Here is a 230686-nt window from a genome sequence, read left to right as displayed (position 1 = left end):
TCCATTTGGGGAATAGGCGAAGGCACCAATGTCCATACATTATCGCTACCCACGCCTGCAGGAACGGCTGCTGCCGGCACATCTGCTGCTTGTCGCCAGGCATGATCATCATAGTCTGTTTGTTCCCAACCCCAGGGATAATCAGCTGCCCGGACGGCATCGCCGGGGCCGGTTACCAAATAGGTGTGGAGGCGGGCGGCCGTTTCCGTGGCACAGGGAAGATATGCGGTATCGTGCAATACTTTCCAGCTGCGATTGGTGTTTAGCTTGTCCCAGGCTGTATCATCAGCCTGCAGCAAAAAGCCTGTTCGGGCCGAAATCTGTGCCATAGGAGCATATTCGCCCATATTCCACACCATAGCTGCCAGCACATTTTTACCTTGCTGGAGATAAGGAGCAATATCGTAGGTTTCAACGTTCCAGTTGTAAGTATCGCCACGTGCGGGCCCACGGCCCACATCATGTCCATTCACAAAAAGATGATATCGGTTATCGGCAGTTACATGAATGATTAGCTGAGCAGGAACTGTATCGAGCTGAAAGGTTTTTCTGAAATGAAATACCCCATAGGCCGAAGCCGGAACATCCGGACAACAAATCCAATGCGCCGGCCAGTACTGATGCTTGAACCGTTCATTGAATGGCAGCGATTGGGCAATAGCCTGAAAACTAAGTGCAACCGTTATTCCCGTTAACCAGATCCAGTGTTTGTTAAACATGTGTTCATTTTTTTTCGAACCTTAGATTTTCAAATATCAAAGATGGATGTCAATTATCCAGTTGGTTCTATTTGTTGGCAGGTGGTTTTTGCTGACTGGTTGTGTCTTTGCAGCATGGCGGGAGCAACTGGTATGAATCCGGATTGGCTTTGACTGTATCGGCATCAAAACCAGCATTGGCAATGGCATACTCAATATAAAGCGGATTGGTGCGCTCCGTATAATATCGAACCGTAACAATTTTATTGTACGTATTCACATTTGCGGAAATAATTCCTGGTTCCCGCTTGAGATAATTCAACAATATTTGTTTGCATGCCTCACATTTTTGGATATTGGTTTGAATCCGCACCGTGGCCACAGCCCGCTGAGCCGATGCTGCATGTGAAATCAGCAACAGAGTTAAACCTGCAAGCAGGAAAAGTTTCCGATATAGGTTCATGCTGCATGAATTTGTGTTAAAAGTAATAAAATTTTCTCGACATATAGACCAAAAGCAGCCGAAGATCATGTGAACGCAAGGCATCCACAGGCCACGTGATTGCATGTAAAGCAAAAACAGAAGTTTGCTTTTAGCAAATGGTTTTTCTGTATTTTGCGAAGCCGATTTTGAAACGTTATTCACGACCCATAATACCGGATATCTATGTTATCACTTCGCACACAAATCCAGGAAGCCAGTGCGGCCATTGAGCAGCACATTCCCGATCGCGCATCCATTGCGGTGGTGCTGGGCAGCGGATTGGGAAGTTTTACCCGTCACCTGCAAATCATGCATCGCATGCCTTATGCATCTATTCCGCATTTTCCGGTATCAACCGTAGAAGGACATTCTGGTGAATTGATCCTGGGAAATATTTCCGGGAAAAACGTCTGGGTGCTTTCGGGCAGATTTCATTATTATGAAGGATATTCCATGCAGGAAGTTACTTTTCCTGTTCGGGTGATGAAGTATTTAGGTGTTTCACATCTGTTGTTGTCCAATGCCGCTGGTGGATTAAATCCGCAATTCAAGGTTGGAGATCTGATGGTGATTACCGATCACATCAATCTGCAACCCGAACATCCTTTGCGTGGAAAAAATGATGATAGCCTGGGGCCGCGTTTTCCGGATATGAGTGAACCTTATTCCCAGGAGTTGATTGCAAAAGCTTTTCATATCGCTGCACAAAGAAATATTTTGTTGCGCAAGGGAGTGTATGTAGGTGTGCAGGGGCCAAGTTTTGAAACCCGTGCGGAGTATCGATTTTTGCACAGAATAGGTGGTGATGCCGTTGGTATGAGTACTGTGCCCGAAACTATTGTGGCTGTACATATGGGCATGAAAGTATTTGCCATGAGTGTGATAACCGATATTGGTATCCGGGAAGAAAACAATATGATCAGCCATGAAGAGGTGCTGGCAGCAGCACGAGCCTCAGAACCTACGATGAGCAGCATCTTTATTGAACTGATCAAAAGTATCTGACATTGTTATCCGTGCAACACAGAAGAATAAAGCGACTGATAGAAACAGGTTGCATATTGCTTCTGATCATGTGCGGATATGCGCATGTATATGCACAATTGCCCCGGATTGGTGCTATGGGTGCAATGGGCAGATCCACAACCGGCGGTTCAGATTCCTTTCATCTTGAACATCGTGTGAATGATACCATTCTCCTGTACTATCATTACCTGAATGATGTGGTGCCACATTACCTGGACTCATCCATCAATAACTTTTACAAGTATTTTCCGTTGCGATCTTCTGATGCATATCTGGGAAATATTGGCAACCCAGGTTATGATTTGATTTTTCATCCCGTACTGAAAGCCGGATGGGATGCGGGTTTTCATGCATTGGATCTTTATAGTTTTCCTATTGATAGCGCCCGTTTTTATCAGACCACAGGTCCTTATACCGAATTACGTTATCTCGTAGGGCCCAAACAGGAACAGGTGATTGATGTGTTTCATACACAAAATCACAAACGCAATTTCAATATCTCGGGGCATTATCGGAAAATCAATTCTCCCGGTTATTTCCGCAATCAAAATACAAATGATGACAACTATGCCATTACTGCCAGGTTTGATTCCCGAAAACAACGTTACCATGCTTATGCAGCTGTAATTGGCAACAATGAACAAACCGGAGAGAATGGAGGTATTGTAAATGATGCTGATCTGAAAGATCCAATTCACAGCGATCGGCAAACAATAGCTACTTTCCTGGGAGGCAATAATGCGTCGAGTGGTTTTTCATTCTTTACGACATCCATCCCCGTAAAAACAGAATATAAGGAAAAAGATTTTTTGTTTTCACATGAATATGATTGGGGCAGGGGAGACTCGGTGAAAATTAACGATACCACGGTGATGTATCGTTTTTATCCCATTTTTCGGATTCAGCATACTTTTCTTTTTGAACATCTTACTGAACAATATCGAGATACCATTGTCCAGAATGACACACTTGATGCATATTTTTACCGGATACATTATCCCCTGATTTCGAATCCGCAGGATAGCAGCATCGTGGCATGGCATGACTGGAAGCGAATCAGCAATGATTTATCGCTGGTGCAGTTTCCATTTCCCAAAAATCAAAATCAATTTCTTCGCGAAGGCATTACTGATGAATGGATTACGGGTACGGATCTTTCAGGGAAGCAACATTTGCACAATATTTTCGGACATGTAGAATATCGCAATAAAACACGTAACCAGAAATGGGACATGCGGTTGTATGGTGCACTGTATCTGGCAGGAGATTATTTCGGCAATTATCATGCGCTGGCATCTCTGAGCAGATATGTAAGCCGAAAACTGGGATATGTGGAATTGCATGCAGAAAATATCAACCGAACACCTTCAGCAATTTATCAACGCTTTGTGTCGAACAGGTTTGCTATCATCAATCCCGGACTGAATAAAGAAAATATTACCCTGTTGCAGGCTGCAGCAGTGAATCCGGCCCTGCATTATGCGCTGGATGTAAAATATTATTTGTTCACCAACTATACTTATCTGAAAAATTTTTATCAAAGCGATCAGTACCATTCGCCGTTTACCCTGTTGCAGGTACATTTTCAGAAAGATTTCCGTGTGAATCATTTTCATCTGCATACGGATGCAGCCTATCAGCAAATTACCGGAAATCCACCTCTGGCCCTACCGGCAGTGTGGACATGGGAACGGCTGACGTATGAAAACTATTTGTTTAACTACCATTTGCAAATTTGTACAGGCATTGAAATAAAATACAATACACCTTTTGATGCACCGGATTATTCGCCACTGCTTGGACAATTTGTATATCAAAACCAGCAACGCATCCGCAACTCGCCAGAAATAGCTGCACTGCTGCATTTCAGGATTCGTTCGTTTGTGGGTTACATTCGTGCAGAAAGGTTAAATAGTTTTATCTTTAATCCCAATTTTGCTGCTCCGCATTATCCTTATCCGGATTTCGGTGTGCGGATCGGCGTGAAATGGGGATTAATCAACTGAGCAATGGCTACCACAGTATTATACATCAAAAACATGGTTTGTGACAGATGTGTGAAAGTGGTAACACAGGTCCTGCAGCAGCTTCATCTGCCCGTGGTTTCGGTGAGCCTCGGCAATGCTGTGATTGGAAGAGAGCTTACGACAGAAGAAAAAGATGAGTTAAATAAATTATTGCAACAGGAAGGTTTTGCACTGATTGAAGATAAAAAAATCCGTCTGCTGGAAGCCATCAAACATGCAGCCATAGACTGGGTGCAGCATGGGAAAATGAAAACAATGCCTGTCAATTTTTCCACTTTCCTGAGTGAAACCCTGCAAAAAGATTATCATTATCTCAGCAATCTGTTTTCCGAACATGAAAACATTACCATTGAACAATATGTGATGTTGCAAAAAATTGAAAAGGTAAAGGAATTGCTTTCGTATGGTGAAATGTCGCTCAGTGAAATTGCAGAAGAATTGGGCTACAGCAGCGTGGCACATTTATCGGGGCAGTTCAAACGGATGACCGGATTTACGCCTACGCAATTCCGAAAATTAAAAGATCATCATCGCAAGCCATTGGATCGGGTAGGAAAATAATTCCACAAATATTTAAATCCCTTCCCATGCGCAGATGGAGCATATTTGTATTCTTCATGGTGCATCTCTGCATCTGCCGGGTTTATGCGCAGGTTGAAATTCGTCCCACTTACCGTGAACCTTATCGGCCCGTCTATCATTTCACACCACCGGTAAATTGGACCAATGATCCGAACGGGCTGGTATTTGCAAATGGGCTGTATCATTTGTTTTATCAATACAATCCCGATGGCATGGAATGGGGACACATGAGCTGGGGACATGCGGTTAGCAAAGATTTGGTGCACTGGCAAAACTGGCCGGTGGCCATTCCTGAAGGCCCGGAGGGCATGATATTTTCCGGATCAGCTGTGCTGGATAGTTTCAATACATCCGGATTGGGCTCAGCGTCCCATCCTCCGCTGGTGGCTGTTTACACTTCGCATCATATTCCGGATCGTTTGCATCCCGAACAATATACTCAGTCACAGCATATCGCCTATAGCCTCGACGGAGGCCATACCTGGAGAAAATATGCGCATAATCCGGTGCTGGACCTGCACATGCGCGATTTCCGCGATCCCAAGGTTTTCTGGTATGCGCCCGACAGTCAGTGGGTGATGGTGGTTTCATTCCCCGAACAGCATCAAGTGCAGTTTTTTCGTTCTGCGGATCTGATTCATTGGCAGCACACCGGATCCTTTGGTCCGGCCGGTGATACCAGCAACGTCTGGGAATGTCCTGATTTATTCCCCCTTCAAGTGAAAGACGCTTCCGGGAAACCCACAGACCAAACGAAATGGGTATTGATGATTTCGGTGCAATATGATGTGCAATATTTCATCGGTACATTCAACGGTAAAACGTTTGTGGCTGATGAGCCAGTAGATCGGATACGGAAAGTGGATGAGGGCACGGATTTTTACGCAGCCACCACTTACAATGATATACCCGGTTCGGACGGCCGACGCATCTGCATCGCCTGGATGGATAACTGGGCTTATGCTGCCCGTATTCCTACATTTCCCTGGCGGGGATTTATGACTGCACCGCGGGTATTCACGCTTCGCGAAAATGAGCAGGGCAAGCCTGTGCTTTATCAATATCCTGTGGATGAAATCGGACAGCTGGCCGTTGATTCCGTGCAGATCAGAAATCGCCTGGTGGATGAAGCACACGAGTTGCAAATCAGCCCGGCCAACAAGCAGCAAAGCAATTATCCGTTTACAGTCGGCAAACTTTCCCTTGAGCTCAGCCAAATAAAAGGAATGGTGAAATGGGCCATAGCTCAGCATGGTGATTCAGCTATCTGGGTGAATTATGATGCCGCTACTGGAGCGCTGCAGGTTGACAGAAGCCGCAGTGGCATCACCCATTTTGATTCCCATTTTCCGGCCATCATCCGCATGCAACTCAGGCCTGATCAGCAAATTCGGCTCGATGTATTCCTGGATAAATGCAGTGTGGAACTGTTTGTGAATGGTGGACAAAAAGCTGCGACCCTGTTGTTTTTTCCCCATCCTGATCAGACGGGTATTTCCCTGCAGGCTGTGCATGGAAGCTATCGGGTTGATGAACTGAAGTTAATCCGATATCCACAAACTGCTTATCTTGTTCAACGAAAATTCATGGCAAATGCAAGCTATCTGGGGCATTGATCTGGGAGGCACCAAAATTGAAGGTGTCGTATTGCCGGCCGACTGGCAGCGGGATGTGGAGCATTTGAAGCCCATAGCCCGTTTGCGGATTGATACAGAAGCCAGTCAGGGTTATATGCATATCCTGCATCAGATCCGTAAACTATTAGGTATGCTGATGCAGGAAACCGGATTAAAGCCTGCCCGACTGGGCATAGGCACTCCGGGTACACTCGATCCGGTTACGGGGCTGATGAAAAACAGCAACACAGTTTGCCTGAACGGACAGCCTTTGAAAAAGGATCTGGAAGACTTGTTGCAGATTCCTGTTATCATGGCTAATGATGCCAATTGCTTTGCTCTTGCCGAAAGCCGCCTGGGGCGCGTGGCACGGGAAAAACTGCATCCCGAAGTGGTGTTTGGGGTGATCATGGGCACAGGCGTGGGTGGCGGGCTGGTGGTGCGCAATCACCTCATCAATGGTGCACAAGGTATTGCCGGCGAATGGGGGCATAATTTTCTCGATGAATCCGGCGGTCCCTGTTATTGTGGTAAAACGGGCTGTGTAGAAACCGTGATTTCAGGACCGGCTTTGGAACGATATTATGCCTCATTAACCGGCGAACAGTTAAAGTTGAAAACTATTGTACAACGTTTCCATCAGCACGAAGTGGCTGCCGCTCAGACCATCGAGCGCTTGCTGGAAAACTTTGGCAAAGCCCTTTCCGTGGTCATCAATATTGTTGATCCGGATGTAATCGTCCTTGGCGGCGGTTTGGCCAATATTGATCTGCTTTACACCGAAGGTCTTCAGCGCATTCGCAAATACGTATTCAACAACAGACTGGACACCCGTATTTACCCGCCCGCTCTGGGCGATAGTGCAGGTGTGTTCGGCGCAGCCATGCTGGTAAGTGAATAAAGGACTTCATCCATGCGATGGTCGCATCACAGCAGATTTCGCATCATTATTTTTTCCAGAAATTATCTTTCATGTTTGCATCCATAAAAATACCGGGATCAATTTCCAGGCTTTGAATGGGTTCAGAATTGTTTAGCTTGATAGTATAAGCATCTGGATGTTGCGACCACACGGCAGGTGTGTAGTGTAGGCGCTGCTGGCGATGAGCATATTGCACGACCAGATCAAACGGCATCATAAATCCGCCTACATTTTTAATCGTGATCTCATAATTGTTCCCTGAATGCCTGACCTGATCAATAGCCAGATCATCATATCCGTTGGAGAAAAACCAGTTTTGCCAGAATGGATTCAGGTTTTTTCCTGAAACATCATTGAAAGTATAGAAGAAATCCCACGGGATGGGATGTTTACCATGCCAACGCTGCATATAGGCGTGAAGGCATCGGCGGAACAGGGAATCGCCCAGTAAATCACGCAAGGCAATATAAGCCAGAGAAGGTTTGCCATAGGCATTGTTTCCATAAGCAACGCCTCTCACTACGTTGGATGGCGTGATGATGGGCAAATCTTCTTCCTGTGAAGGATCGTGAATCCAGCGGGTGATCCGGAATTGTTTGTAAAAGCTATCGGCAGCGGCTTTTCCACGTTCTGCTTCACCGATCCAGTATTCCAGGGTAGTAGCCCATCCTTCGTCCATAAATGCATAGCGGCTTTCATTTGTACCCATAAAAAACGGGAAATACGTATGCCCGATTTCATGATTTTCCACCAGCTGAGAAAAATAGAGGTTGGGCGTGGTGGCATCGTTTACCATCATAGGATATTCCATATCGGCATAACCCTGCACCACCGTCATTTTGGGATAAGGATAAGGAATGCCGGGCCAATTGCGGGAATACCACGACAGCGTAAACCGGCCTATTTCAACGGCACGATGGAAGTCGGCTGCTGTATCATTGTAAGCTGCTTGTACGCTCACTCTTCGCATGGATTGGGAATCGACCACCACGCTACCTGCATCCCAGACATAATGATCGCTGATTGCTACAGCCACATCGCTTACATGCTGAGCTTCCCATTGCCACACATTCCAGTCATGATCGGCTGTAACCCTATGTTGCAGCATATCTTCAAGGGTAGCCACATGAATCACATTATCTGAATGATCGGCTTGTTTCAATCGCTGCGCTATTTCAGGCTGCAACACCCCATCGGGATTCAGCAATACACCGGTAGCCCACACCACAAAGTTTTTCGGCACCTTTACCTGCAGGCGATAATCGTTGAAATCATTGTAAAACTCCTGATAACCGGTAAAGTCAAGCCTGTCCCAACCATTGTAATCGTCGTACACCGAAACACGCGGATAAAAATAAGCCAGATAAAAAGTGGTGGAATCAATCACGCCTTCCCGCCCACGGCTGCGCGCCAGGGTAAAATGCCAGTCAACAGTCAGCTGCACGCTGTCGTGCGGAAACAAAGGCTGGGGCAAAGCCAGATTCTGCCAGGTAAAATGAAAACGCGGATTATCGAAAACAACCGGCTCGCCATTCACCTGTATCTGATCCACCACAATACCATCGGTAAACCAGTTGCTGTCCACATCCATGTAGCGGAGTGCTTCCGGTTTATGCACATTCAGAACCAGGCGCATGACCAGATATTTCAGCGTATCCGGACTGTTGTTGTAATATGTGATGGTTTCATGACCTGAAATTTCCCGTGAAGGTGGCTGTACGATGATAGTCAGGTTGTATTTCCCTTTGTTTTGCCAGTAGTTTGGGCCAGGCATACCATTCAGCGAACGTGTGCCTTTTTCTAAAGCTTGTTTCACATTACGTGGCATGTAAAGCTGTTGTGCAGGCAAGCGAAAGGAAACAACAATAAGCAGGCAGAAAGAAAAATATAGTGTAACACGCATAACGAAAGGTTAAGATTTGAAAAACATGCAACGAAAATACAACGGCCGGCATGAAAAACAAAGCATTCAGATATTTACCGATGTCTGACATCTGTTCACCGAATAAAGGTTGGCAGGTAGTTGCTTATGGATGTATCTTCGCATACATTTTTTGTCAAGGGTAATTGCGATGCCGTCTGTTGCTGCACAACAAGTCTCGTCACGTCCATCCGCTTCTTCATCCGGCATGTATCGGCTGATAAAACCGTATGCGGGTTTGATGTTGTTGCTCACGCTGACGGCTTTGCTCAGCAATGGCATTAACTTATGGATTCCGCAGATTATTGCGCATGGCATTGATGATTATGCAGCTGGCCATCTTGTTTTCCGGATATTGATTGAAAAATTTCTGGTGGCTGTTTTGCTGATTTTTTTGTTTTCCTATCTGCAGAGTATGCTGCAAACCTATGCTTCCGAAAAGGTTGCGAAGGAATTGCGAAGCCAGCTTTCTGAAAAAATCTCAAAGCAAAGTTATCTGTATCTGGAACACGTAGGGCCAGCAAGGCTGCTTACGCATCTCACTTCTGATGTGGATGCCGTGAAAACATTTATTTCACAGGCTGTTGTTTCCATTCTTTCTTCTGTTATCATTATTGTGGGTGCCAGCATTTTGCTGATTAGTATCAACTGGAAACTGGCCATGGTGGTGCTGTTGATGATACCCATCATCGGAGGTGTGTTTTTTCAGGTGATGAAAAAAGTCAGGCCCTTGTTTCGGAAATCGCAGGAAGTTATTGACTGGTTAAACCGGGTCATCAGCGAAAATATCATAGGTGCTGCTCTGATTCGCGTATTACATGCTGAGCGGTCGGAAAATGAGAAATTCATGGAAGTCAGCGATCGTGCGCGCGGTTTGGGCATTGCCATTATGAAACGATTTGCCGTGCTGATTCCGGTAATTTCTCTGGCATCTAACCTGGCTATCCTGGCTGTGCTGGTGATGGGCGGGCATTTTGTAATTACCGGTCACATGACGTTGGGCGATTTTGCAGCATTCAACAGTTATATTTCCATGCTGGTATTTCCCATTCTGTTGATTGGTTTCATGAGCAATGTGATTGCCCGCGCCAGTGCATCTTACCAAAGAATCCAGCATGTACTGGATGCGCCGGATCCCGCACCGGCAGGCACCATTCGTGACACCCTGAAAGGAAATATAGAAGTCAGGCATGTTTCATTGAGCTATCAGGGAAAGCCCGTTTTAAAAGATATATCTTTTTCCGTTGCTGCAGGAACCCGTACGGCCATCATTGGCCCCACAGCGGCAGGGAAGACACAGTTGCTCTATCTGTTGGTGGGACTGGTGCAACCCGATGAAGGAGAAATTTTGTTTGACGGGAAACCCATCCGGGATTATGATCCGGATGTATGGTATAGCCAGATTGGAATGGTATTTCAGGATAGCATTGTGTTTCACATGAGTTTGCGGGAAAACATTGCTTTCCATCCCAAGGTTACGGAAGCCGATATACAAAAAGCACTTGCTGCTGCAGAACTGCGTGAATTTGTTGCACAACTGCCCCGGGGACTTGATACCCTTGTCTCAGAACGAGGTACGAGTTTATCGGGCGGGCAAAAGCAAAGATTGATGCTGGCCCGCGCACTGGCATTGCAGCCACGCATCCTGCTGCTGGATGAATTCACAGCAAGAGTGGATGTGCAAACCGAAAGAAAAATCATGCACAATTTACAACAGCATTATCCTGAGATTACTTTGATATCCGTTACACAATCCATTGAACCAGTGAAAGATTATGACCAGATTATACTGCTCATGGAAGGAGAGCTGATTGCAGCAGGAACACATGAAACACTAATGCACAGCAGTCCGGAGTATGTGCAAATTTATTCCTCTCAAAGAAGCACGAGCCACTATGCAGTACAATCTGTATGATATTCAGCAGGCCGATCAGACGCGCAAAAGCAGCATGCAGGTAATCCGCAGGCTCGCACCCCTTGTTGGCGACGAAAAAAACAGGCTGATTCTTGCCTGGATAACTATGCTGCTGAACGCAGTGCTCACGCTTGTGGCGCCCTTGTTAATCGGATATACCATTGACCATGACATTCAGCAACATCACATGCAGGGCGTGTGGATAAAAGGTTGGATTTTGCTGGGCATGTATATCCTGGCCTGGGTATGTAATTATCTGCAAACGCTTCTAATGGGTGTGGTTGGGCAGGAAGTGCTCTACAAACTTCGCAATCAGATTTTTCAAAAACTTCAGGAATTGCCTCTGGCATTTTTTCATCAAAACCAATCCGGAGATCTTATTTCTCGAATCAACAGTGATACAGATAAAATCAATCAATTTATTTCCCAATCGCTGATGCGTTTTATCGGGTTGATTGTTACCATGGTGGGCGCCGGCATTTTTTTGATTTCGGTGCATCCCTCGCTTGGATTGGCAGCACTGGTACCAGCAGCCGGCATTTTCATATTCACCCAACTTACATCAAAATGGGTGAAAAACAAAAATGCATACAGCCTGAGAACCACAGGTGGTATGAGTGCCGAAATTCAGGAAAGCCTGCATAATTTTAAAACCATCATCGCCTTTAACCGAAGGGATTATTTCCGCAATCGGTTTGAAACAGTCAATCAGCAAAATTACCAGGCTGCCATACAGGCTGGCGTAGCCAACAATCTGCTGATGCCGGTGTATAGTTTATTTTCCAATATGGCTCAGCTCATCGTGCTGGCTTATGGCATTTACCTGATTGCAACAGCTCATTTCACCGTGGGTTTGCTTATCAGTTTTTTGGTGTATGTAAATCGCTTTTACAGTCCACTTCAGCAAATAGCTGCATTATGGTCTGGATTTCAAACTGCGCTGGCCGGATGGGATCGCATTTCCTATATTCTTTCGCTTGAATCCGATCTGGCTGTGCAACCCGTTACACACAGAATAGAAACAAACTATCAATTGATTTTTGATAAGGTGAGTTTCAGTTATGACGGAAAACATGAAATCCTGCACGAAGTAAGTTTTCAGCTTCAGAAAGGCAAAACTTATGCTTTCATTGGCCCGACAGGCGGCGGAAAAACAACCATCGCATCGCTGATAGCTCGATTGTATGATCCGGTTTCAGGCACGATATATTTGGATGGACAGGATCTTCGCAGCTATACTTCTGAAATTCGCACAAAAAAAATAGGCTTTATCCTGCAGGATCCTTTTTTATTTACAGGAACCATCCGGGAAAATATCCTGTATGGCAATGAGAAATATGTACGTTATACAGAAAAAGAACTCATGCGTCTTTTGCAGGAGTATGGACTGGATGTATTGCTTGACAAATTTGATGAAGGCTTACAGACACGCATCACATCTGCAGCAAATGTTTTAAGCTTAGGACAAAAACAGCTTATTGCTTTCATCCGCGCTGTGCTCCGGCATCCGGAAATTCTGATTCTGGATGAAGCAACAGCCAACATTGATACTGTTACAGAAAAACAACTGGAAACTATTTTAAACAAGCTCCCTGAAACCACCACCCGTATTCTCATTGCCCATCGGCTTAATACCATTGAACATGCCGATGAAATTTTTCTGGTAAATGCAGGCGAGGTAAAAGCAGCGGGTTCCCTGCAACATGCTCTTCACATGCTGATGCAGGAAGAACGTAAAAGCTGAATTTTTTTATTCACAAAATCCTGCAAACATGGCGTTAAACTTTTTGTAACTGCAGGCATGTGCATTCCATGAATTAATTTTACACAAAAAAATCAGTGCAGATGAAAGGCATTTGCGGGATTATATTGTTTTGCCTGTTTGTAATTCGTTTGGCTTCTGCTCAGGCCATTGTTCATGAGCAGCAGACCAGTAGTCAGCCAGATGAGGCTCGGTTATTCATTGAACATCGGGTGATGCCAGGTGAAACATGGTTCCGGCTTGGACAGATTTATCGCCTGAATCCGGCATTAATAGCCCGTGCAAACGGGATGACTACAGACAGTGCGCTGCGTCTGTACACCCAAATCAAGATTCCCCTGCTTGCAGAAAATTTTATTCAACCCCATCAGGTTCCATCTGCCGGTTATCAGCCTGTCTTTCATCAAGTAAAACCTGGCGAAACTCTTTATCATATCAGCAGACTTTATCCATCGGCAACGGTAGAAGATCTGCGTAACTGGAATCATCTCAGCGGCAATGACATCCGCAGCGGACAACTGCTGGTGGTGGGATTCATGCGATTCAACGCCGATGCATTGCCTTTTTCATCAACCGCATCTCATAATATGCGTATCCTCCAGTCCTCGGTGGATGATTCCATCCGACCTGCAAATCGCAATACAACATCTTTATTGGGTGTGATTGCACCCAAGCCTGCTGTACACGGACATATTCCGCCACCATTGCCCGCAGCACCAGAAACAACCCATTTTTCTCTTGCACAAAATACTTCTTTGCCGATCAATGAAACTGTTGCTTCTTCAGAAGTGAACAGGCAAGCGGTTTCATCCGTATCCACTGTTTCATCTGCGAATGCAGAAAATCAGGTAAGTCCGTTTCTGGATGATTACCTGCAGCAATCCCGACAGCAGGGCTGGAAACAGGCAGAGATCAGAGGTGCGGGCGGTTGGTTTTCAAGCAATATTCCGCCTTCATCCAGGAAATATTATGTGTTGTTCAACCAGGCACCACGCGGACAAATTATCCAGATTACCAATCCATTAAATGGCAAATCTATTTATGCAAAAGTACTGGATGGTATTCCCAAACTCGGAGAAAATGCCAATCTTATCGTAAAGATCAGCGATGCTGCCCAAAAAGATCTGGGTACCACGCAGGATAAGTTCTTCTGCATTGTACATTATTTTGTATCGGAAGAAAAATAATTTTCATCCTCTAAATCCTTTCAGAAATTCCCGTACTGGTAGGCGCTTGCGGCCTTCCAGCTGCAGTTCTTCTACAGCCACCCATCCATCGGCAGCAGCAAAATGCAGGTATGTTTTACCATCCGTATCCAAAGTACCAGGAGGTACTTCAGGCTTAGATAAAGGCAAGCAAACATGTGCGCGGAAAATGCGCAACATTTTACCATCGAGCAAAGTCCAGGCTACCGGCGAAGGGTTCATACCCAGTATCAGCTGAACGATTTCCTTGGCACCACGATCCCAATGGATATGAGCATCCTCTTTGTGAATTTTAGGTGCAGGATGCAATACCATACCCGGCTTGATGAGTTGATGCTGGGGTATGGGCTGCAGCCGATGGTTTACCATATCATCAATGGTTTTGACCAACAGCTCAGCTCCTATGATTTTCAGCCGATCATGCAATGCTCCGGCTGTTTCGCCGGGCAGGATGGGAACACGGGTCTGGGACAAAATATCGCCTGTATCAATTTCATGAGATAATTGAAAAATGCTGATGCCAGTCTCAGTTTCTCCGTTGATGATGGCCCATTGAATGGGTGCGGCACCCCGATAATCGGGAAGCAACGAGGCATGGACGTTGATGGTACCCATGGGAGGCAGTTTCCATAGCACTTCCGGCATCATGCGAAAAGCCACCACCACCTGCAGATCAGGGCGAAGAGCCTGCATATCGGCCAAAAATGCAGGGTCTTTTAACCTCACAGGTTGCCAGATGGGAATATGGTATTGCTCTGCAACCTGCTTCACTGGCGATTTTGACAGGTGAAGTCCACGCCCGGCAGGTTTATCGGGTGCTGTAACCACACCTATAACTTCATGTGAAGAACGAATCAACGCTTCCAATGCAGGCACACCAAAGGCTGCAGTACCTAAGAAAACAATCCGTAATTTTTTATTTGACATATCCATCAGGGATAAAGCAGATATTTGGCCCGAATCTTCAAAAACTGGTCCAATGCAGGTTTCCAGCTTTGCTGGATAGCTTTTTCAGACATGCCCTCCATGATTTGTTTTTGCAATTGCGCATTGCCGGCAAGCTTGGGAAAATAGGCATTGAAGAAATGACTGCGATCGGGATATAATGTATAAGCTTGTATCAGCCATTTCAGTTGCAAATGATGATTAATTTGTTTCAGTGTTTTTTCAGGCGATTGAATCAGGGAAAAGCCATAGCATATCTGATTTTCATACAACGGATGCATGGCTCCTGGCCGACTTTGGGGGGTGAACTGAAAATCCCGATGCGGAAAATTCGGATGACCGAATACTTCAAAAGGATGATCGGTACCACGTCCTACGCTGATCACGGTGCCTTCAAACAAACACAGAGACGGATACAGATAAACCGCATTCATGGTTCGCAGATTGGGTGAGGGAGGCACCGGTAATTGATACAAACTATCGTGCGTGTAATGCAAACATGGAATCACCGTGAGTGCACAAGTATCATGATGAGCCAGCCAGCCTTCTCCATTCAACATACGGGCGTATTCGCCGACCGTCATACCATACACGATAGGTATGGGCTGCATGCCCACAAATGAACGAAAAGCCGTGTCCAGTACCGGCCCATCCACATAAAAACCATTCGGATTGGGACGATCCAGCACAAGGAGCGGGAGATGATGTTCAGCTGCAGCTTCCATCAGATATTGCAAGGAGGAAATGTAAGTATAAAACCGTACACCTACATCCTGAATATCATACACCAGAATATCTACGTCCTGCAGATCGGCTGCCGAAGGTTTGTAATGGCCTTCACCATACAACGAAATCACAGGTAATCCGATTACAGAATCCGTGCTATTGTGTACTTGTTCACCCGCAGAAGCCATACCTCTGAAACCATGTTCCGGACTGAAAATTTTAACGATATGCACACCACGCTTCAATAGTGTATCCACCAGATTCCGGCCTGCCACTACGGAAGTTTGGTTCACCAGCAGCGCTACCCGTTTGTTTGTAAGCAAAGGCAGATATTGATCCATGCGTTCTGCGCCGGTAACAATCCGTTGACCCTGTACGGTTCCTGCCAGCAAATGGATCCAGATCATCAAACAGAGAAAATGTTTTCTTGTGAACATATGCATATATGTTTTCAAACACAACCGCTGTATTAAACAAAAACAAAAAAACAGAGAATTGATTGCAAAAAGAAAATTTTTTTTCAGCTTCCCTTTTTGTCCCATTGTTTTTTGCTATCTTGCCTCATATTGATCACATTTTTAATTACACACACATGAACAAATTTGTTAAAAAAGGAGACACAGTGAAAGTGCATTACCATGGAAAATTATCCAATGGTTTTACGTTTGATTCCTCTGAAGGGCGTGAACCATTTGAATTTGAAGTAGGTGCGGGCACTGTTATCAAAGGTTTTGATGATGCCGTGCTCAATATGCAGGTTGGCGAAAAGAAAACTGTGAATATTCCCAAAGAAGATGCCTATGGTGAACGGGATGAAAACCTGGTGGTGAATTTTCCACGCAGTCAGTTTCCACCCGATCTGCATCCGGAAGTGGGTATGGAATTGCAGATGAGCAACGATGCCGGACAGGTATTTCCCGTGATTGTGCAGGAAGTGACGGAAGAATATGTTACACTGGATGCCAATCACCCGCTGGCAGGTGAGGATCTGGTATTTGAAATTGAGTTGGTCGAAATTCTGTAATTGATTTTTTTTCTGACCTTGATGCTGGCTATGAAGCTTAAGGCAACATGCTGGCATCAGGGTTTTTCATTACCTGTGTGCGGTCGATTACCGCAACGGTAAGCCGGCTGACGCTTACCAGTTTATTTCGGTCATCACTGATGCGTATATCCCATACCTGAGTCGTTTTGCCGATATGCAAGGGCCGGGCTAATCCATGCACACGCCCTTCGCGGACAGGGCGAATATGGTTCAGGTTGATTTCCATGCCCACGCAGGCCTTTTCTTCAGGATTTACTACCAATGCAGCCGCCACGCTTCCCAATGTCTCGGCCAGTGCTGCCGATGCGCCACCATGCAGCAAACCGTAAGGCTGGCGTGTTTTTTCATTGACCGGCATCATGGCTTTTAAATAATCAGGACCAATTTCCGTGAAAATAATGCCCAGATGTTCGCTCATGGTGCCTTTTGACAACTCGTGCAGCGTGTCCAGATTTATGTCTAATGAATACCAGATGGGATGCATGGAACAAAAATTATATCAGCAAGATAAATAAAAACAATCTTAACTCCTGCAAGCAACAGCGTGCTGACGTGCTTCACCCAGCCCATCAATGCCATAGGCAATGATATCGCCGGGTTTCAGAAATTTTTGTGGATTTTTACCCATACCCACACCAGCCGGCGTGCCGGTCGATATAATGTCGCCCGGGAACAGCGTCATCAGCTTGCTCAGGTAATGAATGAGGAAGGGAATCTTAAAAATCATTTCCTGTGTGTGGCTATTTTGTTGTATTTCATCATTGACACTCAGCCAGAGATGCAGCTGATGTGGATCTGCAATCTCATCGGCAGTCACCAGCCAGGGACCAAGCGGAGCAAAGCTGTCAAAACTTTTGCCTTTGGTCCATTGACCCGTATCTTCCAGTTGAAAATATCTTTCACTGTAATCATTCATGATGGCATAACCTGCCACATATTGCATGGCTGCAGATATGGGAATATGCGAGGCTTTTTTGCCCATCACTACTGCCAGTTCCACTTCCCAATCGGTTTTGACACTTCCTTCGGGAATGATCAGCGGATCGCTTACACCGCATAAAGCTGAAGGAGCTTTGAGGAAAATCACAGGCGAAGATGGAATTTTGGCGCCCGTTTCCCGGGCATGATCTGCATAATTCAATCCTATGCAAACGATCTTGGATGGCTTTTTCACACAGGGGCCTACGCGGGAAGGAGATGGGATTTCAGGACATTCGGAGAGATGTGATTGCAGCCAGTTTTGCAAACGCACGATACCCTCTGTTTCAAAAAAGGATTCATCATAATCTTCACCAAATGCAGAAACATCCAGCCAGCGGCCATCTTTCCAGATAGCAGGTTTTTCATTTCCTGCAGGGCCTAATCGACATAGCTTCACGATTTGTTTGTTTTGATTTTTTATAGATAAAATAAATGTTTTTAAGGTTTTGACATGATGGGGTTGCGGAATGATCGATTTCCTGCAGAAGCAAATTTCAGCTCTACAATCTGATCAATCGGATTGGCTTTTGTGGGATCCAGATAAATGAAAATACCTTCAGCTTGTTGTTTGAAACGAACAGGTTGATGATGATCAAAATCTTCTGCAGATAACAGGCGTTGTGAAATATCGGGAATAAACAAAACTCCATTCTCAGGCATCTGCAAGATATGTAAATACTGTATGCCATTGGCTTGTGTGCTCACGCCCCAGGGTTGGGGAGGAATTATACCTGCACGGGTATTGTAAATGGTGCTGCCATAAGTTTGCATCCATTTGCCTACAGCAAGCAGGGTATCTACGAATTCCTGTTGAATACGTCCATCCGGCATAGGTCCCACATTCAGCAACAGATTGGCATTGCGGCCTGCATCATTGACCAACAGGTGAATGATTTGTTTGACGGATTTGAAATGGTGATCAGCAAGTGTAAAGCCCCAGCTGTTGTTCATCGTTTCACAGGATTCCAGAGGAAGTGTTTTGCTCACACCGCCTGTATTCCAGCCATGCGAATTACCTCCCGGCAAATCTTTTTCAAACTCCTGAAAATCTTGGCCTGGTTCAGGATCATGATGATGATTGTTTACAATTAAAGCCTGTGGCTGCAAACGATGAATAAGGGCATAGATTTCATCCAGATGCCAGTTGGCATTTGGCCTTTCCCATTCCCCATCAAACCAGATACCGCCAATGGGCCCGTATTGGGTGAGCAATTCGGTGAGCTGGGTTTTCATGAACTGGATATAATGATCCCAGTCGGCATCCAAAGGTTTACCGTCGACAATAGGTTGTCCGAAGCCATAGTCGGGTCTTCCCCAGTCGAGCAGGGAATAATAGAAAAACAATTTTAAACCCTGTTTGCGGCATTCTTCGGCCAGATCTTTCATAGGGTCGTGATGCCAGGGGGTTGCATCTACGATATTGTAGGGAGAAGCTTTAGTAGCGAACATGCTAAAACCATCGTGGTGACGGGAAGTGATGGTGATGTATTTCATGCCGGCAGCCTTTGCCAGCGCTACCCATTGTTTGGCATCAAAGGCATAAGGATAAAACAGGCTGGCCAGACGGCTATAGTCGCGATAAGAAATGTGTTCGTTATGCATAACCCATTCCCCGTCGCCCAGGATGCTGTAAATGCCCCAATGGATGAACATGCCGAAGCGGCGGTTCTGAAAGTCTTCTCTGGCCTGCAGGTTCTCCGGTGAAGGCATATAACCGGCCTGTGCATGCAAACGAAAGGACAGCAGTCCGGAACAAATGCATGCAAGAAAAATTGTGATGACAGCTTTTTTCATGGTAGTGGGTATTGATGATGAGTTAATTGTTCAGTTTAATAAAACCTCCGTCAATGGGATAATCGCAGCCCGTGATGAATGACGCTTCATCGCTGCACAGGTACAATGCCAGCCAGGCCACTTCTTCCGGTCTAGCCATTCGGCCAATGGGCTGGGTAGCTGATAGCTTTTCAAACATTTCTTTTTCCCGGCCGGGATAATTTTTTTGCAGAAAACCATCTACAAATGGTGTATGTACACGGGCAGGAGATATGCTATTGCAGCGGATATGATCGTGGATGTAATCTTTTGCTACGGAAAGCGTCATGGCATAAACAGCACCCTTGGTCATGCTATAGGCAAAACGATCGGGCAATCCCACATGAGCAGCTATGGACGCGAGGTTGAGAATTACACCCTGCTGCTGCTGTTTCATGATCGGCAACACGGCCTGCATGCAAAGGAATGTACCTTTTACATTTACAGCAAATACCCGATCAAAATCGGCTTCAGTGGTATTTTCCAAACGGCCAATATGCGAAATACCCGCACTGTTCACCAATATATGAATGCCTCCATGCTCCCGGCTGATGCGTTTTACCAGCTGCTGAACGGCCGCTGCATTTGTTACATCAACCTGATAGGCATAAGCTTGATGGCCAGCATCGCTGATTTCCTGCGCCACTTGCTGAGCCTGAGCTTCCTGAATATCCACCACACAAACCTGTGCTCCCTGTTGGGCAAACACATGTACTATGGCACGACCAATACCGCTGGCGGCACCTGTTACCATCGCAACCTTGCCATCAAGACGGAATAATTCAGCCATGGTATGATGGGTATAAGGATGATTTAATCATACGCAATATGCCTGCAATATCAATATTATCGCTACCAATCCCGCACCTTCAGCAGCCCGCGATTTACGGGATAAAAAGGATGGCCGACCCTTTCAATTTTCTCATGGATGCTATTGGTACGAATACCTTTTGCAATTGTTTGGCAGCTGTTTGATAACTGTTTGGCAGTTGTTTGTCCATTATCCTACCACGGCCTCCTGGTGTAGTTTCCTTGTAGCCAGGTATTTTCCGCTGGCATCAAAATCAAACACCTGTGCTTCGCCGGTAGCAAATTCTACCTGCGAAATTTTCTCAGCAGGAATATTTTCCAGATACATTTTCAATGCACGCAAACTGTTGCCGTGAGCCACAATGAGGATTTTTTTACCTGCCTGTACCACCGGAGCTACTTCCTGCTGATAGCAGGCTACTACGCGTTCATAAGTATCTTTCAAACTTTCTCCGTGCGGAGGTCTGTCTTCGAATCCTCTGCGCCAGCGGTGTACCTGCTCTGCACCGAACAACTGCGCTGTTTCTTCCTTGTTTTTCCCTTGGAGATCACCATAGTGCCGTTCATTGAATGCCTGATAGCGCCTTACCAGCAACTGATCCGACACGATGTTGGGTGCTTCAAGCAACATATTCATCAAGGTTTCCCAGCTACGCTTCAACGCCGAAGTAATGGCGATATCAAATACAAAACCATGTTGTGCGAGCAATTTCCCCACCCGACGGGCTTCGGCTACGCCATTTTCAGATAACGAACAATCAATCCAACCTGTAAACAGATTTTTCTGGTTGTACACCGACTCGCCATGCCGAACCATCACCAGGCAGGCATTTCCGGATTGAGAAGCATTTGAAGAAGAACTCATATTTCTATGTTTTTGTTTTGCAAAGTAAACATATCTAACGGAAACGCTACATATTTATAAATCCTCCAGCAGATACGATTTGAAAGTTTCAAAATCATTTTTCATTCGCATAGCGCGGCTGGGTTGTTGCATGATTTGCTGAACAGCTGTCGGAAGTGGCGGCCAGTAGGGAAGGGCACGAATCTCTTCCGAATATATGTTGGCAAACTTTTCCGGATGGGCTGTTGACAGAAAAACTCCGGGTGATGCGGATGGATGATCCTGAAAATACGCGTTCAGTCCGAGGCTTGCCACAGCGGTATGCGGACAAACAATATAGTGTTCTGTTTCAGCCACGCGACGGATTTCGGCAAGGGTTTGCTGGTCATTAAACGCATAACCAAAAATCCATTTGCGCATTTGTTGCACATCCTGATTAAAAAGGGAGCTGAGTCGCTGGAAATTGCTGGGATTGCCCACATCCATCGCATTTGAAAGCGTAGGAATTGAGGGGCGGGGCTGAAAAACACCCGTTTGCAAATACTGCGGTACTTCATCATTGACGTTGGTAGAAGCTACGAAAGCCTTTACCGGCAGCCCCATCCGCTGAGCAAATACGCCGGCTGTAAGATTGCCGAAATTACCACTGGGCACGGAAAACACCGGTGGCTCCGTGATTCCCATGCGCCGAAGCTGAGCCCAGGCATGTGCATAATAAAAACTCTGCGGAATGAGGCGGGCAATATTAATTGAATTGGCTGATGCCAACACATACCGCGCATTCAGTTCCGGATCCAGAAAGGCCTGTTTTACCAGATGCTGACAATCATCGAAGCTGCCTTCAATTTCCAGGCTATGTATGTTTTCATTGAGCGTAGTAAGCTGTTTTTCCTGTAAAGCACTTACTTTTCCGGAAGGGAAAAGAATGGTAACCCGTATGCCGGGTACCCGATGAAAACCCAGCGCCACCGCACCTCCCGTGTCGCCTGAAGTGGCTACCAGGATGTGAATTTCACGCTGATGTTTTTCCAGAAAATAAGCCATCAGCCGGCTCATGAACCTGGCACCCACGTCTTTGAATGCCAGAGATGGACCGTGAAACAATTCCAGCACAAAACGTTTTTCACCGAGCCGTACCAGCGGAACCGGAAAAGCAAAAGCGTCTTCCACCATCCTACGCAATGCAGCGTCTTCCACATCTTCCTGCAAAAAAGCCTTTGCCATTCGGAAAGCTATCTCCTGAAAGCTACAGGGAATTATGGCCTGCCACTGCTCGGGCGACCACACTGGAAGATGATCGGGCATGTAGAGGCCGTTATCGGGCGGCAGGCTTTGAAACAAAGCCGTTTCAAGGTCCACAACATGTTTGGGATTGCGTGTACTGTATAGTTTCATGGGCATGCCTGAAATGATTAGGATTTATGAACTGTTTCGCGAACATCGAGCAAACGAGGCCCCTGGCGGTTGATGGGCGATATGAATATGTCGGATGCAATATGATGTTGCTGCAGATGCGCCTGCAGCCTGGAAAGGATAGTTTCAGCCGTTGACACCTCATGGCAAAGCGCAAATACGCTGGGGCCCGAACCCGAAATACCAAAGCCCAGTGCCCCACCTGATAAGGCAATGGATTTCATGGATTGATATTCCGGAATCAATATGGAACGTACGGGTTCTATGATTACATCCTGCATGCAACGGGAAAGCAACGCAAAATCCTGATTGTACAAAGCGCTGATAAAGCCCGCCAGGTTACCCATCTGAATGGTTACATCGGATAATGGTACGTAGGGTTTCAGAATTTTGCGGGCATCCCGGGTTTGGATTTCAATATGGGGATGCAGCAAGGCACATATCAGTGATTCGGGTGTGGGAAGCTGGATGACATCTAACGGATGATAGCTGCGGATGAGTACGAAGCCTCCCAGCAAGGCCGGCGCCACATTGTCGGCATGCCCTTGTCCGCAGGCCAGCTGTTCTCCTTCCACGGCCAGCTGCAACAGGTCAGCCGTTGATAAAGGCTGACCCATCAGATGATGAATCGCAAAAAGTCCGGCCACGGTACTTGCTGCACTGGATCCCATTCCACTACCCACCGGCATGCGTTTGTGCAATACAATTTCAATACCCAGATCTTCCCGGCCGATCTGTTGCAGATAATGCATGACCGAAGCACTCACGGTGTTTTTTTCCGGATCGAGGGGCAAACGTCCATTATCTCCGTAGATAGCTCTGATCCGCACACCTGGTTGGGATACCACAAACAATTCCACTTCATCGCCCGGCGTCTCCACTGCAAATCCCAAAACATCAAAGCCGCATACCACATTGGCTACAGTGGCAGGTGCAAATACGCGGATATACGACATCGCTGGCTGTTCCATGCTGCATGTTTTATTGTGCACCCACTTTTACCAGATCGGCAAATACACCTGCAGCGGTGACTTCCGCTCCGGCACCCGGACCTTTTACCACCAGCGGACAATCACGGTAACGCGGAGTGGTAAAGGCAATGATATTGTCGCTGCCAGTCAGGAAATAAAAAGGATGCGAGGCATCGATAGCGTGTAATTTAATGCTCACCTTGCCCTCATCCATAACGCCAATGTAGCGAAGTACTTTGCCTTCCGATTCAGCCTTCTTTTTCAGGGCTTCAAAATGTTCATCTGCCTCTTCAAGGGCCTTATAGAATGCCTCCACTGTAGGAGCTTTTAGGCAGCTTTCCGGAAGAATAGGTTCCATTTCCACATCACTCATTTCCACTGCATATCCGGAATCGCGCGCCAGAATGAGCATTTTACGCATAAAATCGAGTCCGCTCAAATCATCGCGCGGGTCGGGTTCCGTATATCCTTTGGCCTGAGCCTCGCGCACGATCTCGTGAAAATGGCGGTTGCCTTTGAATTCATTGAAAATATACGAGATCGTGCCGGAAAGGATGGCTTCAATCTTCAGGATTTTATCACCGCTTACCAGCAAATCATGCAAAGTGCTGATGATGGGCAAACCGGCTCCCACATTGGTTTCATAGAAAAAGTCAACACCATATTTTTTGACAGCATCCTTAAACCGTTTGTACAGGCTGTATTCGCTTGAATTACCGATTTTGTTGCAGGTTACAATGGAAATGCTGGATGTGAAGATCTCTTCATAATGCTTTACTACTTCAGCACTGGCCGAGTTATCAATAAACACGCTGTTGGGGAGATTCATGGATTTCATGCGACGGATAAACTCATCCAGGCTTGCAGGTTCACCGTGTTCCTGCAAATAATTTTCCCAGCATTTCAATGGGATGCCTTCTTCATTGAACACCATCTGACGGGTGTTGGTGATGGCCACCACTTTTATTTTCAGGGAACGATTCTCCAGCAGATAATCTTCGTGTTCTGCAATTTGCCGCAGCAATGTTTTGCCGATGTTGCCCGTACCCAGATAAAATACATGCAATGTTTTTTTGGTACGGATGAAGAAAGCATCGTGTACGGCATTCAGGGCTTTTGATAAATCGTGCTGTTTCACCACCACGGAAATATTGTATTCCGAAGATCCCTGAGCGATGGCTACGACGTTGATGCCATTGCGTCCGAGAGCACTAAACAATTTGCCCGACAATCCCTTGGTTTGCCGCATATTTTCGCCCACAATCGCCAGAATAGACAGGTCGTGTTCGACTTCCGGAGGTTCTATTTTGCGGGTAGCCAGTTCCAGTTCAAATTCCTGTTCGATGAGTCTTTTGGCTTTTTCAGCATGGGCGGGGGTCACGGCAATGGTAATACTATGTTCGGATGAAGCCTGGGTAATGAGAATGATATTGATATTTTCTCTGGCAAACAGGGAAAACAAACGCCCGCTGATGCCCGATTTACCTACCATGCCACCGCCCTGGATATTGATGAGGCTGATGTGGTTGATGCTGCTAATGCCTCGGATAAGGGTACCATTGCGTTTGGCTTTTTCGCGGATCACAGTACCCGGAAATTCCGGGTGGAACGTATTGCGGATCACCACCGGAATTTTTTGCAAAATCACGGGTATCAGGGTAGGTGGATAAATCACTTTGGCACCGAAATACGATAATTCCATGGCTTCCGTGTAGGAAATTTCTTCCAGCGGAAAGGCTTTTTTCACAATGCGGGGATCGGCAGTCATGAAGCCGTCCACATCTGTCCAGATCTGAATTTCATCGGCTTGAACGGCCGCCCCTACCAGCGCTGCTGTGTAGTCGCTTCCTCCACGACCCAATGTTGTCGTGTGCCTGTGCTCATCTGAACCGATAAAGCCGGTAATGCAAAACAAAGCATCCGGATGCTGGTTAACGGCCTGGCAGATCAATGCATAGCTGCGCTCGGTTTGTACCCGTGCATTTCCAAAATGGCTATCGGTTTTAATCCATTCCCGTGCATCCACATATAACACCTGAGGATCTTGCTGGCGCAGGATGTGAGCTAACATGGTAGTGGAAAGCCGTTCACCAAAACTCATTACCAAATCGGCCGTCCGCGCCGAAAGCTCGCGCAGGGCGCGGATGCCGTGGAGCAGTGTTTCAAGCTCATTCACGAGTAGCTTAAGTTCCATCAGCGCCTGATTCTGGTAGCGCGTTTCCACCAATGTATGCACAACCTGAAAATGCCGGTCCTGCAGCTGTTGCAACGATTGCTCAAATTCTTTTCCCTGCTCGGCCTGCGAAGCCATTTGCAATAACTGGTTGGTCACTCCGCTCATGGCCGAGGCAACTACCGCCAAACCGTTGCCGTAGCCAGCTTCTCGCGATGCTTTTCGCTGTGCCCGAATAATGGTTACAACCTGCTGGATGCTTTCTGCACTCCCCATGGAAGTGCCACCAAACTTGAGTACTTTCACCTTTGATATGTTTTAATATGTTCTTTTATGAAGAAGGCCTTCCTCAACTTCAGGAGGAAGGCCTTCTTGGAATTTCTTCGGAATGTGTATTCGGTTGCCTTACCTCCATGACTGCACATCGCCCATAATGCTCATTATGGTCGTCATTCCTATCCTGCCGGTAATTCGAAATGCACGTGCAATCATGGATCAATTAATCTATAAAATCGGCCGTAAAGCTAAAGAATATTTATCAAATCATCATTAAAATTTTATTTTTTCCAATCAAAATGCAAATCTATCAAGAACTAAATCGTTTGCTCAAAGAAAAATTATATTCGGAAGGAAGAGTTTATGCTAATTTTACCCGCAACCTAAAAAATACCCATATGCCACAGATCTCACAGTCCGCAAATTTCATTGACACTTTTGAGCATGTTGCCGTACAGATTTTTTCCGATAACAAAGAAGGATCGCGCTATGTAGCGCAGCAGATTGCCGATCTGATCCGGGAAAAAGAAAAAAAAGGTCAGCATTGCGTGTTGGGATTAGCCACCGGTTCTTCGCCGCAAAATGTGTATGCCGAATTGGTACGCATGCACCAGCAGGAAGGATTGAGCTTCAGACATGTGATTACCTTTAACCTGGATGAATACTATCCGATTGAACCCGATGCCTTGCAGAGTTTTCATCGCTACATGTGGGAGCGATTGTTTAAGCATGTGGACATTCTTCCGGAAAATGTGCATATACCCGATGGCACCGTTCCCAAAGACAAAATCAAGGCTTATTGCCAGCAATATGAGGAAGAAATTGAAAAAGCCGGTGGTATTGATTTGCAGCTGTTGGGCATTGGCCACAATGGCCATATCGGATTTAATGAACCCGGGTCCAACATCAATTCCCGTACGCGGCTGATAGCGCTGGATCAGGCCACAAGAATAGCCAATTCCTATGAGTTTGCCCATATTGCCGAAGTGCCGCGGCTGGCCATCACCATGGGTATCAGCACCATTCTGAAAGCACGTCGCATCATTCTCATTGCCTGGGGGCAACATAAAGCAGCTATCATCCGCAAGGCAGTGGAAGGGCATAGCACCGAACAGGTGCCTGCTTCGCTGCTGCAGCAACATCCTGACTGCACGTTTGTACTGGATGAACAAGCAGCATCTGAACTCACTCGCTACAAATCGCCCTGGCTTACAGGCGAATGTGAATGGACACCCAAGATGATTCGCAAAGCCGTGTGCTCGCTTGCCTTGGAATTAAATAAACCCATCCTGATGCTTACCGACAATGATTACAATGACCATGGACTCAGCGACTTGTTGGTACAATTTGGCTCGGCATACGACATCAACCTGATGGTGTTCAATGGCATGAAAAGCACCATCACCGGCTGGCCGGGCGGAAAACCCGGTGTGCATATTCCTGATCATCCGGAACGCAGCGAACCCGCCAGAAAACGGGTGCTTATTTTCTCTCCGCACATGGACGATGATATCATTTCCATGGGTGGCACCTTTATCCGCCTGCATGAACAGGGGCACGACGTGCATGTGGCCTATCAGACATCGGGAAATATTGCTGTGAATGATGAGTTTGTACTTAGATTTATTGATTTTGCCGTAGGCTTCGATGAAATATTTGGTATTGATAAAAGCCGGGCTACGCAGATCATGAAAGAAGCCCGTGAATTCATCCGGAATAAAAAGCCCAGCCAGATTGATACGCCTGAGATACGCGCTATCAAAGGGCTGATCCGCAAATGCGAAGCCAAGGCCACCTGTCGATATGTGGGCATTCCGGAAGATCACATTCATTTTCTGGATTTACCTTTCTATGAAACGGGACGTATTGAAAAAAATCCACCCGGTGAAGAAGATATTCGCATTACGATGGATATCATCCAGCAGGTAAAGCCTCATCAGATTTATGCCGCCGGTGACCTGGCCGATCCGCACGGCACGCATAAGGTATGCCTGGATATTATCATTGAAGCTTTAAAACGACTGAAGAATGAGCCTTTCATGCAAGATTGCTGGGTGTGGCTTTACCGCGGTGCCTGGCAGGAATGGGAAATCTACGAAATTGAGATGGCTATCCCGATGAGTCCGGATCAGGTTATTCAGAAGCGCCATGGCATATTCATCCATCAGTCGCAAAAAGATGTGGTGGTGTTTCAGGGCAGCGATAGACGTGAGTTCTGGCAGCGGGCCGAAGAGAGAAATGCAGCTACTGCTGAGCTCTACGACCGCCTCGGATTACCCAAATACGCGGCCATGGAGGCTTTTGTGCGATATCATTTCTAAAACTACATACATGCTTTTCAGATTGATTTTCTGCATCGGCTGTCTGATGCCCACTCTGGGGTTTGCTCAGCAGGCATCAAAGGTTCGCGGAACGAAATCTCCCGAAAACGCCCTGCAGCTGCACCGCCAGGCATTGGTTTTTGATACCCACAACGATGTGATTTCTGAATTGACCATGAAGGGTTACGACATTTCCCATCGCCTGTCTGTGGGAAATACGGATCTGGTGCGGCTCAGGGAGGGTGGGGTGGATGCCCAGTTTTTCTCCATCTGGTGCGATGGCACGTATGGTCCCGGAAAAGCCTTTGCCTGGGCCAATCGGGAAATTGATTCGCTGATGGCTATCATCCACAGAAACCCCGATAAAATTGCACTGGCCAAATCAGCTCAGGATGTGAGGCGTATCGTAGCTCAGCATAAAATTGCTGCCTTGATAGGTGTAGAGGGCGGGCATATGATTGAGGATAGGCTGGACTATCTGGATAGCCTGTACAAACGGGGCATGCGATACATGACGCTTACCTGGAACAACAGCACCGACTGGGCTACATCTGCTGTAGATGAAACGCTTCATGCCCAGGAGCTTAGCCATAAAGGACTGACGGATTTTGGGCGCCAGGTGGTGAGAAGGATGAATGAGCTGGGCATTATTGTAGATCTGGCTCATGTGGGCGAGCAGACATTTTACGATGCGTTGGCTGTAACTACCAAACCTGTATTGGTTTCGCACAGCAGTGTGTATGCACTCGATCCGGTGCCCCGCAACCTGAAAGACGATCAGATCAGGGCAGTGGCCAGAAACGGAGGTGTGATCTGTGTGAATTTTTACGATGCATTTCTGGATCCTGGTTTCAGCCATCGGCTCGATAGCCTGGTGGATGCGCATCCGCGGCTACGGGATTCATTAAAACAGCTGTATCCGGAAACAATGGACTTCCAGATTCATTTTCTAAAAGCCTTACCTGAAGCCGCCTATCAGATTAAACCTCCGCTTTCATTGCTCATCGATCATATTGATTACATCGCAAAACTCGTAGGCGTGGACTACGTGGGGCTGGGCGCTGATTTTGATGGGGCAGAGGCTTATCCTCGTGGCATGGACGATGTAACCTGCTATCCCTTGATTACAAAAGCTTTGCTGGAAAGAGGCTATTCACCAGCCGACATTCGCAAAATCCTCGGCGAAAACGTCATGCGTGTGCTTCAGGCCAATTCACCCGCAGGCGATAATTGATCCTTGAAGGCAGGCCTGGGCTTTAGCCCCAGCAGTTCAAACAAGGCCCTGTCGGCATCCACACCTGGATTGGGTGTGGTGAGCAACTTCTCTCCGGAGAAAATGGAATTAGCCCCCGCCAGAAAGCAAAGCGCCTGTTCTGCCGGACTGTATTGCAACCTGCCTGCACTTAGCCTGACCATGGATTGAGGCATCAGGATACGGGCGGTGGCAATCATGCGCACCATATCCCAGATTTCAACGGGAGGCTGATTTTCAAGAGGAGTGCCTTCGATAGCCACCAGTGCATTAATGGGCACCGATTCCGGATGTTCCGGCATGTTGGCTAACGTTTGCAAAAGCTCAATGCGATCAGCATCAGACTCACCCATACCAATGATGCCACCACAACATACGCTCACGCCGGCTTTGCGTACGTTTTCCAATGTACGAAGCCTGTCATCATAGGTACGGGTATGGATGATTTCACCATAGTACGACGCAGATGTATCGAGGTTGTGGTTGTATGCATACAGTCCGGCCTGTTGCAGGCGTTTGGCCTGTTCTTCTGTGAGCATGCCCAGGGTACAACATACTTCCAGGCCCATTTCACGGATTTCATGAATCATATCCAGTACCCGATCAAAATCCCGGTTGTTGCGGACTTCCCGCCAGGCTGCCCCCATGCAAAAGCGGGTAGAGCCATTTTCTTTGGCTTTGCGTGCAGCAGCAATCACTTCTTCTTTATGCATCAGCGGCTGAGGTTTCACGGCAGTATGATGATGCACGGATTGAGAGCAATAAGCACAATCTTCTGGACATCCACCGGTTTTGATGGAAAGCAGGGTGCACACCTGTACTTCGCCTGGTGTGTGAAATTGCCGATGGATAGTTGCAGCCTGAAAAATCAAATCCAGCAAGGGTTGATGAAAAATGGCTTCAATTTCTTCCCTTGTCCAGTCGTGCCGAATAGCACCTTGAATAGAAGTGTTCATATCGAATACTTTAAGATAAAATGTGGCTTAAAAATATCTGAAATTCATATCGGGCTTGATTTGCAGCAAGCTGTGATAAATGAGTTGAATGGTATGCTCAATATCTTTTTTGCTCACCATTTCCACGGTTGTATGCATATAACGCAATGGCAATGAGATTAATGCAGAAGGCGTACCATCGTTGGCATACGCAAAAGCATCGGTATCAGTGCCCGTGCTGCGGCTCACTGCAGCCAGCTGATAGGGAATATCTTCTTTTTGGGCCGTGTGAATAATCAAATCCCGCAAAATGTGATGAACGGCAGGACCATAGGTAATCACCGGACCTTTACCCGATGAAACATCACCTTCAATATTTTTATTGATCATCGGCGTGGTGGTATCGTGGGTTACATCGGTAATAATGGCCGCCTGGGGCTTGATGCGCCGGGCCATCATCTCGGCACCCCGCAGTCCCACTTCTTCTTGAACAGCATTCACAATATACAGGGCAAAAGGTAGGCGTTCGCCTGCAGACGTGCTTTCAGATAACCAACGGGCCACTTCTGCAATCATAAATCCACCCACCCGATTGTCGAGCGCGCGACCTACAATATGATCATAAGCCAGTTCATCGTAACTATCTTCAAATGTCACCACACAACCCACATGCACACCCAGCTCTTCAACTTCTTTCCTGCTTCGGGCTCCACAATCCAGAAAAATATTTTCCACCTTAGGCTGCGGGTCTTTGTTATCATTGCTGCGCATCCGGGTATGAATGGCTGGCCAGCCAAATACGGCTTTCACGATTCCCTTTTCGGTGTGAATGTGTACCCGTTTGGAAGGCGCAATCTGCTGGTCTGAACCACCATTGCGAATCACATAAATCAATCCTTCGGGTGTGATATAATTCACAAACCACGAAATTTCATCGGCGTGAGCCTCAATAACCACCTTGAATTTTGCATCCGGATTGATGATGGCGGCCACGCTTCCATAGGGATCCACCAAATAATCATCTACATAAGGCTTTACATACTCCAGCCAAAGTTTCTGTCCTTCTTTTTCAAATCCTGTGGGTGAGGGATTGTTCAGGTATTGTTTTAGAAAATCCCAATGTACCTCAAAACTATTCTTTTTCTTTTCTTTTTTATGCTTTGCCATTTTGAATTTTTTAAAATGCTTGCATGCAAAATAAAAAGGTAGTTATAGCCAATATGTTTTCAACCTGTTCTTCGTTCGTGAACGTTTTTAAAAATGCAAAACCCAAACTTTGCTTCAAAGATAAGGCAAAGCACACAATTTGCTATGTGGGCCTTTCAGGCAGATATCCGGGTGAACCAGATGCTGAGCGCTACCAGCAATGTTTGCAACATCATCATGCCATCCACACCCAGCAGGTAAACCATATCATGCCGATGCCGCCTGGCATAATCTATCGTCCAATAGGTTGCCAACGCTGAAATTATCATGGCTGCCAACGGCATGGGCTCTGGCATCTCAAACATATTCCAGACGGATAATGCCACAAATATGATTAGCAACAAATCAATGAGCAGATAAGCATTCTTAACTCCTATGCTCACGGGTAATGTATGAATGCCATCCCGCGCATCCACCGGCACATCGCGGATATCGAAAGCCAGGCAAAGCACAAATAAAAATATCATTCTCCTGAAAAATACCAGCCAGAAGGCCTTATCGATATCATGCAGGTGAATGACCGGAAACCACACCGTAACCAGTGTCCATACCAGACTCAGTGTGATGATTTTCAGCAAACCAAAGTCCTTGATTCTTTTTCGTTTCCGGAAAGGCAGCACAGGCAATGAATACATTGCTGAAATCATGCCAATGCACAACAGAGCCAGATAATGTTTCAAGGTTAAAAAATTCAGGCTTATCAACATTCCCGCCACACCCATTACAATAAAAAACAGATGCATTCGTTTATGTGCAAGAGACCAGGCAAACCGTGCTGATCGCTGATTGGCTGTTGTTTTCACATAATAATGCACATTGTATTGAAACAATGTGGCTGAAAAGATAAACAGGTAAAAGAAAAAATGATTCAACGGCAGATGCAGTAGCAAACTGGTTTCCATGCTCATACTCACCGCACAAAGGCTGATGAATATGCAGCCATACAGGATTAGTTCGCCTGCCTGTATGCAATATTTCTCAATATGAATCCACAGCTTCATGCCAGGCTAAGATAACTGCTTTTCTGCTGCTTGATGCTAAACCTGAAATTGATGATGATTTTGGACATATCAAATAAATTACTGTATTTTGTATATAGAAAATCATCCATCGATGTTAACCAATCCATCCATAAGTTCCTTGCAGCGGTTTTGGGTTTTTCTACTGGCAACTTTTCTCCTTTTTCCTGCATGGTCTTCTCAAGCCCAAGTTCATCATACTGATTTCTTGTTTGTTGGCACTTATTGTCCGGCTGACAGCCAGGGTATTTTCGTATATACCTTTGATTCCCAAACTGGCCAAGCACATTTGCTGGATGCCATTTCAGGCATTGAGAATCCATCCTATCTTACCCTTTCTCCGGATCATCGTTTTTTGTATGCCGTGAGTGAAACCCATGGCCCTGAGGGTGGACATGTGTTTGCCTACCGATGGGATGCACGGCAAGCCAAACTGCATTTGTTGAATCAACAACCTTCTGGCGGGAAAGACCCGTGTCATCTTACCACTGATCATACGGGAAAATGGTTGCTGGTGGCCAATTACACGAGTGGAAGCATTGCTGTACTACCTATTCGGCCGGATGGCAGTTTGGGCGCACCGGTACAAATCATTCAACATCAGGGGCATGGCCCCAACCCGAAACGACAGGAAGGTCCGCATGTACATTTTGTAAACATTACACCCGACAACCGGTTTGTATTGGTATCTGATCTGGGATTGGATAAAGTATTTATCTATCGTTTTGATGCCCGCACGGGCAGACTTACGCCTGCGCCCCAGCCTTATGTACAGGTTGATCCTGGTGCAGGCCCACGTCATCAGGCTTTTTCGCCCGATCATCGTTTCCTTTATCTTATTCAGGAAATGGGATGGAAAATCACAGTGTTTCAATATCACGAAGGCCAACTGAAAGCTATTCAGACGGTTTCTACAGTAGAACCTGATTTTCACGGATTGAATACGGCAGCCGATATTCATCTTTCACCGGATGGGCGTTTTTTATATGCCAGCAACAGAGGTGAATTAAACGATATCGTTATTTTTGCAGTCTATTCATCAACGGGTGAACTGAAAAAAATCGGCCAGGTAGCCAGTGGGGGTAAAACCCCCAGAAATTTTGTGATCAGTCCGGACGGCCGTTGGTTGCTTGTAGGACATCAGGATAGTGATCAGATCGTGTTGTTTCGCAGAAATACAGAAAACGGTATGCTCACCCGCGCTGGCGTATGGTATCGTCCACGCGCTGTGTGCCTGAAAATACTGGATGAATAGCTTCAAGAAAACCAAATGAAGCCTATTTGTTTTTAAAAACCACCTGCACAAGTAAAGCCAGATTAAAATGATTTAAAACGCACATACCATGCGCAGGTGGCTTTTTATTTTGGAAAAATATTTGCTGATAGACTTATCCCAACGCCATCCAATGAAAAACTACCTGGAAAATATTCATCACATAAATGAAAATTTATGATGACCCAGTGGTATTCAATCTGCGGCCTGATTACTGCCAGCATTGTCACTTTCCTCAGTATTCCTATTATTATCCGTGTTTGTTACGGATTAAACCTGCTGGATATACCGGGTGGCAGAAAAATTCACAAGTGCCAAACACCCAACCTTGGGGGTGTGGCTCTATATGTGAGTTTTTTCTTTTCTATGCTTGCCTGGGGAGATTTTCAAATTACCCGGACTCTACAATACTTTCTGTTAGGGTTATCCGTTTTGTTTTTTGTGGGCTTAAAAGATGATGTCGTACCCATAAGTCCAATGAAAAAAATGGGTGGACAAGTGATGGGGGCTTTCCTGCTGGTTGTGCTGGCAGGATTCAAGATTGATGATCTGCATGGATTGTTTGGAATTCATCATTTGGTTTCCCCCTTCAGCGAAATCATCAGCATATTCCTGGTAGTAGCCATTATCAATGCTTTTAATTTAATTGATGGAATTGATGGGCTGGCCGGAGGCATCGCCTTGATCATAGCTCTTACCTATGGTGCCATTTTCTATGCAAAAGGAATGCAAAACATGCATATTGCAGCTTTTATACTGAGTGGTGCATTAATTGGTTTCCTGTATTACAATACACATCCTGCCAAGATTTTTATGGGTGATACCGGATCCATGACCATCGGATATATTGTGGCTGCTTTTACACTCAGGTTTTTAAATTGCAAATTGGATTTACCCAGCGGGGAAACATTTCAGCCCAATCCTGCCATTGCCGCCGCTATTCTGGTTATTCCTTTTTTCGATACCCTGCGGGTAATTATCTTTCGGCTTTTGCACAAATCATCACCCTTTAAGGCTGATCGCAATCATATTCATCACATTTTGCTGGGTTGCGGGATGAACGATTTTCAAGCATCGGTTATACTGTATGTCGTAAATATATTGTTTATCGGATTGGCTTATTGGTTGCGACATACAAATCCCAATCTATTGATGGGTGTAATTATCATCCTGGCAGCTATTCTTACTTCTGTTGCTGTATACCTGCGCAACCTGCAAACATTTCCCTCTTTGTTGTTTTCACAGCCACAGCCTTCAACTCCGCTACAAGATAAGAATCTGCCAATTGCGAATGCCTACATGCCTACCGATGTTATTGAAAGCATTTCTGTAGATAAATTGGAAAAAAATACCTGATATTATGGTTTTTTCCCACTACAGAGTGAAGAACAGTGAGTCTGTAATCAATGGGCCAAATGAAAAGCCATGTTTTCCCAATCCCAAACATCATCATTTCCTGAGTTCCCTGATTTATCTTTTCTTCAAACCGATATACATGCCCATTTTCTGCCGGGTGTAGATGACGGCGTTAAGGATCTGGAAACATCATTGATTTTGATATCCGGAATGAGACAGATGGGATATCAAAAATTGATTGTTACACCTCATATCAAGCTACGCTCTTTTCCCAACCGGGCAGGAGATTTAAAGACCCGTTTTTCAGCCTGGCAGGCGGCTTTACAGCTGCATGGTGTATCAATAAAAACTTTGTTGGCTGCGGAATATTATCTGGATGATCACTTTCTGCAACTGTTGGAAAATGAGGAATTGCTTTGTTTTGATTCATTCTCTGGAAGAGGATATGTGTTGATTGAATTTTCATTTCATCAACCGCCTGAGCGTGCAGAGGAAAGCATTCGGCTGGTACTGGATCATGCCTATATCCCTGTGATTGCCCATCCGGAACGATACCGGTATTATCATCAACAGTTTCATGTGTACGAAAGCTTCAAGGCGATGGGTTGCCTACTGCAACTGAATTTAAACTCGCTGACCGGCTATTACGGAACAGAAGAACAGGCCATCGCCCTGAGATTGCTCCACCATGGATTGATAGATTATGCCGGTACGGATATGCATCACGTACGGCACCTGCAAGCACTCAAATCCCTACAGCAAAATCCACAACTGATGAAACTCCTGCAGGATTATCCGTTTCAGAATATGTATATTTGATTGGAAAGTGGCATTAATGTTGGTTTAGCTGCAAATCCTGCTTAATCAATTCAATTCGTTTACCCAATGCCTCCCATGTTGATGCAAAGGCTTGCGCATCAGCAAGCGGTTGATTGACACTGAAATAAAATTTAATTTTAGGCTCCGTGCCCGAAGGACGAGCTGAAACTTTTGATCCATCAACCATTAAAAATTGCAATACATTGGAAAGAGGCAAATCAATGGATTGCTTTTCACCGGTGATTATGTTGAGTTTTTCCTGTTTTAGATAATCGAATATCCATACAACCTGCGTGCCGGCTATCTGTTTGGGAGGATGATTGCGGAATCGTTCCATCATAGCCGCAATTTCTTCCACGCCTTTCATACCTTTTCGTGTAAGCGATAACAAAGCTTCCCGATAGCAACCAAATTGTACATACAGATCAATGAGTTTATCGAACAAACTTCTTCCTTTTTCGCGTTCATAAGCAGCCATTTCACAGATCAACGCCACAGCCGATACAGCATCCTTATCGCGTATCTGATCACCAATCATCAAACCGTAGGATTCTTCTCCACCGATAATATAATTTTCCTTTCCTTCTTTTTCCCGGATGATGGAAGCAATATATTTAAAACCGGTCAGCACATTGTAACAACGTACACCATAGTGTGCTGCAATGACATCAATCATATCCGTAGTCACGATGGTTTTCACCACATAATCCTGCGGTGTGGCTATCTTTTTCTGTGCGCGGGCTTCGATTAAATAATTAAAAGCCAGTACGGCTGTCTGATTGCCATTGAGTAATATCCATTCGCCTTGTTGATTTTTTACACCCACGCCTACACGATCGGCATCGGGATCGGTGCCCAGTAAAATATCTGCATCCAGCGTTTTTGCTTTTTGCAATCCTAAACTCATGGCCTCGGGTTCTTCTGGATTGGGATAAACGACGGTTGGGAAATTGCCATCGGGTTGAGCCTGTTCTTCCACAATATGCACCGATGTAAAACCCAGTTGTGCCAATGCCCGTGGTACCAGTTTAATGCCGCTGCCATGAATGGGTGTATATACAATCTTCAAATCATGCTGTCGTTGAATCACTTCCGGAAACACAGATAAGTTTTTCACCATTTGCAGGTAGGCCTGATCAATTTCTTCTCCAATGAGATGGATGAGATGATCATTGCCCTGCCATTTGACATCATTGATGCTTTGGATTTTTTCAACTTCAGCAATTACGTTTTTATCATGCGGACTTACCAGCTGGGCACCATCATTCCAGTATGCCTTGTATCCGTTATATTCCTTTGGATTATGGGATGCCGTGCACACCACACCGCCCTGGCATTTGAGATAGCGAATGGCAAATGATAATTCTGGCGTAGGCCTGAGACTTTCAAACAAAAACACTTCGATACCATTGGCAGCCATGACCTGCGCAGTGATTTCAGCAAAAAAGCGGCTGTTATTTCGGCTATCATGACCGATGGCTACCCGGATGGGGGCTGTAAAGCATTGTTTCAGATAGTTGGCATACCCTTGCGTGGCCATGCCCACCGTGTATTTATTCATTCGGTTGGTTCCTGGGCCCATGATGCCACGAAGCCCACCGGTACCGAATTCGAGGTTGCGATAAAAAGCGTCTTTAAGTTCTTCCGGATTATGTTGCTGCAGCTGTCTGATTTGTTGTTTGGTTTCCTCATCATAAGGTCCATCCAGCCATTGCTGCACGCGTTGTTCGATAGAAACTTCCTGCATAATCAAACGGGTTTTATTGCAAGATAAACATTTCCTGCCAGCAAGCAGGTGTTAGAAGCAGATGATCTGCAAACAAACATAAACTACCTAAGTTCGTTGACCGTAAAACTTACCGAATGTCATTTGCTTCTTCCGGGAAGTGATGTTGCGCAACAGCGCGCCGCACCAGGCGCCCAGTCCAGCTGTCAGTCCCCCCGTGATTGCCGTGAGTATCAACATAGGCCAGGGGTTTGAAGTATGGAAAAACAGTTCACTGATACGACGTGAAAGGATATGCTGGTTTTGCAGATCTATGTATCCGGCAATAAAAAACCAAAGCAGTCCTACAGCCAGGAAAGCCGATAAGAAGCTAAAGAATGCCAGCCGCTGGGCAAGAAACCATGCACTCAAGGCTCCTGCAATGGCAATTGTCCACCAGGGGAGGAAATATCCGGCCGGAAAAGCCAGCAGTGCGGTAAGAAGAGCAGATAGTACAAAGCGCATAGCCAATGGTTTTAAGGTGTAAAATGCATGATGGCTTCAATATCGGGATGATGACGATCCTGGGCTGTGTACAAGCGCAAAGGCTCATATCGTCCCAGCAGCCAATCATGAATCATATCGTCGTAATGTGGGCTGCCCGGATTTCCGCTCTGTCCGCCGGGATACACACCATAGGCTTTTGTCGGGTTCCCCAGCTGTACAATCATGCGCCAGGAAGGTCCGTGATTGGAAGTGATGGCATTTACGGTCGCTCCGTCGCCGGGGGTAGGCAAGTGACTAACACTCAGGGCATCCAGTCGGGTGAGGTGCAGGATGCTGGTTCCACGGAATTGACCCCAGTTCATGATTCCCTTGTTATCTGCCTGCCTGCGAACAGCGTCCATGGCAGCATGAAATGATTCGGTTACGAGTGTGGTTAAATGAACAGGTGGGTTGTGATAGGCATGAAAGAACTGCATGGTAGTATCGCGCAGCAACCATTCGATAGTGGTTTGCATGGACGGAGCTTCCACAACCCGGTGAGCGGTTGATAATACGGGATCCCAGAGTCTGTGCATCAGGGTATCCATCCATGCATAAAACAAAATGGGAGCCTTGCTCTGAGCCGTAACCTGCATATTCCAGTGCCGAAGCAAAGAATCATATTCCCGTTCGGACGGTCTTACGGCCGTAACCGGTAAATGTGCCAACAGCAAGGGCAGAGCTTCGGCTGCACGGGTATCATATACATCATTTTGCAGGCGCATCATATCCTGCAGGGTCAGGTAGGATTTGCTGCTCAGGTAGTCGTGAATGCGCTTGGCCCGGTAATAAAAGAAATCACCGGTATAATAATACGGATAGGATGGATCTGTGGGATGCTGATTGGCGGAAAACACAAAGCCCTGGGGAGGGTCCACTACATGCGGATTTTCAGCTACCGGCACATATCCTTGCCACTGGAAATGCTCATCATCACCCGGCATCACATATTTACCCTGATCTTTCCAGCGGAGCGGGAACCAACCCTGTTGCCAGATGGCAATATGCCCGGCCTTGTCAGCATACACGAAATTCTGCGCCGGGCAATTGAAATAAGCCAAAGCCCGTACGTAATCCTGGTAATTGTGTGCGCAATTCAGCAAGTAAAAGGTTTTCAGATCATTGGAAGGCTCGAGGGCCTGCCAATGCGTGGCCAGATAGGGAATATGGGTGATGGTATCCGGAAAATCCGGGTCAAACGTTACCGGCCCCCAGATGGTATATGCAACTGTATCATGAAAAGGAGCCTCACCTTTTACCTGAATCGTTTCAATGCGCAAAGTGGCTGGCACTTTTTTGCCGTTCCATATATAGGTTTTTTTATCTGTCCCGGTAAAATGCACAGCATAATAATCTTTCACATCCCTGGCAGCATTGGTAACCCCCCAGGCAATGCTGTCATTAAAACCGATGATAACCGCGGGTGCACCAGGCAGAGACACACCATATACATTGATACCAGGCGCATGCAACTGAATCTCAAACCACAGTGAGGGCAGGTTTAGGCTCAGATGGGGATCGTTGCAAAGAATAGGCACGTGGGATGCTGTTTTGCTTCCACTTACCGCCCAATTGTTGCTTCCCGTAACATAATCAGATGCAGGATGGATTACAGCAAGCAATGCCGAGTCAGCCAGCAAGGCTCTGGCGCGGGCAGTATCGGTGGGCACAGCCGGATTCAGCCTGGAGGGTTTGGCAAATGCAGTACCTGGTGGGATAATAGGAGCAGAGGAATCTGGAAAATCAGGAAACATGCGGTGAAGCTGCTCATCCGTAAAGACACGGCGCAGGTTGGAATATTCCCGGTCGTCGCTATGTCCGGTAAGATCATCAGCCATGTATTCAATAAGCAGGGCCGATCGCAGGTTGGTCCATTTCCGAGGATAATCGTGCAGTAGCTTGTACTCCAGCGGCAAGGTGCGCGGCGTAAGCGTTTGGATGTAGGCATTCACACCGGCCGTATAAGCATCAAGGATCTCTTTGGTCACAGAATCAGCTTCCATGGCCTTCAGCTTCTGTTCTGCACCATATACCATGCCTTTGCGGCGTTGCAGGCGATCAAAAGGCAGTAAATCAGGTCCCATGATGGACGCCAGCTGTCCACCGGCAGCCATGGTTTGGATATCCATTTGCCATAGGCGAAACATGGCCGTCACATAACCCTGCATAAAAAACAAATCGTGCCTGTTGCGGGCGAAAATATGTGGCACCCAGCGCCTGTCAAGCCAGACTTCCACACTATCTCTTAATGCAGGCAATTGAGTTTGTGCAGGAAAATGCCGTTTTAGCGGCTCTGCGTTTTGCCAGAAACCTTCCTGTGGACTGAGAAAGGAGCCAAGCGGTGGGATATTGCCCCAGGGGTGGGCGAGCAAAAAAATAAAGCCAATGGTAACAAACAAGGCAATGATAAAACGCGTCATGCCAGCAGTTTTTGCAATGATATTTTCAAATATACAAGATTCTTCTGATGGATTAAAGGATCAGCAAGGCATGATGCTTACAAAAGAATTAAAAAGGCGTGGATCAGTCGTCCACGCCTGGTGTTTTGCTTGAAGATTTATTGCGTTTGATGCGTAGGTTATCCGTGCGGTAAAACAAGCTGAATTATTGGCCCTGGCCTTTGCTGAAGCCTTCCACTCCGTTCTGGATGTAAAGGTTTTCGGTTTTGATTACCTGAAATCCTTTGCTGTGGATGCTTTGCAATAGATCAATTACATCCTGATAATTCAATGGTTGGTGATCCTTGGCTTCAAAGCGGCAGCGCCAATGGTCGGTGCAGAAGGTTTCCGGATAACCGCCCGGCCATACCTTGGTACCGCGGTTGGTGATCATGGTCAACTGCAGTTTGGCCGTGGAAGCCAGTTTGAGTGATTCACCCAGCTTATTGGGATCGCGCTGGTCATAAGGCAATTCAACCTGGTCATCCAAAAACACATCCACGCCTACCAGCTGTTTGGGCGTAACTTCTGTTTGTTTGATTTTAATGTTGAAGCTGGCTTTACCAAACTTCACGGGTTTTAGTTGCTGTGGTTGCATGCCCAGGCGTTGGATTACAGCATCGGCAAATTCCCGGGTACCCACTTTTTGTTTGGAAACGCCTTCCTGATAAATATCATACGTGTGAATGCCATCTTCAATGGTTTTCAGCCAGGCGTTTTGCACGGTAGTAGCTACATCGTTCTGGCCAATGTGAACCAGCATTTGCACGGCTGCCAGCAACAGACCTGAAGGATTGGCCAGATTCTGTCCTGCACGGCGGGGAGCCGAACCATGAATAGCTTCAAACATGGCCACACTTTCGCCTATGTTAGCTGAGCCTGCAATGCCCACCGATCCAGTCATTTGTGCAGCTACATCAGATAAGATATCGCCATATAGGTTGGGCATCACCACTACGTCAAACATTTCAGGCGTATCTACCAGCTTGGCTGCACCGATATCAATGATCCAGGTTTCCTTTTCAATATCCGGGTATTCCTGACTCACTTCGTCAAATATTTTATGGAAAAGCCCATCGGTAATTTTCATGATATTATCCTTGACGAAGCAGGTTACTTTTTTACGACCGTAAGCACGGGCATATTCAAAAGCATATCGGATAATCTTTTCAGTTCCCGGGCGAGTAATGAGTTTCAGACATTGGGTTACTTCACGGGTTTGCCAGTGTTCAATACCTCCATAGGTATCTTCTTCATTTTCCCGCACAATCACCACATCCATTTTCGGATGTTTGGTTTTAACAAACGGATAATACGACACGCAAGGGCGCACATTGGCAAATAAACCCATGGTTTTGCGCACGGTCACATTCAAACTTTTGTAACCTCCACCCTGGGGTGTGGTAATCGGCGCTTTTAAAAACACTTTGGTACGACGAAGCGATTCCCAGGCTTCGGGCCGGATACCTGAACTAAATCCTTCCAGATAAGCCTTCTCTCCAATTTCAATCACTTCCGGCTCAATGCGGGCGCCTGCTGCCATAATGATGCGCAAGGTAGCATCCATGATTTCAGGTCCGATTCCATCGCCATAAGCTACGGTAATCGGCACTTTCTTATTTTCTTCTGTCATGTTGGTGTTGATTTTGACGGCAAAGATAGGATATCCACTGGTTTCTGATGGAGAGAATCATTTGTTCGGGGCAAATATTTATCCCGCTTTCCCGAAAAAACATCGGTGGCCATTCAGCTGGCAAGCAATATTTTAAGATCTGCAAGCTTGAGTATAGGTTGAATGTATGAACAAAAGCCCTTTCATTGGTTTTCAAGAAGTGCGGATATGCTTTTCAATATCCGGTAAAAATCCCGCCAGCAGGCCAATCAAAGGCAAAAAGGAACAAACATGATATACATGAAAAATGCTTGTTCGGTCGGCCAGTTCACCCAACACAGCTGATCCGATGCCACCCATGCCAAATGCCAATCCGAAGAACAATCCGGAAATCATGCCTACTTTTCCGGGCAATAATTCCTGTGCATACACAATGATAGCAGAAAATGCCGAGGATAAGATGAATCCGATCAGCATACAAAGGATGGCTGTCCAGAACAGATTGGCATAAGGCAACAGGAGGGTAAAAGGAGCTACTCCCAAAATGGAAATCCAGATCACATATTTACGTCCGATGCGATCGCCCACAGGCCCGCCAATCATCGTGCCAGCGGCTACAGCAAACAAAAAAATAAATAAATACACCTGGGCATGCTGTATGGAGATATGAAATTTAGCCATCAGGTAAAAGGTGAGATAATTGTTCATACTGGCCAGGTAAAAGTATTTAGAGAAAATGAGCAGGAGCAGAATGAACAGGGAAAAACCGATTTGCATGCGGGTGAGAGCAGAAGGAGTTGTTTGCTGAGTTTTTTTATGAGGTGCATGAGTGGCAAGATGATGAGTTTGATACCAGCGTCCCACCCGCCAAAGCACAACAATACCGACACAGGCCAGCACACAAAACCAAAGTAAATACCTTTGTCCAAACGGTACCACAATCGCTGCCGCCAGCAGAGGCCCGATGGCAGCTCCTGTGTTTCCACCCACCTGAAAAAGTGATTGCGCTGTACCATGTTTTCCGCCGGAAGCCAACCGGGCCATCCGGGATGATTCCGGATGAAAAACCGAAGAGCCCATGCCCACCAGCGCAACGGATAGCAATATTGCATGAAAACTACCAGCCATGGAAAGAGAAATCAATCCACACAGGGTAAAACACATACCTGTTGCAAGGGAATAAGGCTGTGGATGGCGATCCGTGAAATGCCCCACCAGCGGCTGCAACAGTGAAGCTGTTAGCTGATAGGTTAAAGTAATCAACCCAATCTGAGAAAAATCGAGATGATAATTTTTCTTAATCAGAGGATAAATAGATGGAATCAATGATTGCATGGCATCATTCAGCAGATGCGCAAAACTCAGCGAAAGCAATACCGGAAAAACTGCCTCCGATCCGTTCGATAGAGCAGCCTGAACCCTGACTTTTTCCATTACCTAATACATTCAAAAACAACATGCAAAGATAACTCAGCCGAAATTGACAATAGAAATTTCAGACTATCTTCTATTGTTCTGTTGCATTAAAATTTTGATTTTTCAGAAAAACTTTCAAACTTAGGCGTATATTTTACAATTCTTGAAATATTTCAATCAAAACCCATGATGCACAGTTACTCCTTGCTGACTACCGAAGAATTATTGCATTTGCTTCAGGAAGATGATCCGCAAGCTTTTGAAGAGCTTTACAAAAGATACTGGTTCCGCCTGTATGTCAGTGCGCATAAGCGTCTCCGCGTGAAGGAAGCAGCGGAGGAAGCCGTGCAAACGCTTTTTGAAAGCCTTTGGAAAAACCGTCATCATTTGCACATTCACACTTCGCTGGAAAACTATCTGTTTGCATCCATGCGCTATATTGTGTTGAAAATGCTTTACCAGCAAATGGAAACAGCCATGTCTGACGATCTCAGCCCGTCTGTGTCCCTGCAGGAAAGCCCCGAACAGGAAATCATTGGCAGGGATTTGCAGCACTACATCCAGCAAATAGTAAACCGTTTACCCGAAAGATGCCGCCAGGTATATCAACTCAGCCGGGAAGAAATGAAAACACATAAAGAAATTGCCAGGCTGATGGGCATTTCCGAAAAGACTGTTGAAAATCAAATCACCAAGGCACTACGCATTATCAAAACACAGCTTCACCAGCTGTTTTCCCTATAAAAAAAATTTCTTCTTCACGTAGGGGATACCTTCATTTTTTAACACTGCTTATTAAAAAGCATTTTGTAGGGCACATGTGCGCTGTTCGGTTTATACCAGGCATGAAAGAACTTGGTTGTATTGCCTAAGCATGTTAAATAATTTGGCTGTGGAACAACGGATGATTCAGGAAATTATACGGAAGTTTCTGGAAGGAACCTGCAATGATGAAGAGTTTGCCTATTTGCTGGCCTGGTATGAATCGTTTGATGAAACCGACGCAATACAACTTTCTGAAGAAGAAAAATCTGAGTTGGAAAAAGCTTTGTTTCATAAAATCGCGAGCCGAATACCCGATTGGCCAAGTCAGCTGCAGAAAAATGAAGAGGAATTGGAAAAAGAACATCAGCATATTCGCTATCGAAAGTGGTTAAAATATGCAGCCGCTGCCTTGGTGATTGGTTTTATGGCAGGCGTGGCCTGGTGGACGGTACAACAGGTGCATCAGGTCATGCAGGTGAATAGCCAATCCATCGTAAGTTCAAATGAGATTGCATTAAATAATATGACACAACGCATGTATCTCATTATACTTTCCGATAGCACCAAAGTTTGGCTGAGTCCCAACAGCCGTTTGCAGTATCCCGATAAATTCACTGGAAAAGAAAGGATCGTACATTTAAAAGGTGAGGCATTTTTTGAAGTTACCAAAAATCCGCAACATCCGTTTGTCATATACAGTGATCAGCTCATCACGCGAGTTTGGGGCACCAGTTTTCTGGTGAAAGCCATTGAAGGAAAACCAGCCGAGGTTTCCGTACTTACCGGAAAGGTGTCTGTACAGAAAAACGGCGCTGAAGACGGGGAGGTGATGTTGTACCCCCATCAGAAAGCTGTTCTGGATCCCAGCGGCCGGTTGATAAAGGAAACAGAACAGGATGAGGCAAGCATACAGCGCTGGCAGAAAGTTAATCTGTCGTTCGACAACACACCACTGGCAAACGTAATTACCTCACTGGAAAAACATTATGATGTGCAGATCCGGTGTTCAGATGCTGCTTTGTTGAATTACACCCTGACAGGTGATTTCAATGAGCAGCATCTTTCTGATGTGCTCGAGCTGATAGAAAAATCTTTAAATGTCCATTACCGTATCATCAGCGACTCGGTTATTGAAATGTACACCATACCCAATGGTTCACCTTAAAATCTGTCCATTATGGTAACGTAAAATGATACACAGGCTGTAAATTGAAACAACAAAAAACCGGTGTGGTGGCACACACCGGCTGAAGAAAGTTCCCTACACGACCAGGTGTAATAGGAAACTATTTAGTTAAACCAACTAAACTTTTCAAAATTATGAAATTCATTTCAGGAATTCAAAAAATTAACTGGCTAAAAATCATGAAGTTTTCCGGCATCCAGCTTATCATGGCCCTGATTTTTGCAGGCATGAGTTACGCTCGCCCGGGTGATGCTCAGGTAAACATGCAGCAACGGGTGAATCTGAACATGCACGATGCCACTATCGCCACGGTCTTACACCGCTTAGAAAAACTTACCGATGTAAAATTCGTATACAGTTTGAATCGGGTAAATGTGAGTCAACGGGTAGATGTAGATGTAACAAATGCCCGACTGGATAGTATTCTGGAGGAAATACTGATTAAAAACGGGATAGATTATGAAGTGGTCAACAATCGGGTGGTGTTGATACCTGGAATACCTGCGAGAAAAACATCCTTAACAGGTTTATCCCAGGTTTCTAATCTACATGTGCAGATTCAGGATGTGGAAGTAAGGGGAAAGGTGATGGATGAAAATGGCAATCCCCTGGCCGGAGTAACCGTGCAGGTGAAAGGCACCAATATTGGTACAACTACTGATAATCAGGGCAATTATGTCATTCATCCTCTTTCCGGGAACGATACGTTGGTCTTTTCCTACATCGGATATGAGCGGCAGGAGATACCCATTTCCGGCCGAAGCCAGATAAACGTGCAATTACACTCTACTGCAACCAATCTGAATCAGATAGTAGTGGTGGGGTATGGGACGCAGAAGAAAATCAGTTTAACAGGATCCATTTCTTCTGTATCTGGAAAAGAAGTTGCCGAATCACCCGTACCCAATATTTCAAACGCCATTGCAGGAAGAGTGAGTGGAATTAGCATGGTAGCGGTGAGTGGGCAACCAGGACAGGATAATCCTCAAATCAATATCCGCGGAATCGCTACTACCGGTAATAACGCTCCCCTTATTGTCGTGGATGGGGTGATTAGAAGCAATATCAGTGAAATTGATCCCAATTCCATAGCATCTGTTACCGTATTGAAGGATGCAGCTGCCGTCGCTCCATATGGACTGGGTGGAGCTAATGGAGTGATTTTGATCACCACGAAACAAGGAGAAGTCGGTTCACCTCGGCTGAATATCAATGCATATTACGGAATTCAACACCCCACTTATTATCCGAAAATGCTTAATGCCTTAGATTATATGAGATTGAGAGATGAAGCATATTATAATGAAAATCCCAATGGTACAAATCCGCCTTTCCCACCAAGTTATATTCAGAATTACCCTTCACTGAATAAATCCAATCCTGATGTGTATCCAATTAGCAATGCAAGCCGGACCATACCACATCTAAATGCCCCCATACAGAATTATGATCTGCAATTAAGTGGAGGGACAAATATTATAAAATACTACACCCAATTTGGCTTTCTGGATCAGAGAGGAATGTTTGATCCGGTGTGGTATAGAAGATATAGCTACACGTTGAATTTGGATGTAAATGCTACACCCACAACCCAGGTTCATGCTTCCTTAATTGGATCCATTGAAAATACCCATTCCATTGACTTAGGTTCTAACGTGAATGAACTCATCCGATCTTTATACAAATACATACCCATTGACCCGCTTTATTATAGCAATGGCCTTTGGGGACAATCATCGGGTATAGATCCAATTGGCATATTAAAAGCCGGGTATTACTTTAATGATCAAAATACCCAGATGGCAACATTTTCCATTAACCAGGACTTACCCTTTATCAAAGGATTATCGGTTAAAGCATTATTCGCCTATGATCCAACAAGCAATTTTATCAAGAACTGGCATACTCCATACTATTATTACATAGTTGATACCACCACCCAGCCATACAGCTACATTCAACAGATCTCCTCTGCTGAAGGGAACTTTCCGACATATAGTTTTTTGAACGAGCAATTTATCCGAAACCAAAAATTTGATTTCCAGGGGTATATCAATTATAAAAACTCTTTTGGTAAAAACAGTATAGAATTTTTGGCCGTAGCAGATCTAATCAAGAATTTAAACGATCAGTTTTCTGCCCAAAGAAACCACTTTGTAGTACCCATAGATGAACTCAGCATGGGTAGCTCCAATAAAAATGATTTCGATAATAGCGGTACATCAAGTAGTGGAAGTCAGATTGGGTTTGTGTACAGGCTGTCTTATAACTACAACAACAAATATTTCTTTGAAGCTTCCGGACGGGAAGATGGACACTATTATTTTGCACCGGGACATCGCTGGGGATTTTTCCCGGCATTTTCTACAGGATGGATTATCTCTCAGGAATCCTTTTTTAGCTCTTTGCGTGATAAAATCAATTATCTGAAAATAAGGGGATCATGGGGTAAATCAGGTAACCTTGCGGGTGGTCCATTTCAGTATTTAAGTGCCTATAATTTATATGGTAATGCCTATGCATTCGGATCAGGGGCACTTACGCAAGGATCATATATTTCTACCGAATCCAATCCCAACATCACCTGGGAAGTTTCAAATAAGGCAGATATTGGTTTTGATGCTACATTCTGGAATATTTTGAATTTTTCATTCGATTATTTCCATGAAAGAAGATCCGGCATGTTGTTACCACCAGCTATCACAGTTCCTGTTGAATATGGGTTAAATTTAGCTCAACAAAATGCTGGAATCATGGATAATAATGGAATAGATCTGAATTTATCTTACAACCGGAAAATAGGTGCGGTCGATTTCAATTTATCTGGTAGTTTTAGTTACGCCAGAAACAAGATGATTCAGGTATTTGAAACGCCTGCAACCTATAATAACCCAAGAAGACGACGCACTGGAAGACCTTATGGCACCCCATTCGGTTATCATGCATTAGGTCTGTTTAAAACTTCAGAAGATAAAAATGGAGATGGAATCATTAATGCAAGCGATGGGTGGAATGTGGCACAATTTGGCACCTTACATCCGGGTGATATTAAGTATGCAGATTTAAATGGGGATGGTAAGATTGATGCAAATGATGAAACCGTTATCGGCCATCCGCAATATCCCGAAATTACTTATGGATTCACTCCAAGTATTAGCTGGAATGGATTTGACGTGACTCTTTTCTTCCAGGGTGCTGCTATATCGAGTATCAATGTAATAGGATTTCAAACCGTACCATTCTACAATAATAACAGCAATTCCACTTACGAGTATTACAATCATCGATGGACAGTAAATACCCAGAATGCAAAATACCCAAGAGCTAATCAGGCTCCTTATGCCAACAACACACAAACCTCTGATTTCTGGATGGTAAACAGCGGATATCTGAGACTGAAAACAGCCGTCATTGGGTACTCTATACCAGATAAAATCGTCAAAAAAATAGGCATGCAACAGCTGAGATTTTACGTATCCGGACAAAACATTTTCACAATTAGTAAATTGAAATTTATGGATCCGCAAACAACCAGCAATAACTTTGACGGAAATAATATTGACTATTTTTACCCGATTCAATCGGTTTATACTGTTGGATTAAACGTGCAATTTTAATTAGTTGAACAATAAAATTCATGAAATATGAAACAGACATTTTATAAAATAATTATCTATTCATTTGGGATTTCCATATTTTTCCTTGAATCCTGTGTAAATCAATTTCTGGATAATCCTGATAAATCTGTTTTAACTGACCAAACACAATGGTCAAATGAAGCAACAGCCGATTTATTTTTAAACGACATTTACCATAATTTACCCGATTGTCAGAACCAGCCAGACAATATGGATAATTTTACTGACTATGCAGCTCAACATTTTTATTATACTTCCTATAATTGGAAGCAGGGAATTGTAAATCCTAATACCACATATTTTGGTGTATGGGGAGGAGTAGCAGGCCCATTGGGTGAATATAACTATAACTGGGCTACTACCTATGCCAATATCCGGAAGTGTAACACATTTATAGAAGAGGTGAGAAAGCACGCTGCTAACTTTTCCCCTGATTGGATGCATAAAAGAATTGATGAAGCAAGATTTTTAAGAGCATTCTTTTATGCTAATCTATGGCAACTCGTAGGGGGGGTACCTATCATTACTGAAGAGCTTGATAGGCATACCATGGATAGTGCTCAATTGTACAGGCCTAGAGCAAGCTTTGCTGAAACTGAAAATTTTATTGTAAGCGAGCTTGATAGCATTATTAATGATAATTATTTGGCTGTAAAATATGGACCTACAGATGCAGATGCCGGCCGCGCTACCATTGGAGCAGCGTTAATGTTGAAAGGCTGGGTACAGCTTTTTGCAGCATCTCCGGCATTTAATGCTGCAGTGCCAGCTGTGGGTTCCAATCCTGGTTCCTGTTGTGGTTTCGGAAACTATGACAAAAACAGATGGGCTGAAGCTGCAGCAACATTCAAACAATTTATAGACAAATATGGGAATGGCCACCCTTATGATCTGTTCCCTGATCTATCCTCTCATGGATTGTGGTTTCCAGGGAATAAATATAACTCAGAAGTTATCTGGGATAGACAATACGTAGCCAATAGCCCTCTTGGTTCAACATTTGAACAATATGGTGGAGTTGTGTATATTTTAGGCGCTTATTATACCTGGGGTAATTATAATCCCACACAGGAACTTGTTGATAGGTTTTACATGGCCAATGGCAAACCGATTACAGATCCCACATCGGGATATGATCCGCAACATCCTTATGTCAATCGTGAACCCAGATTTTACGATTGGATTGTATATGATGGGGCTCCTTATTACATGGACTGGATGCCAAGACCCGATACTATTTACACTCGAATCGATAAAGTTCATCCTTCATTGAATGAAATTAACTTCAGTACAGGGGATGTAAGTAACTCAGGATATTATTTCAAGAAAAAGTTGAATCCCTTGGTCAGGCCTGGTGGTGGTCCTGTAAGCGGTGCAAATTTCATTTATTTCAGATATGCTGAAGTTCTTTTAGGCTATGCAGAAGCTGAAAATGAGGCTTATGGACCAGATCCATCTGTTTACGATGCCATCAATGCTATCCGAAGAAGAGCTGGCATCCCTGATCTCCAACCCGGATTAACGCAGGATCAGATGCGTGCTGAAATCCATCAGGAGAGAGATGTAGAATTATGCTTTGAAAACAAACGTTTCTATGATATCATCAGATGGAAAATTGCGGATAGCGTATTAAACAGACCTCAACACGGCATGATGATCACCAATTCATCTCCTAATGATGATAAAGGAGTATGGGTATACACGCCCATTGTAATTAACTATCCACCCACACATCATTTTGATTCTAAAATGTATCTGGCACCTATTCCTCAAAGTGTAATCGACCAGAACCCAAAAATTATTCAGAACCCTGGGTATTGAAATATATAAAAATGCATCTTTAACTGACAATTATGCACAGCTGCTTCAAGTGAATAACATATGTTTCTTTTTAAAAACCACTTACTTATATGAGGAAAATCGTTTTTGCCCTTTTCGCATTTTTGCTATTATTCAGCAGATGGAGCAATGCCCAGAGTGATACGTCTTTTATAAAAGATGATTTTAAACCTTCTATACTTAATCAACCGGGACAGGATTATCCACAGGTAAATTCGCAGAGATACGTTCGCTTTCGCATATATGCCCCCCAGGCCCAGAGCGTAAAAGCGACACTTGGTGGAAGTCAGGGAACAATGCTTACTCCATCAAAAGATGGATTTTGGGTAGGTACAACTGCAGATCCAGTAGATGAGGGATTTCACTATTACCATCTTATCGTTGACGGAGGAGTTTTTAATGATCCCGGAACCTTGAATTTTTATGGATCAACCCGCTGGGAAAGTGGTATTGAAGTTCCGGCTCATGACCAGGAATTTTATGCTTTAAAAGATGTCCCACATGGCCATGTTGTACAGATTCTTTTCCCATCTAAAAGCACAAATTCAATTCGTCGCGCTTTCGTTTATCTTCCGCCCGATTATGACGAAAATCATTCAGAACGCTATCCTGTACTTTATCTTCAACATGGCTGGGGCGAAGATGAAACAGCCTGGGTTAACCAAGGACGTGTTAATTTGATTATGGATAACCTCATCGCTGAAGGGAAGGTCAGGCCTTTTATCATAGTAATGACTTATGGTATGACAAATGACGTTAAAATTGGACAATTAAAAGATTTCGACATCAAACCTTTTGAAACTGTCCTTGTCAATGAGCTCATTCCATATATTGATGAACATTTTCATACAATCGCAGATCAAAAGCACCGGGCAATGGCTGGTTTATCAATGGGTAGCATGGAAACGAAAATGATTACTTTATCTAATGTTGACAAATTTTCATACATTGGTTTATTCAGCGGCGCCTCAATTTCACTCGATGATGTCAGTAAAATACCGGATTTCAAGGATAAGATTAAGCTTGTATTTGTTAGCTATGGAAGTAAGGAAATCGACTGGTTGGTAAGACTTGGAAAAGAATTCACCGGAGGAGATCCGAGAAAGAATGTTGAAGATTTAAAAAATGCTGGAATCAATGCCGTACTTTATGTTTCTCCAAATACAGCTCATGAATTTCTAACATGGAGAAGAAGCTTAAAAGAATTTGCAATGTTGTTATTTAAACAATGATAGAAGATATATAGAACCATCCAGGGAGGAGAATTGATAGATCAACTCTTTTGCCTAAAATACTGACTTGTTTGGCTTCATTTATCAAGTCACAAATCTTGTCAATCATCAAATTATTCTTATCATTTTATATTCTGAACTTTTTCTGGATGAATGAAAATTACCTGTTCTATTTTTTATGATGAAAAAAACGTAGATTATGCGGATAAAATTACATTTTATCGCAAACTTAAAATAAAAGATTCATGAATTCTTTTATTTTACTTTATGCTTGCCAAGGTTATTTCTTTCCTGAAATGCCTTTTCCTGCTTACCTGGCTATCTTATTTAATGATGGATAAATGTGTTAAGTATCGGTGCTCACCCACTTTCACCGTTCTATCTTATGATTAGCACCAGAAGTAATGTTTTCTTTTTTCAAATGAATTCTTATTTTTACCCATCCTCTATTTCCAAGATTTTTCCTTTCATCACAAAATTCTATACAAATGAGTTTACAGTTAAATTACCGGGGATTTAGCATATTACTATGCTGCATGATTCTTGGTATAACGCTTACGGCAACAGCACAGCAATCCTCTTCAGTGCCCATCTATCGCGATACGCATTATAGTTTCCAGGAGCGAGCTGCTGATCTGGTGTCGCGGATGACGCTGGAAGAAGAAATCCGGCAACTGCATACCAACTTTGCTCCGGCCATTCCCAGGTTGGGTGTACAGCAGTATTTCTACTGGAATGAAGCCCAACACGGCGTGAATGCTTTATTTGGCAACTTGCATCATGGAAGCAACCGTCGCGAACCTCCCTATGGCTCTCCACACGCCACCAGCTTCCCGGTGAACTTTGCGACGGCGATGAGCTGGGATCCCGAATTGATTTATCGGGAAGCCCAGGCCATTTCTGATGAAGCACGCGGATTTCTTGACAAATCGCTTTTTGATGTCGGACAAAACAATCTCGGTGATTCCAGGGACAACTATGGCAGCCTTACCTTCTGGGCTCCTACCATCAACATCGACCGCGATCCGCGCTGGGGACGTACCGACGAGGCTTTCGGCGAAGATCCTTACCTGGCTTCTATCATGGCCGCTGCTTACGTGAACGGCATGCAAGGACAAACCATGCACGGCATCCCGGAAACGGGTTATTTGAAAGTAGCCGCCACAGCCAAACATTATGCATTGAATAACCTGGAAAACAACCGTACAGGCATATCCTCCAATGCCGATGATGAAACGATTCGTAATTATTACACAGCCACCTTCAGATATTTGATCGAAAAAGCCCATGTGGCCGGCATCATGACGGCCTACAACGCCATCAACGGCACGCCAGCTGTAGCTAACACCTACACGATTAACGTGCTGGCCAAACGCACCTATGGATTTGATGGATATACGACATCCGACTGTGGTGCCGTGGGTACTACTTATCTTGAATATCCTTATGGTCATTTCTGGGCGCCGCCAGGATGGCATATTCGAAAAATATATCGACCTGATGGCCAATCAAAGATTGTGTGGATTAATCAGCGCACACACGATACGCTATCAGGTGCTGCGGGTGGACAAGCTTTTGCTTTGCGTGCAGGTACCTGCCTGAACTGTACAGGAGCAGAATACACGTTATCGAATATAGAAGAAGCCATCCGCGCAGGTGTACTGAGCAAAGGCGTCATCGACCGCGCGCTCACAGATGTATTTACAATTCGGATGAAAACCGGTGAATTTGATCCACCCAACCAGGTTCCTTATACCGGCATCACCAAAGACGTGATTGAAAGCCCGGCACATCAACAATTGGCTGAAGAAGTTGCCGAGAATACCTGGGTACTGCTCAAAAACGATACCCTCTCTCATCAGCAAACGCTTTTACCGGTACACCCGGAACAACTTCATCGGGTGGTCATTGTAGGTGATCTGGCCAATAAAGTGATTTTAGGTGGCTATTCCGGAAGTCCACGTCATCAGGTCAGTCCCGTGGAAGGCATCACACAAGTATTTAAACAAAAAAATCCCGATATTGAGGTGATCTTCGATAGCACGGCCACATCCACAACGGCTTCACAACCTGCATGGTTAAACGAAAAAACCCAATCAGATATCAAACAAGCTGATTTGGTGATTGTGTATATTGGCACGGATGAAGCCGTATCGCGCGAAGGGTTTGACCGGGCGAATCTGATGATTCCGGGTAATCAATCTGATTTAATTTATCAGGTAGCACAATTAGGAAATCCACACATGATTCTCGTCATGCAGGCTACCGGTCCCATGGATATCAGCCTGGTACAAAGGTATTTTCCATCTATCATCTTTAGCGGCTACAATGGTGAATTTCAGGGTACGGCACTGGCACATGTGTTAACCGGCGATCATAATCCCAGCGGACATTTAAACTTCACCTGGTATGTCAATGATTTTCAGCTGCCCGATAAATCGAATTATTATTTAAATCCCAGAAATACCGATGGATTAGGACGGACTTATATGTATTTCACAAAAACGCCGCAATATCCGTTTGGTTATGGATTAAGTTACACCCGGTTTGCCTATTCCAATTTTTCGGTAACACCTTCATCCATGACTCCCGATGATAGCCTTACCATCCAATTTGACGTAACCAATGTAGGCTCATTACCCGGATCAACTGTTGCACAATTGTATGTAAAACCACCCAAAATATCCGGAAAAGAAATGCCTTCCAAACAGTTGAAGGGTTTCCAGAAAACACGGGTGCTTGCTCCAGGCGAAACGCAGCACATCACACTTCATATACATGGTATGCAATTGTCATTCTGGGATGAACAAAAAATGCGACAGATCGTATATCCTGGTGACTATCAAATTGAGCTCGGTCAAAATGCAAGAGATGCAGTAGATTCCGCTCTTGTGCATATGGCGGGCGATTTCACCCGCCGGGTGGCACATGTAACCCTTCAGCCTGAAGCCTTGATATATCATGTAGGGGATCAACTAAACCTGAAAGCCAAAAACAAATGGCTGGCCGACGATACAGATCCGAATCGCGAACAACCGCATCCGGAAGCCGATCATATTTTGGAAGCGGCCTATAATGATGGCACCTTTGCAGATCTTTCAAAAGCGGCTTTTACTTTTTCCAGCAGCAATCCGTCTGTGGCCACTGTCGATCGCAACGGCTTGGTGAGATTCGTAGGTAAAGGCGTGGTTACCATCACGGCTACGTTGGATGGCGTATCAGGTTCTACTGTGTTTGTGGTGAAATAATTCAGGCGAAAAGAACCTATGTGATAACACACAGGTTGTGTAAAAGATCTTTAAGGAGTAATGATAACAAGCTGCGATTCTTCGCGGCTTTTTTGCTATCGTAAATTCATGCATCATGAAAATATACACGTTTATTGCTTTACTATGGCTGGCTATTCCTTCGTTTGCTCAATGGCACCCGGTAGGACATCATGTGATGACCGATTTTGCACAACAGGTGAACCCACAACTTCCCTGGCCGGAGTATCCGCGACCCCAAATGGAAAGAAAAGCATGGATGAACCTGAACGGCCTGTGGCATTATGCACTCACCGATGTGCTGGACGATCGATTTCCCCCACACTGGGATGGACAAATCCTGGTGCCTTTTGCCATTGAATCGGCGCTTTCTGGTGTAGGTAAAAATGTGCGTGCTGACCAGGCATTGTGGTATGAGAAGAAATTCATGATTCCTGCTTCCTGGAAAAATAAACATATTCTGTTGCATTTCGATGCGGTTGACTGGCAGGCTGAGGTGTATGTGAATCGTCAACTCGTAGGCACGCACGAGGGCGGCTATGATGCTTTTTCTTTCGATATTACTTCTTACCTCAAGCCGGATAGCAACGAACTGATGGTGCGTGTCTGGGATCCCACCGATGCCGGATATCAACCCCGCGGCAAGCAGGTGGAACATCCCGAGGGCATCTGGTACACCGCCGTCACGGGCATCTGGCAAACCGTCTGGCTGGAACCCGTGCCCGAAACTCATATCGTATCACTGAAATATTTTCCAGACATAGACCGCAAAATTTGCGATGTAGAAACCCAATTATCCCATATCCATGCAAATGATCGTGTGCGTGTGATTGTGTATGATCGAGGAAAAGAGATTGCTCATGCAGAAGCGGTTGCAGGTGAAAATATCCGATTGCAGATTCCTTCGCCCCACTTGTGGTCGCCCGATGATCCCTTCCTGTATGATGTTACCGTGCAGCTTTGGCAAAATGGAAAACAAACAGATGAGGTACACAGCTACATGGGCATGCGGCAGATCAGCGTGGAACGCGATGCAGCCGGCATTCCCCGCATCATGCTGAATCATCATTTTCTGTTTCAATTAGGTTTTCTCGATCAAGGCTGGTGGCCTGATGGATTATATACGCCCCCAACTGATTCGGCAATCCGCTTTGATTTATATCAGGTAAAAGCCTTTGGTTACAACTTATTGCGCAAGCATGTGAAAGTAGAGCCGCAACGCTGGTATTACTGGTGCGATAAGCTGGGGATTCTGGTCTGGCAGGATATGCCCAGCGGCGACCTGAACGAACAACGACGGAACGACCACGGAGAAATCATCCGCTCGGCTCAATCGGCGCTCGATTTCCAGGAAGAACTAAAAGCCATGATTGATCAGCATTTCAACCATCCCAGCATCATCATGTGGGTACCGTTTAATGAAGGATGGGGACAATTTCAAACCATTGCCATTGATAACTGGGTGAAGAAATATGATCCTACAAGGCTCGTAGATGGCGCCAGTGGCTGGTTTGATTTTGCCGGTGCCGGCGATGTGGAAGATATGCATAAATATCCCGGGCCCGGCATTCCGGAAGATAAGCACGACCATCGTGCCCGTGTGTTGGGCGAGTATGGCGGATTAGGATTGCCCATCGAGGGACATACCTGGCAACCTAAACAAAACTGGGGTTACGTATCATTTCCCGATACAAATGCTTTGCGGAAGGCATACATAGATCTCATCAATCAATTGCCCGATCTCATCCGTCAGGGCTTGTGTGCAGCTGTCTATACCCAGCTGACTGATGTGGAAGTAGAAGTCAACGGATTTATGACCTATGATCGGAAAATCCTGAAGCTGATGAGCCCGGAAACCGTGAAAGCCAATCATAGCCTGTATGAGGTGAGCATCCGCGAATAGGGATAATTTTATCAGCCTTGTTGTTTTTACCGGCATCCAACCATGATAGTTTGATCTGAACATCCTATCTTTGCCTGGTCATTCGGGAAGTAGCGCAGCCCGGTAGCGCACCACGTTCGGGACGTGGGGGTCGCTGGTTCGAATCCAGTCTTCCCGACTCAGCCAGGATTTCATCGGCTTTTTCATTTTCCATTCCCAGCCAATCCCGCTATGCCTAACGATGTGTAAGCTTGGTGTACGCACGCTTTATGCTATTGAACATAACGGATCATCAATCATCTGTATCTTTCATGATTGTGAAGAATCAGCCTGTCAGCAAACAGATGCTATAATGCGAAGGATGAAGATGGTTAAAATACGAGTAGTAAACCAAACTTCAATAGATCATGCCAGTTTCAGCCTTCTCATTCAGAGAGCGTTAACTCACTGGCCGCATCGCGATCCACAAACCAATGCAATTCGTTGTTGGTCAGGCGAATGATTTGTGCAGGATATGCATCGGGTTGATACGGGCCTTGCAATACTTTTTTCAGCATATCGGCCTTATCTTTTCCTGAAACCAGGAAAGTAGCGCAGAATGCACGATTGACGATAACAGGAGTTAACGTGATGCGATACATGGAAAGTTCATCCACAAATACAGCTTTCACCCATTTTTCTTTTTCATGAATGACATCCGTATGCGGGAATAAAGATAGGGTATGTCCGTTGGTGCCCATACCCAGCATGACCAGATCAAAGCTGAATCCCTGCTCATCAAAATAGCGATGCAGGATTTTTTCATAAGCCTGGGCAGCTTCTTCAGGCTTCATTTCAGTTGGAATGTAATGTACCTGACTGGATATTACCGGCACGTGCTGCAACAGCAGGTCGTAAGCCATTTTGCCATTGTTGCGGGAATCATGAAAAGGCACCAGCCGTTCATCGCCCCAGAAAATATGCAGCTTTTCCCAGGGAATCTGCTCCTTGAAGGGAGATTTGCTTAGCAACTGAAACAGATGCTGAGGGGTGCTGCCACCGGATAAAGCCCAGGTATAGATTTGCTTTTCAGCGGGCGAAGAAGATTTTTTCTGCAGGGTATATCGGATATGTTCAATGAGCCAATAGGCATATTTCCGGCTCAGGTCGTTCAGATCTTCAGCAATATGGATGTGCATGTGTCGTCATTTTTATGGGTTAACCTTCGTGTTCCTGATGCAGGGGTGGAAGGGTAATCCAGTTATGGCCATCCCGTGCAATCAGCGCTTCCGCATCTTCAGGGCCCCAGGTGCCGGGTGCATAGTTGGGAAAATCCACCGGCGGGCGGTTCTGCCAGGCTTCCAGGATGGGCGTAATCACACGCCAGGCGGCTTCTACCTGATCGGCACGCATGAACAACGTAGCATCGCCTTCCATGATATCGAGCAACAGGGTTTCATAAGCTTCCGGTGAATGATCTTCATAAGCTTCTTCGTAATTAAAAATCATATCCACCGGACTCAGGGTCATTTTCTGGCCGGGTCGTTTAGCCTGAAAGCGAATGCGGATATCCATATTGGGCTGGATGCTGATGGTAAGTCGGTTGGGGCGCCAGGTTTCAGCGGCTTCAGGCGGAAAGGCATAATGCGGTGCCGGACGAAATTGCAATACAATGATGGTGGTTTTTTCATGCAGATATTTTCCGGTACGCACATAAAACGGAACACCCTGCCAGCGCCAATTATCCACGTAAAACTTAACAGCCGCAAATGTTTCAACCGGCGATTCGGGATCCACTCCTTTTTCCTGACGATAACCCACAACTTTCTGTCCTTTCATCCACCCAGGTCCATACTGGCCGCGCACGGCATAATCCTGTACTTCTTCTTTCCGGATTTTGCGAATAGCATTCAGCACATCCACTTTTTTATTTCGGATTTCATTGGCATCAAAAGACACAGGCGCTTCCATCGCAATCATGCAAAGTAATTGTAGAATATGATTTTGCACCATGTCGCGCAAGGCACCAGCTTTTTCATAATAGCTGTTGCGCCCCTCCAGTCCTACACTTTCGGCAGCTGTGATTTGAATATGATCAATGTAATTGCAGTTCCAGATGGGTTCAAACAATGCATTGGCAAAGCGAAAAGCCAGAATGTTCTGCACGGTTTCCTTGCCTAAATAATGATCAATCCGGTAAATCTGACTTTCATCAAACATGCTTTGCAACAGCTGATTCAGTTCATGTGCACTTTGTAGATCATGTCCGAATGGTTTTTCCACTACAATCCGGCAACATTTCCGATCCGCACAGATATTCAACTGACCTAAATGTTTAGCAATATCCGGAACCAGCTGAGGGGCTACCGCCAGATAGAAAATCACATTGGGATGCGTGCCAAATGTCTTTTCTTTATTGTTTACAATTTTAGTGATGCTCTGATAAGCCTGATTATCTTCCACGTCCATCTGCAAGTATTCGATATGCTCGCTGAATTCATTCCAATGGTCAGTTTTATGATTTCTTCTTCTGGAGAATTTATGAATACCTTCCAGCAGATGGGCTTTGTATTTTTCATTGCTGTATGCCGTGCGCCCGATACCCACGATATGAAATTGTTCGGGCATCCAATCGTCCAGAAACAAATTATAAAGAGCAGGAATCAATTTTCTGTAAGTCAGGTCGCCACTTCCTCCCAGGATAAAGAAGATGGCCGGATCGGGTTTTTTATGCACGCTCATGTGAAAGTTTTTTGTTTATTCCCATTCAGTATGAAAAACACCCTCGCGGTCAATGCGTTTGTAGGTATGTGCGCCAAAGAAATCGCGCTGGGCTTGAATAAGATTAGCCGGCAATCGTTCACTGCGATAGGCATCAAAATAGCTCATAGCACTTAGCAATCCCGGCAGAGCATAACCACCCAGCAAAGCGATGGAAAGAATCTGCCGGGCATGATATTCCAGCTTCATCAATAGATCAGCAATTTGTGTATTGAGCAACAAATTAGGCAAATCAGGCTGCTGTTGATAAATGGAATAAAACTGATCGAGCAGTGCCGAGCGAATGATGCATCCTCCACGCCAGATGCGCACAACTTCCTGCAGGGGAATATCCATCTGTAATTCTTTTGAAGCCATGTATAACATAGCCAATCCCTGTGCATAACACACAATTGTACCAAAATATAGCGCATCGTGCAGATGTTCTGCAACCAGTGAACTATCGGATAACCTTCTACGAGACGGATGGTATACTTGAGCGGCTTGCTTGCGTTCAGCTGCAAAGCCCGACAGATCACGCATAGCCACGGCTGTATCAATCACATTCACCGGTATATGCAGGTCCATGGCTTCCTGAGAAGTCCATTTGCCGGTACCCTTAGCTTCAGCATGATCATCAATCAAATCGATCAGTCGCTGGCCGGAATCCGGGTCCTGTTTTTCAAAAATTTTGGCCGTGATTTCCAGCAAAAACGATTGCATGGGCCCTTCATTCCATTTCTGATATATTTCATGAATGGCATCGGGCGTGAGTTTCAGCGCGTCGCGGAATATCCAGTACGTTTCGCTGATCATTTGCATGATGGCATATTCAATGCCATTGTGTACCATTTTTACAAAATGACCCGCAGCGCCTTTTCCCAGATAGGCTACACAAGGTGAATCGTTCACCTTTGCTGCAATGGCTTCCAGCAAGGGTTTCAACACCTCGTAAGCATTCTCATCGCCGCCAGGCATGATGCTGGGCCCGTATCTAGCACCTTTCTCTCCACCTGATATGCCCACACCTATAAAATGAATTTGCCGTTCTGCACATTTTTGCATGCGGCGCAGGGTATCTTTGTAATAGGAATTTCCGCCATCGATGATAATATCTCCCGGTGAAAGCAAGGGAAGCAATTCATCGATAACCGCATCCACAGCTTTGCCGGCGGGCACCAGCATCATAATCTTTCTGGGTGGCTGCAGCAAAGCAATCATTTCCTGCACACTTGCCACACCTTTCACTTTACCGGCTTCAGCCGACGGGTCATCATTTAACAACTGAATCTTTGAAGCATCCTGATCAAACCCCAATACATGATAACCATGATCAGCCAGGTTGAGCAACAGATTTCTTCCCATAGTACCCAGGCCGATCATACCAAAATCAAATCCGGAGACTGTCATATCGGAATGATAGGTATTAAATGAGCAAATATTATCTTAGCAAATGTAAGTATTTTAAACGAAAGGCAGGTATATGTGGTAGAAGATTAGGCAATTTTCAAGCTAAAATAAAAGGTACTACCAACTCCTAATTCACTCTCTGCCCATATTTTTCCACCTTGCGCCTCAATAAATTCCCGGCTGATAGCCAAACCAAGTCCGGTTCCTTCCTGTTGCAACTGGGGAACTCGAAAATAATGTTGAAAAATTTTCTCTAAATATTGCTTGGCAATACCAGGTCCCTGATCGGTAATTTTCCAAATTAATTCCTGATTTTTTTCCTGTAAAGCAATTTCAATGCGGCTACCCTCACGGGAATAACGAATCGCGTTGCTGATCAGGTTAATGAGTACCCAGGCTGTTTTCTCTCCATCGCACATAATATCAGGAAGTTGATCGGGAAGTTGCACATCAATATCAATATGCTTTTGGTCAGCTTGTAACTTTACAGCATGCAACGCATATTTCAGGATTTCAGGAGGAGAATGGCGCTGAAGCGTAACATCGATTTTACCCGATTCAAGTTGGGTAAATTTAAGTATTTCAGCAAGAATATTTAGCATAGATTGGCAATCATCTTGCATTCCCCTGACTAATGTCATTTGATCTTCATTGAGAAGATGTTCTCTGTCTTCCTGCATTAATTTCAGGCTTAATAACATGGAAGTTACCGGGGTTTTCAATTGATGCGAGATTGTAGCGATAAAATTTGTCTTAGCCAGATCAAGTTTTTTGTAAGCAGTAATATCCTTCAGAATAATAATTTCACCCATGTGAGATTCGTCATCATCCTCCGTAAATTTTCCTTTCACTTTAATTCTTTTAACTTCGAAGTAGGATTCTTTTTGATCAACACAAATATTCAAGACTGAATTTTCAACGGAGCAGGAAGAAATATTGTGATTGAATATATCACGAAGAATATCATTTTCAGGAATAAGTTTTTCAAGCTTGGATCCAATAATTGATTTTTCGAGGTTTAACACCCGAAGTGCTTCATCATTAGCAAAAACAATATATTGATTTTCATCTATTACCATCAAGGGATCAGGAAAGTTTTGAATTAATACTTCTATGCGCTTTTTTTCAGTTTTAATTTGAGCCAGGTTAGAGTTTTCATACTCCTTTAGCCTAGAAGCCATATAAAGAATATCGAAAGCAAGCTTCCCGAATTCGTCCTTACGGTGCATAGATAAATTTACGTTGTAATCTTTGTTGGCTATTTTTCGAATAGCCTGTTGAAGTTGAATAAACGGTTTATTGATCGTGTGTGTGAACCAAAATATAAATCCTATGCTAAGCAGAAGCATAAGGAGGAAGATACTGATGAACCAAAATTTTATTTGCCGAGCTTCCTGCTGAGCAAAATGATATTTACGGGATATGGCCAGTTGGTTGATTTCATACACCCTGTTAATAGCCAGTCTGATCTGGCTATAGAAAGACGGCTGATTTGGGTGTGCAAGAATAAACTGAAATAGTGAATCTACTGTTTTCACGGCCTGAGCCTCACCTGGTTCAGTGCAGTTATGTTTTTCTTTTTCCAATGTCTGCTGAAAAAGACTTACCTGAACACTATCAATAGGGTAATCATTCACGCTCTGAAGCATTTGATTACAATAGTTGAGGGATTCATAATTGTCCTGAATAATTCTTTGGGTATTTCGCATCATTTTTGAAACATCGTAAATAGCAATAATTCCCACTAAAAGAATCATGCACAAGAGGAAGCCTAAACCTAATAATAGTTTATATTTGATGCTCATGGTTTCAAGACAAAATAATGATATCGATATCGGTTTCTGAAAGTTTGTTAAGCAATTGGTTGAAAACTGCGGTGTTCAGGATGATGTTGAACAAGGAGATATGCGGTTTTCCGATACAAATGGTTGTAATTTTATGTTCAATAGCGGCCTCTGCAATTGCCTTTGCAACGCTATTGCTTTTTACTTTGATCACTTCTGCACCGAGCTCAGTTGCCAGCTTAAAATTATTAATCAAATGTCGCTGCAGGGCGAGTTTAATTTTTTCGTCGGTTTCTCTGGGGGTTTGTACATAAAGGATATACCATTTGCTGTTGTAATATGCAGCTATACGAGCTGTTTTACGAATAATGCGTTTGGCGGTTTCGTAGTTGGTGCTGATGCATGCCATGAACCTTTCCGGCCTTAGCTGCAGATTGGGTGGAATATTCTGCTCAATTCTTCTTTCTACCTGCGAGGCTACCTCTTTGAGTGCCAGCTCACGTAATTGCCATATTTTTTCATTTTGAAAAAAGTGTTCCAATGCATAAGGAATCTTTTGTGGATCATATATTTTCCCTTGTTTAAGCCTGTCCATCAACTCCTCTACAGCCAGATCGATATTGATTACTTCATCGGCATCCTGAAGAATTTTATCTGGAATGCGCTCTGTTACTTCAATGCCCGTAATTTCTTTCACATCATCGTGCAAACTTTCAATATGCTGGATATTCACAGCTGTAATCACATTGATGCCTGCATCCAGTATTTCCAGTACATCCATCCATCTTTTTTCATGTTTGCTACCCGGTGCGTTGGTATGTGCAAGTTCATCCACAATAACAACTTCTGGATGCAGGTTGATGATGGCCTGCAGATCCATTTCCTCAAGTTCTTTTCCTTTGTAATAAACTTTTCTTCGTGGAATAAGCGGCAATCCTTCCAGCAGAGTTTCCGTTTCTGCACGACCGTGTGTTTCAATATAGCCTATTTTAACATCAATTCCATTTTTCAGCAGCACATGAGCCTCCTGAAGCATGCGGTAAGTTTTACCTACACCGGCACACATACCGATGTATATCTTCAGCTTGCCGCGTCGTTTTTTGCGGATCAGCTCAATAAAAGTATGAATGCTTGCATCGGGCTTAACCATGAAACTCGTTAATTTATGCTGAATTCATTTTAAAGTGATGAAGAGAGTTTATCCAATGCTAAGTTAAGCTGCAATACGTTTACGTAAGCAGGTCCCAGTAAATGCAACAGGGGAGGTTGGATATAGGCCCGCACAAGGGAATCCACAACCTGTTCGGGTAATTGTCGGGCCTGTGCTACGCGTTTTACCTGTATAAATGCGGCTTCCGGAGAAATATCCGGATCCAAACCACTGCCACTGGTTGTAACCAGGTCAACCGGAATCCGACTCACGGCGATTCCGGGATTCCGGGTCTCAAAATATTTGATACGCTCCTGTACTTGTTGAATCAGCAAAGGATTTGATGGAGCCAGATTGCTTCCTCCGCTTTGTGAAGCATCGTAATCAATGGCTGAAGGCCGTCCCCAAAAATACCTGTCGCTAGTAAATGGTTGCCCGATTTGCACATAGCCCACAATCTGTTGCTGAGCATCACGAATCATAACACCCAATCCGCCGCCAGGAAAAAATACAGCCGAAAGACGCACGATCAATACATATCCGAAGCAGCATAAGGTAATCATGCATGTGGTGATAATCAGAGATTTAAACAGATGATAACGCATAATTGTACAACGTTTACAGAACCGAAATCAATAAGTCAATGCATTTTATACCTATAAATGGTAATATGAGTCCACCCACACCATAAATCAACAAGTTACGCCGGAGCAAAGCTGTTGCTCCTACCGGTTGATAAGCTACTCCACGCATGGCTAAAGGGATGAGCAATGGGATGATAATGGCATTGAAAATCACGGCTGAAAGGATAGCAGATTGTGGACTGTGGAGGTGCATAATGTTGAGTGCCTGAAATCCGGGTATTTGATTGATAAACAAAGCTGGTATAATGGCAAAATATTTAGCGATATCATTGGCAATGCTAAAGGTAGTAAGGGTTCCGCGGGTAATCAGCAATTGTTTGCCAATTTCAACTACTTCAATAAGCTTGGTCGGATCATTATCCAGATCAACCATATTACCTGCTTCTTTTGCAGCCTGTGTACCACTGTTCATGGCTACTCCCACATCGGCCTGTGCCAATGCAGGGGCATCATTTGTACCATCGCCCATCATGGCCACCAGCTTGCCTTCCTGTTGTTCTTTCCTGATATATTGCATTTTGTCTTCAGGCTTGGCTTCCGCAATATAATCATCCACGCCTGCTTTTTCGGCAATGTATTTTGCGGTCAGCGGATTATCTCCTGTAACCATTACAGTTTTTACACCCATTTTTCTGAGTCGCTGAAATCGTTCTTGAATACCAGGTTTGATGATATCTTGTAACTCAATGATTCCCAGAGCCTGCCCATTTTCACTCACCACCAGAGGGGTACCGCCATTTTTTGAAATAGATTCCACAATAGCATAAGCCTCTTGAGTAAGCGGATGACCAGCCTGGGCGCACAGATGACCAACTGCGTCAACAGAACCTTTGCGAATCTTTCGGTTGGGCAAATCTATGCCAGATGTGCGTGTTTCGGCTGTAAAAGGAATCATTGTGGCATCCGGAAACTTTGTCTTATCTGGATATTGCTTTGCCAATTCCAGGATTGACCTGCCTTCTGGCGTATCATCGGCCATGGAACTAAGTACAGCACAATCAATAAGGTGTTGAAGATCAACGCCCTGAAGAGGGTGAAAACGCGTAGCTTTGCGGTTGCCTATCGTAATGGTTCCTGTTTTATCCAGCAACAGGGTATCCACGTCACCGGCAGTTTCTACCGCTTTCCCGCTTTTGGCAATAATATTGGCCTGCAAAGCACGATTCATGCCCGCTATGCCAATTGCACTTAAAAGTCCGCCAATAGTAGTAGGTATGAGGCAAACAAATAAAGCAATGTATGCAGCGAGTGAAATCTGAGTGTGTGCATAAGCGGCAAAAAATGAAAGAGTAACACATACTACAATAAAAACAAGCGTCAATGAAGCCAGCAAAATTGTTAAGGCAACTTCATTGGGTGTTTTCTGACGGGAGGCTCCTTCAACCAGGGAAATCATCTTATCCAGATAACTTTCTCCGCGGTTGATGGTTACCCTTACTTTAATCCAGTCTGACAAGACTTTTGTTCCGCCTGTTACACCACTCCGATCGCCACCCGCCTCCCGAATTACGGGAGCAGATTCACCTGTGATAGCCGATTCATCAATCGAAGCAATACCTTCAATGATTTCACCATCGGATGGAATGATATCACCAGCTTCACAGAAAAAGATATCGCCTTTTCTTAGTTGAGAAGCTGGTATCATTTCGGCTTCAGCCGGATCAGCGTCTTTATAGGGCAAACGTTTGGCAATGGTATCTTCCCGTGTTTTGCGAAGTGATTCAGCTTGAGCTTTGCCACGCGCTTCTGCCAAACCTTCAGCGAAATTGGCAAACAATAAAGTAAACAGTAAAATAATCGCTATCACAGCATTGTAAGCTACTGGCTCACCCAGCATCAGATGCAAGACAGCTATAAAGGTCACAACTACCATCAGTGCTGTGCCCACTTCCACGGTAAACATAACTGGATTGTGTATCATCAATCGAGGGTGGAGTTTGATAAACGATTGCAGGAAAGCTTCACGCAGAAGCCTGCGATCAAACAAAGCTGGAGCTTTTATTTTTCTGGCCATAAGACTTTCATCATTTGATTTTCGTAGCGTTCAATGGATGAGAAAATATTCTGCAATTGGACCCAGTGATAAGGCAGGGAAAAAGCTCAATGCTGCAATAATCACAATCACAGCAAACAAGACCACTCCAAATGTATACGTATCTACCCGCAGCGTGCCGGCCGATTGGGGAACATATTGCTTACGCCCCAGTAATCCGGCTATAGCCACTCCACCTATGATCGATGGATAACGGCCTAAAAGCAATACGATACCTGTGCTAATGTTCCACCAGGGGTTGTTGGCTGATAATTCGGCAAATGCACTTCCATTGTTGGCTGCAGCACTGGTATATTCATACAACATAGCCGTAAAACCATGTGGGCCAGGATTCATGATCCAGGCATGATATACAGGATGATGCAGATAAACATAAATTGCCCATGCTGTGGCAATCAAGATCAAAAAAGGATGAAGCAATACCAGAAGCGCTGCTATCTTCATTTCGCGTGCTTCAATTTTCTTTCCCATAAATTCCGGTGTACGCCCCACCATCATCCCTGCAATGAACACAGCCAAAATGAGATAAATGAAAAAGTTGATAAATCCTGCACCCACACCACCATAAAATGCATTTACCATCATTCCCAGCAACATGTTCATGGCAGAAAGAGGCATATAACTGCCAAGCATGGCATTTGTTGATCCAGTAGAAATAACTGTGGTAATTACGCTCCAGTAACCAGACGCAGCAGTGCCCAGTCGTACTTCTTTTCCTTCCATGTTTCCTAATCGATTATCGATACCTAAAGCCCTGATTGCAGGATTACCCTGTATTTCCATCCAGACATTCGGGATAACCAGCAGCAAAAAGCCCATCGTCATCACGCAGAATATAATCCATGCAAGTTTTCGGTTGCGAATAAAATATCCGAAAGTAAAGATCAGGCCTATGGGAATCACAGCCTGTGCTATCATTTCCAACATATTGGTGAGATAATCCGGATTTTCAAAAGGATGCGCACTGTTTGCATTGAAGAAGCCTCCCCCATTGGTTCCCAGATGTTTGATAGGCACAAATGCAGCCACAGGCCCCTCCGCAATGGTCTGTTTGTGATGTTCCAATGTGATGATATGCTGATTAGCCGCAAAATTCATCGGCATGCCTCTCCAGATAAAGATTATAGATAATAACAATGATAAAGGCAAGAGAATGCGGGTGATACTCTTTACAAAATACACTTCAAAGTTGCCTATTCTGCTCAATGATTTTTCACGAAATGCTCTGAAAATAAGTATACAGGCAGCCATGCCTGTGGCAGCAGAAACAAATTGTAAAAACATTAACCATATTTGACCCAGATATGAAATCTGGGTTTCCGGAATATATGTCTGCAAATCGCAATTCACTAAAAATGAAATGGTAGTGTTAAATGCAAGGTCAGGCGACATGGAGGAAATATGATTCGGATTTAGTGGAAGCCATTTCATGTTTGTCAGCAATAACATGCTGATTATAAACCAGATCAGATTTATGCTCAGCATCATTTTCATATTGTCTTTCCAATCAAATTCCTCCTTTGCATGAATGCGGCATACTCTAAAAATCAATTTTTCGATTGGGACAAATAAAGTATCACTCCAGGTTGGATCACCTGAATAAACTTTATACATATATCTGCCAAGGACGATGCCTATGAAAACCGTAAGCAAATAGGTAACTACTATACCCGCAAGATGGCTGAATAATATAGATCCCATTGATTGATAAATATTTATTTGGTTACTCAATTGCCTTAAAACTTATCTGGTTTTAGCAGTACATACACCAGATATACGAATACCAGGAAAGAAATTATGATGATTATCATAGAATACAATTAAAATTCATTGATCCAATCAATTAATAAATCAAATAACCAGAAAAACAGAATGCCAATCAGCAGAAACAAAAAGACCATACATCCAGTTTTTTTGAGATTTTTCTATTTGCTTTAAGATTTTGCAATCCGGATGCCACACGGGGTAATATGCAATAATTGGGTGTAAATTAGCAAATTAGAAATAGCAAGATGTTATATATATCTTGCTACCCTTTCAAAACGCTATTCAAGATTAGCAATTTGAAAGTCTAATCAGCGTCAATGCGGTATTGTTCTATTTTCCGGTATAATGTGGTCAAAGCAATATTGAGCAAACGCGCGGCCTCGGTTTTATTACCTTTTGTGTAATTCAATACTTTTTGGATATGAATTTTCTCAGCACTTGCCAGATCAAAGGCTGATAAAGGAGAGGAAGATGCAGGCTGATTAATCTGAACAGTTAAATCGGGTGGTAAATCATCTTGACTTAATACTTGATCATCGTCAATAATTATGCTGCGCTCGATAATGTTTTTTAATTCACGAATATTGCCTTTCCAGGTATATTGCTGCAAAGACCTCAGGAACGCTTCATCAATCTGTTTGATATTTTTGTTTAGTTTACCCGAAAAATAAGCAATAAAATGTTCTGCAAGCGGAATAATATCTTCCCTACGTTCACGTAAGGGCGGCAAATAAATTTGAAATGTGGAAATGCGATAGTAAAGATCTTCCCTGAATCTGCCTTTGCTAATTTCTTCCTGCAGGTTGCGGTTCGTTGCTGTAATAAGCCTCACATTCACCCTGGACATCCGATGATCACCCAGGCGCACGTATTCCCCGTATTCCAATACACGCAGGAGCTTAGCCTGCATTTCCAGAGGCATTTCTCCGATTTCATCCAGAAACAACGTGCCCTGGTCTGCCTCCTCAATCAGCCCTTTTTTGGCTTTGGTGGCTCCTGTAAATGCTCCAGATGCATGACCGAAAAGTTCGCTTTCCATCAGCTCTTTGGGTATGGCTGCACAATTGAGGGCAATAAAACTCTTGCCCGAACGCATACTGGCCTGATGAATAGCCCGGGCGAAAACTTCCTTCCCGGTTCCGGTTTCTCCGTTGAGTAATACGGCTGTATCTGTGGGTGCTACTTTTCGGGCATAGGCTATACATTGTTGGATAGCAGGGGAGTGCGCAATGATGTCATCAAAACTGTTTTGCACGCCCATCTGGGCTTCAAGACGGGAAAGTTTCCTGGATAGCGAAATTTTTTCAAATGCCCGATGAATTAAAGGGATAATTTTATCATTATCATCTCCTTTTAGTAAATAGTCAAATGCACCGTTTTTCATTGCCTGGATACCATCCTGAATGTTTCCATAGGCTGTGAGCAAAACCACCTCAGTAAGAGGAGATTTTTCCTTGATTTTCCGGCAAAGTTCCACACCTGATATATCTGGTAGTCTCACATCGCAAAGTACTACTTCAGCAGGATCTTTGTCTATTTCTTTCATTGCCTGCTGACCGGTAAAAGCCTGCTGCACATCGAATCCTTCCCGACTAAGCAAACGCGTAAGGAGGTCATTGATCTTTCGCTCATCATCCACAATCAGGATATTTCGCATGCCATTTTTTATACAAAATTAAGGCAACCGAAATCTTTGCAAATGCAGATTATGGTAAAATAGGTAAAAAAATCTCGGCCATCATGCAGCGCACGCTTCCACCACCGGTTTGTTCAATCACGGGAATTTCCGGAATTACCAGATGGCCCTGTGATTCCAGTATCTTGCGTTGGGAGGGTTGGAGGGATTGATAGGCACTGGCACTAAGCACAATCACTGGATCCTGTGTTTGGTTGAGTAAGTAAAGTACATTTCCGGCATAGGCATGCATTTGCGCAAAACTGATTTCAATCAGTTGAGAATGATGTGCAAGCAATGTGTCGAGCACTTGCTTTTTTTCCTTTTGATCCGGAATAGCCTGTGTGCAAATCACAGAAAAGTTTTGTCCAATAGCCATCATCACATTGGTGTGATAAATGGGATGATTACGTTCATCCACAGCGTGAAAAGCTATAACCTGATATTGGAATGCATCGGCCACAAGCTTCAGCAAATCAGCATGCGTGCGATCTGATAAACAGGCATAGATGAGTTTGTTAGTCCGATCCAAAACCATACTACCCGTACCTTCCAGATATTTACCTTCATCCTCATAAGCACTCAGATCCAGCAGTTTCGTTACCTGGTAACCTTTTTGCTGCAAATGATCCACAATATCTTTTCGTTTTTCCAATCGGCGATTGGGTGCCATCATAGGGTAAATCACCACTTCACCTTGTTCATGAAAGCTAATCCAGTTGTTGGGAAATACCGCATCAGGTTTGCAAGGTTCTGGTGTATCTTGTATCACTTCCACCACGATGCCGGCCTGTTGCAGCAATTCCACCATGCGATCAAATTCCCGCAAAGCATGCTTTTGTATTTCCGAATTAGCCATGGCCGGCCTTTTTTGAAACACATTGCTGCCAGAAGTTTGAACATTATATCCAAAACAAGCCGGCCTGATCATGAGAATACGGGAAGCAAATGCAGTCATAGACAAACACTTCTGATAAACGAACTGGTATTCAACTTCATATACTTTCACGCAACAAGGGCATGCTCATGCAATGAGGCCCGCCGCGCGCCCGTGAAAGCTCTGCCGATGGAATCAGAATCAGGGTATCTTGCAATTCATCGGGTTGCAACGTTTGTTGTTCAAAAGCTTCAATCAGTTGCTCTGCACATATCACCTGAAAACCTGCCTGCTGAAAAGCTTCAGCCGTGCGTGTATTCCGGTCGTATCCCAGCACCACTCCTTCGCGGATAGCCAGCACATTGCAGGAATCCGTCCATTGTTCGCGATCGCCATAAGGAAATTCATTGTTTCCAGAATAAATAAAGCGGGTAGGAGAGGAGCACCGCAAATCATTCTGGCTGATATCATCCAGCAAGTCTTCCAGATAATCAAAACGAACCGGTTTATCTTCTCGGCCACGGGTAAACTGCAGGATCACCAGCTGATCGCTGACATGGGTATCCAGTAAACTTTCAAGAATTTCTTTTTTTTCCAGTTCTTCACCTTCGCGTGATAAAGAACCCAGCAATACCCAGGTATCTTTTTTAACCTGCGTGAAAATAGTATCAATGTGCATGAACTGTCGTTTGGGTGGAATTTTGATCACGGTTGCCTTGGATACCAGATTTTTTTCAAACAATAACCGCGTTAGTTGATTGGCAGCATACATGGTGGTACGTTCGCTGCAACCAATCAATACATGATCAGGACTTACCATCATGATATCGCCTCCTTCAAGCGTAACTCTTTTGTAATCTTTTTCACCGTCGGGCAATAAAAAATGGTACTCACTGTTGGGAAGTTCGATGATACGGTTGTGATATTGCTCAAAATAAGGATGATGGTAAAACAAATATTTGGCGATCAATGCTTCACGTACGCGGGGAAGCTTTGCTGGTTTGTTGAGAATGATATGATCTTTGATGACTACACCCAGGTCACGTGTAAAAATCAAATTAGGCAACGGTGCAAAAATCATTTGATGATTATCGGGCAAGGTGCCATTCAGTAAAGTTTTGGCAAGCTCTATAGATGGCAGGCGCATCAATTGTTGTTCAATCTGATAAGTACATCCTTCAATGGCACAAACGGAAGCAATCAATGTAGGACGTATTTCTTCATCATCCAGGATATCAATAAGTAAAGATTCAAACTCAATTACCTTATCTGAATGATGAAAATCAGGATGACCGGGCTTGTAGAAATTACGTTGCTGCGCCGGATGATCAATTTCTCTGACTCGTCCTTTTATTTTTTTTGTATCCAGAAAATAAAGCAATATTTTCACAAAATAATCATATTCATTCCTGCGCATCTGATCCAGATGCACAATATCTTCAAACAACCAGTCTTGCGCTTTCGATGGTACTACTTTACCAAGCCCACTGTCGGGACTATGTATCAGCAATCGTTTTAATGTACTTATTTCAGCATTCACAAACACTTTCTTATCACGCATAATTAGCCATTTACGCAAATATAACAGAACTTTAGCCAAGAACTTATCCATCATCATGCAGAAAAATGCATATATGGCTTTTTATCCAAAGTTTTTGCAATGAATGTAAGGCTTTATTAAACATTTATCTTGATGAAAACGTTGATCCATAAATGGTTTCTAATTTTAAACGGCTTTCTATTCCGGCGCTGATTTCTCATTAAGTTTGCTTAAAAAATCGGACAATGGATTTTGTTTTATCAGAAGAACATCAGATGATTCGAAAGGCAGCAAAGGATTTTGCAGAACAGGAACTGCTGCCGGGCGTGATTGATCGGGATGAACATCAGTATTTTCCTGAAGAACTGATCCGCAAAATGGCCGATCTGGGTTTTATGGGCATGATGGTGCGTACCGAATACGGGGGTGCCGGGCTTGATACCTTATCCTATGTATTGGCTATGGAAGAAATTTCAAAGGTAGATGCCTCTGCCGCTGTGTGTATGAGTGTCAATAACTCACTGGTTTGCTGGGGCATTCAGGAATATGGTACAGAAGAACAGAAACAACGGTATTTAAATCCGCTGGCAAAGGGAGCATGTTTGGGGGCTTTTTTGCTGAGCGAACCCGAGGCCGGTTCAGATGCTTCAGCTCAGCATACCACCGCTCAGGATTGTGGGGATTATTACTTGCTTAACGGGGTAAAAAACTGGATTACCAATGCCGGCATTGCCAAAGTGTTCCTGGTCATGGCACAAACCCATCCCGAACGGGGCAGCCATGGCATCAACACCTTTATTGTGGAAAGCGATTGGCCAGGCGTAATTCTGGGTCCTAAAGAAAATAAAATGGGAATTCGTGGCAGCGATACCCGCTCTGTTACTTTTCAAGATGTGAAAGTACCCAAAGAAAACCGCATAGGCGAAGATGGCTTTGGGTTTAAGTTTGCCATGAGGACCCTCGAAGGCGGACGCATTGGGATTGCTGCACAGGCGCTGGGTATTGCAGCCGGAGCTTATGAACGGGCATTGCACTATGCTACGCAAAGAAAAGCGTTTGGGGTGCCTATAGCTCAACACCAGGCCATTCAGTTCAAGCTGGCCGACATGGCCACCCGCATAGAAGCAGCCCGCAGGCTGGTGTGGAAGGCTGCCTGGGAAAAAGACCAGAACCGGCCTTTTGGCTTGTATAGCTCCATGGCCAAATTATACGCTTCTGAAGTGGCCATGTGGGCAACCATCGAAGCCGTACAGATTCACGGCGGCTATGGCTATGTGAAAGAATATCATGTGGAACGGATGATGCGCGATGCCAAAATCACCCAGATTTATGAAGGGACTTCCGAAATCCAGCGACTGATCATCAGCCGGCATATCCTCCAACAGCACGGCTAAACCTTATCTTTGCGACATGGCCTCTGTTGATTTCTCAGCCTACCGGCAACTGCTGCAGGAATTGCAACCCCGCAACGTGAAGCTGATTGCCGTTTCCAAGACCTTCCCAACTGATGCTATTCTTGCCTTGTATGAAAAAGGACAGCGTGATTTTGGCGAAAACTACGTACAAGAGTTAGTATCCAAACAAAAAGTATTGCCTAAAGATATCCGCTGGCATTTCATCGGTCATCTGCAAACCAATAAGGTAAAGTATATAGCTCCTTTTATCCACTGCATTCAATCGGTTGACAGTATCCGAGTGCTGCAGGAAATTGACCGCCAGGCTGAAAAATGCCAACGCACAATACCGGTGATGTTGCAGGTTCATATCGCCAAAGAAAAAACCAAATTCGGACTGGATGAGGCTTCCCTGCATGAGTTGCTGAAACAACACCAGGCCTGGCCACATGCCCGAATCATCGGACTGATGGGTATGGCTACTTTCACTGACAACTTAGAAGTTATCCGAAATGAATTCCATTACCTGAAACTTTTATTTGATCAACTCAAACAAACATATTTTTCCGATAATCCAGACTTCAGCGAGCTATCCATGGGCATGAGTCACGATTATCGGATTGCGGTGGAGGAGGGTAGCACCATGGTGCGCATCGGCAGCCTGATATTTGGTGAAAGAAAATCTAACTAATTTTCGAATTTTGTTACAACAAATAAATATTTATTTTATCTTTGCTTTCATATTTAGGTTGATATGACCCGAATTGAAGAAGCCATCAAACAATCGAAATTTCAGGATGTTTACCAGAAGGCGCTGGTAAACCTCATCTATACAGCCAATTGCCTGCGCGACGAGCAGGTGAGAATACTGAAGCCTTTCGATTTATTGCCCCAACATTTCAATGTGATGCGCATTCTCAGGGGACGTCATCCCAAGCCTGTATGTCCGGGCGAAATCAAGGAAGTGATGCTGGATAAAGCCAACGATCTCACTCGCCTGCTCGACAAGCTGGAGAGGAAAGGTTTGATCCAGCGCAATCTTTGTCCAACCAACCGCAGAAAAATGGATATAACCCTTACCCAGGCAGGCATTGAACTCCTGGAAAAAATGAATCACATGATGGAGCAAACTCACGAAACACTGAAAGGACGCTTATCGGAGCGGGAAGCTGCATCTTTAAGTCATTTGCTGGATAAATTGAGGGGATAAAATTTTTTACCTATTTTATTGTTACAACAAAACTTGTAATAGTAAAAACCATTTAAATAAGCACAACAGCAAAAATAGGTACCAGGCTTTGCGCACAGCGAAGCGAGTTTTCGCGTAAAACATCTCATAGTCAGTTATGTGACGGTTATTTCAGGAAATTCCATGTAGAAGCCTGCGATTTAGCAGAAGATTTTCAGGATGCTTGTATCATGTTTGCCATACAGGTTGATGGCATTGAAACGGGCAATGCTGATAGGGATGCAAATCTGAAGGATGTTGTTTCCGCAAGCTGAACGATGATTGCGATTATGAACTGCATGGAGAACTCACCATAAAGGGCATCGCCCGAAAGGTTGGTTTCCAGGTACATAATGAAGGCAGCGTAAAAGATCCCGGGATAAACCGAAGGTTGGATTCAGCTTACAGGGCAGAATCAATCGGAAGGAATGGGGATTGAACAGGAATGCGGCCCTTGAAACAGGCTGCCCGATGGTAGGTAAAGAAGTCTGCTTGGCCGCAGAATAGCAGATGCTGCAGCAGTCCCAGCGGAAACCCTGGCCTGAGAAGCATGCAGGTTTATGCAAACCGCTCGCCTGGCGGGCTTTTTGTCGCATATTTGCAGCATGCATGATGTAGTTTCCCTAAAATCATAGTATCTTGCCTGTGAGAAAGCAACAGAAATCAATAATCTTTTGTTAATTTCCATAGCTTGATCTGCAGCGATGCACATTCTGTTAATTTTGTTGAAGCCGAATGAGTAAAAAAATGAAAATACGTATTCTGATTGCAGGCGCTATCCTGCTGGGCGGAGCCACCGTAGTGCTGGCATTTAACGCTTTTCACAAAAAAACAAATCCTCCCGATCGGGAAAAACTCATTGTAAGCATGGTGGGATTGATTCTGAAAAGAGCTCATTATCATCCCAAACCTATTGACGACGCTTTTTCCAAAGAAGTATTCTACAAATACTTGAATCAGCTCGATCCACAAAAGAATATTTTCCTGCAATCCGATTTAAACGAATTGAAAACATTTGAATACCGGATTGATGATGAAATCAATACCAATGAACCGCTGGACTTTTTCAAGTTAGCTAACGCCATTTTCGACAAGCGCGTAGCTGAGGTGGCGCAATATTACCCTGAAATACTGTCGCATCCGTTTGATTTTCATGAACAGGATTCCATTGTGCTGGACAGTGATCATCAGAACTATCCAGCCAATGAGCAGGAGAGAAGAGAAGCCTGGTATAAATTTTTGAAATACAAGACGCTCGATCGCCTCGTGGAATTGCAATCCATTGAAGAGAAAAAACAAAAGGACTCCGCGGGATATACACCGAAAACCTATAATGAGCTGGAAGCTCAGGCCAGAGAAGACGTAAAAAAGAACATGGATCTGTTTTTTGAAAGAATCAGGAAAACCTATACTGAAGATGAACGTTTTTCGTGGTTTGTGAACGCAATTACTACCACGATGGATCCGCATACAGAATATATGCCACCGCAGGATCAGCGATATTTCAATGAACAAATGTCGGGTACTTTCTATGGCATTGGGGCTCTTTTGCAGCAGGAAGATGGAAAAATCAAAATTGCAAGCATTGTTACCGGAGGCCCTGCCTGGAAGCAAGGTGAATTAAAAGCAGGTGATATTATTTTAAAAGTCGCTCAAGGCGATAGTGCGGCTGTAGATCTCACGGGCTATAGTGTAGAAGATGCAGTGAAACTAATCAGGGGTGATAAAAACACCATCGTGAAGCTTACCGTCAAGCATCCCGATGGTACCATCAAAACCATTGCCATACAACGGGGTGAAGTGCGCATTGATGCCACTTTTGCAAAATCCTATCTGATTGACTGGGATGGTCATCGCTGGGGCATTATCAATTTACCGGAATTCTATGCACCTTTCAATAACGGCATGGGTGGTGAAAGCTGGAAGGATATGCAGAAAGAAGTGAATAAACTGAAAGCTGAACATGTGGATGGTATTATCATTGATTTGCGATTCAATGGTGGGGGCTCTCTTTCTGATGCCATCAATATAGCTGGTTTGTTTGTGCCAGCCGGGCCTGTGGTGCAGGTGCGTTCAGGAGATGGCAATATCCAGGTGCTGAAAAGTCATAACAACCAGGTGGATTACAGTGGCCCTCTGGCCGTCATGGTGAATGAATACAGTGCCTCTGCATCCGAAATTTTTGCGGCAGCCATGCAGGATTACAAACGGGCAGTCATCGTGGGCAGCCCCTCTACCTATGGCAAAGGCACTGTGCAACGTATGATTGACTTAGATGATTTTTATGCCGGTAATCAGTCTGACTTAGGTGGTTCATTGGGTTCATTGAAAATTACCATTCAGAAGTTTTACCGCATCAACGGAGGTTCTACCCAATTAAAAGGTGTGAGCTCTGATATCGTGTTGCCCGATAATTATTTCAGTGTAGGTGAACGAACCGACTCGGATGCCATGAAATGGGATCAGATCGCTCCTGCCAGCTACACCACATGGTCACAACCTGTGGATGTTCCTTTCCTGAAAGCTTTGAGTGAAAAACGGCTCGATACCAGTCGCATTTTCCAATTAATAAACGAAAACGTTGCCTATCTGAAAAAAATGGATGAAGTGAAAACCTATCCGTTGAATATTGACGCTTACAAAGCCTGGCAGCAGCAAAATCAGCAGGCTATCAAACGAATGGATGAAGTGAATAAAATGGTGCCATCCATCGATATTCATTATCTGCCGGTTGATGAATCATATATCAATGCAGATAGCACAAGAAAGATCATTTATCGTGACCTGATGCGTTCTTATGTGCATGATCCTTATCTCATGGAAACCCTGCACGTGATGACAGACATGCTGCATGAACCCACATTGAGACAGGTTCCCAAACTTACCAAAAGCAATTAACCTAAAACTCATATTGCGATGAATGATGCAGGTAAAACAAATCTTCATCATGCAAATCCTGTAAATAAAACCATTACTTTGTTGGCCATTGAGTCGTCGTGCGATGAAACCAGTGCAGCCGTTATCCGCGATGGCAAAGTACTGGCTAATCTGATTGCCAATCAAAAAATACATGAACAATATGGTGGTGTAGTGCCCGAACTGGCTTCGCGGGCCCACATGCAAAACATCGTACCGGTAGTGGATCTGGCATTGAAACAGGCAGGTGTGGAAAAAAATGAGCTGCAGGCCATTGCTTTTACCCAGAGTCCCGGCTTAATTGGCTCCCTGCTGGTAGGCGCATCGTTTGCCAAGGCACTGGCTGTTGCGCTAAACATTCCCCTGATTGCTGTGCACCACATGAAAGCGCATGTACTCGCCAATTGCATTGATGAACCTCGTCCGTCATTCCCCTTTCTTTGTTTAACCGTTTCGGGCGGCCATACACAAATTGTGTTGTGCAAAGATTATCTGGACATGGAAATCATCGGGCAAACCATCGACGATGCTGCAGGCGAAGCCTTCGATAAAACGGCCAAACTACTGGGACTGCCTTATCCCGGCGGCCCGCTCATCGACCGGTATGCCCAGCAGGGCAATCCCCATCGCTTTCATTTTCCCCGCCCACAAGTGCCGGGATATGATTATAGCTTCAGCGGATTGAAAACGGCCATTCTATATTTTCTAAGAGAACAATCTGCAGAGGATGCATCGTTCATCGAAAAAAATCTCCCCGATATCTGCGCATCTGTGCAGCAAACGATTATCGACATTTTGATGCAGAAACTGATAAAAGCCGCTGAAGATACGGGTATCCGGGAAGTTTGCATTGCCGGCGGGGTGAGTGCCAACAAGGGTTTGCGGAAAAGACTGCTGGAGGAAGCTGAGAAGCGCGGGTGGCATGCATACATTCCGGATTTTCAATATTGTACCGACAATGCTGGGATGATTGGTTTTATGGCTTATCATCAATATCTGGCAGGTGCATTTACCGATCTGCGTGTAACACCCAGTGCGAGAGGCGATTGGAAGATGGCAGAAAGCTGATTTCATTTTTCATTCAAAGATTTTTCTATAGCTTTGCACCTGCCTTCAACGTTATGCTCTTTGCGTATCAGCCCTGGTGGCGGAATTGGTAGACGCGCTGGACTCAAAATCCAGTGGTAGCAATACCGTATCGGTTCGAGTCCGATCCGGGGCACCACACTCCCTGAAGCTTACAAGCACATTTTCCGCTAAACATATAATCAGTGCCCGACTGGGTGTGCCGGCATCACGGAAATGCCCACATGCGTGCGTATAGAATCACAACCCTTTGCACAATTCTGCATGCAATTGTTCGTCACATTTTTGCCATGCAATATGGTTGTATCAACAGTGTAGTGCGTGGGTGTACAATGTTGTGGACAGTTGCCTCCCTGGCAATTGTTTGCCATTTGGGTATCCGCACAATGCGGATTGGTTGCGGTGATGGCAAATGCAGGGGAGAAACCGCCCATCAGGCGGCCCTCTTCATCGGTTTGCAAGGGTTGAATGAATGATGGCATAGACGAAGATTTTGATGAGTAAAATACAATTTTTTTTACAGATTCACACCCGCTCTGCGTTTGATTTCCTGAATTGTCTGCTGATTGACCTCTCCGGCCGAGACTTTTTGATTACCAAAATTCCAACTAATACGCACGGCAAACTGCGGCATCAAATAATACTGTTGTACCCGATAGTCAATCATCGGATTCTGGAAAATATATCGCCGTGTTTGAAATTGATTGGTATTGAGCAAATCATTGGCCATCAACAAAAATGTCCAGTTTTTGATTCGCTTCATCAGGCTAATGTTGAGCTGCAATTGCGCATGCAATTGCTTGTAAAAACTGGCATCCCCAATTATGGGAGATGTAAAACCCGTGTAAACCTGCGCAAACCAGGCTTTTTTCCGGGAAAGCACCAATTGATTGGTGAATAATAGACCCGTCCAGAACCTATGATTATCCAGAAAGGCCGTACTGTCTTTACCCCGAATGACATGATACGTGATATAAATGTAAGGATTCCAATTCCAGATACCTTTGAAAAATGCATAAGATGAATTGTAGCTAATAGAAGCTAAATCATCATATTTCAAATTCGTGGAGGCGAATACTAATTTCCCATCTGGATTCAGATATGGATAACCATTTTGTGAAACCACATGGTACTGAAAGTTGTTATACAACATAAAAACATGCTTCTGTCGTAAAGTGTAGGTAAGATAGTTTTTAAAATAGGTTACTTTGTCAAGAGATGATGCATTCTGATCCACTACATTGCTGGAACTGTATTTAAAGAAAGGTACCAGATCCCAGAACGTGGGACGATATACGCCATCTTCAAGTGCATAACTGAATTGATGATTGGCTGAAAGTTGATAGGTGAATTGCAGTATGGGAATAAAATTGTTGTAATCTCTTCGATAAACCGATGTACCGTTCAACTTGCCGTCATCATGGGTATGCGAAGCCCGTAAACCTGCATTCAGCATAAATTTCTGGCTCAAAAGCATCCGAACATTGAAAAATCCTTCAAACACATCTTCCGGTAATTGATATAAAATATTCAGGCTATCTATAGAAACATATTGCCCACCCATGAACTGCGACCAGTTTACCCGATTGTGCGCATAAGAATGGGTATATTCTGCGCCTGCCGATAAGATAACTTTCTGAGATACGGGTTGGGTATAACTAATCCGTGCAGCAATATTGTTGTTGAAAGCAGGCATATCCTGATACAGGTTGGTTGACGACTTCAATTGGCTTGATTGGTAGTTTTCAAAAGCATATTGATGACTTTGTGCATAAGAAACATACACATGGCTGAGAATAAATTCCAGTTTTTTCTGTTGCGCAGGCTGAGTCCAGCTATATTGCAGCACACTATTGGCTTCGTAATAATTTAGTTTGTTGTTGATAAACGATTGGTCAGATGAATCCTGTCCATTGTTCATGGTTTGCAGGTAGTGAGTAAAGGTTTGCTGAGTGTAATGATCGGGATTGGCTGAAGCGTAATAACTTTCATGAAAGAGCGATAATTCGCTGTTTTTCCCGGGCTGATAGGTGAGTTGTATGCTTCCATCCAGATTGGGATAGCTGATTTTTGTGTTTTGCGTGGATGCCCATTCCAGAGGCAGTTGGGGATCGGTAAATGTGGATGTTTGCCTGATTTGGGCCTGGTTATAGCTTCCATCCAGGTTGATATCGTAACTCCATGTACCTTTCTGGTGCGTGATGCCGGCCGCCAACATTTGTGTGAATAAGTTGCGATACACGGTGGTACTGTTTACATATCCTTTGGTGTAGTTGCTGCTTTTTTTGAAAACAATATTGATGATGGCCGACCCGGTCGGTGCATTGTATTCAGCCGTAGGCACGGGAATAATTTCCAGCTGCTGAATATCATCTGCCGGCCTGCCTTTCAACATCTGCACCAGCGCCTGCATGGAAATATACTGCCTTTTTCCATTGATGAAAATTATCACATTGCCATTGCCTAACACACTCAGCTGGTCATTCTCATCCACCTGAATCAGCGGAGAGGTTTTAAGTACATCCCAAATAGAACGTCCTTGTACAAAATTCGGATTCACAAAATGCAGGATGAATTTTTCGCCTTGTTGCTGGATGGCTATATTTTCCGTGCGTACAACCACTTCAGATAAGGCATGAGGTGAAGCATGAAGTACAAATGGAATGAACGATCCACCGGAAAAAATGGGTAATACGGTATCGATAGGTTGATATCCGAGCAAGCTTATATGCAAAGCGTATTTGCCTGCATGGGGGAGAGATAGCAAGGCCATACCCGATGAGTCGGAAATAGCCGAATACACATGTGCACTATCGCGCACCAGTAAAGCAGCGCCTCCAAGAGGTTGCTTTGTGGAATCCTGCAACTGCACACGCAACGCAACCTGCGACCATAGCGGTTGTGAAAGGACGACAAACAAAAAAACCAAGCTGTAGTGTATGTGTTTCATGACAGATAATTTTTCAAATGCTTGTTGTTTTTCATGGATATTTTATCCTACACCCAATTCCAGTTGATTTTTCACGAGGGTGAAGTAATATCCTCTTTCATATACAAGTTCTTCGTGTGTACCGCGTTCAACGATACGGCCTTCGCGCATCACCAGAATCTGATCAGCATCTTTCACCGTGCTTAAGCGATGTGCAATGACAAACACGGTTTTCTCCGCATAATACTGGCGCAGCCGCTCGATGATGATTTCTTCGTTTTGCGCATCCAGATAAGTAGTGGCTTCATCCAGAAACAAAAAAGGTTGATTGCGATATACAGCACGAGCAATCAGCAAACGCTGACGCTGCCCGCCACTAAGCGTGGTGCCAATATTGCCCACCTTGGTATGATATTTCATCGGCAGGCTTTCAATATATTGATCAATACACGCCACATGGGCTGCATATTGTACTTTTTCCATATCCGGCTGCTCTTCTCCAAAAGCAATGTTATCGAGTATGGTGCCGCTGAACAGCACACCATCCTGCATCACCACACCACAACGCTTGCGCCAGCTGTCGGGAACAAGATCATGTAAATCAAAGCCGCTTTCTGTTCCGGTTTCAGCAGCTAAATGGCCACACAAAACAATATTTCCTTTCTGGGGTTGATAATAGCCCAGCAAAAGCTTCAGCAGAGTGGTCTTGCCACTGCCTGTTTCACCCACCAATGCCATTTTTTGCCCACGTAACATCTCAAAATCAATATCATGCAACACAAAAGGATGAAAGGATCCGGGATATTTAAAAGAAAGATGCTGCACGCTGATTTTTTCAATGCAAAAATCTTCGGGTAACATTTTTTTATGCTGATCTTCTTCCGGCTGCAAATACACATCATTGATGCGCTGGTTGGCAATCTGCATATCCTGCGTTTCTTTCAAATAACCTAACAGATTGCTTACCGGAGCATTGAGTTGACCCATCACATAAGTAATGCTCAGCAACGTGCCGATGGTCATCCGGTCGTGTACAATGAGATATGCACAAAGAGCAATGGCGGCAATTTCTTTGATTTTATTAAAAAAGGAAACGCCCACCAACTGACCAATGTTTAGCTCCAGTGAGCGCAATCGCAAATGATTCAGCTTCTCTTGATGATGAATGAGTTTGGCAATAAACCGATGCTGGGCTACATTGATTTTAATTTCGGGCATGTGCATGATGAATTCATACAGATAGTTACCAAAATCAGATTGTCGTAAAAATAATGCATATTCCAATATTCTGCGTTTGCCTAAAAACAAAGCCGCCCATATAATTGCCAGTATGCTAAACAACCAGAATAACCCAAAAATGATCGGATCAAGATAATACAACAATGCACTGAATACAATGATATTGGCCAGTACAAAGATCACTTCAATGCCATGCCAGGTGAAGAAACGTTGAAGTGTATCCAGATCGCCTTTGCGCTGCAGGGTTTCCATATTGAGTCGCGTATCAAAATACTGCACAGGCAGGCGAAGCAATTTATGAAAGAAATGATGTTGCAGCAAAATACTGAGTCGAAAATTGGTTCGGGTGAACATATACTGGCTAATAGTATCGGCCACAAACGATCCTAAAAACAATCCAAACTGAGCCAGCAGCAAAGCAATCACCCAATCCATGGCTTTCTGGCCTATGCCCACATCAATCAGCCTTTTAAAGACCAGTGGCATCAGCCAGTTGCATACCGTAATCACGCCCATCAGCAACAGTCCGCCCGCATAGATGCGTGCATGCGTCTTTACATATTGCCATACTGGCTGCAGGATCAGATAAGGCTTGCGCTCGCGGGGCACTTGCTTTTGTTTTTCATAAGCCTCCGCATCGGGTTGTTCAAACCACATTGCCACCCCACTATCGGCACTCCCGGCCCATTCTTTAATGAAAATTTCTTCATCGAGCCTGATTTTGCCATAAGCCGGATCGGCAATATAGTAATGCGTTTGGTGGCCCAGCTTGTTGATGCGATACAATACCACAAAATGATCTTGCTTCCAGTGAAGAATGCTGGGCACAGGCAGTTGGGATGCATAATCTACGGCTACCCGATAAGCATCGCCAGGCAGGCCAATCGCGCGGGCACCGGTGAGAATATCGCGAACGGACACGCCCGAGCGCGTTACTTCACAATATTTTTTCAGCTGTGCTACTGTGTAATGCAGTCCGTAATAATAAGCCACCATGGCCAGACAGGCCGGGCCACAATCCGTACTATCGAGCTGATGAAAGAGTTTAAACCGTTTGCGTTTGCGCCAAAGCATGAGCTTCTGCGATTTCCTGAATCTTTTGCAATATCACACGATCTTTTTCGTGTTCATCACCACCATATACACAATATGGCTTGCCTTCCTCGAGGGCTTCCAGCGCATGCTGCGAACAACCCCCATTACACAAGGGCAACAGGCGACATTTCAAACAGGGGGGATTCTGAAACTTCGCCTGCATGCGACGTTCCAACGAATTGTTTTCCCACACCAATTCGCCTTCTTCATTCACATATCCTTCCCGATGCACCTTCGCAAAATCGCGTGCCGTGCACTTGAATACATTGCCATCATAATTCACCACCGCGCTGTTTCGTTTGTCTGCATAGCAGGAATGCCATACATTGTTGGGCGAGTAGCGATTTTCTACTTTCAACCCCCTGGCACGAAAATATTGCAAAACTTGGTTCAGCAAATCAAACAAATCACCTTCTTGATCCTGCCATACGCGATGAAAATCCACCAACATGTATGCATCGGTAAGCGACCGATCTATATCACACAAATCGTCGGCAATGCGATAACATTCGGCTAAGTTTTTAGCAGTGTAGTTGATACGCACGCGCACAAAGAAGCCATTTTGCACAAGCAAATGAATGTTTTGCACAATCTGATCATAAGAACCTTTTTGCGCATGTACAAAACGCACGGTATCATGATGCTGGCGATGGCCATCGAGCGTGATTTGCAGGCTGCAGCGCAGGTGCCGTTCGTCAAAAAAGCGAATGAAATCATCGTCAATTAAATAACCGTTGGTTGTAAAGCTGATGCCATAACGTTTACTTTCTCTTTCACAGGTCTGGTAAAAATGCTCGATAATGGGTACCACCTGCTTGTGGAAATACAACAGCGGCTCACCGCCGAAAAACGACAGATTGAACTCTTTCAATTTCGGGCGTACGGCAATACGACTGATCAGCTTATTGATTTTATCGATGCTTTCTGGTGTGAGGCGCGATTGTTTCAGATGGGTTTCATAGCAATACCAGCATTTGAAATTGCAGTTAAGCGTGGGATTAATCGTGAGCAAAAAAATACTTTCATCTTCATCCACCTGACGCACCAGCTGCTTTACTTTCTCCACCTCGTCGGTGCCTTCTGGTACCAGAAACTCTTCCTGGATGAGATACTGATACAATGGGGGATGAAACTGTTGCAGTTGATCCACCCCTTCATGAATGGCAGCCTGTAGTAAATCTTTTAAAAAAGGTTCCAGGAAAATGACTTTCTGGGTGAAGCTGTTGTACAGCGCGTAGTGTTGCTGATAGGGCAACAAGGAATTAAACTGGCTATATTGGTAGGGCATCGTAAAAAGATATTAAAGATGAAACCATAAATTGTAATCTTGCTCGCTGGCCATTGAGCAATAGCAAATCAAAAAAAAATGAAAGTTCAAAGTAAAAAAACTCATTAACAAAAAATAACTATAATTTTCTATCTTAATTTCTAAACAGCTAATCCATCTACATAGCATTAGCAGTAGGCCCTATACCATCGAAAAATTGACAATAATAATTAGATGATAAAGTAACTAAACATCAGTGTCCTAAACGTTCTAAAATAGATTGGTTCTGCATGCTTCTTTCTGAAATTTGGATATTTTTCCAAAAGTTGAGCACCGCTCGAAACCTGACGAAAAAATTATCAGCATAAATACTGACATGCATATCAACGGGTTGATTCGTTAGCACCTTACTACGTATAGTACCCATTTTAAATGGATCTTGGACAAGTAATCCAAAATTCCATTTTTTAATGCTCTTTTTAATCTCCATACTTATACTTGCCAGCCCATCGTTTTCATATATCCCTGATAGAGAAGGAGAGTAGTATGCACCATTAATAGTGCAATCCCAATTTTTAGATTCTGATAATATTATTTGTGCATTAAGTTGAACCATCGCACTGATCTTATGATAATCAGCATAAATTGTATCCTTTCCTTTTATCTGATTATAATTAAAAGCTACTTCAGGGTTCAACATAACATGTTGATGTAAAAAAGATAAAGTAGTTACATAATTAAAATTAAAATTCTTTGTATAATCAAAATTTACCCTGGTAGTAGTAATACTATGATTTGGTCCAAAAATATAATATTGACCATAATCATTTTTTATAATCTTATAGTCTAATATGAATTGATGTTTTTGATGAAAAGCGTATCGTAACATGTGTTCATTTTGCTGAGCGGACTCTAAATATGGATTTTCCTCAACAAAGTCATTTGCTGATTGGTACCATCTAATAGGATTAAGTTGCCAGAATGAAGGCCATATTTTCGAAGATGCATAACTATAAACTATTTGATCATTAGAATTAATCTGATAGCTAAATATAAATGTGGGAATTAGAGTAGACTTATTTCTTTTAAAAATATAATAGTTATTCAATTTTCCATTATTATTTGCAATCTCATATTTAACCCCAGCATTAATTGTTAACTTATGAAAGATCTCTGATGAAAAATTTATAAAAGGATAAAAATTATTTTCTACATAAAGGTATTTATTACTCAAGCTACTATCAATAACATAATCTGAAACATCAAAATTTTCCCAGTTTACTTGAGAATCATTATTCGTTAAATATCCATTAATTCCTGAAGATAAAATAATATTTTTTGCCAGGGTATAATCAATTTTAAAATAGAAATTCGTATTTTTAATAGACTGATTTATTCTTTGTATAAAGTTAAATAATGTATCATGTTTATTTTCGTTTCTTGATTCTATTCTTGTCATTTGCTGATTTATGTCATTGTAATAAATTTGCCCTATTTCCGCATTAATCTTTAATTTATTTTTATTCAATGTATAATCAAACGTATAGCCAACATCTTTGCTGTCTTCATTTAGGATGGAATAAGTCGTACCTACTGAATCTGTCAAAGTGGATGAGCTATTACTAAAATACAAAGCATCCCCAACTTCAGGTTTAGTGGGATGTGAACGCAAATTATCAAAGAAAAATACTGTTGATAATGATTGCTGTGTATCAATATCGTAATTTGCATACAAATAAGATCCCATAATTCGCCATCTATTTCTATTTTTAACGTACGTATCTAAGAATTGGTACCCTGTTTGCAATTCATCATAATTCTTAGTAAACCTATCCCTCTCTCCTGAATTGCTGATATATTCAGTATTAGAAAATGAAAATTTGCCTGCTTTTCCATCTATATGGATAATTGCAGCAGGATTAAAGTAACTATTTTGCAATGCTGACATGCTGATATTACCACCTAGATAATCTTTTAATTCTTTTTTTAGTACTATATTGATAACGGATTGTCCTGCTTCTACATGATAATTAGCAGGGGGAATGGGTATAATTTCAAATTGTACTATTCTATCTGCTGGCATACTTTTTAAATAATTTATTAATTCCTCGTTTGAAAAAATTTGCCTTTTTCCGTTTATAAATATCACAACATTTTCATTATCAAGTACCTTTAATTTATTATTAATTGTATGAACTAATGGTGTCATACCAAGCAAATCCCAGATTGTTTCTCCTTTTTTGAATTCAGATAATTGATTCCAATTAAAAATTATTTTTTCATTTTTTGAAATAATTCTGGGACGTTGAGATTGTATTTCAACTCCTTTTAGTGCATGCAAAGCTGGCGCGAGTATAAATTTAATCGCATACATGGGTCGATACTGAACAAATGTATCAACATTTACATATCCAATACCTCTTAGCTGCAAATGACAATATGTACAATTTGGGTCATCAAATTCGACAATACCAGAAGAATCACTGAAATTCCATTGTGCCCTTGCTGAATCATTAATCTGCACAAAAATTCCAGGTATTGGATGTAAAGATGAATCTAATACTTGAATTGTAAATGCTGCATGTACCTTCTGAGCATAAGAAAAGAAATATGAAAATAATAGTATTGTGGATATAAGAAAAACACTCTTAAAAATTAATATCCATCTAATATTGAGAAATAAATTAGTATTTATCCTATTATCCATATGTCTAATTTAGGGTGAGAAAGATTTACGAGGTGGGCATATGCCCACCTCTTCTAACTATGCCTAAAAAAGTAATGAATAATAGCTTATTGGGTTGCTATTGCTTAGCACCACATCCAGCTACAACATTACATTTGATATTTACGCAAAAGTTGCTCCCGGAAGAATCATCTGTGTTTTGAGCTAAATTTGACGAATTTGCAAGTGCAGCACTAAACCCACCTGTTAGTCTTCCCTGATCGTCTTGTTGGAGCGGCTGGATAGATAGCTGGCTGATGAGAGATTTTGAATTTGTTTCCATAATGATTGAATTTTAAAGATGAAACCATAAATTTTGATCTTGCTCGCCGGCCATTGAGCAATAACAAATCAAAAAAATAAAACTTCCAAGAAGAAAAAAAATCACCTTTAACTAAAAATCACCTTTTGCATTTTTCCTTCTTTTATCCATCAATGGGCTGACTTTACCTGTTTACTTTAATGTGCAATCTGTACAATCCTGAGCATCACAATAATAAATTGAGCCTATTCCTGGATACCATAAATGATGCAAGTTGCATCCCGATCCACCAGCCGCACATGAGCAAGTATAATTTTCTTCTCTCGGATAATATATTCCACCCGTCTGAAACAAATAAACGAGGAGGTCATCGCGAAGAGCTGGATTCTCAGCATTCATAGGAACATAGATGATATGGCCCAAAAATTCAACCGGTATGATGTAAAAATTGAAAGGTAAATGATTGATATCCGTATTTTTCAAAATCGCTGCATCTATGGGCGATACATATTCCTTCAAAAATGCAGTTAGCAGACTACGTACCGTGTCGGATTCAAACATGGCATCATAGGCTGGTGGAGAGGTTAAATCGTGCGGATCATAGGAAGTGAGAGCCGGTTGTGCTGATAAATTTATTACGTCTCCTTTTCGAACGTACAAAGTCCATTTTATTCCATTAATTGTTGCATTGGTTGTCATCTCACACTTAGTACAGCTGTTATTTTTTGTTACACAACCGCTATATGTACCATTGGTAACGGGCGAACATCCGGACCCGGATTCACATTTGCAGTTTACACTCACTTCCTGTAATTCAACAACTTTCTTGCTCAACTGACCATTCTTGTCTGCATAAGTACCCCAATCAATGAATCGATATGTGTCAGGGAATCGAATGTGCAAAGTATTTTCTTCTATCCAGGTTTTCGATCCTTTGGGTACCATCAGGCCATTATCCATCACATAATCCTGTGTGGCCGTGTATACAACCTTGTTTAAAACTGGTAAGGGAGACTCTTTATGGCACGATGTAAAAACAAGTTGAATGGTAATGTACAAGATAATAATCGGCAATCGTGAGGAAAATACCCCAGAAAAAGAAGAAGTCATCATAAAGATAGGATTTAAGATTAAACCATAAATTGTAACCTTGCTCGCTGGCCATTGAGCAATAGCAAATCTAAAAAAAATGAAACTTCCAAGAAAGATTTCACGATTGTTTAAAAATTTGATAACTTAAAATAAAATTATTTTTTAATTACATCCTATCAAAAATTATGGGTATGAAAATAACCAAAATTAACGGATTTAACTATGCGTAATTATTATGCAAAGAATTGCCATCGCTCACCTTCTTATTCAATGTCCTAAGCGATTCTGGATATCGTCAAGTATAGATGATTTCTTCTCAACCCGAATCTGATGGTTCCAGAATGTGTATGTAATATGCAACGAAACATACCGAGAGTCATAATTACCGGTTAATTTCATATTGTAAGGTAGGGGTGTCAATACTTGTGTGTGTAAACTATATAACTTAAATGGATCATATATGGCCAACCTGATGTTCCAATTTTTATATGATTTAGCTAAACTCATGTCACATGAAAAGAGGCCTTTTAATTCATAAATTCCAGATAATGATCGGGAACGATAAGCAAGATTAAGCCCCGCAGTCCAACTTTTCTTTTCGTTAAGCATGAAAAACATGTGGCATTGAGCCACACCATTGAATCGAGCGTAATCAGCCAAAACCGTATCCTGTCCCTTAGTAGCATTATATTCTATTCCCATAGCTGGGTTGACCTGTACATGATTATCAAAAAAAGCAAATTGAGATATGTAATAAAGCCCTGCGCTTCTTGTGTAAGCAAAATTTACTCTGGTGAGATTAATGTTATGATTGGGCAAAAAGTAAACATATTGACCCCATCCATATTTATTATTATCATAGCTAAGTACAAATTGATGACGTTGACGCAAAGTATATCGGAGTGTTTGATTGAGGTCTTGAGAAGAACTCAAATGAGGATTATTATCGATAAAATTATTGGCTGAAGAATAATAACGCAATGGGCTTAGTTCCCAAAAATCTGGCCAATTTACAGATGAAGTGATGCTATAAGTGAATTGATGATCCTGATTTTTACCAAAGTTTAGAATAAGAGTAGGAAATAGGTCATTAGTATTCCTATCTAAGATTGAATATTGATTTTGCTTGCCAGAGATTCGTGCAATCTGATATTTAGCGCCAATTGTAATCGTAAAAATTTTTCCTATTTCTCCATCTATATTCAAAAAAGGAGAATATGTATTTTCTGAATATTGATATGTGTAGCTTTGTGATGAATCATATACAAATTGATTAGTTTGGTATTTATACCAGTTAACATCAGAAAAGTTTTTTGTGAAATAAGTACTCATACCTGCAGAAAGAGTAAAATGTGTAGATAAGGTATACTGAAACCTCAAAAAAGCACTCGTATTGTGGACTTTTTGATTGATGCTCTGCAAAATATGTAGGGGTGTGTCTGTCTTGTTTTGGTACATTGTTTTATTTAAAGTGTATTGATCCGTGTAATCATAGTAATGTATTTGTCCAGCATCAATATTTAATTTTAGCTTATTCTTCAAAAGAGAAACTAAATACTGGAAAGCGTAACACATATTATCATTTTTGTCGTAAGTATCCTCCGTCGTTTTTCCTGTTGAATCAGGGCTTGATCCGACGGTATAATTGCTGAAATAACTGAACGAATAATATTCAGGATTGAAAGGATGCACCCAATCATGTTCATAAGAAAAATGAAGTGATAAGTTCTGTACAGAATCCAAATCACCATTCAAGTACCAATCTGTGCCCAGGTATTTCATATCTCTCCATGCTCTAAGCACCGAATCATTCATTTGATATCCTGATAAATTTTCGGAATATTGTTCCGTAAACAAAGATCGACTTCCGCTAAGACCTCCATAATTTGTTTGTATAAAAGATAATTTACCAATTTTACCTGTGAACTGGATGTTGCCTGTGGGATTAAAATAACTATTTTGTGTGGCCCAAAAATTAGCTTGTCCCTCCAGATGGTCTGCTAAATCTTTCTTGATAACGATATTCACAACAGCATCACCCGGACCAACATCATAAGCAGACGTGGGTATGGGAATAATTTCAAATTGTAAAATCTTACTTGCAGGTATATTTTTCAGAAAATTAATAAGTGCTGATGCAGACATCATTTCTTTTTTCCCGTTTATGTAGATTACAACATGCCTGTGCAATATGTTAATTTGTTCATTATGATCCACTTCAACAAGAGGCGATTGTTTGAGCAAATCCCATACAGTTTCACCCTTGATCATAGACGATAAAGATGACCAGTTTACTATTATTTTCTCATGCGAAGAAGTAATTACGGGTCGCATGGATTTGATTTCCACTGTTTGCAGCTGCCTGGTATTTTTAGTTAATACAATGTTAGCTTGACTGGTACGAGAAAAGTCAATTACGGAATCTAATTCATGATAACCTAACATACTACATCTTACCCTACAAGTTACACAGAGGGGTGCAGGAAACTGAGCCAAACCAGATGAATCCGTAATAGCCCATTGAGTCTGGGTGGAATCAACTAATGAAACAGCTACTCCTGGAATAGGGGCATGAGATGAATCGTAAACATAAATCCTATATTCTTTTAGTTGGGCTTTTACAAAAGGGTGAAAAATAAACTGTATCAAAATAATCAAATAGCAAATAGTACGGTTATTCATAAAATAAATGGCTGAACTAAAATAATAAGATATTTTCAAGTTCTATTTAAACCGATTATCAGTAGAATTAGGAATAGAATACTTATTTAAAGCTTCACTAAGCTCCACCTGTTAGTCTTCCCTGATCGTCTGGTTGAAGCGGCTGGATGGATAGCTTGCTGATGAGAGATTGAGCATTTGTTTCCATAAGGATTGAATTTTAAGATGAAAACATAAACTGTAATCTTGCTCGCCGGCCATTGAGCATAGGGAAATCAAAAAAAAGAAAAAAAATAAAACTGCAAAAAAAATTTTTATGACTCTTGAAAAAATTGAAAACATGAAATCTCATCTTTTCTCACTTTTATTTTTTTCATTTATTCACATGGATAATTACACAAAATTCAGTTTGCGTATGATTCACATGATGGTTCTTTTTCCTACAATACCATCCATTGTATCCTGAAATGTTTTCTGATGCTGGTTTACAAGCAAAAACCAGGAATGTGTGACATATTGTGCTGGCATACAAAAGATGAGGCTTGCAATAAATTTGGCTGTGCACGAAATTCACGCTAAATTCACGGGATTAAGCAAGTGATCATGGAGTCAAAAACCTTGCAATTCAACAAAAATGAAGATGCTTATCGGCTGTTGCTGAGTTATTATCGGCGGATGCGTGAACAGATTATGCTGGGCGGAGGCAAAAAGCAACTGGAAAAAATCAAAAAGCAAAACAAGCTTTCGGCGCGTGAGCGCATTCAATACCTGATTGACAAGGGTAGTACTTTTCTGGAATTAGGTTTATTTGCGGGTTATGGCATGTATGAAGAAGTGGGAGGGTGTCCGGCTGGTGGAGTAGTAGCTGGCATAGGCTACGTGAGTGGGCGGCAATGCGTAATTGTGGCCAATGATATGACGGTGAAAGCAGGAGCCTGGTTTCCGATTACGGCCAAGAAGCACCTGCGAATGCAGGAAATCGCGATGCAGAATCGATTGCCCATCATTTATCTGGTGGATAGTGCCGGTGTGTTTCTGCCCATGCAGGATGAAGTGTTTCCCGACAAGGAACATTTTGGGCGGGTGTTTTTCAACAATGCACGCATGAGTGCCATGGGCATTCCGCAAATTGCAGCCGTGATGGGCAGTTGTGTAGCGGGTGGAGCCTATTTGCCGGTTATGAGCGATGAGTTGCTCATGGTAGAAGGCAATGGATCCATGTTTTTGGCTGGCCCCTATCTGGTAAAAGCGGCTATTGGCGAGGATGTAGATGCGGAAACGTTGGGTGGTGCGGTGATGCACAGCTCCATATCGGGCACTGCCGACGCCCGGTTTCCGAGTGATGAAGCCTGTCTGGATCACATCCGCAAACTGATGTCCATGCTGGGAAAGCCGGCAGATGCAGGATTCATGCACACTGACGCAAGACCTCCGCGTAAAAATCCCGATGAAATCTATGGCCTGCTGCCCGACGATCCCACGCGACCTTATGATATGCAAGAAATCATTGAGAGGCTTGTAGATGATTCAGCTTTTGTCCCTTACAAACCGGATTATGGTAAAACACTGATTTGTGGTTATGCCCATATCGAAGGCTGGGCCGTGGGCATCGTAGCTAATCAGCGCATGCCTGTGCGTACCCGACAGGGGGAAATGCAGATGGGTGGCGTCATTTACCATGATAGTGCTGATAAAGCCGCGCGTTTTGTGATGCTTTGCAACCAGAAAAAATTGCCGATTCTTTTCCTGCAGGATGTAACTGGCTTCATGGTGGGCTCACGCTCCGAGCAGGCAGGCATCATTAAAAACGGTGCCAAGCTGGTCAATGCCGTATCCAATTCTATCGTTCCCAAGATTACAGTGATCGTCGGCAATTCATTTGGTGCGGGCAATTATGCCATGTGCGGTCGGGCTTATGATCCGCGTTTTATCTTTGCCTGGCCAAGTGCAAGAATTGCGGTGATGGGCGGACAGCAGGCGGCAGAAACCCTGTTGCAGATTGAAGTGAGCGCACGCAAAAAGAAAGGAGAAAACATTACTCCGGAAGAAGAAAAACAATTGCTGGATAAAATTGCTAAAAAATACGCCGAACAGATGACACCTCATTATGCTGCTGCCAGGCTTTGGGTGGACGAAATCATTGATCCGGCCGACACACGCAGGTATATCCGTGAAGCCCTGCATGCTGCCAACCAGGCCCCCGTTTCGCAGGACTTTCGGACAGGCGTTTTGCAGGTTTGATAAAAATTTATTTTGCATGAAAAAATCAACCCTCAACGAAGTCATTATCTATACCGACGGAGCCTCGCGTGGAAATCCCGGCCCTGGCGGATATGGCGTGATCCTCATCAGCGGTAACCATAAAAAAGAACTTTCTGCCGGGTACCGACTTACCACCAACAACCGCATGGAATTAATGGCTGTGATTGCTGCCCTGGAAGCTTTAAAGAAAAAAAATCTGCAGGTAAAAATTTATACTGACAGCAATTATATTGTTAATGCCATCCGGAAAGGATGGCTAAACGACTGGATAGCAAAGGATTTCAAAGGAAAGAAAAACAAAGATCTGTGGTTACGCCTGCATAATCTGATGCAACAACATCAAGTAGAATTTCATTGGGTTAAAGGACATGATCAGAATCCATACAACAACCGTTGTGATCAGCTCGCCACACATGCAGCCGATCATGCCGCCTTGCTTATTGATACCGGATATGAACCTTCAGCATCGCATCCCACCCATATTTCATCCATCTCTTGAAAAATATTTGTATCATTCATTGGTTGCGATTCTGTTTAAATGATTTAAAAAATTTCTTCGCATCCATAAATACATGCATTCAAATGCACAGTAAGATATTGACAATCATCAATCATCACCCTGAAACATTGGAAACTTCATTTTATTCAATAAAACGGAAAACCTGTATTTTTGTTCAAGGCTTAAATACATTGTTATGCCACTGGTGGATCTGATTATGCCCAAGATGGGTGAAAGTATCATGGAAGCAACCATTTTAAAATGGCTGAAAAAACCAGGTGATCCTGTGCAACAGGATGAACCTGTGCTGGAAATAGCAACCGATAAGGTAGATAGCGAAGTGCCCTCAACTGTTACAGGTGAACTTGCTGAAATTTTGTATGAAGAAAATCAGGTAGTGCCTGTAGGTGCCGTGATTGCAAGAATCAAAACGGAGCAGGAAATACCCACTGCCTCTGAAACATACGATTTCCATGTTGAAGAAACACCTCAGGCCGAACAGGTACAGGCAACAACTGCAGAAGAAACATTATCCGACTCCTCTGCATACAACCTTTCAACAGCTGCACCTGCAACTGGTTCGGGCAAGGCAAACTCAGGATTTTATTCTCCGCTGGTGTTGATGATTGCAAAAAATGAAGGCATCCCCTTGACAGAACTGGAACAAATCAAAGGCACTGGTGCTGATGGAAGGGTTACCAAAAAAGATATTCTGGAATACGTAGCCCGTCGAAAGGCAGGCCAAACCCAGGCTCAACCTGCATCTGTGCGTGAATCATCAGCAAGCCGGCAAGAATCCGTTTCAATATGGCAGCCGGCTGAAAAGCCACAGGATCAGCGAGTGGAAATCATAGAAATGGATCGCATGCGTAAGCTGATCGCCGAACACATGGTGCGCAGCAAACAGACCAGCCCACACGTCACCAGCTTTGCAGAAGCTGATGTTACAAACCTTGTACAATGGCGTGAAAAAATCAAAAAAGAATTTGAAAAAAGGGAAGGAGAAAAGATTACGTTTACGCCCCTATTCATCGAAGCCATAGTAAAATGCTTAAAACGTTTTCCCCTCCTGAATAGCTCAGTGGAAGGCGACAAGATCATCATCAAAAAAGACATTCATATCGGCATGGCTACTGCATTGCCTAACGGCAATCTCATCGTGCCCGTAATCAAACATGCCGACACATTGAATCTCGTGGGATTGGTGAAACAGGTCAATTATCTGGCACAGGCTGCCCGCAACAACAAACTAAGGCCTGATGACACACAGGGTGGAACGTTTACCCTCACCAATCTGGGAACTTTCGGCAGCCTGATGGGCACACCCATCATCAATCAGCCACAGGTAGCCATTCTGGCTACCGGGCAAATCAAAAAACGCCCAGTAGTCATTGAAACGCCCCAGGGCGATACCATTGGCATCCGGCACATGATGTTTTTATCGCTTTCCTACGATCATCGGATCATTGATGGCATGCTGGGTGCAACTTTCCTTTCGGCTGTGGTGCACGAGCTGGAAAGTTTTGATCCGAATCGCGAAATCTGATGCCAGATCATTTTATAGAATCCTTATGTGGATGAAGGCTATCGGCCTCCTGAGCCGGCAGGCTATCCACGGCAGCTTTTGCCTGATTGAGCAGTGAATCAATATTGACTTCCGCACTGTCGGCCACTGCTGAGGAGGAAGAGGAGTTATGTCTGCAAGCAGCACAAAAAAGAAAAACAGTTACACAGCCTAACCAAAAGATGTATTTCATAAGCCTATGCATTTGCATGTTTCAGAATCGGAATCTATTGAAAAAAGGTTGTTTGCATCCGTCAGCGCATTTATTTTTTCCGGAAATATATTCTCAACGGAACACCTGTAAAAGAAAAATGTTTTCTGAGTTGATTTTCCAGAAACTGTTTGTAAGGTTGACGAATCTCATCTGGATAATTGGTGAAAAACAGAAAAGTAGGATAGGAAGCTGGCAATTGTGTGATGTATTTGATCCGAATCAGATGTCCACGCACGGAGGGTGGGGGTGTTTGCTCAATCACGGGGAGCAGGGTTTCGTTTAATTGCGAGGTAGAAATTTTTTGCCTGCGGCGGGTATATACTTCCAGCGCGGTTTCCAGTGCCTTGTAAATGCGGGTTTTTTCGATTGCTGAAATAAAAATGATAGGCACATCGGTGAAGGGGGCAATGCGGCTGCGGATTTCTTCTTCAAAGCGGCGAGCTGTGTGGGTGTCTTTTTCAATGGCATCCCATTTATTGACCAACAACACCACACCTTTTCCCTTGCGGATGATGAGGCTGAAGATATTCACATCCTGAGCCGTCATGGGACGTGTAGCATCGAGCAGCAGCATGCATACATCGGCTTCGTCCACAGCTTTGATAGCTCGGATGGTAGCGTAAAATTCAAGCTGATCCTTGTTGGCATCTTTTCTTCGTAAGCCAGCTGTATCAATCAGGATGCAGGATTTTTGATACAGGTTGTAATAAGTGTGAATGGCATCGCGTGTGGTACCTGGCATATCGGAAACCACATTCCGTTCTTCCCCAATCAACGCATTCAGCAGGGAGGATTTGCCCACATTGGGCTGCCCAACAATGGCTATGCGGGGAAGAGCTTCTTGGGCTTCTTCGGTTTCGATTGTTGTATCAGGGGTTTCAGAAGGAATATGCTGTACCATGGCATCAAGCAACTCACCCGTTCCGCTGCCGCTGATGGCTGAAACAGGGAAGATGGGATCAAAGCCAAGGCGATAAAATTCCTGAGCATCCAGCTGTCGCTCGTAATGATCGACCTTATTGACCACCAGCCAAACGGGAGTTTTGCTTTTGCGGAGGATATTGGCAATGACATCGTCAATATCCGTAATACCTGTGGTTACATCACACACGAACAGAATGCCATCGGCTTCCTGCATCGCAATCTCCACCTGACGGGCAATAGCACGGGTAATTTCATCCTGCGCATGGGGGACAAAGCCGCCGGTATCAATCACATTGAAGGTTTTACCATTCCAATCGGATGTACCGTAAATGCGATCACGGGTGACGCCGCTCACATCGGCCACAATAGCCTGTCGCTCGGCAATCAGCCGGTTGAATAAAGTAGATTTGCCTACATTGGGTCGCCCGACAATTGCCACTGTAAATCCAGCCATACCTTCCATTTATGTTAACCCAATCAGGGTGTATATCCAAAAGATGATAAAAAGCGATCGTTTTCACGCCAGCCGGGGCGCACTTTCACGAACAATTCCAGGAATACCTTCCGACCAATCATCTGTTCAATTTCTTCCCGCGCCAGCCGACCAATTTCCCGGATCATGCGGCCTTTTTCACCCAAAATAATTCCTTTCTGGGATTCGCGACTAACGATAATCTCGGCACGAATGCGGGTAAGCGTTTCCTTATCTTCGTACGACTGAATCACTACCGCCGTGTGATAGGGGATCTCTTCACGGGTAAGCAAAAAAATCTTTTCGCGGATGATTTCCGCCACAATAAAACGCATGGGCTTATCCGTGAGTTCATCGGTGGGATAGTAAGGCTGCCCTTCGGGCAAGTATTCGATTAATGCCGCAAGCAGCTGATCCAATCCCCATCCTTCTTGAGCCGAGATGGGCAAGATTTTCACCACAGCCGGAAATGCCTGATAAGCCTGTAGAAACGACTCCACCGTTTGCTCTTTGTCTTCTCCGGCAGCTGATTTTAGCAAATCAATTTTATTGATAGCCAACATGCAGGGCACCTGCAGTTGAAGAGAAGAAATCCTGGATTTCACCTCATCGGGCGATTCCGTGATATCCGTCAGATACAACACTACATCGGCATCCTGCACAGCCTTGTGCATAGCTTCCATCATTTTTTCCTGCAGCTTATAGGCGGGATCCAGGATGCCTGGCGTATCTATAAACACAATCTGATAGTTCTCACTGCTCAGAATCCCGGCTATCCGATGACGGGTAGTCTGAGCTTTAGGTGTAACAATTGAAATTTTTTCCCCGACGAAACGATTCATCAGGGTGCTTTTCCCGACATTGGGCCTACCGATGATACTTACAAAACCTGAACGAAACATGCGGGCAAAGATACGGGAAAACTAAAGCCTGCCGAGAGAGCCGCACAGACAATCTTGTTTGAAATGATAAATTGTTATAACTTCGTGCCCGCACATTGCGAGGTAGAGCAGAGGTAGCTCGTCGGGCTCATAACCCGAAGGTCGGAGGTTCGAGTCCTCCCCTCGCTACAAAGAAAGGCCCATTCATCTGGCAATTTATCCAGCAATCCTATAACCTTCCTCATTCCTGAGCTCATCGGGCTCATATCCGCCAACCGGCGGATGGAGGTTCGAGTCACTGCCTGCCGGCAGGCAGGCTCCCCTCGCTACAAAAAAATTGAATTCAAAGGAATCAGACCTTTTTTATTTTCGGCTGAAACCGGGCTTTTTTAAGTCTAAAACCTGGACAAATTTATTCCGTCTGCAACCTTTCCAGGATAGCAGGTCCATAATCTCGGTCGAGTTTTGCTCAGGGATTTCTATTCATTTGGCCAGCGGGTGGCACAGGTGCCGGAACGAGATTGTGCACAGGCCGGATGGTTTGTAAATAAGCAAATATGGCTTTAAGTTCCTGATCGCTAAATCCATGATTCATTCCCTCTGCTACAAAGCTCATGGGCGGTAGCAAGTCGCGACTCTGCTCGAGTCCCTTCCATTTGCCTTTGCGAATGGCAGTAAGGAACTGGGATTCTGACCATCCACCCAGTCCTGTTTCGTCGGGTGTGAGATTAGCGGCATAGGAAATACCCCAGGGCCCCACCCATACGCTGAGATCGTTGGTGAGCATCAATCCATTTTTTTCAAGCTCAACGCGGTTGATATGGGGAGGAGGCACAACAGCCGGATGTCCGGCCAAATACATGGTCGTGTCGGGCACAGGACCCATGGCTGTCATTTTCTTTGGCGTATGACAGTCCGAACATCCACTGATGTCTACCAGATGTTTTCCCCAGGCAACTTGATTGGGATATCCACCATAACTCAGAAGCTGAGAAGATGGATTTACGGCAGATGGCGGCTCTGCCCGACGTGAATGACAAGACGATAGCATAAGCCACAAGCAGAGTGTAGCTACACAAACAATGGCAATTTGACTTTTCATGGTAAACGTTTTTGGGGTTATGAATGAAAAGCTTTGTGTCGGATCTCAGGGTTTTTTGTCAGTAGTCCGGAACCCTGATGGGAAAATCAGCCATAACCGGATAGCAGACAAAATAGTTTGAAAGGATATGCTAAGGCATGAATAAGTAAGGGTTAAGTAGTTTTCGACACAAGATAATATACTTTTTAGCAAAAAATCAACCCTTTTCTGCTAAATACAGAGCATAAGAATGATGAAAATCAGCAGTCGCGGTACGAAAGAGTTGAATGAATTTCCAAATGAGGGTAGGCGGAGGGAGGGGGATTCGAACCCCCGGTCCGCCGGTTGACGGACAACGGTTTTCAAGACCGCCGCATTCGACCGCTCTGCCATCCCTCCGGGCGCAAAGTTAACAGAAAATCCGTTTTCCCTGCAGCACAGAATTTGTGTTATGGCAAGCAGGATTTGTTAGTTTTGTAAAAATGAAACCGAGATGAAGGAATTAGGTAAACTGATGATGTGGGGAGGAGGATTATTGCTGCTGATGGGTGTGCTGGTTTATCTGTTTGCATCGTTTGGGGATAAGTTACCACACTGGTTGGGAAGGCTACCAGGCGATATCCGCATACGCAGACCCAATTTTGTATTTTATGCACCCATCACCACGATGCTGCTGCTCAGCTTGTTGCTTAGTGGACTGATGTGGATTATTCAACGATTCTTTAAATAAACACATGGCCTGGTCAGCAGAAAAAAGAATCATGCTGTTGTCGCTCTTTCTGAGCGCGTGTCTTACGCTGATCAAAACCTGGGCTTACCTGCAAACCTATTCCATAGCCATTCTTTCTGATGCACTGGAATCGATAATCAATATTGTTACGGCCGCACTGGCCATGTACAGCGTGCATCTGGCTGCCCTGCCCCGTGATATCAACCATCCCTATGGCCATGGCAAGGTCGAATTCTTTTCCGTAGGCGCGGAAGGGGCATTGATATTTATTGCTGGCGTATTAATAGCAGTCAAGGCTTTTCAGTATTTCCTGCATCCATATTCCCTGCAAGAACTGGATTATGGTATCTGGCTGATTGCCCTTACGGCCGGAGTAAATCTCTTGCTGGGATTATACCTGGTTCGCAGGGGCAAACAATTGCCCTCGCTTACCATTCAGGGAAACGGACAACATATTCTCACCGATGCCTATTCTACGGGCGGATTATTGCTGGCTCTCCTACTTATCAGATTCAGCGGATGGGATTGGATTGATCCGATAGCTTCATTAGGTATCGGAGCATGGGTGGTGAGAAAAGGATATCATTTGGTGCGTCGCTCCATTTCCGGATTGATGGACGAAGCCAATCCGGAATTGATTGATCAGGTTGTGGATATTCTGGCCAAACATCGAAAAACAAACTGGATTGACATTCATAATTTCCGGATTCAGCAGTATGGCAACAATTATCATATTGACTGCCATCTTACACTGCCTTATTACTACACGCTTGAACAGGTACACCGAGAAAATGAAACCCTGACCCAGCTCATCAGGGAGCATATTCATTCCGGTGATACTGAATGTTTTATTCACGTAGATCCCTGCAGGCCTTATTGCTGTCCATATTGTCAGATCCTGGATTGTCCGGTGCGACAGCATCCGTTTCAGGAAACCATTCCATGGACAAAAAAATACGTGTTACTGAATCAGCACCCCACCCTTGAGAATACAGGCCGTACTCAATTTAGTGAATCATTAAAGTGAGTAACTGGCCAATTTCAATTTAGCAAATCACCGCTGCGTCCCTTGTGTAAATCATTTTTATCCACCTTCATCCACTTCACCTTCCACATCGTTTTCATGCAGGATTTTCATGACTGGTTGTACATGATACACGATGGGATCATAGCGGTTGGAAAGAATAATCAGTGTAGTGGTATCTTTCAGAAAACGATAGAATACGCTGTTGTTGCCATGCCACCAGCCGTTGTGGTAAATAATTTGCTGGCCATCGGGATACATCAGCATGCGCCAACCCAGACCGTAGTTGTGAATGCCCGGGTGCTCAAAGCTATAGGGCTTGTACGCCAATTGCAAAATGCTGTCGGGAAACAAACTACCCGAATAAAGCGCCTGATCCCATTTCAACAGGTCTTCCACCGTACTATAGACATTTTTATCGCCCACCACACCATCAAAAGGTACGGTTCTTACTTTCCGTCCCCGTGCATCATAGCTGATGCTTTGATGGGCTGGTGCAGGTTCCCGGGGAGTATACACATAAGTATCGTGCATGCCCAGAGGCTCAAAGAAAATCCTTTGCAGGAAGCTGCCCAGAGGTTCATGGGTAACTTCTTCTACAATGGCTGCCAACAAACAATAGTTGGTATTGCAATAATTAAAATGCGTATCGGGTTTGAAAACGGGTTTGGGATGATACTTGCATAAAATACGCACCACATCCTGATTGGTCATCAGCCGGGAGGGATCTTTCCAGTATGACTGGCAGCAATACAGATAATTCGGCAGCCCGCTTCGATGATTGAGCAACAATTTGATGGTTACACCCTGATAGGGAAAATTGGGAAAATATTTCTGCACCGGATCATTCAGATTAAGTTTACCCCGCTGATAGAGCCAGAGCACAGCCATTGCCAGAAAAGGTTTGGATGTGGAAGCCAGCTGAAAAGTAGTGTGTTCATCAATCGGGATATGTTTGGAAAAATCAGCATAGCCCTGGTATTTCTCATAAATCACCACCCCTTTTCGAGCTACCAGAATAGCTCCGTTAAATCTTTTTTCCAAGAAACGATGATAGTATTCATCCAGTGCTTCCTGCATGCGGATGGTGGAAGGGCTGTTCAGAATGGCATTTCGCCGTTCAGCAATGGAATCGAGGATCTTGGCCCTCGCAATTCGTTCGTGCAAGACTTCATGCGAAGATTCTCTGGAATCGGCTGATTGACAACGGCTGAGCAACAGCAATATCCACAAAAACAATAACGGCTTCAGCATAGCCAGGATAGGTTTGCGTATGTTCATGTCCAATCATTGTTAACCGGAAAGCCCGATGGGGAGTCATTTTAGGAAAGATATGCCTTTCATGTTTATACTCCAGATCGCATCGGATTTTGCCGGTTCATGTATATAAAACACAAAGATACAAAGCTATTTTTTGCATAACGATTAAAATAGGGCTGTAGTATGTATTTTTGCGGCAAATTTTAAAGTCTTTTTATCAAATTTATATTTCTTATTGAATGGATCAGAAGACCAGCTTTCCCAGAGAAAAGATTCGCATTTTGCTTCTGGAAAACATCAGCGACTCGGCTGTACAGGCATTCAGGCAGGCAGGTTATACCCAGGTAGAAAAATTAACGCGTGCCTTACCAGAAGATGAATTGATCAAAGTTGTTAAAGATGTCCATTTGTTGGGCATTCGTTCCAAAACCCAAATCACGGAACGCGTGCTCGATGCTGCGCCTCATTTGCATGCAATTGGTTGCTTTTGTATCGGCACCAATCAGGTGAATCTGAAAGCAGCTACCGAACGGGGCGTGGCTGTATTCAATGCACCTTACTCCAATACGCGCTCAGTCGCAGAACTGGTGATTGCTCTTGCCATCATGCTGATTCGCAAAATACCCGATAAAAACAAAGCAGCTCATGAGGGCATCTGGATGAAAGATTCCAAGGGTAGTTATGAATTGCGCGGCAAGACCATGGGCATCATTGGGTATGGGAATATTGGCACACAGGTAAGCGTACTGGCAGAAGCCATGGGCATGAAGGTGATTTTTTATGATGTCATTACCAAACTTCCCATTGGCAATGCCGAACCCGTCAAAAGCCTGAAAGAGCTGGTTTCAAGAGCCGATGTGGTAACACTGCATGTGCCAGCTACGCCGCAGACCAAAAACATGATTAACCGAAACCTGCTAAAACATTTTAAAAAAGGTTCTATTCTGCTCAACTACGCCCGCGGCGATGTGATGGACCTGGATGCTGTTCGGGATGCTTTGCAAAGCGGTATCCTGTCAGGTGCAGCTGTTGATGTGTTTCCGGAAGAACCCGAAAAAAACGGGGATCGGTTTGTAACTCCCCTGCAAAACATGCCCAATGTAATTTTAACGCCCCATATTGGCGGATCAACCGAAGAAGCACAATGGCATATTGGCGAAGATGTGAGCAACAAAATGTTGCAATACCTGGAAAGTGGTACCAGTATAGGCTCTCACACAGTGCCGCCCCTGCATGTGCCCGTTCTGTCTGGAGCTCATCGTATTTTGCATATCCACAAAAATGTGCCCGGCGTGCTCTCCGAAATCAATACCCTTCTGTCCAACCATTCCATTAACGTGTTAGGACAATACCTGAAAACCAACGAAATGATTGGTTATGTCGTGCTGGATGTGGATACCAAACTTTCACGTGAAGCTTTTCAACTTCTCAAAAAAGTAAAGCATACCATCAAAACCAGGATTCTGTATTGACAAAATCTCGGATTCAGAAGCGATTTTGGCAAATCATGCCCTTTGTTGTAATTTGAAAAGATTTTTAAATGTATCCTGCATGGCAGACAATCATTCAAACATCCAACCCTGGATTCCGCTTTATTTACCGGGATTGAACTACCATTCCTCCGTCAGCGGAGCAAACCAGATCTGTTGCATCCTGGCTGCCGATGTGGGTGGTACCAAAACCAACCTGGCATTGTTTGAAATTCAGGGTAATAGCCAACCCATTAGCCTGGTGGAAGCCAGCTATCATTCCCGGGATTACGATAGTTTTTCATTGATTGTAAAAGATTTCCTGGAAACCAGAACCAACTGGAAACCTGTGCGACTTTGCGCGGGTGTGGCCGGCCCTGTGATTGATGGACGGGTGGAAGTTACCAATCTGCCCTGGAAGATGGATCAGCGCCTGGTAAGCAAAGTCGTAGGTATTGAGGATGTGATTTTTATCAATGATTTGCAGGCAACAGCCTATGGACTGGCGGCTCTGAATGCCACACAGGTGCACGTGATCCGCAATGCCGATGAAATGATAGCCGGCAATATAGCTGTCATAGCCCCCGGCACCGGCCTGGGCGAAGCCGGGCTGTATTACGATGGAAAATATTATCATCCTTTCGCAACCGAAGGCGGACATTGTGATTTTGCTCCGCGCACCGAACTGGACATTGCCCTGTTGCAATACCTGCAGAAAAAAGTTGAAGTAGTGAGCTGGGAACATGTGGTATCAGGCATGGGTATTTTGCATATTTATCAGTTTCTTCGGGATACCCATCGTTATGAAGAACCGGCAGCCCTGCAAAGTCAATTGGAACAGGCAGCCGATAAAGCTGCTCTGATCAGCGAAGCTGCTACGCGTAATGAATTTACTATCTGTAGGGAAACAATGCGTTTGTTTGTGCGCTATCTGGCTCATGAAGCTGCCAATCTGGTACTAAAATTAAAGGCTACAGGAGGCTTGTACCTGGCCGGTGGCATTCCACCCAAGATTATTGATCTGCTGATTGAAGAACGTTTTTATACGCATTACCTGCACTGCGATCGCATGCAGGAGCTGGTAGAAAAAGTGCCTATCTACGTGGTGCTGAACGATAAAACGGCCTTGCTGGGTGCGGCTTATTATGCCGCCTTCGGTCCACGTGCTGCTTCACAAAAACCTGAATAACAACCAAAAAGTTAAAACGTGCGCCTGACCTGAAAAACAGGATTCACCGTTTTTTCTTTGCCTTCAGCTGCATACCGATAAAAGCCTTCTCCGGTCTTCACGCCCAGACAACCGGCGTGCACCATCTTCACTAGCAGCGGACAGGGAGCATATCGCTGATCGCCCAGTCCTTCGTGCAGCACCTGCAAAATAGAAAGACATACATCCAGCCCAATGAAATCGGCCAGCTGCAAAGGCCCCATCGGATGCCCCATACCCAGCTTCATGATGGTATCAATTTCTTCTACGCCCGCCACACCTTGTTGCAGGGTATAAATCGCTTCATTGAGCATGGGCATCAGAATGCGATTGGAAACAAAGCCAGGATAATCATTCACTACACAGGGAGTTTTGCCTAATTGACGGCTGAGTTGTACAATCGTATCCGTAACAGATGGATCGGTATGAAAACCCTGAATCACTTCCACCAAAGGCATCACTGGAACCGGATTCATGAAATGCATGCCAATGACCTGGCGAGGACGATTGGTAACAGCAGCCAGCCGGGTGATGGAAATGGAAGAAGTGTTGGAGGCTAATATGGCTGCAGCCGGTGCATATTGATCCATCTGCCGGAATATATCTTCCTTGAGACTTTGTTTTTCGGTAGCCGCTTCAACCACCAGATCTGCCCGTTGCAAGGCCTCAGGCAATTGTGTAAAAACATGAATACGACTCATCAATTCTGGAACTTGCTGTTCTGTGAGGATTTGCTTTTTGACCTGCCTTTCTGCGTTTTTGTGGATTGTTTGCAGCGCTTTTTGCAGGATTTCATCCTGAACATCTACCAGATTCACTTCAAAACCAAATTGCGCAAATACATGTGCAATGCCATTCCCCATGGTGCCTGCACCAATGACAGTAATATATTTCATGACCCATAATTTTCAAAGCAAAATGAAAATGTATGCATTTTATCAATAGAGCTGCAACCTACATCAATCTTTTCTTTTGAAATCGCCGTTCTTCCAGGCCTGGATAAACTGAGCCCAGGCAAGAGGATTGAAGATATTTTGCGGAGGAAGTTGACCGGCATAGGAGATACGTTGAGCCTGCTGGTTCAGAAACAACTGAGTAGCCTCCGTTGCATCGGGTGGCAGGGTTAACGCCAGGATGCGAAGCTTGGCAGCTTCTGTGTTTTTGCGGGCAATTTCATATTTATCGTCCGGAAATTTGTAATTCACAAACTCGCGGGCAAATTCTTCTGGAGAAGGGTAGGGGCGAATGATGGTTTCCGGTAAATAGATGGTATCAGCAACCATAAGCTGAATCATGGAAAAATGATTTCCTTTCAGGTCCAGCGGGATGCGCACATCTTTGGGCCTGAAACCAATGGCACTGAAATGAATGGTATCGCCCCGGTAAGCCACAATATCAAAAACTCCCTGTTCGTTGGAAAGGGTGCCCCGATCCTGACCCTTAACAGTTATTGATACGCCGGGTATGGCTTGCAGGCTATCAGCCGTAAGCACCACTCCTGAAAATTCAACCACCGTATCGCGGGCAGTATGGCGCTGGGCAAAAGCAACAGTTTGGATACACAAGAGTAAACTACCGATCCATAAAAACTTTTTCACACAGCTGATTTTTCAGAAAATGAGTTTGCAAAACAACTTGTCAAATATAAGAAAATTGAAGCATATCGCGGTGCACACATCGGCTGACATAAACTTTCAGGATTTGTTAGCAAAATATCATTTTCAAAAATATTTTTCGCTTACCGGAGCAAATCGGCCGATTCCTGTGCGGGATGCCCTAATTTTGTTTTCCAGAAATCCATGCACACATGATTACCGAACAGCAGGTTTTGGCGGCACTCAGCCAGGTTCATGATCCCGATCTGGGAAAGGACCTGGTGAGTTTGCGCATGATACAGGATTTACAGATTGAAGGGAAAAAAATCCGCTTCAGAATCGTGCTTACCACTCCTGCCTGCCCGGTGAAGGATGCTATGCAGCAGGCTTGCATCAATGCCATTCACATGATGGTGGATCCGGAGGCAGAAGTGGAAATACAGATGGATGCCCAAACCACCAGCAGGCGGCAGGATAACAAGGTGATTTTGCCAGAGGTCAGCAATATCATAGCGGTTGCCTCAGGCAAGGGAGGAGTCGGCAAATCGACTATTTCAACCAATTTAGCTCTGGCCATCGCACAGCGGGGAGCAAAAGTAGGGCTTATGGATGCCGATATTTACGGTCCCAGCATTCCTATCATGCTGGGCATCAAAGGCGAACGTCCCCGCATGGCACAAATTAAGGGTCGGCCCATGATTGTGCCCATGCTAAGATTTGGTATTGAAGTAATGTCCATTGGTTTGCTGGTCGATGAAAAACAAGCCGTCATCTGGCGGGGTCCCATGGCCAGCAGTGCCGTTCGCCAGTTTATGACCGATATTTACTGGGGCGCTCTCGACTATCTGATCATTGACCTGCCACCCGGAACCGGTGATATTCACCTCACATTGGTGCAACAGGTACCCCTTACCGGAGCCATTGTGGTAACCACGCCCCAGGATGTGGCGCTTGCCGATGCCCGCAAAGCCCTTGGCATGTTCAATACACCCCAGATTAAAGTACCGGTGATAGGTGTAGTGGAAAACATGGCCTATTTCACGCCACCCGATCTGCCCGATCGCAAATATTATCTTTTCGGCAAGGGGGGTGGCCAGAAATTGGCTGAAGAATTTGGCGTGCCGTTTCTGGGTCAAATTCCGATTGTGGAAAATATCCGCGAAGGTGGCGATATCGGCGTGCCTGCTATGGTGAGCGATGATGAAATCTCCCGCAAAGCCTTCGAATCCTTCGCCGACCAGGCTATCCGGAGTATTGCCCGATTAAATGCCAGTTTGCAGCCCGCTTAATTAAAATTTTATTTTAGGCATAAAAAAGAATTCCATAATTATCATTTGTCCAGAATATTTATCTCATATTTTATTTTAAATAAAAAATGAATCGCCAACAGCTGGTTGAACAAATCCGGAAAAAACAAACCTGCCTATGCATTGGTCTTGATCCGGATATGGAAAGGCTTCCTTCCGTGCTAAGCCAGGGAGAAGAGCATCCTGTGCTGGCGTTTCATCGGGCTATCATTCAGGCAACAGCACCTTATTGCGTAGCTTACAAGCTGAATACGGCTTTTTATGAAGTTTTAGGTTCCACGGGCTGGCAGCTGCTGGAACAAACCCTGGAACTGATACCCGACACGCATTTTAAAATTGCTGATGCCAAGCGTGGCGATGTGGAACATACGGCCCGGCAATATGCGCGTGCTTTTTTTGAAAGCCTTGGATTTGATGCCGTAACGGTTTCACCTCTGCTGGGAAAAGACAGTGTTCAGCCTTTTCTGGATTATACGGATAAATGGACTATTCTGTTAGGGCTTACTTCCAATGCCGGTAGCCAGGATTTCCTGCAGCTGCCCTGTGGCGATGGCTATCTGTACGAGCGCATCATGAGGCAGGCCTCTGGCTGGGCCTCCCCGAATCAACTGATGTTTGTCGTAGGGGCCACCTGGCCATCCCAACTCCAGCAATTGCGGCAACAGTTTCCCGATCATTTTTTCCTCGTACCCGGCATCGGTGCGCAGGGCGGCGATCTGCAAGCCATTCTTGAAAGCGGGCAGGCTCAAAGCGATGCCGGATTGTTGATCAATGTATCCCGTGCTATCCTCTACGCTTCTACAGGGAATGATTTTGCCACCGCAGCAGCCGAAAAAGCGGCTCAGTATGCCCGGGAAATGGCGGGCTTTCTACAGGGGAGAAAATGAAAACCACCTGCTCGGCGCTTTCACAATTGCAGAAACTCAACAAACTATTTGTATTTTGCTAGCCTAAAGTCAGCCTGCATGAAAACGGATTTGTTTCAATCGCCTGATTATTTTCAGATTGATGATCTGTTAAGCGAAGAACACAAATGGATTCGGGAGTCTGTGCGTCAATGGGTAAAAAAAGCCGTTAGCCCCATCATTGAAGATTGCTGCCAGCGGGCGGTTTTTCATAAAGAATGGTTTCCCCAAATGGGCGAGCTGGGTTGCCTGGGCCCTACCATTCCTCAGGAGTATGGTGGTTCCGGACTGGATGAAATTGCTTATGGCCTGATGATGCAGGAACTGGAACGAGGCGATAGTGCCGTACGCTCCGCTGCATCTGTGCAAGGTTCACTGGTGATGTTCCCGATTTTCACCTATGGCAGCGAGGCACAAAAAAGAAAATACCTTCCGGCTCTTGCAAAGGGCGAAATCATTGGCTGCTTCGGACTTACCGAGCCCGATCATGGCTCCAATCCGGCAGGCATGACCACCCGGCTTACCGACCAGGGCGATTATTTCATCCTGAATGGCAGCAAAATGTGGATTTCCAATGCTCCCGTAGCCGATATAGCCATTGTCTGGGCAAAAGATGAACAAGACCAGATCCGGGGAGTAATTGTGGAACGCGGCATGGAAGGTTTTTCCACGCCGGAAACCAAAGGCAAATGGAGCCTGCGAGCCAGCGCAACAGGCGAACTGGTTTTTGATCAGGTAAAAATCCCAAAAGAAAACCTCCTGCCCGAGGCCCGTGGCCTGAAAGCTCCTTTAAGCTGCCTATCATCCGCCCGCTATGGCATTGCCTGGGGAGCGGTTGGAGCAGCCATGGATTGCTACGACACAGCCTTGCGCTATGCCAAAGAACGGAAACAGTTTGGTAAACCTATTGCCGGCTTCCAGCTGATTCAGAAAAAACTGGCCGAAATGATCACGGAAATCACCAAGGCCCAGCTGCTAAACTGGAGACTTGGTACGCTGAAAAATGCCCACAAGGCCACACCGGCGCAGATATCCATGGCCAAACGCAACGCCTGTGAAATAGCTGCCCGCATTGCCCGCGATGCCCGGCAAATCCTGGGAGCCATGGGTATTACCGGCGAATATCCGGTGATGCGCCACCTGATGAACCTGGAAAGCGTGATTACCTATGAGGGAACCCACGAAATTCATTTGCTCATTACAGGAGAAGATATTACCGGTATCAATGCATTTGTGTGATGAACATGCGCGTTTTTCTGTGGGGATTCATGGGTTCAGGCAAAACCTTCCTGGGCAAGGCTCTTGCAAATGCCCTGCAAATCCCGTTTTATGATCTGGATGCAGAAATTGAAGCCGCAACTGGCAAAACCATTGCAACCCTGTTTGCCGAAAAAGGAGAATCCTGTTTCCGGGCTCTGGAAACAGATACGCTGCATACTTTCCAATACAAACCAACTTTTATCCTGGCCTGTGGCGGCGGCACACCCTGCCATGCTGACAACGCCAGCTGGATGAAACAACAGGGCATCACTGTATGGCTTAATCCACCCGTGGAAGTGCTGGTCAGGCGGCTGCTACCTGAAAAGCAGCACAGACCTTTGCTTGCTCAGGTACCGGATGCGCAACTGGAAACGGTGATCCGCGAAAAACTTGCACAACGAACCCTTTACTATAGCCAGGCTCATCTGATCATCCAGGAAGAACACATTGATATCCCTGCATTCAAAAATCAGTTGCTGCTTATGGCCAGATCATACACGGCATCCAATCCTCATCCTTGAAAAACATGTGTCTATGAGTGCAAAAATCACCTTATTCCTCTCTTGTCTGTTCGGTGCCCTCAGCGTAGCCCTGGGTGCTTTCGGCGCACATATCCTGAAATCGCTGCTCTCCAGCGATCAAATGAACATATATGAAACGGCTGTTCGTTATCAGTTTTACCACAGCCTGGCACTATTAGCTTCAGGCGTGCTGACGCTATATAGCCAATCATATCCAAACCGGCTGATGTGGTTATCAGCTTCAGCATACGCTTTTCTGATCGGACTGATTCTGTTTTGCGGTTCATTGTATGTAATTATTTCCCTGCAATGCCAACATCTGTCAGTTCCATGGTGGATAGGGATACTTACACCCATCGGAGGTCTGTGTTTTATATTGGGCTGGATTTTTCTTGCTGTTTCTGTGCTGAAAATATAATTTCATGAAGCAGATACTTTCGCAAAAGGCAACCCACATGTATCAAAATCTCAGGGTATCTTTGTGAGGCAAATGATTATGGGAAAAAATCGGTTAAAATCAGAGCAATTACCTTCCCAGCCGACAGCAGCTGATCTGAAAAAAGAAGCTGCCGGTAAAAAACAGATGCGCAAGAATCCCAAAAAAGAAAAAACGCCTGCAAAATCATCTGCATCAAAAGAAAATACGAAAAACACCTCATTACCCAAACGCAATCACAAGCTGCTGGCTATCTTCAGCTGGCTTATCTGCATTTTTTTATTCATTGCTTTTACTTCCTATCTCTTCACCTGGAAAGAAGATCAGGATAAAATATTCTCTCTTTCGTATCACATCCTGCTGAACAATGAGGCAACAGTGCAGAATCTGTTAGGCAGGCTGGGAGCCTATATCAGCCATTTCTTTTTTTATGAAGAAATTGGCATAGCTTCCTACTTTCTGTGTTATTTGTTTTTCATTATTGGGGTAAACCTGCTGGTGGGCAGAAGGGTATTTCGTATTTCATCTCAGATTTTTTTCATTGTATTGGGTATTCTGTATGTTTCCACTGCTGCTGGTTTTCTGATGCAAATATTTAACTACAGCGGATTTCCCTTTGCAGGAGCATTGGGCACCTTCATCAGCGATTATCTGATTCACCTCATTGGTGCATTGGGTACGTTTATTTTACTCATTTTGACAGCCGTTGGCTATCTGGTTTGGAAATTCAATGTAGATATTACGCTTCCTTCTCCTAAAACGCCCCAACAGGAGCTGCATACAGAGCAGACAGAAGAGCCTGTTCAAGCAACAACATTCGCATCTGCACCTACAGCACCAACCATCAACGAATGGCTGGGCAAGCAGATGCAACAGCAAAACGAAGATTTGCAGCTGATTGAAAAACCGGAACAGGCTTCGCAACTGGAAGCAGAAGAGAAACCAGTGATACCCCATCCATCTTCACCTGCTGCTACCACCTCCGCAGCAAAACACGATGTGGAACTGGAAATCAAACCTCCCGTGAAAGACGATGCACCACAACCAGAAGCAGCTGCCAGACTGACCCAGCAACCTTATGAGCCAACCCTCGACCTGCGCGATTATCAATATCCTTCCCTCGATCTGTTGGATGATCATGGCGCTGAAACCATCATACAGGACAACGAGGAACTGAAAAAAAATAAAGAACAAATCATCAACACCCTGAAAAACTACGATATTGATATTCGTAAAATCACCGCTACCGTTGGTCCTACGGTTACCCTGTATGAAATAGTACCCGCAGCCGGTGTGCGTATTTCACGTATCAAAAATCTGGAAGATGATATTGCCCTGAGTCTTTCAGCCCTGGGAATCCGAATCATAGCACCCATTCCCGGAAAAGGTACCATAGGTATTGAAGTACCCAATGAGAAAAAAGCTACGGTATCCATCCGCACATTGCTGGCATCCGAGAAATTTCAGCGCACCAATATGCAGTTACCCATAGCTTTGGGTAAAAAAATTGATAATGAAAACTTTATTGTGGATCTCACCACCATGCCTCATCTGCTGATGGCTGGTGCAACCGGACAGGGTAAATCGGTCGGCATCAATGCCATCCTGGTTTCGCTGCTGTACAAGAAACATCCGTCTCAACTCAAGCTGGTATTGATTGATCCGAAAAAAGTAGAGCTTTCATTATACCGAACCATTGAAAAACATTTTCTGGCCAAACTGCCTGGAGAAGAAGAGGCTATCATCACCGATACCAAAAAAGCCATTCACACGCTCAATGCGTTGTGCATTGAAATGGATATCCGGTATGATTTGCTGAAGGAGGCCGGGGCGCGCAACATCAGGGAATACAACGAAAAGTTTGTGCACCGGAAACTGAATCCGGAAAAAGGACATCGTTTTCTGCCGTTTATTGTGTTGGTGATTGATGAATTTGCAGATCTGATCATGACGGCTGGCAAGGAAATCGAAATGCCCATTGCCCGACTGGCACAACTGGCACGTGCCGTGGGTATTCATTTGATTATTGCCACCCAGCGGCCTTCCGTGAACATCATCACGGGTATCATCAAAGCCAATTTTTCCGTACGCATTGCTTTTAAGGTAAGTTCAAAAGTAGATTCCCGGACTATTCTGGATACAGGTGGTGCTGAACAGCTGGTGGGCAAGGGCGATATGCTGATTGCCTATTATGGCGATATTGTGCGATTGCAATGCGCTTTCGTGGATACTCCTGAAGTAGAACGGGTAGTGGAATTCATTGGTCGCCAGCGAGGATATACCGAAGCTTATCTGTTGCCCGAATACGAGGATGAGAAAGAAAATCAGCTTAACTCCCTGCAACAGGCTGATCGGGATCCGTTGTTTGAAGAGGCTGCCCGCATCATCGTGGCTACCCAACAAGGCTCTACATCCTTGCTACAACGCAGAATGAAGCTGGGTTACAATCGCGCCGGCCGTTTGATGGATCAGCTCGAAGCCGCTGGCATCGTAGGTCCCAGCATGGGTAGCAAAAGCCGGGAAGTATTAATCAAAACGGAAGCTGAATTAGAACAATTTTTGCAGAAAATATTGTAAACAACAAAGAAAAACAGTTCATATGAAATTCTGTGCATGGTTGTTAATCGGAATTACACTGGCAGCAACGGGTTATGCCCAGCAGATGACTCCTTACGGACAAAGTGATCCCAAAGCAAAAGCTGTATTGGATGCGCTGAGTAAACAATACAAAACTTATCATTCCATCAAAGCTACCTTTAAATTGCAGGTCATCAATCCCGATGGGAAAGTTGCCGATCAGCGAAACGGTGTGGCCATTCTGCAGGGGAATGCTTACCACATCGAAATCGGTGGCCAGGTGCTGATCTGTGATGGTACAACCACCTGGAATTACAGCAAAGAAACCAATGAAGTGCAGATTAATCGCTATTCGCCCGACAATAGTATGATTTCGCCCACGCGTTTATTTACCAATTTCTATGATCAGGACTTTCTTTATCGCCTGATGCCCGATACGCGTGCAAATGGCCGTGTGTATCAACATATTGAAATGACACCTTTTGATAAATCCAAATCTTTCTTCCGGGTTGATTTAACCATTGATAAAGCAAAGAAACAAATCGTGAAGGCTGAAATTTACGACAAGAGCGGAGTTCATTATGTGTACAGCATTCAGCAATTTACACCCAACGTAAAAGTGACTGAGCAAACTTTCACCTTCAATCCCAAATTGCATCCGGGTATAAGTGTGGTGGATCTGAGAACCTGATCAATCATCCAGCAAAGCCGCCAGATGATATAATTCATACCTGCGGTTGGGGTATTCACTTTGCGGATAACATTTTGCCAGTTCACGAATCAGCTTCTGAATGATTTGCTTGTTGCTGAGAGGTTCGTAATATCGGTCTGTTTCTACGGCATCTATGCGTTTGAGATAGGTTTCAATATCTTTGTGCGAATAAATTTGTCCCTGAACAGGATCAATGAAAAACTGAATCCGGCTTTGTGGCGAAGGCGTTCTGGCATATAACCACGGAGCATCTTCCATTTCAAAATAAGCCAGTACATATTGCTGTGGAATCTGTACAGCTTTTACGGGAATATCCAGTTTTTCACACAGATACTGATATAAGATGCCGATGATAATGGAACTTCCTTTTCTGCTTTCAACCAGCTGATGGATAAAGAAATGATTCTTTTGCCTGTACTGCTTGTCGGTGCTTTCAATTCCCTTAATGCCGAAATAACTGTACAGCATGCCATTCATCACATTGATCTGTTCGACAGGTGTGAGATAGTTATTCAGCTCCAGCCAGATATTGCGTTTTAATTTCTCAATACTTTTAAGTACCTGTTCTTCTGCAAGATCAGGATATTGATATTTATCAACCAACAATGAACCTTTAAGCAAATCATCGGGTTGGCCGGCCCAAGCCTTCATAGCTGCAAGCAATTCCTGGAGATGCACCCGATGAATAAGCCATTCAATGCGTTCCTGGATGGCTTCGTTGGGAGTGTTTTCCCAGACTGATTCCAGACTTGGAATAATCTCTTTACCCAGATGCACAAGCCGATCAGCTACCGTATCGAATACTTCCTGATCCGGATCATCGAGCAGATGCAGCAAAGCATTGATTTCTCTTTCATCGGCCATACCCAACAAAGATAAATTTATTTTTTTGAAGGCGTATTCCTTCTTGCGGCCCTTCTGGTTTTGCCAGATGCCGGAGTGGATTGGATAATCTGCTCGCAGATTTCCAGGGTAAGTTGTTCCGGCTTATCTTGCCATTCCTTTGGCAAACGATAATTCTGATTGCCTTTTTTCAGATAAGGTCCGTAGGGCCCGCGCAAAATCTGAATATCGGAACCTTCAAACTGTTTGATAATTTTTTTATCGGAATCAGCTTGTTTTTCGGCAATCCAGGCGGCCACTTCATCCAGCTCCACGGTGTAGGGATCCATGTCTTTGCGCAGGGAATAGAATTTACCGTCGTATAATGCATACGGTCCATACCTGCCGATGTTGATCACTACTTCTTTTCCATCTATTTCGCCAATGCTGCGTGGCAATTTGAAAAGTTCAAGGGCTTCTTCCAGGGTAATGGTTTCAATGCTTTGTTCTTTTTTGAGTTTGGCAAACCGGGGTTTTTCCTGCCCGTCGGCCTGGCCAATCTGCACCATAGGTCCGTAACGTCCCATGCGGGCATACACGGGCTTACCGGTTTGGGGATCATCACCCAGATAGCGTTCGCCTTTTACTTTTTCAGCTGTTTCAAGTGTTTTTTCCACTTCCTGGTGGAAAGGCTTGTAAAACTGATCAATCATCTGGTTCCATGGCTTGCGCCCACGGGCTATTTCATCGAATTCCTCTTCAATTTTTGCCGTGAAGCCATAATCCATGATGTTTTCAAAATATTGATTCAGAAAATCAGTCACCAGCATACCCAGATCCGTGGGAAATAATTTTCCTTTTTCAGCTCCAACGATTTCTTCTGCTACCTGCTCAGAAATTTCATTGCCCTGTAGTGCAAAAATGCGGTAAGGCCTGGGCGTACCCTCCTTATCTCGTTTTTCCACATATTTTCTTTTCTGGATGGTGGAGATGATAGGAGCATAGGTTGAAGGCCTGCCAATGCCTAACTCTTCCAGCTTTTTCACCAGGCTGGCTTCTGTATAACGGGCCGGCGGACGTGTAAATTTTTCAACAGCCTGAAGTGAAACCAGGCGAAGCACCTGACCTTTTTGCATGGGTGGGAGCATGCCGGCCGCTTCTTCATTTTCATGTTCATCATCATCTTTGCCTTCCAGATACACTTTCAGGAATCCATCGAATTTCAGTACTTCTCCGGTTGCAATCAACTCGTATGCAGATGTGGAAATACCAATATGCACAATGGTTTTTTCCAGCTGTGCGTCGCTCATCTGGCTGGCTACAGTACGCTTCCAGATGAGTTCATATAGTTTGCGGGTATCTGCATCGGGAATGGTAACCACATTCATATCTGTTGGTCGGATGGCTTCATGGGCTTCCTGCGCGTTTTCATTTTTATTTTTAAATACCCGATGCTGATAATAATCCTTGCCGTATTGCTGGTGAATGACGTTGCGAATAGCTTCATGCGCTGTATCCGAAAGATTTACGGAATCAGTACGCATGTAGGTAATCTGACCGTTTTCATAGAGTTTTTGGGCCAGTAACATGGTCTTGGCAACCGAATAGCCCAATTTGCGGCTGGCCTCCTGTTGGAGCGTTGATGTCGTAAAAGGCGGGGCCGGACTTCTTTTGGCGGGCTTGATTTCAATGTCCTTCACTTCATACCGGGCACCTGCACAGGAATTCAGGAAATTACGCGCCTCTTCTGCACTCGGTATTTTGTTTTGTCCGACAGCTTTAAAATTCCATTCTTTTCCACGGGCATCTGGAGCTGAAAATATGGCCTCAACCTGAAAACTGCTTTCGGGCTTAAAGGCCTGAATTTCGCGCTCCCGCTCCACAATCAGCCGCACAGCTACCGATTGTACGCGACCGGCAGAAAGCGCATTTTTCATGCTGACCTTGCGCCAAAGCAGGGGAGAAAGCTCAAAACCCACAAGCCTGTCCAATACCCGACGTGCCTGCTGGGCATTCACCAGATTCATATCAATGGTCCGGGGCTGCTGAACAGCCTTTTCGATGGCGGGTTTGGTGATTTCATGAAACACAATACGCTTCGTGGTAAGCGGGTCCAAACCCAGCACCTCTGCCAGATGCCAGGAAATAGCCTCACCCTCGCGATCTTCATCCGTCGCAAGCCACACTTCCTTTGCTTTTTGTGCAAGTTTTTTCAAATCTTCCACAATCTTTTTCTTCTCAGGCGGAATCACATAAATGGGCTGATAGTTACGCTCAATGTCCACACCCATCTCTTCTTTATCCAGATCGCGAATATGGCCAAAGCAGGATTTGATTTCAAACTCATCACCCAGTATTTTCTGAATGGTTTTTGCCTTTGCCGGTGATTCCACAATCAGTAAATTTTTTGCCATAACGCTGTTTTATTTTCTGTATGTACCGAACAACACAATCAGTTTCCGAATTCTGCAAGTATAGAAAAATAATATGATGATTATAAAAATATAGCAAAAAACTGACAGCTTACGTTGTGTTATTTGATTTTTTTTAACGCTGCTTACTGTTTCTGCTCGCTCTGTGCGTAAATTTACAGCACTAAAAATTTACAGCTTTAACAGGATGTCATGCGATTGGTTATCATAGGTTCGGGAAATATAGCTCATTTTTTTGCCTCCTGTTGGTCGGGGTCACATCAAATCATCCGGATCATCAGTCGGAATCCGGCACACGCCAGTGCATTGGCTCATGCATTTCAGGCCAGCTACGGCACCCATTTTGATGAAATCCCACCTGATGCAGATGCATGCATACTGGCTGTAAATGATGATACATTAACCGAAATAGCTGCAAAGTTAAGATTATCTCATCAACTCGTTGTACACACCTCGGGATCCGTGTCCATGAAGGTTTTGCAGGAAATATCTTCTCATTACGGAGTTATTTATCCCCTGCAAACCATACGTACGGGTATTCCCGTCAGGCATGCATTTCCTGTGCTCATAGAAGCCAGTAATCCGGAAGCCAGGCAGCTAATCCGCTTGCTTGCAGCTCATATTAGCAACAACATCCTGGAAATAGATTCTGCCAAACGCAAACAATATCATCTGGCAGCGGTTTATACAAATAACTTTGTTTATTATTTATTATCACAGGTAAAATGGTTTTGTGAAACGCATCAGCTTGCTTTCGATCTGCTCATGCCTTTGTTGCATGAAACCATCACGAAAATTGTTGATGATCCACCCTTCAGCCAGCAAACCGGTCCGGCAAAACGAAACGATCAGCAAACTATCCAAATGCATGAGCAAATGTTAGCTGATCATCCTGCACTGCTCGAGCTATACCGCGTATTTACTGATCAGATCAGAAAACTTTATTCCGATGCATAAATCTATTACCACAGAAACATTGTTGCAGTTATTTGCAAATATCCGCACGTTTATATTTGATGTAGATGGCGTGATGACTGATGGAAAACTATGGCTCACAGAAAACGGGGAACACATTTGCCAGATGCATATCCGAGATGGTTATGCCCTTCAGCTGGCAGTGAAAAAAGGTTATCAAGTAGCGGTTGTTACTGGCAGAGCATCGCAGGCAGTTGTAGCCCGGCTGCATTATCTGGGAATTGAAGATATTTTTACAACCATCAGCGATAAGTTGAGTTGTGTGGAACAATATCTGCAGCAGCGTGGTTTACAATCGGATTCTGTGTTGTATATGGGAGATGATATGCCTGATTTACCGGTTATGCAACGGATAGGATTGCCTGTTTGTCCGGCCGATGCTGCGGATGATATAAAACAAATGGCTTTTTATATCTCTCCACTAAAAGGCGGTGAAGGATGTGTAAGGGATGTGATTGAGAAAACCCTCAAAATACAACAGAAATGGAATGGATAATTGACGATCAGATGACCTTGATCCATGAATGAATCTGTAAGTTAGGCGTATGCAAAAAATACAAAACTGGAAATATTTTTTCAGGCTCATCCGATATCCCAATCTGTTGTACATCATAGGTGCACAATATTTGTTGCGCTATGCCCTGATGAAGCCTGTATTTCAGCATGCAGGGCTGGATTTCAGCTTATCGGATGCAGGTTTTGCATGGCTCGTTTTTTCCACCATCTGTATTGCCGCAGCCGGATATATCATTAATGATTATTTTGATTTAAACATTGATCAGATCAACAAGCCCGGAAAGGTTATCATTGATCGGTATATCCATCGACGTTGGGCTCTTGCCTGGCATAGCATACTGAATTTGACGGGTCTCATCATTGCGATTTATCTGTCCTGGCATCTGCATAGCTGGTGGATGTGGTTGTGCCAGGCTATTTGCACCATCCTGCTTTGGTTTTATTCCACACATTTCAAACGATTACCTTTGGTTGGCAACCTGATTATTTCAGGATTAACCTCATTTACGCTTATTGTATTGATCATTTATGAACCACAGTTTTACAATTTTCCGCAGGCAAAGATGCTTTGGTCTCTAAACAGGTTGATATGGCTGTATGCCATATTTGCTTTTCTGCTTTCGATGGTGCGTGAAATAGTAAAAGATCTGGAAGATTTGTTTGGCGATAGCAAGGAAGGATGTCGCACAGCACCTATTGTATGGGGCATTCAGGTATCAAAAATAATGGCTGTAAGTATTTTAATTGTATTTGAATTGCTGATGATTTATTGTATCTCTCAGGCTTTCCGGTTTCAATGGGTGATGGCCGGAGTATATTTAATTCTGCTGGTATGGTTTCCGGTTTTGCTGATCATGTTTTATCTGATACGGGCAATTGCCGTGCGTAATTATCATGTAGTCAGCCAGTTTATTAAAGGTGTCATGCTTACTGGCATCATCTCCATGGCTGTATTATATTTGTATCTGTAGCTCTTGCGGTTGATATGTAAAATCAGAATCAGATGTCGTTTATTTTAGCCTCGGGTTCTCCCAGAAGAATCAGCTTACTGAAACAAGCTGGTTATGATTTTCAGGTCATTGTTTCGCACATAGATGAAGATTTTCCGGATAAGCTGCCTGCAGCAGAAGTGCCTGTATATATTGCCCGGAAAAAAGCCGCTGTGGTAGCCGAACAGCAATACGACAGTCATTTGCCTGTTTTGGCTGCTGATACTGTAGTCATTCTCGGGCAAGAAATTATTGGCAAACCTGCATCAGAAGAGGAGGCTGTAGCTATGCTCAAAAAACTTTCAGGAAAAATGCATAGAGTTATGACGGGTGTGGTGCTCATGCACGATCAGAAAATCATAACCTTTACGGAAGAAACGAAAGTTTGGTTCAAGGAACTGAAAACAGATGAAATTCTGTATTATGTCAAACACTTTCAGCCTTATGATAAAGCGGGAGCTTATGCTATTCAGGAGTGGATTGGATTAACAGGTATTATCCGCATTGAAGGGGATTATTACAATGTTATGGGATTACCGGTTTACAAGGTTATGGACATGCTTCAATCATTAGGCATATTCCCATTATATGCCGAGAGATCTGCGAGTGGCAGTTCAACATAAAAAGTTGTTCCCTGTTGCCATTGGCTTTCAAACCAGATCCGGCCATTCCACTGTTCCACAATGCGTTTGCACATGGCCAGCCCAAGTCCTGTACCGCTGCTTTTGGTGGTAAAATTCGGAAAGAAGATTTTTGATTTCAATTCATCAGGAATTCCTGTACCGTTGTCCTTTATCATCACACATACTTTTCCGTCATAATCTTTAATCGCAACTTCAATGATGCCTTTTTTATGTTCAGGAATTGCCTGGAAAGCGTTCTGCAGCAGGTTATTGAATAAACGGTTAATAGCTGTTTTATCAGCTTCAATCCAATAATTTTTATCTGGTGAATCATAAATCAGCAAATGATGCTCATCATTCTGATACAAATGAATGACTGAATCCAGCACCTCATTCAGGAGAAACAATTCCTTGTGATCGCCTGATATTCTTGCAAATGCAGAAAAATCAGAGGCAATGAGTGCCAGGTGTTCAATTTGTTCAACCAGCATGTGTGTAGTTCTCAGCGTAAGCTCCTCCACGTTGGGTGCATGTTCACGAATGGCACGCTGCAAGTGTTGCAAGCTTAGTTTCATCGGTGTAAGCGGATTCTTGATTTCATGTGCAACCTGCCTGGCCATTTCGCGCCAGGCCAGCTCGCGCTCGCTTCTGGCAAGCGCTTCAGCACTTTTTTCCAGCTGGCGTACCATCTGGTTGAACTCTTTTACCAGCATACCAATTTCATCATTACGATTCCATATGATTTGTTCATTGGTTTTATTCAGACGGATGTTTTTCATTTTCTCTGCAATAAGTGTAAAGGAACCCGTAACATACCGGGTAATAAATAAAGCCAACAGACCTGACAGCAAAAACATAAATGCATTCAGATTGATAAGTGCCATCAGAAAATTTGAAATTTCCTGATTCAGTTCACGCTGAGACGCAAAGAAGGGTATGTTCAGGTAAAACATAGTCTCACCGGCATGATTTAAAATGGGAACATAACCGGAAAGGAAATACAGTTTACCAACATGCTCCGGATGAATATACTGTACCATATTCTGCATATGCAACTGATAATATGCCTCCGGATTCATTTTGGAGGATAACAGGTTGCGGTCAAAAAGCAACTGTTCTGTAGAAAGCTGAATATTTCCGTCAATATCATATAAGTTCACATCCACCCCGTGAATATCAGCTACTTTGAAAATCTGCTGCCTGATAACAGGATCATCAGTGGATTCTGTGAGCGAAACGGTTGAGTCTGGTGTGCTTAACAATTGATGCTGATCAAGAATTTCCATGATATCCTGTGTAAGCACACTCAGGTTTTTGGTCAGTTGATCCTGCTGATTCTTATGATATCTTTCAATGAAAAGAGAAATGGTGGATATACCTAAAATAATAAAAGAAAATACTACGGTAAATATAATTACAAACTGAATCTGCGTTCGCAACGTAATGCGCATATAGTTGCGCAGATGATCCCATTTCATTCCGGCTTTTACCAATAAATACAAAATCCTGTACATCCCCGCCAGGATCAAAAAAATCAGAAACAAATAGGCTACCAGTGTTACAAATTCAATAAAGGTACGGTTACGTTTGGAAACCACAATCAATCTGTTATTTCCTGCCTTATACCATAATTGCGAATAACCACCTTCATTGCGAAATTCATATTCTGTCAGCGGAATATCGGCCGGGCTGATAGATACCGCAAAAGGAAAATCGTTATAATGATATACCAGAATATTATTTTCATACACAGCATAGGAATAATCCTCCATATTCAATTGGAACTGATTATCATCAGAGGATAGCAACAGAGGAAATATTGCCAGATTCTTCTGCGTTTTGGGTGTAAGCTCATAAAATAAATATCCGCCAGGTTGTGCCGGATTGGAATCCTGTGGAATAATTTTTTCACCAAAATAATGATAATGGTTGTAACCGGTTTCATAGTAAAATAATTTTGCAGATTGCTGGCTTGTTTCATTTCCTGCAATTGGCCTGGCTTTCAGCAGTAAAATACTTCGAATGGCCGAATAACTGAGGGTATCATTGTTAAATAATGGTTGATAACCAGCATTGAATGTGAAAATATGAATGTCGAATTTGCTGATGAAACTGTTGAAATAGGTATTCAGCAGATAATTCACGAGAATATGTTTCGTAACAGGAGTCGGTGCAATGAAAAATTGTTGGATAAAAGTATCGCGCTGAATCTTGTTGGTAATATCGCTCAAAAAATATTCTGTATCCGGATCCTGAGGTTTGGCAAGGTTGATGGCCAGAAGCCTGCGGTTATCCTTTTCCCGTTGATTGTTGAAATATATGAGAATAGCAGTTGTACTTAAGGTAAGCAACAGCAACCAGCTGACAAAGGGATTGAGTATCCATTTTTTTTGCAATGCATAATCAATCAAATCCAGCATCATGATATAGAAGATTGCCCAGAGCATCAGCACAAGATCATATCCGATGGCCGGGTCATTCATATGAAACAAGAGCCAGATAAGGCCTATGGCACCCAACAAGGTGTATTTCCGGTCGAACTCCCGTTGATGCAGCTGAGATAAAAATTCATTAAACGTACGGGAGAGGAAAAAGAAACAATAAATAATAAGTCCGATGGTTATAAAACCAACCAGGCTATACAGATTGTTGATGCTATAAAAATTGGTAACATCAAATGATATTCTCGAATCTATAACCAGGCTTCTAATGAGATCAGAAAACAGCTGAGCCAGGTAAAGCAATGCAAACGAACAAAAAACAGCCAGTCCGTAGGTTTGTACCGGATTCATATCCGGTAGCTTAGCCTTTTGGTACTGACTTCTGAAAAACAAAATAATCCACACCAGCAGGATGGCATTTATGAGTACATCACCCAATGAATTCAGCACAGAACTGGATGCATATACCTGTGCATTAAACAAACTAAATTCACGATAATGAAAGGGGAAGGGGAACAGATAACTGATTATTCTCAGCAATAAAACCACTGCAATCAGAAAGATCAGTCCGTGCCAGCGTTTGCTGTGAGCTGAGAGAAAAGATGCAAACAGATTTAAAAATATACCCACACATATCCAGGCCAATACTTTCAGCAAAACGCTTAACATAGCCTGCTGATGAACAATTGCAGAAGGCTGTTTGTCAAGATAACACAATACCTGTCCTTCGCGATTATAAAGCGGGAAGGAAGTAGGCGAGCGGGTAATGGTATACAGATTGGGAGGCAGCTGAGGCTCTCCCCAGAAGGATGCCTGCAGATATTTGTTTTCCTTGAAATAACTTTCATAAATCGGCAGCAGCGCAATCAGGGTTTTCTCTCCAGCATAGAGCCCACCGAGATTCTTTTTTATCAATTCAAAATTACCTCGATCATTCTGCAGATAGTAACTCCCTTCGCTCAACTGAAGGGCTGATGACGGAACGTTGATCCGGTTGGTATTCCAAAAGGTTTCCCAGTTGTCGGAAAAAATAAACAAATAAATACCGGTACGATCGGGATCGAGTTCATCTAGCAAATGCTGGTCATAGCTTCTTCGCAGCAACTGATTGATGAGAGCATTGCGCAGCACAATGCTTTGCACTTTATTTTCTCGTTCACGCAAATGCTGCTGAATAGAAGCAATAACCCGCTGATCAGAAGAGTAATATGACCAGTAATGATCAACCAGAAAAGCCAGGGTGAGCAGCCAGGCGGCTCCAATAAGCAGATAGCCATTTCTCCACAAAAAGCGTTTGAAGTCCTGCAGGGAAAACATGTGAATACAGTTGAACATCTACAGCAAAACGGCTCAGATTCAGGCTCTGGATGCCGACTTCACCTTATCCCAGATGGCATCCATTTCTTGCAGATTGAGTTGTGTGATATCTTTTCCGGTCTGTTTGATATGCTGTTCCATCATCTGAAAACGGTTCTTGAATTTGCGATTAGCCGCTTCCAGTGCTTTTTCTGCATCTACCCGAAGAAATCTTGCATAATTGACCAGAGCAAAAAGCAAATCACCCAATTCTTCCTCGATCTGTTGCTGATGCTGCCGGGCAATAGCTTCCTGCAATTCCGCCATTTCTTCCTGTACTTTTTCCCATACCTGATCTGTATTTTCCCATTCAAAGCCTACCTGAGCAGCCTTTTCCTGCAACCTGATTGCTTTTACCAGAGCCGGCAGGTAAGAGGGCACTCCGCTCAATACAGAGGATTTGCCTTCCTGAAGTTTGATTTGCTCCCAGTTGCGTTTTACTTCTTCTGCATCGGCCACTGTCCGTTCACCATAAATATGCGGATGACGTTCAATAAGTTTTTGACAAAGCTTTTCGATGACCTCTGTGATATCAAATTGTTGCTGTTCATTTGCAATACGCGCATAAAAAACGAGATGCAGCAGCACATCACCGGTTTCTTCACGCAGTGCCTGCCAGTCGCGCAAATCAATGGCTTCTGTGAGCTCATATACTTCTTCAAGGGTGAGCTGACGCAGGGATTCAAGCGTTTGTTTCCTGTCCCACGGACATTTCTCGCGTAGCTCGTCCATGATAGATAACAGCTTTTCAAAAGCTTCACCTGCTTTTCCCATACTCGATGATTTTGGGGTTAGGCAGGTAAAGTTAAAGGTTGGGGCCGGAATGGAAAAACTTTATTCTCTGCGTAACAATCCTAGTAACAAAAATACGATGCCTAAAGCCAAAGCCAGATGAACCAACCCATGTAGGGCGAACAGAAAAACGGCCACCAACCAGAATAACACCAAAACAGCCGATAGCAAATAAAACAGGGCACGCATAATTTTTTTTTGAAAAATAAATATTCTTTCGGAAAAGAAAAACCTTTTGTTTCGGCGGAATCACGGTTATGGCCTATCTTTGCCTCCGGAGAGGTTAAAGATGCATGCAAAAGTTCAGATCTTATTTCCGATTTCTGAGGTTGTTGTTGCGAATGCAACATCAGACGGAAGACTTAATTCAGCAGCATGAAATTCCCCTCAGCTGGTTAAAGGCCAAACTCACCCGCCAACAGTTCCTGATTCTTTCCGGCGTGCTAGTCGGACTTACCACAGGTTTTGCCAGCGTGCTTTTAAAAACAATCGTGCATTTCATTACCGTGCTTATTACGCACGATTATCATTTTCGTTATCAGTTAATGTTTTATCTGATTTTTCCGTTTTGCGGGCTCATGATCACTGCATTGGTTGTGCATTACCTTTTCAAAGGCAAGGATGGTAAAGGTATTGCTCCCATTTTACATGAAATTGCTAATCATTCAGCCCGGGTGCCGGCCTACAAGATGTATCGGCAGATTATTGCCAGTGGTATCACTGTTGGCTTTGGAGGATCGGCAGGGCTGGAAAGCCCGATAGCTGTTACAGGAGCCGCTATTGGTTCCAATTATGCAACCACATACGGTTTGCCGTACAAGGACCGTACTTTGCTGCTGGCAGCCGGATCAGCAGCTGGCATCGCTTCTGCCTTCAATGCGCCCATTGCAGGTGTCATGTTTGCTATTGAAATCATTCTTGCCGGAGTGGTATTTTCTGATTTCATACCTCTGATTATAGCTTCTGTGGCTGGTGCCTTGGTTTCAAAAATGATCTTAAATGAACAAATTCTGCTGCATTTCAATTTGCAACGGAATTTTGACTACCGGAACACACCCTTCTATTTGTTGCTGGGGATTTGTTGTGGTTTGTATTCCCGCTATTATGCGCTAATGGCGCACCGCGTGGATCGGTTTTTCAAACGATTCCAAAGCACACATACCATACGAAAAGCTATGGTAGGAGGAGTTATGCTTGCCCTTTGCTGTTTTGTATTTCCCCCTTTGTTCGGAGATGGATATGGATTCGTGAAAACACTTGCCAATGAAGGGCCCGATCGGTTGATGCAGATCAGCCTTTTTGCTCCGCTTATCCGTCACCAATGGGCATTGCTTGCATTTGTAGGAAGTATAGCGCTGGTAAAGGTTTTTGCTACTTCCACCACCATCTATGCTGGTGGCAGTGGTGGCAACTTTGCACCATCGCTGTTTGCAGGTGCTTTTGTGGGTTATTTTTTCTCCCGCTTGATGGTTGATTTGCACCTTTTCCCCTTACCTGTAGCCAATTTCACCATTGTGGGTATGGCAGGTGTTATGAGCGGTGTGTTGTATGCACCGCTAACGAGCATCTTTCTCATTGCCGAGGTTACGGGTGGGTATGATTTGTTTATCCCGCTCATGATTGTATCCACTGCTTCCTACCTTATTGTAAAGCGCTTTTCACCTTATTCTCTGGAAATCAGTGAATATGTCAGGGAAGGAAAAATTTTTACACGTCGGTACGACAGCAATATTTTATCCATGTTGCAAGTGAAAGATCTGGTAGATTGCACGGGACCCTGCATACGCCCACATGCAACATGGGATGAGATCCTGGCTGCAATTCAGCACGATAATCATTTATGCTGGGCTGTAACAGATGAACAAAATCACCTGTTGGGTATCATCACATTTGAAGATCTGAAAACGCATATTTTCCCGCATCATAACGAAAAATCAGGTTGCATAGCTGAAAAGCTGATGAAACAAGTTCCCGTTACTGTCCAGATCCATGAAAACATGAATCATGTGATGGAAAAATTTGATGCTTCAGGACAATGGTGTTTACCGGTACTGCAAGGCGAGCATTACATGGGCATGCTTTCGAAATCTGCCGTGCTGGATGCTTACCGCATTACCCTGAAGCACTCCATGGAAGGATGAAATTCAGGATTGTTGGTTGATTTGTTCGAATACCTGGCGGATGGTGTCCGTGAAATGGCTTTGAATCATTTGTTCAGCCAGGACAATCATATTTTTGAAAGCCAGTGCGCTGGAAATACCATGGCCAATGATAACGGGTTCGGCTACGCCCAATACCGGCGTGCCACCGTAATTTTCGAAATTCATCTGGTCAATATACGCATCCTGAATGCCTCTGCGCCGGGCAATTTCATAAAAGGATTCTCCCAGCTTCAGGATCACATTGCCTGTAAATCCTTCGCAAACAATCACGTCGGCTTTTTCAGAGAACAAATCTCTACCCTCCACATTCCCGATGAAACGGATGGAAGGGTGTTGTTTCAGCAGGGGATAGGCAGCCTGTGCAAGCAGGTTGCCCTTGCCCTCTTCTTCACCAATATTCAGCAAACCTACACGCGGCTCCGGGATTTGCAGGATGTGCCGGGCGTAAAGAGTGCCTAACAAAGCAAACTGAACGAGGTTTTCTGGCTTGCAATCAGCATTCAATCCCACATCCAGCAACACACCCGGCTTACCATTTTCGCGGGGAACAAGTGTAGAAATAGTGGGGCGCAATATGCCTTCAATGGTTTTGATCGTGTACAAGGTGCCCACCATCATGGCTCCTGTATTACCGGCGCTTATGAAGGCGTCTGATCTATGTTCGCGCAGCAGATGAAATCCAACGGCAATAGAAGAATGGGGCTTTTCCTTCAATGCACGCGTAGGCGGTTCGTGCATCCCGATGACTTCAGGCGCATGTACCAGTTCATAGCGGGCTTTTGGAATACCCTGCTGATCAAGCAAAGGTTGAACGGCATCCTGATGGCCGATGAGCAGCAAATCAGCAGGAGAAGAAGTACTTTCCAGATATAAACGAACTCCTTTTACCGCTTCTTCCGGGGCAAAATCGCCACCCATCATGTCAAGGCTGATGATCATCAGATATGCTTTAAAAACAAAATCCCTGGCTTAATTAGCTTTCCTTGCCCTGCTTTTCCATAACTACCTGACCACGATAATACAATTTGTTTTCTATCCAATGGGCACGATGGCGAAGATGAGCTTCTCCTGTGGTGGGATCAATGCTGATGGTACCAGCAGTGGCTTTGTAGTGTGTTCTTCTCTTGGCAGAACGTTGCTGTGAATGTCTCCGTTTTGGATTTGGCATATCAACTGAATTTTAAATCATTTGCGCGGAAATTTTTTATACAACGCATCCCATACCGACGGTTGAACTGGCATTCCAGACCGGTTGCGCATCTCTTCCAGTTTCTGAATTACCTCCGGATTACAACCGCTCATCCCGTTTTCCAGATCCGGATGAATATGCTGCATAGGGATGCTGAGCAGAATAAACTCATGAATCCAGCCCGCCACATTCAGAATAGATTCCGTACGTGAAAGATAACTCACCTCCGGCTCTTCATTTTCATCTATTAGCTCTGGATGGTCTACCAGCTTCACGATCTGATCAAATTCTTCCCACAGGGCCAACCGATAAGGTTCTCCGCAACGATCACATGGAATCTTTACATCACCTGTTATTGAAAATTTTAACCGAAATAAATGATCATTTTTTTCAAAATCAAGCCCCACATCAATCTGTGAATCAGAGAACTCCGTGACTACTTCATGATCGGCAAAGAACTTATCCGTAATGTGATATTGATAATGGTGAATCCCATTTTTCAAACCCACAAATGCGATATCATATTGCCGATCTGTCCTCATATCTACCAGCATTGGTTTAGCTGCCTCACCATCCCATTCATCCCGTAAAATGGAATCGTGGCGACAAAATTACAATTTCTTCTTCTATTTTGGAAAGTCATCCGGTTTTAGCCGAAAAGTATTTATTAAAAAAACTTAAAAATCCAAAAACTTATTTATATTTTAGCAGTACTTTTGTTTTTGTTTAACCAACCTACGAAAAACCATGATACCCCGAGAATCCCGCTCTCCTATGAAAAAGCGTGATTTGCCAGCCATTATTCACGCTCGTAGGATACAGAATTCGAAGCGCATGTCTGTGGAAACTGCCATATCTTATCCGGCCGATATGCTGGCCAATTTTCCCCTTATCCGGCTCATCGAGCAATCTTCCATTGGATTTTTACTGAGTGATGCTTCGGATCGTTTTTGCTGGCAGAATGCTGCCATGGAAGAGGCAATGGCCCGCACGTTTCCGGATGTGCACCTCATAGGTAGCTCATTTTCAGAAGGTTTTGCCAGGATCAAGCCTTTGCTGAAGCATCCGGATGAGGTGTATGCCGATCTGCAACAGATGCTTTTTTCACGCACGGAAAAAGCTGCTTACGATGTAAAACTTGCCAAAGGTGGCGTTATTTCCCTTACTTATCTGCCTTTATTTGAGGGGGGACAATATGTGGGTGGGCTATGGGCTATCGTTAATCTGAACAGAAAAGGCCGTGCTTATCAAATAGCCCGGCTGGATATGGGGAAATTTCGCACCATCCTGGGGTATCTGGGCATTGGTTTTTGCGAATGTACTGCTGATGGGATCATCACGCACGCTTATGACGGATTTTGTGAACTTACCGGATTCAACCAGGAAAGCCTTCGCGGGAAAAATATAGCTGAACTGATTTCCCGAGAAGTATTGTCTGCAGCAACCGCTCATCACCCCACCGCGCCTTCGGCTTCAAAAGAGCTTACTATCCGGACAAAAGATGGCAGCGAGCGCTGGGTACTGATGAGCCGTGTGCCTTTATCGGATGAGAGCGATCAAGATGCGGAGGTGATGTATGTATTTATGGATATCACACCCCAGAAAACGCTGCTGCAGGAAATGGAAACGGTTGCCCGGCGCACAGAAGAGTCTAAAATAGCCCTCCAGCAGTTCCTGGCAAGCATGAGCCACGAAATTCGCACTCCGCTCAACGCCATCATCGGCATGTCGCACCTGCTCTCAGGCACCCGGCTCAGCCCGGAACAAAAAGAATACGTGCACATCCTGCAAAATTCCAGCAACATCCTCCTGAACCTGATTTCCGATATCCTCAGCTTTTCAAAGATTGAGTCTGGACATATGGAAATACAGCACCGGCAGTTTAATCTGTATGAACTGGTGCATTCCTTAACTCATACGTTTGAACTAAAAATGAAGAAAAAGCCGGTGAAAATGATTCTGGATTATGATAACCGGTTAACTCACTACCTGATAGGCGATGATATTTTGCTCAACCAGGTTTTGCTAAACCTGCTGAGCAATGCAGAAAAATTCACCAAAAAAGGCTCTATCCAGGTTTCGGTAAAGCTGCTGGACATGCCGCAGGAACAGAAAGCTGATGATCTGGATTCCAGAATATGGCTGCAATTTAAGGTAGCTGATACTGGCATGGGCATTGAACCGGATAAGATGCACCTGATATTCAAAGAATTCAAGCAGGCACATCGGGCTGAGAGCGTGAAGCTGGGCGGTACCGGGCTGGGTTTATCCATCAGTAAAAAACTCATTGAACTGCAGGGAGGAACCATATCGGTTGAAAGTGAGGTGAACAAAGGCACCTGCTTTACCTTTACACTGCCTTTCATCGATACCGGCATTCCCACCAAACAAACAACCGAAGTACAAACCGGTGAAGATACCCTTGCAGGTATGGCTTTTCGGGATACCCATGTGCTGGTTGTGGAAGATAATCCGATGAATATGATGTATTTGACCTCGCTGCTCGATAAAATGAAAATCACGTATGACGTAGCCACCGCAGGTGATGATGCCCTGGATATGATCCGGAAACAGCCCTACAATCTCATTCTGATGGATATCAAGATTCCGGTTATTGATGGACTGGAAATATCCAGAATCGTAAGGTCTGAAGATGAAAATCCGAATATCGCCACACCCATTGTCCTGATTACAGCCGCTGCGCTGGAAAGCACCGTAAATATGGCAAGAGAGTCCGGCATCAATGATTTGCTGCTGAAACCATTTACTCCGGAACAACTGTTGCATATCATCCGCAAATACTCAAGTGATGACGAAAATGAAGAGGAGGTGAACCTGTATGAAGAAGTACATCAAAAAATGTATCGCTTCAATCCGCGCCTGGACGTGAACTATCTGCAAGAGTTATATGAGAACAATATTGAGTACGCAGCCGGTCTGTTCGGTATTTTCATGGAAAATATCCATGCTGACTGGAACGAAATTATTCGGTTAAAAGATTTGCATGATGTGCAGAATCTCTATCAGGCTATTCACAAAATCAAACCCAATTTTTCGATGGTGGGCCTGACCTGGATAGCTCAAACGCTGGAACAAGCCGAAAAGGCTATCCGCAAGGAAGATGCATGGCCTGAAGTAGAATCTCTGCTGCTGAAAGCCGATAAGGAACTGGAAATCTATCTGCCCGTAGTAGAAGAAGAATACCAACATCTGCAGAAATTCGTGCAATCGCTTTCCTGAAAGCCTCAGGCATAGGTTTCCAGAATATCTTTCACCTGATGATAATAACTTCTTCCAAACAACAGCAGATGTACCAGCAGATAATACAGCTGATGCAAGCGCAACCTGTGGCGCCAGCCCTGTTCAAGTCGTGCCAGTGTTGCATAAGTCTCAAAAAAACGACGGTCAAACCCGCCAAATAAATCGGCCATGGCAATATCCATTTCACGATGGCCAAAATAGCTTGCCGGATCGTACACAGCGGGCATGCCGTTGTTGCTCACCATAAAGTTTCCGCCCCACAAATCGCCATGCAGCAAAGAAGCCCTGTCATCAGGCAACAATTCAGGTAATTTTTGCATGAGGCTTTCCGCGAGACGCAGGTCTGAAATATCAATCAGTTGCTCGTCAAAAGCCTGCCTGACAAGCGGGCCTATGCGTGCCTCGGCGAAGAATTCGGGCCAATGCATCATCCGTGGATTGGGTTGCGGCAATAAACCTATGAAGTTATCTTCGTCAAACCCATACAACGGATTGCTCACCTCATGCAATTGAGCAAGCTGCTCTGCAAACAGATCCCAGAAACGAGGTATAGGTTTTCCCTTTTCCAGAAACTCCATCAGCAAAAAAGCCCTCCCGTTAGCTTGATGATAAGCAATGGGTTCAGGTACGCGAATGGTACGAGTTTGATGGATTCGCTCCAATGCCCGATATTCACAGGCAAACATGCGATAAGCATCGGGATGGGTATTGGTTTTGAGAAAATAATTGCCTGCATTGGTATGCAACCGATAAGTCTCATGAATATCGCCGCCTGTGAGCCGGTCAATATGCAAAAGCCGAACGGTGGGTGGCTGACTGCCGGCGGATTTCTGTAATTTTTCAGCAAGCAAATGGCTAATATCTGAAAACCAGGTAACATTGTCGGGGATCATCGCTCAATATGAATAAACTTGTATCGGATCTATGGTTGTTAATCCGGAAATGCAGGCGCTCATGGCACGTCCGATGGCAAATGTATGCTTTTTTAGGCTGGCTGGGGCTGATAGCGTTTGGATGGGGTGCCTGGCTGTTTATTCCCGGTTTCCGCGTCTTCTGGCTGCACGAGCTTGCACCGGCATGGTGGCAATTCCAGCGCATGCTCACCGGCTGGTTGCCCTTTAGCCTGGGTGATCTGGGCTATGTGGCTGTTTTGCTCTGGGTACTGTGGCAAACCTATAAATGCATCCGCCGCTGGATAAACAAGGGTTGGCAATTCAGGATATGGGGCAGATGGCTATGGCAGATGATGCTGGCCACATGCCTGATGTATGGCTGGTTTCAGCTGGGATGGGGATTTGCCTATTTGCTGCCCCGCATCCAGCAATCATTTCATCTGCAACTGAAATCTTATTCTCGTGCTGAATTGCAAGACCTGGCCCAATGGTTGGCGGCTGCAACAAACACAAACTACGTGCAACAGAAACCCGAATCAGAAGCGAATCGGATTGCTTATTTCAGGGAAAACGTTATACCAGCAGCCATCGAAGCTTATCATCAGCTGCATCTGGAAGGCGCAACAGGTATGTATCGTCATCCATCCATAAAACCTTCCTTGTTCCGGACTGCTCTGAATTATATGGGCATAGAAGGTTATTACAATCCGTTTACCGGTGAAGCGCAGGTGAATACCGATATTCCGCCGGTATTGCTGCCATTTGTAACCTGCCATGAAATGGCTCATCAGATGGGGTTTGCACAGGAATATGCTGCCAATTTTGTAGGCTTCCTTGCAGCCACCCATGCCCATGATAGCCTGTTTCGTTATTCAGCATATCTGGATATGTTGCTCTATGCCTGCAACAGCCTGCGCCATGACGGGCACACGGACGACAGCCTGTTTTTGCACCAGCTCTGGGAAAGTTTATTGCCGGGCGTGAAACGGGATATCCATGAAATCTACGCCTATGAACAGGCATACGCCGGACCTGCAGACCGGTTGGTGATGCATGTGTATGATGCATTTTTAAAAGCCAATCAACAACGCCGGGGCATTCACAGCTACCAGCAGGTCATTGCATTGCTTATTCAATACAAAAAACAAATTAAGGAACACGGGTAATTTTGAGCATGTTGGTCGGCAAATGTTCATGCACGGGAATGCTGCCCGTATTCACAACCACATCACCTGAAGAAATGAATCCGCGTTCTTTCAAAATCTGAATCTGATCAAAAATAATAGAGTCTACACTTTCTTCTTCTGCATAGTAGAAGGCACGCACGCCCCAGCTCAGGCTTAGCTGATTCACCAGTGAAGGTACTTTGGTAAATACATATAAAGGAGCCTTGGGCCTGTAACTGGATAACATAAACCCGGTATATCCGCTTTGCGTCATGCCTATCAAGGCATCGGCCTTTACATCTTCAGCAATACGACAGGCATTGTAACACAAAGCATCGCTCAGAAATGAGGGTGAATGGGGCTGTGGAATGAGATTGCGGTTGTAGATAATATCTTCCTTTTCTACTTCCTCAATGATTTTTTTCATGGTTTCCACAACCAGCACGGGGTGTTTGCCCGTAGCAGTTTCTGCGCTGAGCATCACCGCATCCGCACCTTCCAGTACGGCATTGGCTACGTCGGTAATTTCACTGCGGTTGGGCTTGGAGCGTTCAATCATGCTTTCCATCATCTGGGTAGCCACAATCACGGGCTTAGCACGATGAATGCACTTGCGGATGATATTTTTCTGAATCATCGGAATCTGTTCAACCGGCAATTCCACGCCCAGATCGCCCCGGGCAATCATGATGCCGTCCGACTCCAAAATAATTTCGCGAATATTATTGACTGCTTCAGGCTTTTCAATCTTAGCAATGATTTTAATCGGGCTGTTTTTTTCTTTTAGTTTGTTCCGCAGGATGATGATATCATTTACGCTGCGCACAAAAGAAAGGGCTACCCAATCGAGCTGTTGTTCAATAATAAAATCTAGGTCCTGCAAATCCTTTTCAGTCAGGCATGGCAATGAACTTTTGGTATCAGGCAGATTAATGCCTTTTTTGGATGAAAGCACACCTCCGATGACAACTTTGGCTTTTACCAGATTATCGGAAGTGATTTCTACCACACGGGTTTCAATCTTGCCGTCATCAATCAGAATTTTATGTCCCACTTTCACATCCTTGTGAAAATCGGGATACGACACATAAATTTTTTCGCGGGTACCGATGCATTTTTCTGTAGTAAAGGTGAGGATATCGCCCGGAGCTACTTCAAGGTAATTGTTTTCAATATCGCCAATGCGAAGTTTTGGTCCCTGTAGATCGGCCAGGATGGCGATATTGTAGGGTTCAGATTCATTGATGCGCCTGATATGGCGGATGACTTCGAGCTTGTCCTCATGGGTACCATGCGAAAAATTAAGCCTGAACACATTCACGCCAGCCTTGACCAGTGCCAGCAACTGATCATAGGAACTACAGGCCGGACCTACCGTAGCCACGATTTTGGTTTTATGGGTGGAATGCTGCTTAGCAGCACGATGATCCATTTGTTTGTGGAGATACTTGGAAATATCAGACATGGTCTTCAATTTTTTAACTAGCTAAAATGCGAATCATCTGAAACCATTCCGGGTCTATGCCCTGCCTGGCTTTTACCGCTTTTTCGAGAGGTGTGTAATGTAGCTGATTATTTACGATACCAATCATGCAATTATGATGTTTGCCCTCCATCAAAGCCTGCACCGCTGCATAACCCAGCCGGCTGGCAATTACCCGATCCATGCAGGTGGGCGATCCCCCGCGCTGGATATGGCCCAGAATACAAACTCGCGTGTCAAAATGCGGTAGTTGCTCTTTGATTGCACGGGCTACTTCATTGGCACCTCCTGATTCATCACCTTCAGCCACCACGATGATATTTACAAGCTTTTTGCGGCGTTCGTTGGCCTGAAGTTCATTTATGATATCCTGAATTTTCGTGGGCCGTTCAGGCAGCAGCACATGTTCTGCTCCGGTGGCAATACCGCTGTGCAGCGCAATATATCCCGCATCGCGCCCCATCACTTCTACAATAAACAAGCGATCGTGAGCTTCGGCTGTATCACGAATCTTATCAATGGCACGCACAGCCGTATTTACGGCCGTGTCAAAACCGATGGTAAAATCCGTACCGTCTATATCCTTGTCAATGGTGCCGGGCAAACCAATGCAAGGAATATCAAATTCCTTGCTGAACGTAAGTGCTCCCTTGAACGTGCCATCACCACCAATGACAATCAATCCATCAATCTGATATTTCTTTAATTGTTCGTATGCCCGCTGCCGGCCTTCATAGCCAAAAAATTCCTTGCAACGAGCGGTTTTCAAAATGGTACCGCCGCGCTGAATGATATTGGCTACCGAACGGGAATCCATTTTCATGATTTCTCCATTGATCAGCCCCCGATAGCCATACATGACGCCATAGACGTTGAGCTGGAAATAATTTCCGGTTCTGACAATTGCCCGAATTGCTGCGTTCATGCCCGGTGCATCACCGCCGGAAGTGAGGACAGCTATATTCTTGACTTTACTCATATCCTTGGTTTCAGGGTAAATGGGCCTCTTGCTAAAAACGGCACAAAATTAGGGTTTTGCTTTTGTTTTCCTACATCCAATCGCGGGAATCTACTGAATATTGTACCGGCAAATAAATAAATTATTAAAAAACTTTAAACGAATGATGATTTGCCTTGAATCATTTCAACCTGCAAATCCCTTTTGATGCTGGTTTCTGATTTCATTTCACAGGCAGTTTCCTTTGCATCTTCGTTTCATGATCGTGTGAGAAAGCATAAAATGAAAGAGGTTTAATACATTTGCCCGAATTCTGAGCAAATGCGCATTCTCCTGACAGGTGCAAATGGCTTGCTGGGCCAGCATATACTGACCCATGTGGCTCCCGGTACTCTACATGAATGGATAGCCACCGGCAAGGGTGCATGTCGTTTCCCGAATGAGAAAGGAATCACGTACGAATCGCTCGATATCACCGATGCTGTGGCCGTACAGGCATTGTGGACACGCTACAAACCCGATGCAGTGATTCATGCAGCCGCTATGACACATGTGGATGCCTGCGAACAACAAAAGCAGGTATGCTGGAAAACCAATGTGGAAGGCACTTATCACCTGCTACAGGCTGCACGAACTACCGAAAGCTTTTTCCTGTTTGTTTCCACTGATTTTATTTTCGATGGTGAAGCCGGCCCTTATGCCGAGGATGATCTGCCAGATCCGGTGAATTATTATGGTCTTTCCAAACTTTGCGCTGAGCAATTGGTGCGCTGCGCCGGCATTCCCTGGGCTATTGCCCGCACGGTACTGGTGTATGGAAATGAGACAAGCCGCGAAAAGAGCAACATTGTCCGCTGGATTGTGCAGCAGCTGCAACAGGGACATGTGGTTAGAATGGTAAATGATCAATGGCGCACACCCACCTGGGCTGCCGATCTGGCTTCCGGTTGCTGGCAGATTGTATCCCAACGGGCTCAGGGTATATTTCATATAGCAGGTCCGGATATGCTCACACCCTACGATATGGCAATGGAAATTGCCCGAGTGTGGAATCTGCCTGCAGACCTGGTTCAACCCACCGATAGCCACACCTTCCGCCAACCAGCCCGACGGCCGGCCCGCACAGGACTCATCATTCGGAAAGCCGTTCAGGAGATTGGCTATCGGCCACACACATTTGCTGAAAGCCTGCATATCATTCGCAAACAGCTGATGCAACCATGAATATTGAAAACATCATTTTTGATCTGGGCGGTGTATTGATCGACTGGAATCCGCGCTACCTCTACAGGAAAATCTTCTCTTCCGAAGAAGAAATGGAACATTTTCTCAAGCACATTGCCACTTCCGAATGGAATGCTGAACAAGATGCCGGGCGGTCGTTGAAAGAAGGAACCGAATGGCTTGTGCAGCGTTTTCCTCCATACAAAGAGGCCATCGAGGCTTACTATGGCCGATGGGAGGAAATGCTGGGCGGCGAAATAAAAGCCACGGTAAACATATTCTATCGCCTGAAAGCCATGCGCACTTACCGATTGTATGCACTCACCAACTGGTCAGCTGAAACATTTATCATTGCCCGTCAGCGCTTTTCATTCCTGCAGGATTTTGACGGCATCGTGGTATCAGGCGAAGAAAAAACAAGAAAGCCTTTTCTGGAAATCTATCAGCGACTTGCCCAACGCTTTCAGATACTACCCGAACGTAGCCTATTCATTGACGATGTGCCCGAAAACATTGATGGTGCCCAGCAGGCAGGATTTCATACCTTGTTATTCATTTCGCCGGAAGCTCTTGAACAGGAGCTCAAAGCCATAGGCATTTTAAAGGGATAAAGCCGCATCCTTACTGAAAGGCTTGCTGAGAAAACGTTTTACTATTTCATGCTGTTTGATGCGATCCAGATCATAAGGATCAATCGTGCTGGATAGCATGACAATTTCACAATGTTCGCGAATAGAAGCAGACAGCTTGCTGAAAGCATCGAGAAATTCAAAACCATCCATACCAGGCATGCGGATGTCCAACAAAATAATATCAGGCACAGATTCGGGAGATGACTCGTGAGATTGCAGATATTGCAAGGCTTCCTGACCAGATTCCACGGATACGACTTGTTCACATACCTGGAGCTTTTTTAAGCAGGATTCAGCCACGTATCGATCAATATAATTATCATCTACAATCATAATGAGATGATACTTGGCAATCGCATTCATGTAGTTACAAGGTTTTTCTGGTTAGGAATGGTTAATGTAAACCGGGTACCTATGCCTGGCTCGGAATGAACTGTTATCTCGCCTTCCAGCTTATTCAGCATTTCTTTGACAATATACAATCCGAGACCGGAGCCCGGCACCTTACTATTTGCCCGGTAAAACATCTCAAAAATACGACTTTGCACATTATGGTCAATACCCATTCCCTTATCTTCAATCACCATTGTACATTGCTGATCATCTGACCTTATCAACAGAAAAACTTCATTTTTATTGCGTTGCGGATGTTTATGGAGGATAGCATTATAAAGCAGCTTCTGCAAAATGGTTTTGATGCGGTAGGTATCCGAATAAAATTCATCACTTTGTTCGGCAAACTCAAAATGAATTTCCACATCCTGTTGATATATGGGAGGTATACTGTTGATGACATCCTTTACCAGTTCTGACCACACGATGGGTGATTTATTTACTGGTATTCTCGCGTTATTGGAATAATGCATCACATCGGTAATGAAATGATCCAGACGTTTCAGGGATTCCCGTATCATGCCGAAATGATGCCGGTTGGCTTCCGGGTTAGTTTCTTCCTCACATAATTGCACAATGCCCATCATGGAAGCAATAGGAGAGCGCAAATCATGGGATATGCTGTAAATAAACCGGTCCAGCTCCTGATTTACTTTTTCAAGTTCTCGATTCTGTTTTTCTAATAGTTTTTCTTTCTCAATGCGGTCTGTTACATCCTGGGCAATACCATAGATACGGTTAACTTCACCGCTTCGTGTTTGCCCGAAATACCCTTTCACAAAAATCACCTTTTTCCTGGCGTCAATGGTGGTTTGATGATAAAAACTAAAGTCTTTTCTCGATGCAATAGCCTTCTTCAGCAAACGTTTGACACGCATGCGATCCGCATCATCCATCCATTCCACAAAACGTTTAAAAGTAATTTTTTCATCAAACCGGCAACCATAAATCCGATACATTTCATCAGACCAGGTGATTCGATTATCCGAAAGGTTCCATTCCCAGTTTCCCAGATGGGCCAGCTGTTGCGCTTCGCTGAGCAAATATTCTTTTCGCATGAGCTCCACCTGCATCTGCCGAAGATCTGTAATATCTTTTCCTACCCAAAGCGTGGCAATAATCCGCCCATTGTTTACCAGCGGTCGTATAGCAAAATGGATTTGCCTCACGCCAGATGGTGTTTGCAATGAAATGTCGGGCAAATTGCATTCTTTACCTGCCAAAGCCTGCTGATGCGCATCCATCAATTGTTGTAAATGCCGGATATCAGTAGTCTTAAACAACTGATGATACTGCTGGGAAGTAGATACAGCGCTGCTTATGCCCAGTATATATTCGCCATAATTGTTCAGATATGCGGCATAACCATTGGGCATGATACAGCACACCAAAACAGGTACTTCCGACATCACCAGGTCTTCCTCCACCAGATCTTTGGGCTGAAACAATTGATATTTTCTCAATGCCACAAAAGTGCAAAATACCGATACCGTCATAAAACTTGAAGTAACAGGATAACTGGGCGTGTGAAACAATATGGGAATGATAAATTGCACGGTAACCCCCGCAAATGCTGGCATACCCACTGCAATTGTAATTAACAACGATTGCTTAAACTGCAACGGATGATATTTCACAGATCGGGTATAGCGGATCATTTGCCATGAGGCCATAAATACCAGCAGAGATATCCAGCTCAGTTGCAAAACAGAAACCCATGGCTTGCTGATGTCTTTTACCCAACCCCAGGAATGAACATAATGAAATACATGCGGATAGACATCCATCTGATACAGACTCAACAGAAAAAATGAAGGTAAATACAACAAAACAAGCAGGTAATGTGCCCGATGCCTTTGAAAAAAGCGGGTATAATACCAAACAAAATGCAGGCATAACGGACCAATAAAGTTCCAGCCCATGCTGGTAAGCCGGTCAAAAAAGCTGGCCGTAGCCATGTTCCCACTGATATGCGTCAGCAAATCATTCAACTGCCAGAGCAATCCCGACAAGCCCAGCAATAAGTAAAGCCTGACCAGCGAATTCTGTGGGAAACAGATATAAATGTACAGGAGCAATGAACACCCAACCAGAAAAGAAAACAAAGTGGCCCAAAAGCCAAATCCCTGTTGAAATTGAAGCTGAAGATCCAATCCCATATATGTATTACCTATTATGTCCAAACTTATGATCGCTCAACTCTGGCTAACAAGATACATGAAAACGATTCAGATTTGCAAATGATTTTTTAGAAATGGCTGAATCCGTTTTCTCCGGATCATATTATATCTTTCACTGCAAACCACTCATCCTATTTTTATATACGATGATTCGAATGTTTTAGATGAAACACATAATTTTACCAATCCTTTATCTCAAAAACCAATAGATATGCTTTACTCAAACTCCTATCTGCAATGGACTCATCAGCCTGTTGCCCGGAAGGGCCGTCTGTCCTGCATTTGCTTGCTGTTGCTGATATGCTGCAACCCATTGTATAGTGCAGCCCAGCAAAAATTAAACGCTTCCAACCTGAAAGAGATTGTGCACCACATGACACTCGATGAAAAAGTGCATACGGTGGTAGGGATGGGCATTTACCTGCCTCCATCGGTTATGGAACAGCTGCGCCGGGCCTTGCACGATACCAGCATGCTGCATAATTTTCATTTACCACCCATGGACACCAATGCCCTGAAAATTCCCGAAAAAGTACCCGGCGCGGCAGGGCGTACTTATGCAAATGCCCGATTTGGCATTCCATCGCTTACGCTTTCCGATGGCCCGGCTGGTGTACGCATCAATCCTATCCGCAACAACGACAGCAGCCATACCTATTATGCTACAGCCTTTCCAGTAGCCACATTACTGGCTTCCAGCTGGGACACGGGCTGTGTGTATGCTGTGGGAAAGGCCATGGGCGATGAAGTGAAAAATTATGGCATTGATGTATTGCTGGGGCCAGGTATGAATATCCAGCGTAATCCGCTCTGCGGGCGAAATTTTGAATATTATTCCGAAGATCCACTCATCACCGGGATGATGGCTGCGGCAATGGTTTCAGGCATTCAATCCAATGGCGTGGGTACATCCATCAAGCATTTTGCCTGCAACAACCAGGAAACCAACCGCAACTCTGTCAACGTAATAGTCAGCGAGCGTGCCCTGAGGGAAATCTACCTGCGCGGTTTTGAAATTGCCGTGAAACAAGCACAACCCTGGACGGTGATGAGTTCCTACAACAAAATCAACGGCACCTACACTTCTGAACGGCACGACCTGCTCACCACCGTGTTGCGTGATGAATGGGGGTTTAAGGGACTGGTGATGACCGACTGGTTTGGCGGACACGACGCCGTGGCTCAGATGCAGGCTGGCAATGACTTGCTGATGCCGGGTACCCCCCTGCAGATGCAAGCCATCGAACAGGCCGTACGTGAAGGTAAGCTGGATACCAATGTATTGAATCACAACGTGGAAAACGTGCTGCGGCTGGTATTGCATTCACCCACTTTTCACCATGAACCTTATTCCGACCATCCCGATCTGCAGGCTCATGCACGCGTTGCCCGCTGGGCCGCCACTCAGGGCATGGTGCTGCTGAAAAATCAGGAAAATACCTTGCCTATTTCTCACAATATCCATCGGATAGCCTTATTCGGCACCTCAGCCTACCATCTGATACCAGGTGGCACTGGCAGTGGCACCGTGCACGCTCCTTACACCATTTCATTGGATAAGGGACTCAAGGACGCCGGCTTTCAAACCGATGCCTCGCTGCAAACAAAGTATCAACAATATATTCAAACCCATAATCCGGCCCCACGCAATCCCATGAGCGCTTTATTCGGTGCTCCTCCTATACCTGAAATGCCTGTATCAACCGATGAGATCACACGGGCTGCTGCAGAAAATGATATGGCTATTCTCTCGATCGGACGGGAATCAGGCGAAGGTGCTGACCGCCACCTGAAGGACGATTATGAATTATCGGATACAGAACAAGCGTTGATTTCCGATATCTGCCGCGCCTTTCATGCCATGCATAAGCCCGTTGTGGTAGTGTTGAATATTGGCGGTGTTATTGAAACGGCTTCCTGGAGCGACAAGCCCGATGCTATCCTGCTGGCCTGGCAACCCGGAGAGGAAGGCGGACATGCCATCGCAGATGTGCTTACCGGTAAGGAAAATCCCTCCGGCCGGCTGGCGGTAACTTTCCCCTTGCATTATACGGATGAACCTTCTGCTTCCAATTTTCCGGGTACACCTCCGGATAATCCGCAGCAAGTAGTCTATCAGGAAGGTATCTATGTGGGATATCGTTATTTCAACAGCTTTCATATACCTGTAGCATATCCCTTTGGTTATGGTTTATCCTACACCACCTTTCGGTATGATCATCTGCAACTGACCAGCCATCCTGAGCAGGGCCGCTGGGAGCTTACGGTAACCGTTACCAATACGGGAAAAAGGCCGGGCAGGGAAGTGGTGCAGCTGTACGTACATGCCCCTGCTGCCCATCTGGATAAACCGGAAATGGAATTGAAAAAGTTTGCTAAAACCCGGTTGCTGGCTCCCGGTCAATCGCAGACCCTGCATTTTGTGCTCACACCGGCCGACCTGGCTTCTTTCGATCCTGCCCGCTCAGCATGGGTTGCAGATGCTGGTACCTACAGGGTGTATCTTGGGAAAAATGCCACAGAATATGTGGCTTCCACTACTTTCGAATTGCCGAAAGAAGTAGTTACAGAGCGCGTGCATCAGGTGCTTCAGCCCCAGCAGCCCATTCAGGAACTTCATCCACCTGCCAGTAACGAATGACAAACCGCTTGTAGATGTGTTACACCAGGTCGCCCTCTTGTGCAGGGCGGCCTGTTTATTATTATAGCTTGCAAATGCAGGCACGATTTGTTATCTTCCGTTATGAAAGCATGGCTTATGCGAAGCTCGCAGCATGGTGCTTCTCGCCACATACCCATCATCAGCTGGATGATGAACATGTTTTTGTTGTGTTCAATTCCCGCCTATGCCCAGCAGCCTGCTCATAAATCCCAGTTGAAATATTGGACAGTGGTATGGGATGGCGAATACCGACCAGGTGCAGAAACCGATGATACAATTTATTACAGTCCCCTGCGGCCTTTAAAATGGAGCGATTTCACCGGCCAACCTCCGCCCGGTGCGCATCGCAATGCAGCTGTTACCTATAGCAGCTTTGGATTTACCGGCTCAGCTGTTTCGCATCATGATACGCTGGAGCTGCATATACAATTGCAAGTGTTTTTTGTAAAAAGTGCTTCGTATGTAATCCCTGCGGCCTTGCCTGGCCCCGATGCTCTGGCACATGAACAGCTGCACTTTGATTTAACACGTATCAGCGCAGCTCATTTTCAGCAACTGGTGATGGAAAATAAAAAAGATATTGCTCCGGAAGATGCGGATAGTTTTATTCAGTATGAGTATCTGGAAGCTTTTCGGTATATGAATCACATCCAGGATCAGTTTGACAGCGAAACCAACCACGGAACAAATAAAGCTGAAGAAGCCAGATGGGCCTCATTTATACATCAGCAACTCCACCTTATTTATCCGCAGTTGAATTTTTAACGTACAAGCTGCATAGCTTTTCTGCGAGCTATTTCCTGTTTGATTAATCTCAATTCCCGGCTGGTTTGTCCGGCTACAGATGTATTTTCCTGCGCACGCCGCATGAGATAAGGAATCACATCTTCCAGCGGGCCATAGGGAAGATATTTGCAAACCCGATAACCATGTTTGGATAAGTTAAAACTGATATGATCACTCATGCCATAAAGCTGAGAAAAACACACATGTGGATGATGAGGCGGAATCTGTTTTTCTTCCATCAGCTGAATGGTAAGCTGACAACTGTTTTCATTATGCGTGGCTATGCAACAACTTACATGATCCAGATAATTCATGCAATATTGAATGGCTTCATTATAATCTTGGTCTGTAGCAGTTTTGCTTGCGTGTACCGGACTTGGATATCCTTTTTCGGCAGCGCGTTTACGTTCTTTTTCCAGGTAGGCACCCCGCACCAATTTAGCACCGAGGATAAAGCCATTTTCTTTGGCCTGATGTACATGCGATTTCAGCAAAGCCAGCCGATCGGTGCGATAGAGCTGATAAGTTTGAAAAAGTACAGCTGTTTGCTGATTGTATGTTTGCATCAGCTTCATCACCCATTCATCAATAGGTGATTGAATCCAGCTTTCCTCTGCATCTACCATTACACCAATATGGTGTTGCACGGCTTCTTTTACAATGCGTTCCAGACGCTGACAAGCCCGTTGCCACTCTGTTTCTTCTGCTTCCGACAATGTATGTTGTGCATGCAGTTTTTCCAGCAGCTGTGTGCGTGCCAGTCCGGTCATCTTCACCGCAATGAATGGAATATTGGATTCTCGCGCAGCATAGGTAATCATGCGAATATACTCCGCACAGGTGTGCTCAAATACTTCCTCTGTTTCTTTGCCTTCCACGCCATAATCCAGGATAATATGCATACCGGCGTTGTCAAGTCTTTTGGCCGTTTGCATCACATCTTCAAGGGTTTCGCCTCCGCAAAATTGCTGGTACAATGTATTTCGAATCCATTTTTTTACCGGCAAATGCAAACGAATCACAACAGGAATCAGATACTTAGCCAGATGCGTAAGCCATCCTAAATTCATGAGCCAGAACAACCAGTAAATACGTTTTAATTCACGATCATCACGAAAAGAAAAAGCTGCAGCTGTATCATCAAATGATACACGTTGAAAAGTAACCGACATACCAGGCAGGCTTTTGGGCAAAGATAGGAGTTAATGCAATACCATTTTACTGCAAGGTATTTTCAAAATAAACACGGAAATAAATAGAAAAAATACAATTGTAGCGGAATTCGATAAAGAAAATTTATGTAGAGGATGTTTTTGGGATAGATATATCTATTTCAGATCAATCGTATGTTGAATTGAATCCATATCGGCCAGATCAAACCAGTTGATCATCCATGCGGGAATCAATTGTACTTTTACTTTTGTAAGACCTCTTGCCTTGAAGCCCAATCTGCGGGCTGCTGCTTCTGAAACATCAATCAGGCGCTTATTCCCTGCAGCCATACGATCATTAATTCTCACCACCGTTTTCCTGCGATTGCGCAGATTGGTAACCAATACATATTGATCCATGGGCAATACATTGCTTGCTGCAGTAAAATACCGGGCATCAAATGTATCTCCGTTTGCCGTTAATTGTCCGTTAAATCTGGATCCATAATAACTTGCGATACCGTAATATGTAGTGCTGTCGCTGTCTGCATGCACCTGTGCCTGAGCAGGAACAAACACACATACAACAGAAGAAAAAATACAGATACTGAATGAAATTGTACGGTAACTATACATCATTACTGCAACTACAACAACAAAATATGATCTTTCCTTCAAATAAGCAATATGCAGTGGGATATGGGCATAATGTATTAAAATGTTACCATGGTGAATGGATAGCAAAAATCCTATGCTTTACGGATGGATGCGGTGCCCCCAAAAACCATAATGTGCTACGACTGCAAAACAAATCAAAGGCACCACAAATGCCTGTGCCGTGCTGTGTTGATGATCGGCAATCCACCCCATCAGAAGCGGACTCAATGCACCACCTACGATTGACATGATGATAAATGATCCGCCTTGCCGCGTATGTTGCCCTAAATTGCGAACACCCAAAGCGAAGATGGTGGGAAACATGATGGATTCAAAAAAGAAAATAATCATCAATGCGATTACTGAAATTTGTCCGTGCAGAAAAATTACCATTACACACAGCAAAATATTAATAACTGCATACAGGGCAAGCAATCGGGCTGCTTCTATCCATTTCATCAATAATGTGCCCATAAATCTTCCAACTGTGAACAAGATCAGGCTTACACCAAGCAACATAGCTGCCAAACTGCTGGATGCCTGCTCCCAGTTTTCAATCACGTAATTGATGAAAAAAGCAGCTACACCCACCTGTGCAGCTACATAAAAAAATTGCGCGGCTACACCCAGCACAAAATGTCTATTCTGAAACAACGGGCGTGAATGAATATGTGCTTCCTGCTGCAATTGCGCTTCTTCATTGATTTCAGGAAGAGGCGTGAAATAAAATAATCCAGCAATCAATACAACCAAAACTGCAATGCCCAGATAAGTATATTGAACACTTTGCAGAGAACTATTCTGAACAGATTCTTTGAAAAATAACTGTGAAGCCAGAAAAGGTCCCAGAAAAGAACCTACACCATTAAAGGATTGCGCCAGATTGATCCGGAAAGCAGCACTTTGCCTGGGACCAAGTACCGTGACATACGGATTAGCCGCTGTTTCCAGGCAACATAAACCACAGGCCAGCACAAAAAGAGCCAGGAGAAAAGCATTGAAGCTATGCCATTGAGCAGAGGGATAAAAGAAAAAAGCTCCTGCAGCATATAAACCCAATCCAATCAAAATACCCCGTTTATATCCAAAATTTTTCATGATGATACCCGCTGGCAAAGCCATCAGGAAATAACCGCCGAAATAGGCAGCCTGCAACCAGGCTGAACGTAGTTTGGTAATTTGAAATACATCCTGAAAATGTTTATTCAATGAATCCAGCAATCCATAAGCAAATCCCCAAAGAAAAAACAAGCTGGTAACCAATATAAAGGCAAAACGCGTGCGATTGGCTGCAACTGTTGCCTGGCTTTCTTCCGAATGAACCATCATCGGCATATCAGAACATTTAACAGGCTAAAAATAAAAAATCCCAATGTATCTCAAAACATGTGATATCTATCCATGCAAATGTTGAAATGCTGTTTTAAAAGTTATAGGGAATGAATTGCTGAATCAACAGCAATTTCCTGCAAAAGGGAGGGAGATAAGTGAACCTGTGATTTACCGAATGATGATTTCCTGAAAATCGGCAGGAATGGTGATTTTTAAAATTTTTTTCGTTCCGCCCGAACGAGATTGAGTAATGGCATATACCTGTCCATCTACTTCATACTTTGTTGCAGTAAAAGGCAGGCCATGGCAAACCAGCCGGTATTGTTGATACAAGGGCTTAAAACTACCGGTACAGGTCCGATTGATTTGCAACTGATCAGATTTTCCCTGCAGGGTAAAACAAATTACCCGATATTGTCCGTCGCGATAACCATATCCATCGCCGGCATCTTCGTACAACACGGTTTCCTGCACACCATGCGTGAAATAAGCATCCAGAATCATTTCCTGAAATTGCAATTGTTCCGGCACATATTCCATTTGTGGAAACTGTGGAATCATGGCACCTGCACGCACAAATACAGGAATTTCCGTCAATGGTGTACGCACTTCAATGGATTGTTTACCTTGCACCAAGTCATCGTTCCAGAAGTTATACCATTCACCAGCAGGCAGATACACAGTTTTTGTTTTAAGGCCGGGCGCATGTACGGGGCTGATGAGCAGATGATCACCTAACATAAATTCATCTGCACGATTGTAAGTATTCACATCATGTTGATCTGCAAATACCGTGGGTCGCAGCATAGGATATCCATAAGTACTGTATTGCCAGAAGGTAGTGTAGAAATAGGGCAGGAGCCTGTAACGCAGCTTGATAAACTTGCGTGCAATGAATTCATTTTTTTCTCCAAATGCCCAGGGTTCCTGATGAAAATTGGTTTCGTTGCTGGCTGAATGGGTGCGCATAAATACATGAAAAGCAGCCATTTGCAGCCAGCGAACATACAGCTCGGGTGTAGGTTCTCCGATAAATCCACCAATATCGCTGCCGGCAAACGAAATTCCTGAAATTGATAAACGCAGGCATTGAATAGCGGCAATGAAAAGATGTTCCCATGATGCGGTATTATCACCTGTCCATACGCTTGTCCACCGTTGCGCACCGGCATAGCAGGATCGTGTGATAACGAAGGGGCGCTTTGGCATCAGATAGCGGGAGATGCCTTCTGCCGTGGCTTTGCTCATCAGATGACCGTACACATTATGCGCTTTTCGATGACTGCAGGGATCTCCGTCATAATCATGGCGCACATCATCCGGGAAAGTGCCGATTTCAAAAACTGCCGGTTCATTCATATCATTCCACACGCCGCGAATACCCACATCGGTTAAATGTTTGCACAGCCTGCTCCACCATGTTCGCACTTTGGGATTGGTAAAATCCGGAAATACACATCTTCCCGGCCATACATCACCTTCCATCCACGCTCCGTCGCCCCGCTTGCAGAAATAATCTCCTGCAATACCTTCACGATATACAAAATAATTCGGATCCACCTTAATACCCGGATCAATGATAGCCACAACTTTAAAACCCATGTCAGCCAGCTCACGCATCAAGCCAGCCGGATCGGGAAATCCTTCAGGATGAAAGGTAAAACAACGAAAACCATCCATGTAATCAATATCCAAGTGAATGACATCACAGGGTATTTTCCGTTTACGAAATTCCTGTGCGATTTCTTTTACCTTGCTTGCGGGATAATAGCTCCACCTGCTTTGATGATAGCCCAGGCTCCATAATGGCGGAAGATCAGGCGTTCCCGTGAGCTGTGTGTAACGAGCCGCTACATCCATCAACGAAGGCCCATAAATAAAATAATAACACATTTCGCCACCATGAGCCCAAAAGCTGCACACATCGGCACGTTCCTGGCCAAAATCAAAAAAAGTGCGAAACGTATTATCCAGAAAAATACCATAACCTATGCCATGATGCAATCCGTAGTAAAACGGTATGTTTTTGTACAACGGATCTACATTCCAGCCATAACCATAGCGATCCATTCCGAAATTTTCCAGGCGTTTGCCCCGCAATTGAAAATCGGTGGGCTTATCACCTAAACCATAAAAACATTCATCCTGCTGAATATATTTGCTACAATATACAATCTTGCCACCTTTTTGCTGATAATGTTGCCAGTGAAATCCTTTTTCATCCTGATTAATGAGTTGACCTTCCTGATTCAGAACAGACACAAGTAAATGCTGGCGATCAATCTGAATCTGCAATTGTTCCGTGAAAATTCGAATGCAGCTGGCATCTTCCGAATAATCCAATCGGGTTACGGATTCTTTGAACTCAGGATTAATTGCATAGGAAAAATCACGCTGAAACCTTCCGTCTGGTGCATATCTGAAACGTACGATATGATTGGATATGACTTTTACTTCAAGGACAACATCCTGTGTATAAAAATAAAAGAAATTACCTTCGCGTTCCCATCGCAGAACAGCTTCGGGATAGTATTTCACAGCGTAAGCATTGGTTGGAGCCACAGGCTGCATAAGACATGTTGTTTCCGAATACAAAATCTGGAAACGACAAAAATAAGGCTTATCCTTTAATCCTGCAGAAACATTTTTAACTCATATCAGAATACTTCAGATATCAAGAAAATACCCAACCATTCTCGGGCAGCAGGCTGCATGGCAGAAGGGAAGCCATGTGCATAAATGGTGATCAACGCAGATAAATATCCGGCAAAATGCAGGCGAAATCATAATTTTGCCTGATAAGGAATTGGAGATCATGATAAAATCAATTAGTTATGGCCGAAAAACAAACCCTTGTTCATGCGTATGATGAAAATGCCATTCGTTCGCTCGACTGGCGTGAGCACATCCGCCTGCGGCCCGGCATGTATATTGGCAAGCTGGGCGACGGTTCGAGCATGGACGATGGTATTTACATTTTGCTGAAAGAAATCATTGACAATGCAGTAGATGAATACCTGATGGGTTTTGGAAAACGCATTGAAGTAAAAATTACCGATCATGCAGCCACCGTGCGCGACTACGGGCGAGGCATTCCGCTGGGCAAACTCGTGGATGCCGTATCCAAAATCAATACCGGAGCCAAATACGATAATCGGGTATTTCAGAAAACCGTAGGACTGAACGGTATTGGTACCAAAGCCGTCAACGCATTGTCAACCCGTTTCCATATTAAAAGTTTCCGCGACGGCCAGGCTGCGGAAGCCATTTTTGAAAAAGGTGTACTCGTATCCCATACTCCGTCCATGCCCACCCAGGAGCCCAACGGTACATGGGTTTATTTTACTCCTGATCCGGATATCTTTCGTCATTTTCGCTTCATTCCTGAATTCATTGAAACACAAATCAAAAATTATTGTTTCCTCAACGCAGGCTTGCAGATTGTATTAAACGGACAGATATTTACTTCCAAAAACGGATTGCTCGATCTGCTGGAAGCCAAGATCAACGAAGAGGAACAACGTTATCCCATTATTCACATCAAAAAGGAAGATATTGAAATTGCTATTACACACGGCAATCACTATGGTGAAGAATATTATTCATTCGTCAATGGCCAGTATACCACACAGGGAGGTACCCATCTGTCGGCTTTCAGGGAAGCATTTGTAAAAACCATTCGCGATTTTTACAAGAAAGATTATGATGCTGCAGATATCCGCGCCTCTATCTGTGCCGCTATCAGCATCCGTGTGCAGGAGCCTGTGTTTGAATCACAAACAAAAACTAAGTTGGGATCCACTTACCTGTATGAAGGCGGTCCAACTATCAAAAATTTTATAAGCGAAGTTTTAAGCCAGGAACTTGATAATTATTTGCATAAAAATCCTGCCACAGCAGACGCACTCAAGAAACGAATTGAACAAAGTGAACGCGAAAGAAAAGAACTCAGCGGCATTAAAAAGCTGGCCAATGAAAGAGCCAAAAAAGCCAATCTGCATAACCGCAAGCTACGTGACTGCCGTATTCATTTGAATGATGAGGATAAAAATGATCCGGAATTTCAGGCTAAAAAACTTGAAACCACATTGTTTATCACAGAGGGTGATTCGGCCAGCGGATCCATCACTAAATCTCGTAATGTGGAAACACAGGCCGTTTTCAGCCTGCGCGGCAAACCGTTGAATTGCTACGGATTAACCAAAAAAATCGTGTATGAAAATGAAGAATTCAATTTGCTGCAACATGCTTTGAATATTGAAGAAGGATTGGATGGTTTGCGTTATCATCGTGTAGTCATCGCAACTGATGCCGATGTGGATGGTATGCACATCCGTTTGCTGATGCTGACTTTCTTTTTGCAGTTTTTCCCTGATTTGGTGCGTGCGGGTCATCTTTATATCCTCGAAACACCTTTGTTCCGCGTACGCAACAAACAGCAAACCATTTATTGCTATTCCGAAGAAGAAAAACGACAAGCCATTCAGAAACTGGGTGGTAAGCCAGAAATCACCCGATTTAAAGGATTGGGTGAAATATCTCCAGAAGAGTTCGGGTATTTCATCGGTGAAAACATGCGGCTGCAACCCGTGATTATTGGCAAGGATACACAAATTCACAAACTGCTCGATTACTACATGGGCAAAAACACTTCGGCTCGCCAGGATTTCATCATTGAAAACCTACGTTACGAAAAAGATGTGGTGGAAGAAGCGATCTCAGCCGAAGCTGTTGCCTGATAATGCATGGATTTGTTATGGTTGAAACTGAAACTGTAATCAAAGTGGAACGTATCATACATGTGTTATTCGATCCTGATGCGGTCAGATTCCTCCAACAGGCATTTGATTTAGATCCAACCCTGCGTGATGATATTCTGGTGTTGGAAGATGATTATCGGTATGGCCCAGTCATCACTGCTTCCTATGAATGGGAAACCAGAAAACAATGGTTGAAAAATCATTTGTTTATCCAAGAAGAAGACGACAATAAGGCTGTTTTTCAGGAAGGAAGTCTGCGCCGACAGCTCAGGGAAAATATGGAAGCAGATGATCAGTTGCATGTATGGATCTGGATGACCCATCATCTCCGGGAGGTTTGCGGCTATTTTTCGCTGCTGCCCTGGGTAAGCGATTTTGATCAGCGCGTGGAATTGATTTTTTTGCATAACCTTCCTTTTTTGAATGAAAAATTTCAGGTTTTCTTTCCCGAAAAACTTTCACAAATTCCTGCAAGAGAATACCCCAAAGCCAAACGATTGGCTACACCTCTTTCATCTGAAGAAATGATGGCCGACAAAGAAGAATGGCAAAAATTACAACAACAAGAGAGCTTGTTGCGAAAATCAGCAGGCGAAAGAAAATGTGCATCAATTACAGTGGATAGTTATGATGAAACATTGTTGAAATGTTGCAATACAGATTGGATGAAATTATCCAGATTGCTATCTATCTTTCGCCAACGATCTGGAATAGATATCGGAGATGAATTCTGGATATGGCGATTGAAACAACTGCATGCATCTGGATTGATAGAAATGCAAGGAGAATGGCATCAGAAACCCTTGATACGTATCGCAGGCGGCGAACAACCGGCTGCACAGGTAAATGATTTATCTGCTGATCAGATGCAAAATGAGTAAATAAGCAAACCATGAGCGAGGAAAAAACATTTCAACAAAATCAGGAAGAAACTTTGCACAACATAACGGCAGTAAGTGGATTGTATGAAAACTGGTTTCTGGATTATGCTTCCTACGTGATTCTGGAGCGCGCTGTGCCTGCTATTGAAGACGGATTGAAACCCGTGCAGCGACGCATATTGCATGCCATGAAGGAAATGGATGATGGCCGGTTTAATAAAGTGGCTAATATCATCGGTCAGTCCATGCAATACCATCCGCACGGCGACGCATCTATCGCAGAAGCCATCGTGAATCTGGGACAAAAAAATTTACTGATTGAAACACAGGGAAACTGGGGCGATATACGCACAGGCGACGAAGCTGCTGCTCCGAGATACATAGAAGCCCGGCTTTCCAAATTTGCGCTGGAAGTGGCTTTTAATCCCAAGACCACTACCTGGCAGCTGAGTTACGATGGGAGAAAGTATGAGCCTCTTACCTTGCCCATGAAGTTTCCGCTGCTGCTGGCGCAAGGCGTGGAAGGCATTGCTGTGGGGCTGTCAACACGTATCCTGCCTCATAATTTTTGTGAAATCATTGATGCAGCAATCGCTTATCTTAAAAACAAACCTTTTCAGCTATATCCTGATTTTCCAACAGGAGATATGGTTGATGTAAGCCAATACCAGGACGGCAAACGAGGTGGTCGTGTAAAAGTACGTGTACACATCGAAGAAAAAGATAAAAAAACATTAATCATCCGCGATGTTCCTTATGGCATAACCACTACACAACTGATTGATTCCATCATCAAAGCCAACGATGCAGGAAAAATCAAAATCAAAAAAGTGGTTGATAATACGGCCAAAGATGTTGAAATTGAAATCCAGCTCGCACCGGGCGTTTCACCTGAAGTTACCATAGATGCCCTGTATGCATTTACCGATTGTGAAATCAGCATTTCACCCAATGCATGTGTCATCATTGACGATAAACCTCATTTTGTAAGCATCAGCGATATCCTGAAATACAATGTAAACTACACCCGTTCATTGCTCCAAAAAGAACTTGAAATCAAATTGCAGGAACTGGAAGATGAATGGCATTTTGCAAGTCTGGAAAAAATATTTATAGAAAAACGGATTTATCGTGATATTGAAAATGCAGAAAGCTGGGAAGAGGTGCTGGAAACCATCAGAAATGGGCTGCAGCCTTATCTGCATGTTTTGCATCGCCCGGTTTCAGATAACGATATTGTAAAATTAACCGAAATCAAAATTAAACGCATTTCCAAATACGATCTTAACAAAGCCGAAGAAGATATCAGGCAGATCGAACAACACATTGAGGAAACCCAATACAATCTGAATCATCTTACCGAATTCACCATTCAATATTTTGAAAATCTGAAAAAGAAATATGGCAAAGGCCGTGAGCGGTTAACGGAAATTCGCGTATTTGATACCATCCAGGCTACAGCTGTGGCCATGGCCAACACCAAACTTTATATGCAACGGGAAGAAGGATTCATTGGCACATCGTTGAAAAAAGAAGAATTTGTATGCGATTGTTCGGATCTGGATCAGATTATCGTATTCCGAAAGGATGGATACATGCTGGTAACCCGTGTGAGTGAGAAAACTTTTGTAGGCCGGCAAATACTTTACGCTGGTGTATTTCATAAAGATGAAAAAACTATTTACCACATGATTTACACCGATTTGGATTCGGGCATCACCTACGCCAAACGCTTCCAGGTAGGTGGTATTACATTAAACAAAGAATATGCGTTGGGTAAATCTACACGTACACGCGTACACTATTTTTCTGCCAATCCGAATGGTGAAACGGAAATCGTACAAATCACCTTAAGCCCTTCATGCTCTGCCAGAAAGAAAGTGTTTGAATTCAATTTTGCTGATCTGGATGTGAAAAACCGCCAGGCACAAGGCAATCAGGTAACCCGTTATCCCATAAAAACAGTGAAGATAAAAGAAAAATCAGCCGGCATCATTCAGGCTGAACAGCGGTGGTATGATCCCGAAATAGGGCGCCTGAATACAGAAGGCAAAGGGCAATTGCTGGGAAATTTTTATCCAGATGATAAAATTTTAATCATCTATAAAAATGGAACGTATGAGCTGAATGATATTGCCCTTACCCATCGCTACGATCCGCATACAGTAATGCTAATTGAAAAATTTGATCCAGCAAAAACAATCACTGCAATTTATTATGACGGTGAAAAAGACGCCTGTTTTGCAAAACGTTTTCACATTGAAACGCAAAGTGAAGACACTGTATTTTCATTCATAAGGGAACATCCGAATTCTGTTTTGCTGCTGGCAACGACAGATCCATCACCCATAGCATCCATGATTACCGGCAAACGCAGATCCGAAGCCCGGCAGCAACGCATACAACTGGCATCCGCAATAGCTGTTACCGGATGGAAAGCAGTAGGAACCAAAATTTGTGAAGGCAAGCCTGCTGAAATCCATTGGGAAAAACAGGATGATACAGGAATTAAAGAACAGGCCAGCTTGTTTTGAAACAAATATTCATCCAACAGAAGATAATATGCCAATGAAAACAAATGCCTGATAAAAGAGGTATGGGTTAAAGTTTTTAAGCAGCATCGGATATTAGCCTGTATTTTGCTATCTTCATGCGAAATTGTGATGCATCTATGAACAGCAGATGGATTCCGGTGATCATTTGGATAAGCCTGGTGGCGGGTGGCTGTGTGTCGCAGAAGAAATATGTAGAGGCGCGCCTGCATGTAGCTAACCTGCTACAAGACAGTCTGCAGCTGAGTCGTCAGTTGCAGATATGCAATGATACGGTAGCTGGCCTTCGCAACCAGCTGGCAGATGTCAACGATCAGCTGCAGCGCTATATTCAGGCCGCTGCCATGGAAATCAGCAACAAACAAAAACAAATCCAGTCATCACAAGCACTTATTCAGCAGCAACAGCAAAGATTAGCCGAACAGCAACAGCAGCTTGTCCACCTGCAACAGGTGCTTCGCCAGCAACATGCCCTGATGGACAGCATCCGGAATTCCATTGCCCGTGCGCTGATGGGCTTCAAATCTGATGAACTGAGTGTGCAAATGAAAAATGGAAAGGTATATGTGTCGCTGCAGGAAAAATTGCTCTTCAAGTCAGGAAGTGCAGTAGTCGAACCCAAAGGGGTGGAAGCGCTTGCCAGGCTGGCTCAGGTGCTGAACGAACATCCCGATCTGGACATTGACATAGAAGGGCATACCGATTCCATTCCCATCCATGGCCGGTATCCGGATAACTGGGCATTGAGTCTGGCACGGGCTGCTTCGGTAACCCGCATTTTGATCAACGACTATCATGTAAGCCCGCTGCATATCACGGCTTCGGGGCGCAGCTGGTATGATCCGGTGGATACCAACAGTACACCGGAGGGTCGCGCCCGCAACCGACGTACCGAAATCATCATCACACCCAAGCTGGACGAGCTTTTCCGGCTTATTGAGCAAAATGCAGAACCTCCTGCTGTCGCTCCGGATACAGGAAGCCTTTCACCATGAACATTTTGGTTGCCTGCAACAGTTTCAAGCACAGCCTGTCGGCTGTTGAAGCCACAAAATCCATCGCACGCGGCCTGCACCAGGCGGGTCTGTCTGCCCAACAGATTCAGCTTTTCCCGGTAGCCGACGGTGGCGACTTTACAGCCGATACCTTGCAATTTCATCTGGGAGGGCGGCGTTACAAAGTGCGCTGCCACGATCCCCTGATGCGCCCAATCCATGCCCGCTGGCTATGGCTGCACGAGCAGCGAGCAGCTATGGTAGAAATGGCTGCAGCTTCGGGCCTCCGCCTGTTGCAACCTGATGAACTGAATCCCCTTCAGGCAAATACATTCGGCACCGGCGAGCTGATACTGGCCGCCTTAAACAGGCATCCCCGTGAAATACTCATCGGCGTAGGTGGCAGTGCAACCGTCGACGGAGGTACCGGCCTGCTTATGGCATTGGGTGCTGTTTTCCTGGATCGTCAGGGTAAAGTGCTAACCCGCCTGCCCACGCAGCTACACCGCCTGCACCGCATTGATGACCGGGCACTGGAACCGTTGCACAACACCCTGCAATGGAAAGTGCTGTGCGATGTGGAAATTCCTTTGCTGGGACCCCAGGGCACGGTGGCCCGTTATGCCCCGCAAAAAGGCGCTACACCCGCTATGATGGCCCGTCTGGAAGAAGCTTTACACCGCTTTGCAGAAGTTACGCTCCAACAAACCGGCATTTCACTGTTGCGACATCCTGGAGCCGGCGCTGCTGGCGGCGTGGCCGGAGGCCTGCATGCCTGGCTGGGAGCCACCCTGCTGCCCGGAGCCGATTTTTTCCTCAAATACACGAATATGGATCAAGCCCTGATGTACGCCGATCTCGTCATCACCGGCGAAGGAAAACTCGACGCCCAGACCCTCGATGGCAAAGCTCCGCTCGCGGTAGCCCAACAGGCACATGCTCGCCATCTTCCCGTCGTTGCCCTTGCCGGCGAAATTCCTCACCATATTCCACCCAGCCTGCAACAACATTTCGATGTCATTTTTTCCATTGTCAACGGCCCCGGCTCTTTGGCAGACCATATAGCTGCTACCCGCCAGCATCTTTTCCGCACCGGCACGCAAATAGGCCGTTTCCTGCAAGCAGGATTATCTTTTTCTCAGCCCCATCATTCCACAAAAAAGTGATGATTTCATTTATGCCGTTTTAATGGAATAAAATGTAGCATGCCGGAAATTCGGTTTATATTTGACCAATGGTCGCAGTCATTACAGGCGATGTGGTTCATTCCCGAAAATTATCGCCGGCTTTGTGGATGCAGCAACTGAAAGATGCGCTTTCCACAGCAGGCCGTTCACCGGAAAATTGGGAAATATTCCGGGGCGACAGCTTTCAGCTGATGCTGCAGGAGCCAGCACGCGCTTTCCGGATGGCTATTTATCTCAAAGCCTGCATCAAAATGTTGAAACAACTGGATGTGCGAATGGCCATTGGCCTGGGTGAAGTGGAATATTTGGGAGAGCGGATTACAGAAAGCAATGGTACCGCTTTTACCCATTCGGGGCAGCGATTTGAAAACCTGAAAGAAGACAAACAATTGCTGGGCATAAAAAGTCCGGATCCAGAGTTCGATACAGAAATGAATCTCTACTTCCGGCTGTGTGGCATAGCCATGGATCACTGGACCAGCAAAGCAGCCGAAGTGGTGAAGTTATCCCTTGAATTCCCGGAGGCTTCGCAGGAAGAGCTTGGGAAAAAATTGCATATTCAGCAACATGCCGTGAGCAAAAGGCTGAAAACAGCGTATTTTCAGGAAATCATGGAGGTTGAACGGCGTTTTCGGGAAAGAATACAAAAGTGTTTTAGCTGATGTTGTTTATCCGGCTTTTAATTGCACATTGGATAGGAGATTTCTTCTTGCAGCCTTCACGTTGGGTAAAGGCCAGAGATGAGCACGGCTGGAAGGCTCCGCAACTATACGTACACCTGTTCTTGCATATCTTGCTTGCCTGGCTGCTGAGCTACAGGCTGGATTTCTGGCCATGGGCCATAGGCGTAGGAATGGTGCATGGGCTTATTGACACGGGAAAATATTTCGCTAAACGCAGCCTGCATATGCCGGAAGGAGGATTGTTTTTGGCCGACCAGCTCCTGCACATCCTCAGCTTGTGGATAGCTGCTCGTTGGTACCTGCATCAGCCCTGGTTCGAATCCGGATGGATCACCCCATCCCTGTTCGTCTGGATAGCAGCCTTGCTGTTTCTTACCCTGCCTTGCTCCATGCTGATACGCGTATGGATTGCCCGCTGGACGCCCCAGGTGCGCGACAAAGCATCCCTGCTGCATGCCGGGCAATGGATCGGTATGCTGGAAAGGATCCTGATCTTATGGTTTGTGGTATTAGGTCAATGGCAGGGTGTGGGATTTTTGTTTGCAGCCAAATCCATCTTCCGGTTTGGTGATTTGAAAGATGCACACGACCGGCAGCTCACAGAATATGTGATGGTGGGAACCCTGCTGAGTTTCACGCTGGCTATTGCCATCGGTTTGCTGGCTGCGCATATATTGCAGAATATCAACAGAATCATTTAAAACCAAAAGCTATGGATCATAAAACGATAGGATTTATTGGCGCAGGACATCTGGCACAACCGCTCATTCAGCATCTGATAGATGCTGGTTACCGGTTGTATTTGTACAACCGCACGGTTTCTAAGTTAGAGGCTTTTCGGCACCAGGCACATATCTGCCATTCGGTATCTGAACTATGCAAACAGGTGCAGATAGTCATTTCGCTGATAGCCGATGATCATGCGCTGGCACAACTGAACCCGGATATTGTGAGCCATTTACCGGAAAATGGCATACACGTTTCCATGAGCACCGTTTCTCCGCAACTCATCCGGCAATTGCATCAGGATTACGTGTCAAAACAACGCATCCTGTTGTCGGCTCCCATTATGGGCAGGCCTGAAGCCGCCCGTGCCAAAGCCATCCACATCTGCATATCCGGAGATGCCGCTGCTAAAAAGCAAATAGAGCCTGTTCTCCGGGATATGGGTGCCAGGCAAATTTTTGATTATGGCGAAAACCCCATGCATGCCAATGTGGCTAAGCTGGGAATAAATTTTTTGCTGGCAGCCGCTATGGAAGCCATGGCCGAAGCGTATCATCTGGTAGAATCCTATCAGCTGGATGCCGGACAATTTTACCAGATGATCACCAGCACCCTGTTCAGTTGCCCGGCCTATCAGGGATACGGAAAGCTGATCTTGCAACAAAACTTTGACGATGCCCAGTTTTCCGTACGCCTGGGACTGAAAGATGTAAACCTGGTGCGGCAAGCCGCTGCTGCACAGCAAATCAGCATGCCCCTGACCGAAACAGTTGCCCGTCATCTTCAACAAGCCATGGAAAACGGATGGGCTGAAAAAGACTGGAGTGCCTTTACCACCTTTGCCCGTGAAAAAGCGTAAAGACGGGTTTACGGCAAATGATTGGTACCTTTGCATCACAATTGCGCAAAGCTTGAAAACAAAAACTTTCCGGCCGAACAAGGTAAACATCATCACCCTGGGATGTGCCAAAAACCTGGTAGATAGTGAAGTGCTCAGCGCACAGCTGCGTGCCAACGATATTGCCGTGTCGCACGAAAGCCACAAATCCGACCATGAAGTAGTGATCATCAATACCTGCGGCTTCATCGAAAAAGCCAAAGCCGAATCCATTCAAACCATCCTGGAACAGGTAGAGCGAAAGAAAAGAGGTAAGGTAGAGCGGGTAATCGTAACCGGATGCCTGAGTGCGCGCTATCAGCAGGAACTGGCCGATGAGATACCGGAAGTGGACGCATGGTTCGGTACCGAGCCTTACCGCGAAGTGCTGCAGCTGCTGCAGGCCGATTACAAGCAGGAGCTCATCGGAGAACGCCTCCTAAGCACGCCCAAACACTATGCTTATCTAAAAATCAGCGAAGGATGTAATCGCACCTGTGCCTTTTGTGCCATCCCCCTGATGCGCGGTAAGCACGTGTCACGCCCTATGGAGGAGATTGTGCTGGAAGCCCGCAAACTGGCTGAAAAAGGAGTCAAAGAACTGATTCTGATCGCTCAGGAACTGACCTATTACGGCCTGGATCTTTACAAAAAACGCATGCTGGCTACCTTGCTCGATAAGCTCTCCGATATACCCGATATTCAGTGGATTCGCCTGCATTATGCCTATCCAGCCCAATTCCCGATGGATGTGCTGGAGATTATGCAACGCCAGAGCAAAATCTGCAAATACCTGGATATTCCGCTGCAGCACATCAGCGATCCTATCCTGCAGGCTATGCACCGGCAAACAGATCGACGATATATTGAACAGCTCATTTACGCTATTCGAGAAAAAGTTCCTGAAATCTGCCTGCGTACCACATTCATCGTAGGATTTCCCGGCGAAACGCTTCAGCACGTGGAAGAACTGATAGCCTTTATGGAACAGGTGCGTTTTGATCGGGTGGGTGTATTTACCTATTCACATGAAGAAAATACCCGTGCTTTTGCTCTGCGGGATGAAATTCCTCAGCAAGAAAAAGAACGACGGGCCGAAATGCTGATGGATTGCCAGCGAGAAATTTCCTACCAAAAAAATCAGGCCCGCATCGGCCAGGTGATGAAGGTGATGGTCGATCGCCGGGAGGCTGGGCACTATGTTGGGCGAACGGAATTTGATTCTCCCGAAGTCGATAACGAAGTAATCATTCATACCGATACAAAACTTCGTGCGGGTGACCTGGTGCAGGTACGCATTGACCGGGCGTATGACTACGATCTCGAAGGCGAGCTTGTCTCTTAACCGGAGCTAAAAAGATATTTCATTCATGGATTGTCAGATTCAGCATGTTCCTTACGACGCAACCGGATACTTCTCATCCATTATACTCGACTATTTGCATGAGCAGACCCATCTTCAGCCCTTTTATCAATACAGCCCACACCAAACCGATTTTCTTTCCATCATCCGGCAACGCAAGCAATTTCCTTTTTACCGGGATCTGCTTGCAGATGAATTGCTTGCTCAATATGCCAATATACCGCTGCACAAAAAGGTAAAGGAAAACATCACTTTGCTGCGTGATGAGTGGACCTTTACCGTATGCACGGCCCATCAGCCCAATTTGTTTACCGGATATCTGTATGTGATCTACAAAATCATTCATGCCATCAGGCTTGCAGAAACATTGAATGAACGGTATCCGGATTATCATTTCGTGCCGGTATATTTTATGGGCAGTGAAGACAATGACCTGGAAGAATTGAGCACCTTGTATCTCGAAGGTCGCTACCTGCGTTGGCAAACCCACCAGAAGGGGGCAGTAGGGCGCATGAAACCGGAAGGTCTGGATGAAATGATAAATGAAATAGCCGGGCTGTTGCCCCCTACACCCTATGCACAGGAACTCATGCAGCTGTTCCGGGAAGCTTATCTAAAACACAACGATATCCAGACGGCAACTCTATATCTGTGCAATGCCTTGTTTGGTGAATATGGTTTGGTGATTTTCATGCCGGATAGGCCGGCTTTCAAAAGGGCCATGATACCCGTTTTCGAGGAAGAATTGCTGCAACAAACTACCTATCAGATCGTACAACAAACCATTCATGCATTATCCCAGCTCCATACCGTGCAGGCACATCCCCGTGAAATAAATCTGTTTTATCTCGATGAACAGGTACGCGAACGAATCATAAGAAACGGTACTACCTGGAAAGTATTAAACACCCAAATAAGCTGGGATGAAACCGCATTAAAGAAGTGGATACACGAACATCCCGAACAAATCAGTCCAAATGTAATGCTGCGTGGCCTGATGCAGGAAAAACTATTGCCCAATCTTGCATTTATCGGTGGGGGAGGTGAGCTGGCTTACTGGCTCGAATTGAAAGATTTGTTTGCACATTTTGATGTGCACTATCCGCTGCTGATGTTGCGTTCGTCATGGTTATGGATTCCGGAAAAAACCTATCGGCTCATGCAGCGCCTGCATATCGGTTGTGCAGATGTGTTTCAGCATCCGGATACCCTGATCCGGAAATATGTGATGCAGGAAGCCGGCGCACAAATCAGCCTGCATGCTTATCACGCACAGGTGAATGAAATTTTTCAGCAAATCATCCAACAAGCAGGTGCTATTGACAGCACGCTGATTGCTTCGGCAAAAGCTGCCCAGGTACGTACACAACATTTGCTGGAAAACCTGGAACTGAAAATGCTTCGCGCACAGAAACGAAAAATGCACATCCAGACAGCCCAAATCCAGCGCATACATCAACAATTGTTTCCTGATAATCATCTGCAGGAAAGAATTGAAAATTTCTCATCCTATTATGCCTGGTATGGCCGTGATTGGATAACTGCTTTGCATAAACATCTTGACCCATTGCTCCAGGCTTTTACGGTAGCTGTTTACAACTAACACATTTCTTCATTTCTGGTTTCTGAGCTATGGCCACCTGATGGGTAAGCACGGGCTCCATACTTTTTTATCCTGATGTTTGCTTTTTTTATCCATTTCGGTGCAATTGCCAAAAGCGTGTATAATTTTACCGCCATATTCTGGAAATCATGCGATTCAGGTATTTTCATCGAACTATTGTATTGGGTTGTCTGCAGTTGATTTCAGCATTTACACAGGCTGTATTTGCTCAGTCTTCTGCTGTTGGACAAGTAATGCTTTCGCATTTTCAAATGCTTTCCGCAGAAGTGGCCGGTTATGACGGTGCCTCTCTCTCGCAACCTTCCTTTGTGGCGCGCGATTATTGGTTCCCGGCGGTGGTACCCGGCACCGTGCTCACCACACTGGTCAAAAACCATGTGTATCCTGATCCGCATGTGGGCCTGAACAACATGCTCATTCCCGATGCCAATGATTCATTTAACCTGCAATATGGACTTTCGAAATACAGCTACCTGCCGCACGTATCCAATCCCTGGAAAAAGCCATACTGGTATCGCACGGTGTTTGAAGTACCGAAATCCCGGTCGGAACAGCGGGTGCAGCTGATTTTCAAGGGTATAAACTACCGCGCTGCAGTATGGCTGAATGGTCGGCAGATCGCCGATTCTGCTACGATGGTAGGCATGTTTGCCGAATATGCATTTGATGTGACGGATCAGATTCGTTTTGGTGAAAAAAATGCACTCGCAGTTGAAATCTTTCCGCTTGATGATCCAGGCATGCCATCTCATCCTCAATTGCAGGCTCTGGGCGATTTTTATCTCAACGGTGGGCCCACAGGAGATATTGGGAAAAATGTTACCATGTTGTGTTCGGTGGGGTGGGACTGGATTCCGGAAGTACACGACCGCAATATGGGAATCTGGCAACCGGTTTATCTGCGTTTTACCGGGCCTGCTGTTATTCAGCATCCGCAAATCATCACGGAGTTGCCCGATCTTCCGGACACCAGCACCGCAACGATTGCCTTGCATTTGACCCTTTGCAACCTGCAGTCGCACCCAGTAGAAGGTAAGCTGATAGCTACTTTCAGCGGAGAAGGATTTGAAAGCAAACCCATTGAGATCATAAAATCCGTTCGATTAAGTCCACGGGCCAATCTTGCGGTGAGCCTGGATTCCCGTCAATTCCGTGAACTAATCTGGAAGCATCCACATCTGTGGTGGCCCAATGGCTATGGGAAGCCAAATTTATACCGCATCAGGTTGCGTTTGATAACGGGTGATGGACGGATTTCTGATGATACCACATTTCTGTTTGGGGTACGTAGCGTGAGCTCACGAGTAACCATGGTTGATAACTGGCCACGAAGGGATTTTTATGTTAACGGCAGGCGAATAGCCATTACCGGCGGCGCCTGGGTACCCGATATGATGCTGCAGGAAGATTCGCTTCGCTTTGATCGCTCGCTGAGATTGTGCCGCGATGCTCATCTGAACCTGATCCGCATCTGGGGCGGGGGAGTGGCTCCTCCGGATGTTTTCTTTGAAATAGCTGATCGTTACGGGCTGCTGGTGTGGCAGGACTTCTGGATTACTGGCGATACCCAGGGCGAATTCAAGGGCTCACCCGATTGGCCGGTGCAGGGCGATGTGTTTATCCGAAATGTCATCAGTACGATTTTACGGCTGCGCAATCATCCCAGCCTGCTGGTATGGACAGGCGGTAACGAAGGCCATGCCCGTAAAGAATTGTATGATGCGATGCGCCAGGCAGTTGCCACGCTTGACGGAACCCGACCCTTCATTCCCAGCTCTTCCGGCTTTGCCAGGCTGCCTGCCGGCTGGGCTGCTTCCTGGCCAGATAACCAGCCTGCCGGCGTATACAGCGGTGGGCCCTACACCTGGCAAAAACCAGAACATTATTTTGCACTGGCCGATCAGGGAAAAGACTGGGTGTTTAAGGATGAAACCGGCATCCCTTCCCAGCCACCTTATGCTACCTTGCACAAGATCATTCCCGATCTGGTACCCGATACCGCCTTGCCTTTTCCGCTGAATAACACCTGGGGCTACCATGATGCCTGCACAGGAAACGGACATTATGAAACCTACCTGCAAGAGATGATTAACCGTTATGGTGCTCCCACAAGCATGGAAGATTACAGTAACAAAATGCAGTTGATGAATGCCGAAGCTTACCGGGCTATCTTCGAATCGGTGGGACATCTGCTGAACGACCGCGGAGGCGTGATGCTCTGGAAACTCAATGCAGCCTTTCCCAGTGTTATCTGGCAAATATTTGACTGGTATCTGGAGCCCAACGCCGGTTATTATTTTATTCAATCAGCCTGTGCACCTCTCCATCTCCAGTTCAACCCGGATGATAGTACCATTACCCTTGTCAATCGCACCTATCATGCTCATACCCTGCAGGCTCGCATCCAGTGGTTTGATAGCACCGGTAACATGATAAAAACTGAAACCACAAGCATACAAGTTGCTCCATCATCCGTTACACCTTTAGACAAACGCTTCATGTATCGGCCTGCAAAAAACAGCATCACATTCCTGCATCTTTCCCTTATGAATGCCGAAGGGAAACTGCTGGATGAAAATACATACTGGATGAGCCCCACGGGACAATTCAACGGATTTCATGCACTCCAACCTTCAAGCCTGCACATCCATTTGCTCCACAAACAAATCAAACAAAACCGGTTATGGATAAGTTTCCGGATTCATAATACAGGCTCTTCCCTGGCTTTTTTCATTCACAACCAGCTCACAGATGCACAAACAGGAGCAGAATTTTTGCCTGCCTACTGGTCGGCTAACTATTTCTCTCTGGCTCCGGGTGAAAGCCGCATCATTACCGTGCAATATGATTTACAGGCTTTATCACCGACCTCTGCATTGAAATGGATTGTAAAAGGATGGAATACAGATTCGATTGAAATGATATTTCATTAAAATCAATCCAACCTAAAAATTCGCCTGAAGGAAAATGCACGCAGATAGGCTGCGTACCGGGTGTATAGGTTGCAGGCTTTTAAGATCCAAAACCTATTTGCCTATGTCTTTGCCGTCTGTTTCTTCACCCTATCTGCATTGTGAACGATGTGAGAAGGCCTTTTCGATCCATGAACGCTATAAACTTACGAAAATGATGTGCATTTGCAGGCATCACAGTTATCGGCTTTGTTATGCCTGCAAACATCAGGTTTGCTCGTGTGGCGGAGCCATGCTTGAAAAATGGTTATGGGCTGAATCCGAGTATCCCGGTTATTGCATTCAGGCGTACGTGCCCACCGGTTGGATTGAAGTTTAGGTTACACAGCATAAAATGCCGCAGGAGGGAATCGTATCTTTGTAAAAAGTAAAAACGCATGATGGCTTACCGCAGCCTCCGGGCTTTTGTAGAACGGTTGGAGCAGGCCCGCGAACTGGTACGCATCCGGACGTATGTAAATCCCAGGCTGGAAATTGCCGAAATCACAGACCGCATGTGCAAATCACCCGGCGGAGGGAAAGCCCTGCTTTTCGAAAATACCGGATATGATTTTCCTGTGCTGATCAACGCCATGGGCAGCTATCGACGCATGTGTATGGCGCTGGGAGTGGATAATCTGGACGATATCGGCCGGGAGATGGAATCACTGTTCAAAGAATTAGCCTTACCCAAAGGGTCACTGATAGAAAAATTAACTCTTCTGCCGACCCTTGGCAAGCTGGCATCATGGATGCCGGTGAGCAGGAAAGGACGCGGGGCCTGCCAGGAGGTAGTTATGGAAGAGCCCGATCTGCACCGGCTGCCTATCCTTACCTGTTGGCCAAAAGACGGCGGGCCTTTTATCACATTGCCCATTATCCATACCAAAGATCCGGACACCGGCATCCGCAATGTAGGCATGTATCGCATGCAGGTTTTCACCAAAGACATGACCGGCATGCATTGGCATAAACACAAAGTATCGGCCCGCCATTACCAGGCCTACAAAGCCAAAGGCTTGAAAATGCCGGTAGCCGTGGCTCTGGGTGGCGATCCCGTATATACCTACGCCGCTACAGCCCCTTTGCCCGATAATGTGGATGAGTATATGTTAGCGGGTTTTATTCGGAAAAAAAGGGTGGAACTGGTGAAATGTCTCACCCAGGATATAGAGGTGCCTGCCGATGTGGATATTGTGATTGAAGGATATGTTGACCCTGCGGAAGACCCAATCTGGGAAGGCCCCTTTGGCGACCATACAGGCTATTATTCATTGCCCGACTGGTATCCGCGTTTTCATGTTACCTGCATCACCCACCGCAAAAATGCAATATATCCGGCTACTATTGTGGGCATACCTCCTCAGGAAGATGCCTGGATTGGCAAAGCCACCGAACGCATATTCATTGTGCCCATCAAAATGACCCTGCTGCCCGAAGTGGAAGACATGGATATGCCTATTGAGGGGGTATTTCACAACCTCACCATAGTTAAAATCCGCAAACAATTTCCCGGACACGCCCAGAAAGTCATGAATGCCATGTGGGGAGCAGGGCAGATGATGTTCAATAAGATGCTGATCATCGTGGATGAAGAGGTGGATATTCATGACTATGAAACCCTTGCCCGGCATGCTTTTGCCCACATACGTCCCGAGCGGGATATTTACTTCAGCCAGGGACCTATGGATGTGCTGGATCATGCCTGCAGCAAACCCGGTATAGGCGGCAAAATGTGCATAGATGCCACCCGCAAATGGGAAGAAGAAATAGATATCGAAACCCATGAAACCTGTCAGCCCGACGCCTTGCCTGAGCTGCATCAGTTGCAGCAACGGTTTCCGGAGATTCGGGACGTCAATGTTTCCTTGCTGCATCGGCAGATTCCCTGCGTATTGATCGCTATTCGTAAAAACCGCAAAGGACATATTGCCGAATTACATGCTGCCTGTGCCCAGATCTTTGCCCAAGCGGGTGTGAAAATGATTTTATATGCCGAACATACCGTAGATGTGCAGGACCTGGCCGTTGCCTTGTGGCGTATTTCCAATAACCTGGATCCCAGACGCGATCATTACATGGCTGCAGGGATCATAGGCCTGGATGGTACTATCAAAACCCGCGAATTTGACGGCTTTCAGCGCGACTGGCCCAACATCATCGTTTCCGATCTGCAAACCATTCAGGCTGTGGATGCCAAATGGGAATCCCTGGGTATAGGCCCTTTTATTCCTTCTCCATCCCTTCGGTTCCGCGACCAGTTGTATGGTGAGGAAGCAGTCGCGCATCCGTCCTGAAGCTTTAGCCATTTCTTTTTACCTTTGAAGCCTCATTCCTTCAAAAACAATGAATTATGGCTTATGATCTGATTGTTATCGGCAGCGGTCCGGGTGGCTACGTAGCCGCAATACGAGCTGCACAACTGGGATTTAAAACGGCTATCGTGGAACGTGAATCCCTGGGCGGTATCTGCCTGAACTGGGGATGCATCCCCACAAAAGCCCTGCTGAAAAGTGCACAGGTCATGGAATATGCCCTGCACGCAGCTGATTACGGCATAAAGGTGGAACAGGCCAAACCCGATTTTCCGGCTATGATCAAGCGCAGCCGAGCTGTAGCCGATAAAATGAGCAAAGGCGTTCAGTTTCTGATGCGCAAAAACAAAATTGATGTCATCCAGGGCACAGCCAAGCTTGTTGCAAAAGGCAAAATCAGCGTAACCGATACCAGCGGCAAATCCACCACCTACGAAGCCCGGCATATTATTATTGCCACGGGCGGCCGCAGCAAGGAATTACCCAATCTGAAAATCGATCATAAAAAAATAATTGGCTATCGCGAAGCCATGGTTTTGCCCGAACAACCAGCTTCCATGATCATCGTTGGCTCGGGCGCGATCGGCGTAGAATTTGGTTATTTCTACAACAGCATCGGCACCAAAGTAACGATTGTGGAATTTTTGCCGCGTATTGTACCCAACGAGGATGAAGATATTTCCCGCGAACTGGAAAAAATTTTCCGCAAAAAAGGCATGCAAATCTATACCAGCTCAGAAGTTACAGGGGTTGATACTTCGGGCAAAGGCGTGAAAGCCACTGTCAAAACGCCGCAAGGCAACATTACCCTGGAAGCTGATGTGGTGCTTAGCGCCGTGGGTATCGTAGCCAATGTGGAAAACATCGGTTTGGAAACATTGGGTATCAAAACAGAAAAAGGAAAAATTGCGGTAGATACTTATTACCAAACCAATGTACCCGGTATTTACGCCATCGGCGACTGCATTCCGGGACCAGCTCTGGCTCATGTAGCTTCCAAAGAAGGTATTGTATGTGTGGAACACATTGCCTATCAGGAGAAAAAATATGCCCGCAAGCCTGAACCCATTGATTATCACAATATCCCTGGCTGTACCTATTGTTCACCGGAAATTGCTTCGGTAGGCTATACCGAAAAAGCTGCCCGGGAAGCCGGTTATGAAGTGAAGGTGGGTAAATTTCCGCTTTCTGCCTCCGGTAAGGCTACAGCCGCCGGTGCCAACGAAGGATTCATCAAGGTGGTGTTCGATGCCAAATACGGCGAATGGCTGGGTACCCACATGATTGGCTACAATGTAACGGAAATCATTGCCGAAACAGTAGTGGCACGTAAACTGGAAACCACCTATCACGAAGTGCTGGATTCCATCCATCCGCATCCCACCATCAGCGAATCCGTCAAAGATGCCATCGAAGTGGCCTACGGCGAAGCCATTCACCTGTAAAGAGAATTCCTAATGTTGAACGAAGGGTATATGCAACCAGCATATACCCTTCCTGTTTCAAGATGGACTTACATCAGTTTCCTGGCTTCTTTTCTCAGTACGTCGAGCGCTACCTGCAAGGGTGAAGGCTGTTGCTGCAGATAATGCGAAAGCATTTGCTTGCACAAATCCGCGCTGCGGGCTTCTGCAGGAAGCTGACCCATGAGTAGATTCAGCTGGCTGATCATGTATTCCTTGGCATGCACCACCGCATCCCATGCCACCTGGGAAACATAAATCTGCTGACTTACATTATGTGCAAATTCTTCCCGGATATCCTGAACCATCAATGCATATAACTCAGCCGCCGGTAAATCAATTTTTCCTAAGCGATATACCAATTGCTCCGGCGATATGCGTTCCATAAAAACCACCAGGCGTTCATAAGCCTGCAACTGGAGGGGCAGGGTAATCGACGATCTGCCTGCATCCGGAGTGGCTGTTTGAGGAACATTTGTTTTCTTTTTCTTCATCCAATAATCCCGGACAAAGGAAAACAAAATTGCCACAAAACCAATGGCAATCAAAATCTCCAGCAATGTCAGCGATTGCATCTTACACCCAATATTTTCAGCCTATTCAAAAATTGGTTTGATTCTTTTTTATCAATCGGATATTGCGTTGCAGTCCTTCCCATCCTGCACGTTTCAACGGAGTATGACCAAATAGTTCCACAAATTTTTCTTCGGTTAATTGTTCCCATTCCTGTGTGGAAAAATCAAGGATCTCGGGAACTGGCTCCAGATCAGCTTCCTGGCTTACACGACTAAAACGGTTCCAGGGGCATACATCCTGGCAGATATCACATCCGAAAATCCAATCCTTCCATTTGCCTTCAGCTTCCTGCGGATAGATATGGGCTTTCAGTTCAATGGTGTAATAAGAGATACAACGACTGGCATCAATGATTTTATCCGGCAAAATAGCCTGCGTAGGACATGCATCGATGCAGCGGGTACAGGTTCCGCAATAATCTTTGGCAAACGGATCGTCGTACACCAGTTCCAGATCGGTAATCAGGGTGGCAATAAAAAGAAAAGAACCTTGTTGCCGGGTGATGAGATTGCCGTTTTTTCCCACCCATCCCAGGCCAGAACGTACAGCCCAGGCGCGTTCCAACACTGGCGCACTGTCCACAAATCCACGCCCCTGTATCTTACCGATCTGTTCCTGCAAACTTTTCAGCAATTGCTTGAGTTTCTTTTTGATGACCCGATGATAATCCCTGCCATAGGCATATTTTGAAATCCGGTAACTATCGGCTCTCTGCTTGCGTGCCGGGAAATAATTCATCAACAGGGTGATCACAGATTGAGCTCCAGGCACCAGTTTTCGCGGATCAATCCGCAAATCAAAATACCGCTCCATATAAACCATGGTGCCATGATAACCTTTGTTTAGCCATTTTTCCAGCCTCCTGGCATCTTCATCTAATGTAGCTGCACGGGCAATCCCACAATAATCAAATCCAAGCTTTCGGGACAGCTGCTTCACAAGGGCCGTATGTCTGGCTGCTACCGGGTTCATGGTATTTCATTCACACTTAAGATACCTTCATGCTGTTGTGATTGTTCCAGTAAGCCTGTGCGTGACGGAAAAAGCTGATTGATAGCTTGACGAATACTCCAATCGGCCTGCATGACGTCTTCGAAATCCAGCCGAAGGGTGAAGATAATGCCTATCAACTGACGTGAAATATCATAAAAAGGATAACTTCCGAAAAGACCGGGACTGCTGACCGACAAGGGTTGATGGTCTCTATCTTCAGCTTCTACCCATTCTCCCAGCCCATAAAACCATTGCTGATGAATAGCTCCTTCAACCGGAGAATATCTGATGGGGATGTTCACAATCTGATTGCGCTGCATTTCTTGCAGGGCTTTTTCACTTAAAATTCGGTGACCCTGATAAACTCCTTTATTGGCAATCATTTCCAGAAAATGCAACAAATCCAGGGGGCAGGAATAGACACCACCGGCCAGTTCCGGATTGGCTGGTCGCGCGAAAGATGTGTGCTGCATGCCGCAGGGACGAGCAATACGTTCTTCAAAGTTCTCTACAAAGCTTTTCCCCGATACCACTTCAATGACCCGTCCGGCAATCTGCAAGCCGAAAGGACTATAATAAAAAGCCTGGCCAGGTTCAGCTTCCAGCGGAACCTGCTGGCTAATCTGTTGCACACATGCGGCCAGGGTATTAGTACGCCGGTAAATGCGCCGGAAAGCAGGTGTGGCAAAATAACCGGTCGTGTGCCTGAGACAATCGCGGATCGTGATCCGGCTTTTCAAACCCTTGTTGAATGCGGGTAAATATTTGCCCACCGGATCATCCAGTGCAATTTTTCCTTCATCTACAAAAGTCATGATCAACGCCGTACTTAACCATTTGCTTACAGAAGCCACTGGCAATGTAGTCTCCCTATTGTACCCGCCCAATGAATCCTGATACACAAGATGCCCATTTTGTTCAAGCACCACATAAATCCGACCTTTATATACACGCTGATGAGCCAAAATAATCTTGTTTAATTCAGGATAAGCAGCTTGTGCTCCAGCATCAAAAACCAGAAAAATTAACAGACTGCACACAAGTAAGCTGAAATTCAGGCAGGAAAAAGATCGCATGGATGACATGATTTCCGGATCAGACAGGATGGAGTCAAATTTGATACGCTAAGGTAAATTTTCCTTAAAAAATTGACGTATGAATTTAAATGAATTCACCATTAAGTCGCAGGAAACCATTCAAAGGGCTCAACAGCTGGCTTTTGAAGCACACAATCCGGCTATTGAAACCGGGCATCTGCTAAAAGCCCTGCTGGATGAGAATCCTGATACAATGGAATATTTGTTGAAAAAAAATGAAGTAAACCTAACCTACCTGCAGTCAAGGCTGAATGAAATTCTGAAACGATATGCCAGATTGGAATCAGGCGAAGGTGGACAAACCATCAGCCGCGACATGAACAATGTGCTGTTGCGTGCTTCTTCACTTGCAAAAGAATTTAAGGATGAATTTGTGAGTGTGGAACACCTGCTGCTTGCATTGCTGATGGGTAATGACGATATTGCAAAGCTGCTGAAAGATGCCGGCATGACTGAAAAAGGCCTCCGTGCTGCTATTGCTGACCTGCGAAAGGGGAGTACGGTAAGCAGCCAGACGGCCGAATCACAATTTCATGCCTTGCAGAAATATGCCCGTAACCTGAATGAGCTGGCCGCAGCCGGTAAGCTCGATCCGGTTATCGGTCGCGATGAAGAAATCCGCCGTACCCTGCATATTCTTTCCCGCCGTACCAAAAACAACCCCATCCTGGTAGGTGAGCCGGGTGTGGGGAAAACGGCTATTGTGGAAGGCCTGGCCCATCGCATCATCAATGGCGACGTGCCGGAAAACCTGAAAACCAAAGTGATTTATGCCCTCGACATGGGGGCCCTCATGGCCGGCGCTAAATACCGGGGTGAATTTGAGGAACGCCTGAAAGCCGTGATCAAAGAAGTTACCGAAAGCAATGGCGAAGTGATTCTCTTTATCGATGAAATCCATACGCTGGTGGGTGCCGGAGCCATGGAGGGTGCTATGGATGCAGCCAATATCATGAAACCTGCTCTTGCACGGGGTGAGCTTCGTGCCATTGGCGCTACAACCCTGAATGAATACCAGAAATACTTTGAGCGCGACAAAGCCCTCGAAAGGCGTTTCCAGAAGGTGATGATTGATGAACCGAGTGTGGAAGACGCCATATCCATCCTCCGCGGTCTGAAAGATCGCTATGAAACGCATCATCATGTGCGGATCAAAGATGAAGCCATCATAGCAGCCGTGGAGCTTTCTCACCGGTATATTACCGACAGGTTTTTGCCCGATAAAGCCATTGACCTGATAGATGAAGCAGCCGCAAAGCTGCGGCTGGAAATGAATTCCATGCCTGAAGAGCTTGATGAACTGGAGAGAAAAATCCGCCAACTGGAAATTGAAAGAGAAGCTATCAAACGAGAAAACGATCAAACCAAACTGGAAGAACTGAATCGTGAAATCTCAGAATTGTCTGAACAACGCAATGCCTTAAAAGCCAAATGGCAGCAAGAAAAAGAGATTGTAGATAAAATTCAGGCTGCCAAGGCAATGATTGAAAATTTGAAAATAGAAGCTGAACAGGCCGAAAGGAACGGAGACTATGGCCGTGTGGCTGAAATCCGCTACGGTCGCATCCGGGAGCAGGAAAATTTGGTAAAAAAATATACCGAAGAGCTGGAAAAATTATCGGCTGATAAACGCCTGCTAAAGGAAGAAGTAGATGCAGAAGATGTTGCAGAAATCGTGTCCAAAGCCACCGGCATACCCGTAACCCGTATGATGCAAAGTGAAAAGGAAAAACTGCTGCATCTGGAAGATGAATTGCATAAACGAGTAGTAGGACAGGATGAAGCCATCGAGGCTGTGGCGAATGCCATCCGCAGAAGCCGCGCCGGCCTGCAGGATGAGCGCAGGCCCATTGGTTCGTTCATCTTCCTGGGTACCACCGGCGTGGGTAAAACGGAATTGGCCAAAGCCCTGGCTGAATGCCTGTTTGATGATGAGCGGATGATGACGCGTATCGACATGAGTGAATACCAGGAAAAACATACGGTGAGCCGGCTTATAGGCGCTCCTCCCGGCTATGTGGGTTATGAAGAAGGCGGGCAGCTTACAGAAGCCGTTCGTCGCAAACCCTACTCCGTGATTCTGTTAGATGAAATCGAGAAAGCACATCCCGACGTATGGAATATCTTGCTTCAGGTGCTCGATGATGGCCGGCTAACCGATAACAAAGGCCGGGTCGTGAATTTCAAAAATACCATCATCATCATGACCAGCAACCTGGGCAGCCATATCATCCAGGAAAACTTCAATCAGCTTACAGATGATAACAAGGAAGAAATTGTGGAACGCACCAAGGCTGAAGTGATGGCTCTGCTGCGTCAGACCATTCGGCCTGAATTTCTGAACCGGATTGATGAAATCATCCTGTTCCAGCCTTTGATGAAAGAGCAAATCCGCGAAATTGTCAACATCCAGCTCAGACACCTGCAGGAACAAATGAGTAAAAATGGCTATCAGGTTGACTTCACTGACTATCTGATCGATTACCTGGCCGTCGCCGGCTACGATCCGCAATTTGGAGCCAGGCCGCTCAAACGGGTTATTCAGAAAGAAATCGTCAACCCCTTAAGCAAGAAAATCATAGCCGGTGAGATCGAAAAAAACCAGCCTGTGCTGATTGATGTTTTCGATGGGGTAGTGGTGTTCCGTACCAATCATCATGCCTCGTCAACAGAATCCGTCGCAGACCTGCTCAATACGAGTAGTTTGCGCTAAACCGCCATAGCAGCCACTTTATCTCATTTAAATGTAGAACCCCGCCCAAAGGCGGGGTTTTTTATACCCTTAACCGAAGTTTTACAGATAACGAAAAAAATTTTTGAAAAAATATTTGAAAATATCATTTCATTACATATCTTTAACCTGTCATTTGAGACAAAATTGTTATATAACCAAACCATGGCCTATGAAAAACCAGCTCCATTGGATATTAGTTCCTATTCTGATTATTTTCTCCCCTCTCATAAGCTGGAATGATATTCATCTCCCGGGAACGGGCTGGATGCCTATTCCCGTAGATGATGAACCTTATGACCATATCCGGAAAAACCCCTTTACAGGTGCTGTTGCCTGTCAAAGACAACCTGTAAGGAGAAGAATGTGGGCTTTCTGATTGAGGGGAAGGCTCATGATTAAAGGGTTACTGAACACCCGGTATAATTCTTTATACCGGGCTATTTTAACCTAAAACCGGCAAAATAAAAGAGACTTCGATATTCACAAGTCGGTGAAAGATAATTGTTCCCGGATATTCACGAAACAAACTACGCTTCCACCTGTTTTAACCTGTGCACCTAAAAATGAGGCCAGTTCGTGTGCCTCATTTTTATTTATCATACAAATCGGGGAGAAGACGGCGCTGTAAATTCCCGGTTGGGATGCCGGCAGATATATTTTTCTACTTCCGCCACCATCGCAGAACCTACCAACTGAATCGTTGCCTGCAGCTCCTCCAGGGTCATATGATATCGTTCAAGCCAGTAAGCAGCTGTCAGCGGGTCATCGAGCTGAATTCGCGCCCCGTCGCGCGAAGCCGATAATGATACGGTATTCCTTTCCATAACCGTAAGATTTAAAAACGTAAGAAAATAAACTTCCGGTGGTGGGCTGAGAAGGAGTGCCTGGCTGAATGAACTTTATTCCTTATATCAAAGTTAAATAGTTCGATTTATGAAATAATCAACCTTGAAATAAAATTTTTCTGAAAATTCAGATTGCGTAAGGATTACACAATTATCACCCTTGATTAGATTCATGAAAAGCAAAATGAAAAACAATCCTGCGCAACAATAAAAAGTGCGACGCAAGAATGGGCAAATGCGAATCAGAAAAGAATCAGAAAAGAAAATGCATTTTCCTGGATAATTCCTATTCGCGAATCAATACCTGTTCGGATTTGTGTTGATCAAGTACCACAGCCCCCTCGGGCAGGCGGGCAGGTATGCGGATGTGCCTGCTTGCCGGGCCAGAAATAATCAGCTGTGCGGAAGCCTGTGATGAAAAGGTAAGGCCTGTCAGATCAATTTCATCTGCATTCCACAGTTTTACCAATGGCATGTTCGCGGGTTTCATTTCCACATTTCTGAAAGCTATATTCTTTGCATAGGCCAGCTGCACACCCTGATTGGTTTGCATGTGCATGTCCGTAAAAAATATACGTTCAACCGGCATTTCAGGGAGACCTCTTATCACAACGGCTGATGCAGCACCATTTACCTGTATATCACTCAAATGGAAATCGGTGAAATGGGGTGTTTCGGGCGTAACAGGCTGTGCTGCAGTATCAGCTGCAGATGATTGCTCATAATAAGTATCAAACAATACCGCTTCATTTGCAATATTGTGCATGTAAATGCGATCTATGTAAATATCACGCACCCATCCGCCACTGCCACGGCGACTTTTCACGCGTATGCCGATATCGGTATTGATGAAATCACAATTGGTTACATAAATATTTTTGATACCACCATCTGTATTGCTACCAATCACAAATCCGCCGTGGCCGTGATACACGATACAATCGGCAATCAGCACATTTTGCAAGGCTGCTGATGAATCGGCATACCGGCTGGGACTGGATTTCATGCAAATACCATCATCACCTGCATTGACCGTACAACGATAAATAATAACATTCTTCCCTCCGCTGATATCAATGCCATCACCATTTTGCGCCCACCATTCGTTGTTTACCTTCACATCTTTGATCATGACCTGTTCACAATAATTAGGATAGAGTGCAAACTTGGGTGAATTTTTCAGCGTTACGCCTTCAATCCATACATTTTTGCAACGCACCAGCCACACCATATAAGGTCGCAGGTAATCGCGTGCCGGCAAAAAATCGGCAGCAGTAGGCTTTTTTCCGGATTGTTTTAATTGCTTCAGATATTGTTCACCATCACGCGCTTCAGCACTGGGCCACCAGATTTTTCCATTATCACTGAGTACACCCCCTTTCTGCAGAAGGGCTTTCCATTGTGCAGCTGTAAGCTTTTCTTTTTTCACTGGTCGCCAGCTATCACCCGAACCATCTATGATGCCTTCGCCTGTAATGGCTACATCTTCCAGGTCAAATCCAGCAATGGGCGAGGCCACGACAAAAGACGATGAACGAGGAGGCTGGATGATGGGATACTGGCTATGATCCGGAGTGAACAACAGAATAGCCCCCCTGTCCAGATGAAGCTCTATATGGCTGCGCAGCTCTATAGGTCCTGTCAGCCATAATCCGGGCGGAATCACAACCACACCTCCACCCGCTGCCGCACAGGTATCAATAGCCTGCTGGATAAACTTTGTATTCAACGTCTGCCCGTCGGGTTTTGCCCCAAACTGCACGATATTGAAAATCCGATCCGGTATATCCGGCTTTTCCCACAATGTAAAAGGGAATGGAGCTGCGTGAACATAATCTGCAAGTGTGCGCTCATGCACGTTTGGCTGAGTATATCCCACAGCGTAAATACTTACCAGGCAGGCCAGCAGGAGATGATGTTTCATACTTATATCCTTTTATGCAATGGATTTCAAAACTAAACAAATGTGCTGAATTTTTCGGCCGGATTAACTATTTGTTTTCGATTCTGATAATCTCAACCATATAGCAAATGCATGAAATGCTGTACCTTAGTCGGGTTTAAATTGCCATCAAACATGAAATCATTTTTATCTTCAGGCCTGCTTGTGATCATTATCTTGATGATATGTCAATGGACATTTGCACAGGATACCCTGCCCACACCCCGCAACATTGTAACCGCTTATGAAAAGGGAACACGCAGCCGAGATGGCCAGCCAGGGCCACATTATTGGCAGAATTACGCTCGTTATCATATTGATGTACATTTTACTCCGGATACAAGGCTTATATGGGGAAAAGAATCCATCGTGTATGTTAACAACAGTCCCGATACTTTATCTTATTTCTGGTTTAAGCTTTATCCCAATTTTTATCAACGCGGCGCAGCCCGCAACACACCCGTGCTCCCACAGGATTTAACGGATGGTGTACAAATCGGCGCTTATGCCATCCAAGGTGTTGCCCAGAACCCGGGCAGGCTCAATATCAGGGGAACCAATATGATTATGCCGGCTTCTCAACCTTTGTTACCGCACGATTCGGTGCAAATCGATATCCAATTCAGTTATGTACTAAACAAAACTTCGCATCAACGCACGGGTGAAATTGAAGAGGGCGCTTATTTTATTGCTTATTTCTTTCCGCGCATTGCAGTATATGACGATGTGGATGGATGGAATACTTTTCCGTACAATGGCCTGCAGGAATTTTACAATGATTTCTGTGATTTTGATGTATCAATTCATGTGCCGGATGGATATGTGGTATGGGCTACAGGAAATCTTATAAATGCACAGGAAGTTTTGCAACCGGAAATCGCAGCACGGCTGCAAAAAGCTGAAACAACGGATGATATTCGCTTTGTTATTGATACCAATGATATTTTGCAGCGACGTGTAACCATGCATCGGCCTGAGAACGTATGGCATTATGCAGCCCGAAATGTAACGGATTTTGTATTTGCTACGAGCAATCATTATGTGTGGCAATCCACCAGTCTCATCGTAGATTCGGCTACAGGCCGGCGTACACGTGTGGATGCAGTATATGATCCCCGGCATCAGGATTATGCAGAAGTCATTCATTTTGCACGCAAAACCGTAGAAGGCATCAGCTATTATTTCCCGCGCTGGCCTTATCCGTATCCGCATGAAACCGTAGTGGACGGGCTGGATCAGATGGAATATCCCATGATGGTGAATGATAACCCGCTGAGCAATCGGGCATCAACCATTGAACTAACAGATCATGAAATTTTTCATACCCTTTTCCCGTTTTACATGGGTACCAATGAAACCAAATATGCGTGGATGGATGAGGGCTGGGCTACCTTGGGTGAATGGCTTTTAACGCCTTATATTGACAGTACCGTACACGATCCTTACGGCATGGAGGCTTACAATCATTTTGCAGGCACGGAAGTGGATCTGCCAATTATCACTCCCAGCACTCAGGAAGAAGGAACCGATTATTATTTAAATTCCTATCCTAAGCCCGCCATGGGTTATTTGTATGTGCGCGATATGCTGGGCAATGAAAGGTTCCTGCAAGCCCTCCATCATTATATGCAAGCCTGGCACGGGAAGCATCCAATGCCGTATGACTTTTTCTATGCCATGAATGCAGGTGCAGATAAAAATTTGAATTGGTTCTGGAAAAAATGGTTTTTCGATGCAGGATTCCCCGATCTGGCCATTGAACGTGTTACCCATCAGGGTCTTCGCTATCAGGTTACCATACGGTCATTGGGTAACAAGCCTGTTCCCATTGACCTGCATGTGTATTTGCAAAATGGCGACAGCCTGCAGCTGCATCGCGATGTTTCGTGCTGGGAAAAAGGCAATGCTGTAGTCAACCTTTCATTCCGGACAACCTCACCCGTGAAACGCATACAACTGGGCTCCCTGTACGATGCCGACGTGAATCGCAGCAACAACAGCTGGCAACCCTGAAATGGTCATTCTCGCTGCGATTGGTAAATTTGCACCCAAACCGGCCACTATATGCCCCGAATTGAACATATCCGCAATTTCTGCATCATAGCTCATATTGACCATGGCAAAAGCACCCTGGCCGACCGGCTGCTGGAATTTACCCACACCATTTCCGAACGGGAAATGCAGGAACAGGTGCTCGACGACATGGAACTGGAACGGGAAAAAGGTATTACCATCAAGAGCCATGCAATTCAAATGGAATACGAGTTTGGAGGGAAAACCTATACCTTGAATCTGATTGATACGCCCGGACATGTGGATTTTTCTTATGAAGTATCGCGTGCGCTGGCTGCCTGCGAAGGAGCATTGTTGCTGGTGGATGCTACTCAGGGCATTCAGGCACAAACCATCTCCAACCTGTATTTGGCACTGGATCATGATCTGGAAATCATTCCGGTGATCAATAAAATTGATATGGAAGGGGCCATGATTGATGAAGTCAAAGAACAAATCATAGATCTGATTGGTTGCTATGAAGAAGATATCCTGCTGGCATCCGCGCGTACAGGAGCCGGCGTGGAGCAGATTCTGAAAGCCATTGTGCAGCGCATCCCCCCACCTGAAGGCGATCCGGATGCTCCTTTGCAGGCACTTATTTTTGATAGCATGTACAATTCGTTCCGCGGCGTGGTGGCCTATTATCGGGTGTTTAACGGCACCCTGCGAAAAGGAGATAAGGTAAAATTCGTGAACACCGGGCGGGAATACGATGCCGATGAAGTGGGCATTCTTCGCCTGCGGCTGGAGCCCCGCGATCAAATCACGGCTGGTAATGTGGGATACATCATCACAGGCATCAAATCGGCCAGTGAAGTGCGTGTGGGCGATACCATCACGTTGGTCAACAATCCCTGTCAGGAAGCTATCAAAGGCTTTGAAGAAGTAAAGCCCATGGTATTTGCCGGTATTTTCCCGGTCAATACGGAAGATTACGAAGAACTACGCGAATGCATGGAAAAACTCAAGCTGAATGATGCAGCACTGACTTTTGAACCAGAAACATCTCAGGCACTGGGATTTGGCTTTCGCTGCGGATTTCTGGGCATGCTGCACATGGAAATCGTGCAGGAGCGGTTGGAACGGGAATTTCATCAAAGTGTAATCACCACAGTTCCCAACGTAAGCTTCATTGCCTATACCACCAAAGGCGAAAAAATCATCGTCAACAATCCGTCTGAAATGCCCGATCCCGGCCGGTTAAGCCGGGTTGAGGAACCCTTTATCCGCGCCCAAATCATCACCAAACCAGAATATATCGGCAATATCATGACGCTTTGCCTGGGTAAACGAGGTACATTGATCAATCAACATTATTTGACACCTACCCGCGTGGAACTTATTTTTGAAATGCCACTCACGGAAATTGTGTTTGATTTTTATGATAAACTCAAAAGCCAGACCCGTGGCTATGCTTCGTTTGATTATCATCCGATCGGTTATCGCGAAAGCGATATTGTGAAAATGGACATTTTACTGAATGGTGATAAGGTTGATGCATTGAGTGCCCTGATTCACCGCAGCCGGGCACAGGAATTTGGCCGCAAATTGTGTGAAAAGTTGAAAGAATTATTGCCTCGTCAGCAATTCCAGATTGCCATCCAAGCCGCCATCGGATCAAAAATCATTGCAAGAGAAAATATCAGTGCCCTGCGAAAAGATGTAACCGCCAAATGTTATGGAGGAGATGTATCGCGTAAACGAAAACTATTGGAAAAACAGAAAGAAGGCAAAAAACGCATGCGCCAGATCGGAAGTGTGGAAGTGCCACAGGAAGCATTTCTGGCTGTGTTGAAAATAAATGAATAGCAAAACACAAAGAATACTGATCATCTCAATTCTCTTCCGTACTATCTTTGGGTATAAGATTTTTCTTTGAAAAATCTATCGGAAGCGGGATAGGGGTGGGGCCCTGATTATCGGGAAATACTTTTGTTACATGTACCCATTTGCCATTCTTCCATACAAATCCTTCATAATTTCCATCCGGCACATAGGTATATTTCTTTTCCGGCTCATTGTGCAACGGCACCAGTTCATCATACACAATCATCTTCAGTTCATCATCATAATTTAAACCTGCATCTCCATCTTTTTTATATTCTAATACAAAACGATTGCGATCAGCACCTGGAATGGAATCATTTGCAAAACTAAAGATGGGTGAGCCAAACACAGGTTCCCCGTGCGGAAATGTAAGCGGTTCCAGAATTTTTTTATTGCTCAGCAATGAATTTCCATTAAAGCCAAACAAAGTATAGTATTTCTGATTCCTGAAATGCGTTTCTATCAGGCGATAATAAATACAACCAATCCATCCGCGCGGTCCTGTAATGGTATCATCCAGATGATAGGTGAACTCTGAATTATCAAACAATGGGAATAATTTGAGATGACCATCGCGTGTATTCATCTGAATGGCTCCGTAATAGCGATAAGAACCAAAGGCACGCGGAAACTGCCAGGTGAAAATACGAAAACTGCTATCAGGTGCGTATAAAATAGATATTTGTCGCAAGGAATCAAACGGATAATAAAATGAACCACGTATTTTCAATGCATTGACCAGATGTGGAATGAATGCATCGTTGGCCTGTTTGCGTATTTGTTCATCCCTACCGTTTACCAATGTATATGCAAAAAATTTCAGGCTGTCTTCCAGTTTTTCCAGCCGCATACGATCTGCAGCGGATAGCCGATATTGTGCATGGACCGCTGGTGTTGGGGCCATTAACATAATCATAATCCAGCATAAAAAACCAATACGCAACATGATATAAAACTAAAAAGGATAGCTGTTAAGAATGATTTAAATTTTTATGTTCCTGATTTTAAATGCTGAGCCCATGCCCATAAACCTGCAAAACAAGCATCTACAAGCGGATGCGGCAAGGTTAATGATTCATTATCAGAAGCAATCAATACTGTATACATCCCCAATGATTTGCCAAACTGCATATCAGAAAAATGATTGCCCACCATTACAGCGTGTTGAAAATCAATATCCGGAAAATCCCGGCTGGCTTGCAAAGCCATACCTATATTGGGTTTCCGGCAGGGACTTTCATCTTCCAGGTCGGGACAGTAATAAATCCGGTCAATCCGTCCGCCATGGTTTGTGATTTCCTCACACATCCAACGATGCAATTGCTCCAGTTGTTGTGCGCTTATGAGCCCTTTCCCCACACAACGCTGATTGGTAACCACCAGGATGCGCCCGAAGATGGTTTGCAGCAGCCGAAGTGCATCCAACGCGCCAGGTTCAAAATGAAATTCTTCCCGGCTTAATACATACCCATTTTTTTTCTCCAGATTGATTACCCCATCCCGATCCAGAAACAAAGTCCAACGCTTATCAAATACGTGCATAGGCCGGAATCATTTGCTGTGCCCGGATATAATCTTCCGGAATACCCATATCAATAAAAAACTGATTAGCCTGAAAAACCGCTACCAGAGAAGATTCTGCATGATAATGTACCATGGTTTCCAGCACACCTTTTTCAAAAGAAAATATTTCCGGAAAGGGTTTCGATGTCCACCACGTGCGATCTATACAATAAATTCCGGCATTGATCCATCCTGGTTTTCTGTCGCGCTTCTCCTGAAAAGATTTAACGGTATGATGTGTTTCATCTATTTCCAGGCTTCCGTAACGACCTGTATCCTCCAGATAGCAGGCAGCAAGGGTAATCGGTTTTTTCATGGATTGATGCAGTTGTTCCATGTCCGATAACGATATCGGGAAATACGTATCTCCGTTTAACACAAACACCTGTGCGGCGAGTGCATAGCTCATGGAAAGGCTGATAGCACCGCCGGTTCCGAGTGGTTGAGGTTCTACCACCGTTTGTATTTCAAATGGAAATTGTCCTTTATCTGCTTCTGCCAACCATTGTTGCACAAGCTGATGCTGATAACCCAAAGAAAGTATCACCCGACTTAACTCCTGAGTAGCAAGATAATGCAGCAAATAATACAAAAAGGGATGCTTGCCAATGGGTGCAAGCACTTTGGGCGTATCTGGTAACACGGATCGAAGGCGTGTACCCAACCCGCCGGCAAGAATTACGGCTTCACGCATCATATCCGAAAAGAACTTGTTCGGTAAGTTGACAAATGGTGTGGCCAATCAGCATATGTGCTTCCTGGATGCGTGGCGTATCATCGGATGGTACTTTGATCAAATAATCACACATGTGTTTCATGGCTCCGCCACTTCGGCCTGTAAATCCGATCACGCGAACGGGTATCTGCTGGGCTATTTCAATGGCGCGAATCACATTCCGCGAATTACCCGAAGTAGAAAGTGCCCACAACACATCACCGGGCTGCGCCATGGCTCGTAACAAACGGGCATATACTTCTTCATAACTGTAATCATTTGCCACGGCAGTCAGATAAGATGTATTGCAATGCAAAGCCTCTGCTGGCAATGGCCTGCGATCAATATAAAACCGACCCGAAAATTCTGCGGCCAGATGCTGGGCATCAGCAGCGCTTCCACCATTGCCGCAAAAATAAACCCGATGACCTTCCCGAAATGTGTTTACCATAAGATCTACTACTTCTTCGATTGTTGTCATCAATTCCGGATGATGCAGGATTTCTGTTTTTACCCGAATGGATTCCTGAAAGGCTTTGTGAATGGCTTCTGTATATGGGCGCATATTTGATTTTTTTTCAATTGAAAATTAGATACTCCATGTAGTTAATCCCTGCTGCACAAACTGATATTTATGAAAACTGCCACCAAAGGGCTTTAACGCTTCCATCACACGATAACGTGTATTACCCGGACAATACAGAATCATAAAACCACCACCACCCGCACCCGATATTTTACCTCCGGTAGCACCTGCTTTCTTGGCGGTTTCATAAATCTCATCCAGTTGCGGATTGGATATACCACTTGCCATCCGGCGCTTATGCTGAAAACCAAAATCCAGGATTTCACCAATTTCATCAATACGTCCCTTCAGCAGGGCTTCTTTCATCAAAATAGCTTGTTCCTTCAACTGATGCATGGCCTCAATGGAAGCTGTATTTTTCTGCATTACGTTTCTTTTTTGTTCTTCAATGATGATGGAAGAAAGCCTGCTGGTAGCCGTGTGATAAAGCAAAAGATTGTTTTCCAGTTCGTCCAGGTAGTGCTGGCGAATCCGAAGAGGATTGACAATTACTTTTTCATCTGCATAAAATTCCATAAAGTTGACACCGCCAAAAGTAGCAGCATACTGATCCTGCCGGCCACCGGCCATACCCAGGTCATGCCTTTCAATCTCATAAGCAAGGCGGGCAATATCGTATTCACCAAGCGGCAATTTGAGCCATTCTGCAAAAGCGCCCACAATGGCCACCACCAGCGTGGAAGACGTGCCCAGTCCAGACCCCGGAGGCGCATCCACATAGGTGGTAAGCCTGAATGATAAGGGCTGATGGGTAAAATCTTTTACAATGCGATTGTACACGCCTTTCAGCAATTGTAGCTCACCATCTACAGGATGTTCAGCTACGCAAGATAAAGATAGGTGCTGCCCACGATCGGCTGCATATAACTCAATGTGTGATTCGTGCAATGGTTCAATGGAAGCATAAGCAAAAAGCGAAAGCGTAGCATTTAACACAGCACCATGATATAAATCGGCATACGGACTTACATCGGTACCACCACCTGCCAGACCAATCCGTAACGGGGCTTTGCTTCTGTACATCATGCTGATTCGAAATGAAATGGTAAAACAATAAAGCTATTTATTGTATCAATGTTGCCAATGATGTTTGATGTGCAAGTTCCAGAATTTGTTCACAAAGGTATTCCCAGCTGAAACGTTTTTTTGCTTCCTGAATAAAATGTATGAAATTAGTTGAATTTGTTTGAAAAAACTCCACAATCGCCCGGGCAATATCTTCAGGTTCAGGTTCACAAATCAATCCGGTACGTTGATGCATTACCATTTCAGGCAATCCACCCACACGAGTTACGATCATGGGTTTTTCAAAATGATAGGCAATTTGTGTAATGCCACTCTGGGTGGCACTTTTGTAAGGTTGAATAATCACATCAGCCGCACTAAAATAATATTTTACTTCTTCATCCGGGATGAAATGATCATGCAGAATAACACGATCTTGCAGATGCAATTGTTCGATCAGTTGCAGATAAGGTTCTGGTGATTCGTAAAATTCACCAGCCACAATCAGGTGCACATCCTGCAGTTCACGAACGGATGGATCAGCAAATGCACGCAGCAATAAATCCAGCCCTTTATAGGCACGAATCAACCCAAAAAACAATGCATATCGTTTCTTCGGATCAAGCTCCAGACGGGCGCAGGCTGTGTTTTTATCCACTGCCTGGCCATATACATCATAAATTGGATGGGGCACAAGCACGGCCGGTTTATCCGTAAAACGCCGCAAATCATCGAGCACCTGCTGGCTCATGGCAATAAAGGCATCCACTGGTTTTAAAAAATAACGGGTGAGCATGCCGTCCAGCAGATGATGTTCGTGCGGAATTACATTATCTAAGATACAGATGATTCGGGTATGCTTGTTGCGGCGGATCAACCGCAGGATGGTGCCAAAACAGGGAGCCATAAAGGGAATCCAGTATTTGACCACAACCACATCGGGCTGCATCCGCGAAAGCATCAGGCCAACACGTACCCAATTAAATGGATTCATGGAATGAATGCAACGCACCATCTTCAGATCGGCCGGTGCAGCTCCTTCTGCATATTGCGTTTTGCCAGGAAACAGGAATGCAGGGTATTGCACCGTGAAGGTCTCAATCGCCACTTCATGTCCCAATTGCTGAAAAGCCCTTGCCAGCCGCTCATTATATGCAGCCAGTCCACCTCTAAACGGATATGCCGTGCCAATAATATGGATCTTTGCCATGCTTTGCCTTGCACTAATATCTGAAGCCGCAATTTACCGGAAAATATCAGAAACAGCATTCCATGGGAAATATCACTCAGTTTCAGCCCGTTCTTTCATCCCTTTCCCGAGCCTGAACGCTGTAAAACAGACCAGCCTTGCTGCGTTGAGGATTGAAAAATGTATGCGAACTATGTTTGTATGTCTGCCCCAAAAATTTAAATAATTGTGATACCAGCTTTACTTTGATCTGGTCTGCCAAACAACAGGTATCCATGATTTTAAATTCGGAAAGGTTTTATTTATCGACTGGAATATAAAATATCTGCCAGCTGAAAGATATAGTAAGTAAACTGCTGGTAAAAGAAATACGAATTTGGTTTGTTTGAAAGGAAATGTATTATCTTTGCCACAGAAACTGCAAAAGCATTTGATACACGTTCTTTTCCGCGATGCAGTTTCTCCTCGGGGTGCCTTACTGTCAGGCTGAGATCATACCCGTTGAACCTTGACCAGGTAATGCTGGTTAGGAAAAGGTAAGAGAAATCCCTCCCTTACCTGAATGTATTTCGCTACACGTAGCAGCTTTCCCTGCATGATTCTGTATGCAGGTAAAAGTTGTGGTGTGCAGCTTCAGCATCCGTTCTGGCTTTCACCATCCACGCCGGCAGATGGTGGAACAGAACTGTTGTACAATCTAAAAAAAACATCATGGTTTAAACACAAAAACGATTTTTATGAAACAAATTTGCAGCCTGTTGTTTTTGCTGCTGGCAACACAGGCATACGCCCAGATTTCCCTGAGCGGAGAAATTAGCGACACGGCTCAGCATCCGGTCCCAGGAGCCACCATTCGCCTGCTGCAGGCAGGCCGACATCAGGCTATAAAGGGTACTTTGAGCCATGCGGATGGCCGGTTTCAGATAGATGCATTGCCTCCCGGCGATTATACGTTGATCGTTACATCTGTAGGATATGATACGTACCGGCAAGCACTAAAACTTCGTGAATCCACTCAGCTGCATATTCAGCTTCATCCTGCTAACCTGCTCATCACACCGCTGGAGGTGGTGGCCACCCGCGCCGCATCCAATGCACCATTTACCAAGGATAACATCCCGGGTAAAACATTAAATCAATATAATTTAGGCGAAGACATGCCTTATTTGCTGAGTTTGCAACCATCGGTAACCACTACGTCTGATGCAGGTACAGGCATAGGATACACAGGCATTCATATCCGCGGCACTGATGCTTCGCGGATCAATGTTACCATCAACGGCATTCCGGTCAATGATGCAGAAGATCAGGGCGTGTATTGGGTGGATATTCCTGATCTGGCTTCATCAGCTTCTTCCATTCAGATTCAGCGTGGCGTGGGTTCTTCCACCAATGGTGCCGGCGCCTTCGGTGCTACTCTGAATATCAGTACCCACGAATATCATCCGGATCCCTATGCCTCATGGGAAAGCAGTGCCGGTTCATTCAACACCTGGAAAAATACGGTGAAAGTAGGCAGTGGGTTGCTTAATCATCACTTCACCGTAGATGCCCGCCTGTCCAAAATTTCATCAGATGGATATATTGATCGGGCTTTTGCAGATCTGAAATCGTTTTATTTATCCGGTGCTTATTATGCTGATAAAACATCCATTCTTTTCAACATCATATCCGGAAAAGAACGTACCTATCAGGCGTGGAATGGTGTACCACAGGACTCATTAGCCACCCATCGCACCTATAATGGTTTGGGCCTGATGCCCGATGGAAATTATTATTCCAACCAAACCGATAATTATCAGCAGGATTATTATCAGCTGTTCTTCAATCATGCCATCAATCATCAGCTGAATTATTCCCTGGCATTGTTTTTAACCAACGGGAAAGGATATTACGAAGAGTATAAAATGAATCAGGCTTATGCTGATTATGGTTTACCGAATCCGGTCATTGGGACAGATACCCTCCAGACGACAGATTTAATACGGGATTTATGGCTTGATAATCATTTTTACGGATTTATTTTTTCTGTCAATCACAGCGGCCGGCTGAACTGGACCCTTGGTGGCGGTGCCGATCAATATGATGGTAAACATTTCGGAAACGTACAATGGGCACAATATGCAATTCCAAAAGATTATCAATATTACTACAATGTAGCACATAAAAAAGATGCGAATGTTTTCTGGAAAGCTGATCGTTCGATAACTGATAAGCTGAGTGCTTATCTGGACGTGCAATATCGTTATGTGCAATATGATATCAATGGATTTGATGATAATCCCACTTTGATTCAACACAATACCTATCACTTTGTCAATCCCAAATTGGGCATTAACTGGCAGCTGAATCCACACAGCCGTTTTTACCTGTCGTATACAGTGGCACATAAAGAACCCAACAGGGACGATTACGAGGCTAATCAGGCCGAAACACCTCGCCCGGAAGTGCTGTACGACTGGGAAGCCGGTTATGAAGGCCAACAAGCAAAGTTTCAATGGCATGCAGGATTGTATTACATGAATTATCATGATCAGCTGGTATTAACGGGTAAAATCAACGATGTAGGTGCATATACCCGTACCAATGTACCATCCAGCTATCGGGCAGGCATTGAACTGGCCGGCAGGTATGCATTTACCCACTGGCTGCATTTTCAGGCCAATGTTACGTATAGCCAGAATAAAATCCGCCATTTCACCGAATACATTGATGATTATGATCAGGGTAATCAGAAAGCTATTGACCATGGTACTACCGACATTGCTTTTTCACCCGACTGGATTGGCGCAGTTGTTTTGCAAATCAGGCCTGTCAACAATCTGGAAATTGATTGGACAGCCAAATACACCGGCCTGCAATACTTGGATAATACCAGCAATCCCAACCGGGCATTATCACCCTTTACGGTTCATAATCTGATATTCAACTATCAGCTACATCCTGCATGGATACAGGATATCCAACTGAAATTCATGATTGAAAATCTGTTCAACAAAAAATATGAAAACAACGGCTATACCTATTCCTACATTGAAAACGGTACCCTGCATACGGAAAACTATTATTTCCCTCAGGCAGGCATCCATGTGTTGGGTGGTATTCAGGTAAATTTCTAAACTCTTCATCCATAACGTATCCACAGGTTGTCTTTATCTGCTCCGCATACAATGCAGATAAGGATAGCCTGTGGATAAATTTTTGCTATAAAAAATAACCTTCCGAATTTTGGAAAGGTAGTAGATATGCAAGAACAACTGACCATACGGCTGAATGGTATGCGCTTTCGCGGAGCTTATGGTTATTACCCTGAAGAACAACGTTTGCATCAGGAGTGGATTGTGGATATTGCAGTTCATTTTCATCCCGCAAAAACCTTTCAATCGCTAAGTGATACTTTTGATTATGAACAGCTTTATATTTGGGTAAAGGAATTGATGGAACAACCTGCTGCACTCATGGAAACCCGTGCACAGGAAATTGCTGATAAGCTCTTTTATCATTTGCAACAGGCAGTACGAATTGAGGTGATCATTACCAAACCTTTTCCTTTGTTGGGTGGAGAGATTGAAAGTTCACAGGTGCATCTTATCAGAATGCATCCGGAAAGTTGAAAAACCTATCCTGTGTATAAATATTTGCTTTGGCTGATTCTGTTATCCGGCTGGGCCATCCAGGCCCAGGCTCAGCAAGGTGCCGGTTATGAAGACGAACAACAGGCCCTGCAGCTTGTGGCACAAATGCATGAGCCTGAGGCATTCAAGCAATACCAACATGCCATTGCACAGCATCCGCATGATGCCCGACTCTATGCCCACGCAAGTTTGCTGGCTTCCCATCTGGCGCTGATTACCGATAACCTGTCGGAAAAGAAATCCTGGCTGACGCTGGCCAGGCAATATGCTGACTCAGCCCAACACCTTGATCCTGCTCTTTCAGATGGAAAACTGGCTTTTGCTGAAGCCACCTTTCAGCAGGCGCTCCTTTTGGGAGCCAAGGAAAAAATCAACGGTTTTAAAGCAGCTTTAACCGCTGTACGGCAGGTTATAGCTGCAGATAGCCAGCACGCACAGGCCTGGAATCTGTTAGGGCGTATTCAGCTGCAACTGGCAACCATGAGTGTGGTGGAACGCTCGGCTGCTCGATTGTTGTTTGGACAAATTCCCGATGCCTCACTGCAACAGGCTATCTATAGTTTTCAGCAATGCATGCGCCTTGATCCACGCATGATCAGCAATTACTACGATCTGGCAACAGCCTATCATGCCAACGGCCAGGACGAACAGGCCATCCACACGGCTCAGCGGGCCCTGCGGCTGAAAAACATCAGACAAGGCGATGATATTTGGAAACAACGCTGCCAATCACTCATCAAAAACCTGCAATAAGCTGGATTTGCGGCAAATTTTTGCTATCATTGCGCTGAAGCATATACCATGCAAATCACGCCTGCCATACAACCCATGTATTCCGTGGATGATCCGGTGCTGCTTCAGGCCGACGCTTCTTCCTGGACCTTGCTGCTGCAGGTGGGCCGGGATTATCTTTCCTATGCCATCAAAAATCACGACAATACATTCATCAATCTTAAAGCTTATCAGTTGCCAGCAGATGCAGCTTCAGTGCAGCCCGCAGCCGAAACCCCAACCGGTTTGCCAGCTACTGTAGCTGCATCCCTTGAATTTTTTCTTGAACACGACGGTGTCTTGCGCCTGCCGTTTCACGAAGTATATGTGGGCTATGATTATCCGCCCCACACATTGGTACCCGCCGATGCTTACGTGGCCGAGGCTGAAAATGCCTATTTCACGCCCCTGCACCTGCTGAAAGAAGATGACACCATCCAGCGGGATGCAGTGGAAGAATGCGGTGCCTATAATCTTTTTGCCGTGCAGACCCAATTTCTCAATCTTTTGAGAAAAGAGTTTCCCAGGTTTCACCTGCATCATATTTCCACAGCATTTTTAAAAAGCATCTTTAAGCTCTATCCCGACAAACGGGGTGAACAGCTTTTCATCTGCTTTCACCAGCATCATGCCTATTTACTGGCCAGGCGGCATGAGCAATTGCTGTACTTTCACCGCATAAGCTTTACATCAGAAACAGATGTACTCTATCATGTGCTGGCCGTAGTGAAACATTTTCAAATGAATGTATCCGCCATGCGTTGTGTACTGGGCGGTGAAATTACGCGCCAGTCCAGGCTCTACGAGCTACTCTATGCCTATGTGCCTGTTATCCAATGGCTGAGCCGCCCACGTCCGTTTGGTTATGTGGATGCTTTTACCCATTATCCGGGACATTTCTTTTTTCTAAATCTTTCATTGGCCTTATGCGAATAATCAGTGGCAGCTGGAAAGGCAGAAAATTCTCTCCCCCCGCAGGGTTTCGCAGCAGGCCTACGAGCGACAGGGCCAAAGAGGGACTGTTCAACATTTTGCAACACAGGCTGGATCTATCTGGCATGGAAGCGCTCGACTTATTTGCGGGCACAGGCAGCGTGGGTTATGAACTGGCATCACGGGGCGCACAACGCGTGGTGATGGTGGATCATCACCGCAAAGTAGTGCAGTTTATCCAACAGCAAATCCGGCAATGGGGCATGACTACCTGTGAAGCCATACAGGCCGATGCCTGGTATTTCATCAAACACACACCCGAAAAATTCGACCTGATCTTTGCCGACCCGCCCTATGAAATGGAAGACGTACGCCTGCTTCCCGATACCATTCTGCAACACGGACTCTTGAAAAAAGATGGCTGGCTGGTATTGGAGCACATCGCACAAATACATTTTGATCATCATCCACACCTGATGTTCAGCCGCCGATACGGGAAAACCATGTTTTCCTTTTTCCGTGATCAACCCCAATCTTCTTCTGAACCACTATCTGCACCTAATTCCTGATGGCATGGAAAACATTTGCGTATTCCCCGGAACTTTTGATCCCATTACGCTTGGGCATGTAGATATCATCCGGCGCGCCTTGCAGCTGTTCGATCGGATTATTGTAGGAGTAGGGGTCAATTCGCTGAAACAACCGATGTTCAGCATCGAACAAAGACTCGGTTGGATCCGGGCTGTATTTGCTGATGAACCAAGAGTGGAAGCCGAAGCTTATGAGGGGCTCACCGTAGCTTTTTGCCAAAAAAAACAGGCACGCTTCATCCTGAGGGGCATCCGTTACGTTAGCGATTTTGAATATGAAAAATCCATTGCCGACATGAACCGGGCGCTGGCGCCAGACATTGAAACCGTGTTTCTGGCTTCAGCTCCGGCCTACGCCACTACGGCCTCTACATTGGTTCGCGATGTGATACGAAACGGAGGCGATATTTCAGCCTTTGTACCTGAGGTGGTATATCGTACATTGCAGGCAAACCCAGAATAAACCTCATTCTTCCACGGGTTCCAGCTTAAACTCATTCAGGAACTGGGTAGTAAATTCACCGCGGCGGAAGGCTTCGTTGCGCATCAGTTGCAGGTGAAACGGAATGGTGGTTTTAATGCCTTCTATCACAAATTCGCTCAAAGCCCGCTCCATCGTACATATTGCTTCTTCGCGCGTTTGGGCCACCGTAATCAATTTGGCTACGAGCGAATCATAGTAAGGTGGAATCACATATCCAGCGTAGATATGCGAATCTACCCGCACACCATGTCCACCCGGCACATGTAGGGTGGTAATACGACCCGGGCTGGGCCTGAAATCATTGAAAGGATCTTCGGCATTGATGCGGCATTCAATGGCATGCATCTGCGGATAATAGTTTTTGCCCGAAATAGGTACACCAGCCGCAATCTTAATTTGTTCCTTAATCAGGTCAAAATTGATTACCTCTTCTGTAACTCCATGCTCAACCTGGATACGGGTATTCATTTCCATGAAATAGAAATTGCGGTATTTATCTACCAGGAATTCAACCGTACCCACGCTTTCATAATTAATAGCCTGGGCTGCCCGGATGGCTGCTTCGCCCATTTTTTCCCGTAACTCAGGTGTCATGAACGGAGAGGGAGATTCTTCCACGAGTTTTTGATGGCGACGCTGTATGGAACAGTCGCGTTCACTGAGGTGGCAAACGCGGCCGTATTGATCGCCGGCCACCTGAAATTCAATGTGGCGGGGCTCTTCGATGTATTTCTCCATGTAAATGCCATCATTGTTGAAGGCTGCTTTGGCTTCGGCACGCGCTACCTGAAACTGTTTTTCCAGTTCGGATTCTTCCCATACTACCCGCATGCCCTTTCCTCCGCCACCCGCAGTGGCTTTCAAAATCACCGGATAGCCAATTTCACGCGCAAGCGATTTGGCTTCATCCAGGCTGCTGAGCAAGCCTTCAGAACCGGGGATTACAGGCACGCCTGCGGCTATCATGGTTTCTTTGGCCGTCATTTTATCGCCCATCTTGCGAATCATCTCGGCCGTGGGACCAATGAATTTGATGCCGTGCTCCGCACAGATTTCGGCAAAACGGGCGTTTTCGGCCAAAAAGCCATAACCGGGATGAATGGCATCCGCATTGGTGATTTCAGCCGCGGCCATGATATGCGGAATGTTGAGATATGACTCCGTACTGGCCGGCTTTCCAATGCACACAGCTTCATCCGCAAATTTCACATGCAGGCTATCCCGATCGGCTGTTGAATAAATCGCTACTGTCTTAATACCCATCTCCTTGCAGGTACGAATCACCCGCAAGGCAATTTCACCTCGATTGGCTATCAGTATTTTTTTAAACATGTCGCTCACCTGAATTGATTAAACCGGCTCAACAAGAAACAAAGGTTGATCAAATTCAACCGGAGAGGCATCTTCCACCAATACCTTTACAATCCTGCCCGATACCTCACTTTCAATTTCATTGAAAAGCTTCATGGCTTCAATGATGCAAACTACCTGCCCGGGTTTTATTTCATCTCCCACGTTAACAAAAGGCGGTTTGTCGGGCGAAGGACTTCTGTAAAAAGTACCGATCATGGGTGATTTAATCGTGATGTAGTTTTCTTCTTTGGCTGAAGCTGGAGCTGCAGGTTGTGCGGCTGGCTGAGGAGCAGGTGTTGCAGGCATCGGGAGCGGAGAGGGGGGAACTGCTGCCATGGTGGGTACCATCGGATAAGCAGGCTGCACCAACGGGGCTCCTTCACTGGGGTGGTCTTTCTGTTTGATAGTGATTTTGAAATTTTCTTCTTCAATACTGATTTCACAGATGTTTGACTTGCTGACCAGCTTGATGAGCTCCTGAATCTGTTTAAAGTCCATGTATGTAGGTTTATGTGAACAATCACCTGATCTCCGAAAAGGATCAGCTATTTACTATGCTTTTACACGTTCTACATATTCACCTGTACGTGTATCTACACGTATCAATTCATCGTTATCTACAAACAAAGGCACCATCACCGTTGCACCGGTCTCAACTGTGGCCGGTTTCATGGCTCGTGTAGCCGTATCGCCTTTCAAACCGGGCTCGGTATAAGTAACCCGCAACACAATTTTATCGGGTAACTCCACACTGATGGGTTGATCGTTTTCTGTGTTGATCAGGATAAAACACTCCTGACCTTCCTTGTAAAACTCGGGCCTGTCAACCTGAGCTTCATTGAGGGCAATTTGTTCGTAGGTTGTATTATCCATGAAATAATAAGCCGTATCATCCTTGTAGAGAAACTGACAGGGCTTTTTTTCAATCCTTACCGGATAAATGGTATCACCTGAATTCCAGGTATGTTCAATGGTTTTACCGGTTTCCACACTTTTTAATTTAGCCCACACTTTTGCAGCGGCTCTTGCCGTTTTGTTCTGTCCGAAATCCACAACCTGGTATAGTTCATTTCCCAGCTTAATGGTAAGACCCATGCGAATGTCTGCAGTTGTTGCCATAGTTTCGAGAATTAGATAGCAAATACAATGCGTTAAGAATTCGCAAAGGTATAAAAGAAAAAATTTTTCCAACCTCTCATACCCGTTGCTGCAGGTGTGAACTTACAAAACGATTAACAATATTCAAAAAAGAATTTACCAAAAACCTGCTAACTTTACCCGCTGTTCAACTTCCAGAAAATCTGTTGATATGCAAATCTTTCGTTTGAGAACTTATATGTTTTGTACAGCTATGCTGGCCGTGGTACTGGCATGCGGCTTTTCTGCCCATGCACAGGATAATACCAGTGATCAACCGCTGTTTCTCAGATATCCTACCATTCCGCATTTCAGTGTCATTACGGCCGATGGAAAAACATTCACCGAAAAAGATCTGAAGAAAAATATCCCCACACTCATTTTCCTTTTCAGTGTGGACTGTGAGCACTGCCATCATGAAACGGAAGATATCGTGCAACACATCAAACAGTTTAAAGGCACTCAAATTCTGATGGTTACGCATTTCCCTGTGAATGATATGATTCAGTACACGCACGATTATCACCTGGATCAATATCCGAAAATCATTACTGTGGCTACAGACGAAAAGCGCTGGCTGCTGAGTTTTTATCGCCTCCATTTCTTTCCCGGACTGTATATCTACAATTCCCGCCAGGAGCTTGTCTATCATGCAGAAGGTACCAGACCGGCAGATACGCTATTGCATTACCTTAAGCCCTGAGAACGGTTATCGTTAAAATACACGAACAGCTTTTTCATTCTGCCACAAAGGACTAATTTTGCGTTCGTGCAAATTATTCCTTCCATCTTAAAAATTGTTTTCCATGAAAGTAACTGTCGTAGGTGCCGGTAATGTAGGCGCCACCTGTGCCAATGTATTAGCCAGCAAAGATTTTCTGCAGGAAATTATTTTGCTTGACATCAAAGAAGGCGTGGCTGAGGGAAAAGCGCTTGACATATGGGAATCTGCTCCTATCCTGCATTTCGGCACGCGCGTAAGAGGTGTGACAAACGATTACAGCCAGACAGCCAACAGCGATGTGGTGGTGATTACTTCCGGATTGCCCCGCAAACCGGGCATGAGCCGGGACGATTTGATTTCTACCAATGCCGGCATCGTGAAATCGGTGACCGAAAACATCATGAAATACTCTCCGGATGCCATCCTGGTGGTTGTTTCCAATCCCCTGGATGTGATGACTTACTGTGCCTATCTGACGGCAAAGGTTGACAGCAGACGGGTATTTGGCATGGCCGGTGTGTTGGATACAGCCCGATATAAAGCTTTTCTGGCCGAAGAAATCGGATGTTCTCCAAAGGATATTGAAGCGTTGTTATTGGGTGGGCACGGCGACACCATGGTGCCGCTGCCAAGATATACCAGTGTAGGTGGCATCCCGGTTACGGAGCTGGTAAGTGCAGATCGCCTGCAGGCCATTATCGAACGCACCCAGAAGGGTGGCGGAGAAATCGTAAATCTACTGGGCACTTCAGCCTGGTATGCACCCGGTGTAGCTGCAGCCCAGATGGTGGAAGCCATCTGTAAAGATGAACGGCGCATCCTGCCTTGCTGTGCGTGGTTAACCGGCCAGTATGGATTGAAAAATATTTACCTGGGCGTCCCTGTAGTGCTGGGCAGGAATGGCATTGAAAAAATTATTGAGCTGCAGTTGAACGAGCAGGAAATGCAACTGGTAAAAGCTTCGGCTGATCATGTGCGGGAAGTGATGAACGTGCTCGATAACATGCAGCTGGTGAAGAGCTAAATTATCAGGATCTTAATCTGAAGGCAAAAACCGGTCGTTGACCGGTTTTTTTATTGTCATGCTGTAACCTGCTTCCAACGACGATGCACAGCCCGTGCAATTTCAGTTAAATCCAGCTCGCGCATGCATTTGAAATGAACCCTGGGACAGGCTTCATATCCAATCTTTGAACAAGGCCGGCAGGATAATTCCTTATGCTCAATGATGTCAAACAACTCAGACTGCTTTCCCCGCTGATAACGGCTCCCATAATAGGGAAACATGCCAAATTCCGGTATGGTATTACCCCAGATGGTTATCATAGGTTTACGGAAAGCAGCGCCAATGTGCATCATACCCGTGTCGTGCGTCAGCAGCAGGCGTGATTGGCGGATGATGTCGGCCGATTGATGAAGGGAACACGCGCCGGCCAGATTTACAATTTTGTCTGGATATTGACTGGCGAAAACTGCACCTACATCCGCATCTTCCCGCCCACCCAGTATCACTATAGGGTAGGGGATCAGGGCTGCCAGCTGCAACATGCGATCAGGCGGCATTTTTTTGGTGGCATGTGCGCCGCCAATCGCCCAGGCCATGTACCCATGCTGAAAGGAAACAGGTAACTTTTCAGCAGGGAATCCTTTGCCTTCCGGAATCCAATATTCTACTCCTTCGCCGTCGGGATGTACACCAAACGGTTTTACCGTTTCAAAATACCGTTCTACCACCGAAATATCCGGCAGCAGTGCTTTTCGCTTGGTTTGCACCACCAGCCACTTCTGCAGGTTTAATTTGGGAAAACGATACATGGGGATCTTCAAATCCATCCACAATCGCCACGTGCGCAGGTTATGATGCAAATCAATCACGGCATCATAATGCTCGTTTTTTAATTGTCGGATTCCTGCACGCCAGTCATCCGTCAATAAATGAACGGAATCCACATACGGATTGGCTTCCAACAAGGGCAGGTAGGCGGCTTTTGTAAAATAATGCAAAGTAATGCCGGGTAATTGTTGTTTCATGCACCGCAGCACGGGAGTGGTCAGCACAATATCGCCGATGGAAGAAAACCGCACAACCAGCAATTTAGCCATGCAAACAATGAACCCATTAAATTTTTTCAACAAAATTCAAATCTTTCCCATAGGTTTCCTTAAGCCAGAGTGCCGACAGGAAAGCCACTCCGATGCAAATAACACCCGTCCAGAATGCGCCCAGCATATTACTTTGAAATACCTGCTTTTCCAGAAAGTGATATAACAGTGTGATGAGTGGCAATGCACCCCTCGCATAGTTGGGCGCCGTAATAGCGGCCGTGGCACGCAGATTGGTACCAAACTGTTCGGCCGCTACCGTAACAAACACAGACCAGAAGCCCACGCCCAAACCCAACAGGCCACAAATCAGATAAAAAGTACCCAGACTCACATGATAGGCCCTGAAATAGGCCACCACAGCCAGGAAACAAATGATGTAAAAAATGTACAACGCTTTTTTCCGGCTCTTCAGCAACTGACTCAGATAGCCACATGCCAGCCCACCCAATGTGAGAATGGTATAGCTGATCATCACTGCCTTGCCCGGATCCGGTGTACCCTGAATCTGCAGCGTTTTAGCAAAACCATCGGAAAAAGCAATCAGGATCCCCACCACATACCAGGCTGGAAGACCCAGCAAAATCACCGTCAGATAACGGAAAAAACGATTGGCATTGGTGAAAAAAGCCAGATAATTTCCTTTTGAAATAGGCTGATGCTGAATAGCTTTATACATACCCGATTCCAGCACACCCACCCGCAAGATCAGCAGCAACAAACCCAATCCGCCTCCCACAAAATAACATACCCGCCAGCTGGGAATAATTTGGGCCACAAAATAAGCCGCCACGGCACCTAAAATGCCTACACTTGCCACAATAGTGGTACCATAGCCCCGCTTATCAGCCGGTAACAATTCGGAAACCAATGTGACGCCTGCACCCAACTCACCGGCCAATCCCAAACCTACTATCAACCGAAAGAACTTGTACCAGAAAATCACATGCGGCCCATGAATCAAACCATTGCCAATATTCCCAACAGAATACAACAATATGGACCCAAACAATACCGAAAGTCTGCCCCTTTTATCGCCCAGAATGCCCCACAAAATGCCCCCCACCAACAATCCAACCATCTGAAAATTCAACAGGGAAAGGCCAACCGTTTGCTGGGCATCCCCTGTAATGCCTAAATCATTCAGGCTGCGAATGCGGATAATGGTGAAAAGCAGCAAATCATAAATATCAACAAAATATCCCAAAGAGGAAACAATCACTACCAGACTTAATACAGAGGTCTGTCGGGAACGGGTAGTGGATAAAGGTTCCATAGCTTGGTGTTTTTTATGGAAGCGTGGATTTTCGCGATCCCAAAATTACCCGAAAAATCACAGGCGCTGTAGTAATCAACACAATAATCAACACAATCCATTCCAGATGATCGCCCAACCAGGGAAATGAAATACCTAAAAAATAGCCTGCACACATCATGGTAGATACCCAGAGCACACAACCAATGATATTGAAAAGTGTAAATTTTCGGTAATCCATTTTCACAATTCCGGCAACTATGGGCGCAAATGTGCGGATAAACGGCAAAAAACGCGCAAAAATAATGGCTAACCCTCCATGTTTTTCATAAAACTCATGGGCAGCTATGAGATGTTTTTTCTTGAAAAACAAGCTATCTTCCCGCTTAAACAGCAATGGTCCTGATTTCTTTCCAAACCAGTATCCGGTAAAGTTTCCCAAAATACCGGCAGCTGCTACCAACATTACAACCAGAGCAAAAGGCATTTCAAACGGATCATCAGGATGAGCAGCAAGCATGCCGGCCACAAACAACAGCGAATCACCCGGAAGAAAAAAACCTACAAACAAACCCGTTTCTGCAAAAATCACGAATAACAATAAATACAATCCGCCATGGTGAATGATCCAGGAAGGATTGATCAAATGCTTGAGAAACTCGATTACATCATGCATAATAACGCTTCAGCTGAAATTGTGATACAAAAACTGCGTAAAAATAAAGGATTCCAGATTAAGCATAAGGGTTTTTGAAAAAGAGTAACTAACTTAGTTCATCAAAATCCGGAAAACAATGAATAGGCACATTTTCACCAAAACATTGTATGTGCTTCTGGCTGGGTGCATGGGGGTTGGTTTCAGTAATTGCCATTCAGATGCACAGCAACAAGCAGTATCCCATCTGGCTTTTGCGCCCAATGATGATCAATTAAAATTGCCGGCCGGGTTTCATGCTGTGGTGGTGGCTTCTCATATCGGAGCAGCCCGTCACATTGTAGTGCGCGACAACGGGGATATCTATGTAGCTCTCCGGGCTCCGCACAACGGACATGCCATTGCCTGCCTGCGCGACCAGAATGGCGACGGTAAGGCCGATATCATTGAATATTTCGGACCTGATACCCGTGGGGATGGAATCGGCATTTACAAAGGATACCTTTATTTTGGAAGTGATACGGCTATCATGCGTTTCCGGCTCATCAATGGACAACTCCTGCCCGATGCCCACGCTGAAACCATTGCGCGTTTCCCCATTCAACATCAACATGAAACCAAAACTTTTACTTTCGATAACCAGGGGTACATGTATGTGAATGTAGGCGCGCCTTCCAATGCCTGTCAATATGAGGATCGTCAAAAAGGTTCGCCGGGACAGAATCCCTGCCCCTTGCTTGAACACTATGCAGGTATTTGGCGGTTCCGCGCCGATGTGCCCAATCAAACCGAAGACCATGGTGGTATGAGATATGCTACCGGGCTGCGCAATTGCGTGGCACTCGACTGGAATCCCGTCAATCACCAGTTATATGCAGCCATGAATGGGCGCGACCAGCTTTATCAGCTTTATCCACAATATTACAATGCTCAACAAGGAGCCGAACTGCCAGCCGAAGAATTTTTGCTTATCCGCCAGGGAGGCAACTATGGCTGGCCCTACACTTACTATGATCCATTCCAAAAGAAACGCATCATCGCACCGGAATATGGGGGAGATGGAAAAAAGGCTGCTCCCGCTAATCAGTATGATCCGCCTATCATGGCTTTCCCCGGGCACTGGGCTCCTCTGGGATTGTTGTTTTATACAGGCAATCAATTTCCTTCCTCTTACAAATACGGTGCTTTCATCGCCTTTCATGGCTCCTGGAACCGGGCACCCTTGCCACAAGCCGGATTTAAAGTGGTTTTTGTGCCGTTTAAAAATGGAAGTCGCCTGCCAACCGGCAACTACAGTGTTTTTGCGGACAATTTCACCCAATCGCCCAACAACCAAAGTCCTGCCCATCGCCCGGTAGGCCTTGCACAGGGACCAGATGGTTCACTTTATATTACAGACGATCTGGGTGGATCGGTATGGCGTATTGCCTATACCGGAAAATAAAAATGTCAGTTTGTCTGAACACAGCAAAAATTGAAAGCTTTCCTGTCAGCTTGATTGCACTGAAAACCAGTGGCATTGGGTTTGATTGAATGAAAAATGCATTCGCTTCCTTTTCAGATGGTTATTCCATGGTTTAACCCTAAAAAAGGAGGTGCCTATGTCACTGGTGAAACGTTCAAATGGTGGTTTTTGGAGTGACTTCCCTTCCTTGTTTAATGATTTCTGGACTCGGGATTGGTTTGACTGGGCTTTGGGTAATTTCTCTGCTACCGGTACCACTGTCCCGGCAGTGAATATCATTGAAACACGCGACAGCTTTGAAGTAGAAATGGCTGCTCCGGGTATGGACAAAAAAGATTTCAAAGTGGAGCTGGATGGCAACCTGCTCACCATCTCATCCGAAAAGAAAGATGAACGGGAGCTAAAGGAAGGTGAAAATTATACCCGGAGAGAATTCAGCTATCAATCCTTCCGTCGCACCTTTACCCTGCCCAAGGACGTGGTAGAGGTAGATCAGATCAAAGCCTACTATAAAGATGGCATACTGCATCTGACCATCCCGAAGAAAGAAGAAGCCAAACAAAAACCACCGAAAATGATCGAAATAGCCTGATTTTCGATAAACCGGCCTATCAGGGCCGGTTTTTTTATGGCATTTGCTCCTGCAAATCGAATATTTTATGCCCCAAAACCCACTTTTCACCCTGCGTTGCAAACGGCAATCGCTGCTGAAATGTATCCATCAGCTTTTCCCAGGCCTGAACCGTTGGGTTGGCTTCATCCATTTCCCGTTTTTGGGAAAAAGAAAAATTTTCATTGACTTCCATGATCATGCACAGCCGGTTGCCTGCACGGTAAATCTCCATCTGTACAATACCCGCATCGCGGATGCTGTGCAGAACTTCCGGCCATACCTGACGATGATAGGCTTCATAACGGGCAATTTTTTCCGGATCATCCTGCAAATCCAGAAACAAACAATATCGCTGCTGAACATGTCCTTGCATAAGTTTTACGATTGAATGGATCAAATAAGATTTTTAAAATAACAAAAACTACCCGGTGAAAAATAAACAAGAAATTCAAAATTTGGCATTATATTTAGAAATGAAATACAAGCCTGTGTACAATGGCTTTTGCTGACCAATAATACCCCAAAATCATGAGCTATGTTTAAAATATTCTATCCCAATCAGGATGAACTTATTGTAACCAGTATTCCCTTCCGAGCATACGCAGGTACTGGTTTGCTGCTGATGATGGGTGCCTTGTTAGTCGTTTTTGCCAGTCAATTGCATCCGGTAATAAAGCCTCTGGGGCTTGTGTTCATCATTTGTGCCCTATGGCTTGCTTGCCTGGGTATTCATAGAAAAGAATTGATTGTCAAACGCAATCTGCAAGTGATATACTACATCCGGAAAAATTTATTTCAGCGTAAAATCAAAAGATATTATTTCTATGAAATCCGCCGTTTCTTTGTACATACTCCGCATCAGTCAAAAGCAAAACAGCAAATCAAAAAAACTTACCAGGTATTGATGCAGAAAGTATCAGGCAGGTACAAGGTATTGTTCCATGAGCGGAATTTGCTGCGTGCCCAGCGTGCCGTTCACTTGCTGGAAGATTATATCAGGATGGCCTGAGCCTGGCTGCAGCCAGTAATTGCTCATGCAGTTGCAATACCTGCGGAATCACAGCATTTTGTTCGTCATTATAAATCACATCATCGGCCAATCGGACAGCAATTTCAGGAGAAATTTGTTGCTGCATACGTCGCTTGACTTCATCTACCGGTACATGATCTCGTTGCATCACGCGATGGATGCGTAATGCAGCAGGCGCATATACGACAATGATTCGATCCAGATAATGAAAGGCATGTGTTTCAAACAATAAGGCAGCTTCTTTCATGGCATAAGGCGCATGTTGCCGTTCCATCCATTGCTCAGCATCGCGAATGGTGGCTGGATGGATGATGGCATTCAGTTGCTCCAAAAGCTGTTTATCCTGAAATACCCGACTGGCTATGAATTTGCGATTCAACGTACCATTTGGCAAATAGGCATCATCACCCAGCAAAGCTTTTATCTGGCGGATGATTTCCGGATCACTGTGCATCAATCTACGAGCAGCTTCATCGGCATAGTAAACAGGAACTCCCAGTAGCTCAAAAATGCGGGCAACTGTGGTTTTTCCGGAACCAATACCTCCTGTGATACCCACCTTTAGCATCGGTAGATGCAATAAGTTTATTTTTCGTCGGGCATAACCAATCAGGTAAAAAACAACAGCTATCTGCCCAAGCAATGATATTTATTTCTGTGCTGCACCGCTGCGTTTCTGCATTTCCTGGGTATATTCCATGGAAACAGCAGAACGCTCAATAGTCATATATGTGCTGGGAGCAATTTCAATCTGCAAGGTATTGTCGTCGTTGATTTTATTGACCCGCCCGTGAATACCTGCAATGGTTACAATCTTGTCTCCAACCTTAATGCTATCGCTGAATTGTTTTTGTAGTTTGGCTTTTTTTGCCTGAGGCCTGATTAAAAATAACCACATGACCAGAATAATGGCCAGCATAAAAATCAGGCTAAAAGAGGGATTGGCCTGTCCGTTTTGTCCTACCATGAGAATTGTGGATAAGAATTGCATGTGCATAAAAGTTTTAGGGATGAAAAATAATTGGCTATGGTTGAATGATACGTGCTTTCAAATACAATGATTGCTTTGCGGGATGAGCATTGCTAACAATGGTTATTTGTTTGGTTTGTTCCCCTGTCTGGCCGGCAGAATGATAGTGTATCACGATATGTCCCTGCTGGCCAGGATGAACAGGTGCGGAGGGAACATCCGCAACCGTACAGCCGCATGACGGAATCACCTGCTGAATCTGCAGATCCGCATTACCTGTGTTTTTAAAAGTAAAAGTATGTGTCACTTCAGCACCTTCTTTTATAGTTCCAAGATCGGCCAATGTATCCTCCCAGAAAATTGTAGCCTGACCCTGCTGTTGATTGGTTGCCTGCGGCGCGCTGGCTGGTGAACCACAGGCCACCCACATGCCCGTAAATCCTACCATCAGCATTCGGATGTACGCATGCATGGGCGCAAATGTATAAAATTCATCAGTTAATTCCGTGCTTGATCGGTTTTCTGAATTTTTTCCTGCGCCTCCAGGTCTTTCAAAATATTATCCAGAATACCATTCACAAACTGACCGCTTTGGGGCGTGCTATAAGCTTTTGCAATATCAATGTATTCGTTGATGGTTACTTTGGTAGGAATGGTCGGGAAATATAAAAATTCACAAATAGCCATGATCATCAGAATCATATCAATCACGGCAATCCGTTCCGGATCCCAATGTTCCAGTTTGGGTGCAATCAGATCCCTGCAGTATGATTTTTTTTCATAGGCAGTAAACAATAACTCTGCTGCATATTCCCTTTTTTCTTCGGGTACAATGGAATGAAAATCAATGCCTGTAGGTTTCTGGAAGAAATTATTGATCAGCACACTCATCATATCCCGATCATCGGGCCAATGTGGAAAATTATCTTCCATGTGCTGATCAAATTCTTCATTTTTCATCATCAACTCATGAAAAATATAAGACAATATTTCTTTCTCTTCTTTTTCATCGCGCTCAGCAGCAATGATGTAAAAACGATATACATCCAGTTCAATCAATTGATGATAAATCTTTTTCACCAGATCCATGTCAATCACATGCTCCAGCAACGCTTTTTTCTTTTTCTGTTGAAACACCGGATGTTCCTGCAAATATTTCACCCATTTGTTATCCGCAATTTTGGTGTTTACATTCAGATCTTCCGGAGTCGGGAGGAGTTTTGAAGCCCGGATTTGGGCATCCGTACGGGCATAACTGGCTACTTCGGTAAGGAAATAAAGCAAATAAGTATAGATAGCTTCGGTCTGATCCAAATGCGGGTCAATCAATCGACGGGCATCCTCCAAACTGGCAAGAGGCGATTCTGCTGTCTCAAGAGCATATAATATTTGCATGACCTTAACCCGGATGTTTCTTCTGCTGATCATTATTCCACCCACTGAATGAACGCACAAAGATAATGATCTCCTTGCTTGCGAAAGCAGTAAGTTGTGATTTTAAAATTAAGCTGCTTACCTGACAATGTTGCTGAAAAAACTGACATTGCCCGGCTCTCAAGTGGAAGCCTTATTCTGAAAAGCTGCAAAATTGACTGAAATCAGGAGATGGCATAATTCTCGATAAGGGAGGGCACAGAACATTATTCCTGACTTTGTAAAAATTTCAAACCTATGGCAAACAAGTTGAACATCACACCACTCGCCGACCGGGTGATTGTCAAACCCGCTCCCGCAGAAGAAAAAACAAAGGGAGGTATCATTATCCCCGACACCGCTAAGGAAAAACCACAGAAAGGAACTGTTGTGGCTGCCGGTCCGGGTAAAAAAGATGAACCTACCACAGTAAAACCCGGTGACACGGTCTTGTACGGCAAGTATGCAGGCACAGAAATCAGCTTTGACGGAGAAGACTATCTGATCATGCGTGAATCAGATATCTTAGCCATTGTGCCTGAATAAGTGTGGATGTTTTCTGTTATACTATTATTCATCTTTTCAAAAAAAATCAATCAACTATGGCAAAGCAATTGTTCTTCGACACCGAAGCACGCAACAGGATGAAAAAGGGTATTGATACCCTTGCAAATGCAGTAAAAGTTACCCTGGGTCCTAAAGGCCGCAATGTGGTGCTGGAAAAGAAATATGGCGCTCCCAGCGTTACCAAGGACGGGGTTACCGTAGCTAAAGAAATCGAATTGGAAGATCCCATCGAAAATATGGGTGCCCAGATGGTAAAAGAAGTGGCATCCAAAACATCCGATATCGCCGGTGATGGTACCACAACCGCTACTGTGCTGGCTCAGGCCCTGATTACCGAAGGCATGAAAGTAGTAGCCGCCGGTGCCAACCCGATGGACGTAAAAAGAGGGATTGACAAGGCTGTGAAAGCAGTGGTAGAACATCTGAAAAAACAATCTGAAAAAATCGGTACCGATTCCAAGAAAATCGAACAAGTGGCTACCATCTCGGCCAACAATGATCCCACCATTGGCGCTCTGATTGCAGAAGCTATGCAAAAAGTTAGCAAAGATGGTGTGATCACCGTAGAAGAAGCCAAAGGTACCGATACCTATGTGGATGTCGTGGAAGGAATGCAGTTTGACCGCGGTTACCTCTCACCTTACTTCGTGACCAACAGCGAAAAAATGGAAGCTGTGCTGGAAAATCCCTACATCCTGATCCACGACAAGAAGATCAGCACCATGAAGGATATCCTGCACATTCTCGAAAGAATTGCCCAGCAGGGTGCTCCATTGCTGATCATCGCTGAAGATGTGGAAGGCGAAGCCCTGGCTACCCTGGTGGTGAACAAACTGCGTGGTACACTGAAAGTATGCGCTGTTAAAGCTCCTGGCTTCGGCGACCGTCGCAAGGAAATGTTGCAGGATATTGCTATCCTCACCGGTGGCATAGTTATCAGCGAAGAACAAGGTTATAAACTTGAAAATGCAGATCTTACCTACCTGGGTCGCGCCGAATCCGTAACCGTTGATAAAGACAATACCACCATTGTAGGCGGTAAAGGCAAGAAGAGCGATATCCAGGCCCGTATCAACCAGATCAAAGCCCAGATTGAAACCACCACTTCTGACTACGATAAGGAAAAACTCCAGGAACGCCTGGCCAAACTGAGCGGCGGTGTAGCCGTGTTGTATGTGGGTGCAGCTACGGAAGTGGAAATGAAAGAAAAGAAAGATCGGGTAGATGATGCCCTCCATGCTACAAGAGCCGCTGTAGAAGAAGGTATCGTTCCGGGTGGTGGCGTAGCTTACATCCGTGCTCTGGAAGCTCTTGAAAAACTTCAGGGCGACAATGACGACGAAACCACAGGTATCAACATCGTAAAACGCGCTATTGAAGAACCCCTCCGCCAGATTGCCAATAACGCCGGCTGGGAAGGTTCCATCGTAGTGCAAAAAGTAAAAGACGGACAGGGTGATTTCGGATTCAATGCCCGCACCGAAGAATTTGAAAAACTCATGTCGGCCGGTGTCATTGATCCCACCAAAGTTACCCGCATCGCCCTCGAAAACGCTGCTTCCATTGCCGGTATGTTGCTCACTACCGAATGCGTGGTTGCAGATAAACCCGAACCCAAGCAGAATACTCCTGCTCCTGCAGGTGGCATGGGCGGTATGGATTATTAATAGAAAAAATTCTCCACCAAAAGCCGCTTCAATTGTCGAAGCGGCTTTTTTATTGGCCCCAGGAAAAAGATACTGACAAGCGGCAAATGGCGAATAAGCATGTACTTATTTCGAAGCTTATTGTAATTTTTACGCAAAGTTTCTTTTTATTTGCTGTATATTGGAAGAAAATTACCCATGCCACCCCCTGTACAACGCCCGCATCTTGGTTTCAGGCAGATCTGGAATATGAGTGTAGGCTTTTTTGGGATACAAATAGGCTTTGCACTCCAGAATGCCAATGCCAGCCGCATTTTTCAGACACTGGGCGCCTCTATTGACCACATTCCAATACTCTGGATTGCTGCACCTGTTACAGGACTTTTGGTTCAACCAATCATCGGATACCTGAGTGACCGCACCTGGCACAGGTTCTGGGGCAGGCGGCGGCCATATTTTTTTGTAGGTTCTTTGTTAGCCGCGCTGGCGCTGGTGCTGATGCCCAACAGCAGGGCCGTGTGGCAGGCCGCTGTTATGTTGTGGCTGATGGATGCTTCTATCAACATCACAATGGAGCCTTTCCGGGCATTTGTGGGCGATCAGTTGCCTTCCTCCCAGCGCACGCTGGGTTTTGCCATGCAAACTTTTTTCATTGGGCTGGGTGCCGTGCTGGGCTCGCAGTTTCCCTATCTGATGACACATGTGCTGCATGTGAGCAATGCCGTACATCACCATATCCCGCTTTCCGTGAAATATGCCTTTTATCTGGGCGCAGCCTGCTTTTTTGCAGCCGTCAGCTGGACAGTATTTACTACTCGTGAATATCCTCCGGATGATATGGAAGCATGGAAAACACGCAAACAACAAACCCGTGGATTATTTGCAAGCCTACGTGAAATAGGAAAAGGATTTGTGCAAATGCCCCGCACCATGTTGCAACTGGCCGTGGTACAATTTTTTACCTGGATTGCATTTTTTGCATTATGGATTTATACCACTTCTGCAGTTGCGCAGCAGGTGTACCATACCACCGATGCCCAGTCACAGGCTTTTCAGGATGCAGGCGATTGGGTAGGAGTTTTATTTTCTGTGTATAACGGGGTCTCCGCATTTATGGCTTTTCTGCTGCCATGGATTGCCCGTACCGTGAAGCGCACCTATACCCATCTGATATGTTTGTTCATAGGCAGTGCCGGACTGATCAGCATTTATTTCATCCATCAGCAATGGCAGCTGATATGGCCCATGCTTGCCATAGGCCTGGCATGGGCTTCCACGCTTACCATGCCCTATGCTATTCTGGCCGGGGCATTGCCACCTGAAAAAATGGGTTTTTACATGGGCGTATTCAACTTTTTTATCGTCATTCCACAAATTCTGGCCGCTGTGTTGCTGGGATTTCTGATTCGATTTTTCTTCCATAATGAAAGCATATACGCCATGTTGATTGGCGGAGGATGTATGCTAATTGCAGCCTTGATGAACCTGATTGTATCAGATCGGGATGATCAGGTGAAAAAACCTTTTTCATCTTCCCAAAAAACAAAAACTGTTTTACAGGCAAACTCATAAATCAACAGGCATGAAAAAATGGATGTTGTCTTTATCTTCTGCGATTGCATTTGCTGGTACGCATCCCGCGATTGCCCAGACAAAGCAGATTTTTGACCATGTGTGTCCGGCATTCTGGTGGACCGGCATGAAATGGTCACGCGTGCAGATTTTGTTTCATGCACAGGAAAATCTTCGGCAGGCAAACATACAAACCCATTATCCCGGTGTAAAAATTATTCAGGTTCATCATGTGGAAAACCCGCATTATGTATTTGTGGATCTACAAATTGAACCCACTGCTAAACCCGGTGATATTCCTTTGCAAATTACATGGGATGACCAGCGCAGCTTTGTGTATCATTACCATCTGTATCCCCGCAATCCGGATGACGGCAAATCGAGAGCCTTAGGTGTAAACGCAGGTGATTTCATTTATCTGCTGATGCCCGATCGTTTTGCCAATGGGGATACTTCCAACGACCGAATAGCCGGCATGCTCGATCAATCATTGCAGCGGGATTCGCTTACAGCGCGCCATGGTGGCGACTTACAGGGCGTGATCAATCATCTGGATTATTTGAAAGATTTGGGTATTACAGCCATCTGGATGACACCTGTGCTGGAAAACAACGAAGCACATGCATCCTATCATGGATATGCATTCACCGACCACTATCGTGTGGATCCACGGCTGGGTGATAATGAACTGTACCGAACATTGGTGGAAAAAGCCCATCAAATGGGGTTGAAAATAATTCAGGACATTGTACTAAATCATGTGGGTGAACAACATTGGTTTGTGCGCGATATGCCTATGAAAGACTGGCTAAATCAATGGCCGCATTATACCAATACCACCTATCGCGAATCTCCTTTATTCGATCCCTATGCATCAAAATCAGATCAGAAGCAAATGAGTGATGGCTGGTTTACTCCTTTTATGCCTGATCTGAATCAACGCAATCCTTATGTGGCCAATTATCTCATTCAGAATGCCATCTGGTGGGTGGAATATGCAGGGGTGGATGCATATCGGATAGATACTTACATCTATTGTGATCTGAATTTTATGAACCGTTTCAATGCAGCTCTGTTGCGTGAATTTCCCCAGCTGCATTTATTTGGTGAAACTTGGGTGCATGGCGTATTGCCACAGGCTTATTTCACCAGAAATCATCTGGATATTCCTTTCAAATCCAACTTACCAGGTGTATGTGATTTTCAATGGTGCTTTGCTGTACAAAATGCTTTCACCCAAAAAAACGGATGGACATCGGGCATCATTGAACCTTATCTGACCCTTGCACAGGACTTTGTGTATCAGGATCCCATGAAGAATGTGATATTTCTGGACAATCATGATATGAGCCGCATTTATGCTGTGGTGGGGCAGGATATCCGAAAATATGAATCAGCCTTTACCTTGTTGCTCACCTCACGCGGAATTCCGCAAATGTATTATGGTGATGAAATTTTGATGAAAGGCATATCAGCACCCGACGGACTGGTAAGAAAAGACTTTCCAGGCGGATGGCCAAACGATACAGTCAATAAGTTTACCGAGAGCGGAAGATCGGATACCGAAAACATGGCTTTTCATTTCATACAGAATTTGGCTCATTTTCGCCAGCAAAGTGAAGCACTTCGTTTTGGCAAACTCATGCAATATGTGCCGCAGGCAAATGTGTATGTGTATTTCCGCTATACATCACATGAAACTGTTATGATAGCTATCAACGGCAATGATGACGAGGTTTCCGTTTCCACGAAGCGTTTTGCTGAACGTATGCAGGGATACCAACATGCCTATGATGTGTTGAACCGAGAAACGATTGAAGATATCTCACAATTTCATCTGCCACCTTATGCCTCATTGGTATGGCAACTAAAACCATAAAACGCAGTTAATCATGGATAAACCTTTTTTTCAGGCTTGTATTTTTGATCTGGATGGAGTACTGGTCAACACAGCGCATTATCATTTTCTGTCATGGAAACAAATCACAAACCGCTGGAAAGTAACATTTACAGAACAGGATAATGAATCATTAAAAGGATTAAGCCGGGAAGATTCCCTTTCCCGATTGTTGGATATGACCGGTAAACAACTTACACCTGCAGAGCGGGAACAAACATTGATTGAAAAAAATGAATTATTTCGGCAATATCTGACACAAATGACACCAGACGATGTTTTGCCGGGAGTAACAGCTTGCCTCAGGTTTCTGAAAGAAAATCACATTCGCCTTGCAGTAGCCTCATCCAGTAAAAATGCAAGAATGGTTTTGCAAAAAACAGAACTCATCCCCTGGTTTGATGTCATTGTGGATGGTACAGAAATCAAAAAAGCCAAACCCGATCCGGAAGTGTTTCTCAAAGCAGCTACCCGGCTGCATATACAACCTTGTCAGGCCATTGTATTTGAAGATGCCAAAGCAGGTGTGGAAGCTGCACTTGCGGGTGGTTTCTATTGCGTAGGTGTAGGGCAGGCAGATATATTGCAACAGGCACATTTGATTATTCCTGATTTTGCTTCTGTTTCTCCGTCTGATTTGTGGATATCATTATCTGGTTTATCTGCGAATGTTAACTATTAAATCAACCGGTTATGAAGCGTTTTGTGAAAGCAGACCCTTGGAGAATTATTCAGGAAGGATTTGATCCTGCGCAACAATTGGTGGCAGAAAGCTTGTTCAGCATCGGAAATGGCAGGATGGGTCAACGCGGCAATTTTGAGGAAAAATATTCAGGTCCTTCATTGCAGGGGCATTATGTAGGAGGTATCTATTATCCCGACAGAACCAAAGTAGGATGGTGGAAAAACGGATATCCTGAATATTTCGCGAAAGTGTTGAATGCGCCTTCCTGGATTCAGATTTTGTGGAGTGTGGATGGGGAAGACGTAGATCTGTACAGCGCGAAAGCTGTTCCTGTTTTTTACCGGGAACTGAATATGCATGAGGGTTATTTGAAACGAAGCTGCATCATTGAATTAAAAAATGGCAAACAATTGCAGATTGACAGCTTGCGCTTCTGCAGCATGACCCGGCACGAGGCCGGCGTGATTCAATATGCCATTACACCATTAAACTTTTCAGGAAACATTCAGCTCTGCCTGCCTGTGGATGCACACGTGCAAAATGCAGATGCCAATTACAGGGAAAAATTCTGGGAACATGTACACAGCGAAACATCAGCATCTTCTGCTTTCGTGGTAGCACGAACCAAAAAATCGGGTTTTGTGGTAAGCACCGGCATTCATGCCCGGATTTTATTACACAAACAAATTTTGCCTGTTTCATTTGAGCATGTATCCGATGAAAAATATGCAGCCCTGCAGGCAATGCTGCCAGTGAAGCAAGGCAATACGTATGTAATAGAAAAATATGCAGCTGTGCTTTCTTCGTTGAATCATCAGCCATCGTGTATATTAACATCTACACAAAACCAGCTGCAAACATTTGTGCAGATAGGCTTTGATCAGCTGCTTGCAGAACAGAAAAATTACTGGGCTGAAAAATGGCAAACCATGGATGTGCAGATTGAGGGTGATGTTGAGGCACAACAGGGCATCCGGTTCAATATTTTTCAGTTGCATCAAACTTATACAGGCGATGATGAAAGACTGAATATTGGACCCAAAGGATTCACTGGCGAAAAATATGGAGGCGCCACATACTGGGATACGGAGGCTTACTGCCTGCCTTTTTATCTGGCTACGGCAGGGCAACAGGTTGCACGCAATTTGTTGCTTTACCGCTATCGTCATTTACCTAAAGCCATTGAAAATGCTCGTAAACTGGGATTTGGCAAGGGGGCTGCCCTTTATCCGATGGTAACCATGAATGGTGAAGAATGCCATAATGAATGGGAAATCACATTTGAAGAAATTCATCGCAACGGCGCCATTGCTTATGCAATATGGAATTATGTCAATTATACGGGCGATGAAGCCTATCTGATTGATTACGGACTGGAAGTACTCATTGCGATTGCTCGTTTCTGGGCTCAGCGTGTAAATTGGAGTGAACCCAAGCAAAAATATGTGATCCTGGGCGTAACAGGCCCCAATGAATATGAAAACAATGTAAACAACAACTGGTACACCAACTATATTGCCTGCTGGTGCATGGAATATGCTGAAACAGCAATCCAATATGTAAAACAACAAGCTCCGCAAAAATTTGCATCTTTATGTGCACAGCTTGAGTTTGATGAAGAAAATGAGATTTCGGCCTGGAGACATATCCGGCAACACATGTATCTCCCTGAGGAACCTTCCTCAGGTATTCTGCTGCAGCAGGAAGGATATCTGGATAAAGAACAGCAGCTGGTAAGTGATTTGTCGCCCGATGATCTGCCTTTGTACAAACACTGGAGCTGGGATCGCATCCTGCGTTCCTGTTTCATCAAGCAGGCTGATGTATTGCAAGGGATTTATTTTTTTGAAGATCGTTTTTCGACAGAACAAATCCGCAGGAACTTTTATTTCTACGAGCCCCGCACGGTGCATGAATCATCGCTTTCACCCTGCATACATAGCATTCTCGCTGCCAAAATAGGGGATGAACAGAAAGCTTATGAGCTTTACCTGCGAACAGCGCGACTCGATTTAGACGATTATAACAAAGACACCGCCGATGGTTGCCATATCACCAGCATGGCAGGCACGTGGTTAAGCATTGTACAAGGTTTTGCGGGCATGCGGGTGAGGAGAGGAGCGCTGCATTTCAGGCCTTTTATTCCCAGCCGCTGGCAGGCATATGAATTTCGTTTTCAATTCCGCGGAAATTGGCTGCGGGTGCGGGTCAGCCATAAGGAAATTTTGATTGAAAATCATGGGAATAAACCGCTGGAAGTGTTTATATTTGATGAACCACACCGGATTGATGAACAACATCGGGTGTGCGTGCAACGAACTTAATGGCTAAACATGGCTTCCATACCCACTTCCGCGGCACAACCGGCTCAGGTGCTGCCGGCATCGCTCCTCACTGATTTTGATATTTCGCTGTTTCAAGCCGGCAAGCACTATCGTTTGTATCAAAAACTGGGATGCCATCTTGATACCTACGAAAACCAGCCCGGTGCATATTTTGCCGTCTGGGCTCCCTATGCGGAACAGGTTTCAGTCATTGGCACGTTCAACGATTGGCAAGCTGGTGCACATCTGCTTTTTCCGCGTTGGGATCAGTCGGGCATCTGGGAAGGATTCATTCCGGGAGTAAAAGCCGGCGATCTGTACAAATACCTGATTCGTTCACGCGATGGGGAAGTATTTTACAAAGGCGATCCCTATGCTTTTCACTGGGAAACAAGGCCGAAAACAGCATCCATCGCCTGGCCGCTGGATTATGCATGGCATGATCAGGAATGGATGCAACACCGCCAACAATACAATGATCTGAAAAGTCCTTTTTCCGTTTATGAAGTACACCTCGGCTCCTGGCGCCGACCCGACCCCAATAACCATGAACTGTTTTATTCCTATCGCCAGATTGCCGATCAACTGGTGCCCTATGTGAAAGAAATGGGATTTACCCATGTGGAACTGATGCCTGTGATGGAGCACCCCTTTGACGGTTCATGGGGCTATCAGATTACCGGTTATTTTGCGCCCACATCCCGATATGGCACTCCGCAGGATTTCATGTACATGATCGATCAGTTTCATCAGGCCGGCATCGGTGTAATCCTCGACTGGGTGCCTTCGCATTTCCCGGGCGATGCGCATGGCCTGTTCCGCTTCGATGGCTCTCATGTCTATGAATATGCTGATATGCGCAAGGGTTTTCAAAAAGACTGGAACAGCTATATTTTTAATTATGCCCGCAATGAAGTGCGATCATTCTTGCTCAGCAATGCCGTGTATTGGCTGGATCAATATCATGCAGATGGATTGCGCGTAGATGCTGTGGCTTCTATGATTTACCTGGATTATTCCCGCAAACAGGGCGAATGGATACCCAACGATCGGGGCGGAAGAGAAAACCTGGAAGCTATCTCATTGCTTCAGGAACTGAACACCATTGTGTATGAACAATATCCGGATACCCAAACCATTGCCGAAGAATCCACCGCTTTTTATGGCGTGTCAAAACCGGTTTATCTGGGTGGTTTGGGATTTGGCATGAAATGGATGATGGGATGGATGAACGATACGCTGGAATATTTCAAAACAGATCCTTATTTCCGTCAATTTCATCATGATCAGCTTACTTTTAGCCTCATTTATGCATTCAGTGAAAACTTCATGCTGCCGCTTTCACACGATGAAGTAGTACACGGCAAATCGCCCTTGATTTACAAGATGCCTGGCGACGACTGGCAAAAATTTGCCAACCTGCGCTTGCTGTATGCCTATATGTTCACCCATCCTGGCACCAAATTATTGTTTATGGGCAATGAAATAGCTCAAACATCGGAATGGAATTTTAAACGTGAACTCGACTGGTATCTGTTGCAATACCAGCCGCATCAGGGTATGCAGCAACTCATCAAACAATTGAATGCATTGTACCGAAGTCAAACAGCCCTGCATGAAACACAGTTTATGCCCATCGGCTTTGAATGGATTGATATCGGCGACCGTCAGCACAGCATTTTTATTTATTCCCGACATGAAATCAATGGATATCGCAAGTTGTTGATTGCCCTGAATATGACACCCGTACCCAGGATGAATTATCAAATAGGTATGCCGGAAAACAGCAGCTGGCGTGAAATCCTGAATACCGATCATCCCGATTTCGGGGGAAGTGGCGTACTGAATCCAGGCACCCATCAAACCCAACCACAACCCTGCAAAGGCAAGCCCTATCAACTTACCATTCATTTGCCTCCGCTGGGTGCTGTGATCATGGAAAAAATTGCTTAATATTTAACCGGCAGACCATTTATCAAAACAATGATTAAGTAACTGAGATGATCATGTACACACCAGACACAGATGCAGTATATTATTCAATTCAAATATTTGTTCCATAACCAGTGGTTATGTTGAAAGAAGAACGACAAGCATATATCCTGAAACAAATCAATCTGCACAATAAAGTGTTATCATCACAATTGGCAGCTACACTTGGTGTTTCAGAAGATACGATTCTGCGCGACTTGAAAGAGCTGGCCAGCAAAGGCAGTATTGTGAAAGTGCATGGCGGAGCCGTAAGTCCTTCGTTTTATCATCCGCTCAATCATCATGTACCTACCTATGCCACTGAAGCCAAGAAGCAAATCGCACAGAAAGTGATTACACTCATCAAACATGATATGGTGGTGCTCACTGGCGGAGGCACCACTATGATTGAGCTTGCCAAAGCGATTCCGGATAATCTGCGGGCTACTTTTTTCACTATCAGCCCGCTGGTTGCTATTGAACTGGTTGCTCATCCCAATCTCACAGTAATCACCATTGGTGGCGAACTTTCCAAAGGATCTTACGTTCATATCGGAGCCAGCGTCATCAACCAGTTGCGCGATCTTCAGGCCGATCTTTGTTTGCTGGGTACAAACGGATTATCCATTGATAAAGGCATTACAGATTCAGATTGGGAAATTGTACAGGTGAAAAAAGCCATGATTCAGGCTTGTGAAAAGACAGCCATTCTTTGCATTTCTGAAAAACTGGATTCCTATCAGAAATTCAAAGTATGCACACTGGACAGCATTCACTATCTCGTCACCGAACTACCACCTGCATCTACGCTCTTGCAACCTTATGCCCAAAAACAACTCAGGATTCTGTAAAAAATAACATGCATGTACATGCATGTTATGGTGTTTGCGGATAGCCATTGGTGTAATAATCCAGCGTAATTTTTGTTTTGCTTGTGGCCAGCGTATCGTATTGTTTTCCTCTCACATACCAGGTATAGTTACGGGTTTGGGAAAGTGAAAGCGTTGCTTTGGCCAATGTAATACGTGTTCCTGTTTCCCGCACCAGATAGCTGCCTGCATAAGGAATTTTGATATAATCTTTCACGCCTTTGTAAGGCACAGCTGCAAACAAAACTGTGCTATCGGGCAGTGAAAGAATATCTATGGTTTGGTTGGATTGGATCAGATTCACACATTGTACCATTACATAACCGCTATCCGTGGGTTGAGTACGGTTCTCAACCACCACAAAAGGATCTTTGCTGATATCTCCACTCCAGATGATACCATAACGCTTACCACTTTCAATGCTTAAACTGGCCTGCGCTACGGGAGTAAATGTGGTATCACCATCTATGCTGACAGCCACGGTTCCCTGTCCGGGCACAAGGGCCGCATATTCAACCGTACCCGGGAATATGCCTGCATACGCCAGCCCGGTACCCGTAATTTTTTGCCCATTCCATAGAAACTGATAACTCTTTGTGGTGTTGGGTTCGCCGTTTACAAATTTCACGAATGCATAATCAGTTGCCGGATTCACAGGAATAGCAATCTGATTTTTTTTACATGCCTCCAGGCTGATGATGGTCAGAAATGCGAGTGATAAAATGTATTTCATATACAGCAATGATTTCAGTCATGAATAATTCAATAAAACCATTTTAAAAATATTCAGGGCTGGCTAAACCAGCATTCCAGCGTGTGGTAATCGGGCTGATCGGCGCCAATTTTTTTCAAAGCATTCATATTCCACACATATTCTGAATTATACCTGGGCCTGACGCGATAAGCAGGTTTACCATTGTTATCCACATACATCTGGCTGGGCAAAGGCAGGGTAAAGCCCGTGAACACCTGTTGTCCGGTTTTCGGATCGGTATCGGTGTAATGATATTTGCGCAAATCATTCCATACTTCCACAAAACCAAAACCCCACAGGGCAATGAATTTCTGGCACATAATCATCGATAACGTAAGCTGATTTGGATCGGTAGGAACGACCTGCAGATTGCCCAGATAACTTACTACAGCCGTATCGGTGAGCTTCAAGCCACAAAACTGGATATGAGCCTTGATGCCATTCTGATAGGCAGCCAGTGCCGTGGTCATATCTCCTTTTTTATAGGCTGCTTCGGCTTTGCAAAATTGTAATTCGGCGTAGGTCATAATCGGGAAGGGGCCTTCGCTGAATACATATTTGCCTGGATCGCCGTGCTGCGGTGAGCGGCTTAATCCATAGGGATTTAAAAGTGCGCGGCTGGTTACTGCCCGCGCGGTATCGCCCAGCACGGCATCGGCGCCTCGATACACACCTGCTGCATCGGTAACCAGCATCACGGGCATGCGCGGATCAGCCTGACCGAACACGGTTCCGTTCATCAGGTTTACAATGAATTGCGATTGCCGGTAAATGCTGAAGTTGTTGCGTGTGGGACTCAAAAAGTTCGCATCGGCCGACGAATTGCCATTAAAAGGCACCAGGAAGTTATCGGCATTGCTGGCAAAGGATTGATTGACCCAGGTGATAACCGAATCAGGATTGTAATACTGCGAACTTTTATTCGATAAAGTTTGCATGGCACGGGCTTTCAGCCCATATACAAATTTGATCCATTTGCTGCGATCGCCTTTATATACCAGATCGCCACGAGCCAGATTGGTTTGCGAAACACCTCCATCGGTCCGATTCAAATAAGCCAGGGCCGAATCACACAATGCAAAAACCGTTTGGTAGGCATACTGCTGGTCATCATAATCGTATTCCGACTTGTTGGGATCTTCAATGAAAGCATCTTTAATGATAATTGGACCATGATAATCGGTTGCTGTGAGCCAGCCCCAGGCTCGCAAGGCATACCCCACGCCCACATAATCCCATTGCTTAGCGTTCATGCCGTTTTCAATCATGCGGCTCAGGTTCATGCCCATATCAAAATACACCATGCGCCAGATCTGCCCCATGTTATCACTTGCTGGATAATACCCATACAAGTCGGCATTCGAACTGCCCGCATAGTAATGGAAGAAATTATCATAACACCCTAAATAACGGCCATCAAAGCCTACATCCACAGCCATCTTCGACAAGATAGGTGAAAGCCACAAAGCAGCTTCCACATTATCGGGATTGCTGGGATCACTATTGATATCCAGGTATTTTTTGCAGCTGCTCAACGACAAGGTCAGTCCACACAGCATCAACAGGCTAAACGCGTATGTACGAAACTTTTTCATATGCCAATGCATTTTGAAATGAAGAATTAAAAATTAAAAACGGGCATTTACCGTGAAATTGAACACACGTGGCTTGCCAACTACATTGTAATCAATTCCGGCTCCTCCTGAGCCCAACGTGGCCGGCGTGGTGCCATTTACATCCGGATCCTGCCCACTGTAATTGGTGATCATAAATAGGTTAGAAGATGATATGCTCACACTCAAGTCTTGAATGGTGTGTTGGCGACCTAACCATTTTTTGGGAAAATTGTACATCAGATACACATCACGCAGCCGAATCCAGTTTATATTCTTTTCTACAAAATCCGATTCCACGCTTACGTTGGAAAAATAATTGGAATTATACATCGGTGTAATTTGAATGGTGTTGGGAGTGGGTTTGGAAGAATTTTCCATTCCGTCTTTTAAAACACCTTTTACCACCACAGGCGTTTCGCGGTTCAGGGTAGCCGTACTTAAGCCCAGCCTATAAAGCTGAAGAGCCGTGGCATTGAATACATCACCGCCGCGACGGAAATCAAACAGAAAGGAAAGCGTAAAACCTTTCCATTCAAAACTATTGTTCACTCCACCCGTGAATTTCGGATTGCGATCACCCACCACCTGAAAACTATTGTCTTTTAAGGGATAACCGTTTAATGGATTAACCAGAATATCACCATTGTTGTTGCGCATCCAGGTAGCACCGGTGAAGGTGGTCAGCGGGCCGCCTACTTTCATGCCATTGCGCAGATTGCCATACAGCCAGGTATCAGAATTATAAAATTCCGTTACACCGGAAGGCAAACTCAAGAGCTTGCTGCGATTGAAAGCATAGTTGACCGTAATATTCCATTGCAAAGCCGAAGTTTGCACAGGAGTAGCTGTTAGCGTCAGCTCCAGCCCGTGGTTGGTGAGGCTTCCGCCGTTGATGGTGTAAAGCACAAATCCCGGAGCATAGGATTTACGCACCAGTGGCACAATCTGGTGAATGGATTTGGTTTTGTAGTATTCTCCATCTACAATCAGGCGGCTGTTGTAAAATTCCAGATGCGCCCCATAGGAATAAGAAGTGGTTTGTTCTGGACGAAGGTAAGGATTGGGGCCATTGAAGTTGAAGGCAAATCCCCCGCCGGTAGTGGTTTGCGGAAGCAAACCAGGATATACCTGATAGGGAGGCGCATCTTTACCCACTTGTGCTACAGAAGCGCGTAGCTTGCCAAAGTTGATGACCTGCTTCAAACCCGCAAGTGCAGGAATTTCGGTAAAAGCAAAGCTTAGATTTGCAGACGGGTAAAAGAAATGATTCCGACCAATGGGCAGGGTAGAAGTCCAATCATTTCGACCCGTGATTTGCAAATGAAAGATTTCTTTATATCCCAGATTGAATTCTCCAAACACGCCAATCAGGCGTTTCCGCACCAGGCTGGTAAGATTGCTGATGGTGAGTGGATTGGCGATATTCAAAGAAACAAAATCATTGACCAGAAAATTCTGTCCGCTTTGTGCCTCGGTGTGATTGCTGTTGTTATATACCGCATTTCCCAGCAGCAAAGAGGTATTCCATGATCCGAAATTATGCGAGGCCTTCACCAGCAGTTGTGTATAAAGGTTTTGCACAATGGACGTGTATTGATCAATACGACCTTTAAATTGATAAGCAAAGGTGGAATTGGCGTTGTAATAAATCATGCCATTGGTGGTGTAGGCATCGTTGCCGATACGGCCACTGATGGAAAGCCAACGCAGCGGATCGTAAGTAACACCAAAGTTGCCAATCATCCTTCGGGTCTTATCGTAAAAATGATTTTTGTTTACGGAAAAGAATGGATTATCATATTCCTGATCAGGTGTGTGATTGGGATACACAAGTTTTTTGGAACCATCCGGATTCAAATAATCGCGCACATCCATATAGGGTGGCCATAAATACAATCCCAATAAAAAGCTGGTAGGCCCTTTTTCTGCCTTGGTATTATCAGCCTGGATGTAAGAAATCGACGCATCGGTAGATAATTTGTTTGAAATCCGTGCATTCACGCGCAAAGCCACATTGATGCGCTTGTAATCCGTATTGGGCACCACTCCCTGATCGTCCAAATAACTGGATGATAAACGATACGTGATTTGGTTATTCCCACCGGAAAAAGATAGATTATGGGTTTGGCGAATACCCGTGCGGAAAAAATGATGGATATTATCGTAAAGCTGGGTGCCAGCCGGAATACGTGGACCGAAATAACTGACAGAACTGGGATCAAATACGCCGTTGAAACCCCGATCATAGACGCGCTGTACTTCCGGAAAACGATACAGCTTGGTGGTGGTGAGCGTACCATTGTAATCGACCGTGGGCTTGCCGGCCTTGCCCGATTTGGTGGTAATCACAATCGCTCCGCTGGTGGCTTCAATGCCATACAAAGCCGTAGCCTCAGGACCCTTCAATATGGTGATACTTTCAATATCATTCGGGTTGAGATCTGCAATCCGGTTCGTGAAATCAAATCGCCGATTGGCATAATCTACTGCGCTTTGATTGATTGAGGTCAACGAAGCCGTACTGAAAGTGGAATTATCAACTGGCACGCCATCTACAATAAACAATGGGGAATTGCTCAATCCAATGGAGTTAATCCCCCGCAACTGAATGGCATCTGAGGCGCCTGGCAAGCCACTGGTGCTGTTGACCGTCAATCCGGCCACCCGACCTTGCAATGCCGATACAAAATCCGTCCGATGCGTGTTTTCAATATCGGCACCACTGATTTTTTGCACCGCATATCCCAGCGTACGCTCCTGTTGCTGCTGCCCCAACGCCGTCACCACCACTTCATTCAATTGCGAACGGGTAGGTTGCAACGTAACCCGAAGGGTTGACTGGTCATCTACTTTCAGCTCCTGAGGTGCATAGCCAATAAAGCTGAATTGTAAGGTTTCTCCCGATGCAGCTGAAAGCTGAAAACGGCCGTTGACATCTGTTGTAGTGCCTCTGGTCGTACCTTTTACCTTGACGGTAACACCTACCAGAGGACTGCCATCAGGCGCCAATACCTGCCCTGAAAGCGTTTTTTCCTGAGCCAGGGCTACTGCAAAACTCATGGCTACAGCCAAGAAGCTGAGCCATAAGACACGAATGGGTAATGCTTTGGACATAAATAAAAGGTTTAAATGAAAGGTTTGCGTTTTTGTGCAAATTTTTTTTCGAAAAATACGCAGAATATCGATAATAAACAAGTTTTTAACAAAAAAAATTCCCGCGCAGCCAACCAATAGCCATTGAGGATTCGTTTCATGTAGCGGCTTGAGAAAAACCAGAGCAGGATTAACTGAAATTTTATTATGAGCATGATTAAACCCCCGATATTTTCGGATGTCTGAATTTCAAGACCAACCGAGCAAATGTGGCCAGAGAAAAAGGACAAGGGTTATAGTTAACTGCTGGTTAAAAAAAATAAAAAGGCATGCATTTTGTTTTTAACATTTCATCTTTCACCTTCAAAACTTTTCCACTATGAAAAACAAACATTTTTCATTTCCTGCCATCTTAATGGCTGCAGCAGCTTTGCTGGGTTTAGGACTCAGTTCCTGTCAGAAGTCCAGCAGCTCTGATACCATTCCACCTGATAAAAATCAGTTGGAAGTTCGTTTCACAGACGATGCAGGATTTTTCGACAGCATCGTGGTGGATATTCAAATGGTGGCCGTAAGGATTGATACTTCCCAAAGCAACGAAGGCCGGGAAGATCATCATCCGGAAGGCGAAGAATGGGGCGAACTGTTCGGGGATCATGATCAGGGATGGGAAGATCAGAATCCACACGCTATCTGGGATACCCTCAACATCCAGGCCGGGCAATACGATCTGATGCAGCTGAGCAATGGCGCTGATACCCTTCTGTCAAGTGATTACATCCCGAAAGGGAAAATCATTGCTATCCGGATCACGTTGGGCAGCAACAATTATCTTGTGAAAAACGGAGTTAAATATCCGTTGAATCTGATCAACGGATTTAACAATGTGTACATTCGGGTATATGGCGATCAGATTGCACAGGTGCATCCGGGATCTTACAGATTGTGGATTGATTTCGATGCAGGGCGGTCTGTGGTGAAAGTCTGGAATGGAACCTTTTACCTCAAGCCCTTTATTCGTGCTTTCGTAGTGTCGAATATGGGTACGGTGCAAGGATTTGTTTTGCCCATGGATGCCTATCCCGTGATCACATTGTATAACGACAAAGACACCCTGTATGCTTTGCCAAGAAAAGATGGATTCTTTAAAATCTGGGGTGTGGATGAGGGTACATATAGCCTGTTCATTAACACATCGAACGGATATCATGACACCACCCTCACCAACATACAGGTTACGGCAAGGCACATAACGGATATTGGCACCGTACATCTTTCGAAGTAAATATCCTGTTGAAAAACAGATTTTACCGTATAAGCACCCCGGCTGTAAGGTCGGGGTGTTTTTTTGCGCATATATACAAAAATGGAAATACCCCATTCGATATTTTCATCACATACAATCGGGCGAGTGTATATTTTTTAAGCCCTTCTCAAATTCAACCGATTGAGCAAAAGTTTGCATCTCCTGTAGATTGTCTGTATTTTACGGCCTTCAAAAAAATTCTTGTATGCCACCCATTTTCCATAATCAGGTCGCCAGGCGGATCCTTCTATTCAGCTGGATATTTTGTTTCCCATTCGTAACCCCATCCAAAGGCCAATCCATTGACACACCTGCTATCATTCCCCGGCCTGTATCCATGCATCTGCAGCCAGGCAATTTTATCTTGAATGACCAAACCAGGTACTGGCTTTCAGATGATTCTTTGCGACCAGATTGGGAAATATTTCAACAAGACATTCTACAGGCAACCGGGTTCAGGCTTTCACCCACTTCCCGGCTTTCACACCGAAATCTAATTGCCATTCACATATTACCTCAGCCTGATAATCGGCTGGGCCCGGAAGGCTATCGTTTATCCGTTTCGGCACAACAGGTTGAACTATCGGCCAAGACCCGTGCAGGTATTTTTTACGGCTTGCAAACCCTTTTGCAATTATTGCCTCCTCAAATTGAAAGTCACGAGCCTGTGAAACTGCCTGCATGGAGTATCCCTTGTGTGCAAATCGTAGATTATCCGCGCTTCCATTGGCGTGGACTGATGCTCGATGTAAGCCGGCATTTCTTTACCAAACAGGAAGTGGAAGCTTATATCGATGAAATGGCGCGGTTTAAGTTTAATGTGTTTCACTGGCATTTGAGCGACGACAATGGCTGGCGCATTGAAATCAAAGGGCTGCCCCGGCTCACCAATGTGGGGGCCTGGCGGGTGTCGCGCACGGGCGATTTCGGCACTTTTGACCCACCCCAACCAGGAGAACCTGCCAATGATGGTGGATATTACACCCAGGATGATATCCGGGAAGTAGTTGCCTATGCTGCACAAAGACATATCACCATCCTGCCGGAAATCGATGTGCCTGCGCACAGCCTGGCTCTGATTGCAGCATATCCAAGCTTGTCCTGCACAGGATTGCCCTACGCGGTAAATCCCGGAAGTCCGTTTTATCGCATCCTCGATAATGTATTGTGCACAGGCAAAGATTCTACTTACCTCATCCTGGATACCATCTTTGCCCAGATTGCCAGGCTTTTTCCCGGACCCTATATCCACGTAGGTGGAGATGAAGCCTATAAGGGATTCTGGGCACAGGATCCGCGTGATCAGGCTGAAATGCAACAAAATGGGCTTCATACGCTGGAAGAGCTGCAAGGTTATTTTGAGAGACGCGTGGAACAAATCATCATCAAACATGGCAAAAAGATGATTGGCTGGGACGAAATCCTGGAAGGAGGCCTGGCTCCCGAAGCTGCCGTGATGAGCTGGCGAGGTATTCAGGGGGGAATTGCGGCCGCCCAACTGCACCATGATGTGGTGATGAGCCCCTGGGGACATTGCTATCTCGATCTTTACCAGGGCGATCCGCTCGTAGAACCTAAAACTTACGGTATGTTGCGGCTCGACAGTGTATATTTCTATGAACCCGTTCCACCAGGCATAGACAGCAGCTATATCTTAGGCATTCAGGGTAACCTGTGGGCTGAACACGTGCCCAACCTGCGCCATGCGGAATACATGACCTGGCCCCGGGCACTGGCCATAGCCGAAGTGGGATGGACACCAGCCGCCGAAAAAAACTGGCCAGACTTTATCCATCGAGTGGAAGCCGAGTTTCCGCGTTTCGATGCACAGGAAGTGAAATATGCCACCAGCATGTATCAACCCATCATACAACCCGTACGCGACAGCCTCACGGCCGAACTGGAAGTGAAACTGCGGACCCAAATTCCCGGATTAACCATCTATTACTCCTTCGATGGCACAAATCCGGACAACTTCTATCCAGCTTATGCCCACACTCCCCTCCGTTTTCCAAAGGGAGCTACCGAGCTGCGTGTGGTGAGCTACCGCGGGAATAAGCAAATGAGCCCTGTAATCGTCATCACAAAAGATGCGTTACAAAAGCGGCTTTGATGCTACCATCCGGATCACTTTGCCCAGACCCACATGATAAAGGCCTTCCTGGAGGTGGACTTCACATTCTTCTAATCGCTTGAACTGAAGACCCTGAAAATCTTCGGCTATCTCTTCAAGGGAAAACAATACTTTTTCATCCTGAGGCCCACCTACGCCGGGATGCTTTTGCTGATAGGCTCGATGTGCCTTGCTGAATCCCTCCAGGATGATCGTACCTCCTGGTTTTAACAATCGCACCAAATGCCGATGATACGCGCTTCTCCGGGAAGCCGGGAAATGCGCAAATATGAGCCCAATCGCATCATAATTGGCTTCCGGAAAATGAAGTGTGTCCAGATCGCCCACCTGATAATGGATGTACACAGCCGCTTCCTGTGCTAAGCGCAAGGCTTTTTCCCTGCCTTTTTCGCTGATATCAAAAGCATCCACCTGCCAGCCTTTCCGGGCAGCATATACCGCATTTCGGCCTTCACCCTCGGCAGGCATCAACAGCCGCCCCGGTTGAAGAAGATCGATTTGTTCACGAAAAAAACTATTGGGTTCCTTGCCATACGCGTATTCCGGTTGGCTGTACCTTTCATCCCAAAATTGTTGTAAGCCCATATCGATAATTTTGAGTAAACTTCCTATTTTTTTTAAATCTGATTTATGCCATGTCTGTTCATACCATTTTAACTATTCGCGTACAGGCTCCTTCCAGACAATCTCGTTACAGATGGCTGGACCAGCAAACCCTTAAAATGGAAGTTTGCGCGCCTCGGGAAAAAGGAAAAGCAAATGAACAGTTGATTGCCGACCTGGCGGCCCATTTACAGATCAGCAGGCAGGATGTGCAGATCATCACCGGGTATCGGTCAACCATAAAAAGGATATCTATCCCGCTTTCCCTGGCAGAAATTCACCTGCGGATGCCTTAATGACTCGGATTTATCTGTTCGTTAAAATTCCGTAAGGAATAAACAGTCGGGCGTGTGCGATAAATTTTACCGTAATTTTGCTGACACGAATGCGACAGAATTTTCGGGCTTCAAACATCTTTCCATGAAACGTTTCCAAATTATCCTGCTGGTGCTTATCGCTATCGCAATTGGTGTCATCGTAAGCCTGGTAGGGGATTTCAGCACATACGAAACATTTGCTTCGGCAGCCCGTCACCCGGATAAGGAATATCGGGTGATTGGTGTACTCGACAAAGATTTGCCACAGATGTATGATCCACAGAAAGATCCCAATTATTTCAGCTTTTACGTGAAAGACAAAGCAGGCAATATCCGCAAAGTGGTGTACACGGGAAGCAGACCTACCGATATTGAACGGTCAGAACAGATTGTATTGACTGGCCACATGCAGGATAGCGTATTTCAATGTTCACAGATCCTGATGAAATGTCCCTCAAAGTATAAAAACGATCAAGTGGCCATAGGTCAGATGCCAGGCAGCAACTCTCATTCGGGTCAGTAATTTAAATCGTTTACATTGGATACGCATTATATAGGTGAGCATTTGCTTCCGGGTCGGCTGGGACATCTGGCGGTGATTATAGCTTTTATTTCCTCTCTGCTGGCTACTATTAGCTATGTAACGGCTGCCGTCAGGCAAAAACGTCAGCTGCCGGATCCGGATTCATGGAAACATTTGGGCCGGATTGCATTTATCATACAGGTAGCCGCTGTATTCAGCATTTTCGGATTGCTGGTGTGGATCATCAGCCAACATTATTTTGAATATTACTATGTATGGGAACACACGTCCCGCGATCTGGCTCCCAAGTTTCTGCTGGCCAGCATCTGGGAAGGGCAGGAGGGAAGCTTTCTGCTCTGGGCTATCTGGCATAGCGTGTTAGGATTGGTTTTAATCCGGTTTGCCAAAGAATGGGAAAGCCCGGTGATGAGCGTGATTTCGTTTGCCCAGTTTTGCATTGCTTCCATGTTACTCGGAATTTATTTCTGGGGATATCGGGTAGGAAGCAATCCGTTCATCTTGTTGCGCAATGCGGGTGTGATGCCTTTTGAACCCGGGCCCGACTATCTATCCATGATCCGCGATGGAGCCGGGTTAAACGCCCTGTTGCAAAATTATTGGATGGTGATTCATCCACCCGTATTGTTTTTGGGATTTGCCTCCACCATTGTACCTTTTGCCTATGCAGTTGCAGGGCTTTGGATGAAAAAAAACAACGAGTGGGTAAAACCGGTTTTGCCCTGGGGCGTATTTTCTGCCATGGTGCTGGGCACTGGAATTATGCTGGGTGGAGCCTGGGCTTATGA

181 protein-coding genes and 4 tRNA genes (2 of these 185 running past the window's edge) are annotated in these 230686 nt (G+C 45.0%); 95 read left to right on the top strand and 90 right to left on the bottom strand.

The features are described from left to right. Nucleotides 1-719, bottom strand: partial view of an alpha-L-rhamnosidase-related protein gene (locus BM367_RS11755; protein WP_092460718.1) — the start only. 1678 nt of this gene lie to the left of the window's left edge; the window shows 719 of its 2397 coding nt (coding positions 1-719); its start codon is at nt 717-719; its stop codon lies beyond the left edge, outside the window. 67 nt (nt 720-786) lie between these two features. Further along, on the bottom strand, nt 787-1161 hold the full coding sequence (locus tag BM367_RS11750; RefSeq protein ID WP_092460716.1) for a cation transporter: 375 nt from the start codon (nt 1159-1161) through the stop codon (nt 787-789). Between the two features lie 204 nt (nt 1162-1365). Between BM367_RS11750 and BM367_RS11745 the strand changes: the two genes are divergently transcribed. The 5 genes from BM367_RS11745 to BM367_RS11725 are packed head-to-tail and all read left to right on the top strand — an operon-like array spanning nt 1366 to nt 7334. Further along, nucleotides 1366-2187: a purine-nucleoside phosphorylase gene (locus BM367_RS11745; RefSeq protein WP_092460715.1), complete on the top strand. Its 822-nt coding sequence runs from the start codon at nt 1366-1368 to the stop codon at nt 2185-2187. Between the two features lie 11 nt (nt 2188-2198). Then, on the top strand, nt 2199-4214 hold the full coding sequence (locus BM367_RS11740) for a putative porin (protein WP_143104022.1): 2016 nt from the start codon (nt 2199-2201) through the stop codon (nt 4212-4214). Nucleotides 4215-4247: 33 nt separating this feature from the next. After that, nucleotides 4248-4796, top strand: coding sequence for a helix-turn-helix domain-containing protein (locus BM367_RS11735; RefSeq protein ID WP_222842634.1), 549 nt, complete (start codon nt 4248-4250; stop codon nt 4794-4796). A gap of 26 nt (nt 4797-4822) precedes the next feature. Continuing rightward, nucleotides 4823-6433, top strand: a complete 1611-nt coding sequence (locus BM367_RS11730) for a glycoside hydrolase family 32 protein (RefSeq protein WP_092460710.1) — start codon at nt 4823-4825, stop codon at nt 6431-6433. After that, the gene (locus BM367_RS11725) at nt 6411-7334 is read left to right on the top strand and encodes an ROK family protein (RefSeq protein ID WP_092460708.1); all 924 of its coding nucleotides are present in this window, start codon (nt 6411-6413) and stop codon (nt 7332-7334) included. Before BM367_RS11730 ends, BM367_RS11725 begins: the two co-directional genes overlap by 23 nt. 46 nt (nt 7335-7380) lie before the next feature. Here BM367_RS11725 and BM367_RS11720 read toward each other — a convergent pair whose 3' ends face one another. Then, nucleotides 7381-9258 (bottom strand): M1 family metallopeptidase, encoded by a 1878-nt coding sequence (locus BM367_RS11720; protein ID WP_092460706.1) that lies wholly within the window; start codon nt 9256-9258, stop codon nt 7381-7383. Between the two features lie 169 nt (nt 9259-9427). Here BM367_RS11720 and BM367_RS11715 point away from each other — a divergent pair, with 169 nt between their 5' ends. The 3 genes from BM367_RS11715 (at nt 9428) to BM367_RS11705 (ending at nt 14140) form a co-directional block, all read left to right on the top strand. Then, nucleotides 9428-11191, top strand: a complete 1764-nt coding sequence (locus BM367_RS11715; RefSeq protein ID WP_092460704.1) for an ABC transporter ATP-binding protein — start codon at nt 9428-9430, stop codon at nt 11189-11191. After that, on the top strand, nt 11172-12935 hold the full coding sequence (locus BM367_RS11710; protein ID WP_092460702.1) for an ABC transporter ATP-binding protein: 1764 nt from the start codon (nt 11172-11174) through the stop codon (nt 12933-12935). The genes BM367_RS11715 and BM367_RS11710 overlap by 20 nt, the downstream gene beginning before the upstream one ends. 101 nt (nt 12936-13036) lie before the next feature. Next, nucleotides 13037-14140, top strand: coding sequence for a LysM peptidoglycan-binding domain-containing protein (locus BM367_RS11705; RefSeq protein WP_092460700.1), 1104 nt, complete (start codon nt 13037-13039; stop codon nt 14138-14140). A 3-nt stretch (nt 14141-14143) separates the two neighbouring features. Here the strand turns inward: BM367_RS11705 and fmt are convergent, their stop codons facing one another. Together fmt and BM367_RS11695 are read right to left on the bottom strand one after the other, a co-directional pair. Further along, complete coding sequence (gene fmt, locus BM367_RS11700; protein WP_092461053.1) at nt 14144-15085, bottom strand: methionyl-tRNA formyltransferase; 942 nt, start codon at nt 15083-15085, stop codon at nt 14144-14146. Between the two features lie 5 nt (nt 15086-15090). Next, the gene (locus BM367_RS11695; RefSeq protein ID WP_245759994.1) at nt 15091-16236 is read right to left on the bottom strand and encodes an exo-beta-N-acetylmuramidase NamZ family protein; all 1146 of its coding nucleotides are present in this window, start codon (nt 16234-16236) and stop codon (nt 15091-15093) included. A gap of 185 nt (nt 16237-16421) precedes the next feature. Here BM367_RS11695 and BM367_RS11690 point away from each other — a divergent pair, with 185 nt between their 5' ends. Then, a complete protein-coding gene (locus BM367_RS11690) occupies nt 16422-16853 on the top strand; it encodes an FKBP-type peptidyl-prolyl cis-trans isomerase (protein ID WP_092461051.1) in 432 nt (143 codons plus the stop codon). A gap of 37 nt (nt 16854-16890) precedes the next feature. On the opposite strand, the gene BM367_RS11685 is transcribed toward BM367_RS11690, so the two are convergent. The 8 genes from BM367_RS11685 to thrA form a co-directional block, all read right to left on the bottom strand. Beyond that, a complete protein-coding gene (locus tag BM367_RS11685) occupies nt 16891-17358 on the bottom strand; it encodes a hotdog fold thioesterase (protein WP_092460698.1) in 468 nt (155 codons plus the stop codon). A 39-nt stretch (nt 17359-17397) separates the two neighbouring features. Continuing rightward, a complete protein-coding gene (locus tag BM367_RS11680; protein WP_092460696.1) occupies nt 17398-18252 on the bottom strand; it encodes a fumarylacetoacetate hydrolase family protein in 855 nt (284 codons plus the stop codon). Nucleotides 18253-18293: 41 nt separating this feature from the next. Continuing rightward, entirely contained in the window at nt 18294-19649 is a 1356-nt protein-coding gene (locus BM367_RS11675; protein ID WP_092460694.1) for an alpha-L-fucosidase, read from the bottom strand. A gap of 22 nt (nt 19650-19671) precedes the next feature. Then, on the bottom strand, nt 19672-20457 hold the full coding sequence (locus tag BM367_RS11670; RefSeq protein ID WP_092460692.1) for an SDR family NAD(P)-dependent oxidoreductase: 786 nt from the start codon (nt 20455-20457) through the stop codon (nt 19672-19674). Nucleotides 20458-20667: 210 nt separating this feature from the next. Next, on the bottom strand, nt 20668-21342 hold the full coding sequence (locus tag BM367_RS11665; protein WP_092460690.1) for a 2,3-bisphosphoglycerate-dependent phosphoglycerate mutase: 675 nt from the start codon (nt 21340-21342) through the stop codon (nt 20668-20670). Nucleotides 21343-21396: 54 nt separating this feature from the next. After that, nucleotides 21397-22722 (bottom strand): threonine synthase, encoded by a 1326-nt coding sequence (gene thrC, locus BM367_RS11660; RefSeq protein ID WP_222842631.1) that lies wholly within the window; start codon nt 22720-22722, stop codon nt 21397-21399. 11 nt (nt 22723-22733) lie between these two features. Next, nucleotides 22734-23705, bottom strand: coding sequence for a homoserine kinase (locus BM367_RS11655; RefSeq protein ID WP_222842630.1), 972 nt, complete (start codon nt 23703-23705; stop codon nt 22734-22736). Nucleotides 23706-23715: 10 nt separating this feature from the next. Then, on the bottom strand, nt 23716-26184 hold the full coding sequence (gene thrA, locus BM367_RS11650; protein ID WP_092460688.1) for a bifunctional aspartate kinase/homoserine dehydrogenase I: 2469 nt from the start codon (nt 26182-26184) through the stop codon (nt 23716-23718). Nucleotides 26185-26552: 368 nt separating this feature from the next. Between thrA and nagB the strand changes: the two genes are divergently transcribed. Continuing rightward, nucleotides 26553-28475 (top strand): glucosamine-6-phosphate deaminase, encoded by a 1923-nt coding sequence (nagB, locus tag BM367_RS11645; protein ID WP_092461048.1) that lies wholly within the window; start codon nt 26553-26555, stop codon nt 28473-28475. 10 nt (nt 28476-28485) lie between these two features. Further along, on the top strand, nt 28486-29709 hold the full coding sequence (locus BM367_RS11640) for a dipeptidase (protein ID WP_222842629.1): 1224 nt from the start codon (nt 28486-28488) through the stop codon (nt 29707-29709). Here the strand turns inward: BM367_RS11640 and bioB are convergent. From bioB to BM367_RS11625, 3 genes are all read right to left on the bottom strand, one after another. Beyond that, nucleotides 29679-30683: a biotin synthase BioB gene (gene bioB, locus BM367_RS11635; RefSeq protein ID WP_092460686.1), complete on the bottom strand. Its 1005-nt coding sequence runs from the start codon at nt 30681-30683 to the stop codon at nt 29679-29681. The two genes, BM367_RS11640 and bioB, sit on opposite strands and share 31 nt — an antisense overlap. A 27-nt stretch (nt 30684-30710) precedes the next feature. Continuing rightward, nucleotides 30711-31829: a M42 family metallopeptidase gene (locus BM367_RS11630; protein WP_092460685.1), complete on the bottom strand. Its 1119-nt coding sequence runs from the start codon at nt 31827-31829 to the stop codon at nt 30711-30713. 155 nt (nt 31830-31984) lie between these two features. Continuing rightward, nucleotides 31985-32869: a UbiA family prenyltransferase gene (locus BM367_RS11625; RefSeq protein WP_092460683.1), complete on the bottom strand. Its 885-nt coding sequence runs from the start codon at nt 32867-32869 to the stop codon at nt 31985-31987. Between the two features lie 226 nt (nt 32870-33095). On the opposite strand from BM367_RS11625, the gene BM367_RS11620 reads away from it, so the two are divergent. The 3 genes from BM367_RS11620 to BM367_RS11610 all read left to right on the top strand — a co-directional run bounded on the left by BM367_RS11620 (nt 33096) and on the right by BM367_RS11610 (nt 36335). Then, nucleotides 33096-34142, top strand: coding sequence for a lactonase family protein (locus BM367_RS11620; RefSeq protein WP_177224219.1), 1047 nt, complete (start codon nt 33096-33098; stop codon nt 34140-34142). A gap of 195 nt (nt 34143-34337) precedes the next feature. Continuing rightward, a complete protein-coding gene (locus BM367_RS11615) occupies nt 34338-35516 on the top strand; it encodes a glycosyltransferase family 4 protein (RefSeq protein ID WP_092460679.1) in 1179 nt (392 codons plus the stop codon). Between the two features lie 69 nt (nt 35517-35585). After that, nucleotides 35586-36335, top strand: a complete 750-nt coding sequence (locus BM367_RS11610) for a tyrosine-protein phosphatase (protein WP_092460678.1) — start codon at nt 35586-35588, stop codon at nt 36333-36335. Between the two features lie 13 nt (nt 36336-36348). Here the strand turns inward: BM367_RS11610 and BM367_RS11605 are convergent, their stop codons facing one another. From BM367_RS11605 to BM367_RS11585, 5 genes are all read right to left on the bottom strand, one after another. Further along, the gene (locus BM367_RS11605) at nt 36349-38082 is read right to left on the bottom strand and encodes a phospho-sugar mutase (protein WP_092460676.1); all 1734 of its coding nucleotides are present in this window, start codon (nt 38080-38082) and stop codon (nt 36349-36351) included. Between the two features lie 87 nt (nt 38083-38169). After that, nucleotides 38170-38565, bottom strand: coding sequence for a hypothetical protein (locus tag BM367_RS11600; protein ID WP_092460674.1), 396 nt, complete (start codon nt 38563-38565; stop codon nt 38170-38172). An 11-nt stretch (nt 38566-38576) separates the two neighbouring features. Then, nucleotides 38577-41006 (bottom strand): penicillin acylase family protein, encoded by a 2430-nt coding sequence (locus BM367_RS11595; protein ID WP_092460673.1) that lies wholly within the window; start codon nt 41004-41006, stop codon nt 38577-38579. A 184-nt stretch (nt 41007-41190) separates the two neighbouring features. Next, nucleotides 41191-42657, bottom strand: a complete 1467-nt coding sequence (locus tag BM367_RS11590) for an NADP-dependent isocitrate dehydrogenase (RefSeq protein WP_092460671.1) — start codon at nt 42655-42657, stop codon at nt 41191-41193. Nucleotides 42658-42849: 192 nt separating this feature from the next. Next, the gene (locus BM367_RS11585) at nt 42850-44070 is read right to left on the bottom strand and encodes an MFS transporter (RefSeq protein WP_092460669.1); all 1221 of its coding nucleotides are present in this window, start codon (nt 44068-44070) and stop codon (nt 42850-42852) included. A 168-nt stretch (nt 44071-44238) separates the two neighbouring features. Between BM367_RS11585 and BM367_RS11580 the strand changes: the two genes are divergently transcribed. The 8 genes from BM367_RS11580 (at nt 44239) to BM367_RS11545 (ending at nt 58038) form a co-directional block, all read left to right on the top strand. Further along, complete coding sequence (locus tag BM367_RS11580) at nt 44239-44796, top strand: RNA polymerase sigma-70 factor (protein ID WP_092460667.1); 558 nt, start codon at nt 44239-44241, stop codon at nt 44794-44796. 148 nt (nt 44797-44944) lie between these two features. Beyond that, the gene (locus tag BM367_RS11575) at nt 44945-45982 is read left to right on the top strand and encodes a FecR family protein (protein ID WP_222842628.1); all 1038 of its coding nucleotides are present in this window, start codon (nt 44945-44947) and stop codon (nt 45980-45982) included. Nucleotides 45983-46137: 155 nt separating this feature from the next. After that, nucleotides 46138-49620: a SusC/RagA family TonB-linked outer membrane protein gene (locus BM367_RS11570; protein WP_245759978.1), complete on the top strand. Its 3483-nt coding sequence runs from the start codon at nt 46138-46140 to the stop codon at nt 49618-49620. 27 nt (nt 49621-49647) lie between these two features. Beyond that, a complete protein-coding gene (locus BM367_RS11565) occupies nt 49648-51462 on the top strand; it encodes a RagB/SusD family nutrient uptake outer membrane protein (protein WP_092460663.1) in 1815 nt (604 codons plus the stop codon). An 89-nt stretch (nt 51463-51551) separates the two neighbouring features. After that, complete coding sequence (locus BM367_RS11560; RefSeq protein WP_092460661.1) at nt 51552-52712, top strand: alpha/beta hydrolase-fold protein; 1161 nt, start codon at nt 51552-51554, stop codon at nt 52710-52712. Nucleotides 52713-53248: 536 nt separating this feature from the next. Continuing rightward, on the top strand, nt 53249-55960 hold the full coding sequence (locus tag BM367_RS11555; protein ID WP_177224218.1) for a glycoside hydrolase family 3 C-terminal domain-containing protein: 2712 nt from the start codon (nt 53249-53251) through the stop codon (nt 55958-55960). Between the two features lie 115 nt (nt 55961-56075). After that, a complete protein-coding gene (locus tag BM367_RS11550) occupies nt 56076-57881 on the top strand; it encodes a glycoside hydrolase family 2 protein (RefSeq protein WP_092460658.1) in 1806 nt (601 codons plus the stop codon). A gap of 83 nt (nt 57882-57964) precedes the next feature. Continuing rightward, nucleotides 57965-58038 (top strand) — tRNA-Pro (locus BM367_RS11545). Between the two features lie 247 nt (nt 58039-58285). Here BM367_RS11545 and pgl read toward each other — a convergent pair. The 12 genes from pgl to BM367_RS11485 all read right to left on the bottom strand — a co-directional run bounded on the left by pgl (nt 58286) and on the right by BM367_RS11485 (nt 73520). Continuing rightward, entirely contained in the window at nt 58286-59038 is a 753-nt protein-coding gene (pgl, locus tag BM367_RS11540; protein WP_092460656.1) for a 6-phosphogluconolactonase, read from the bottom strand. A 19-nt stretch (nt 59039-59057) separates the two neighbouring features. Continuing rightward, nucleotides 59058-60581: a glucose-6-phosphate dehydrogenase gene (gene zwf / locus BM367_RS11535; RefSeq protein ID WP_092460655.1), complete on the bottom strand. Its 1524-nt coding sequence runs from the start codon at nt 60579-60581 to the stop codon at nt 59058-59060. A gap of 15 nt (nt 60582-60596) precedes the next feature. Further along, on the bottom strand, nt 60597-62009 hold the full coding sequence (gene gndA, locus BM367_RS11530) for an NADP-dependent phosphogluconate dehydrogenase (protein ID WP_092460653.1): 1413 nt from the start codon (nt 62007-62009) through the stop codon (nt 60597-60599). An 86-nt stretch (nt 62010-62095) separates the two neighbouring features. After that, the gene (locus BM367_RS11525; RefSeq protein ID WP_092460652.1) at nt 62096-63814 is read right to left on the bottom strand and encodes a sensor histidine kinase; all 1719 of its coding nucleotides are present in this window, start codon (nt 63812-63814) and stop codon (nt 62096-62098) included. A gap of 4 nt (nt 63815-63818) precedes the next feature. Continuing rightward, nucleotides 63819-64943 (bottom strand): sensor protein KdpD, encoded by a 1125-nt coding sequence (locus BM367_RS11520; protein WP_092460650.1) that lies wholly within the window; start codon nt 64941-64943, stop codon nt 63819-63821. Between the two features lie 29 nt (nt 64944-64972). Next, nucleotides 64973-65548: a potassium-transporting ATPase subunit KdpC gene (gene kdpC, locus BM367_RS11515; protein WP_092460648.1), complete on the bottom strand. Its 576-nt coding sequence runs from the start codon at nt 65546-65548 to the stop codon at nt 64973-64975. 13 nt (nt 65549-65561) lie between these two features. Further along, nucleotides 65562-67601: a potassium-transporting ATPase subunit KdpB gene (kdpB, locus tag BM367_RS11510; protein ID WP_092460647.1), complete on the bottom strand. Its 2040-nt coding sequence runs from the start codon at nt 67599-67601 to the stop codon at nt 65562-65564. Between the two features lie 30 nt (nt 67602-67631). Further along, nucleotides 67632-69341 (bottom strand): potassium-transporting ATPase subunit KdpA, encoded by a 1710-nt coding sequence (kdpA, locus tag BM367_RS11505; protein ID WP_092460645.1) that lies wholly within the window; start codon nt 69339-69341, stop codon nt 67632-67634. A gap of 35 nt (nt 69342-69376) precedes the next feature. Next, a complete protein-coding gene (kdpF, locus tag BM367_RS12335; protein WP_143104031.1) occupies nt 69377-69451 on the bottom strand; it encodes a K(+)-transporting ATPase subunit F in 75 nt (24 codons plus the stop codon). A 260-nt stretch (nt 69452-69711) separates the two neighbouring features. Continuing rightward, nucleotides 69712-71064, bottom strand: a complete 1353-nt coding sequence (locus BM367_RS11495) for a sigma-54-dependent transcriptional regulator (RefSeq protein WP_092460641.1) — start codon at nt 71062-71064, stop codon at nt 69712-69714. 49 nt (nt 71065-71113) lie between these two features. Continuing rightward, nucleotides 71114-72013, bottom strand: a complete 900-nt coding sequence (gene ctlX / locus BM367_RS11490) for a citrulline utilization hydrolase CtlX (protein ID WP_262509441.1) — start codon at nt 72011-72013, stop codon at nt 71114-71116. A 64-nt stretch (nt 72014-72077) separates the two neighbouring features. After that, nucleotides 72078-73520 carry an arginine deiminase family protein gene (locus BM367_RS11485; RefSeq protein ID WP_092460638.1) on the bottom strand — a complete coding sequence of 481 codons (1443 nt, stop codon included), beginning with the start codon at nt 73518-73520 and terminating at the stop codon, nt 72078-72080. Nucleotides 73521-73744: 224 nt separating this feature from the next. Here BM367_RS11485 and BM367_RS11480 point away from each other — a divergent pair, with 224 nt between their 5' ends. From BM367_RS11480 to BM367_RS11455, 6 genes are all read left to right on the top strand, one after another. After that, nucleotides 73745-74893, top strand: coding sequence for an acyl-CoA dehydrogenase (locus BM367_RS11480; protein ID WP_092460636.1), 1149 nt, complete (start codon nt 73745-73747; stop codon nt 74891-74893). 16 nt (nt 74894-74909) lie between these two features. Next, complete coding sequence (locus BM367_RS11475; RefSeq protein ID WP_092460634.1) at nt 74910-75584, top strand: YggS family pyridoxal phosphate-dependent enzyme; 675 nt, start codon at nt 74910-74912, stop codon at nt 75582-75584. A gap of 63 nt (nt 75585-75647) precedes the next feature. Further along, nucleotides 75648-76103: a MarR family winged helix-turn-helix transcriptional regulator gene (locus BM367_RS11470; protein ID WP_092460632.1), complete on the top strand. Its 456-nt coding sequence runs from the start codon at nt 75648-75650 to the stop codon at nt 76101-76103. A 765-nt stretch (nt 76104-76868) separates the two neighbouring features. Then, entirely contained in the window at nt 76869-79019 is a 2151-nt protein-coding gene (locus tag BM367_RS11465; protein ID WP_245759976.1) for a carboxy terminal-processing peptidase, read from the top strand. 18 nt (nt 79020-79037) lie between these two features. Continuing rightward, entirely contained in the window at nt 79038-80105 is a 1068-nt protein-coding gene (gene tsaD / locus BM367_RS11460) for a tRNA (adenosine(37)-N6)-threonylcarbamoyltransferase complex transferase subunit TsaD (protein WP_092460628.1), read from the top strand. 70 nt (nt 80106-80175) lie between these two features. Continuing rightward, nucleotides 80176-80262 (top strand) — tRNA-Leu (locus tag BM367_RS11455). A gap of 43 nt (nt 80263-80305) precedes the next feature. Here BM367_RS11455 and BM367_RS11450 read toward each other — a convergent pair. The 7 genes from BM367_RS11450 to BM367_RS11420 all read right to left on the bottom strand — a co-directional run bounded on the left by BM367_RS11450 (nt 80306) and on the right by BM367_RS11420 (nt 93453). Continuing rightward, entirely contained in the window at nt 80306-80605 is a 300-nt protein-coding gene (locus BM367_RS11450; protein WP_092460626.1) for a hypothetical protein, read from the bottom strand. Nucleotides 80606-80640: 35 nt separating this feature from the next. Then, nucleotides 80641-83073, bottom strand: a complete 2433-nt coding sequence (locus BM367_RS11445; RefSeq protein ID WP_092460625.1) for an outer membrane beta-barrel protein — start codon at nt 83071-83073, stop codon at nt 80641-80643. A gap of 42 nt (nt 83074-83115) precedes the next feature. Further along, complete coding sequence (locus tag BM367_RS11440) at nt 83116-85365, bottom strand: peptidase domain-containing ABC transporter (protein WP_092460623.1); 2250 nt, start codon at nt 85363-85365, stop codon at nt 83116-83118. Next, on the bottom strand, nt 85337-86674 hold the full coding sequence (locus BM367_RS11435; protein WP_092460621.1) for a radical SAM/SPASM domain-containing protein: 1338 nt from the start codon (nt 86672-86674) through the stop codon (nt 85337-85339). Before BM367_RS11435 ends, BM367_RS11440 begins: the two co-directional genes overlap by 29 nt. Before the next feature lie 232 nt (nt 86675-86906). Then, nucleotides 86907-89360 carry an outer membrane beta-barrel family protein gene (locus BM367_RS11430; RefSeq protein ID WP_092460619.1) on the bottom strand — a complete coding sequence of 818 codons (2454 nt, stop codon included), beginning with the start codon at nt 89358-89360 and terminating at the stop codon, nt 86907-86909. A 472-nt stretch (nt 89361-89832) separates the two neighbouring features. Next, entirely contained in the window at nt 89833-90753 is a 921-nt protein-coding gene (locus BM367_RS11425; RefSeq protein WP_143104021.1) for a hypothetical protein, read from the bottom strand. A 246-nt stretch (nt 90754-90999) separates the two neighbouring features. Beyond that, on the bottom strand, nt 91000-93453 hold the full coding sequence (locus tag BM367_RS11420; RefSeq protein ID WP_143104020.1) for an outer membrane beta-barrel family protein: 2454 nt from the start codon (nt 93451-93453) through the stop codon (nt 91000-91002). 543 nt (nt 93454-93996) lie between these two features. On the opposite strand from BM367_RS11420, the gene BM367_RS11415 reads away from it, so the two are divergent. From BM367_RS11415 to BM367_RS11405, 3 genes are all read left to right on the top strand, one after another. Next, nucleotides 93997-95634 (top strand): acyl-CoA carboxylase subunit beta, encoded by a 1638-nt coding sequence (locus tag BM367_RS11415; RefSeq protein ID WP_092460614.1) that lies wholly within the window; start codon nt 93997-93999, stop codon nt 95632-95634. Between the two features lie 16 nt (nt 95635-95650). After that, nucleotides 95651-96154: a ribonuclease HI gene (rnhA, locus tag BM367_RS11410; RefSeq protein WP_092460613.1), complete on the top strand. Its 504-nt coding sequence runs from the start codon at nt 95651-95653 to the stop codon at nt 96152-96154. A gap of 196 nt (nt 96155-96350) precedes the next feature. Then, nucleotides 96351-97700, top strand: a complete 1350-nt coding sequence (locus BM367_RS11405) for a dihydrolipoamide acetyltransferase family protein (protein ID WP_092460611.1) — start codon at nt 96351-96353, stop codon at nt 97698-97700. 7 nt (nt 97701-97707) lie between these two features. On the opposite strand, the gene BM367_RS12125 is transcribed toward BM367_RS11405, so the two are convergent. The 3 genes from BM367_RS12125 to era all read right to left on the bottom strand — a co-directional run bounded on the left by BM367_RS12125 (nt 97708) and on the right by era (nt 100230). Then, the gene (locus BM367_RS12125; protein WP_143104019.1) at nt 97708-97911 is read right to left on the bottom strand and encodes a hypothetical protein; all 204 of its coding nucleotides are present in this window, start codon (nt 97909-97911) and stop codon (nt 97708-97710) included. Between the two features lie 70 nt (nt 97912-97981). Continuing rightward, complete coding sequence (der, locus tag BM367_RS11400; protein WP_092461045.1) at nt 97982-99310, bottom strand: ribosome biogenesis GTPase Der; 1329 nt, start codon at nt 99308-99310, stop codon at nt 97982-97984. A gap of 23 nt (nt 99311-99333) precedes the next feature. Beyond that, nucleotides 99334-100230, bottom strand: coding sequence for a GTPase Era (gene era / locus BM367_RS11395; protein ID WP_092460609.1), 897 nt, complete (start codon nt 100228-100230; stop codon nt 99334-99336). A gap of 96 nt (nt 100231-100326) precedes the next feature. Here era and BM367_RS11390 point away from each other — a divergent pair. Then, nucleotides 100327-100398: transfer RNA gene (locus BM367_RS11390), tRNA-Met, on the top strand. A 280-nt stretch (nt 100399-100678) separates the two neighbouring features. On the opposite strand, the gene BM367_RS11385 is transcribed toward BM367_RS11390, so the two are convergent. After that, on the bottom strand, nt 100679-101311 hold the full coding sequence (locus BM367_RS11385) for a c-type cytochrome (protein ID WP_092460608.1): 633 nt from the start codon (nt 101309-101311) through the stop codon (nt 100679-100681). Between the two features lie 289 nt (nt 101312-101600). After that, nucleotides 101601-101689, bottom strand: a tRNA-Ser gene (locus tag BM367_RS11380). Between the two features lie 94 nt (nt 101690-101783). Here BM367_RS11380 and BM367_RS11375 point away from each other — a divergent pair. Both BM367_RS11375 and BM367_RS11370 read left to right on the top strand, forming a co-directional pair. Then, nucleotides 101784-102020: a DUF2905 domain-containing protein gene (locus tag BM367_RS11375; RefSeq protein WP_092460606.1), complete on the top strand. Its 237-nt coding sequence runs from the start codon at nt 101784-101786 to the stop codon at nt 102018-102020. Nucleotides 102021-102024: 4 nt separating this feature from the next. Continuing rightward, nucleotides 102025-103047 (top strand): cation diffusion facilitator family transporter, encoded by a 1023-nt coding sequence (locus BM367_RS11370; protein ID WP_092460604.1) that lies wholly within the window; start codon nt 102025-102027, stop codon nt 103045-103047. Between the two features lie 57 nt (nt 103048-103104). Here the strand turns inward: BM367_RS11370 and BM367_RS11365 are convergent, their stop codons facing one another. After that, nucleotides 103105-104325, bottom strand: coding sequence for a serine hydrolase domain-containing protein (locus tag BM367_RS11365; protein ID WP_092460602.1), 1221 nt, complete (start codon nt 104323-104325; stop codon nt 103105-103107). Nucleotides 104326-104543: 218 nt separating this feature from the next. On the opposite strand from BM367_RS11365, the gene serA reads away from it, so the two are divergent. Together serA and glk are read left to right on the top strand one after the other, a co-directional pair. Beyond that, nucleotides 104544-105776 (top strand): phosphoglycerate dehydrogenase, encoded by a 1233-nt coding sequence (gene serA / locus BM367_RS11360; RefSeq protein WP_092460600.1) that lies wholly within the window; start codon nt 104544-104546, stop codon nt 105774-105776. Between the two features lie 79 nt (nt 105777-105855). After that, complete coding sequence (glk, locus tag BM367_RS11355; RefSeq protein WP_092460598.1) at nt 105856-106962, top strand: glucokinase; 1107 nt, start codon at nt 105856-105858, stop codon at nt 106960-106962. A gap of 11 nt (nt 106963-106973) precedes the next feature. Here the strand turns inward: glk and BM367_RS11350 are convergent, their stop codons facing one another. Beyond that, the gene (locus tag BM367_RS11350) at nt 106974-107876 is read right to left on the bottom strand and encodes a 3-hydroxyacyl-CoA dehydrogenase family protein (RefSeq protein WP_092460597.1); all 903 of its coding nucleotides are present in this window, start codon (nt 107874-107876) and stop codon (nt 106974-106976) included. Nucleotides 107877-107939: 63 nt separating this feature from the next. Continuing rightward, nucleotides 107940-108578, bottom strand: a complete 639-nt coding sequence (locus tag BM367_RS11345) for a carboxypeptidase-like regulatory domain-containing protein (protein ID WP_245759974.1) — start codon at nt 108576-108578, stop codon at nt 107940-107942. Nucleotides 108579-108787: 209 nt separating this feature from the next. Here BM367_RS11345 and BM367_RS11335 point away from each other — a divergent pair, with 209 nt between their 5' ends. The 7 genes from BM367_RS11335 to BM367_RS11305 all read left to right on the top strand — a co-directional run bounded on the left by BM367_RS11335 (nt 108788) and on the right by BM367_RS11305 (nt 116272). After that, nucleotides 108788-109864, top strand: a complete 1077-nt coding sequence (locus BM367_RS11335; protein ID WP_092460594.1) for an Mrp/NBP35 family ATP-binding protein — start codon at nt 108788-108790, stop codon at nt 109862-109864. Between the two features lie 86 nt (nt 109865-109950). After that, a complete protein-coding gene (gene pyrF, locus BM367_RS11330) occupies nt 109951-110769 on the top strand; it encodes an orotidine-5'-phosphate decarboxylase (RefSeq protein WP_092460592.1) in 819 nt (272 codons plus the stop codon). A gap of 78 nt (nt 110770-110847) precedes the next feature. Further along, nucleotides 110848-112026: an acyl-CoA dehydrogenase family protein gene (locus BM367_RS11325; RefSeq protein ID WP_092460590.1), complete on the top strand. Its 1179-nt coding sequence runs from the start codon at nt 110848-110850 to the stop codon at nt 112024-112026. Then, nucleotides 112026-112568, top strand: a complete 543-nt coding sequence (locus BM367_RS11320; RefSeq protein WP_092460588.1) for a shikimate kinase — start codon at nt 112026-112028, stop codon at nt 112566-112568. The genes BM367_RS11325 and BM367_RS11320 overlap by 1 nt, the downstream gene beginning before the upstream one ends. A 13-nt stretch (nt 112569-112581) precedes the next feature. Then, nucleotides 112582-112986 carry a DUF423 domain-containing protein gene (locus BM367_RS11315; protein ID WP_092460586.1) on the top strand — a complete coding sequence of 135 codons (405 nt, stop codon included), beginning with the start codon at nt 112582-112584 and terminating at the stop codon, nt 112984-112986. Nucleotides 112987-113064: 78 nt separating this feature from the next. Continuing rightward, the gene (locus BM367_RS11310) at nt 113065-115581 is read left to right on the top strand and encodes an FtsK/SpoIIIE family DNA translocase (RefSeq protein ID WP_245759973.1); all 2517 of its coding nucleotides are present in this window, start codon (nt 113065-113067) and stop codon (nt 115579-115581) included. A 22-nt stretch (nt 115582-115603) separates the two neighbouring features. After that, on the top strand, nt 115604-116272 hold the full coding sequence (locus BM367_RS11305; RefSeq protein WP_092460584.1) for an outer membrane lipoprotein periplasmic chaperone LolA1: 669 nt from the start codon (nt 115604-115606) through the stop codon (nt 116270-116272). Here BM367_RS11305 and BM367_RS11300 read toward each other — a convergent pair whose 3' ends face one another. Both BM367_RS11300 and topA read right to left on the bottom strand, forming a co-directional pair. Further along, on the bottom strand, nt 116273-117157 hold the full coding sequence (locus BM367_RS11300; protein ID WP_092460583.1) for a transglutaminase-like domain-containing protein: 885 nt from the start codon (nt 117155-117157) through the stop codon (nt 116273-116275). Nucleotides 117158-117174: 17 nt separating this feature from the next. Beyond that, complete coding sequence (topA, locus tag BM367_RS11295; protein ID WP_092460581.1) at nt 117175-119529, bottom strand: type I DNA topoisomerase; 2355 nt, start codon at nt 119527-119529, stop codon at nt 117175-117177. 210 nt (nt 119530-119739) lie between these two features. Between topA and BM367_RS11290 the strand changes: the two genes are divergently transcribed. From BM367_RS11290 to BM367_RS11275, 4 genes are read left to right on the top strand one after another with little or no spacing between them, the layout of a single operon-like run. Next, the gene (locus BM367_RS11290; protein WP_092460579.1) at nt 119740-120504 is read left to right on the top strand and encodes a Rossmann-like and DUF2520 domain-containing protein; all 765 of its coding nucleotides are present in this window, start codon (nt 119740-119742) and stop codon (nt 120502-120504) included. After that, nucleotides 120497-121018, top strand: coding sequence for a KdsC family phosphatase (locus BM367_RS11285; protein WP_092460576.1), 522 nt, complete (start codon nt 120497-120499; stop codon nt 121016-121018). Before BM367_RS11290 ends, BM367_RS11285 begins: the two co-directional genes overlap by 8 nt. Nucleotides 121019-121067: 49 nt before the next feature. Continuing rightward, nucleotides 121068-122009, top strand: a complete 942-nt coding sequence (locus BM367_RS11280; RefSeq protein ID WP_092460574.1) for a geranylgeranylglycerol-phosphate geranylgeranyltransferase — start codon at nt 121068-121070, stop codon at nt 122007-122009. A gap of 32 nt (nt 122010-122041) precedes the next feature. Next, nucleotides 122042-122650 (top strand): Maf family protein, encoded by a 609-nt coding sequence (locus tag BM367_RS11275; RefSeq protein ID WP_092460572.1) that lies wholly within the window; start codon nt 122042-122044, stop codon nt 122648-122650. On the opposite strand, the gene BM367_RS11270 is transcribed toward BM367_RS11275, so the two are convergent. Beyond that, nucleotides 122590-126408: a sensor histidine kinase gene (locus BM367_RS11270; protein WP_177224217.1), complete on the bottom strand. Its 3819-nt coding sequence runs from the start codon at nt 126406-126408 to the stop codon at nt 122590-122592. The two genes, BM367_RS11275 and BM367_RS11270, sit on opposite strands and share 61 nt — an antisense overlap. Before the next feature lie 39 nt (nt 126409-126447). Beyond that, nucleotides 126448-127221 (bottom strand): nucleoside triphosphate pyrophosphohydrolase, encoded by a 774-nt coding sequence (mazG, locus tag BM367_RS11265; protein WP_092460568.1) that lies wholly within the window; start codon nt 127219-127221, stop codon nt 126448-126450. Nucleotides 127222-127532: 311 nt separating this feature from the next. Between mazG and BM367_RS11260 the strand changes: the two genes are divergently transcribed. Continuing rightward, nucleotides 127533-129380 carry a chloride channel protein gene (locus tag BM367_RS11260; protein ID WP_092460566.1) on the top strand — a complete coding sequence of 616 codons (1848 nt, stop codon included), beginning with the start codon at nt 127533-127535 and terminating at the stop codon, nt 129378-129380. A gap of 3 nt (nt 129381-129383) precedes the next feature. On the opposite strand, the gene plsX is transcribed toward BM367_RS11260, so the two are convergent. Genes plsX through BM367_RS11245 form a run of 3 tightly spaced genes read right to left on the bottom strand, consistent with a single transcriptional unit; the run spans nt 129384 to nt 131132 of the window. Further along, nucleotides 129384-130340 carry a phosphate acyltransferase PlsX gene (plsX, locus tag BM367_RS11255; protein WP_092460565.1) on the bottom strand — a complete coding sequence of 319 codons (957 nt, stop codon included), beginning with the start codon at nt 130338-130340 and terminating at the stop codon, nt 129384-129386. A gap of 34 nt (nt 130341-130374) precedes the next feature. Next, nucleotides 130375-130569 (bottom strand): 50S ribosomal protein L32, encoded by a 195-nt coding sequence (gene rpmF, locus BM367_RS11250; RefSeq protein WP_092460563.1) that lies wholly within the window; start codon nt 130567-130569, stop codon nt 130375-130377. Nucleotides 130570-130586: 17 nt separating this feature from the next. Then, complete coding sequence (locus tag BM367_RS11245; protein WP_092461042.1) at nt 130587-131132, bottom strand: YceD family protein; 546 nt, start codon at nt 131130-131132, stop codon at nt 130587-130589. A 292-nt stretch (nt 131133-131424) separates the two neighbouring features. Between BM367_RS11245 and BM367_RS11240 the strand changes: the two genes are divergently transcribed. After that, complete coding sequence (locus BM367_RS11240; RefSeq protein ID WP_177224216.1) at nt 131425-133830, top strand: PAS domain-containing hybrid sensor histidine kinase/response regulator; 2406 nt, start codon at nt 131425-131427, stop codon at nt 133828-133830. Between the two features lie 5 nt (nt 133831-133835). On the opposite strand, the gene BM367_RS11235 is transcribed toward BM367_RS11240, so the two are convergent. Then, nucleotides 133836-134744, bottom strand: a complete 909-nt coding sequence (locus BM367_RS11235; RefSeq protein WP_092460559.1) for a fructosamine kinase family protein — start codon at nt 134742-134744, stop codon at nt 133836-133838. Between the two features lie 8 nt (nt 134745-134752). Here BM367_RS11235 and BM367_RS11230 point away from each other — a divergent pair, with 8 nt between their 5' ends. Then, nucleotides 134753-135910 (top strand): DUF3810 domain-containing protein, encoded by a 1158-nt coding sequence (locus tag BM367_RS11230; RefSeq protein WP_092460557.1) that lies wholly within the window; start codon nt 134753-134755, stop codon nt 135908-135910. Here the strand turns inward: BM367_RS11230 and pyk are convergent. Both pyk and pfkA read right to left on the bottom strand, forming a co-directional pair. Next, nucleotides 135894-137375 carry a pyruvate kinase gene (gene pyk, locus BM367_RS11225; RefSeq protein WP_092460555.1) on the bottom strand — a complete coding sequence of 494 codons (1482 nt, stop codon included), beginning with the start codon at nt 137373-137375 and terminating at the stop codon, nt 135894-135896. The two genes, BM367_RS11230 and pyk, sit on opposite strands and share 17 nt — an antisense overlap. A 13-nt stretch (nt 137376-137388) precedes the next feature. Further along, a complete protein-coding gene (gene pfkA, locus BM367_RS11220; RefSeq protein WP_092460553.1) occupies nt 137389-138372 on the bottom strand; it encodes a 6-phosphofructokinase in 984 nt (327 codons plus the stop codon). Between the two features lie 300 nt (nt 138373-138672). Here pfkA and BM367_RS11215 point away from each other — a divergent pair, with 300 nt between their 5' ends. Next, nucleotides 138673-139575 (top strand): SDR family oxidoreductase, encoded by a 903-nt coding sequence (locus BM367_RS11215; RefSeq protein WP_092460551.1) that lies wholly within the window; start codon nt 138673-138675, stop codon nt 139573-139575. Further along, on the top strand, nt 139572-140186 hold the full coding sequence (locus BM367_RS11210) for an HAD family hydrolase (RefSeq protein WP_092460549.1): 615 nt from the start codon (nt 139572-139574) through the stop codon (nt 140184-140186). Before BM367_RS11215 ends, BM367_RS11210 begins: the two co-directional genes overlap by 4 nt. On the opposite strand, the gene BM367_RS11205 is transcribed toward BM367_RS11210, so the two are convergent. After that, nucleotides 140175-140570, bottom strand: a complete 396-nt coding sequence (locus BM367_RS11205) for a response regulator (RefSeq protein ID WP_092460547.1) — start codon at nt 140568-140570, stop codon at nt 140175-140177. The two genes, BM367_RS11210 and BM367_RS11205, sit on opposite strands and share 12 nt — an antisense overlap. After that, a complete protein-coding gene (locus BM367_RS11200) occupies nt 140567-142759 on the bottom strand; it encodes a sensor histidine kinase (protein ID WP_092460545.1) in 2193 nt (730 codons plus the stop codon). The genes BM367_RS11205 and BM367_RS11200 overlap by 4 nt, the downstream gene beginning before the upstream one ends. Nucleotides 142760-142991: 232 nt before the next feature. On the opposite strand from BM367_RS11200, the gene BM367_RS11195 reads away from it, so the two are divergent. After that, nucleotides 142992-145421 carry a glycoside hydrolase family 3 C-terminal domain-containing protein gene (locus BM367_RS11195; RefSeq protein ID WP_092460543.1) on the top strand — a complete coding sequence of 810 codons (2430 nt, stop codon included), beginning with the start codon at nt 142992-142994 and terminating at the stop codon, nt 145419-145421. A gap of 117 nt (nt 145422-145538) precedes the next feature. Next, on the top strand, nt 145539-146207 hold the full coding sequence (locus BM367_RS11190) for a hypothetical protein (RefSeq protein WP_143104018.1): 669 nt from the start codon (nt 145539-145541) through the stop codon (nt 146205-146207). Here BM367_RS11190 and BM367_RS11185 read toward each other — a convergent pair. The 4 genes from BM367_RS11185 to BM367_RS11170 all read right to left on the bottom strand — a co-directional run bounded on the left by BM367_RS11185 (nt 146204) and on the right by BM367_RS11170 (nt 151939). After that, a complete protein-coding gene (locus tag BM367_RS11185) occupies nt 146204-147400 on the bottom strand; it encodes a proline dehydrogenase family protein (RefSeq protein ID WP_092460540.1) in 1197 nt (398 codons plus the stop codon). The two genes, BM367_RS11190 and BM367_RS11185, sit on opposite strands and share 4 nt — an antisense overlap. Before the next feature lie 156 nt (nt 147401-147556). Beyond that, nucleotides 147557-147958 (bottom strand): septal ring lytic transglycosylase RlpA family protein, encoded by a 402-nt coding sequence (locus tag BM367_RS11180; RefSeq protein WP_177224215.1) that lies wholly within the window; start codon nt 147956-147958, stop codon nt 147557-147559. A gap of 177 nt (nt 147959-148135) precedes the next feature. Then, on the bottom strand, nt 148136-149371 hold the full coding sequence (locus BM367_RS11175; protein ID WP_092460536.1) for a sugar MFS transporter: 1236 nt from the start codon (nt 149369-149371) through the stop codon (nt 148136-148138). 165 nt (nt 149372-149536) lie between these two features. Further along, nucleotides 149537-151939: a glycoside hydrolase family 31 protein gene (locus tag BM367_RS11170; RefSeq protein WP_092460534.1), complete on the bottom strand. Its 2403-nt coding sequence runs from the start codon at nt 151937-151939 to the stop codon at nt 149537-149539. A gap of 263 nt (nt 151940-152202) precedes the next feature. Here BM367_RS11170 and BM367_RS11165 point away from each other — a divergent pair, with 263 nt between their 5' ends. The 13 genes from BM367_RS11165 to lpdA all read left to right on the top strand — a co-directional run bounded on the left by BM367_RS11165 (nt 152203) and on the right by lpdA (nt 171727). After that, nucleotides 152203-154107: a DNA topoisomerase IV subunit B gene (locus BM367_RS11165; protein WP_092460532.1), complete on the top strand. Its 1905-nt coding sequence runs from the start codon at nt 152203-152205 to the stop codon at nt 154105-154107. Between the two features lie 17 nt (nt 154108-154124). Next, nucleotides 154125-155009: a DUF3658 domain-containing protein gene (locus BM367_RS11160; RefSeq protein ID WP_177224214.1), complete on the top strand. Its 885-nt coding sequence runs from the start codon at nt 154125-154127 to the stop codon at nt 155007-155009. Between the two features lie 11 nt (nt 155010-155020). Next, nucleotides 155021-157543, top strand: a complete 2523-nt coding sequence (locus BM367_RS11155; RefSeq protein WP_092460529.1) for a DNA gyrase/topoisomerase IV subunit A — start codon at nt 155021-155023, stop codon at nt 157541-157543. A 137-nt stretch (nt 157544-157680) separates the two neighbouring features. Further along, entirely contained in the window at nt 157681-158556 is an 876-nt protein-coding gene (locus BM367_RS11150) for an OmpA/MotB family protein (protein WP_245759972.1), read from the top strand. Next, the gene (locus tag BM367_RS11145; protein WP_092460526.1) at nt 158553-159722 is read left to right on the top strand and encodes a glycerate kinase family protein; all 1170 of its coding nucleotides are present in this window, start codon (nt 158553-158555) and stop codon (nt 159720-159722) included. Before BM367_RS11150 ends, BM367_RS11145 begins: the two co-directional genes overlap by 4 nt. Before the next feature lie 68 nt (nt 159723-159790). Next, nucleotides 159791-160405, top strand: a complete 615-nt coding sequence (locus tag BM367_RS11140) for a SatD family protein (RefSeq protein ID WP_092460524.1) — start codon at nt 159791-159793, stop codon at nt 160403-160405. Then, complete coding sequence (locus BM367_RS11135) at nt 160405-161127, top strand: DUF3307 domain-containing protein (protein ID WP_092460522.1); 723 nt, start codon at nt 160405-160407, stop codon at nt 161125-161127. The genes BM367_RS11140 and BM367_RS11135 overlap by 1 nt, the downstream gene beginning before the upstream one ends. An 11-nt stretch (nt 161128-161138) precedes the next feature. Then, on the top strand, nt 161139-162011 hold the full coding sequence (locus BM367_RS11130) for an NAD(P)-dependent oxidoreductase (RefSeq protein WP_092460520.1): 873 nt from the start codon (nt 161139-161141) through the stop codon (nt 162009-162011). Nucleotides 162012-162063: 52 nt separating this feature from the next. Beyond that, nucleotides 162064-163374, top strand: coding sequence for a 30S ribosomal protein S12 methylthiotransferase RimO (gene rimO, locus BM367_RS11125; protein WP_092460518.1), 1311 nt, complete (start codon nt 162064-162066; stop codon nt 163372-163374). A gap of 25 nt (nt 163375-163399) precedes the next feature. Beyond that, nucleotides 163400-164995, top strand: coding sequence for a bacillithiol biosynthesis cysteine-adding enzyme BshC (bshC, locus tag BM367_RS11120; RefSeq protein ID WP_092460516.1), 1596 nt, complete (start codon nt 163400-163402; stop codon nt 164993-164995). 149 nt (nt 164996-165144) lie between these two features. Continuing rightward, nucleotides 165145-167949, top strand: coding sequence for a beta-mannosidase (locus BM367_RS11115; protein ID WP_092460514.1), 2805 nt, complete (start codon nt 165145-165147; stop codon nt 167947-167949). Between the two features lie 416 nt (nt 167950-168365). After that, nucleotides 168366-170264 (top strand): menaquinone biosynthesis decarboxylase, encoded by a 1899-nt coding sequence (locus BM367_RS11110; protein WP_245759971.1) that lies wholly within the window; start codon nt 168366-168368, stop codon nt 170262-170264. 56 nt (nt 170265-170320) lie between these two features. Further along, nucleotides 170321-171727 carry a dihydrolipoyl dehydrogenase gene (gene lpdA / locus BM367_RS11105; RefSeq protein WP_092460510.1) on the top strand — a complete coding sequence of 469 codons (1407 nt, stop codon included), beginning with the start codon at nt 170321-170323 and terminating at the stop codon, nt 171725-171727. 68 nt (nt 171728-171795) lie between these two features. Here lpdA and BM367_RS11100 read toward each other — a convergent pair whose 3' ends face one another. The 3 genes from BM367_RS11100 to BM367_RS11090 are packed head-to-tail and all read right to left on the bottom strand — an operon-like array spanning nt 171796 to nt 174390. After that, a complete protein-coding gene (locus tag BM367_RS11100) occupies nt 171796-172320 on the bottom strand; it encodes a DUF7935 family protein (RefSeq protein WP_092460508.1) in 525 nt (174 codons plus the stop codon). Between the two features lie 25 nt (nt 172321-172345). Continuing rightward, on the bottom strand, nt 172346-173293 hold the full coding sequence (queG, locus tag BM367_RS11095; protein WP_092460506.1) for a tRNA epoxyqueuosine(34) reductase QueG: 948 nt from the start codon (nt 173291-173293) through the stop codon (nt 172346-172348). Further along, the gene (locus BM367_RS11090; RefSeq protein ID WP_177224213.1) at nt 173290-174390 is read right to left on the bottom strand and encodes a serine hydrolase domain-containing protein; all 1101 of its coding nucleotides are present in this window, start codon (nt 174388-174390) and stop codon (nt 173290-173292) included. Before BM367_RS11090 ends, queG begins: the two co-directional genes overlap by 4 nt. 79 nt (nt 174391-174469) lie before the next feature. On the opposite strand from BM367_RS11090, the gene clpB reads away from it, so the two are divergent. Then, complete coding sequence (clpB, locus tag BM367_RS11085) at nt 174470-177124, top strand: ATP-dependent chaperone ClpB (protein ID WP_092460503.1); 2655 nt, start codon at nt 174470-174472, stop codon at nt 177122-177124. A 190-nt stretch (nt 177125-177314) separates the two neighbouring features. Then, nucleotides 177315-177521, top strand: a complete 207-nt coding sequence (locus tag BM367_RS11080) for a hypothetical protein (protein WP_092460501.1) — start codon at nt 177315-177317, stop codon at nt 177519-177521. Between the two features lie 220 nt (nt 177522-177741). Here the strand turns inward: BM367_RS11080 and BM367_RS11075 are convergent, their stop codons facing one another. Beyond that, nucleotides 177742-177969, bottom strand: coding sequence for a DUF3606 domain-containing protein (locus BM367_RS11075; RefSeq protein WP_092460500.1), 228 nt, complete (start codon nt 177967-177969; stop codon nt 177742-177744). Nucleotides 177970-178276: 307 nt separating this feature from the next. After that, the gene (locus tag BM367_RS11070) at nt 178277-179914 is read right to left on the bottom strand and encodes a glycoside hydrolase family 28 protein (RefSeq protein ID WP_092460498.1); all 1638 of its coding nucleotides are present in this window, start codon (nt 179912-179914) and stop codon (nt 178277-178279) included. A gap of 153 nt (nt 179915-180067) precedes the next feature. On the opposite strand from BM367_RS11070, the gene BM367_RS11065 reads away from it, so the two are divergent. Both BM367_RS11065 and lepA read left to right on the top strand, forming a co-directional pair. After that, entirely contained in the window at nt 180068-181945 is a 1878-nt protein-coding gene (locus BM367_RS11065) for a M1 family metallopeptidase (RefSeq protein ID WP_222842627.1), read from the top strand. A gap of 51 nt (nt 181946-181996) precedes the next feature. Beyond that, nucleotides 181997-183796 (top strand): translation elongation factor 4, encoded by a 1800-nt coding sequence (gene lepA / locus BM367_RS11060; RefSeq protein WP_177224212.1) that lies wholly within the window; start codon nt 181997-181999, stop codon nt 183794-183796. Between the two features lie 25 nt (nt 183797-183821). On the opposite strand, the gene BM367_RS11055 is transcribed toward lepA, so the two are convergent. The 6 genes from BM367_RS11055 to BM367_RS11030 all read right to left on the bottom strand — a co-directional run bounded on the left by BM367_RS11055 (nt 183822) and on the right by BM367_RS11030 (nt 188893). Further along, nucleotides 183822-184718: a hypothetical protein gene (locus tag BM367_RS11055; protein ID WP_143104017.1), complete on the bottom strand. Its 897-nt coding sequence runs from the start codon at nt 184716-184718 to the stop codon at nt 183822-183824. A gap of 86 nt (nt 184719-184804) precedes the next feature. After that, nucleotides 184805-185356: a D-glycero-alpha-D-manno-heptose-1,7-bisphosphate 7-phosphatase gene (locus BM367_RS11050; protein ID WP_092460496.1), complete on the bottom strand. Its 552-nt coding sequence runs from the start codon at nt 185354-185356 to the stop codon at nt 184805-184807. Continuing rightward, nucleotides 185343-186074 (bottom strand): sugar phosphate nucleotidyltransferase, encoded by a 732-nt coding sequence (locus BM367_RS11045; RefSeq protein WP_092460494.1) that lies wholly within the window; start codon nt 186072-186074, stop codon nt 185343-185345. Before BM367_RS11045 ends, BM367_RS11050 begins: the two co-directional genes overlap by 14 nt. Then, nucleotides 186064-186657: a D-sedoheptulose-7-phosphate isomerase gene (locus BM367_RS11040; protein ID WP_092460492.1), complete on the bottom strand. Its 594-nt coding sequence runs from the start codon at nt 186655-186657 to the stop codon at nt 186064-186066. Before BM367_RS11040 ends, BM367_RS11045 begins: the two co-directional genes overlap by 11 nt. Before the next feature lie 24 nt (nt 186658-186681). Continuing rightward, complete coding sequence (locus tag BM367_RS11035) at nt 186682-187704, bottom strand: GHMP family kinase ATP-binding protein (RefSeq protein WP_092460490.1); 1023 nt, start codon at nt 187702-187704, stop codon at nt 186682-186684. A gap of 37 nt (nt 187705-187741) precedes the next feature. Then, entirely contained in the window at nt 187742-188893 is a 1152-nt protein-coding gene (locus tag BM367_RS11030) for a glycosyltransferase (RefSeq protein WP_092460489.1), read from the bottom strand. 716 nt (nt 188894-189609) lie between these two features. Between BM367_RS11030 and BM367_RS11025 the strand changes: the two genes are divergently transcribed. The 6 genes from BM367_RS11025 to coaD all read left to right on the top strand — a co-directional run bounded on the left by BM367_RS11025 (nt 189610) and on the right by coaD (nt 195264). Continuing rightward, nucleotides 189610-191991: a TonB-dependent receptor gene (locus BM367_RS11025; RefSeq protein WP_092460487.1), complete on the top strand. Its 2382-nt coding sequence runs from the start codon at nt 189610-189612 to the stop codon at nt 191989-191991. Nucleotides 191992-192117: 126 nt separating this feature from the next. Next, on the top strand, nt 192118-192486 hold the full coding sequence (locus BM367_RS11020; RefSeq protein WP_092460486.1) for a dihydroneopterin aldolase: 369 nt from the start codon (nt 192118-192120) through the stop codon (nt 192484-192486). 12 nt (nt 192487-192498) lie between these two features. Beyond that, nucleotides 192499-193260 (top strand): tetratricopeptide repeat protein, encoded by a 762-nt coding sequence (locus BM367_RS11015; RefSeq protein ID WP_092460484.1) that lies wholly within the window; start codon nt 192499-192501, stop codon nt 193258-193260. Nucleotides 193261-193308: 48 nt separating this feature from the next. After that, nucleotides 193309-194214 (top strand): DUF3822 family protein, encoded by a 906-nt coding sequence (locus BM367_RS11010; RefSeq protein WP_092460482.1) that lies wholly within the window; start codon nt 193309-193311, stop codon nt 194212-194214. Continuing rightward, nucleotides 194205-194780, top strand: coding sequence for an RsmD family RNA methyltransferase (locus BM367_RS11005; RefSeq protein ID WP_177224211.1), 576 nt, complete (start codon nt 194205-194207; stop codon nt 194778-194780). The genes BM367_RS11010 and BM367_RS11005 overlap by 10 nt, the downstream gene beginning before the upstream one ends. Before the next feature lie 4 nt (nt 194781-194784). Beyond that, entirely contained in the window at nt 194785-195264 is a 480-nt protein-coding gene (gene coaD, locus BM367_RS11000; RefSeq protein WP_092460479.1) for a pantetheine-phosphate adenylyltransferase, read from the top strand. A gap of 3 nt (nt 195265-195267) precedes the next feature. On the opposite strand, the gene accC is transcribed toward coaD, so the two are convergent. Genes accC through efp form a run of 3 tightly spaced genes read right to left on the bottom strand, consistent with a single transcriptional unit; the run spans nt 195268 to nt 197757 of the window. Then, the gene (accC, locus tag BM367_RS10995) at nt 195268-196617 is read right to left on the bottom strand and encodes an acetyl-CoA carboxylase biotin carboxylase subunit (protein WP_092460477.1); all 1350 of its coding nucleotides are present in this window, start codon (nt 196615-196617) and stop codon (nt 195268-195270) included. An 18-nt stretch (nt 196618-196635) separates the two neighbouring features. Next, nucleotides 196636-197136, bottom strand: coding sequence for an acetyl-CoA carboxylase biotin carboxyl carrier protein (gene accB, locus BM367_RS10990; protein WP_092460475.1), 501 nt, complete (start codon nt 197134-197136; stop codon nt 196636-196638). Nucleotides 197137-197190: 54 nt separating this feature from the next. Further along, nucleotides 197191-197757, bottom strand: coding sequence for an elongation factor P (gene efp / locus BM367_RS10985; protein WP_092460473.1), 567 nt, complete (start codon nt 197755-197757; stop codon nt 197191-197193). A 190-nt stretch (nt 197758-197947) separates the two neighbouring features. On the opposite strand from efp, the gene BM367_RS10980 reads away from it, so the two are divergent. Next, nucleotides 197948-198478, top strand: coding sequence for a TlpA family protein disulfide reductase (locus tag BM367_RS10980; protein ID WP_092460471.1), 531 nt, complete (start codon nt 197948-197950; stop codon nt 198476-198478). A gap of 103 nt (nt 198479-198581) precedes the next feature. Further along, a complete protein-coding gene (gene mdh / locus BM367_RS10975) occupies nt 198582-199523 on the top strand; it encodes a malate dehydrogenase (RefSeq protein ID WP_092460469.1) in 942 nt (313 codons plus the stop codon). Between the two features lie 56 nt (nt 199524-199579). Here the strand turns inward: mdh and BM367_RS10970 are convergent, their stop codons facing one another. The 3 genes from BM367_RS10970 to BM367_RS10960 are packed head-to-tail and all read right to left on the bottom strand — an operon-like array spanning nt 199580 to nt 202533. Further along, entirely contained in the window at nt 199580-200602 is a 1023-nt protein-coding gene (locus BM367_RS10970; protein WP_092460466.1) for a glycosyltransferase family 9 protein, read from the bottom strand. A gap of 16 nt (nt 200603-200618) precedes the next feature. After that, nucleotides 200619-201878 (bottom strand): MFS transporter, encoded by a 1260-nt coding sequence (locus tag BM367_RS10965; protein ID WP_092460465.1) that lies wholly within the window; start codon nt 201876-201878, stop codon nt 200619-200621. A 13-nt stretch (nt 201879-201891) separates the two neighbouring features. Further along, nucleotides 201892-202533 carry a DedA family protein gene (locus BM367_RS10960; RefSeq protein WP_092460463.1) on the bottom strand — a complete coding sequence of 214 codons (642 nt, stop codon included), beginning with the start codon at nt 202531-202533 and terminating at the stop codon, nt 201892-201894. A 118-nt stretch (nt 202534-202651) separates the two neighbouring features. On the opposite strand from BM367_RS10960, the gene BM367_RS10955 reads away from it, so the two are divergent. Together BM367_RS10955 and BM367_RS10950 are read left to right on the top strand one after the other, a co-directional pair. Beyond that, complete coding sequence (locus BM367_RS10955; protein ID WP_092460461.1) at nt 202652-203956, top strand: PQQ-dependent sugar dehydrogenase; 1305 nt, start codon at nt 202652-202654, stop codon at nt 203954-203956. Between the two features lie 157 nt (nt 203957-204113). Beyond that, nucleotides 204114-204569, top strand: a complete 456-nt coding sequence (locus tag BM367_RS10950; protein ID WP_092461039.1) for an Hsp20/alpha crystallin family protein — start codon at nt 204114-204116, stop codon at nt 204567-204569. Nucleotides 204570-204603: 34 nt separating this feature from the next. Here the strand turns inward: BM367_RS10950 and BM367_RS10945 are convergent, their stop codons facing one another. Continuing rightward, a complete protein-coding gene (locus BM367_RS10945) occupies nt 204604-204963 on the bottom strand; it encodes an L-rhamnose mutarotase (RefSeq protein WP_092460460.1) in 360 nt (119 codons plus the stop codon). A gap of 162 nt (nt 204964-205125) precedes the next feature. Between BM367_RS10945 and BM367_RS10940 the strand changes: the two genes are divergently transcribed. After that, nucleotides 205126-205599 carry a hypothetical protein gene (locus BM367_RS10940; protein WP_092460458.1) on the top strand — a complete coding sequence of 158 codons (474 nt, stop codon included), beginning with the start codon at nt 205126-205128 and terminating at the stop codon, nt 205597-205599. Here BM367_RS10940 and coaE read toward each other — a convergent pair. The 4 genes from coaE to nusB all read right to left on the bottom strand — a co-directional run bounded on the left by coaE (nt 205586) and on the right by nusB (nt 207985). After that, nucleotides 205586-206188, bottom strand: a complete 603-nt coding sequence (gene coaE, locus BM367_RS10935) for a dephospho-CoA kinase (RefSeq protein ID WP_092460456.1) — start codon at nt 206186-206188, stop codon at nt 205586-205588. The genes BM367_RS10940 and coaE overlap by 14 nt on opposite strands. A gap of 81 nt (nt 206189-206269) precedes the next feature. Continuing rightward, nucleotides 206270-206611, bottom strand: coding sequence for a preprotein translocase subunit YajC (gene yajC, locus BM367_RS10930; protein WP_245759970.1), 342 nt, complete (start codon nt 206609-206611; stop codon nt 206270-206272). 34 nt (nt 206612-206645) lie between these two features. Then, nucleotides 206646-207062 (bottom strand): DUF1573 domain-containing protein, encoded by a 417-nt coding sequence (locus tag BM367_RS10925; RefSeq protein ID WP_092460453.1) that lies wholly within the window; start codon nt 207060-207062, stop codon nt 206646-206648. Nucleotides 207063-207088: 26 nt separating this feature from the next. After that, complete coding sequence (gene nusB, locus BM367_RS10920) at nt 207089-207985, bottom strand: transcription antitermination factor NusB (RefSeq protein ID WP_245759969.1); 897 nt, start codon at nt 207983-207985, stop codon at nt 207089-207091. Nucleotides 207986-208261: 276 nt separating this feature from the next. Here nusB and BM367_RS10915 point away from each other — a divergent pair, with 276 nt between their 5' ends. From BM367_RS10915 to BM367_RS10880, 8 genes are all read left to right on the top strand, one after another. Further along, nucleotides 208262-208549 carry a co-chaperone GroES gene (locus BM367_RS10915; RefSeq protein ID WP_092460449.1) on the top strand — a complete coding sequence of 96 codons (288 nt, stop codon included), beginning with the start codon at nt 208262-208264 and terminating at the stop codon, nt 208547-208549. 56 nt (nt 208550-208605) lie between these two features. Next, complete coding sequence (gene groL / locus BM367_RS10910) at nt 208606-210237, top strand: chaperonin GroEL (RefSeq protein WP_092460448.1); 1632 nt, start codon at nt 208606-208608, stop codon at nt 210235-210237. Between the two features lie 177 nt (nt 210238-210414). After that, nucleotides 210415-211788 (top strand): MFS transporter, encoded by a 1374-nt coding sequence (locus BM367_RS10905; RefSeq protein WP_222842626.1) that lies wholly within the window; start codon nt 210415-210417, stop codon nt 211786-211788. A 10-nt stretch (nt 211789-211798) separates the two neighbouring features. Further along, nucleotides 211799-213667 carry a glycoside hydrolase family 13 protein gene (locus BM367_RS10900; RefSeq protein ID WP_092460446.1) on the top strand — a complete coding sequence of 623 codons (1869 nt, stop codon included), beginning with the start codon at nt 211799-211801 and terminating at the stop codon, nt 213665-213667. Between the two features lie 13 nt (nt 213668-213680). Then, complete coding sequence (gene pgmB / locus BM367_RS10895) at nt 213681-214367, top strand: beta-phosphoglucomutase (protein WP_092460444.1); 687 nt, start codon at nt 213681-213683, stop codon at nt 214365-214367. An 11-nt stretch (nt 214368-214378) separates the two neighbouring features. Further along, nucleotides 214379-216694, top strand: coding sequence for a family 65 glycosyl hydrolase domain-containing protein (locus BM367_RS10890; RefSeq protein WP_092460442.1), 2316 nt, complete (start codon nt 214379-214381; stop codon nt 216692-216694). Between the two features lie 9 nt (nt 216695-216703). Then, nucleotides 216704-218647 carry a 1,4-alpha-glucan branching protein GlgB gene (gene glgB / locus BM367_RS10885; protein ID WP_092460440.1) on the top strand — a complete coding sequence of 648 codons (1944 nt, stop codon included), beginning with the start codon at nt 216704-216706 and terminating at the stop codon, nt 218645-218647. A 119-nt stretch (nt 218648-218766) separates the two neighbouring features. Beyond that, nucleotides 218767-219516 (top strand): DeoR/GlpR family DNA-binding transcription regulator, encoded by a 750-nt coding sequence (locus BM367_RS10880; RefSeq protein ID WP_092460438.1) that lies wholly within the window; start codon nt 218767-218769, stop codon nt 219514-219516. A 25-nt stretch (nt 219517-219541) separates the two neighbouring features. Here the strand turns inward: BM367_RS10880 and BM367_RS10875 are convergent, their stop codons facing one another. Genes BM367_RS10875 through BM367_RS10865 form a run of 3 tightly spaced genes read right to left on the bottom strand, consistent with a single transcriptional unit; the run spans nt 219542 to nt 225018 of the window. Beyond that, on the bottom strand, nt 219542-220267 hold the full coding sequence (locus BM367_RS10875) for a DUF4397 domain-containing protein (RefSeq protein WP_092460436.1): 726 nt from the start codon (nt 220265-220267) through the stop codon (nt 219542-219544). A gap of 53 nt (nt 220268-220320) precedes the next feature. Then, a complete protein-coding gene (locus BM367_RS10870; protein WP_092461037.1) occupies nt 220321-221883 on the bottom strand; it encodes a SusD/RagB family nutrient-binding outer membrane lipoprotein in 1563 nt (520 codons plus the stop codon). 33 nt (nt 221884-221916) lie between these two features. After that, nucleotides 221917-225018: a SusC/RagA family TonB-linked outer membrane protein gene (locus BM367_RS10865; protein ID WP_092460434.1), complete on the bottom strand. Its 3102-nt coding sequence runs from the start codon at nt 225016-225018 to the stop codon at nt 221917-221919. A gap of 358 nt (nt 225019-225376) precedes the next feature. Between BM367_RS10865 and BM367_RS10860 the strand changes: the two genes are divergently transcribed. Beyond that, the gene (locus BM367_RS10860) at nt 225377-226282 is read left to right on the top strand and encodes a DUF4382 domain-containing protein (protein ID WP_092460432.1); all 906 of its coding nucleotides are present in this window, start codon (nt 225377-225379) and stop codon (nt 226280-226282) included. Between the two features lie 226 nt (nt 226283-226508). Then, nucleotides 226509-228416, top strand: a complete 1908-nt coding sequence (locus BM367_RS10855) for a beta-N-acetylhexosaminidase (protein WP_092461036.1) — start codon at nt 226509-226511, stop codon at nt 228414-228416. Here the strand turns inward: BM367_RS10855 and BM367_RS10850 are convergent. After that, nucleotides 228399-229022 carry a class I SAM-dependent methyltransferase gene (locus tag BM367_RS10850; protein ID WP_092460430.1) on the bottom strand — a complete coding sequence of 208 codons (624 nt, stop codon included), beginning with the start codon at nt 229020-229022 and terminating at the stop codon, nt 228399-228401. The genes BM367_RS10855 and BM367_RS10850 overlap by 18 nt on opposite strands. 50 nt (nt 229023-229072) lie before the next feature. Here BM367_RS10850 and BM367_RS10845 point away from each other — a divergent pair, with 50 nt between their 5' ends. From BM367_RS10845 to ccsA, 3 genes are all read left to right on the top strand, one after another. Beyond that, nucleotides 229073-229336 carry a DUF167 domain-containing protein gene (locus BM367_RS10845; RefSeq protein WP_092460428.1) on the top strand — a complete coding sequence of 88 codons (264 nt, stop codon included), beginning with the start codon at nt 229073-229075 and terminating at the stop codon, nt 229334-229336. Nucleotides 229337-229460: 124 nt separating this feature from the next. Then, nucleotides 229461-229880, top strand: a complete 420-nt coding sequence (locus BM367_RS10840) for a cytochrome c maturation protein CcmE domain-containing protein (RefSeq protein ID WP_092460426.1) — start codon at nt 229461-229463, stop codon at nt 229878-229880. Between the two features lie 15 nt (nt 229881-229895). Next, on the top strand, nt 229896-230686 hold the beginning of the coding sequence (ccsA, locus tag BM367_RS10835) for a cytochrome c biogenesis protein CcsA (RefSeq protein ID WP_092460424.1). It continues 1705 nt past the right edge of the window; only the first 791 of its 2496 coding nucleotides appear in the window; it begins with the start codon at nt 229896-229898; its stop codon lies beyond the right edge, outside the window.

Origin of the sequence: Thermoflavifilum thermophilum (assembly GCF_900116565.1) — a bacterium.
Classification (GTDB): domain Bacteria; phylum Bacteroidota; class Bacteroidia; order Chitinophagales; family Chitinophagaceae; genus Thermoflavifilum; species Thermoflavifilum thermophilum.
The sequence above is the reverse complement of the archived record's forward strand: the minus strand, read 5'-3'. Positions and strand labels throughout refer to the sequence as shown.

Excerpts from the sequence above, each read along its gene's own strand:
- BM367_RS11750 (WP_092460716.1), bottom strand. The coding sequence starts at position 1,161 with ATGAACCTATATCGGAAACTTTTCCTGCTTGCAGGTTTAACTCTGTTG.
- BM367_RS11745 (WP_092460715.1), top strand. The coding sequence starts at position 1,366 with ATGTTATCACTTCGCACACAAATCCAGGAAGCCAGTGCGGCCATTGAG.
- BM367_RS11735 (WP_222842634.1), top strand. The coding sequence starts at position 4,248 with ATGGTTTGTGACAGATGTGTGAAAGTGGTAACACAGGTCCTGCAGCAG.
- BM367_RS11730 (WP_092460710.1), top strand. The coding sequence starts at position 4,823 with ATGCGCAGATGGAGCATATTTGTATTCTTCATGGTGCATCTCTGCATC.
- BM367_RS11725 (WP_092460708.1), top strand. The coding sequence starts at position 6,411 with ATGCAAGCTATCTGGGGCATTGATCTGGGAGGCACCAAAATTGAAGGT.
- BM367_RS11720 (WP_092460706.1), bottom strand. The coding sequence starts at position 9,258 with ATGCGTGTTACACTATATTTTTCTTTCTGCCTGCTTATTGTTGTTTCC.
- BM367_RS11715 (WP_092460704.1), top strand. The coding sequence starts at position 9,428 with ATGCCGTCTGTTGCTGCACAACAAGTCTCGTCACGTCCATCCGCTTCT.
- BM367_RS11710 (WP_092460702.1), top strand. The coding sequence starts at position 11,172 with ATGCAGTACAATCTGTATGATATTCAGCAGGCCGATCAGACGCGCAAA.
- BM367_RS11705 (WP_092460700.1), top strand. The coding sequence starts at position 13,037 with ATGAAAGGCATTTGCGGGATTATATTGTTTTGCCTGTTTGTAATTCGT.
- fmt (WP_092461053.1), bottom strand. The coding sequence starts at position 15,085 with ATGTCAAATAAAAAATTACGGATTGTTTTCTTAGGTACTGCAGCCTTT.
- BM367_RS11695 (WP_245759994.1), bottom strand. The coding sequence starts at position 16,236 with ATGATCTGGATCCATTTGCTGGCAGGAACCGTACAGGGTCAACGGATT.
- BM367_RS11690 (WP_092461051.1), top strand. The coding sequence starts at position 16,422 with ATGAACAAATTTGTTAAAAAAGGAGACACAGTGAAAGTGCATTACCAT.
- BM367_RS11685 (WP_092460698.1), bottom strand. The coding sequence starts at position 17,358 with ATGCATCCCATCTGGTATTCATTAGACATAAATCTGGACACGCTGCAC.
- BM367_RS11675 (WP_092460694.1), bottom strand. The coding sequence starts at position 19,649 with ATGAAAAAAGCTGTCATCACAATTTTTCTTGCATGCATTTGTTCCGGA.
- BM367_RS11670 (WP_092460692.1), bottom strand. The coding sequence starts at position 20,457 with ATGGCTGAATTATTCCGTCTTGATGGCAAGGTTGCGATGGTAACAGGT.
- BM367_RS11665 (WP_092460690.1), bottom strand. The coding sequence starts at position 21,342 with ATGAGTTCTTCTTCAAATGCTTCTCAATCCGGAAATGCCTGCCTGGTG.
- thrC (WP_222842631.1), bottom strand. The coding sequence starts at position 22,722 with ATGCCCATGAAACTATACAGTACACGCAATCCCAAACATGTTGTGGAC.
- BM367_RS11655 (WP_222842630.1), bottom strand. The coding sequence starts at position 23,705 with ATGGAACAGCCAGCGATGTCGTATATCCGCGTATTTGCACCTGCCACT.
- nagB (WP_092461048.1), top strand. The coding sequence starts at position 26,553 with ATGCCACAGATCTCACAGTCCGCAAATTTCATTGACACTTTTGAGCAT.
- BM367_RS11640 (WP_222842629.1), top strand. The coding sequence starts at position 28,486 with ATGCTTTTCAGATTGATTTTCTGCATCGGCTGTCTGATGCCCACTCTG.
- bioB (WP_092460686.1), bottom strand. The coding sequence starts at position 30,683 with ATGAACACTTCTATTCAAGGTGCTATTCGGCACGACTGGACAAGGGAA.
- BM367_RS11630 (WP_092460685.1), bottom strand. The coding sequence starts at position 31,829 with ATGGCAAAGCATAAAAAAGAAAAGAAAAAGAATAGTTTTGAGGTACAT.
- BM367_RS11625 (WP_092460683.1), bottom strand. The coding sequence starts at position 32,869 with ATGAAGCTGTGGATTCATATTGAGAAATATTGCATACAGGCAGGCGAA.
- BM367_RS11615 (WP_092460679.1), top strand. The coding sequence starts at position 34,338 with ATGATGACCCAGTGGTATTCAATCTGCGGCCTGATTACTGCCAGCATT.
- BM367_RS11610 (WP_092460678.1), top strand. The coding sequence starts at position 35,586 with ATGTTTTCCCAATCCCAAACATCATCATTTCCTGAGTTCCCTGATTTA.
- BM367_RS11605 (WP_092460676.1), bottom strand. The coding sequence starts at position 38,082 with ATGCAGGAAGTTTCTATCGAACAACGCGTGCAGCAATGGCTGGATGGA.
- BM367_RS11600 (WP_092460674.1), bottom strand. The coding sequence starts at position 38,565 with ATGCGCTTTGTACTATCTGCTCTTCTTACCGCACTGCTGGCTTTTCCG.
- BM367_RS11595 (WP_092460673.1), bottom strand. The coding sequence starts at position 41,006 with ATGACGCGTTTTATCATTGCCTTGTTTGTTACCATTGGCTTTATTTTT.
- BM367_RS11590 (WP_092460671.1), bottom strand. The coding sequence starts at position 42,657 with ATGACAGAAGAAAATAAGAAAGTGCCGATTACCGTAGCTTATGGCGAT.
- BM367_RS11585 (WP_092460669.1), bottom strand. The coding sequence starts at position 44,070 with ATGGAAAAAGTCAGGGTTCAGGCTGCTCTATCGAACGGATCGGAGGCA.
- BM367_RS11580 (WP_092460667.1), top strand. The coding sequence starts at position 44,239 with ATGATGCACAGTTACTCCTTGCTGACTACCGAAGAATTATTGCATTTG.
- BM367_RS11570 (WP_245759978.1), top strand. The coding sequence starts at position 46,138 with ATGAAATTCATTTCAGGAATTCAAAAAATTAACTGGCTAAAAATCATG.
- BM367_RS11565 (WP_092460663.1), top strand. The coding sequence starts at position 49,648 with ATGAAACAGACATTTTATAAAATAATTATCTATTCATTTGGGATTTCC.
- BM367_RS11560 (WP_092460661.1), top strand. The coding sequence starts at position 51,552 with ATGAGGAAAATCGTTTTTGCCCTTTTCGCATTTTTGCTATTATTCAGC.
- BM367_RS11555 (WP_177224218.1), top strand. The coding sequence starts at position 53,249 with ATGATTCTTGGTATAACGCTTACGGCAACAGCACAGCAATCCTCTTCA.
- BM367_RS11550 (WP_092460658.1), top strand. The coding sequence starts at position 56,076 with ATGAAAATATACACGTTTATTGCTTTACTATGGCTGGCTATTCCTTCG.
- pgl (WP_092460656.1), bottom strand. The coding sequence starts at position 59,038 with ATGCACATCCATATTGCTGAAGATCTGAACGACCTGAGCCGGAAATAT.
- zwf (WP_092460655.1), bottom strand. The coding sequence starts at position 60,581 with ATGAGCGTGCATAAAAAACCCGATCCGGCCATCTTCTTTATCCTGGGA.
- gndA (WP_092460653.1), bottom strand. The coding sequence starts at position 62,009 with ATGACAGTCTCCGGATTTGATTTTGGTATGATCGGCCTGGGTACTATG.
- BM367_RS11525 (WP_092460652.1), bottom strand. The coding sequence starts at position 63,814 with ATGAGCATCAAATATAAACTATTATTAGGTTTAGGCTTCCTCTTGTGC.
- BM367_RS11520 (WP_092460650.1), bottom strand. The coding sequence starts at position 64,943 with ATGGTTAAGCCCGATGCAAGCATTCATACTTTTATTGAGCTGATCCGC.
- kdpC (WP_092460648.1), bottom strand. The coding sequence starts at position 65,548 with ATGCGTTATCATCTGTTTAAATCTCTGATTATCACCACATGCATGATT.
- kdpB (WP_092460647.1), bottom strand. The coding sequence starts at position 67,601 with ATGGCCAGAAAAATAAAAGCTCCAGCTTTGTTTGATCGCAGGCTTCTG.
- kdpA (WP_092460645.1), bottom strand. The coding sequence starts at position 69,341 with ATGGGATCTATATTATTCAGCCATCTTGCGGGTATAGTAGTTACCTAT.
- BM367_RS11495 (WP_092460641.1), bottom strand. The coding sequence starts at position 71,064 with ATGCGAAATATCCTGATTGTGGATGATGAGCGAAAGATCAATGACCTC.
- ctlX (WP_262509441.1), bottom strand. The coding sequence starts at position 72,013 with ATGATCAGGCCGGCTTGTTTTGGATATAATGTTCAAACTTCTGGCAGC.
- BM367_RS11485 (WP_092460638.1), bottom strand. The coding sequence starts at position 73,520 with ATGCGTGATAAGAAAGTGTTTGTGAATGCTGAAATAAGTACATTAAAA.
- BM367_RS11480 (WP_092460636.1), top strand. The coding sequence starts at position 73,745 with ATGGATTTTGTTTTATCAGAAGAACATCAGATGATTCGAAAGGCAGCA.
- BM367_RS11475 (WP_092460634.1), top strand. The coding sequence starts at position 74,910 with ATGGCCTCTGTTGATTTCTCAGCCTACCGGCAACTGCTGCAGGAATTG.
- BM367_RS11470 (WP_092460632.1), top strand. The coding sequence starts at position 75,648 with ATGACCCGAATTGAAGAAGCCATCAAACAATCGAAATTTCAGGATGTT.
- BM367_RS11465 (WP_245759976.1), top strand. The coding sequence starts at position 76,869 with ATGAAAATACGTATTCTGATTGCAGGCGCTATCCTGCTGGGCGGAGCC.
- tsaD (WP_092460628.1), top strand. The coding sequence starts at position 79,038 with ATGAATGATGCAGGTAAAACAAATCTTCATCATGCAAATCCTGTAAAT.
- BM367_RS11450 (WP_092460626.1), bottom strand. The coding sequence starts at position 80,605 with ATGCCATCATTCATTCAACCCTTGCAAACCGATGAAGAGGGCCGCCTG.
- BM367_RS11445 (WP_092460625.1), bottom strand. The coding sequence starts at position 83,073 with ATGAAACACATACACTACAGCTTGGTTTTTTTGTTTGTCGTCCTTTCA.
- BM367_RS11440 (WP_092460623.1), bottom strand. The coding sequence starts at position 85,365 with ATGCTTTGGCGCAAACGCAAACGGTTTAAACTCTTTCATCAGCTCGAT.
- BM367_RS11435 (WP_092460621.1), bottom strand. The coding sequence starts at position 86,674 with ATGCCCTACCAATATAGCCAGTTTAATTCCTTGTTGCCCTATCAGCAA.
- BM367_RS11430 (WP_092460619.1), bottom strand. The coding sequence starts at position 89,360 with ATGGATAATAGGATAAATACTAATTTATTTCTCAATATTAGATGGATA.
- BM367_RS11425 (WP_143104021.1), bottom strand. The coding sequence starts at position 90,753 with ATGATGACTTCTTCTTTTTCTGGGGTATTTTCCTCACGATTGCCGATT.
- BM367_RS11415 (WP_092460614.1), top strand. The coding sequence starts at position 93,997 with ATGGAGTCAAAAACCTTGCAATTCAACAAAAATGAAGATGCTTATCGG.
- rnhA (WP_092460613.1), top strand. The coding sequence starts at position 95,651 with ATGAAAAAATCAACCCTCAACGAAGTCATTATCTATACCGACGGAGCC.
- BM367_RS11405 (WP_092460611.1), top strand. The coding sequence starts at position 96,351 with ATGCCACTGGTGGATCTGATTATGCCCAAGATGGGTGAAAGTATCATG.
- BM367_RS12125 (WP_143104019.1), bottom strand. The coding sequence starts at position 97,911 with ATGAAATACATCTTTTGGTTAGGCTGTGTAACTGTTTTTCTTTTTTGT.
- der (WP_092461045.1), bottom strand. The coding sequence starts at position 99,310 with ATGGCTGGATTTACAGTGGCAATTGTCGGGCGACCCAATGTAGGCAAA.
- era (WP_092460609.1), bottom strand. The coding sequence starts at position 100,230 with ATGTTTCGTTCAGGTTTTGTAAGTATCATCGGTAGGCCCAATGTCGGG.
- BM367_RS11385 (WP_092460608.1), bottom strand. The coding sequence starts at position 101,311 with ATGAAAAGTCAAATTGCCATTGTTTGTGTAGCTACACTCTGCTTGTGG.
- BM367_RS11375 (WP_092460606.1), top strand. The coding sequence starts at position 101,784 with ATGAAGGAATTAGGTAAACTGATGATGTGGGGAGGAGGATTATTGCTG.
- BM367_RS11370 (WP_092460604.1), top strand. The coding sequence starts at position 102,025 with ATGGCCTGGTCAGCAGAAAAAAGAATCATGCTGTTGTCGCTCTTTCTG.
- BM367_RS11365 (WP_092460602.1), bottom strand. The coding sequence starts at position 104,325 with ATGAACATACGCAAACCTATCCTGGCTATGCTGAAGCCGTTATTGTTT.
- serA (WP_092460600.1), top strand. The coding sequence starts at position 104,544 with ATGGATCAGAAGACCAGCTTTCCCAGAGAAAAGATTCGCATTTTGCTT.
- glk (WP_092460598.1), top strand. The coding sequence starts at position 105,856 with ATGGCAGACAATCATTCAAACATCCAACCCTGGATTCCGCTTTATTTA.
- BM367_RS11350 (WP_092460597.1), bottom strand. The coding sequence starts at position 107,876 with ATGAAATATATTACTGTCATTGGTGCAGGCACCATGGGGAATGGCATT.
- BM367_RS11335 (WP_092460594.1), top strand. The coding sequence starts at position 108,788 with ATGATTACCGAACAGCAGGTTTTGGCGGCACTCAGCCAGGTTCATGAT.
- pyrF (WP_092460592.1), top strand. The coding sequence starts at position 109,951 with ATGAATCGCCAACAGCTGGTTGAACAAATCCGGAAAAAACAAACCTGC.
- BM367_RS11325 (WP_092460590.1), top strand. The coding sequence starts at position 110,848 with ATGAAAACGGATTTGTTTCAATCGCCTGATTATTTTCAGATTGATGAT.
- BM367_RS11320 (WP_092460588.1), top strand. The coding sequence starts at position 112,026 with ATGAACATGCGCGTTTTTCTGTGGGGATTCATGGGTTCAGGCAAAACC.
- BM367_RS11315 (WP_092460586.1), top strand. The coding sequence starts at position 112,582 with ATGAGTGCAAAAATCACCTTATTCCTCTCTTGTCTGTTCGGTGCCCTC.
- BM367_RS11310 (WP_245759973.1), top strand. The coding sequence starts at position 113,065 with ATGGGAAAAAATCGGTTAAAATCAGAGCAATTACCTTCCCAGCCGACA.
- BM367_RS11305 (WP_092460584.1), top strand. The coding sequence starts at position 115,604 with ATGAAATTCTGTGCATGGTTGTTAATCGGAATTACACTGGCAGCAACG.
- BM367_RS11300 (WP_092460583.1), bottom strand. The coding sequence starts at position 117,157 with ATGGCCGATGAAAGAGAAATCAATGCTTTGCTGCATCTGCTCGATGAT.
- topA (WP_092460581.1), bottom strand. The coding sequence starts at position 119,529 with ATGGCAAAAAATTTACTGATTGTGGAATCACCGGCAAAGGCAAAAACC.
- BM367_RS11290 (WP_092460579.1), top strand. The coding sequence starts at position 119,740 with ATGCGATTGGTTATCATAGGTTCGGGAAATATAGCTCATTTTTTTGCC.
- BM367_RS11285 (WP_092460576.1), top strand. The coding sequence starts at position 120,497 with ATGCATAAATCTATTACCACAGAAACATTGTTGCAGTTATTTGCAAAT.
- BM367_RS11280 (WP_092460574.1), top strand. The coding sequence starts at position 121,068 with ATGCAAAAAATACAAAACTGGAAATATTTTTTCAGGCTCATCCGATAT.
- BM367_RS11275 (WP_092460572.1), top strand. The coding sequence starts at position 122,042 with ATGTCGTTTATTTTAGCCTCGGGTTCTCCCAGAAGAATCAGCTTACTG.
- BM367_RS11270 (WP_177224217.1), bottom strand. The coding sequence starts at position 126,408 with ATGTTTTCCCTGCAGGACTTCAAACGCTTTTTGTGGAGAAATGGCTAT.
- mazG (WP_092460568.1), bottom strand. The coding sequence starts at position 127,221 with ATGGGAAAAGCAGGTGAAGCTTTTGAAAAGCTGTTATCTATCATGGAC.
- BM367_RS11260 (WP_092460566.1), top strand. The coding sequence starts at position 127,533 with ATGCAAAAGTTCAGATCTTATTTCCGATTTCTGAGGTTGTTGTTGCGA.
- plsX (WP_092460565.1), bottom strand. The coding sequence starts at position 130,340 with ATGATCATCAGCCTTGACATGATGGGTGGCGATTTTGCCCCGGAAGAA.
- rpmF (WP_092460563.1), bottom strand. The coding sequence starts at position 130,569 with ATGCCAAATCCAAAACGGAGACATTCACAGCAACGTTCTGCCAAGAGA.
- BM367_RS11245 (WP_092461042.1), bottom strand. The coding sequence starts at position 131,132 with ATGAGGACAGATCGGCAATATGATATCGCATTTGTGGGTTTGAAAAAT.
- BM367_RS11240 (WP_177224216.1), top strand. The coding sequence starts at position 131,425 with ATGTCTGTGGAAACTGCCATATCTTATCCGGCCGATATGCTGGCCAAT.
- BM367_RS11235 (WP_092460559.1), bottom strand. The coding sequence starts at position 134,744 with ATGATCCCCGACAATGTTACCTGGTTTTCAGATATTAGCCATTTGCTT.
- BM367_RS11230 (WP_092460557.1), top strand. The coding sequence starts at position 134,753 with ATGAATAAACTTGTATCGGATCTATGGTTGTTAATCCGGAAATGCAGG.
- pyk (WP_092460555.1), bottom strand. The coding sequence starts at position 137,375 with ATGTCTGATATTTCCAAGTATCTCCACAAACAAATGGATCATCGTGCT.
- pfkA (WP_092460553.1), bottom strand. The coding sequence starts at position 138,372 with ATGAGTAAAGTCAAGAATATAGCTGTCCTCACTTCCGGCGGTGATGCA.
- BM367_RS11215 (WP_092460551.1), top strand. The coding sequence starts at position 138,673 with ATGCGCATTCTCCTGACAGGTGCAAATGGCTTGCTGGGCCAGCATATA.
- BM367_RS11210 (WP_092460549.1), top strand. The coding sequence starts at position 139,572 with ATGAATATTGAAAACATCATTTTTGATCTGGGCGGTGTATTGATCGAC.
- BM367_RS11205 (WP_092460547.1), bottom strand. The coding sequence starts at position 140,570 with ATGAATGCGATTGCCAAGTATCATCTCATTATGATTGTAGATGATAAT.
- BM367_RS11200 (WP_092460545.1), bottom strand. The coding sequence starts at position 142,759 with ATGGGATTGGATCTTCAGCTTCAATTTCAACAGGGATTTGGCTTTTGG.
- BM367_RS11195 (WP_092460543.1), top strand. The coding sequence starts at position 142,992 with ATGCTTTACTCAAACTCCTATCTGCAATGGACTCATCAGCCTGTTGCC.
- BM367_RS11190 (WP_143104018.1), top strand. The coding sequence starts at position 145,539 with ATGCGAAGCTCGCAGCATGGTGCTTCTCGCCACATACCCATCATCAGC.
- BM367_RS11185 (WP_092460540.1), bottom strand. The coding sequence starts at position 147,400 with ATGTCGGTTACTTTTCAACGTGTATCATTTGATGATACAGCTGCAGCT.
- BM367_RS11175 (WP_092460536.1), bottom strand. The coding sequence starts at position 149,371 with ATGCCGATGATGGTTCATTCGGAAGAAAGCCAGGCAACAGTTGCAGCC.
- BM367_RS11170 (WP_092460534.1), bottom strand. The coding sequence starts at position 151,939 with ATGCAGCCTGTGGCTCCAACCAATGCTTACGCTGTGAAATACTATCCC.
- BM367_RS11165 (WP_092460532.1), top strand. The coding sequence starts at position 152,203 with ATGGCCGAAAAACAAACCCTTGTTCATGCGTATGATGAAAATGCCATT.
- BM367_RS11160 (WP_177224214.1), top strand. The coding sequence starts at position 154,125 with ATGGTTGAAACTGAAACTGTAATCAAAGTGGAACGTATCATACATGTG.
- BM367_RS11155 (WP_092460529.1), top strand. The coding sequence starts at position 155,021 with ATGAGCGAGGAAAAAACATTTCAACAAAATCAGGAAGAAACTTTGCAC.
- BM367_RS11150 (WP_245759972.1), top strand. The coding sequence starts at position 157,681 with ATGAACAGCAGATGGATTCCGGTGATCATTTGGATAAGCCTGGTGGCG.
- BM367_RS11145 (WP_092460526.1), top strand. The coding sequence starts at position 158,553 with ATGAACATTTTGGTTGCCTGCAACAGTTTCAAGCACAGCCTGTCGGCT.
- BM367_RS11140 (WP_092460524.1), top strand. The coding sequence starts at position 159,791 with ATGGTCGCAGTCATTACAGGCGATGTGGTTCATTCCCGAAAATTATCG.
- BM367_RS11135 (WP_092460522.1), top strand. The coding sequence starts at position 160,405 with ATGTTGTTTATCCGGCTTTTAATTGCACATTGGATAGGAGATTTCTTC.
- BM367_RS11130 (WP_092460520.1), top strand. The coding sequence starts at position 161,139 with ATGGATCATAAAACGATAGGATTTATTGGCGCAGGACATCTGGCACAA.
- bshC (WP_092460516.1), top strand. The coding sequence starts at position 163,400 with ATGGATTGTCAGATTCAGCATGTTCCTTACGACGCAACCGGATACTTC.
- BM367_RS11115 (WP_092460514.1), top strand. The coding sequence starts at position 165,145 with ATGCGATTCAGGTATTTTCATCGAACTATTGTATTGGGTTGTCTGCAG.
- BM367_RS11110 (WP_245759971.1), top strand. The coding sequence starts at position 168,366 with ATGATGGCTTACCGCAGCCTCCGGGCTTTTGTAGAACGGTTGGAGCAG.
- lpdA (WP_092460510.1), top strand. The coding sequence starts at position 170,321 with ATGGCTTATGATCTGATTGTTATCGGCAGCGGTCCGGGTGGCTACGTA.
- BM367_RS11100 (WP_092460508.1), bottom strand. The coding sequence starts at position 172,320 with ATGCAATCGCTGACATTGCTGGAGATTTTGATTGCCATTGGTTTTGTG.
- queG (WP_092460506.1), bottom strand. The coding sequence starts at position 173,293 with ATGAACCCGGTAGCAGCCAGACATACGGCCCTTGTGAAGCAGCTGTCC.
- BM367_RS11090 (WP_177224213.1), bottom strand. The coding sequence starts at position 174,390 with ATGCGATCTTTTTCCTGCCTGAATTTCAGCTTACTTGTGTGCAGTCTG.
- clpB (WP_092460503.1), top strand. The coding sequence starts at position 174,470 with ATGAATTTAAATGAATTCACCATTAAGTCGCAGGAAACCATTCAAAGG.
- BM367_RS11080 (WP_092460501.1), top strand. The coding sequence starts at position 177,315 with ATGAAAAACCAGCTCCATTGGATATTAGTTCCTATTCTGATTATTTTC.
- BM367_RS11075 (WP_092460500.1), bottom strand. The coding sequence starts at position 177,969 with ATGGAAAGGAATACCGTATCATTATCGGCTTCGCGCGACGGGGCGCGA.
- BM367_RS11070 (WP_092460498.1), bottom strand. The coding sequence starts at position 179,914 with ATGAAACATCATCTCCTGCTGGCCTGCCTGGTAAGTATTTACGCTGTG.
- BM367_RS11065 (WP_222842627.1), top strand. The coding sequence starts at position 180,068 with ATGAAATCATTTTTATCTTCAGGCCTGCTTGTGATCATTATCTTGATG.
- lepA (WP_177224212.1), top strand. The coding sequence starts at position 181,997 with ATGCCCCGAATTGAACATATCCGCAATTTCTGCATCATAGCTCATATT.
- BM367_RS11055 (WP_143104017.1), bottom strand. The coding sequence starts at position 184,718 with ATGGCCCCAACACCAGCGGTCCATGCACAATATCGGCTATCCGCTGCA.
- BM367_RS11050 (WP_092460496.1), bottom strand. The coding sequence starts at position 185,356 with ATGCACGTATTTGATAAGCGTTGGACTTTGTTTCTGGATCGGGATGGG.
- BM367_RS11045 (WP_092460494.1), bottom strand. The coding sequence starts at position 186,074 with ATGATGCGTGAAGCCGTAATTCTTGCCGGCGGGTTGGGTACACGCCTT.
- BM367_RS11040 (WP_092460492.1), bottom strand. The coding sequence starts at position 186,657 with ATGCGCCCATATACAGAAGCCATTCACAAAGCCTTTCAGGAATCCATT.
- BM367_RS11035 (WP_092460490.1), bottom strand. The coding sequence starts at position 187,704 with ATGATGTACAGAAGCAAAGCCCCGTTACGGATTGGTCTGGCAGGTGGT.
- BM367_RS11030 (WP_092460489.1), bottom strand. The coding sequence starts at position 188,893 with ATGGCAAAGATCCATATTATTGGCACGGCATATCCGTTTAGAGGTGGA.
- BM367_RS11025 (WP_092460487.1), top strand. The coding sequence starts at position 189,610 with ATGAAACAAATTTGCAGCCTGTTGTTTTTGCTGCTGGCAACACAGGCA.
- BM367_RS11020 (WP_092460486.1), top strand. The coding sequence starts at position 192,118 with ATGCAAGAACAACTGACCATACGGCTGAATGGTATGCGCTTTCGCGGA.
- BM367_RS11010 (WP_092460482.1), top strand. The coding sequence starts at position 193,309 with ATGCAAATCACGCCTGCCATACAACCCATGTATTCCGTGGATGATCCG.
- BM367_RS11005 (WP_177224211.1), top strand. The coding sequence starts at position 194,205 with ATGCGAATAATCAGTGGCAGCTGGAAAGGCAGAAAATTCTCTCCCCCC.
- coaD (WP_092460479.1), top strand. The coding sequence starts at position 194,785 with ATGGAAAACATTTGCGTATTCCCCGGAACTTTTGATCCCATTACGCTT.
- accC (WP_092460477.1), bottom strand. The coding sequence starts at position 196,617 with ATGTTTAAAAAAATACTGATAGCCAATCGAGGTGAAATTGCCTTGCGG.
- accB (WP_092460475.1), bottom strand. The coding sequence starts at position 197,136 with ATGGACTTTAAACAGATTCAGGAGCTCATCAAGCTGGTCAGCAAGTCA.
- efp (WP_092460473.1), bottom strand. The coding sequence starts at position 197,757 with ATGGCAACAACTGCAGACATTCGCATGGGTCTTACCATTAAGCTGGGA.
- BM367_RS10980 (WP_092460471.1), top strand. The coding sequence starts at position 197,948 with ATGCAAATCTTTCGTTTGAGAACTTATATGTTTTGTACAGCTATGCTG.
- mdh (WP_092460469.1), top strand. The coding sequence starts at position 198,582 with ATGAAAGTAACTGTCGTAGGTGCCGGTAATGTAGGCGCCACCTGTGCC.
- BM367_RS10970 (WP_092460466.1), bottom strand. The coding sequence starts at position 200,602 with ATGGCTAAATTGCTGGTTGTGCGGTTTTCTTCCATCGGCGATATTGTG.
- BM367_RS10965 (WP_092460465.1), bottom strand. The coding sequence starts at position 201,878 with ATGGAACCTTTATCCACTACCCGTTCCCGACAGACCTCTGTATTAAGT.
- BM367_RS10960 (WP_092460463.1), bottom strand. The coding sequence starts at position 202,533 with ATGCATGATGTAATCGAGTTTCTCAAGCATTTGATCAATCCTTCCTGG.
- BM367_RS10955 (WP_092460461.1), top strand. The coding sequence starts at position 202,652 with ATGAATAGGCACATTTTCACCAAAACATTGTATGTGCTTCTGGCTGGG.
- BM367_RS10950 (WP_092461039.1), top strand. The coding sequence starts at position 204,114 with ATGTCACTGGTGAAACGTTCAAATGGTGGTTTTTGGAGTGACTTCCCT.
- BM367_RS10945 (WP_092460460.1), bottom strand. The coding sequence starts at position 204,963 with ATGCAAGGACATGTTCAGCAGCGATATTGTTTGTTTCTGGATTTGCAG.
- BM367_RS10940 (WP_092460458.1), top strand. The coding sequence starts at position 205,126 with ATGTTTAAAATATTCTATCCCAATCAGGATGAACTTATTGTAACCAGT.
- coaE (WP_092460456.1), bottom strand. The coding sequence starts at position 206,188 with ATGCTAAAGGTGGGTATCACAGGAGGTATTGGTTCCGGAAAAACCACA.
- yajC (WP_245759970.1), bottom strand. The coding sequence starts at position 206,611 with ATGCAATTCTTATCCACAATTCTCATGGTAGGACAAAACGGACAGGCC.
- BM367_RS10925 (WP_092460453.1), bottom strand. The coding sequence starts at position 207,062 with ATGCATGCGTACATCCGAATGCTGATGGTAGGATTTACGGGCATGTGG.
- nusB (WP_245759969.1), bottom strand. The coding sequence starts at position 207,985 with ATGCAAATATTATATGCTCTTGAGACAGCAGAATCGCCTCTTGCCAGT.
- BM367_RS10915 (WP_092460449.1), top strand. The coding sequence starts at position 208,262 with ATGGCAAACAAGTTGAACATCACACCACTCGCCGACCGGGTGATTGTC.
- groL (WP_092460448.1), top strand. The coding sequence starts at position 208,606 with ATGGCAAAGCAATTGTTCTTCGACACCGAAGCACGCAACAGGATGAAA.
- BM367_RS10905 (WP_222842626.1), top strand. The coding sequence starts at position 210,415 with ATGCCACCCCCTGTACAACGCCCGCATCTTGGTTTCAGGCAGATCTGG.
- BM367_RS10900 (WP_092460446.1), top strand. The coding sequence starts at position 211,799 with ATGAAAAAATGGATGTTGTCTTTATCTTCTGCGATTGCATTTGCTGGT.
- pgmB (WP_092460444.1), top strand. The coding sequence starts at position 213,681 with ATGGATAAACCTTTTTTTCAGGCTTGTATTTTTGATCTGGATGGAGTA.
- BM367_RS10890 (WP_092460442.1), top strand. The coding sequence starts at position 214,379 with ATGAAGCGTTTTGTGAAAGCAGACCCTTGGAGAATTATTCAGGAAGGA.
- glgB (WP_092460440.1), top strand. The coding sequence starts at position 216,704 with ATGGCTTCCATACCCACTTCCGCGGCACAACCGGCTCAGGTGCTGCCG.
- BM367_RS10880 (WP_092460438.1), top strand. The coding sequence starts at position 218,767 with ATGTTGAAAGAAGAACGACAAGCATATATCCTGAAACAAATCAATCTG.
- BM367_RS10875 (WP_092460436.1), bottom strand. The coding sequence starts at position 220,267 with ATGAAATACATTTTATCACTCGCATTTCTGACCATCATCAGCCTGGAG.
- BM367_RS10870 (WP_092461037.1), bottom strand. The coding sequence starts at position 221,883 with ATGAAAAAGTTTCGTACATACGCGTTTAGCCTGTTGATGCTGTGTGGA.
- BM367_RS10865 (WP_092460434.1), bottom strand. The coding sequence starts at position 225,018 with ATGTCCAAAGCATTACCCATTCGTGTCTTATGGCTCAGCTTCTTGGCT.
- BM367_RS10860 (WP_092460432.1), top strand. The coding sequence starts at position 225,377 with ATGAAAAACAAACATTTTTCATTTCCTGCCATCTTAATGGCTGCAGCA.
- BM367_RS10855 (WP_092461036.1), top strand. The coding sequence starts at position 226,509 with ATGCCACCCATTTTCCATAATCAGGTCGCCAGGCGGATCCTTCTATTC.
- BM367_RS10850 (WP_092460430.1), bottom strand. The coding sequence starts at position 229,022 with ATGGGCTTACAACAATTTTGGGATGAAAGGTACAGCCAACCGGAATAC.
- BM367_RS10845 (WP_092460428.1), top strand. The coding sequence starts at position 229,073 with ATGTCTGTTCATACCATTTTAACTATTCGCGTACAGGCTCCTTCCAGA.
- BM367_RS10840 (WP_092460426.1), top strand. The coding sequence starts at position 229,461 with ATGAAACGTTTCCAAATTATCCTGCTGGTGCTTATCGCTATCGCAATT.